A 230,686-nucleotide genomic window follows, 5' to 3' on the forward strand; every position below is an offset into this window, starting at 1 on the left:
GAGACCGTACGCATCCACGGCCGCACCGTCGTCATGGTCACCCACGACCCGGTCGCCGCCTCCTTCGCCGACTCCGTGATCTTCCTCGCCGACGGCCGCCTGGCCGGACATCTCAACAGGCCGACCGTCGACGCCGTCGCCGAGCGCCTCGCGCACCTCGGCGACACCGTCAACCACCACCAGATGCCCGTGGGGGTCTGAGCGATGTTCACTCTGGCCATGCGCTCCATCGTCCAGCGCCCCGGGCGCCTCATCGCGACGCTGCTCTCCGCGTTCCTCGGCTCCGTCATCATCATGTCGTTCAACTCGATGCACGACACGGCCGGCGGCGCGGACATCGACGACCGCAGCTCCGAGACCCTCACCACCGCCGCGACGGTGGTCGGCGGCTACGGCACCCTCCTCGTCTTCTTCGCCATCGCCTCCACCCTCACCGTCAACGTCCGCCAGCGCCGCGAGGAGATCTCGCTGCTGCGCAGGACCGGTGCGACGCCGGCCCAGATCAAGCGGATGATCGTCGTCGAGTCGGCCGTCGTCGCGGTCGTCAGCATGCTGCTGGCGATTCTGCCCGCGAGGATCGGCGGCGAGCAGCTGCTCAACGTCTTCAAGGACACCGACCAGGTCGCCGGGAGCGTGGACTTCGTCTTCGGCCCGGTCGCCCTGATCTCCGGGGCGGGCGTCGGTCTGATCGCCGCGATCGGCGCCTCGTTCCTCGCGGTCCGCCGGGCCACGAAGGCGGCGGCGGGCGGCGGGGAGCCCCGTGGCCGGGGACGTCACGTCGCCGGCTTCGCCGCCCTCCTCCTCGGCATCGGCAGCGTCGCCTCCACCTTCGCCTTCGACAAGACGGACGACGCGCTCATGGCCGCCCCCGCCTACGGCGCGATCCTCGTCTCCGTGGGATTCGCGGTCTTCTCACCCGTCCTGCTGAAGTTCCTGCTCGGCAGGCTGGCACGCCCGATCACCCTGCTCACCGGCGCGAGCGGTTACTTGACCGTGCACAACATGCGCCAACGCGCCGCGCAGCTGTCCGGTGTGCTCATGCCGCTGATCCTCTTCATCGGCATGGCCACCGCCACGCTCTACATGCAGGCCGTCCAGAACGACGAGCTGGACACCTCGGGCATCACCCGGTCCGTCGACGACAAGAGCCTCGAAACGCTCAACTTCGTGGTGGTCGGGATCATCGTGGTCTTCGCCTGCATCATGCTGATCAACACGCTGTACGCGGCGACCACTTACCGCACCCGGGAGTTCGGCCAGCAGCGTCTCGCCGGGGCCACCCCGTTCCAGGTGCTCCGTATGGTCACCATCGAGTCCCTGGTCCTGACCGTGACCGGCGCCTTCTTCGGCACCATCGCCGCCGCGGCCGGAGCCGTCCCGTTCAGCCTCGTCCGGGTCGACGCGGTCCTGCCCGGCCAGGGCCCGGGGATCTGGCTGGCCATCGTCGGGATCGGTGCCGCGGCCACGGTCATCACGAGCGTCGGTACCGCGTACCGCGCACTGCGCACCCCAGCCGTCGAGGCGGTGTCGCTCGCCGCCTGATGCAACCCCCCGCTCAGGCGCGGAGATTGACACTCGCTCACGCCGCGAAGGGCAGTCGCATCCAGCGACTGCCCTTAGTGGCGTTCCCGGGGACCCGCCGAGCAGCGGGGCCGGTGCGGCCGGCCGGGATCTCTCAGGCCGACTCGGAACCGTTGATCTTCTCTATGGCCTGCCTGGCGTGTTCACCCGGAGTGCGGCCCGCGAGCGCCGACACCGGGGCCGGCGGTGGCGGCGCCCCGACGGGCCGGCCCGGTTCCTGCGGGGGCTTCGCGTGCGAGGCCGAGCGGCTGCGCAGCCGGTGGCTGACCGCCTCGTCGAGACTCACGGGACGCTGCATCTGGTGCGCCAGGCGCCCGGCCTCCTGACCGAGCGCGGCGACATCCTCCCACTGGAGACGGACGACGAGGCGGAGCTCGGCCTCGCCGTCCGGGAGGGCTTGCAGATTGCTGAAGTCGTTCATGGGCCGGTCTCCTCGACATGACAGGGGCGAAGGTGCACAGAGGGATACGGGCAGCTCCCCCGGCATGTTCAGGAACCCGGCCCCGGTACGCTGACCGTTCTATGCGCCGCTTCCCCCACACCCACCCTTCGCAGCGCGGCCGGACCGTCGTCCTCGCAGCTCTGGCCGTCGTGACGGCCCTCGCGGGCGCCGGGGGCTGCGCGGCCGAGACCGGGGCCCGGGACGGCGGGCCGGCGCCCACCCTCTCGCCGCCGGTCAGCTCGGCGCCGCTGTGGCCCGACTACGCGCCGCCGGTGCCGCCGACGGACTTGGACGCCGCGGCCAAGCGCGCCCTCCAGCGCTATCTGCCGGTGAAGAACGTCACCGTACCGGCGGGAGGGCTCAGAAAACTGCCGGTGCGGCGGCTGCTGACGAACGACCCCAACGTGCCGGAGTTCGTACGGGCGGCGGTCCGGAACTGCCCGGGAGCCACGTGCGGTCTGCGCGACCCCGTCTACCAGGACCTGACCGCCGACGGACGGGACGAACTGGTCGTGGCGCTGGACGAACCGGCCTCCGGCCTGACGCTCGTCCAGGTCTACCGGGCGTCGGGCGACACCGTACGGCCGGTGCTGATCAGCTGGGGACCGATCGGTCTCACCGGCGAGACCTTCGGCACGGACCTGATCCTGATGTCGGCCGGCCAGAAGGGCCGGGTCACCACCCGCTACCGCTGGAACGGCGACGTGATGACCGTCGAGAATCCGTGGAACACCTCGGACGACGCGGGGGCGCCCGACCCGCTGGCTCCCGAGACGGCCGCGCCGAGCGAGAAGAGGCCCGTTCCGCAGGCGCCACCGGCCGGCCCGGACACGGGTGCCGGTCCGGACAGCGGGGTGCCGGCACCGTGATGAGGTCGGCACGTCCGTCCCCGCCCGCCACGGCGGCGGAGGCGCATCTGCTGCTGGTCGAGGACGACGAGGTGATCCGCAACACCGTCCGGATGCTCCTCGAACGGTACGGATTCACCGTGTCCACGGCGGGCGACGGGCTCACTGGGCTGGAGGTGTTCCGCGAGACGGAACCCGATCTGCTGCTGCTCGACGTCATGCTGCCCGATCTCGACGGCATCGGACTGTGCCGCCGGGTGAGGGAGTTGAGCCTGGCACCGATCCTGATGATGTCGGCGCGTGGTGACGCCCTCGATGTCGTCGCGGGGCTGGAGGCGGGCGCCGACGACTATGTGGTCAAACCCTGCGAGAGCGCGGTCCTCGTCGCCCGGATCCGGTCCCTGCTGCGCCGGGTCTCCTTCGCGCCCGCCGGAGCGGGAGCGACCGCCGGAGCGGGAGCGACCGCCGGGGCGGGCGGCCGCGCGGGCGACGGTGGGCGGGCGGACACCGGCGTGCTGGCTTTCGGCGATCTGACGGTCGACACCCGGGGCATGGAGGTACGGCGGGCCGGGCGGGTCGTCGCGCTGACACCGACCGAGCTGCGGATGCTCCTCGAATTCGCCGGTTCACCCGGCGTCGTACTGGAGCGCCGCACCCTGCTCAGCCGGGTGTGGGATCACGCCTGGCACGGTGACACCCGGGTCGTCGACCTCCATGTGCAGCGCCTGCGGGCGAAGATAGGCGCCGACCGGATCGAGACGGTACGCGGCTTCGGCTACAAGTTGCGGCGCTGACCATGCCTCTGAGATGGCGGATCGCGGCACTGGTGGCGGCTGCCGCGTGCGCGGTCGCCGCGGCGGTCGGCGTGCTGGTGCACGAGTTCTCCCGGGACCGTGAGCTGTCGCAGGCGCGGGAGGCCGCCCGGGTCACTCTCGACCGGGCCGCGGCGACGTACGCCCGTACCGGCGACGTCCAGGGGTCGGGCGCGGCCCTCGACGCGCCGGGGCTGCCGGGCGGTCTGAGGGGCCTGGTCGTGAAGGGGCGCCGGGGAACGGAGTTCACGGCCGGGTCCGACGGGCCCGCGATGTGGGCGGCCCGTCCCGCCGGGAGCCGGGTGCTGTCCGTACGTGTCGACATGAGCGGCACGATGCGCGACATCGGCGCCCTTGACGCCAGCATCGTCGTGGCCGGTCTGATCACCACGGCCGTGGTGCTGCCGCTGGGCGTGCTGACCGCCGCGCGGATGAGCCGCAGGCTGCGTACGGCGGCGGGTACCGCGCGCCGTATCGCCGCCGGGGATCTGGACGCGCGGATCGCGGCGGGGCCGCGGCCCCGGGACGAGATCGCCGACATCTCCACGGCCGTGGACACGATGGCCGGCGCGCTCCAGAAGCGGCTCCTCGGCGAGCAGCGCTTCACCGCCGATGTGGCGCACGAGCTGCGTACGCCGCTGATGGGGCTGGTGACGGCGGCCGAGCTGCTGCCGGAGGGTGAGGCGGCCGGGTATGTGCGTGACCGGGTGCGGGTGCTGAGCACGCTGGTCGAGGAGTTGCTGGAGATATCCCGGCTGGACGCGGGGGCCGAGCACGCGGATCTGTCGCCGTGTCCCGTGGGACCGCTGGTGCGCGATGTGGTGGCGCGTGCCGGGCTGGAGTCGGAGGTCCTTCAGGAGAGGGGGTCGGACGGGGTGCCCGCCTCGGTACGGACGGACTCACGGCGGCTCGAACGCATCCTCACCAATCTGGTGGTCAACGCGCACCGGCACGGCCGGGCCCCCGTCGTGATCACGGTGTCGGACGACGGCAGGACCGTGACCGTACGCGACCACGGACCCGGCTACCCCAGGACCCTCCTCGACGACGGCCCGCAGCGCTTCCGTACCGGCGCCCGCGAGCGCGGTTCGGGTCATGGGCTCGGCCTCACGATCGCGCTCGGCCAGGCCCAAGTCATCGGCGCCTCGCTGGAGTTCGGCAACGCGCCCGGCGGCGGCGCACTCGCCACACTGCGGCTGCCCGAGCGGACGTGTCCGGCGTTCGAGGACGAACCGCCCGCCGAGGCGCGCCCGTTGGACCGCTGATACACGGCTGATACATCTCCGCGCGGCAGCCGACACGTTCCTTCGCCCTGACGAAGATCTTCGGCGCGAAGGATGACGCCATGCGTATGCGTATGCGTCTCCGTCGTCTCCTCACCTGGCGCAAGGCTCTGATCGCCTTCGTCTCCCTGTGCCTTCTGGTCCTCGCGGCGTTCACCGTGCTGTACCTGGTCATCGACATCCCGAGACCCAACGAGCAGGCGAAGGCGCAGAGCAACGTCTACCTGTTCGGCGACGGGAGCAGACTGGCCCGTACCGGCGAGGTCAACCGCGAGTCCGTGCCGCTCGACCGGGTGCCCGAGGATGTGCGGCGGGCGTTCGTCGCCGCCGAGAACAAGGACTTCTACAGCGACTCCGGTGTCTCCCTCTCCGGCACGGCGCGCGGCGTCTTCAGCACGCTGACCGGCGGCGGCAAGCAGGGCGGCTCGACCATCACGCAGCAGTATGTGAAGAACTACTACCTCAGCCAGGAGCAGACGGTCACCCGCAAGGTGAAGGAGTTGTTCATCTCCCTCAAGGTGGACCGGCACAACTCGAAGGACGACATCCTCGCGGGATATCTCAACAGCAGTTACTACGGCAGGCTCGCGTACGGCGTGCAGGCGGCCGCGCGTGCTTACTACGGCAAGGAGGTCGAGGACCTCGATGTCGAGGAGGGCGCGTATCTCGCGGCGCTGCTCCAGGCGCCCAGCCAGTACGACTGGGCCGTCGCCTCCCCCGCCGACAAGAAGAAGGCGAAGGCGCGCTGGGGCTATGTGCTGGACAACATGGTCGGTGAGGGGTGGCTCGACAAGGACGACCGGCGGCGGATGCGTTTCCCGGTGCCGGTGGCGCCCAAGGCGTCGGCGGAGCTGGCCGGAGAGGCCGGCTATCTCGTGGACACCGCGCGGCGCGAGCTGATCGCAGCGGGCGTCGGCGAGCAGGAACTGGCGGGCGGCGGCTGGCGGATCACTCTCAGCATCGAGCCGGACAGACAGCGGGCGCTGCGCGAGGCCGTGACCTTCGGGCTCACCTCGTCCGACCGCGGTCCGGAGCCGAGGGCACCACGGCGGGATCCGGACCGGCAGGCGGGCGCGGTGTCCGTGGACCCGAAGACCGGACGGATCGTGGCGCTGTACGGCGGCGACGACTACTTCAAGCACTACCTGAACAACGCGACACGCGCCGACTACCAGGCGGGTCCCACGTTCGCGCCGGTGGTTCTCGCCTCGAAGATCGAGGCCGAGGAGAACGGCCGTTCGAGGGCCGACCAGGACATGATCAGGCAGACCGCGAAGAGGCTGGGAATGACGGCGGACCCGGCCGGATTCGCCGCGCCGCAGGCGACGTCCCTCGGGCTGATGGGCGCGAGTCCCCTGGAGATGGCCGGGGTCCACGCCACCCTGGCCAACGACGGCAAGAAGGTCACCCCGTCGATCGTGAAGTCCGCGCGGCGCGGCGACCGGACCGTCGATCTGCCGGACGCGACCGGCGACCGGGTGGTCGGCAGCACGTCCGCCACGTTCGCGCACGCTTCCGTCTCCGGTGGAGCACGGCCGGCGGGGACGACATGGCCGGAGATGTCCGTCCCGCCGCTGGGGGATGCCGCCCGGGTGAGCGGCCGCACGGGTGCCTCGGGCCACACCGACGACCGGAAGGCGGAGTGGTTCATCGGTTCGACGCGGGACGAGGTGACCTCGATCGCGCTGTTCGGGGAGAGCGCGAAGACGGGGAAGCAGGTCACGCTCACGGGCGTCGGGGACGAGCCCGCGGAGCGCGTCTGGAGTGCCTACCTGAAGGCTACGGTCTCCGAACCGGCCGACCACCAGGGTTCTTGACGGTACGTCAGGATCGGGTGCGCCCGCCCCGCCCCACCCCCGTTCGGAGGGCGGGACGGCGCGCACCGTCCGTCACGCCGGCCACCGGGACGTCAGTCGCCGGCCCCGGGCCGCTCGTCCAGCTCGTCAGGGAACTCCCGGTCACCGGCGCGGGGTGTCTGAGGGCCGTGACTCGTCATGATGACCGTCTGCTCGACCCGTACCATCCGGAACACGTCCTCCGCGATGATCACCTGGTCCTCGCCGCGTTCCACCGCGTCGGCCGCCCGGCCGAAGCGGCCGGCGAACTCCCCGGCGTGCGCGCCGCGTGCGCGCAGGACGGCGCCGAGATCGAGCCGCGCCTCCTCCTCGAAGGGCACGGCCGGGAACAACTGCCGCCAGCCGCCCTCCTCGTGGACCATCGCGGAGTAGGCCGTGTAGTGGGAGACGGACATCCGCTCCCACTCGGGACCGTCCACCCGGAACTCCTTGCGGAGCTCCTCCTCACGCTTCCCGACCTCCAGCAGCCGCCGTGCCGCCGCGTCGTCGAATCCCTCTTCTGCGCTCGCGTCCATCCCCCCAGCGTGCCGCACCCCACGGCACAGGGCGCGGCGATTCAGCTATATGCCGAGGTCCGAACGCCGGGGTCAGGGGTCCATACCCCGGTGCGCGCGACGTCCGCGGCGAACTCGGTGAAGTCCTTGGGCTTACGGCCCAGGGCCTCCTCGACGCCGTGCACGAGATGCGCGTTGCGCCCGTCGGTGATCAGCTCGAACAGGTCGGCGAAGTCTTCCGGGGCGCCGACCGAGACGAGGAAGTCGCGGTAGTCCTGAAGCTCCACGGGCGCGTAGACGATCTCCCGGCCGGTGGCCTTGGACAGTTCGGCCGCGATCTCGGCGAAGCCGAGCAGCCGGGGTCCCGAGAGCTCGTACGTCCTGCCGATGTGGCGGTCGTCGGTCAGTGCCGCGACGGCGACGTCCGCGACGTCGTCCACGTCGACGAAGGCCTCGACCGCGTCTCCGGTCGGCAGTGCCAGCTCTCCCATGAGCACGGGCTCCAGGAAGAAGCCCTCGTTGAAGTTCTGGCTGAACCAGCTCGCCCGGACGACGGTCACGTCCCCGCCGCTGTCCTTCACCTTGCCCTCGGAGATCAGGGCGCCTTCCTCTCCCCGCCCGGAGAGCAGGACCAGCCGGCGCGCGCCCCTGGCTACGGCGCGCTCCGCGAAAGCGCCCACGGTCTCGGCCGCCCCCGGGAAAGCGAGGTCCGGGTAGTACGAGAGGTAGACGGCTCCGACGCCCTCCAGCGCGGCGTCCCAGGTGCCGGGCTCCTCCCAGACGAAGGGAATCTCGCCGCCCCGCGAGGCGACGCGCACCGGCAGCCCGCGCCCGGCGAGGAGCGCCGCCACCCGTCGCCCCGTCTTGCCCGTACCGCCGGTGACCAGGGTGGTCCTCGCGTCCGCTGCGGGCGTGTTCTCGGTGTTGTCCGTGTTCTGTGTCATGGCTCAAGTCAAGTACGGGGCGGGCCGGCCCGACATGGTCGAGAAGCTCACGCGCATAAGCGTGCGTCCAGGGCGCGCGGTCGAGTTGCCCGGCTCCTTCGCGCCCGCCCCGACCTTGCTGTGCGGGGCGGGCGATCAGCCCTGTACGGCGGCCAGTTCGCGCACGGTCGCCATGTCGCTGAAGGGGATCAGCGTGTCGCCGACGGTCTGGTACGGCTCACTGCCCTTCCCCGCGATCAGCACGATGTCGTTCCTGCCCGCCGCCGACAGGGCGAACTCGATGGCCGCGCGGCGGTCTGCGTACCGCTCGAAGCGGGTGCCGGTGCCCGCCAGTCCGGGCGTGATCTGGTCGAGGATCGCCTCGGGGTTCTCGTGCCGGGGGTTGTCCGAGGTGAGGACGCACAGGTCGGAGTGGGTGCCCGCGATCTCGCCCATCCGCGCGCGCTTGGTGGTGTCACGGTCGCCGCCGCAGCCGAACACGGTGATGACCCGCTCCGTGGCGAAGTCCCGGATGGTGCTCAGCACCTTGTCGAGCGAGTCCGGGGAGTGTGCGTAGTCCACGATGACCGATGTGCCGCGCGGGGTCTCGAAGCGTTCGAAGCGCCCGGGGATCGGGGGCATCCGGTCGAGAGCCGTGACCAGTCCGCGCAGGTCGTGCCCCAGGAGATGGCAGGCAGCGACGGTCGCGAGCGCGTTGGCGACGGAGAACCGGCCGGGTACGGGGATCGCCGCCGGGTACTTGCGGCCCGCGTGGTGCAGCGTGAAGCGCGTACCGAACGCGTCCATCGTGAGGTCGGTCGCCCGGTAGTCGGCGTCGGTGTCCAGCGCGTAAGTGGTCACCGCGCCGGGCATGAGGGCGCCGATCCCGGCGCCCACGGCGTCGTCGGCGTTCACCACGGCCCGTCGGCAGAGCCCTTGGAACAGGCGGAGTTTGGCGTCCCGGTAGTTCGCCATGGTGCCGTGGTCGTCCAGGTGGTCCTGCGTGAGGTTGGTGAAGATGCCGACGTCGATGTACGAGTGGTCGACCCGGTGGGTCAGGAGCCCCATGGATGTGGCCTCCAGTACGACGGTGCTCACGTCGCGGTCGCGCATGACACCGAGCAGGTACTGGAAGTCGGGCGACTCCGGGGTGGTGAGCACCGACCGTGGCATGGGGATCAGTTCGTCCCCGATGCGGCTGCCCGCCGTGCCGATGACACCGACCACGGCCCGCTCGGCGATCCGCAGCACGGACTCGACCATGTACGACACGGATGTCTTGCCGTTGGTCCCGGTGATGGCGACCATGTCCATCGCGAGGCCGGGGTCTCCGTGGTAGCGGGAGGCGACGAGGGCGGCGGCGGTACGGGTGTCCGGGACGCGTACGACGCAGACGGCCGGGTCGGACGCCCACGCGGCCACGGGCAGTTCGGCGGTCGCGGCTTCGACGAGTACGGCGACGGCGCCGCGTGCGAGCGCGGGTCCGACGGATTCGGAACCGCCCTCGCGGTGGCCGGGGACCGCGATGAACAGCGATCCGGGTGACACCCGGTCGGCGTCGAAACAGGCTCCGGCGGTGATGGCCGTATCGGGGTCGCCCTGCAGAATCTCGTGGTCGTGTCCGGCGAGCAATTCGCTCAGCTTCACAGGGGATCCTCTCGGAGGTACGGCTCGGCCACCGTGCGGCGGTCACCATGGGGGTACCGACGGCACGCCGGAGCGTCACGGGGGTGGGGCGCGGGTGCGGGGTGCGGAGTGCGGGTGTCGCTGGTCGCTGGGGAGCGCGATGCGGCTGGGGGGAGCGGGCGGCTCTGCACGAGAGTGCGTTCGAGAGGAGGACGCCTCGGGGCGGAATCCCACCGGGCGTCGGAGGCCGGGAACGGTGTCGACGTCGCCGGCCGTGGTCGGCGTTGCTAGCCGTGGCCGTGCAGGGCGTGGCACAGGGCGAACCAGGCCGGTCGAAGGCCCTCCGTCGCGGCGTGTGTATTACCCATGAGTGCAGTGTACGGCCCGTACGGCTGTCCCGGCTCCGTCGTCCCGGGGGAAAACCGCCTGCGGCGGGCGCGGCCGGAGACGCGGGAACGCCCACGGCCGGTGGCCGTGGGCGTTCCATCGGTGGTGTCCGGCCGCCGCGCCGTGGGCGGGCCGCCCGCCCTCAGACCTTCCGGCCTGTGCCGCCGCCGCCCGCCGCGACTTTGATGCCGCCGGTGATCTCGTCCATCACGGGCAGCTTGGGTGCCTTGTCGTTGATGTCGAATCCGGAGCGCACGATGATCAGCATGTCCTGTGCGCCGGGGGCGGGTGAGGGGAAGGCCAGGGACTGGACGTACCCGTCGTCCCCCTTGCCGGTGACGACCTTCCACCGCACCAGATAGCCCTTCTTGCCGGCGACGGTCACCGCCTCGGACTTCAACTCCGTGTGTGAGGAGATCTTTCCGTAGCTCTCGCCGCCGTAGGACTCCTCGGCGTTCTTCTTGATGTCGCTCTCGGCCGCCGCCCTCGCGGTGGTGGCCTTGATCTCCAGCGCCACCGCCGGGAGGGAGTTGACCCCGCCGCGTACGCAGGACTCCTCCGGGTTTCCGGGGCACGGGTGCTCCCCCGTGCTCACTCCGGCGCCGACCGGGCCCGACTGGCCGGTCCAGCCGTCCGGTACCGGGATGCTGATGCCGCTGGCCATGTCGGTCGCGTAGCCGTCCTCGGTCGGTATCTCCTGCTGGGGTCCGCCTTCCCCGCCCTCACCGCCGTCGGGCGCACCGGGGTCGCCGGGCGGCTGTGAGTCGCCCGGGCCGGGCCGGTCCTCCTGGCCGGGCTTGCTGGGGCCGGTGGAGGGGTTCGTGCTCGCCTTGTCCACCGAGTTGTCGCCGTCGTCGCCGAGGAGAAGGAAGCCGCCGACGACTGCCAGTACCACCACGGCCGCCGTGGCGGCCAGGGCGATCCGCCGGCCCCGCCTGTTGGCGGACGGGGGCGGCGCCGCCGGGTAGGGCGGGATGCCGGGCGAGCCCAGCTCGGAAGGCGCGCTCCAGGCCGCGGCCGAGTCTGGCCGGACCATGTCGGTCCAGGCGGATCCGTCCCACCACCGTTCCTGAAGCGGGCCTTCACCTTCATGTCCTGGGTCCGGATACCAGCCGGGCGGAGTCGTCTGCGTCACGCACTCACCATAGGCATACGGTCCGACGAAGCTGGTGAGAGGCCCATGAGAAATCGGCGGACCTCACGCCCCGGCCGGTGGCACGATCCCGCGGATCACCCCCAGCGACACCAGGTCCTGGGGACGCACCTTGAGCTGGTCGGCGGTGGCGCGGGTCTGATCGGGGGGCCGTTTGAGGATCGCCGTCGCCAGTTCGGGTGCGATGACGGAGAAGTAACTGTCGGGTGTGGCCCAGGTGTTGCCCGGCGCCGCCAGCGCCAGTGCCCCGCCCGAACCGCCCTCGCCGATCAGCAGACTGGTGACGGGCACGCGGGCGGTGGCCACGGCGGCGAACAGGTCCGCGATCGCGGCCCCCGCCCCGGAGCGTTCCGCCTGCGCGTCGTTCGCGGCGCCCGGTGTGTCGATGAGCGTGAGGACGGGCAGCCCCAGCCGGTCGGCGAGCCGGACCAGCCTGGCGGCGGTGCGGTAGCCGGCCGGGAGGGTCGCGGTGCCGCACTGGGCGGCGTACGCGACCGTACGGCCGTCGCGCTCGCCGAACCCGCACAGCGTGCCGGGGTCGGTGCCCCCGGCGCGATCGCCGTTGACGGATTCGCGGGTGGTGAAGTACGCGTCCAAGTACGCCTCGGCGCGGGGCCGTCGCGGGTCGCGGGCCAGACTCACCGCGTCCCAGCCGGTGGCGGGCGGGGCCGCGTGCCCGAGCGCGGCGGGCGGCTCGGCCGCCCGCACCGGGCCGGAGCCGGCCCCGGCGGTGCCGCCCGTCAGCAGCGCCAGCCAGCGGCGGACGGTGTCCCGCAGGTCCTCGGGCCTTACCACCGCGTCGATATGACCGCCCGTCAGCTGCGATTCGGCGGTGTACGCGTACGGGTCGGCGTCCGGGGGCCTGACCCGCGAGCCCGCGAACCCGATCTGGGCGCCCGGCAGGGCAAGGATCACATCCGCGCCGGCGCCGAGGGTGGCCCAGCCGCCGCCCGTCGTGGGGTCGCGCACCACCGCGATCTGAGGCAGGCCGGCCGCCCTGGTGAGCGCCGACTGCCCTGCCACCCGCTGGAGTTGGAGGAGCGCGAGCATGCCTTCCTGCATGCGGCTGCCACCGGTCGCGATCAACGAGACGACGGGCAGCCGCCGTTCGCGGGCATGGGTGTACGCGGCCTCCAGCCGGTCCCCGGTGCGCTCCCCCAGCGATCCGCCGAGGTAGCCGAACTCGAAGGAGATCAGGACCGCTTCGGTGCCGCCGACGCGGCCGGTGCCGCAGATGACGGACTCGTCCTCACCGGTGCGCATCGCCGCGCGCGCTCGCGACTCGTCGTACCCCTGCCAGGCGAGGGGTCCGTCCGGGGGGAGGGTGTCCTTCGGCATGGGCAGTTCGGTGAAGGCGGCCGGCCCCGGCGGACCGCCTCGCGCGGTGGCCCCGGTGAGGAAGGCGATCGCCTGTCGGGCGCTCATGCGCTCAGCCATGGAGGGACCGCTTCATGATCTTGCCCATGTCGTTGCGGGGCAGTGCCTGGAGATACCGCACGGTGCGCGGCCTCTTGTGCGAGGCGAGCTGGGCCGCGACGTGCGCCGCCAACTCCTCGGCCGACGGCGGGGCATCGGCCTGTACGGGGACGATCCAGGCGACGATGCGCTCCCCCAGGTCCTCGTCGGGCTCCCCGGTGACGGCCGCCTCCCGTACCCCCGGATGCTCCAGCAGCACGTTCTCGATCTCACCGGCCCCGATCTTGTAGCCGCCGCTCTTGATCAGGTCGGTGGCCTTGCGGCCGACGATACGGACGTAGCCGTCGGGGTCGCGGATCGCCATGTCCCCCGTACGGAACCAGCCGTCGTCGAAGGCGGCCTCGGTGGCGTCCGGGCGGTTCAGATACTCGGTGAAGAGGTTCGGGCCGCGCACCTGGATCTCTCCGACGGTGTCGCCGTCGTAGGCGGTGATCTCCGCGCCCGCCTCGTCGACCAGCCGCAGTTCGACTCCCGCCAGAGGTACGCCGACGGTGCCGGCGCGGGGTTCGCCGTCCGCGCGCACGCTGGTGTTCATCAGGGTCTCGGTCATCCCGTAGCGCTCGATGACGCGGCGTCCGGTGGCCGCCCCGATGCGCTCGTGGTCGTGCACGGGCAGCGCGGCCGATCCCGACACCAGCAGGCGAGCGCCCGCGAGGGCCTTCGCGAGCTCCGGATCGTCGGCGAGCGCCTCGGCGATGCGGTGGTACATCGTCGGTACGCCGAAGAGCATCGTGGCCCCGGAGGACAGCTCACGGGCCACCCCGTCCGTGGAGAACCTGCCCAGATGACGTACCGAGCCGCCACGCCGCAACGGGCCGAGGATGCCGAGGATCAGGCCGTGGACATGGAAGAGGGGCAGCGCGTGGACGAGTACGTCGGCGTCGGTCCACTGCCAGGCGTCCTCCAGCGCGTCCAGGGTGGCGGCGACGGCACGGCGCGGCAGGACGACGCCCTTGGGAGGGCCTGTGGTGCCCGAGGTGTAGACGATCAGCGCGGGTGATTCCGGGGCCGGCTCGTCGGGCAGCGCCCGGTCCACCGGGTCCGTGACCTCGGTGCGGTCCGTGCCGACGCGCGGCAACTCGGCAAGGATCGGGGGGAGTTCGACGCCGCTTTCGGCGAGGACGAGGGCCGGTGAACTGTCCGTCACGATGTGCGTCAGCTCCCGCTCGCCCGTCTTGGGGTTCACCGGCACGACCGGCACCCCCGCCAGGAGCGCGGCCACCACGCCCACCGCCGTACCGAGGGTGGGCGTGGCCCAGACGGCGACCCGTGGCGCGCCGACGATCCTGGCGGCCAGGGCACCGGCCGCGGTGGCCAGTTCGGCGTGGCTCAGTGCCTGGTCGCCGAAGCCCAGTGCGGGCCGGGTGGAACGCGCCGCGAGGGCCGGGAAGAGAGGGGACACGCGTCGTTCTCCTTGCTGTCGACGAGTCTGACCGGTCGTCATGGGGACGGGGTCATCCGAAGCCTGGCACGACGAGCACGAGCCATACGGCCGCGGGCACCACCGCCACCACGATGCCTCCGTACACCATCAGCTGCCGGAAGAAACGCTCCCGGTCGACATCGGGCGCCGCCGCCAGCACCAGGGCGCCGTTGGTGGAGAAGGGACTGACGTCGACGACGGTCGCGGAGACGGCGAGCGCGGCGATCATGCCCACCGCCCCGATCTCGCCCTGGGCGAGGAACGGCACGGCGAGCGGGATGAGCGCGCCCATGATGCCGACGGAGGAGGCGAAGGCGGAGATGACGGCGGCTATGTAGCAGAGCAGGACGGCGGCGAGCAGCGGCACTCCGATGTCGCTGACGGCGTTGCCCGCGTAGTCGATGGTGCCCATCTCCTCCAGGACGCCGACGTAGGTGAGGACACCGCAGATGAGCAGCACGGTCGGCCAGGCGACCTCGCCGACGGCCTTGCGGCTCGTGTCGGGCCAGAAGGCGCTCAGGACGACGGCGAGGGTGATCGCGCAGAGCCCGGCGTCGAGGTCGAACACGAGGACGGCGACGACGAGGGCGGCGAGGGCGGTGAGCGTGGCGATACGGGCGGGAGTGAGGCCCGAGGCGTCGGCCGCGAGGGCGCCGTCGCCGTTGTCCGTGTCCTTGCCCTTGTCCTTGTCCGTGTCCTTGCCGTCGCTCTCGGCGGCACTCCCGGTGGCGAGGTCACGCCCCTTCAGTTTCAGTCCGCCGAAGAGGACGAAGACGATCGCCGCGATGATCAGGTTGACGACGAGTGAGGCGAGGAACAGCACGAGTTCGTTCCCGGGCAGGTTCTCGCGCTCCACCACCCCGTTGACGATCGAGCCGTAGATGCTGATCGGCGAGAAGCCGCCGGCCTGGGCACCGTGCACGACGAGCGCGCCCATCAGCAGCGGGCTGATCCCGTACCGCGCGGCGAAACTCAGCGCGATGGGGGCGACGATCGCGACGGCCGCCGGGCTGACGGCGCCGATCGCGGTCAGCGCTCCGGTGAGGGCGAACATCACCCAGGGGATGAGTGCTATTCGGCCGCGTACGAGCCGGATCGAGGCGTGCACCAGCCAGTCGGTGGTGCCGTTGGCGCGTGCGATGGCGAAGAGATACGTGACACCGACGAGCACCACGAACAGGTCGCCGGGGAATCCGGCGAAGATACCGTCCGCGTCCAGGTCGGCGACGAGTTCGCCGACTCCGAAGGCGGCGGCGAACGCGAGCGCTCCCATGTTGATCGAGCGGGTCGTGGCGATCACGAAGACGACCACGAGTACAAGGATCGAGATCAGTTCGGCGGACATCGGGGGCTCCCGTCCCTGGGTCCCGTTGATTACAGGCCAATCGGCATTGGCCAAGTGGCTGGACCACTTTGAACATCGGTCCACCGAGGCGTCAAGGGATCCGACAGGAATTGGCTCAGCCACTTGGCCGCGGTGTTAGGCTGCGAAAGACCAGGTATGGGGGGTTCGTGTGTCCGACGCACTGCGGCCGATGACCCGGCCGCGACTGTACGAACAGGTCCTCGACAGACTCCGCCGCCATGTCGCGGACGTCGATCTGCGGGCGGGCGACCGACTGCCGCCGGAGCGTGAACTCGCGGGGCGGCTCGGCGTCAGCCGCGCGTCCGTGAAGCAGGCGATCGTCGTCCTCGAAGTGCAGGGACTGGTCGAGGTACGGCACGGCGGCGGCACCTATCTCGTCCGCGACAGCCTCGACGCCGAGCCGGTCGAACGGCTCGTGGAACGCAAGCGCCGGCTGCCCGACGTACTGGAGGCGCGTGAGGCGCTGGAGACCAAGCTCGCCGAACTGGCAGCCGAGCGGCGCACGGCGGAGGATCTGACCGCGATGCGGGAGGCGCTCGATCATATGGCCGCCGAGATCGAGGCGGGCGATCACGGTGTCGAGGGCGACCGGCTCTTCCATTCGGCCGTGACGGCGGCGGCGCACAGCGGCCTGCTGGCCGACTTCATGCGGTCCATCGCCGAGCAGATCACCGAGAGCCGTAACGAGTCGCTGCGCCAGCCCGGCCGCCCGCAGCGCTCACTCGTCCAGCACCGCGCGATCCTCGAAGCGATCGAGGCACAGCGCGGGAAGGCGGCGGCGACGGCGATGCGCCGCCATGTACGGACGGTGGCGAAGGTACGACTGCTGGACTGGGACCCGGGCGACGACGTCTGACCGGGCGGTGCCGAGTCGTACGGCACGGCCGGGACAGGAGCCGCCCTCGTTCGGCGGAGGGGAATTGGGGAGCCCCGGCTGGTTCGGGGGATGGACCAGCCGGGGCCGCTGTGTGTGGTCGCGGAGTCGTCACTTTCCCCTCCGCGACCACGTATAGATGAACGCTCAACCACGGTGTGGTGTTCCCCCCGCGCAGGTGAGGGGCTGTGAGCCGCGCCACGGACACGCCTCCCCCGGCCGCGGGCGGTCATTCCGGTACCGGGGCGCGCCCCCGGACGCACGGAGCGCCGCGTGATGGGATCGTGGAGCGCGGACCGGCCGGAGAGGCCGCCCGCCGGCCCCGCGTCTCAGAGCCTCGGCACGAACGAACGGATAGCACCCATGGGCGAGTTGCTCCTCATCAGACACGGCGAGACCGAGTGGTCGCTGTCCGGACAGCACACCAGCCACACGGATCTCCCGCTGACTGCCCACGGTGAGAGCCAGGCCCGCGCCCTGGTCCCCGTACTGGCCGACCGCCCGATCGGCGTGACATTGGTCAGCCCGCTTGCGCGCGCCCGCCGTACCGCCGAACTCGCCGGGCTGCGGTCCACCCGCATCTGCCCCGACCTGCACGAATGGAGCTACGGCGGCTACGAGGGTGTGACCACCGAGGAGATCCGCCGGACCCGCCCGGGCTGGAATCTCTGGACGGACGGAACCGTGGAGGGCCCCGGCGGACAAGCGGGCGAGAGCCCCTCCGACGTCAGCGACCGGGCGGACAGGGTGCTGGCCGAAGTCCGGGCAGCGGCCGAACGCGCGGAGGACGAGGACGTCGCCCTGGTGGGCCACTCGCACTTCCTGCGGGTGCTCACCGCGCGCTATCTGGGCCTCACCGCGGCCCAGGGCACGCTGTTCCGGCTGGAGACCGGGACGGTGTCCCGGCTCGGTACCGAACACGGCAATCCGGTCATCACGGCATGGAATCTGGTTCTTCCCGAGAGCCTGATGCGGACTGTCCAGGATCCGCCCCACAGCGCCTGACGGCGGGCCGCACTCACCATATTCGTTCACATACATAGCCCCGTCGATCGCATATGACCGGCGGGGCGTTGTCATATGCGCCATTAATCCCCCATGTACTTTCATGAATGTGAACCTTATGAAGTTCCGCTGAATCTCTTGTTGCTTGACGTGGACACTTCTACTCTGATGCGACTCCAGCGCCACGCCCCCACCGAAACGGAGAAGTGAGACGTGCCAGGAATGAAGCGCACCGTCACTGTTCTCTCGGCCGCCGCAGCGATGTTGCTGACGGCCCCGAACGCGTACGCGGAAGTCGAACCCGGAGGGTGGACCTCGACCTCGCCCTCCTTCAGCGTCCAGGAGAGGGGCTGCGGCCAGGTCGACAACCTGACCTTCACGCTCACCTGCTCCACCGGCAGCGGCGACCAGCGCGCCGAGCGCAGGTACGCCACCTACACCGGAGGCACCCGGCAGTTCGAGGGGTACTTCCGGATCGCGAGCATGGGCGGTACCCGCATCAGCCTCAAGCAGACGTTCAACGAATCGGCCTCCGGGCCGTTCTTCATGCTGGCCGGCGAGCGCGGCGGACGCCTGTACGCGGTCCACGGCGGCACCACCCTGTCCAACGCGGGCACGGTCGGCGCCACAGTCCGGGTGAACACCGTCCACCAGGTCGGCAGCCAGCACCGTACGTACATCAACGGCTCGCTGAAGCACAGCTACGCCAGCCCTGGCGGCAGCTTCTACGACAAGTTCGGCGCCTACCGCACGGACAGCGGCAGCGGGCCGGCCACCGTGGTGTGGAGCGGCGTCAAGTTCTGGCGCAAGTAAGGCAGTTGAGGCACCTCCCGGTCCGGTGACCGCCGGCTCCTCACGCGGTCACCGGACACCCCTCGACGACCCCCGCGCACTCAGCCCGGCCCACCCCGGAAGGACGGACGCCGTGCCTCTTCGACTCCGCGCCACGACCGCCGCCGCCCTCACCGCACTCACCGTCCTGACTCTGGCGGGCTGCTCCTCCGCGCCGGACGAGAAGGAGAAGCCGCGGCAGCCGGCGACCACCGCGCGACTGGCGGCCACGCTCGACTCCCCCATCGACATCACTCTGCGCTGGAAGAACGACGAGCCCGCCGTAGCGGGGCGGACGGTGGAGTTCGCCACGGAGAAGGCCGGGCCGTACACGGTGCTGGAGTTCATGCCGCCGGGCCGTACGACGTACCGCCATCCGGATCTGATGCCGGAGACGCCCTTCTACTACCGGCTGCGCCCCTACTTCGGCCCGGCGTCCGCACCGGTGGAGGTGTCGCTGCCCCCGGGTGAGCCCTCCGAGGAGGAACTGAACGACAACCAGGGGTGGATGACTCCCCGTACCGTCGAAGGACCGAAGGTGAGGACGGCGCCGCTGACGGCCCGGGGCGCTCGCTCCGCCGAGGCGAACGCGGCCGCCGCGCCAACGGACTTCAAGGCGACCGTCATGCACGCGACCGGCATCGAGTTCACCTGGACGGACCGCGCCGCCGACGAGGACGGCCATCTGCTGGAAGTGGGGCAGGCCGGCAGCAAGGGCTACCGGCCTGTCCCACTGCTGGATCCGGACATCAACGCGTTCGGGCTGATCACCCTGCCCGAGGAGAAGCGGGCGTCGTACCGCGTACGCGCCTTCGTCTACGGCGAGCAGTCCAACGTCGTTCATCTCCGGACGGGTTCGGACCCGACGGCCCGGACGTCGACGCCTACGCGTCGACCTTGACGGGTTCCTTCGCGTCCGACTCCTGGCCGGCCTCGGTGGTCGACGCCGCCCTGATCGGGGCGCCGGCGTCGTGCAGGCTGCGCAGGGCCTGGCTGTACGAGGTGATCAGACTGGTCTCCAGATAGCTGACGCCCAGTTCCTCACAGTGCTGCCGGACGATCGGCTGCGCCTGGCGCAGCTGCGGGGACGGCATGTTCGGGAACAGGTGGTGCTCGATCTGGTAGTTGAGCCCGCCGAGCGCGACGTCGGTGAACCAGCCGCCGCGCACATTGCGGGAGGTGAGCACCTGGCGCCGCAGGAAGTCCGGGCGGTCGTCGCCGGAGAGGGTGGGCATTCCCTTGTGGTTCGGCGCGAAGATCGAGCCCAGGTAGAGACCGAACAGGCACTGGTGGACAGCGAGGAAGGCGATCGCCTTGCCCGGCGGCAGCACCACGAACAGCGCGCCGAGGTAGACCGCGAAGTGCGTGAAGAGCAGGATGCCCTCCGAAGTCCGCTGCTTCAGCGAGCGGTTGGCGAGCGCGCGCACACCGGCGACATGCAGGTTGAAGCCCTCAAGAGTGAGGAGCGGGAAGAACAGGAAGGCCTGCGAACGGCCGATGAGGCGGGGAAGCCCCTTGGCCTTCCTGGCCTGTCCCTGTGTCCAGACGAGGATGTCGGGGACCACGTCCGGGTCCAACTCCTCGTGGTTGGGGTTGGCGTGGTGCCTGGAGTGCTTGTCCTGCCACCAGCCGTAGCCCATGCCGATGGCCAGGTTCCCGGCGATCTTGCCGGCGCGCACGCTGGCCTTGCGCAGCCGGAAGACCTGACGGTGACCCACATCGTGGGCGACGAGGGCGACTTGGCCGAAGACGACGGCGAGGAAGGCGGCGACGGCGAGCGTCCACCAGCTGTCACCGACGAGCGCGAAGGCGACCCAGCCACCGGCGAACAGGGCGGTGACGATGCCCATGCGCACGGTGTAGTACCAGGGGCGGCGTCGCATCAGACCGGCCGCCGTGATCTTCTTGGAGAGGCGGGCGAAATCGCTGCCGGTCTCCCTGCACGCCTGATCCGCGGCCTCACCCGCGAAATCGGCGCCTGGTTCCAGTACCGCGGAATCCTCCACGGTATTGACGGTGTTGACTGACATGCCACGCCTTTCGAATGTGTCACGACCGTGTGCCGGTGTATGACGGCTCGGCAGGCAGGGTGGCTGGTGAGGAACACAAGCCCAGGGGGACGTCGCTGCCGGTCGTGGACGGGTGGGCAACTGCGGCACACCGCCCGATGGCTGTGTGCGGGGTCGGAAGTGGACCACTCCGGCGACGCGACAACTGGGTATGGCCGCTGCGAATGCCGCTGACATCCTCACCGAGGACCAGTGCTGCGCCCACACTCATGGGGCAGCGGGTAGTCAGGGGCTGGGGCCTCCTGCGGGTAAGTGTAGCCTGCGCGCGAATTGCGCTCCTTACACCGCACGAACAAGTGACCGCAAACACTTTCCGAACTGCGCGGATACGGCCGCGCCGAATCACACGCGCGAGTCGGCGGTTAATAATTTTGCAGACCCTGCACATTTGCATACCATGCAAAGTGTGACGACCAAGGGTGCCCCGGCAGGTCTCCGGGAGCGCAAGAAGCAGGCCACGCGCGCGGCGCTGGCCGAGGCAGCCGTACGCCTTGCCGCCGAGCACGGGGCGGAGAACGTCACCGTCGAGACCATCAGCAACGCCGCGGGCGTCTCCCCCCGGACGTTCTTCAACTACTTCGACAGCCACGACGACGCGTTCGTCATGGCCGACCCCGACGTCGGGGAACGGATCCGGTGCGCGATCCGCGACGCCCCCGCCGAGCTGCCTCCCCTCGAAGCGGTACGCGAGGCCATGGCCGGCGAACTGGCCGACGTCGAGCGCCAGCACGAGGTGTGGAGCCTGCGCGCCAAGGTCCTGCAGAAGTCCCCGCATCTGCTCGCCCGGGGCCTCGGCCTGCACATGGCCGAGGAGCGCGACCTCGCCCGGACGATCGCCGACCGGCTCGGCCCTCGCACCGGTACGGACGCCGCCGAGGCCGGTACCGAGGCGGACGCGAACGCCGGAGCCAAGCCCTGTGACGACGCCGACATCGAGCTGTACCCCCGGCTGCTCGCCGCCGTCGCCGGCACGGCCGTACGCGTCGCCATCGAGCACTGGTACGCCCACTCCCCGCCGATGACGTTCCCCGACATCTTCCGCGACGTCTTCACGCACCTGTCCGCCGGGCTGCCCCAGCCGCCCGCACAGACCGACGGCCGTCCGTCCGACGGCCGTTCCACGGAATCGTAAGAAGGACACCTTGACCGCAATCGAGGCGCCCGACCAGGCGCCCACCTCCATGACCAACCGGCAGATCCTCCAGGCCATGTCGGGGCTGATGGCCGGCATGTTCGTCGCCATCCTGGCGGGCACCGTGGTGGCCAACGCGCTGCCGCGCATCATCGCCGACCTGGGCGCCAGCCAGTCCGCGTACACCTGGGTCGTCACGTCCGAGCTGCTCGCGATGACCGCGACGGTGCCTCTGTGGGGCAAGCTCTCCGACCTCTACAACAAGAAGCTGCTGCTCCAGCTCTCGCTCGGCATGTTCGTCATCGGCTCCCTGCTGGCCGGCTTCTCGCAGGGCGTCGAACTGCTCATCTTCAGCCGGGTGATGCAGGGCATCGGCGCCGGTGGTCTGACCGCGCTCGCTCAGGTCGTGATGGCGGCCGTGATCCCGCCGCGCCGGCTGGGCAAGTACGCCGGCATGTTCGGCGCGGTGTTCGCCGTCGGCACCGTCGCCGGACCGCTGGTCGGTGGCGTCATGGTCGACACCTCGTGGCTCGGCTGGCGCTGGTGCTTCTTCATCGGCGTGCCGTTCGCGCTTCTGGCGATCGCGCTGCTCCAGCGCACGCTGCACCTGCCCACCGTCCGCAGGGACGTGAAGATCGACTACCTGGGCGCGTTCCTGATCGTCGCCGGTGTCTCGGCGATCCTCATCTGGACCTCCCTGGCGGGCAACCAGTTCGACTGGGCGTCCTGGCAGACGGCCGCGCTGACCGGTGGCGGTGTGCTGCTGCTCGTCGCCGCGGTCTATGTGGAGGCGCGGGTGCCGGAACCGGTCATCCCGCTCACCATCTTCCGCAACCGCACCGTCACGCTGACCACGGTCGCGAGCCTGCTCGTCGGTGTCGCGATGTTCGGCGGAACCGTCTTCCTGTCGCAGTACTTCCAGATCGCCCTCGGCAAGTCGCCCACCGTGGCGGGGCTGATGGGTCTGCCGATGATCCTGGGTCTGCTCGTGTCGTCCACCGTCGCGGGTCAGATCATCAGCGCCACCGGCAAGTGGAAGGTGTATCTGATCGCGGGCGGCATCACCATGACCGCCGGCCTGGCCCTGCTGTCGACCATCGACGCCAACACCGGCTTCGGGCTGCTCAGCCTCTACATGACCGTCCTCGGCATCGGCGTCGGTCTGCTGATGCAGAATCTGGTCCTCGCGGCCCAGAACGACGTCCCCGCCTCCGAGTTGGGCGCCGCCACCTCCGTCCTGTCGTTCTTCCGCAGCATGGGCGGCACGATCGGCACCAGCGTCCTGGGCGCGATTCTCGCCAACCGGGTGGCCTCGGAACTGGCCAAGAGCCTGGGCACGGAGGGAACGGCGTCCGGCGGATCGAGCGAGGCCGTGCCGGACGTGACGAAGCTTCCCGAACCGATGCGGGAGATCGTGGAGCACGCGTACGGTCTGGCGACGGCGGACCTGTTCCTGGTGGCCGCCCCGTTCGCCGCGCTCGCGCTGGTGGTCGTGGTGTTCATCAAGGAGAAGCCGCTGAAGACGACCAGCGGTATGGAACGGCTCGCGGAGGAGGCGCGGCAGGCGGTGGCGGACGGCGACAAGCCGTCGTCGCCGACGCCCGTGAGCTGAGCCCGGCGGGACTGTCCGAGGGCAGTCGTTCCGCTCGCCGCCGTGCGGTGGTGAGCGGAACGGCTGCCCTCGCCCGCGTTCCGGCCCGTGGCCGGGGGTTCACGGGCCGAATGTCGTCTGGCGCCCGCCGTGCGTGGCGGCTTGGCTGTCTGTCGACCGTACGGACATCAGTACGCCTTCCCCCAGCGCCAAGGACTTCAGATGAGTACCGGTACGTCTTCCCCGACCGGCCACGACACGCCGGCACCGGGTCTGCCCGCCACTCCCGTGCCCGGCCCCGGACAGCTGCCGCTGATCGGCAATCTGCCGGCCTTCTCGCGCGACCCGCTCGGCTTCTTCGCCAGGCTGCGCGGCCACGGGGACGTCGTCTCCTGGCGGCTCGGTCCGCAGCGCGCGCTGTTCCTGTCGCAGCCCGAGCACATCGGGGAACTGCTCGCCGGGGTCGAGACGAACTACCGCCACCCCGAACTCGGCTGGGCGTTCAAGCTGGTGCTCGGCGAGGGTGTCGTCACCTCCGAGGGCGCCGCGTGGCGGCGTAAGCGCGCGCTCGTCCAGCCGGTGGTCCGGCCCCGCCAGGTGCGGGCCTACGCGGAGACCATGGTCGACTGCGCGTCCTCGCTGGCCGACACCTGGGAACCGGGCGCCCACATCGACGTACGGCGGGACATGCTGGGCCTGACGCAGCGCATCGCCGTACGGACCCTCTTCGGCACGGACACCGCGGGCCGCGAAGGCGTCATCGGGCCGGCCATGGACATCGCGCAGGCGGCCATCGGCGACGAGTTCCGGGGGCTGACGCTCTTTCTGCCGCCGTGGGTACCGACGCCGGGACGCCGGCGGCTCAAGAAGGCCGTCGCGGTCATCGACAGCGAGGTGAACCGGGTGACCGAGGAGCGGCACCGGGGCGGCGCGGATCGCGACGACCTCCTGAGCAGGCTCCTCGCCGCCCGCGACGAACAGGGCGACCGGCTGACCGACAAGGAGATCAGGGACGAGGCCGTCACGCTGTACATCGGGGGCCATGAGACGACGGGTACGACGCTGACGTGGGCCTGGTATCTGCTCTCGCGCAGTCCGGAGGCGCGGCGGCGTCTCGCCGAGGAGCTGGCCGCCGTGCTGGACGGCCGCACTCCCGGCTTCGACGACTTCAAGGAGCTGCGCTGGACGGAACAGATCATCAGGGAGACGCTGCGGCTCTACCCTCCCGTGTGGTTGATGACGGGCATCGCGAAGGAGGGTTCGACGCTGGGCGGGCGGCCGGTCCCGGAGGGGACGGTGCTGTGGGCGAGTCAGTGGAGCGCGCAGCGCGACGAGCGGTGGTTCGCCGAGCCGGACGCGTTCCGGCCCGAGCGGTGGGACGAGGGGGCGACGCCGGTGCCGGACCACGCCTGGTTCCCCTTCGGGGGCGGCGCCAGGGCCTGTCTCGGGGCGCGCTTCGCGACGGTCGAGGCCGTGCTGGTGCTGGCCACGCTCGCGCAGCGGTTCCGTCTGGACCTGGACCCGGGTGAGATCCCGCCCAGGACGGGCCTCACGCTTCAGCCGGGGCGCCCGGTGCGCGCGACGCTGCGGAGCGCCTGACTGTTCGCCGGGTCCGCCCCCCCCCGGGACGGGCCCGGCGGGGCGATCCGGGCCGGCACTACGATCGGGCGCATGGACATCGCAGGTGAGCGCCCCGGTCGTGACGCGGCCCCCGCCGCCGGAGCAGGCCGGGAGTACTTCGCCGCCGATCCGACCGCGCGGAGTCTGGGCATCGCCCTCGTGGACACCGGTCCCGGCTGGGCCACACTGCGGATGAGCGTGCGCGCCGACATGGTGAACGGACACGGCACGGCGCACGGCGGTTATCTCTTCCTCCTCGCCGACAGCGCCTTCGCGTGCGCCTGCAACAGCCATGGCCCGGTGACCGTCGCGGCGGGCGCCGACATCGACTTCGTACGTCCGGCCCACGAGGGTGACGTCCTGACCGCGACCGCGCGGGAGCGGACCCGGCTCGGGCGCGGAGGTGTCTACGACGTCACGGTCACGCGCGGGGACGACGTGCTGGCCGAGTTCCGGGGGCGCAGCCGCGCGCTCCGCACCTGACGGGAGTCGCCTGCTCAGAAGCGGTCCCGGGCACATGGAAGGGCCCGCACCCGACGCCGGATGCGGGCCCCGCCTCGTGGGTCCTATGCGGCGGGCCTCTCCGCCCCGGTCCCGCCGAGCGCCGCGTCGCGGGCCGCCGCGCTGCCTGCCGCGATCCGGATCTCGGCGCGTTCCATGACGCCGTTGACCGTCACCGCGAGCGTGGCCGAGCCACGGCGCAGCGCCGTGAGCGTCCCGGTGGCCGGGTCGAACGCCGCCACGTCACGGCGGCCGGCCTTGTGCGGGTCACCGATGTGGACGTTCGGCGAGCCCGACCAGTCCGCGCTCATCGGGAAGCCGACCGGCACCTTCCTGGTCCCCTGGGTGACGGTCGCCACGACCGCCGCCTCGTCTCCGGGCGCCAGCGCGTCCGGCGCGTCGAGCGTCAGCGCGTCGGTGTGCGCACGTGTCTGTACGGAGACCCAGTCGGGCCCGCCCTCCCACGGCTCGCGCCGCGCCTCGGACTGCTCGCTCCTGGAGACCTTGTCGACGCCGACGAGCGACCAGCCGGTGAAGCCGCCCTCGTCGGCCGGGGCCGCCGGGTTCTTCCCGGAGTTGCCGTTGATCAGATACGGGACGCCGTCGACACGCGAGGCGTGGAAGACCCCGACGTGGCTGCCGATGAGGCCGGCGCCCTTGCCGGTCGTACGGCGGAAGTCGGCCAGCCAGTTCTCCAGCAGCGCGGCCTCCTTGCGGTCGCCGAGCTGGCTGCCCTTCTGCACGGTCGGGTCGCGCGGCGGCACATGCTCGATGACCATCACGGAGCTGACCCGCGAGTCGTCGGCCGCCGCGTCCAACTGGGCGCGCAGGGCCTTGATCTGGGCGTAGCCGCCGCCGCGCAGGGAGAGGCTGGAGGTGTCGAGGGTGACGAAGCGCGTGCCGCCGTGGTCGAACACCCGTTGTGCGGGGCCGAATTCACCGACGAAGTTGTCGATCTTCCCGCCCATCACCTCGTGGTTGCCCGGCACGTAGTACCAGGGCAGTTCGTCACCCAGCTCCTCGGTGAGCACGCGCCGCGCGAAGGCGAGGTCCGCGGGTGAACCCTCGTCGACCAGGTCACCGTTGACGACCAGGAAGTCGGGCTTCGCCGCCTTGATCTCGCGCAGTGTGCGCCGCGCCTGCTGGACGATCGCGCTGTCCGGCTCGCGCGCCACGAACTGCGCGTCGGACATCACGGCGAACTGCCAGTCCCGGCCCTCGGTCTCGGCGGCCGGATCGATCAACGGGTCGGCGGCGGGCCGCTGTTCGGGCACGTCGACGGTGGGCGGCACCTGGGCCGTCAGCCCGTCGATGACGATCTCGCCGGTGTACTGCTTGTCGGCCGCGGTCTCCGCGAGATAGAAGCGGAACACGGACAGCGGCATCGCGGCCCCCTGCGGCACCGCGAAGGTGACCTGCCGCCAGCCGGTCCAGGTGACGTACGGTCCGCGGAGCAGCTGGTCGGACCCGGCCGCGTCCTTGAGGTGCAGCGTCGGCCAGGCGCCCTTGCCGTCGCCCTTGATCCACAGCTTGAACGACTGCGGCTGGCCGGGCACGGGAATCTGCTGGGGCGGGCTCGCGTACGCGGCGCGGGTCGCCGTCGAGAGTCCGAAGTCGTACGTCAGCGTCAGACCGGTACCGGTCTGGCCCTCCGGGGTCGCGGCGACCGAACCGGCGGCGCGGGCGTGGCTGAACTTCCAGTCCGCGGCGTCGTCGAAGGGCGAGACCCGCTGCTCCTCAAGTCCGACGCTGACCGCGAGTGCGGTGGTGACGCCGTCGACCTTCGCCGTGATGAGTCCGGCGCCGCCGCCGGTCCTGGAGCTGACGGTGAAGGAGCCCTTTCCGTCGTCGGCGATGGCGAAGAGGGCGCGGTCGTAGGTGAGTTCCACGTCGCGCGGCTCCACGGGCGCGGAGGCACCGTGCGCGTCGAGGCCGACGATGCCGAAGGTGCCGGTCGCCTCGCCGTCGGCGAGGCCGACGCGCGTGGTGGTCGGCTGGATCCGGGCGAGGTCGTCAAGGACCGTCAGCTCGATGGATCCGTCGGCGCGTCCGCGTTCCGCGTGGACCTCGGTGGTGCCGCTGTGGCGGGCGGTGAACACCCCGTCGTCGTCGACCCGGCCGACCGAGGACCGTTCGGTCCGCCAGCGGGGGTCGCCCTCGGCGGGGCCGTACGTCTCGTCGTGACCGGCCGCGATGAGAGCGCGGGTCAGTCCGGGGAAGACACGTTCCGGGTGGCCGCCCTTGACGGGGTCGTCGCCGGGTGCGGCTCCGGCGGGCGTACGTGTCTCGACCCAGAAACCGTCGAGGCGTCCGCTGCCGTCGGGCGCGGTGAGGGCGAGGCCGTTGGGCACGGTGCGCTCGCTGCCGTCCGACGGGGCGTTCTCCACCTGGAGGGCGTCACTGCCGGGTTCGCGGGCGACGAGCGTCGAGGAGCCTCCGCCGTCGAGGTTGAGCGCGTTGTACGCGCCCGACTCCTTCATCATCACGGCGAGCTCGGTGAGGGTCACACCACCGCTGTCGGCCTGGCGGCCGTCGACGGTGATCACGCGCATCTCGCTGCCGTCCTTGGAGAATCCGACGGCCGTGCGGGGCGCGGCGGTGTTGTTGCCCTGGCCCTCGTGGTTCTGCGCCACTCCGTCGACGACGAGGAGTTCACGTCCGCCGACGGCGGTACGCGGCAGGGGCCCGCCGTTGGTGCGCGGGCTGTACTCGACGGTCACCGGGTCGCCGGGGCGCAGCGCGTTGAGCTGTACGGCTCCGGCCTCCCGCCCGACCAGGACGGTGGTGCCGGGCTCGATCGGGCCGGTGCCGGGCCTGTCGGTGACGGTGACGACCTTGCCGTCACGTACGGCGACCTCGGCGACCGGTGTCGCCGTGTCCACGGTGAGCGCGCGGTTGGCCTGGCCCCAGGCGGTGTTGTACGCGCCGATGCCGCCGGCGGGTACGTTCGCGGCGTTGTACGCGGCGAGGGGGTGCGGTCCGGCCGGCAGCGTCAGGGTGCCGTCGAAGTACAGCTCCAGTACGCGCCCCGCGTTCTCGGGGCCGATGCCGACGGCCCGGTTGGCACCGGCGGCGGGCGACTGGGTGAGCGCGCCGTCCTTGATGCCGGGGCCCTGCGGTGCGCCGGTCTCGTTGATGTCGAAGAAGTCGGCGTTGATGGCCGCGACGGTACGGCGGCCCTTGCCGGGGTCGTGACCTGCGGCGAGCTCGGAGACGCTGCGGCGGTCGGCGACCTTGCCCGAGGAGAGGTAGTCGGCCCGGACGCCGCCGTCGTCGAGGTCGAACGAGAGCGTGTCGACGCGCAGCCACTTGTCGGATTCGAGACGGTCGTACGAGGTGAGGCTGACGCCCGGCGCCACGGGCCGGGAACTGCGCGCGGTCTCGATGCCGTCGCCGTCGACGACGGATCTGGGTGCGCCCGCCGGTCTGCTGGCCGGTGGTGGCGTGACGGGTCGCAGTACCTCGGCGGCGTTGCCGGGACGGGGGTCGGGGGTGGAGTCGGCGACGGACGGGGTGATGGCTCCCGTCGTCAGTGCGGTGATCGCCGCGAGCAGCACGACGGATCGGCGGGCAGTGCCTGGACCCACAAGTTCTCCTGTTGTACGGGCGGTTGGCGCCGGTGGTAAGCGCTGTCAGCCGCCCAGCATCGCCGTGTGTGCCCTGGTTCGCCAGGGGTTCGCGGACACGTCGGGGCGAACTTGGGGCACCGGGGACGTGACGTGGGACTGCCCGCGGGGGTCCGGGGACCTATCTGCTCGAAGAACTGATGATGCGCCAGAAGGGCTTGAGTGATGCCCGGATACGCCGCCGTGGCCTCACGTGTCGTCGGCGGCCGGGACCTACGGGGCGCCCGTCGTGGCCGGTCCGTCGTACGCCGCGCGTCGCGGGACCCAGCGCATCAGCAGCAGGGCCATGTCGTCGCCGCCGCCGCGCTCCCCCACCATGTCGCCCAGACCGTCGGCCAGTTCCTGGATGTCGTCCGGACCGTCCTGTACGGCCCGCGCCAGCCGGTCGAGGCCCGCGTCGAGCGAGGCTCCCGGCCGCTCCACCAGACCGTCGGTGTAGATGAGAAGGGTCTCGCCGGGAACGAGGTTCGCCCGGGTCATCGGGTAGTCGACGGCGCCGCGTCCGCCCGCACCGTCCGCGATGCCCAGGGGCAGGCCGCCCTCGGTGGTGAGAGTGACGCAGGTGCCGTCGCCGCAGCGCACCATCGGTTCGAGGTGTCCCGCCCGGACGATCTGGAGCGCCCCTGTCGACAGGTCGACTTCCGCATACGTACAGGTGGCGAAGCGCTCGGTGTCCAGCTCATGGAGGAAGGTGGAGGCGCGCGCCATCGCCGTGGCGGGTGAGTGCTCCTCGGAGACATACGCCCACAGCACCATCCTCAGCTGTCCCATCACGGCGGCGGCGTCCGTGTCGTGGCCCTGGACGTCACCGATCATCAGCCCCACCCGGTCGCCGGGCAGCGGGACCACGTCGTACCAGTCGCCGCCTACGTCACGTCCGGCCTTGGCCGCCCGGTAGCGGACCGCGATCTCCGCGCCGGGGACGTCGGGGATACGGTGCGGCAGCATCGCCTGCTGCAGGCTCTCGGCGAGATCGTGCTCCTGCTCGAAGAGCATCGCGCGCTGGAGGCTCTGGGCGATGCTGCTGCTGAGCGTGATCAGGAGGTTGCGCTCCTCACCGGTGAAGCCGCCGTGCCGGGGGTAGAGCATGCCGAGCACGCCGATGGGTCTGCCCTGGGCGATCAGGGGGAGATACGCGCCCGAGGCGACCGGGAGATGTTCGATGTGCTCCCAGAGCGGAGGGAAGCAGCGCCGGAATTCCTCTCGCGAGGTGATGTAACGGGGTCGCAGCGTACGCACCACCTCGCTCATCGGGAACTGCCCGTCGATCCGCGTGTACCGCAGCTCCGGGACGTACAGCCCGATGCTCCCCTCGCCGACGAGATGGACCCGCCCCTTCTCGACGATCCCGAGCATCACGCTCACCGCGCCGAGATTGCTGAGCGCCTCGGTGTCCCTGAGCGCGTCGGTGACATCGTTCACGGTCGTCGCGCGGGCCAGCAGGGCGGTGACCCGGCGGACCATACCGGTGAGCCGGCGACGGGTCTCGACCAGCTCGATGCGCTTGGCGGCGTCCTCCAGCTCCCGGGTCGCGTCGCGCACTACGCCGATGACCCGGTAGGCGACGCCTTCCGCGTCGCGCAGGAGGTGGCCCTGGGTGTGGAGCCAGCGCGGCGACCCGTCACGGCAGTGGATCTGGAAGTACGCCCCGTAGACGTCCTTGCCGCCCTTGACCGACGGCCGGATCAGCGTGTCCAGCCGCTCCAGCTCCTCCGGCGGCACCCGGTTGGCGACGGCCATGTCGCCCTGGTACTCGTCGGGGCGCAGGTCGAACACCTCGAGCGCGCCCGGGTCCAGATGCATCGCCCTGGTGTGCAGATCGATGTCGAAGCTGCCCATGCGGTTGTACGCGAGTGTGAGACCCGGGTCGGCAGGCCACGCCAGTCCGGACGAGTCCGTGGGCTCGTGAAGAGGAGGGCCGGGCGGCTGTTCGGCACTCACGGGCCCCTCTTCCCAGTCGTGGGCACGGCGGGTCGGTCGCGGTCGGAGGCTTCTGCTGTCAATTGTGTGCGCATCACCCGTATGGACCGCAAGTGGGTAATACGGGTCGGTACGTACCGTACGAGGCGCCGCGAGGTTCCGCGACCGCTCAGCGGGCGTCCCCACCGGGCTCGTCGGCCTGCCGGACGGCCTCCGAGGGGCCGGGATGTCCGGTGATCAGCAGCTGGAGTGCGGGGGCGTACAGATCCGCCAGTTGTTCGGCGGTGGCGAGCTCGCCGGCGCCGGGGCGGTGGAGGCTGAGGGTCGCGCCGAGCCCGAGGAGCTGGCCGGTGATCAGCTCCGCCCTCAGCTCACGCCGGGGCCCGTCGATGAGACCGGCGAGCCGGGCGGTGACCTGCTCGCGGAAGCGCTCCCGCAGCAGGGTCCGCTCGTCCATGTTGCCGAGGGAGAAGACGACGCGGAGCAGGGGGTCGGAGAGGTTCTCGCGACGCAGTCGGACGATGGTGAGTACGAGGTGCCTGCCGAGCTCCGCGGGCGCGGCGGCGAAGAGTCTGTCGGCGGCGGGGCCGAAGTCGGCGACGGTGTTGAAGAGCCGCTCCTTGGTACCGAAGCGTTTGACGATGAGCGAGGCGCTGACGCCCGCGTCGGCGGCGATGCCGCGCATGGTCACCTCGGCGTACGGGCGCTGGGTGAAGGCGCGGCGGGCGGCCCGCAGAATCGCGAAACGACCGGTGCCGGGGTCGGCGCCGGAGTCAGCGGCGAGGTCGGGGGCCGGGGCCGCGCCCGTGTCCGGGCCTGAGCTCGCGCCGGGGTCCTTGCCCGGGTCCGTCGCCTCGTCGGGCGAGGCGGCATGTCCGGTCGTCATGCGCCCTCCTCGGCGAACCCTCGGCTTGCTGCGTGCTCCTTCCCGACCGTACCCGCCTTCGCCGCCGGGGCGCGGCCCGGCAGGCAGAGGGTGACGGCCAGGGCGAGTACGGCCGCGCCCGCGGCGACGAGGAAGACCAGCAGATAGGCGTGGAGGGTCGGTGCCGTGCGTCCGGCGGTCCGGAAGGTGATGTTGGCGAGCACGGCGGCGACCACCGCGCTGCAGAAGGCCTGTCCGACGGACCGCATCAGGGTGTTGAGGCCGTTGGCCGCGCCTGTCTCCCCCGCCGGGACCGCGCGCATGACGAGGGCGGGCAGGGCGGAGTAGGCGATGGCGGTGCCCGCCGCCACGACCGTGGCGCCGCCGATGATCGGCCACAGGCTGTGGCTGGTGAAGAAGCGCACGACGTACCCGACGGCCATCACCGCGGCGGCGAGAGCCAGAGCAGTCTTGGGGCCGTACTTCGCGGAGATCCGGGCCGAGACCGGCGACAGCGCCACCATCGCGAGACCGCCGGGCAGCAGACAGAGCCCGCCGACCACTATCGAGGCGCCGAGGCCGTAGCCAGTACTCGTGGGTTCCTGCACCAGCTGCGCGGTGACGAGGGAGTTCGCGTAGAAGGCGAACCCGATGAGCAGGGCGGCGATGTTCGTCAGCAGCACGGCGGGGCGCGCGGACACCCGCAGGTCGACCATGGGGGACGTGGTGCGCAGCTCGTACACGCCCCAGAGCAGCCCGACGGCGAGCGCGGTCACGAGCAGGCCGACGGTGGGCAGGGAGGTCCAGCCCCAGTCCGCGCCCTGGGTGACGGCGAGCAGCAGACTGACGAGGGTCACGGAGAGTCCGAGCGCGCCGATGGCGTCGAACCGGCCCCGGGTACGGAGCGGCGACTCCGGAACGCAGCTCAGGACGAGCACGATGTCGACCAGTCCCAGGACGGCGGACGCCCAGAACATGGTGTGCCAGTCGAAGTTCTGGACCACGAGGGCGGCGACCGGCAGTCCGACGGCCGCGCCGATGCCGAGGGTCGAGCTCATGAGGGCGACGGAGGACAGCAGCCTCGCGGGCGGAAGCTCGTCGCGCATGATACTGATGCCGAGCGGTACGACGGCGAGCGCGGCGCCCTGGAGGGCCCGGCCTGCGATCAGTACACCGATCTGGGAGCTGAGAGCACACAGGACCGACCCGGCGACGAGCACACCGAGCGACGCGATGAGGACTTTGCGCTTGCCGTACATGTCGCCGACGCGGCCGAGTACGGGTGTGAAGACCGCACCGGTCAGCAGCGTGATCGTGACGAGCCAGCTCGCCGCCGCCGGTGTGCTGCCCGTGAGGGAGGGGACGTGCGGGAGCAGGGGGACGACGAGGGTCTGCATCACGGCGACCACGACGCCGCAGAAGGCCAGGACGGCCACGAGGAAGCGGCGTCGCCGCCCCTCCACGGGCTCGGGCCGCGAATCCCTCTCCCGCCCTGGTTCCGGCACCGACCGCGCTGACGGGCCTGACTCCGAATCCGGTTCCGGCCCCGGTATGGGCGCTGCGGGCATCTGCTCTCCGTAGATCTGTGGCGATGACCTCCGTGACGACGTGTGGCGGAGGGGGTGCACAAGCGTTCACCCCGAGGGTAAACACTCGTACACCCCTTTGTCACATGCTCTTCTCCCACCAATTGGGTCAATTTCGTTACCGAGTGTGCGTTTGCGCGTTGAACGTGCGTGAAGGCCGCGCATCCTGCGGCTGGGCTCGAAACGTTCAAGGAGAAACTTGATGTCGCGTATCGCGAAGGCAGCTGCTGTTCTCGTCGGCACGGGCGCCGTGCTGGCCGGCGGTGCCGGTATGGCCGCTGCCGACGCCGGCGCCGAGGGCGCGGCCGTCGGTTCGCCCGGAGTCCTTTCCGGCAACCTGATCCAGGTGCCTGTGCACATCCCGGTCAACCTCTGCGGCAACACCGTTGACGCGATCGGTCTGCTCAACCCGGCGTTCGGCAACACGTGCGTCAACGCCGACGCCGAGAAGCAGCACGACGGCGGCTACGGCCGCTGAGCCTCCGGCACAGGGGCGTACGTCTTCGATGTACGCCCCTGGCTCGGGTTCTTGACTGAGGCATGAGGCAACGGCCTCCCGCATTTCGATGCGGGAGGCCGTTGTGCGTGGAGGCCGGGCTCCGGGAGACGCCGCGCGGCAACGCGGGGCGGGGCTCAGGCTTCGTACCGGTACAGAGCCCTGTGGCTGAGCACCTCCGACGGCTTCGTCCGCCACGGCGGCATGGGCTCGTCCAGGCTGATGGCCCGGCCCGACTGCGGATCGTCGTCGTCCAGCTTCCGCCGCGGCAGATAGGTCGCCTTCGGGTGCTTCTGCTGCCAGCGGTCCCAGAGAAGATCCACGAAGGAGTGATGGAGCCAGAAGACCGGGTCGTGGGGCGCGGTCGCCCCCAGCATCTGGCCACCCACCCACCGGTGGACACGGTTGTGGTTGCGCCACCGTGTCCTGTCGCTGCCCGCCGTCCAGCCTTCGAGACGGTTGCGGAAACCGCGGGTGACAGTGGAGTCCCAGGGCGCGGCGTCGTAGACCGGCTCGTTCATCGCCCAGGCCAGCTCGTTCTTGGTGGGCAGCGCGATCGGGGAGGTGGGGCGGCCGAAGGCGCGCACGAGGAACTTGCGCTCCAGCACCCCGTCGTTGATGGTCCAGTTGCCCGCCGCGTAGGCGAAGGCCCCGGTCGTCACCTGCCCGTCGGACGAACGGCCGTCGCCGCCCAGGAAGTCCTCGGACCAGAGGGACGCGGCCGGCGTGTTGTCGGTCGTCCAGTCCCAGTACGGCACCGTCACCTTGGGGTCGATGCGCTGGAGCGCCCGCTCGAACTCCAGCAGATACTTGCGGTGCCACGGCAGGAACGTCGGCGCCATATGTCCGGTCCGGGGCCCGCCGTCGCCGTCGGCCCGGTAGTACCGGACATGCTGGCGGACGAAGTCGTCGTAACCGCCCTGGCGTTTGAGCTCCAGGAGCGTGGTGACGAAGCGCTTCTTCTCCGCGCTGGTGAGATTCCGCTGATTCTTTCTGATGTGCACCGTCGAGGGTCCTCCCTGCGGTCAGTGGAAAGCCGGTCCGGCGAGCGCGAGTCGGCTGCCGCCGAGGTCGTCGACCGCCGCGCGGGCGGTCGCGAGGGCCGTCGGGAACGACTCGAAATGGTTGACCACGCTGACGTAACTGCCGTCGGCGCGACGCATCATGTGCAGGGGCCGGCCGTCGACAAGGACCCCGGCGTCCGTTCCCTGGATGCGCCGGCCGCCGTACATCTCGTCGAAGTGCTCCGCGGCCGGTGGGCCCGCCGCGTCAGCGCCCGGTGAGACCGGGGTGCGGGGGTCCGACCGGAGGATGGGCGCCAGAGCCGCTGCCGTACCGCCGATCACCCCGAGGGCGAACGCCGCGCGCAGGAAGAGACGCCGGGTGCGGCTGGGCGGTGACGCGGGCGGAGAGGAATTCACTCCGGCGAACGCGACGGCGTCCGTCTGGGCGTACGCCAGGACGTCCGTCTGACGTTCCGTCTGGGCGTACGTCTGGGTGTCGGGGGGTTCATGAGGCTGGTGCGACTGAGGTGGCACGAGGGCCTGGGTCTCCGCGGGCCGTGACCCCACGACGGGCCCCGGCTCCAGCTTGGTACCGCCTGCCATGGCGAACCTCCACTCGTCGGCCGTACCCCGCCGCGCGGATGCGGCGGGGTACGGACACTGATCCGGTCGGGGCAGAAGGATCTCTGCCCCGAACCAGTCAACGAGGAGGTCGCAGAAGGGTTCTCTGAGCTACATCCGATTGTCGTAGTGAAGCTCGGGACTCAGCAGCTGAGGTTGCCACCGGGCGTGGTGCCGAGGATCTGGACGAATGCCTGGTACTTGGCGATCCGGCTCTGGACCTGACCGGGGTTGCCGCCGTTGCATTCGAGACTTCCGTTGATGCTGCGAATGGTCTCGCCGAATCCACGGCTGTTGACCATCGCGTTGTGCGGGGTCATCGTGCCGGGACCGTTCTGGGTGTTCCAGTACCAGAGGCCGGTCTTCCAGGCCACGGCCGCGTCGTTCTGGACGAGCCAGGGGTTGCGCAGCAGGTCGATGCCGAGGGCGTCGCCCGCGGCCTTGTAGTTGAAGTTCCAGCTGAGCTGGATCGGACCGCGGCCGTAGTAGGCGGCCTGGCCGGCCGGACAGCCGTACGACTGCGAGGTGTCGCAGTAGTGCGGGTAGTTGGCCGTGTTCTGCTCGACGATGTGGACGAGACCGCCGGTCTCGTGGCTGACGTTGGCGAGGAAGGCCGCGGCCTCCTGGCGCTTGACGGTGTCGCTGCCGGTGTTCGCGAAGGCCGGGTAGGCGCTCAGCGCGGCCTTGAGACCGTTGTAGGTGTAGAAGGAATTCCGGCTCGGGAACATCTGGTTGAACTGAGCCTCGCTGACCACGAAGCCACCCGGGACGGGCGGGTCCGTGGGGCCACCACCACAGGCGCCGTTGTCGGCCCAGACGTCGACCGTGCCGGGTCTCTCGTTCTGGGTCCACCACTTCGCGGTGTAGTTACGGCCGTTGTACGACGCGGTGTCGCCGCCCCAGTAGACGGTGGACGCGTTCCAGCCGGTGGCGCACGCGGCGGCCGACGTGGCCGCCGCCGAGGTCGAGGCCGGCAGGAAGACCGCGAGGGCCATGGCCGAGACCAGTGCGGTGAACAGTGCAAGGATTCGCTGACGCAAACGACTCACTCCTTCGCGCGGCCGTCGGTGAACGACGGCCGCCATGGGGGTGAGGGAACCAAACCGGAATCCTCATTACCTGTCAAGGTCTAGACCAACTGGCCAAATCCGGCCTGTCCGCCCGCCGTCCGGGCCGCGGAGGTCGGCTTCGGTACGGGTGAGCAGGGCATGTCGGTGGCGCCCCTCGCGGACGCGACGGGGCCCGCGCGCGATAACCCACAACGGCCGAGGGCGGTAACGGGGCGGCCGCGCCTCGGATGTGACGCGATCTCGCCCTTGGTGTCAGGGCTGCCAGCTGTAACGGATGTCCGGCTCGTTCTCCTCGTTGCCCCGGCCGTCGGTCTTCTCGACGGCGACGAAGCCGTGGCGCTCGTAGAAGCGCCGCGCCGGGCCGTTGACCTGGAACGTCCACAGGGACAGTCCGTCCGGCCGACGGAGCTTCGCCAGATCGAGCAGCCGGGCTCCGATGCCGCAGCCCCGGTGGTCGGGATCGAGGTACAGCTGGTCGACGTCCCCACCCTCGATCACCATCATTCCGACGACCGTCTCCCCCGTGGTCGCCACCCAGGTCTCCTGGGTCGGCAGGACGATGTCCCTGATCCAGGCGTGCACCTGCTGCTCGCTGTGGGGGCGGGTGACGCTCGGGAGGGCGGCCGCGAAGGATCTCAGCCACAGTCCGGAGATGTCGGCCGCGTCGGCGGGTGTCGCGCGACGGACGACAAGTGTGTTGGTCTGCACAGCGAGCCATCCTGTCATCAATCCGAGATCAGGGAACGATCGAGTCGACGTATCCGCCGTCGACGCGCACCGCCGCCCCCGTCGTGGCCGACGCGAAAGGCGAGCTGAGGTAGACGACCATGTTCGCGATCTCCTCCGGTTCGATCAGCCGCTGGATCAGCGACTGCGGCCGGTACTTCACCATGAATTCGTGCTGGGCCTCCTCCCAGGGGAGGGACTTGTCGAAGATCTCGTAGACGAAGTCCTCCACGCCACCGGTGTGGGTGGGCCCCGCGATCACGGAGTTCACGGTGACGCCACTGCCCGCCGCCGCCTTGGCGAAGCCCCGCGAGACTCCGAGCAACGCGGTCTTGGAAACGCCGTAGTGGATCATCTCGGCGGGAGTGACGATCGCCGAGTCACTCGCGATGTACTGGACCCGCCCCCAGCCGCGCTCGGTCATCCCGGGGAGGCAGCCCCGCGTGAGCCGGACGGCGGAGAGAACGTTGACCTCGAAGTAGCGCCGCCACTCCTCGTCGCTGATCTCCAGCGCGGGCCGGACGCCGTAGACACCCAGATTGTTGATGAGGATGTCCACCTCGGGCACGGCTTCGAGGACCTGCTCCGCGCCGCTCTCGGTGGAGACGTCGCCGGGTGCGGCCAGGAACTCGGCGTCGGGGGACGCGGCACGATGACTGTCGAGGGCGGCGGCCACGGACTCCTCGGAGCGCCCGTTCACCGCGACACGGGCTCCGGAACGGGCGAGCCCGGTGGCGATGGCCGCCCCGATCCCCTGGGTGGAGGCCGTGACCAGAGCGGTCTTGCCTGAGAGATCGATGAACACGTTCGGTTCCTTTCAGCTGTCCGATGGGCCAAGGTCATTGTGCGCGGGGGCGGGTGTGCGGCGCGATCAGCACCGCCCCGGCGGTCTCCGGCTTCCGTCGAATTCGAATTCCGACAGGTGACGCCTCTTGAAGTGAACGCGACACTGTGTCATATATGTCTAGACCATTGCCCCTTGCTTTCGACGGAGGAGACGATCGTGCGACGGACCCCCACCCAGGTCGCGCTCGTTACCGCTACCGCCCTAGCTCTCGTCGCCTGCGGTGGCGGTGGTGACGACAAGGACTCCGAGGCCCCATCGGCCCCGACCGGCTTCAGCGTTCAGGCCGGCAGCGCGCTGTCCGCACACGTCATGTGGGAAGCAGCCAAGGACAATGTCGCGGTCAGCGGCTATGTGGTGTACCGCGGTAAGGACAAGATCAAGGACGTTCCCGCCGAGAAGCTGATGATCGACATCACCGGCCTGAAGCCGTCCACCGCCTACTCGTTCTCCGTGCGGGCCAAGGACGCCGCCGGGAACCTCTCCCCGCACAGCCAGAGGAAACCCGTCACCACGCCCGCGGTGACCCCCGAGGACAAGAAGGCGCCGGCGCGGCCGGTGAAATTGCGGGGCAAGCACCGAGGTTCGAAGGGCGCCGAACTCACCTGGAGCGCACCGGACAAGGACCAGGGCATCACCTCGTACGACATCCTCCAGGGCGGATCGAAGATCCACAGCGTCGGCGGCGACGCGACCAGGGCCGAGGTCGGCGGGCTGCGTCCCGGCACCGACTACTCGTTCACCCTCCAGGCCCGCGACGCGGCCGACAACACCTCCCCGGCCAGCGAGCCGCTGAAGATCAGCACCCCTAAGGGCCCGGGCGACGACCCCGACACGGCACCGATCAGCTTCAAGGTCGCACGGCACAAGAACGTCAAGGAGGGTGCGTACTACCTCGATCTGTCGTGGCTGCCGCCGAAGGTCGACGGTGAGGTGCCCTCGTACGAGATCCATCTCAACGGGAACCTGACCACCACACTGGTCTGGGGCAACAAGCCGCCCGAGGGCAGGACCACCGAGAGTGTCTTCGCGGGCAAGAAGCCCGGCGTCTCGTACAAGGTGAAGATCCGCGCGAAGCTGCCCGACGGCGAGTGGGGCAGCTTCTCCCCCGAACTCACCATGGTCACCGGCGAAGCCAAGCCCTGACCGGGCAGGCCAGGGCGGGCAGGAAGCGGGAAGGGCGGGGGCCTGGTCGCCTTGCTAGGGCCTGTCCGCGCCCCCGCCGGCCGGCACGACGACGGACGCCGGGCCGGCCTCCCTCTCCCGACTCCGCCTGATCCTCAGCCGGGTCAGCAGCGGCCGTCCCCGTCCGCCACCGTGCGGAACCGGCTCAACTGTCCGCACCCGTAGGGAGGTCCGGGCCGGTTCGGGCGCCGATGCCGGTTCGGACGTTCGGGCCGATTCAGGTGCCGGCACCTGTTCGGGTACATGCGCCTCCACGGGAGTGGTGCCGCTCGGGCGTGGCGCGTGCCGGTCCCGGCGGGCGTCGGCCAGCAGCGCGGTCAGGCTGGACCGGTGCCAGCTGATCTCGTCCGGATCGTCGGCGCTCAGCAGCCGCCGTACGGTCTCGCGCCCCGCCTCCGTTCCCGGCCGCCCCGGCGCGAGGTCCGGTCGGAGCCGGTTCAGACACGCGCGCTCGTAGGGATCCGGCACCAGCTCGGCGAGTTGGATCGGATCGAGCACGGAACCGACGATCGCGGCACGCTCCCACCGGTCGTCGCTCTCGTGCAGCAGCAGACCGATACGGCGCCCACGCCAGTTGCGCGGACGACAGTCCTCCACCGCCCTCGCCGCTTTCCCGGCCGCCGCGTCTCCCTCGGTGCCGGCGTCGGGCGTACCGGTCGTCGTCCTCGGCAACCGGCCGGTCAGCAGGCCCGGTTCACCGCTCGCGAAAGCCCGTAGCTCCTCGGCCAGATAGAGCCAGACCACCGCTCGATAGCGATTGAGGTAAAAGCGCACCGGCACCAGATACCCCGCACGCGCGAGCCGGGTGAAGCGGCCGGGGCTGATGTCCATCAGCTCCGCCCCCTCGGCCGTGCCCACGGTCCGCACCCGCTCGCGAAGCACCTCGGGGAAGCCGGCCGCCCGCCGAAGCCGCTCGACCTCTCCGCGCGCCACCCTCCGGCGGCCGCTCACGGCCCCACCGACCGTGCGGACATGCCCCAACTGCGTTGCCAGCTCGAACTCGCCCCGCCTCAGGCGCAGTTCCTGGGCCGCCCGTCCGGCGGCCAGTGTCTCCGAGATTTCCATGACGGACATCGACGGTCTCCCCCGTGAGTGATTGACTACTCTCGGTGACAACTGTATCTCCGGGTCAAGAATCCCGCTCGCCCTGTGGATAACTCATCCAGACTCCCGGACGGGCCCTCGCATCGCACCCCCGGCCGGGGCTTCAGGCGTCCGTGACCGTCGAGTGCGTGGGCGCCGACTGCCGGACCGCGATACCGAGATGCTCGCCGACGCGGTTCACCATCAGAGTCATCTCATAGGCGATCTGACCGACATCCGCGTCCGCGTCGCTCAGCACACACAGACAACTGCCGTCCCCGGCGGCCGTCACGAACAGCAGCGCCTCATCGAACTCGATCATGGTCTGCCGCGCCTTGCCCGCGTTGAAATGCCGGCCGGATCCTCGCGCGAGGCTGTGCAGACCGGACGAGACCGCCGCCAGATGCTCGGCGTCCTCACGCGCCAGGCCGGAACTCGCGCCCGTCACCAGCCCGTCGTTGGACAGCACAAGCGCGTGCCGTATCGGCTCGACCCGACCGGTCAGATCCTCCAGAAGCCAGTCAAGTCCGTCTTCCAACGCCATTGATGTCCACTCTCCCCGTTCAGACAGGTACCGCGCCCTGTGCCCCGTATCTCCCCGTCGGTCGCCCAGCCTCGCGCACCGGATGCTCACGGGCAAGCGGTCCAGCGGGGTGGGAGCGTCACACGGAACCGGCCGTTCCCGTCATTCGGAACGATCACCAACCGTGCCGCCATATGCCTTCGCAACTCCTTGCCCCACCTCCGACGACAGATCGCTTCCCCTCCACAGCGTCCGGCGCCGAGTCGCTCCTTGTGTCAATTCACCACCGCAACGCACTCCCTCGATCGGGTCACCTGTGAGACGTGACTGAAACGAACACAGGATTACGGCCACTTTCCCGGACGTCGTCCTGTCACCGCCGTCAACTCGGACTCCTCCGGCGAGAATTCGCACCGCTCCCCCCGTTACGACCGCTTGATCAGCAGCGTTCATCCAACGCCCGGCACATCGACGTCGCTCCTGGAGGACCCATGAAGCTTGCCTCCCTGCCTTCCGCCGTTCACCTCACGTTCGAGAGACCCTGTGTCCGCGCCCGGCCCTCGATGTGTCGCGTTGACGCCGGGGGTGGCGCGGCGTGAGATTGCTGAAGCGTCCCAAGCCCGCCGAGAGCGTGGTGTCGGACAGCGAACGCGAACTGTTCGGCGGACCGCTCCGCTACGACAGGGGCTGGTCCGACCACGAGTGGGCCCCGCTCGAACTCAGCCTGCTGTCGGCCGTGCGCGCGATGCCGCGAATGGTCGCGGGCACCCTGCGGCTCGCCTGGCGAACCGACCGGCCGGCGCTGGTGACCGTCGGCATCGCCGAAGCCGGTCAGGGGCTGACGGCCGCGCTCGGGCTGCTGGTCGTCAACTCCGTGCTCGGCTCACTCCTGGCCGACGGGAGCGCCGCCGACCGTGTCTCCGACGCGATACCCGCCCTGATCACCGGCGCCCTGGTCGCGGTGGCGGGCGCGCTCCTCGCGTCGTGGTCGACCTCGGCGGCGGGCCGGCTGGAGCCGAAGGTCGAACGAGCCGCGAACGAGCAGTACTTACGCGCCGCCGCACGGGTGGAGCTGGAGGCGATCGAGGACGGCGAGTTCCGTCGTCTCATCGACACGGCGCAATTCGGCCCGCCTTCGTCGCGGGAGATGATCGGTGCCTGCGTCGCCACCATGAACGGGATCATCTCGCTGCTCGCTGTCGGCGGTGTGCTGACCGTGCTGCACCCGCTGCTGCTGCCGATGCTCCTGCTGATCGCGGCACCGCGCGGCTGGGGCGCGATGCGCGTCTCCCAGCGGCGGTACGTGTCGGTGATGTCCTGGGTCGAGCATCTGCGCGCCAGCCGACTCATCGCCTCACTGCTCACCTCCCGCTCCGCGGCGCACGAGATCCGGGTGCACGCCGTTGGCCCCTTCCTCCTGCGCCACTACCGCAACATGGCCGACAGCGCGGAGACCGAGGCGACGCGGCTGGCGAAGGACAAGGCCGTCACCGAACTGCTCGCCGCCGCCCTGTCGGGAGTGGCCGCGCTCCTCACGTACGGGACGATGGCGGGGCTCATCATGTCGGGACGGATGGACCTGGCCGTCGCGGGCACCGCGGTGGTCGCGGTCCGCACGGGCTCGGCGAGCCTGGGCGCTCTCGTGATGACGACGAACTCGCTGCACGAGGAGTCTCTGTACGTACGCGACATGGAGAGGTTCCTCGCCGAGGCCGCCAACCGGTCGATCCCGTCCGGCGGGCTCCCGATCCCCGATCCGACGAAGGCGATCACCCTGGAGGGCGTCTCCTTCAAGTATCCGGACCGGGAGACGCCCGCGCTCACGGAGCTGTCCCTGGCGATCCCGATGGGCTCGGTGGTCGCCCTGGTCGGCGAGAACGGCTCCGGCAAGAGCACGCTCGTGAAGCTGCTCGCCGGGCTTCACCTCCCCGACAGCGGGCGGCTGGCATGGGACGGCGTCGACATCGCCGAGGCGGACCGCGAGCAGATCTTCGACCGGGTGTCACTGCTCACCCAGGACTTCGAGCGGTGGCCGGTGACGGCGGCGGCGAACATCGAGATCGGCCGACCGGACGCCGTCGAGGGCGATCTGGAGGCGGCGGCGCGGTACTCGGGTGCGAACCTGATCGCCGAGACTCTGCCGAACGGCTTCCAGACCCTGCTGGCCCGCGTCTTCCGGGGGGCTTCCGAATTGTCCGGCGGGCAGTGGCAGAAGTTCGGCCTGGCCCGCGCGCACTACCGGGACGCCCAGGTGATCGTGGTGGACGAGCCCACATCGGCCCTCGACCCGGAAGCGGAGATCGCGGCCTTCGACCGGATCCGGAGGCTGGCGAACGAACGGCGTGCCGTCGTCCTGGTCACGCACCGGATGTCCGGTGTGCGGTACGCGGATCTCATCTACGTACTGCACGAGGGCCGACTGGTCGAACAGGGCGATCACGGGAGCCTGTTGGCGTCGAACGGCAGATACGCCTCGATGTTCCGGATGCAGGCGGAGCAGTACGGCCACGAATCGGGCACCGGGACCGGGATCCCGCGGCAGGGCGGATCGAGTGTGACACCGCCCTGACCCGCGGGGGCGTCCTCAGGCGCCGGACACCCGTCCGGCGCTTCGATGACCTGGGCGCGGCCCACGGGCCGCGCGCCACCCCGTCACCGGCCTACGCGGCGTCCCGCATCACATCCCTGCGGATGCGGGCGCACGAGTCGTTGATCAGCCGCGAGACATGCATCTGCGAGATGCCCAGATCCTCGGCGATGCTGCTCTGCGTCATCCCGCGGAAGAACCTCAGATAGAGGATCCTCTTCTCCCGGTCGGGAAGCCGGCGCAGCCGCGGCTTGACCGACTCGCGGTCTATCACCCTGTCCAGCGCCTCGTCCCAGGCGCCGAGGGAGTCACCGAGGGTGGGGCCCTCCTCCGGGGAGGACAGGCTCGCGTCGAGCGACAGCACGCTGAAACAGTCCATCGCCTCGACGCCCGTGACCACGTCGTCCTCGGTCATTCCCGAGTGCAGGGCGATCTCCTCGACCGTCGGCGCCAGCATCCCGTACCGCTGGGCCAGTTCGTCGCGGGCGTCACGCACACGGCCCCGCAACTCCTGCACACGCCGGGGCACATGGACGGACCAGAGCCGGTCGCGGAAGTGCCGCTTGAGCTCGCCGGTGATCGTGGGCACGGCGAAGCTCTCGAACGCGGTGCCGCGGTGCGGGTCGTACCGCTCCACGGCCTTCACCAGTCCGATCGCCGCGACCTGCCGCAGATCCTCCAGCGCTTCACCCCGGTGCCTGAACCGGCCGGCCAGCCGGTCGGCCATCGGAAGCCAGGCGCACACGATCTCCCCGCGCGTCCGGTGCTTCTCGGGCCCGTCCGGCAGCCGGGCGGCCCGCTCGAAGGCCTCGGAGGTGTCGGGGACGTCCTCGTGCCGCACCCGGTAGGCCATCACCCGAGGGGTCATGATGCTCTTCAGCTCCTCGCTCGACGCGGCCGTCGTCGCCCGGGGAGCGCACGGCCGGCAGCCGGGCGACGCCCGGAGCGGCACGCCGCTCCACGGACGTGCCTCCTGTCCGAAGCACGAACTGCGTGTGCCCTTGAACACCCCGGGCAAACAGGGGGTGTTCAAGGGCACAGCCGGTCGGCCCCTCAGCCGTTGCCGTCCGGTTCGGCACCGTGCCAGACGGTCGTGACGTTGCAGAATTCGCGGATCCCGTGTGCCGACAACTCCCTCCCGTAGCCGGAGCGCTTGACGCCGCCGAAGGGGAGCGCGGGGTGGGAGGCGGTCATCCCGTTGAAGAAGACACCGCCGGCCTGGAGATCGCGCACGAAGCGCCGCGCTTCCTGGTCGTCGCGCGTCCACACGTTGGAACTCAGCCCGAACGGTGTGTCGTTGGCGACGCCCACCGCTTCGTCGAGATCGGCCACGCGGTACATGGTGGCCACCGGGCCGAAGGCCTCCTCGTGGTGGATGCGCATGTCGGCGGAGACGTCCGTAAGGACGGTGGGTTCGTAGTACCAGCCGCGGTCGAGCCCGTCCGGACGCCGCCCTCCGCAGCGGGCCATGGCGCCACGGTTGACCGCGTCGTCCACCAGTTCCTCCAGATCCGCGCGGCCCTGTTCGCTGGAGAGCGGGCCGACGTCCGTGGACTCGTCCATGGGGTCACCGACCCTCAGCCTCCGCATCCCGGCGACGAAGCGTTCACCGAACGCGTCGTAGACATCGGCGTGCACGATGAAGCGCTTGGCCGCGATACAGGACTGCCCGTTGTTCTGCACCCGGGCGGTCACCGCGACCCGCGCGGCCCGGTCGATGTCCGCCGACGGCATCACGATGTACGGGTCGCTGCCGCCGAGTTCGAGTACGGTCCGCTTCACCTCGTCGCCCGCGACGGCCGCGACGGAACGCCCCGCGGGCTCGCTGCCCGTCAGGGTCGCCGCCGCCACCCGGCGGTCGCGCAGGATGCCCTCGACCGCGCCGGACCCCACGAGCAGCGTCTGGAAGCAGCCCTCGGGGAAACCCGCCCTCCTGAAGAGGTCGCCCAGATACAGCGCGGTCTGGGGGACGTTCGACGCGTGCTTGAGCAGACCGACGTTGCCCGCCATCAGGGCGGGCGCGGCGAACCGTACGACCTGCCAGAGCGGGAAGTTCCACGGCATGACCGCCAGCACGACGCCCAGCGGGCGGTAGCGCAGGTACGCGCGCGCGGCGCCCGAGTCCTTCACGTCGGCGTCCGACGGGTGTTCGTCGGCGAGCAGTTCACTCGCGTGCCGTGCGTACCAGCGCATCGACTTGGCGCACTTCGCCGCCTCCGCGCGTGCGGCGACGATCGGTTTGCCCATCTCGGTGGTCATGGTGCGGGCGATCTCGTCCTGATCCTCCTCAAGGAGGTCGGCCGCCCGGTTCAGCATCGTGGCCCGGTGGCCGAAGTCCGTGAGGCGATACCGGTCGAAGACGGTGGCAGCCGTGGCCAGCCGCCGCTCGATCTCGTCGGACCCCATGGCGTCGAACGTCTTGAGGGTCTCGCCGGTGGCGGGATCGACCGTGGCGATGGGCATGGGACAGTCCTCCTCTGACTCGGTTTCTCCGACACTCGCGTGGTACGGGCGGCCCCGCAACGCGGGGCGCGGGGCCGTCCGGGTACCCGGGGCGCGCATGGGTACGCCTCGCCCCCACGGCGGGCGGGGCGAGGGCGACAGGTGGCGGGGGATCATGTCCCCATGGGCCATGACCACACGCACGTACAGGAATTCTTCGGCGCCCGCGCGGCGGACTGGGACGCGCGCTTCCCCGACGACGGCCCGGCCTACGCCGCCGCGGCGGCCGGGATGGGCCTGCGTCCCGGTGACAGCGTCCTGGACGCGGGCTGCGGCACCGGGAGGGCGCTGACGGCCCTGCGCGACGTCGTGGGGCCACGGGGCACGGTGCTGGGTGCCGATCTCACCCCCGAGATGCTCGCGGCGGCCGTACGGAGCGGTCGCGACGCGGCCGGCGTCCTGCTGCGCGCGGACGTGGCGCGCCTGCCGCTGCGCGCGCACTCCCTCGACGCGGTCTTCGCCGCGGGACTGATCGCGCATCTGCCCGAGCCGGCGACGGATCTGCGGGAGCTGGCGAGGGTCGTACGGCCTGGTGGCCGTCTGGCGCTCTTCCACCCGATCGGACGCGCCGCGCTGGCCGCCCGGCAGGGGCGGCAGCTCACACCGGACGACCTGCGGGCCGAGGGCATGCTGCGTCCCCTGCTCGCCGGGGCCGGCTGGCGGCTGGTCTCGTACGTGGACGAGGACGCCCGCTTCCTCGCGCTCGCCGTACGCGAGGACTGAGCCGGCCGGGACACCCGCGTCGGCCGCGTACCCCGGACGGCCGCGCCGAGTGCACCGTCGCGTGAACGGGTATCCAACCTTGGTAGAAGGCGGGGGACCCGAGGGATGCGCGAAAGGTGGACGGACCATGTTCGACAAGCTGCGTCGGCTGCTCGTACCGAGCCGGACCGCCACACCGGTCACCGAGCCTGGCGCGTCCCCCCGTACCCGGACGCGGCAGCCCAATCTGTTCGAGGCGGCAGCCTCCTACGTGGCGGCGACCGCAGACGACGACCAGGACCGGATGGACGAGGCGTCCGGCTGGGTCTCCCCGGAGGCGCTGTCCTTCGGCGTCAGCGAGCTGGCGTGCCGTGCGGTGATAGCGCTGGCGCGTGAGCGGGACGAGTCGCCCGAGAAGGTGGCACGCAGCCTCCTGGGGCTGCCCGCCGTGTGACGGAGGGGTCCGACGCGCGCGGGTGACCTCCGACCTCTCGACGGCCGGGCGGCCGACTGGCTAAGGTGCGCCGACGACTGATCGGACACGACCGTTCGGATGGGTAGGTGCCGTGACAGGTACGGACGAATCCGCCGATGAGGACGCGCTGTTTGTGCTGTCGGCCGTGCTGCTGACACCGGCGCAGTTCCCCAGCGTGCTCGGCGACGACTTCCCCGAGGCGTGCGCGGCTCTCGGGCTGGAGCCGTACGACCGCGGATACGGTCTGGTGCTCGGCCAGGACGGCGGCGGCGCGCGCTGGACCGTGGCCGTCGACGACGTGTCGCTGGTGGCCGTCGCCATCGCCGCGTGGGACTGCGGCATGGAATACGACCTGTCCCCCGACGAACGCACGGTGGTCGCGGCGCTTCCGGGCTGGCCGCTGGCCCTCTCCGTCGCGGCGCCGGGCATCCCCGCGCCGCACGACCCCGATCCGGAGCCGGGAGTGGACGACGACGGGGCAAGACCGCTCGCGCCGCCGGACACGACGAGCTGGGGGGCGGCCCAGCGCCGTCTGGGCGCGGACGAGATCGCGCTTCAGTGGGAAGCCTGGCGCGAACAGTTCGACTCCGAGGACGAGCGGCATCGGGCGGACGCGGCTGCCGACGCGGCCGCGGACGCCGACGCGCGTACGGATTCCGTCAAGGACGGAGACGGCGACGCGGGCGAGCCCGCCGAGGAGAAGACCGAATCGGCGACCACGCGGGACGGCGGGGAACTCGACGGCACGGATGCTCTCCACGACGGGGTACGGCGTGTCCTGAAGGAGCTGCGCGGCTACCTGGAGTCATCGCCTCCGCCGGGCCGGATCCGCTCCGGCTTCGCGCCCGCCGGCGCCCGCATGCTGCGGGCCGACGGCCCGGGCTGGTCCCTCGTCGCCAGGACCGACGACATCGCCTACATCCTGCTCGACGACGAACCGAACGAGGTGCTGCCGGTCGGCCGCGGGCCAGAGCTGCCGAAGCTCCTCGAAGCGCTCGACAGGATCGCTGTTCGCCCGTCCTGACCGTCCCGGCGCCTCACAAGGCCCCCGTACCGCCGCGGGACCGCAACCGGGTCCGGTATGTGTACGGGGGCTGTGCCGCGGGTCAGCGCGGGGTCAGCGGCCGATCTCCTTGCGCGTTATGCGCTTGAGCCGACGGCGCTGCGACGGGTCGAGCATCAGATAGGCCACGGCGGGCACGCCGAGCACCACCAGCAGCGACATCCAGAATCCGATGAATGGGATCAGGAGAAGACCGACGGCCACTCCCCCGACAGCGATCTTTGCCCTACTCGACATTTTCGACGCCTCCTTCGCGGCCGAAGCCGCTCACTGCAGATAGAACGCTCGCGAACGTCCGCCAGTTCCACTATGCGGTCTCCGCGTGTCCGATGCGCCGGTGAGCGGCGATCCGTACCGCGGGGGTCAGGCAGCGGCGCGCAGCGGGGCGCCGACCTCGTGCAGGTGTCCGAGTGCCTGCCGGTACGAGTCGACCAGGCCCGTCTCCACGTAGGTGACGCCCATCTCGTCGCAGTACGCGCGGACCACCGGCTGGGCGAGCCGCAGGTGCGGACGGGGCATGCTCGGGAAGAGGTGGTGCTCGACCTGGTAGTTCAGACCGCCCAGGAACCAGTCGGTGAAGAACCCGCCCCGGATGTTGCGGGAGGTGAGGACCTGCCGGCGCAGATGTCCCCAGCTCGCGAACTCCTCCTCGGTCGGGATCTTCATGCCCTTGTGGTTCGGCGCGAAGGCCATGCCCAGGTGGAGGCCGTAGATCATCTGGTGGATCAGGAGGAAGACGACGGCCTGGCCGACGCTGAGCGTCGTGAAGAGGAGCGCGAGGTAGGCGACGACGTGGATCACGAGCAGCGAGCCTTCGAGGAGGCGCTCGCGCGGGGTCTGGCGCTTGGTGGTGCGGGAGAAGACGGACTGGAATCCGTACACCTTGAGGGCGATGCCCTCCAGGGTGGTCAGCGGGAAGAACATCACGGCCTGGTGGCGGGTGAGCCAGCGGCGGAAACCCTTGCGGCCTCCGGTCTGGTGCTGCGCGAAGACGAGGATGTCGGCGCCGACGTCCGGGTCCTTCTCCAGGTGGTTCGGGTTGGCGTGGTGCCGGTTGTGCTTGTCGTTCCACCAGTCCTGGCTCATTCCGAGCAGAAGATTGGCGTGGAAAAGCTGTACGGCGCGGTTCTTACCGCGCGTCGAGAATATCTGGGCGTGGCCGGCGTCATGCGCGATGAACGACATCTGGGCCGACACGAGCGCCAGCGCCGGGGCCAGGAGCAGCGCCCACCAGGAGTCCCCGATCAGCACCAGGCCGGTCACGATCGCCGCGAGTTCGATCAGGTTGACGGCGATGTCACGGGCGTACCAGGCGGTCCGCCGTTCGAGGAGGCCCTGCTCCCTGACCGTCCGCAGAAGGGGCGCGAAGTCGCTGCCGCCTGTGCGGGCGGCCGCGGGGCCGGGGGTGGTGGTCTCCGCGACTTCTGCGGGGGCCTGGGGCATGTCGGTCTCCGGTCTGTAGGCCGACGATCGTGTAGATCGTTTAGGTGGAAAAATGGCAGGTCTGTGAGGCCGTTCGAGTGGCGCGGTTGAAGCTTGATCGCGCCGACCGGGAGAAAGCTACGCGGAGTTGGGCCTTCAAAGCCATGCGGCCAACACCCGGAGCGAATGGGGGGCTACTCCCGACCGAGGGGGTGGTGCTGCCTACACCCCGGAGGTGACCCATGATTCTTGTCACCGTCCGGGGCCGTCCGCGGGCGACCGCGGCGAGGTACCCTCGGCCGCCTCCACCTTCACTAGTCAAACTTGAGGAACGTATCATCGCCGTATACAGGCCCCCTGCGGCTACGCCCTCCCAGATCGCCGAACTCGCCCGCTGCGACGCGCTGTTCCTGCCCGCCGACCCGGCCAGAGCCGGCCGGATCGCCTTCTGGGACCCGGACGGCGCCGCTCTGCCCGACCGGCCCGTCGAGGAACTGACCGTCGTCGGCGACGACGTGCGCCCGCGTACCGTTCCGGCGCTGTCGCTGCCCGTACGGGACGCGCTGCCGGTGCTGACCCGCGCCAGGGCCGCCGCGCACGCGTCGCCCGCGGCGGCCTTCTGGGGCGCCGCGTCACTGCTGGCGCTGCAACTCGCCGCGCGTGGCAGGCTGTTGCCCGGCCTCTCGGCGGCCGGTCATGACGCCTGGCGGGCCGGACCCGTCGCCGCCGACGATCTGGAGCGCATCCGCGCGCTCGCGGCCTCGATGCCGCCCAGCGCGCACGCCGTACCGCTCGACGCGACGGCGACCGGCCCGCTCCTGCTCCCCGAGCCGGAACGGCTGCTGCGGCAGTTCCTCGACGCGGTCGCCGACGGTCTCGTACGCACGCCCGCCGCGCCGATCGCCGCCGGATCGCCCGCCTTCGCCGCGCCGGAGCCCCACAGGCTGCCCGAACTGCGCGGCTGGGCCGCCGACGTGGCCGCCGGGCACGACGCGGGCGTACGGCTGTCGCTCCGGGTCGAACTGCCCGGCCTGGCCGCCGTGCCGGACCACAACGCCGCCGACGGCTCCCCGGACGGGAACGCCCTCGGGTCGGCCACGGCGTTCCGCGCCGTCCTGCAGATGCACAGCGTCAGCGACCCCACGGTCGTCGCCGACGCGGGCGACGTGTGGGCCGGTACGGGGGCCGTGGACGGCTCGGGCGACGCTTTCGGCCCCCGGGCCCGGATGGACGCCCTGCTGGCCCTCAGGCGCGCCGCACGCGCCTGGCCGCCGCTGGCCCCGCTTCTGTCGGCCACGGTGCCCGACGCGATCGACCTCGCGGACGAGGAGGTCACCGAACTGCTCGGTGAGGCCTCCCGAGCACTGGCCGCCACCGGTGTCCAGGTGCACTGGCCGAAGGCGCTGGCGCGCAAGCTGACGGCGCGCGCCGTCATCGGCCCGTCCGGCGACACGCCGGGCGGAGCCACCGACGACGAGAACGACACGCGCGGGGGCGGAGCCTTCGGCCGGAGCGGTTCGGACCTGCCGTCCTTCCTGTCCGCAGACGCGCTGTTCGCCTTCAACTGGCGGTTCGCGCTGGGCGACCAGGAACTCACCCGCGCCGAACTGGACCGGCTCGCCGAGGCGACACGCCCGGTCGTGCGGCTGCGCGACCAGTGGGTCCTCATCGACCCCGAGGAGGCCAAACGCGCCCGGGAGAGCCAGGACCGCAAGCTCACGCCCGTCGACGCGCTCGGGGCAGTCCTGACCGGGTCCACCGAGGTGGACGGGCGCCGGGTCGAGGTACAGGCCTCGGGCTGGCTCGCGGCGCTGCGCGACCGGCTCGCCGACCCGGAGGGCACGGACCAGGAGATCGGCCAGCCGGCGGCCCTCACGGCGACACTGCGCGACTACCAGTTGCGCGGCCTCAACTGGCTGCACCGGATGACCTCGCTCGGTCTCGGCGGCTGTCTCGCCGACGACATGGGTCTCGGCAAGACGATCACGGTCATCGCCCTCCATCTGCACCGCCGGAGCGACGAGTCGGCGGCGGGTCCCACCCTGGTGGTCTGCCCGACGTCGCTGATGGGCAACTGGCAGCGCGAGATCGAGCGGTTCGCGCCCGGCACACCGGTGCGCCGCTTCCACGGCGCGTCGCGCAGCCTGGACGCCCTCCAGGACGGCGAGTTCGTGCTCACGACGTACGGCACGATGCGTCTGGACGCGCCGAAGCTCGCCGGCGCCGAGTGGGGCATGGTCGTCGCCGACGAGGCGCAGCACGTGAAGAATCCGTACTCGTCGACGGCCGGCCGGCTGCGCACGATCGGCGCCAAGGCCCGCGTCGCCCTCTCCGGCACTCCGGTGGAGAACAACCTCTCCGAGCTGTGGGCGATCCTCGACTGGACGACGCCGGGCCTCCTCGGCCGGCTCGCCACTTTCCGCACGCGCTACGCGCAGGCGGTGGAGGGCGGCGATCCGGGGGCGGCGGAGCGGCTGTCCGCGCTGGTACGGCCGTTCCTGCTGCGGCGGCGCAAGTCGGATCCGGGGATCGCGCCGGAGCTGCCGCCGAAGACCGAGACCGACCGGGCGGTGTCCCTCACCACGGAGCAGGCGGGACTGTACGAAGCCGTCGTACGCGAAACGCTCGCGGCGATCCAGGCGGCCGACGGCATGGAACGCCGTGGCCTCGTCATGAAGCTGCTCACGTCGCTCAAGCAGATCTGCAACCATCCCGCGCAGTTCCTCAAGGAGGACGACTCGCCGCGCATCGCGGGGCGTTCGGGGAAGGTCGAACTGCTCGACGAACTGCTCGACACGATCCTCGCGGAGGAGGCGAGCGTGCTCGTCTTCACCCAGTACGTACAGATGGCGCGGCTCCTCGAACAGCATCTGGCCGCGCGTGGCGTCCCGACGCAGTTCCTGCACGGCGGCACACCGGTGCAGCAGCGCGAAGCCATGGTGCGGCGGTTCCAGGAGGGTGAGGTCCCGGTGTTCCTGCTGTCGTTGAAGGCGGCGGGCACCGGTCTCAATCTGACTCGCGCGGAGCATGTCGTGCACTTCGACCGCTGGTGGAACCCGGCCGTCGAGGCGCAGGCGACGGACCGCGCGTACCGCATCGGCCAGAGCCGGCCGGTGCAGGTCCATCGCATGATCGCCGAGGGCACGATCGAGGACCGCATCGCCGACATGCTGGCACGCAAGCAGCACCTGGCGGACTCCGTCCTCGGCACCGGCGGCGAGGCGGCACTGACCGAACTGACCGACGACGAGCTCGCCGATCTGGTCGAGCTGCGAGGGAGTGCGCGATGACCGGAGCCGGCAGTGGTGGCGGCGGCGGTCGCGGTACGGACGGCGGGGACGAGCGCACCTTCGCCGCCCTGCCGCCCGCGGCGGGCCGTGCCTTCGCGGAGACCTGGTGGGGACGGGCGTGGCTGAAGGCGCTGGAGGACACCGCGCTCGACTCGCAGCAGCTCAAGAAGGGGCGCAGGCAGGCCCGTGAGGGGGCGGTCGGGGCGGTTTCGGTACGACCCGGGCGGATCACCGCCGTCGTACGGGACAGGGACGGCACGGCTCAGCGCAGCGACGTGCTGTTGCAGCAGCTCAGTGCCGAGGAGTGGGACCGGTTCCTGGACATGGCGGTGGAGCGCGCGGGCCATATCGCGGCGCTGCTGGACCGGGACATGCCGCCGCATCTTGTGGAGGACGCGGCGGGGGCGGGGGTCGAACTGCTGCCCGGCATAGGCGATCTGGAGCCGGAGTGCGCCTGCGACGCGTGGGATCTCTGCCCGCACACGGCAGCGCTGTGCTATCAGGTGGCGCGTCTGCTGGACAAGGATCCCTTCGTCCTCCTACTGATGCGGGGCCGGGGCGAGCGGCAGCTGCTCGACGAGTTGCAGGTGCGTTCGGCGCGGGCCGCGCGGACGCGCCAGACTCCCGCCGAGGGCGCGGACGGGGAGCTGTACGGAGCGACCACTGAGGAGCCGGAGGGCGTACGCGCGGACGAGGCGTTCGGGGCACGGAACATCCTTCCGCCGCTGCCGCCGCCCCCGCCGGTGCCGGAGGAGCCCGGCCTGCCGCCGTCCCTCGACACGGAGGCCGAGCCGCCGCCCGGGATCGACGCGGACGCCCTGGAGTTCCTGGCGGCCGACGCGGCGTCGCGCGCGCTGCGGCTGCTGAGAGAAGCGCTGTCCTCCGGGCACGAACGGCAGCCGCTCGACGTGGAGTTGACGCCCGGTCAGGACGCGGTCCGGCTGGCGGCCTCGTCCTGCGACCCTCTGATCGCGGTACGGCTCGCCGGGGGCACGGGCCGGCAGCGCGCCGAACTGGAACTGGCGGTGGACGCCTGGCGGCACGGCGGCACAGCCGCCCTCGCCGTGCTGGAGGACGAGTGGCACCCGGAACCCGAGGTGCTGGCGCGCGCGAAGGCGGACCTGGCGGAGGCCTGGGAGGGCGGCGAACGCCCGCAGCTGCGCGCGGGCGCGGCGGCCCGCTGGACCGTGGTGGGGGCGGACACTCAGCTCCGCTACGGCCGTGACGGCCGCTGGTGGCCGTACCGCAGGATCGGCTCCCGCTGGGCCCCCGCCGGCCCGCCGGCCCCCGACCCGGCGTCGGCACTGGCCGGAGTCGGGCCGGAGGCCTGAGGCGGGGCGTTGCGGGTGCGGTGGACGGATGCCGCACCCGGAACCCCGCGCCGGACCGAGGCCGCACGGCCCCCACTCGTCCGATACGACGACGGTGCGGGCGCCCGCGGGTGCCGCCGTTGTCGTGCGGACACCGGCGGGGTGCCGCACGACGACGGGACGGCCGCCCTTCCGAACCCGTGCGCCGGGCGCTGCCGCCCGCGTGTGCCGCCGTCTCCGTACCGACCTACCGACCTCGATTCGGTGCCGGTACGAACAAGGGGACGGCCGCCTCTTCCGAACCCGCGCCCTCCCGGGTGCGGAGCCGCCTCCTTACGGATGACGCGGCGCCGCCCCCGGTGACCACCCCGGACGGCGGCCGACCGCGGACCCCGCCCTCGGGCAGGCACGCCCGACACCCCCAAAGCGCCGGCCATGGCCCCCGGCAAACCCTCCGGTGTCTCCCGGAAGGCGGACACGGCCCAGGCTCCTTACTCTCTGTTGATAGAGCGCCACATTCCGCTCTCGCGGCACCCCGCTCGTCCGATCCCGAGGAGTCCGCCATGCCGGAGCTGTTCATCGGTGGCAAGTGGACCGCCGCCGCCGGCGGTCAGGTCCGCGAGATCCGCTGCCCGGCGGACGGCACACTCGTCGCCACGGTGGACGAGGCAGGCCCGAAGGACGCGGCCGCCGCGGTCGAGGCCGCCCGTGACGCCTTCGACCGTGGCCCCTGGCCGGGCACCCCGTCCGCCGATCGGGGCAGGCTGCTGCTGCGCGTGGCCGAGCTGCTGGAGCGGGACAAGGCCGCTTTCGCGCAGGCCGAGTCCCTGGACACGGGGAAGCGGCTCGTCGAGAGCGAGTACGACATGGACGACATCGCGAACTGTTTCCGCTACTTCGGCAACCTGACGGCCGCCGGCGGCACCGACCGGATCGTCCACACCGGCGACGCGGGCGTCGACAGCCGCGTCGTGCACGAACCGGTCGGCGTCTGCGCGCTGATCACCCCGTGGAACTATCCGCTCCTCCAGACCTCCTGGAAGGTGGCTCCCGCGCTCGGCGCCGGCAACACCTTCGTTCTCAAGCCGAGTGAGCTGACCCCCCACACGGCGATCATGCTGATGCGGCTGCTGACCGAGGCCGGGCTGCCCGACGGCGTGGCGAATCTCGTCCTCGGCGCCGGTGCCACGTCCGGCGCGCCGCTCACCGAGGACCCGCGTGTCGACATGGTGTCGTTCACCGGCGGGCTGGTCACGGGCCGCCGCATCATGGCGGCCGCCGCGCCCACGGTGAAGAAGGTCGCCCTGGAGCTCGGCGGCAAGAATCCCAACATCGTCTTCGCGGACGCCGACTTCGACAGCGCCGTCGACTACGCGCTGACGGCGGTGTTCCTGCACTCCGGGCAGGTCTGCTCGGCCGGCGCGCGGCTGCTGATCCAGGACGACGCTCACGACACGTTCGTGGACGAGCTGGTACGCCGCGCCAAAAGGATCCCGATGGGCGGCCCGTTCGACGAGCACGCCCGCACCGGGCCGCTGATCTCCTCGGCGCACCGCGACAAGGTCGAGGCGTACGTGGCGGCCGGGCTCGCCGAAGGCGCCGTACTGCGCTGCGGCGGAAAGCGCCCCACCGACCCGGAACTGCGCAACGGGTTCTTCTATCCGCCGACCGTGCTGGACGACTGCGCTCCGGGGATGTCGGTGGTGCGTGACGAGTCCTTCGGTCCCGTGCTCACGGTCGAGCGGTTCAGGGACGAGGACGAGGCGGTCGCGCTCGCCAACGACACCGTCTACGGCCTGACCGGGGCGGTCTGGTCGCAGGACGTGGGGCGCGGGCAGCGCGTGGCGTCGCGGCTGCGGGCGGGCACCGTCTGGATCAACGACTTCCACCCGTACGTGCCGCAGGCCGAATGGGGCGGGATGAAGCAGTCGGGCTTCGGGCGTGAGCTGGGGCCAGCCGGACTGGCCGAGTACCAGGAGGCCAAGCACGTGTGGCGCAATCTCTCCCCGACTCCTCAGGGGTGGTTCGAGTGAGTACGCCGGGTGCGCCCTCCGGTCCGGAACCGGACCCGACCGGGCCGGGCGGCGCGGACCCGTCACCTCCCGGGGGTCCGGAGCCCGCCGCCCGGACCCAGACCCAGGACGACGACGACGCGCTGGGCGCGCTCGGTTACCGGCCCGAGCTCAAGCGGACCCTCGGCAACTTCCACACCTTCGCGGCCGGCATCAGCTACATCTCGATCCTGACCGGCACCTTCCAGCTCTTCTTCTTCGGTGTCAGCTTCGGCGGCCCGGCCTACTGGTGGTCCTGGCCGATGGTCTTCGTCGGCCAGCTGATGGTGGCTCTGTGCTTCTGCGAGCTCGCCGCCCGCTACCCGGTCGCCGGCTCGATCTACAACTGGTCCAAGAACATGGGCGGTCCGCACGTCGGCTGGCTCGGCGGCTGGATGATGATGACCGCCACCATGGTGACGCTGTCGGCCGTGGCGCTGGCGTACCAGGTCACGCTGCCGCAGATCGACAGCACGTTCCAGTTCATCGGTGACGGCACCGGCAAGTACGACGACGCGGCCAACGCCGTGCTCCTCGGTTCGGTCCTCATCCTCTTCTCCACCGTCGTCAACGCCTTCGGCGTCAAACTCATGGCGCGGATCAACTCGGCCGGTGTCTTCATCGAGCTGATCGCCGCCGTCGCGCTGATCATCTTCCTGGCCGTCCACATCACCCGCGGCCCCCAGACCGTGCTGACAGACACCCAGGGACACGGGACCGGCGAGAGCCTCGGGTACTTCGGCGCGTTCCTCACCGCCTCGCTGGCCTCCGCGTACGTCATGTACGGCTTCGACACGGCCTCGTCGCTCGGCGAGGAGTCGCACAACCCGCGCCGCAACGCGCCGCGCGCGATCCTGCGCGCACTGGTCGCCTCCTTCCTCCTCGGCGGGCTGATCCTCCTGTTCGCCCTGCTGGCGGTGCCTGATCTGGGGTCCCAGCGGCTGTCGACCGACGGTCTCCAGTTCGTCGTCCTCAGCACGCTCGGGTCGACCATCGGCGAGATCTTCCTGTGGTGCGTGGTCATCGCGATCACTGTCTGCGTACTGGCGGTCCACGCGGCGGGCATCCGGCTGATGTTCGCCATGGCGCGGGACAACAACCTGCCGGCGGGATCGGTGCTCGCCCGGGTCAGCCCTCGTTTCCACACACCGGTCATCCCCGCCGTGCTGATCGGTGTCGTGGGCCTCGTGATCCTGGTCGTCAACATCAACCAGCCGCAGATCTTCTCGGTGATCACGAGCATCGCGATCATCATGATCTACGTGGCTTATCTGATGGTCACCGTCCCCATGCTGATCAGGCGGCTGCGCGGTAAGTGGCAGCCGATGGAGGGCAGTTTCTCGCTCGGGCGGTTCGGACTGCCCGTCAACATCCTCGCCGTCGTCTGGGGCGGCGCGATGTCGCTCAACCTGGCCTGGCCGCGCGCCGCGGTGTACAACGCGACCGGCCCGCAGCACTGGTATCTGCGCTGGGGCGCCTTCCTCTTCGTCGGCATCGTCGCGGGCGGCGGCTTCGCCTACTACTGGTTCGTTCAGCGGCGCAAGACGGGGGTCCTCGCCGAGCACCGCTTCCAGGCGTCCGACCCGACGACACCCGCCGAGCCTCCCCCCGAGCCCGCCGAGTAGCCGCCATCCCCCACAACCCTGCACCTGGAGAAGCGATGTCCACAGCACGCCCCGCGGCCGAGTTCGACTACGTCGTCGTCGGCGGTGGTACCGCCGGGGCCGTCGTCGCCGCGCGTCTGACCGAGGACCCCGGCGTCACCGTCTGCGTACTGGAGGCGGGTCCCTCGGACGTGGGCGACGACAACGTCCTGAAGCTCGAACGGTGGATGGAGCTGCTGGAGTCCGGTTACGACTGGGACTACCCGATCGAACCGCAGGAGAACGGGAACGACTTCATGCGGCACGCCCGCGCCAAGGTCCTCGGCGGCTGCTCCTCGCACAACTCGTGCATCGCCTTCTGGGCACCCGCGGAGGATCTCGACGAGTGGGGCACCCTCGGCTGCACCGGGTGGAGCGCCGCCGAGTGCTTCCCGCTCTACAAGCGGCTGGAGACCAACGACGCGCCCGGTGACCACCACGGCCGATCGGGCCCGGTGAACATCATGACGATCCCGCCCAACGACCCTTGCGGCACTGCCCTGTTGGAGGCGTGCGCGGCGGCGGGCATTCCCACCACACCGTTCAACACGGGTCGGACGGTGCTGCGCGGGGCCCACTGGTTCCAGATCAACTCGCGCCCGGACGGGACCCGTTCGTCGGCCTCGGTGTCGTATCTGCACCCGATCCTCGGCAGACGGCCGAATCTGGAGGTGCGCACCGGCCTCCAGGCGAAGCGGCTGCTGTTCGACGACACCACCGATCGGCGGCGCTGCACGGGCGTGGAGTATCTGCAACCGGACACGGTGCACAGCGGCGCCGTCGCGGCGCGCCGTGAGGTCGTGGTCTCCTGCGGGTCGATCGACTCGCCGAAGCTGCTCATGCTGTCGGGCATCGGTCCGGCCCGCCATCTGCGGGAGAGCGGTGTCGACGTACGGGTCGACTCCCCCGGAGTGGGGTCGCACCTCCAGGACCACCCGGAGGGTGTGATCATGTGGGAGGCGCGGCAGCCCATGGTCACCAGGTCCACGCAGTGGTGGGAGATCGGGATCTTCGCCGACACCGAACCGGGCCTGGACCGGCCGGACCTGATGTTCCACTACGGCTCGGTGCCCTTCGACATGAACACCTACCGGCGCGGCTACCCGACCTCCGACAACGCCTTCTGTCTGACGCCGAACGTCACGCGCGCCCGGTCGCTCGGCACCGTCCGGCTGCGTACGCGCGACTTCAGGGACAAGCCGAAGGTCGATCCGCGCTACTTCACCCACGAGCACGACATCCGGGTGATGACGTACGGCCTGCGGCTGGCCCGCGAGATCGCGGCGCAGGAGCCCCTCACGGAGTGGAAGGGGCAGGAGCTGGCGCCGGGGCCGGACGCCCTGTCCGACGAGGAGCTGCTGGAGTACATCCGTAAGACGCACAACACCGTGTACCACCCGGCCGGCACGGTGCGGATGGGGGCGGTGGACGACGCCGACTCGCCGCTCGACCCTCAGTTGCGGGTGAAGGGGGTGACCGGGCTGAGGGTGGCGGACGCGTCCGTGATGCCGTTCCTGCCGTCGGTCAATCCGTGCATCACGACGATGATGATCGGCGAGAAGTGCGCGGACATGATCAGGGCGAGCTGACCGGTGCGGCCCACGGCCACCGCGGGCCCTTCGGACCGCCCCGCTGTCACCCCAGCAGCAGAGACCTGGGCTGGGCGGAGAGTGCCTGGTCGAGGACGAGGGAAGCGGCTCCCACGGCCGCCACGTTCTCGCCGAGCGTGGTGGTGACGACCGTCGTCGGGTGGGTGGCCCTGACGAACGGGGACCGCGCGACCATCGGTTCGATGGTCGCGAGAAGACGGTGCGCGAGCAGGAGCCATGTCGGGCCGCCGAAGACGATCGTGTCGACGTCCAGGAGTGTCCCCGCGGCGCAGACTCCGCGGCCGATGCGGATGGCGAGGCGCTCGATGATGCCGTCCGCCTGTGCGTCCCCCTCGGCGGCGAGCGCAGCCAGCCGCTCCAGACCACGCTGGGCGTCGGCCGGATCCAGCACGGTGTACTCGGCGCCGAGAACGCCCAGCGCGATGGCCTCGTCGACGAGTGTCCGCGTGGAGCAGGCCGCGCCGAGCCCGCCGACCTCGCCCGCGTTCCCGGAGACGCCGCGCAGCACGGTGTCCTCGACGACCAGCCCCATCCCGGAGCCGGTGCCGAGATAGAAGAAGAGCAGGTTGCGGCTCTCGGTGGCCGCCCCGGCCCAGCGCTCCGCGACGACGGCGGCCGTGACGTCCTTGTCGAGGAGAGCGGGAAGTCCGGTCGCCTCGCTGAGCCGGTCGCGCAGCGGATAGCGTCCCCAGCCGGGCAGCTCCGGCGGGTCGACCACCCAGCCGGCGGACGCGTCTATCGGCCCCGGCGCGGCGATGCCCAGGCCCAGGACCCGTTCGTCTTCGATCCCCGACTCGGCCACCAGCGAGCGCACCGAGGCGGCCATGTCCGCGACGGTCCCGTCGGTGTCGCCGCCACTGGGGGTGCGCTTGCTGCGATGGCCCACGACCGTGCCGAGGAGGTCCACCAGAACGCAGGTGATCACGGCGGGGTCGAGGTGGACTCCCACGGCGTAGCGCGACGTCGGGACGATTTCGAGCAGCGTGCGGGGTTTGCCGCTGCCGGTGTTCTGCTTTCCGGACTCGCGGGCCACGCCCTGGTCGAGCAGCCGGCGTGTGATGTTCGAGACCGTTTGCGCGGACAGGCCGGTGGCCTGCGCCAGTTCGACCCGGCTCAGGCCCGCCGGGTGCCGGCGAATGGCATCCAGGATCACGGACTCGTTGAAGTCCCCCATGCGCGGCAGGTTGGTGCCGCGCCGGATCGTGCGCTTCTCAGGTCTCCCCGTGTCGGGGGGTCTCACCGTGTTGGTGGTCAACGTTCCTCTCCCAGCCTCGGGCGGCGGCGGTTCCGCGCCGCCGCCGCCCGAAGGCAACAGATCGATGGAAAATGGTACGACGCGGGCGGTGCGCCGGACGCGTCGCGCTCAACCTCCCGGCGAATCAGGTCATGTGGTCAGTTCGACGGCGGGGCGCAGACGCAGGGTGCGGATCTGGAAGGGCCGGAATCCGAGGTCCACGGAATCCTCGCCCGCCACACGCGCCACCTCCTGGTCCGGCCGGGCCGGCTCCCGATACGGCCGCTCCAGCAGGTCGCAGTCGTGGGCGGTGGCGAGGGGGAAGCCCGCGGACAGGCGCGCCGAGACCGCTCCGCCGCACGCTTCGTACAGTCGTACGACGATGTCGCCACCGCGGTCGTCCGCGAGCTTCACCGACTCCACGACCACATCCGTGGTGTCGATCTCGACCAGGGCCCGGGCCAGCGCCGGGGCCGGCCGGAGAGGCAGGTTCAGCGCGTAGCCTCCGGCGATGGACTCCTCGATCCCCGCCCCGGCCAGCAGCGCGTAGCTGAAGCTGTGCCTGCCTCGGTCGGCCCCCGGGTCGGGGCTGTGCGGGGACCGGAGCAGGGAGAGGCGGACCGTCGTGGTGGTGCCGCCGCTCTCCCGGGTGTCGCGGCGGACGTCGTGCCCGTAGGTGGAGTCGTTGAGCAGGGCGGCGCCCCAGTGCCGCTCGCCGACGTGCACCCAGCGGTGCGCCCACAGCTCGAAGCGTGCCGCGTCCCAGCTCGTGTTCTCGTGTGTGGGCCGCTGCACATGGCCGAACTGGATCTCGGCGCTCTCCCGTTCCGCGTGTACGTCCAGCGGCCAGGCCGCCTTCAGTACGGTGTCCCGCTCCTGCCAGTCGATGTCGTTTCGGACGGTCACCTGCCGGCTCTCGGCGACGACGTCGATGTGCTGGACGAAACGGGAGGATCCGTACGCGCGCTCGACCCGTACGGACGCCAGCAGCGGTCCTTCGTCCACGAGGGCCACCGACTCGGCCTCGTCCAGGTCGCGGACGGTGTCGCGGTAGTACGAGTCGATGTTCCACGCCGACCACAGGTTGGGGTCGTCGGGGTGGAGCTGGAGGAGGTTGCCCGCCGCGCCGGGAGCGATCGCCTCCCGCTTCGCGGCGTGGTCGTAGACGGAGGTGAGCAGGCCGCGCCGGTCCACGACGACGGTCAGCACACCGTTGTCGAGGACGAAACCGCCGTCCCGGGCCGTGGCGGTGACCGCTTCCCGGGGCGCGCCCGCGATGCCGCCGGAGGCGAGGGGCGCGACCTCGGCGAGGACCGCCGTACGGCCGTCCGACAGGCGCTGCCCGCCGGTGAACCCGCCGTCGGCGACGACGGTGACCTCACGGCGCGCGTACGGTCCGGCGTTGAGGAGCGCGGGGTCTCCGGGCAGCCGGCCGGCCGCGTCGGCGATCAGCGTCTCCAGTTCGGCGTGGATCTCCGCGTACTCACGCTCGGCCTGCCGGTGCACCCAGGCGATGGACGAGCCGGGCAGGATGTCGTGGAACTGGTTGAGCAGCACGCGCCGCCACAGCGATTCCAGACGCGCGTACGGGTAGGACGCGCCGGCCCGGACGGCGGCGGTGGCGGCCCAGAGTTCGGCCTCACGCAGCAGCGCTTCGCCACGCCGGTTGCCGCGCTTGGTGCGAGCCTGGCTGGTGTAGGTGCCGCGATGGTTCTCCAGATACAACTCGCCGCGCCACACGGGATGTTGGTCGCGCTCCGCCCGTGCGGCCGCGAAGAACGTGTCGGGCGCTTCGACGACGACCTTGGGCGAGCCTTCGAGATCACGCAGACGGCGGGCCTTCTCCAGCATCGAGCGCGTGGGACCGCCACCGCCGTCGCCGTGACCGAAGGGGACGAGCGAGCGGGTGGCCGGCCCCTTCTCGGCGAAGTTGCTCTCGGCGTGGGCGAGTTCGCGTGCCGTGAGGGAGGCGTTGTAGCTGTCGACGGGCGGGAAGTGGGTGAAGATCCGGGTGCCGTCGATGCCCTCCCAGTCGAAGGTGTGGTGCGGCAGCTTGTTCGTCTCGTTCCAGGACAGCTTCTGGGTGAGGAACCACTCGGCGCCCGCCAGCCTGGCGAGTTGGGGGTACGCGGCGGTGTAGCCGAACGAGTCGGGCAGCCACACGCCCCGCTGCTCGACACCGAACTCCTCGGCGAAGAAGCGCCGTCCGTAGACGAGTTGGCGGGCCAGGGCCTCACCGCCGGGCAGATTGCCGTCGGCCTCGACCCACATGCCGCCGACCGGGGCCCAATTGCCGTCGGCAGCCGCCTTCTTCATACGGGCGAAGATCTCCGGGCGCTGTTCCTTCATCCACGCGTACTGCTGTGCCGAGGAGCAGGCGAAGACCAGCTCGGGGTACTCCCCCGCCAGCGTGGTCATGTTGGTGAACGTACGCGCGCACTTGCGCACGGTCTCGCGGACCGGCCACAGCCAGGCCGAGTCGATGTGGGCGTGGCCGAGGGCGGCGACCGTGTGCGCCGAGGCGTGCGCGGGCCGGGACAGCACATCGGCGAGCCGGCTCCGGGCCTCGGCCGCGGTGTTCGCCACATCGCTCGGTACGACCGCGTCGGCGGCGCGGCGCAGGGCGTAGAGGATCTCGTGGCGCCGCGAGGAGCCGACAGGCAGCTCGTGCATCAGCTCGTCGAGCACCTCGATGTCGTGGATGAGGTGCCATATGTCCTCCTCGCGCACCGCGATCTCGGCCTGTGCGAGCCGGTAGATGTGCTCGGTGCCCGCGGTCTCGGGGGAGCCGTGGTGGATGTGGAGGCCGGCGCTGGCGACGATGGGCGGGTTGGCGGCCAGCTCGATCAGCAGGTCGACCGGGTCGCCGCCGGTGGCGGATTCGGCGAGCAGCACCGTACGGCTGTAGGGGTGCAGGCCCTGAAGAGGGGCGCCCCGGGCGTCGTGGACGAGGCCCTCCGCCTGCCCGCCGGGCCCTTTCGTCAGATCGAACCCGAGGTCGAAGACGGCCTCGACGCGGCGGCCCGACCACTCCTCCGGTATCTCGGCGCACGCCCGCATCCAGGTGGTCGCCCAGGGCCCGCCCCAGGTGGAGCCGAGCGCGAAGGGTTCGTAGTCGGCGCGCAGGGCGTCGGCCACGGGGACGGGTTCGCCGTCGACGTGCCAGGCGCTCAAGGCCAGGGGACGGGCCGTGCTGTAGAGCGCGGGGCGGATCACCCGGTCGAGGAGCTTTCGGATCCGGGTCTCGATGATCCGGCGGTCGTCATGCACGGTGCTGGTCCTTCCGGGGGCCGTACGCGGCGGGGTGCTCGTCGGGGTCGGGAGCGGGGAGCCGGACGGTGTCGTGTGCGCCGTCCGGCCAGGTCACCTCGACGAGCAGGGTGGTGTCCTCGGCGCGGGTGGTGACCTGGGGCAGGACGGCGGGGTCGGCGCCGCCGAGGTGGACGAGGGCGATGTGGGCGGTGCCGTGGGCGACGTGGCCCTCGGTCTGGACCACGGGGGTGGCGGAGGCGGCGCCGATGGCATTGCTGCCGGTGCCGGCCACGACGGAGGGACGGGGCAGTCGGTGCGCGCCGACCACGACGGAGACCAGTCCGCCGGCGCCCTCGACCCGGGCCTTGTCGCCGTCGACCGCACGGGGCTCCGGCGCCGACCGCGGGTCGGTCGCGAGCGCCCAGCCGCCGATGCGCAGCACGTGCCCGGCCCCGGGGTCACCGTCGACGCGTACGGCCCGTACCTCGACCGGCCCCCGCAACGCGGAGCCGACGGTGATCCAGGGGCCGGGCGTGTAGCGGGTGTCGGGGCCGCCGAACGGGTCCCATGTCGCGTCCTCGGGCCAGTGCGCGCGCGAACGCGACACGGCGGTGGCACCGTCCACGGAGATCCTGGTCGCCGGCCGCCGGTGCGAGGCGCGTCCCGCCGCGTCGAGCAGGACGACCGCGTTGTCGAGCGGCTCGGCGTCGGCGCAGGCGCCCGGCCCCGCGGTGGGGTCGCCGGGGGTCTCGGGTGCGGTGTGCGTCGAGTAGGCGAAGCGGGCGTAGCAGGGGTCGTCCGCGTGGGGCCGGGCCGGGTCGGCGTGGTCACCGCCGTGGTTGACGACACGTACGACACCGTCGGACGCGGTGCCGGACACGAGCCAGCCGGGCGCGGTGAGCGTACGGGTGAAGTCGCCCTGTTCGACGCCGAGTCGGTGCTCCTCCTCGGTCCACACCGGGTGCCGGGGCGGCAGTGCGAGGCCGATGAATCCCTTGCTCGCCCAGTACGGCGAGGCCGGCCCCGAGTAGACCTGGAGGATGCCGCGGTAGGGCCGGTGCCAGCCGAGGGTGAGCAGGTCCCCGGCGTCGGTGGCGCCGTGGGCGGTGAAGTGGTCGAGCATCCGGTTGGCGAGCCCCCGGGTCTCCCCCGGCGCCAGCGGTGTGGCATCGAACAGGGCGCCTGTCCACACCGGGGCGAGGGCGGCGTGCCGGTAGGTGAGGGAGCGCCCCTGGACGAGCGGCGAGCCGTTGGCCCCGACCAGGAGCCGCTGGTCGGCCAGGAAGCGGCGCAGCCGGTCCCGGTAGCGGTCGAGGAGCCCGCCGGGCGCGGCGTCGCCGAGGATGCGGCAGAACCAGAGCGGGTACAGGTGCATGGCCCAGCCGTTGTAGTGGTCGAAGTTGCGGTGTTCGCCGCCGGTGAGCCCGTCGGAGTACCAGCCGTCGCCCGCGTACCAGCCGTCGGTCAGCGCGATCACACGGTCGAGGTCCTGTTGTCGCCACTGCCCGCCGGCCGTGCGGGCGAAGGCCTCGGTGACGCCCTGGAACCAGATCCAGTTGTTGCCGGGCATCGGCTCGCCGACCATCGGGGCGAGCCAGTCGAGGACCCGGCCCCTGACCTTGTCGTCGAGGCGGTCCCAGATCCAGGGCCGCGTCTCGTGCAGCGCGAGCGCGACAGAGGCGGCTTCGACCTTGGCCTGGTCGCACTCGGCGAACGTGGGCCAGCGTTCCGGGTTGTCCGGGTCGGTGCCGGCGGCCAGGCCGGCCGCGTACCACCCGGCGAGATCGTGCGGGTCCGCTCCGCCGGCTCCCGCCAGCCGGAAGCCGGCCAGGAGGAAGGTACGGGCGAAGCCCTCCAGGCCGTCGCTGCGTACGCCGTTGTGGCTCGGGGTGCCGGGCAGCTGGATCAGGGCGTGCTCGCCGGTGGCGTACGGCCGGACGGCGAGCAGCAGCCGGTCCGCGGTCCGCTCCCAGTGGGCGCGGTCCTGCGCGGGGGTGCGTGTCATGAGGTGCGGGTCTCCCATGCCTCTTCGTACTCGGCGCGTATCCGGTCTCCGGCCTCCTCGCGCGGGTTCTTGCCGGCGTCGTCCCGCCCACCGAGGGGGACGCGGCCTCGACCGCTCCCGGGGGTTGCGGGGTGCGGGTTTCTCGATCGGCGCTAGGGCCTCCGATTCGGTGGTCGTGTCCGGGCGGCCGTCAGGCCGGGCGCGGGAGCGCCGCGCGGGTGACCCGCGCACCGGTGATGTGTCGGGTCCTTCGTCAGGCGCGTGGCAGCCGCAGCGTCACCATCTGGAAGGGGCGCAGGGCCAGTTCGACACCGCCGCCGGCCGCCGCCGGCGGTTCGGTGTCCGGGAGCGGGCGTTCGAGGAGATCCGTGAGGACGGCCCTGCCGGTGGCGAAGGCGTCGATACGGACGGTGGCGCGGGCCCGGCCGCCGTGGGCCTCGTAGAGCCGTACGACCAGGTCTCCGCTGCGGTCGTCGGCCAGCTTCACCGCGCTGACCACGACGGCGTCGTTGTCGACGGTCACGAGTGGTGCGACCTCCGCCGCGGACCCGGTGACCCGGCGCTCGGGCAGATTGGCGCGGAGGCCCTCGCGGACGGCGTCGCCAATCGTCGCGCCCGGCACGAGCGCGTGCCGGAAGCGGTGTACGCCCTGGTCGGTCTCGGGGTCCGGATAGCGGGGCGCGCGCAGCAGCGAGGCGCGCACGGTGGTCGTCGTGCCCGCGTCGGCGCCGGTCCGCACCGTGCGGGTCACGTCGTGGCCGTAGGTCGCGTCGTTGACGACGGCGACGCCCCAGCCCGGTTCGTCGACGTGCAGGAAACGGTGGTTGCACGCCTCGAACTTGGCCCACTCCCAGCTCGTGTTCTGGTGGGTGGGCCGGTACACATGGCCGAACTGTGTCTCGGAGGCGTACCTGTCGGCCTTCACGTCCAGCGGGAACGCCAGCTTGAGGAAGCGCTCGGTCTCGTGCCAGTCCACCTCGGTGTCGATGTCGAGCCGCTTGGTGTCCGCCGGAACCGACAGCCGCTGGGTGACACGCGACGCACCGAAGGACCGCTCGACGCGTACCGAGGCGCCCTCGACAGTCAGCTCGGCCACCTCGGTGAGGTCGCTGCCGACGTTCCGGTAGAAGGCGTCGACGTCCCACGCGTCCCACTGGTTGGGGAAGTCGGGGTGGAGCTGGAGGAGGTTGGCCGCCTGGCCCGGTGCTATCGCCTCCCGGTCCGCGTCGCGGTCGTGCGCGGAGACCACGAGGCCGCGGGCGTCGATCTCGACGCGCAGCAGGCCGTTGTCGAGGACGTAGCCGCCGCCCTCACGTGGGGCGGGGGGCACCGTCTCGCCCTGCTCGGTGTGCGCCGACGCGCCTCCGGCCGGGACCGAACAGCGGGTGTGCGGGGCCGAGTTGAAGGCCAGTACGGTGCCACCGGACGCGTCACCGGCGAGTGCGCGCTGCGCGCCCGCGATGATGCTTTCCAGTTCCTCGGCGACGCGGGCGTATGTCTCGCGGGCCTCGCGGTGCACCCAGGCGATGGACGAGCCGGGCAGGATGTCGTGGAACTGGTGGAGCAGCACCGTCTTCCAGATCCGGTCCAACTCCTCGTAGGGGTAAGGCGTCCGGGTACGGGCCGCCGCGGTCGCGGCCCACAGTTCGGCCTCCGTGAGAAGCGACTCGCTGCGCCGGTTGCCGCGCTTGGTGCCCGCCTGACTGGTGAGCGTGGCGCGGTGCAGTTCGAGGTAGAGCTCGCCGACCCAGACGGGCGGCTCGGGGTATTCGGCCTCGGCCTTGGCGAAGAAGTCGGCGGGTGCCTCCCACTCGACCCGCGCCGCGCCCTCCAGGCTGCGCATCCGCGCCGCCTTGGCGACCATCTCGCGCGTGGTCCCGCCGCCGCCGTCCCCGTAACCGGTCGGCGCCAGCGAGCGGGTGGCGACGCCCTTCTCTTTGAAGTTCCTCGCCGCGTGCGCTATCTGACGGCCCGTCATCTCACAGTTGTACGAGTCGACGGGCGGGAAGTGCGTGAAGATACGGGTCCCGTCGATGCCCTCCCAGGAGAACGTGTGGTGCGGGAAGGTGTTGGTACGGCTCCAGGAGATCTTCTGGGTGAGCAGGCGCGTGGAGCCGGCCGCCTTGATGATCTGCGGGAGGCCCGCCGCGAAGCCGAAGGTGTCGGGCAGCCATGCCTCGTCGTTCTCGACGCCGAACTCCTCCATGAAGAAGCGCTTGCCGAGGACGAACTGACGGGCCATCGCCTCGGACCCCGGCATGTTGGTGTCGGACTCCACCCACATCCCTCCGGCCGGTACGAACCTGCCGTCCGCGACGGCCTTCTTGACCCGCGCGTACACCTCGGGCCGGTGCTCCTTGATCCAGGCGTACTGCTGGGCCTGCGACATGGTGAAGACGAAGTCGGGGTCCTCGTCGAGGAGCGCCGTCATGTTCGAGGCGGTACGGGCCACCTTGCGGACCGTCTCGCGCAGCGGCCACAGCCAGGCGGAGTCGATGTGGGCATGCCCGACGGCACTGACGCGATGCGCCGCGGGGGCGGCGGGCGCGGCGAGTACGCCGGCGAGTTCGTCGCGCGCCGCCCGGGCGGTGCCGTTCACGTCCTGGAGGTCGACGGCGTCCAGCGCGCGGCCGACCGCGCGCAGGATCTCCCAGCGGCGGGCCCCGTCGAGGGGGAGCTCCGCCATGAGCTCGCCGAGGACTTCCAGATCCATGACCAGGTTCCACACCGTCTCGTCGAACACGGCCAGCCGCATCTCGCCGAGCACGTACTGGGGCGCCTCGCCCGCCGTCGCCCGCTCACCCATCGGTGTCGGCCGGAAGGGCACGCCGCTCGCTTCGAGGTCGGGGTTGGACGCGGCCTCGACGCGCCAGTGGACCTGCTCCCCGCCGGCCACCGGTGCGCCGACGCGGACGTACGCGTTGCGCGGGTGGAGCCCCTTGACCGGGGTGCCGTCGGGCAGGTGGACGAGGCCCTCGCACTGGAACCCCGGGGTCCGCGGGGTGAAGCCGAGGTCGAGGACGGCCTCGACAGTACGGCCCGCCCACTCGGTGGGGACGGTGCCGGTGACCTTGAACCAACTGGTGCCCCACGGCAGGCCCCAGGGGGTGCCGGGGGCGATGGGGGTGGTCGGTGCCGTCAGTCCTTCGGCGACGGGGACAGGCTCGCCCGCGGTGGACCAGATCTCCACGGCGAGGGGTGTCGTGACGGGGTGGACGGCCGGCCGGACGCGCTCCCGGAGGACGCGTTCCAGACGTGCCTCGACCAGCTTCCGGTCGTCGTGCATGAAGGGGGTCTCCTGTTGCTGAGAGCGAGGGCGGGCAGTCGGGAGCGGCGCGTCGGGGCGGGCCGCTGATCAGTGCTCGGCACCGGCCACCGGGGCGGGGGCGCCGATCCTTTACGCGCCCACGACGCGGATCCTCAGCGGCTCGCCCACAGCAGCCCCCTCTCGGTCAGCGTGCGGACCGAACGGGACGAATCCGTCGCTGATCGCCACGGGCCGATGCCCGTCCCAGCCGCCGCGGACGACGAGTGCTCGCCGGTTGTCGCTGGTCAAGGTGGTCGCACGCTCCCATCGGCGCCGCACGGGAGAGTGCGGCGGTCGAAGCCGGGTGAGGACGTCCAGCAGGCCGGGCCGGGGAAGTCGCCCTCGACGGGACCGTGCTGAACCGGCTGCCATGTGAACGTATGAACCGGCGCGGAAGTTTGTCAATATGCTGGACGAACTCCGAAGCGGACTCGCCACCGGAGCTCCACACCAATCAAGGAAACCCGATCGGGCCTGCTCCCGCGGCCTCTTGACCGGCTCCCAGGGCAGTCACCGCACCAGGCCCGCGTGTCGGCGACTCGCCCCGTAATCCGACCGGCGCCCCAGTAGCCCTTCCCCCCGGCTCCGTTCAAGCTGTCGGACGTACGGAATAACCCAACACGGTGGATTTACATGACGGCACGCCGGGGCCGGGCCGTGACGCGTACGACGATCAGCTCGCGATACCGGCGAGGCTCCCCGGCTCGTACGAACCACCCCGGTTGTTCAGGATCACACCGAGGCGGTTGGTCGCGTTGATCATGGCGACCAGCGAGACCAGTGCGATGACCTGGTCGTCGTCGTAGTGCTCGCACACCTGGGCCCAGGTGTCGTCGGACACGCCCTGGAAGGCGTCGCCGATGCGGGTGCCTTCCTCGGCGAGCGCCAGCGCCGCGCGCTCGGCCTCGGTGAACACGGTGGAGTGCCGCCAGGCGGCGACCAGATTCAGCCGGACCGGGAGCTCGCCCCCGGCGGCGGCGTCCTTGGCGTGGATGTCGACGCAGAAACCGCAGCCGTTGATCTGGCTGACGCGCAGCCGCACCAGCTCCTGGACGGCCTTCGGCAGCCGCGACCCGTGGATCACGTGGCTGACGGCGTGGATGCGCTTGCCGATCTTGGTACCGGTCTCGCCGGCGAACAGGTTCATACGGGGTTCCATGACTGCGTCCTCACTGGTGGGGCCATGTGCCGGGCGGCTCGTACGCCCGGCGTCCGACGAACACGAGATGCCGCCCGACCGGTCCCTGTGACAGCCTGGCGATGTGACGTAGGCCACCGGTCCTGGGTGTCACAAGACGGTCGGGGGTGGCGTCTTGTGCGTGACACGGCCCAGAGCGAGCAGGCGGGAGCCGACTATGGACAAGCGCAGCGACCGGACGACCGGCACGGCCGGGCACCTCACGCGTGAGGACAGCGTGGACCCGGCGACCGAGACGTTCGTCACCCACCGCAATCTGCTGTTCACCGTCGCCTACGAGATGCTCGGCTCGGCCGCCGACGCCGAGGACGTCCTTCAGGAGACATGGCTGCGCTGGGCGGACGTCGACTTCGACACGGTCCGGGAGAAGCGTGCCTACCTGGTCCGGATCACCACGCGCCAGGCGCTGACCCGGCTGCGGACGCTCCGGCAGCGCAAGGAGTCGTACGTCGGCCCCTGGCTGCCCGAGCCGCTGCTGACCACGCCCGACGTGGCCGAGGACATCGAGCTGGCCGACAGCGTCTCGATGGCGATGCTGCTGGTCCTCGAAACGCTCGCGCCCACCGAACGTGCGGTGTTCGTGCTGCGCGAGGTGTTCGACATCGACTACGACGAGATCGCCGAAGCCGTCGACAAGAGCCCGGTCGCCGTCCGTCAGATCGCGCACCGGGCGCGCGCCCACGTCGCGGCGCGCAGGCCGCGCGAGACCGTCTCCCCGGCCGAGACGCGCGGCGTGCTCGCGGCCTTCCAACAGGCTGTCGAGACGGGCGATCTGCGGCGCCTGCTCGACATGATCGCGCCGGACATCGTCCTGCTGACCGACGGCGGCGGAATCGTCCAGGCCGCGCTGGCGCCCGTGGTGGGCGCCGACCGGGTGGGTCACGTGCTGGGCAGGCTCGACGCCGGGGTCGTACTCCGGCCGGCACAGGTCAACGGCTATCCGGCGCTCATTCTGCGGCTGGGCGACCGGATCGACACCGTCCTGGCCCTGCTCATCGACGAGGGCCTCATCACCGGGCTCTACGCCGTGCGCAACCCCGAGAAACTGTCACGCGTCGACCACGAGACCGCTGTGAGCCGCTGAGCGGTGGCCCCGGCCGGGACGCTCACGCCGGCGCCGGTCCCTCGATCCGCTTCTCGAACCAGTGGTGGGCGTACGGCTCGTCGTTGAAGGCGGCGACCTCCTCGAAGCCGCAGGAGTGGTACAGGCCGATCGCGGCGCTCAGCGCCCTGTTGGTGTCGAGGCGCAGTACGTCGCGGCCGTGCTGAGCGGCCCGTGCCTCCAGTTCGGCGAGGAACCGGCGGCCGAGACCGAGGCCACGGGCCTCGGGCGCCACCCACATGCGCTTGATCTCGGCCGGGGCGCCCGCCGGCAGCTTCAGCCCCGCGCAGCCGACGGGCTCACCGTGCAGCCGGGCGACCATGAACAGGCCGTGCGGCGCCCGGAGTTCACCCGCGTCGGGCAGCAGACTCCGTACGGGGTCGAAGCCGGACTCGAACCGCTCCCGCAGCTCGCTGAAGTAGGACCGCAGGCAGTGCTCGGCGTGGGGGTGGCCGGGGTCGACAGCCTCCAGCGTGACGGTCGCGGCGGTCAGCAACCGGTCGACCTGGGCCATGGCCTCGACCAGCCGTGCGCGCTGGGCGGTGTTGAGCGGTTCCAGCAGGGAGCCGGCCAGTTCGTCGCTCCGGCCGTCGAGTACGGCGCGCTCCGCCCGCCCCGCGCCGGTGAGCCGTACGGTGCGCACGCGTCTGTCGCGCGGCTGCGGCTCAACCGTCACCAGTCCCTCGGCCTCCAGGGAGCGCAGGAGCCGGCTGACGTACCCGGAGTCGAGCCCGAGGCGCTCACGCAGCCGCCGTACGTCCTGGCCCTCCTCGCCGATCTCCCAGAGCAGCCGAGCGGCGCCGATGGGCCGGTCACCGCCGAGGAAGTGGTCGTGGAGCACACCCACACGCTCGGTGACGGTTCGGTTGAACCGCCGTACCTGTTCGATCTGCGCCGCGTCCATTCTCTGACTCTAGTCAGAGAATCCCGCGCGGGGCCAGCCGGGACGGGGGGACAGGCCCGGCGCGCCACATGCAGGACGGTGCCCCCGCCCCACACGGACCTGGTTCTGGAAAGTGTTTTCCGCCATCTCTGCCCCATCGCCACACACACCGGTATTTCCCTTTTTAGCGCGGTAAGGCGGCAGGCGTTTACGCGTGTCGACGCCCCCGCGAGAAGCGTCCGCCGTGCCGGACTACCAGTGCGAACGACCAGTTCTCGCCGTTTGCGAAATCCGCGCCCGAGGGTACCGATCGACCTGGTTCGATTATGGCTTGTAAAGGCCGCCATCCGTTCGGCGCGCCGCTTTGAAAACCGTGCTTTTGAGGGAGTGTCAACTGTGTCCCACATAGCGAATATCGACACATCGCTGCAAAGGCTGCGGACAATCGTGGCCGAAGTTCTTGAAACAGACGAAGTAAGCATCGAGGACGACGCTCTCTTTTTCGAAGACCTCGGTCTGGATTCCTTGGAGAAAACCGAGGTGGTCGTCCGTGTCGAGAAAGAATTCAAGGTAAAACTCAGTCCCGCCGATGCTGCGGCCATGCGCTGCGTGGCGGACTCGGCAGCCGTCCTCCTCGGCAAGCTGGACAATCCACCGGAGGCCCACCCGGAGGCGGCGCCCGAGGTCGTCGACCTCGTCGATCGGCTGGTGGGATCCCACCTCGCTCAGGGGCGTGGGGAGCGGATCGCCTACACGGACCCCGACTGCGGCGATCTCTCCTACCGAGGGCTGCACGACGCGGTCTTACGGTACGCGGGGACGCTCGCCGCGAAGGGCACTCCTCCCGGCACGCGTGGACTGATCGTCGCCGACGACTCCGTCACCACGGTCGCGGCTGTCCTCGGTATGTGGTGGCACGGATGCGTGCCCGCTGTCGTCAGTCCGCTCCTCAACGACGAGGAGATCGCCTACATCGCCGACGACTGCGCGGCGAGCGTGATCCATCTCGATGCCGCGCCGAAGCGGCAGCGAGCCCTGGAAACCCTCCTTTCGGACCGAAGCCGGATCGCCGGCCGGGACATCCGCGCGGAGAGCGCGGACAGTGCGGACGGCGCCGAGAGCACCGGGAGCACCGGCTCCGTCCCGGGGGCCGCCGTCCCGTGGCCGTCGGACCGCGAGGCGCTGATCCAGTACACATCCGGAAGTACGGGCCTGCCCAAGGGAGTCCGGCACAGCGCGGGTGCCATCGAGGCGGCCCTGACCGGATTCGGCTCGCTGCTGGCGCTGCGCGAGGACGACACGGTGCTGTCCACGGCACGTATGTCCTTCGGTTACGGATTCGGCGGAACGGTGCTCTTCCCGCTCGCGGCCGGTGCCCGTGCGGTCCTCATGCGCGGCAGCGTCGACCTGCACACCGTGACGGCCGCGCTCGACCAGTACCGGCCGACGGTGATGTGGTCGGTGCCGCGCCTGTACGCGGCGCTGGCCGACGCCGCCGCCACCTCCGACGGGGCTCCGCGGACGGAATCGGTGCGGCTGTGCGTCGCCGCCGGGGAGCATCTGCCGGCCGCGCTGAGCGAGCGTATCCAGGAGACCTTCTCCGCAGGTCTGATCAACGGGCTCGGTGCGACGGAGGTACTGCACATCGTGGTGGCCACCCCCGCCGACCGGCCGATGCCCGGGACCATCGGGCTGGCCGTACCCGACGTACGGGCCACCGTCCGTGACGCCGAAGGCCTCCCGGTGGCCGACGGCGTCGAAGGCCGGCTCCACATCAGCGGCCCCACGGTCGCCCTCGGCTACCTAGGCAGGCCCGACGCCGCGGCCGCGACCTTCGCCGACGGCGGTGTGTACACCGGCGACATCGCGATCCGTAACGCCGACGGCACGGTGGTGCATCTGTGCCGCGCCGACGACCTGCTGAATCTGGGCGGCTACAAGGTCCCGCCCGCCGAGATCGAGGCGGTGGTACGGACCGTCGAAGGCGTCCGGGAGTGCGTGGTGGTCGGCCAGGCCGACGCGAACGGGCTGGAACAGGCGGTCCTTTACGCCGTCGCCGAACCCGATTCCGACACCGATCGGATCCGTCGCTCCATCACGGCCGCCATCCGGAGCCGGCTGGCGCCCTTCAAACGGCCGGCGCGGGTGGAGTTCCTCGACAAGCTGCCGGTCACCTCCACCGGAAAGCTTGCCTCCTTCCAGCTGCGGAAGCGGGTGAGTCAGTCATGACCTGGGACATCACGGGCAGTGGCGCGATCGCCAACATCGGCCGTACGCCTGGGCAGATCTTCGACGCGCTCTGCGCCGGGCAGGAGACGCGCAACCCGCTGAGGGCCTTCGACAGCACCAAGTACCGGACCCGCCACGCCTACGAGATCGACGACCGGACCGGGTTACGCGACGAGCCCTGGCGGGCGACCAAGTGGCTGGTCCTCGCCGTCCGGCAGGCCCTCGCCGACGCGGGCCTGTCCGAGGACCTCTCCCGGACACCGGTACTCGTCGGTACGACGCTGCGGGAGCAGCGCAGTACGGAGTTGTGGTGGACCGAGGGCGTCCCGGTCCGTCCCTCGGACCTCCACTTCGGCGGCGCTCTGCGCGACGCGTTCGGTGCCGTCTCCACGTACACGTTCGCCAACGCCTGCTCGGCCTCGCTCTACGCACTGGGTCTGGCCACCGACATGCTCGACTGCGGCACGGCCGACACGGTCGTGGTCGCGGGCACGGACTCCATCACCGAGAGTGCCTTCGGAATGCTGGACCGGGTGCAGAACGAATCGCCGCAAGAACTGCGGCCGTTCGACGTGACGCACAAGGGCATGCTGATGGGTGAGGGGGCCGTGGCGGTCGTCCTCCAGCGCCCGGGTACGCACGACCGGCGTCCGCTCGCCCGGCTGACGGGCGTCAGCATGAACTGCGACGCCCAGCACGCCACCGCTCCCGACCCCGAAGGCATACGTACGGCCGTTCTCGACGCCCATCGGCGTGCCGGTGTCAGCTCCGGGGACATCGACCTGGTGATGCTGCACGGCAGCGGTACGCCCCGTAACGACGAGACCGAAGCCGCCGTCCTCTCCGAGGTGTTCGCGGGTACGAGCCGCGCCCACGCCCCCCTGATGACGGCCATCAAATCCATGACGGGCCACACACTGGGAGGTTCCGGACTCCTCAGTCTGGTCGTCGCCGTGCTCGCCATGGAGCGGAACACCGTGCCGCCGGTGCTCGGCCTCACCGATCCCATAGAGCAGGCGGCCGGACTCGGCCTGGTCCGTGGCGGTGCCACCGCGGCCGACATCACCACGGCGCAGATCAACGCGTTCGGCCTGGGCGGAATCAACGCGGTCGCGCTGGTCGAGGCCGCGGCATGACCCCCGCACCGACGACCGACGCGCGCCTCGCGGATCCGGTGCTCGCCAAGGCGCGAGAGACCCTTGTCACCGGCGTCGGGCTCGCCGTCCCCGGCCTGCGGTCGGTGGGCGACCTGCTCACCGACCAACCACCCGCGGACGGCTTCGATCCGGCGACGGCCCTGAAGGGCCGGGAGATGCGGCACAAGGACCGTGCCTCGCGCCTCGCCCTGTACGCCGCCGAACAGGCGCTGGCCGACGCCGGCCTTCTCGACGGGGAGGGGCGGCTCCTGGGGACGGGCGACACGACCGCCGTGGTGGTCAGCTCCAACCTGGGCTCGTTGCAGACGGCCTGCGACTTCACCGACACCGTCTCCCGCGAGACGGTCGTCGGACTCAGTCCGCTCGGTCTGCCGCAGACGTCGAGCAATGTCGTCGCCGGCTGGGTCGCCATCCGGTACGGGCTCCGCGGCCCCAATCTCACCGTCTGCAACGGCGCCACCAGCGGGCTGGACGCTCTGCACTGGGCCCGGAACCTCATCGTGGCGGGGCGCTGCCGCAGAGCGGTCGTGGTCGGCGTCGAACCGGCCACCGAACACGTCGACAAGCTCCTCGGCACGAGGGCCTCCGACGTGGCGTGCGCCGTCGTGCTCGAATCCGCGGCCGAAGCCTCCCAAGGAGGTTCCGCGCATGCCCCCGTACGTGGGTCGGGTGTCTACGCGCGCCTGGCCGCCTACACCCGCGGCGCCGAACTCGCGCCCACTGTCGCGGAGACCGAAGCCCTGGCTCCCGTCCCCGTCGGACTGCGGCTCACCGGCGCTCCCGCGCGACCGCCGTCCACCGGGCGGGAACAGAGCCTGGACCTCACCGCGCGGCTGGGAGATTGCTCGGGCGCCCTGGGAGTGCTCCAGGGCGCCGTCGCCGCCGTTCACATCCGGACGCACGGAAGCGAAGCCGTGCTCGCATTCACAGGAGGCGGCGACTTCGATGACGCGGCAGCCGCCCTTCTGCTGACCGGTGGAGACACCGAATGAAAGGAAAGTCCGCAATGGAATCAGCAGTGGACGTCGAAGAACTGCGCACGATCGTCGCGGAGTCCCTCGAACTGGAACCCGAAGAGGTGGGTGACAGCGACCACTTCGCCGAGGACCTCGACATGGACTCGCTGATGGTGCTGGAAATATCGTCCCGGCTTCAACAGCGCTACGGCATTTCCGTCAAGGACTCCGCCATCGGCTCCGTACAGAATCTTCCCGAGCTACGGGATCTGGTCGATTCCCTGCTGGCCGAAGGGTCGGTGGCGTGACCGGCAGGCGAATCGCGCTGGTGAGCGGGGGTTCCCGGGGAATCGGCCGGGCGGTTGTCACCAGACTGGCCCAGGACGGATTCGACGTCGCCTTCTGCTACCGCTCCCGCTCGGACGAGGCCAAGGAGACCGAACGGGAGGCGGTCGATCACGGCTCCCGGGTCTTCGCCCAGCAGGTCGATGTCACCGACGCGGACGAGAGCCGTGCCTTCCTCGCGGCGACGGAGGACGAACTCGGCCCGGTCGACGCGGTGGTGACGGCCGCCGGCATCACCCGGGACAAGCCGCTGGCGACGATGGAGGACGCTCAATGGAATGACGTCCTGACGACCAATCTGGACGGCAACTACCACATCTGTCGTCCGGCCATAGAGCGGATGGTCAACCGCCGGGCCGGCAATCTGGTGACGCTGTCCTCGATCGCCGGCGTTCACGGGAGTGTCGGCCAGACCAACTACTCCGCCGCCAAGGCCGGGATCATCGGCTTCACCATGGCCATGGCGAAGGAGTACGGCAGATTCGGCATACGGGCCAACACCGTCGCTCCGGGGTTCATCGAGACGGAGATGACGGCCGAGGTGTCCGACAGGGCCAGGAAGAAGTATCTCGGCCAGATCCCGCTGTCGCGGTTCGGCACCTCGGACGAGGTGGCCGATCTGGTCTCGTTCCTCCTGTCCAAACGAGCCTCCTACATCACCGGCCAAGTACTCGGCATAGACGGCGGGTTGGTGATGTGAAGGACACGGCCCGCCCTCGTACGCAGGGCTCGGATCTCCGACGACCGCAGGGAGGGTGTGAGTGAGACCCGCAGGCCCGCTGGGACCGATCACCCGGCGCCGTCCCGTCGACGACCCGGTGGTGCGTCTCTTCCTCTTCCACCACGCGGGTGGCTCCCATCTGCTCTACCGGGGCTGGACACGTCATTTCCCCGAGGACTGGGACATCTGTCTGCTGGACGCGCCCGGGCGCGGGAACGCTCAGGCGATCCCTCTCGTCGCCGACTGCGCGGACCTCGTGACGTTCTTCGACGAGGCCCTCACGCCGCTGCTGAACCGGCCGTTCGCCTTCTTCGGCCACAGCGTGGGTGCCCGTGTCGCCTACGAGTTCGCCTGCCGCCTCGCGGAGACAGGACGCGAACTCCCTCTCTGGCTCGGGGTGTCGTCCTTTCGCGCGCCGCAGCCGGATTCGGCGGAGCCACCGCTGACCCGGAGCCTGACATCCGATGCCGGGTTGCGTGACTGGCTCGGGACCACGGGCGGCATCCCGGACCGGCTGCTGACCGACGACAACCTGTGGAAGGCGTTCGCTCCCCTGATGCGCAGCGATCTGGCGCTCGCGGACACCTGGGACCGGGAGACGCTCGGACCGCCTCTGCCGGTGCCGCTGACCGTCTTCACCGGGTCGCACGACACTGTCGTGGCGCGCCACAAGCTGGACCGCTGGCCCCGGCTGACGGACAACTTCCTCGGGACGCACACCTATTCGGGAGGGCACTTCTATCTGAACGAGCACCGCGAGCAGTTGGTCGCGCGCATCACCGAGACGGTACGCACCCTGCTCGGCACCCGGCGGGGCGGCGGATAGCCGGAGTCGTGGCACCCCAGAGGCCCCGGACCAAGAATCCGGGGCCTCGCGCGCGTGTTGGACCGCCTGTCGGTTCAGCTCGGGTTCTGAGCCCGGCGGCGTACGGCGACGAGGGTGCCCGCACCCGCGACAGCCACCGCGAGTGCGGCGCCCGCGATCGGCAGTGTCGCCGAGGAGGAGCCGGTGGCGGCCAGGTTGCCGCCGGTGGTGCTCGATCCGCTGTCACCGGCGGACGAACCACCGGCCGAGCTGTCGGAGCCATCGGACGAACCGCCCGTCGAGCCTGCCGAGCCGGTCGAACCCGTGGAGCCGCTGGAACCGGTCGAGCCGGTCGAGCCGCCGTCCGTCACGTCCAGCGTGACGTCGTCCCTGTCATTGGTCTTGTCGGGGTCGAACGGCCGGGCCTCGGTGCTCAGTGCCACCGAGCCCTTGGCGCCTGCCACCTTCTTGTCGATCTTCAGCTTGAAGACGTAGGTCTCGCCCCCGTCCTCGTCGACCCACCTCTGGCTGGTGCCGCAGGCGTACGCCTTGCCCTTGGCCTCGCAGAACCCGTGGGGCTCGACGACCGACGTTCCGGCCGGCGGCGTGATCAGGACTTGGACGAGCGGTTCCCCCTCCCTGGTCAGCACCCAGGCGGGACCTCTGTTGTTGAACTGGGCCTTCAGGATCACCGTGTCGCCGACATCGCCCGTCAGGGAGGCTCCCGTCACCTGGTAGTCCGCGGTGTTGACGGAGGTCACCGGCACGTCGACGGCCTGCTCGGTGCCCTCTCCCCCGGGCTGACGCTCCACCAGCTTCACCGCGGGTGCGGTGCCGGGCACCGGAGTCGTGGCGGACTCGTCCAGCTGGGGATCGCTGTCCGCGACGAGCACGCGCAGGTCGTCCTTGAGCGCACGGTCGAGCGCCTTGATCACGAGAGGCTTCTCGGGCGCGTAACTGGCACCCGGCGCCACCGCCTGGGCGAACTCGCACACCACGTTCCACTTGGCGGTCATCTCGTCGTAGGAGGGGACCTGGTGCGTCTCGCAGTTGGAGGGAACGTCCGCGAAGTCGAGTCCCCGGGTCACCGAGTAGAAGACCCAGACCTTGTCCGCGGCCGTGGTGCCCTTGTTCGTCACGGTGACCGACTGATCGAGGCTGCTGCCCGGCCGCACGCCCTCGATCGGGGCGATGTCGCCCACGACCAGCTCGGGTGCGGCCTGGTCGGCGAAGGCGGCGGGAGCAGCGCCCACCGCGATCAGACCGACGGCGCCCAAAGCGGCGACGGCGGTACGGGAGACACGACGGTTCTGTGCGCGAATCGGCATGGAGGGAACCTCTGTTGGGCCGTAGGCAAACGTGTGGTGTCCTTCAGGAGAACTGCCCTTCCACCGCTAAGACTCCCGCCGATGCCGAAGGGTTGCGGTCACGCGCCGGCCGGCTGGCTGGGCAGTCGGCCGCAGAGCCAGTTGCCCGGTTCCTTCGGGTCGTCGCTGATCCAGAACTGGCGCCACAGCACCGCGAACTCCTCACGGCTGAGATGGCCGTCGCCGTTCGGGTCGAGCAGTTCGAAGACACCCGTCATGTCCACGGACTGCCCGTTCCACGTCTCGACGAGCCTGCGGTGTTCCTCCGGGGAGATATGGCCGTCGCCATTGGTGTCCACGGCGTCGAAGACGGTGTCGGCCGTGGCGGTGACGTCCGCCACCATGGCGGGCAACCGGTCCACGAGCGTGAGCAGTTCGCCCATGTCGACCGCGCCGTCACCGTTGGCGTCCCCCGCTTCCAGGAGCGCCGCCCACCAGCCCATCAGCAGCGTCTCGACCCGAGCGCTCAGCTCGGTCCCCGGGTCCACCCCGGGCAGCCGGCCCCAGCGCGCGACGAGCTCCCTGAAGTCCTCCTCGCGCAGATAGCCGTCGCCGTCCGCGTCCAACGCGGCGAACATCCCCCTGAGCTTGAGCTCCTGAAACGCGCTGGCCATGAGCGACCCCCTAGACGCCGAACCGAATCACGAACCGAGCGACGGCCCATCCTCCGACCTGAGGACGGTTCGTCACTACGCGTAACTATAGGTCGTGACACGCCCCAGGTCACACGGGCACATATGTACGAAGAGTCACCCTCGGGTCCGGCTCCGAAGAGATTGACAAAGCGGAACAACGCTCCGTATGTTGAAACGGAACGACGCTCCGATTTCTTCTCGAACGGCGGATACGCATCATGAGTGAACCGACTTACCCGGCCGGCACCCTCAGCTCACCGACTCCCGTCCTCTCGGTCGCTCCGGTGGTGCTGCCGGCTCCCTCCAGGGCCCTGGACCTGGAGGTACGGGTCTCCGCACCCGTGACCGGGAGCGACCTGCCGGTCGTCCTCCTCTCGCACGGGCAGGGTTACTCGAACAACCTCTCCTCGCTGAACGGCTACGCCCCCCTCGCCAATTTCTGGGCGGCCCACGGCTTCGTCGTCATCCAGCCCACCCATCTCAGCTCCACGACCCTGAGCCTGCCTCCCGAGACTCCCGGGGCGCCTCTCCACTGGCGGTCGCGGGCCGAGGACATGACGCGCGTCCTCGACCAGCTCGACGCGGTCGAGGCCGCCGTCCCGGGACTGCTCGGGCGCCTGGACCGGAGCAGGGTCGCCGTCGCCGGGCACTCGATGGGCGGGCACACCGCGAGCCTGCTGCTCGGCGCCAGGCTCACCGACCCGCACGACGGGACGGAGGTGAACCTGGCCGAGCCCCGGATCAAGGCGGGTGTGCTGCTCGCCACGACCGGCGGTGGCGGCAACGCCCTCACCGAGTCCGTGGCCGAGAACTTTCCCTTCCTCCTGACCACGGACTTCTCCAAGATGGCGACGCCCACCCTCGTGGTCGCGGGCGACAAGGACACCTCCACCCATCTGACGGTCCGGGGCCCGTCCTGGCACGTGGATCCGTACGTCCTCTCCCCCGGCCCCAAGTCCCTGCTCACCCTGTTCGACGCCGAGCACGGTCTCGGCGGGGTGTCCGGATACGACGTCGCCGAGACCACCGACGAGAACCCGGGGCGGGTCGCCGCGATCCAGAGGCTCACCTGGGCCTATCTCCGCACGGAGCTCTACCCCGGGGATTCCGCCTGGGAGTCGGCGCGTGAGGAACTGGCCGCCGGCCCGGACCCGCTCGGCCGGGTGGAGTCCAAGGCTTAGGCCCTGGCCGCTAGATACGGTCGGCCGCGATCAGGACGTACTGGAAGGAGCCGTCCTTGTAGGAGTTGATGAACGCTTCCTCGATGCCGGTGACCAGCGAGGACGTGGCTCGCAGCTCCCAGTAGGGCAGCGTGTCGGGAGTGAGGTCGATGACCGCCTGCGGCACGAGGCGGTTGTCGGCCATGGCCCGCAGATACTCCCGGCGCGAGTGGATGTTGCACTCGAAGTGCGCGTTGATCTGGGACACCCACTTGGACGGCTGGCCGTAACGGGGGTTCCAGCAGCCGGTGATGGTGACATAGTGGCCGCCCGCGCGAAGGACGCGGGAGTGCTCGGCGAAGAGGTCGTGCAGGTCGACGTACATGCTCGACTCGTTGTTCCACGACGCCGCTGTCTGCCCGGACTCGAAGGGCATGTCCAGCATGTTGCGGACGCGGGCCTGGACGTGGTCCTGGATGCCCAGTTCGCGGGCGCGCCGGTTGCCGAAGTCCGCCTGCTTCGCGGAGAGCGTGACGCCCTCCACCTTGCACCCGAAGCGCTGGTGGGCCATGACCATCGAGCCGCCCCGGCCGCAGCCCGCGTCCACGAGCGTGTCGTCACGCTCGATGTCGCCGAGGTGGTCCAGGAGGAGTTCGACCTGCGCCGACTCCAGGCGGTGCAGCTCGGCGATCAGCTTCTTCTCGTACGCGCTGTCCTCGGGGCGGCCGAGGGCGGCGTGGTCGACGTCGCCGATGCCGTAGTGATGGTGGTACAGGCCGTCGACATCGCCGAGACGCAGGTTCACGGGCCTCGCCTCGTGGTCCCAGTAGCGCGCGATGTCCCCCTGGTAGGGAGTCACCGGGGAGGGGATGAACACGGAGGCGCTGGTGGGGGCGGCGACGGTCGTGCGGTCAGTGCTGGTCACAGATGAGTCCATTCCTCTTACCAGAAGTCGGGCAGGCTGTAGCGGTAGGTGTTGGTCCGGTGCCAGTGGTGGTTGCCGTCGACCCAGACGGCCACCCCGCGCAGAAAGCGCTGCACGCTCGGGACGGGGCAGGCCGCGGCGAGGGCCGCGGCTTCCGCCTCGAATCCGTGCATGAGGTCGTTGTGGACCTCGACCGCCTTCAGATAGGCGTCGCGTTCGGACAGGTCCTCACGTTCGGCGAGCACCACCGGCAGGTTCAGATGTCGGCCGGGGCCGGCGAGTTCCTTGGTGTAGGAGTACAGGTCGTTGACGATGGTGGTCGCGTTTGACGCGAGCGCGATGACCCGCTGCATGGCGGGCTGGGCGTGCAGATCCGCCGGCAGTTCGTACCCTCCGACGGTGTCGGTGATGGTCGGACAGGGGCGGAAGTTGTTGAACTGACGCATCGCCAGGTACTCCCACACCTCGGGGACATGGTCCAGCTGCGCCCAGGCGCCCTCGGCGAGGTAGCCCATGTGCAGACGGGCCATGTCGTGCCGGAGGCGATCGGCCTGGGAGGGGCTGGCCTCCCGGGTGAAGTACTCCATGGCGGAGCGGTAGGCGCGGCGCGGCGCGTCCGACTGGAGCGACAGGGCCCACAGCGGCTGGTACTCCTCTGTCGTGTGCAAGGCGTCGAGGGCGGTGTGCGCCAGCAGCAGACGCCCGCCGAGGCCGACGGGTGAGCCTCCGTGGTCCTCGCAGTAGCAGTCGTCCACCGCGTTCTCGGCGACCATCAGACGCGTCGCGAGCATCAGATGGTCGACGGTGGGGGCGTCCGGATGGCAGGCGACCATGTAGCGCCCCACGGAGAAGCCGTCGAACTGGTCCTCCCAGTCGTCGGGATACAGGTCGACCTCGTCCAGCGCCCACGCCTTGATCCTGCGGCTGACCTCCTCCACCCGCAGGGGGTCGGGCTCCGGCACGGGGTGATGGTAGAGACCGGGGATCGGGATCCCCTCCGCCTCCGCCTCCGGTTCCGGCTCCGGCTCTTCGCGGCGGGCGAGGTACAGGCCGGAGGTCCCCAGGCCGCTGGGACCCCGCAGGATCCGCTCCAGGCCGGCGGTGGGCGGCCGCGCCTCGGGACCAGGGACGTCCGCGGAGGGCGCCGGGGGTGGGCGGCCGCCGGCGGCGGCTCTGAGATCAGAGGCGCGCGCGGCCGCGTTGGCGAGGACGTACGCCCCGAAGTGGGACGCGGCCGCGGGCAGACTCGACTGCGGAGGGGAGAGCTCAGGGTGGGGCATCCATGGCTCCTCGGTGGGGTGGGTGTGCCGTGTCCGGGCACGCTCGGCCGGCCCGGCGCGCGGGGGCTCTCGTGACCGCCGGGTACGAGAGGCCCCGGGCGGACGGCGCTACTTCGAGGACAGGACCTAGCCGTGCCGGCCGGCGATCTGGACGTTCTCCAGTACGCCGAGGGCGTCGGGCACGAGGATGGCGGCGGAGTAGTAGGTGGAGACGAGGTAGGAGATGATCGACTTCTCGTCGATGCCCATGAACCGTACGGACAGGCCCGGTTCGAGCTCGTCGGGCAGTCCGGTCTGGCGCAGTCCGATGACGCCCTGGTTGTCCTCGCCGGTACGCATGACAAGGATCGAGCTGGTCTTCTCCTTGGTGATGGGGATCTTGCCGCAGGGCAGGATCGGGACGCCGCGCCAGGCGGGGACCTGCTGACCGCCGAGGTCCACATGGTCCGGATAGAGACCGCGGCGGTTGAACTCACGGCCGATCGCCGCGATCGTCTTGGGGTGGGCGAGGAAGACCTTGGAACCACGGCGGCGGCAGAGCAGTTCGTCGAGGTCGTCCGGGGTGGGCGGGCCCGAGTGGGGCTGGATGCGCTGCTTGAAGTCGGCGTTGTGGAGCAGCCCGAACTCCCGGTTGTTGATGAGCTCGTACTCCTGGCGTTCGCGCAACGCCTCGACCGTGAGCCTCAGTTGCTCCTCGGTCTGGTTCATCGGCCCGTTGTAGAGGTCGGCGACCCGGGTGTGGACCTTCAGGACGGTCTGCGCGACGGAGAGTTCGTACTCGCGCGGTTTCAGTTCGTAGTCCACGAACGCGCCGGGCAGTTCGGCCTCGCCGGTGTGCCCGGCCGACATCGCGATCTCGGCTTCGCCGTGACGATTCTGCCGCTGGAGGGGAAGCGAGCTGAACCGCCGGACGTGGGCCCGGAGGCCGGGGGCCGCGGAAACCACGGCGGCGAAGTCGGCGCGGTCCAGGGTGAGCAGCGTGCCCGCGGTCTCGGCGGTGGCGGTGTAGTCCCACCGGGCGTCCGCGTCCAGCAGCGCGTTCTCACCGAACTGGTCGCCGTCGGCAAGGACGGCCACGGCCGTCTCGTCCCCGTACTTACCGACGGAGGTCTGGTTGATGCGGCCGTGCGCGATCAGATGGATCTGCTCCGCGGGCGTGCCGCGCTCGACCAGCGTCTCCCCGGCGCGGAAGTCGCGCTGGACGCAACGGTCGGCGAGGGCGGTCAGCACTTCCTCGTCGTCGAAGCCGTGCAGCACGGCCAGTTCGCCCAGTTCCCGGGGGATCACCCGGACATCGGCACCGTCCTGGACGAACTCCACCCGCCCGTCGCCGACGGTGTAGCTCAGTCGGCGGTTCACCCGGTAGACGCCGCCCTTGGTCTCCACCCAGGGAAGCGTCCGCAGCAGCCAGCGAGAGGTGATCTCCTGCATCTGTGGGGCGGACTTGCTGGTGGTGGCAAGGTTGCGGGCAGCCGCCGTGCTCAGGCTGGACCGGGGTGCCGAGTCCAGCCGCTCTTCGGCGCCGGTGTCAACAGTCATCGAGCGAAGTCTCCTTCGTAGGGGCGGTGTCCGGCACGCGGGCGTGCCTGACACCGGGAAAGAGGATGAAGCGGGGCATATGTCTGGGAATCCGTCCAGATACCGTGGAACAGTAATGGCGGTGCGCCAGGTCGGCCCCGAGAAGCCTTCGGTATTCGCTCGATTCGATGATCTTGCCGCCAACGAGGTTTGCAGGGGTGGCGGTTGGTATCCGCAAGAGACTGTCGTGCGGGCTCTACGTCCGCACCGGGATCAACGCCTGGACGTCGAGCCGGTGGCCGGCTCCGTCGTCTGTCGGTCGACGGCGATGCCCGGGTAGCGCCGCTCCAGCCGGTCGACGGCTGTTCAGCGGGCGCGGTCGTAGATCAGGGCCATCTCGCCCTGGGCACCGGTCTCCTGGCGTGTGAGCGTCCACTTCGACGCGGGCAGGCCGTCGTCGAACAGCCGCTCCCCGCCACCGGCGATCTCGGGGCAGATCATGAGGTACAGCCGGTCGATCAGGTCCGCCGAGAGCAGCGCCTTGATGACGCTCGCGCTGTTGTTGACGAGGATGTCGCCCTCGCCCGTGGCCTTGAGCCCGGTGACGACGTCCGCGGCGGGGGCGTTCACCACTCGGGTGCGCTCCCACGGCGCCTCGGTCAGGGTGGTCGAGAGGACCACCTTCTCCGCGCCCACCAGCCACCTGGCGTATCCGCGGTCACGTGGATCGGCGTTCTCGTCGTCGCCGACCGACGGCCAGAACCCCAGGAAACCCTCGGCGTTGAGCCGGCCGAGCAGCGCGGTCGTCGCGCCCTCCCAGATGCGGGTGAGATGGTCGCGCGCGACCTCGGTGACCGCGTACGGGACGATCGCGCCCAGGTCACCCGGGCCTCCGGGACCGCTGTAACGTCCGTCCAGGGTCAGGCTGATGTTCGCTCTCACCCTGCGGCCGGTCGAGTTGGTCGTGTCGTTCATGTCGTGCGTTCCTTCCGGTCGGTACATGTCTTGTCAGGTGCCTCGGACGTGCTCCGGGCCGCGCCCGACGGCGTCGGCGAGGTTGTCGAGCACCTGGCCCCAGCCGGTCTCGATCCCGGCGATGTAGGGCATGGCATCGACGGTCGTTCCGGTGATGCGCAGGCCGAGACGGAGTCGGGTGCCTTCCGGCGCCTCGGCGAAGGTCAGGTCGTAGTGGCCGGTGAACGAGACCGCCCCCGCGCCGTCCAGCACCGACAGGTCGAACACGAGGTGTTCGGGTTCCCGCGCGGTGTGGACCTCGCCCGTGGAGAGGTAACGCCCCTCGGCATCCCGGTAGTCGAGGACGACGCGGCCACCGGGCCTGGGCTCGATGGCGCAGTCGGTGACCGTCATCGACGGCGGTGCCCACCAGGAGGCGAGCAGGTCCGGGTCGGCCCAGTGCCGCCAGACGACGTCCGGGGGCGCGGTCAGCACGCGCTCGAAGGAGAAAGTACGCCCGTCCGCCCACCGTTCCCGGTCCGCGACCGCGGCTTCCGCCTCGATGGTGGCGCGGTACCGCGCGACGACGTCTCGCTCCCCGGCGTGCGCGTCGGCGGTCCCGACCAACTCCCGCAACCTGTCCGAGAGTGCGATCAGGGGCGCCGTCTCGACCGCGTACACGCGACGCTGTCCGAGGGGGAAGACCGTGACGAGGCCGACGCGGGCCAGCGTCTGAAGATGCTTGGTGGTCTGCGGCTGCCGCAGGCCCGTCAGCTCGGCCAGCTCACCGACAGACCGCGGCCGCTCCGCGAGGAGCTCGACGATGCGCCATCGCGCCGCGTCCGCGAGCGCTGATGCGATCCTGTCCATGCCCAAAGTATTCATCGGTGTGAATATTCTTGTCAAGGAATATTTTGAGGCATCTGGGATGACGAACCCCGGACTCCGCTGTCACCTCGCGCTTCGTACGAGCGCTCACCCGAAGGAGTGATCGACCAACTGCCATCTGTCGCAACGGTGAAGCGTTTTGTAGCGTCTGACCCTCCAGGGGAAGGGGGCGCTATGAACGCACAGTTGGAGTGGAGCGCACGGGGTGCCTGCCGGGCGGTCGACCCGGACACCCTGTTCGTGCAGGGCCAGGAGCAGAACAGGGCGAAGTCCGTGTGCCTGGGATGTCCGGTGCGTACCGAGTGCCTGGCCCATGCCCTCGACAACCGGGAGGAGTTCGGTGTCTGGGGCGGCATGACAGAGCGGGAGCGCCGGGCGTTGCTACGGCGAAGGCCGACAGTCACGTCCTGGCGGCGTCTCCTGGAGACGGCCCGGAGCGAACACGAGGAGCCTGAGGAGGGGGAGGGCGAACACGCGCCCGCCAGTGGTTTCTAGGTCAGGGTCGCCAGGTGCCGCCTGGCCGCGCGCCGTACCTCGCGGGCGTCCCGGCGGCGGCCGACCCCCTTGAGCATCGTGGCCAGGGCGTCCGCGGCCCACAACAACTGCTCGCCGTACTCCTCGCGGTTCTCGGTGGCGAGCGCACGGACCAGATCGAGGGCCTGTTCCATGGTCTCGACAGCTTCGGACCGCCGCCCCGCCCACCACAGTTCCCACCCGAATTGCTTCAACTCCACGAGGTACGCGGGCTCGTGGGCGACGGGATCGGCATCGGCGAGGCGGAGGTGGATCTCCAGGGCCTCCGCCAGAGTGTCCAGATCGGGAGCGGGCCCGAGCCGGGCCCGGGACCGCAGCAGCAGGGCGAGTTCGGGACCGTGGACCGTCAACTCCGTAACGCAGAGGTGGCGGTAGAGAACGATCACCGCGTCATCGGCGACATCGTGGGTCCCCCGGCCGTACTCCATGTCTTCCGGGGCGCGGTGGACGCGCCGGCGAGGCTCGCTGCGCTCCTCGAAGACCCCCGCCTCACGGGCGGTGGTCCGCGCCTCCTCCGGCATACCGATGGCCCGCTGCACCGTGCTGAGCGCCTGAAGACCGGCGGCCAGGTCGGCGTCGAGGGCCGCCGGATTGGCCCGGGCCCGGCGACGCAGGATCTCCACCGCCTCGGCCGCCGCCTCCAATGCCTCCCCGCGCCAGCCACTCATCCGGAAGAGGTCCTCCGACGGGGGCAGCCGGTGATCCCTGACCAGATCCTCCTGCGGTTTGCCGATGGTCACCAGCATCTGGGCCTGGTTGGAGAGCGCCTGGGCCAGCCCTCCCTCGTGGGCGGCGGGCTCGCTCCGGGCCAGGGAACGCAGCACGTCGACCGCCCGCCGGGTCGCGGCCAGCGCGGCGTCGAGGCGTAGCGCACTGCCCAGGGTGCTGCCGAAGTTGAGCAAGGTGATCGCGAGGCCATGGCCGTACTCGCCGGGCCGGGCCGCCGCCAGCCCGGCGTACAGCTCCAGGGCTTCGGCGTCCGCCGTCAGCGCTTCGAGCCATCGGCCGACCCGGCCGAGGTTGTTGGAGTAGTTGGACAGGGAGAGCGCCAGATCGGCGATGTCGGATCCATGGCCGGGCCGTAGGCGCCGGCGTCGCAGCTCCACCGCCGACTCCATGGCGCGCACCGCCTCGTCGTAACGCCGCTCCCGTCTCAGACTGCCCGCGTAGTTGTTCAGAGCGCGGGCCAAGTCGGCTTCGTGGACGGCGGGTTCGGTGCGGGCGAGGCCGCGGTAGAGCGCGACCGCGCGCTCCTGGGCGGCCAGGCTCTCGTCGTAACGGCCGGCCCCGCCGAGGCTCCAGCCGAGGTTGAGATGGATGACGGCCTGTTCAGCCGGGTCGTCCGTCATCGCCAAAGAGTGCTCCGCGAGGCGCACGGCCAGTACCGCGGCGGCCGGGTCCAGGTCCGCGTCGTCGCGGCGCGGTATGTGCGCGTTGATGCGCTCCAGCAGCCCGATGTCGATGTCGTCCAGACTCACGACCGTTCCGAGCGCGGCGCCGCCGGCCGCGACGGCCAGCCAGGGCGCCTCGCGGAGCAGCGGGTACAGGTGCAGCGTCGCCAGGTGCGGCCAGCGGGCGGCTCCGCTCGCCAGGACGGTCAGCGCACGTGGCAGCCAGGGGGGCGGCGAGACACGGTCCGTGTGCGGGAGCAGTGCGTTGAGCGCGGTCGGCGCCCAGTCGTACGCCGGGTAGTCGGCGAGGTGGCCGGGCAGGGTGAGGGCGACGAAGTCCTCCGCCAGACGGTCCGGTGTCAGGGGTTCGAGCACCGTGCCCCGAGTGAGGTCGGCAGGGCCCTCGGGATCGGAGAAGTCACCGGGCTCCGAGGGTTCCGCGGGTGGATAGCACACCGCGTGGTCGGCGAGCACGGTCTCGGCGGGAAGCGGCAGTCCGAGCGAGTTGACCGCCATGGTGCCGGTGGGCCGTTCGACCGCACCGGTCAGCGCGGCGGCGAAAACGGCGCGGTTCATCACCGCGGGAGGTGTGCGACGGCCCGGTGTGTCGGAGAGCCGGGCCCAGTGCCGTTGCTCCCGGTCGAGCAGGTACGTCGTCAGACCCGCCGCGTCGCCGGGCGGATGCCGTCCGGCGCGGTGGGCGTCCACGGCGGCCAGCGCCGCCATGTGGACCGTCAGGGTGAGCCCGAACTCGGGTCCCGCCAGCGGCACGGGCGGACCGACGGTGTCGGGCGCCGCGAGTCCGTACCTGGCCGCGAAGGCGTCGCGCGCCGCACGGAACATTCCCGTACGGTCGTCACGCCCCGGCTCCCCCTCTCCCTCGCCCTCCCCTTCACCTGCCAGCGGTTCCAGCGTCTGACGCGAGGTGGCCGCCTGCACGTCCGCCAGTGTCGCGCGCACGGCGGGCCACATGGTGATGTCGCGGGCCAGGAGCAGTACCCGGGCGGGCAGGGCGTCGTGGTGGAGCAGCGCGTTGCTGAGCAGCCAGGCCAGGTCGGGCAGCGGCCAGTGGTCCGCGTAGTCGACGATCAGCAGCACCCCGGCGGTGTCCCCCGCGCGGAGGTCCTGGCTGCCCGGCGGCGGCAGTACGGTGCCCGGCCCGTGTACGGCGGTCACGACGAGCCAGCCCGCGGCGGCCGACTCGGCGGCGAGGCGAGCGGCGAGCCGGCTCTTGCCCTGGCCGCCCGGACCGTGGAGCCAGCGTGCCGAGAGCCGCCGGGGCGCATCGCGCCAGCCGCGCAGCTCCCCGAGGTCGTGCTCGCGGCCGGTGAACGGCACCACCTCGTGCCGGGCGCTCAGCATCCTGCTGGGCAGTTCGCGCAGCCACTCCGGGTCCGACACGGGCGCGCCCTGCCAGTTCCGCAGGACGTAGACGGGACGGCCGTCGCCGAAGACATGGATGTCCGCGCCGATCGCTCCGTACGCGAACCCGCCTTCGGCTCGCACCACTTGGCGGGCCAAGGGCCCGGGGTCCGGGCCGTTCGGTGCCGGGCCGCTCACACCGAGGAGCCGTCCCCGGACGTGCCGCCCCCGGGCGCGCTGTCGCCCGACGCGGCCTCCTCGGGCGTGATGTGCCGGTGGATGTGGACGCTGCTGCCGGGTCCCTGGGTGCCGAAGGCCGTGCCGCCGGAGTGCGCCGTGACGTTCTGCGTCCAGTGCTGCTCGGTACGGGGCAGGCCTGCCGCGACCTCTTCCACCACGCGCCGCAACTCCTCGGTGGCTTCGGGGTGTTCGCGCAGGAGGGCCGCCAACCGCCGGGCCCAGGGCCGGATCAGCTCCTCGCGCACGCCCTCGGTGTCGTCCTCGTCGGCCACCAGGTGCGCGTCCCCGTCAAGTTGCACGGCGATCGCCGTCGCCTCGTCCTCGCCCCGGCGCCGGAACAGCTCCGCGACGCGTCCACGCGCGCTCTCCCATGTGCTGGTGGCCATGGCGGCCACGATCGTGGTCGCTCCCGTCATCGCCAGCACCGACATCGGATCCGTCATCGACATTCCCCCTGAAGTCCCCGTGTGTGAAAGTCAGCGTAGTGCGAGGTGGCAGGGCACGGAATCATGAATGCTCCTCCTTCCGGGCGGAGTCGACGGGAGGGAGGGGTCGGGTATGGCCGGGCGTGCCATCTGGGACGATGCCGCCGGTATCGACCGGCGGGCCGCCGGACACCTCAGGCCGAGGCACCGGAACGTACTGGGGGAGCTCATCACCTCGGTGCCCTTGGCGGACGGCGTACGGCTGGCCAAGCGGTACGCCGATCTGTTCCCGGCGGACCACCGTGACGCCCCTCTCCTCGCCCGGCTGACCGCGGCGGACGAGGAGTCGGTGATGACGGTGACCGCGACGGCGGCCGACGCCTCGCGTTCGGTACATCCGCTCGTCACCGGCGCCGCCGAGTGGCTGTCCTTCGGGGTCGACGCTCCCGTTCTCACCCTCACCGACCACGAGGCCGACGGTCGCACCCGCGTCGCCCTGCTGTCCGACGGCTCCTGGCGGGACGTCTACCTGGGTGAGCTCCACCATCACGCTGTCGCGTGCGTGGACGAGGAGAACGTCGTGGCCGTCCGTGACGAGCCCGGGAAGGGCAGGGCCCTGGTGCACTACCGGCGTGGTGACACCGTCCACGTCTCGCACGGCAGGGCCCTGACGGGTATGCGGCCCGCGGGCACGGCCGCCGGCTTCGTCGCGGGTGCCGCGCTGTCGCCGGCCGCGGCGGTAGCCGGTCCGCAACTCGGCCCCGGCTTCGCGGACTTGAGTCCGTTCGGCATCGACACCGCCCACCGTCTCGCCGTCTCGCCTGACGGCGGCGCGGTCGCGTTCGGCGGCAGCACGGACATCGTGGTCCTCGACGCCCGACTGGAGCGGCTGATCGCGCGCACCGTCCTGCCGGTGCCGCACGGGCCGGTACGGGAGCTGACGTTCACCGGAGCCGGTGAGCTCGTCGCGTGCGGCATGGACGGCGGGCTCAGCCGGTGGCGTACCGAACCGCACGAGGCGCTCGTCCTGGCGGCGGTGGGCAAGGCGCCCATGCTCACGGGCCTGTACGCCGTCCCGGCCTGGGGTGTGCTGGTCGCGGACGTGGGCGGCGAGGCCCGGCATCGCTTCTTCGACCCGGTCACGCTCGGGCCTGCCGACTGGCCTCGTCCCCTGATGCCGCTACGGGATCGCCCGGGGGTCCTGCGCACCGTCGCGGCGTCGGCCAACGGCCGGTTCGCCGCCGTCGGGAGGCTCGTCGCCGGGAAGGGCTTCGCCCTCACCGTCCACGACTTCCACCATCCCCTGGCCCGGCTGCTGCGCCCGGTCGGATCCCTGACGGCGGAGGATCACACGGCGCTCGGACTGGTTCTCGGCGAGAGCGGCCAACTCGGCCCCGGTGAACGGGCGGTGCTCGAGCTGCTGGAGGCTGCCGCGGCGCACCGGCTCCGGGCCACCTGAACACACCGACGCACACGCACCGCTCACACAGCGCCACCCGTAGGCGTACCACCCCTGCACACGCCACCTCTCGCACCATCCCCGCTCACCCCCCTCGAAGGAGAGACACATGGGGCAGGAGAGAACGACGCGGTCCGCCATCCCCCGGCGGAGCCGTACGACCCGGCGACACCGTTCGCGGTACGCGGCGATTCTGGCGTTCGCCCTGGCGGTCACGCTGGCCGTCCCCGGCGGCGCGCTCGCCGCACCCGCCGGACCCGCCGCCGTGGCGGACGCGCCGTCGCCGAGCGCGCAGTGGGACGCCCTGCGGCCGAAGCTGGCCGGTATCAAGGGAGTCTGGACCAGCCAGAGTTACCCCGGCTCCGTACAGAACACGATGCCGGACACCGCCCTCCTCGGGAACGGCGACGTGGGGGTGACCTCCGGCGGCAGCACAGGCGTGAAGTCCTTCTACGTCTCCAAGGGCAACTTCTGGAGCGGCAACCCCGCGCGCCCGGCGCCCATCGGCGGTGTGACCATCCAGGGCACCGCCCCGCAGAACAACGGCAATCTGGCACTCGGCGCCACGGCCACCGCCAGCAGCACCACGGACCCCTTCGCGGCCTCACGGGCGGTCAACGGGCAGTGGGGCAGCGGGTACGAGGGCTGGGTCTCGGCGATCGGCAAACCGCAGTGGATCACCCTCGACCTCGGCTCCGTGAAGTCCGTCGCCCGTTACGTGGTCCGCAACGACAACGCGGCGCGCCCCGGCAACGCCGCGTTCAACACCAGGAACATGACGTTCCAGACCAGTACCAACGGCTCCTCCTGGACCACCGTCAACACGGTCACCAACAACACGGCCGACGTGATCGACCGGACCATCGCCGCCGTACAGACCCGGTACATCCGGCTGAACATCACCGAGCCGACACAGAACACCACCCCCGACTCGACCGACAACCCACGGGCGCGCGTCGGCCAGATCGAGCTGTACGCGAGCGGCGGCGGTACGACCCCGCCCGCCGAGCCGTTCCGCGAGGAGCAGCACATCGTGGACGGGTCGATCACCACGTCCGTGTCGATGGGTGACACCCCGCTGTCGATGAGGACTTGGCTGGCAGCCGAGAAGAACGTGCTGGTCACCTCTGTCACCTCGGCCGGCACAAGGCCGGTCCAGCTCCAGGCGTCGACGTTCGCGGGCGCGGTGGGTGGCGGCAACGCCAGTTACGCCAATTCGGCCGGCGTCAACGGGCCGGTGATGTGGGCGGAGCGTGCCACGGCCCCCGGGGCCAACTGGGTGTCGCGCGGGGCGCTGGCATCAACGGTCCTCGGTGGTACGGGGGTTCAGCCGCCCACGGTGTCCGGCCCGACGGCGAGGACGGTCTTCACCCTCCCGGCCGGCCAGACGGCGCACCTCGTGACGGCGATCGCGGGCGGCGGCCGGAACCCGGTGGCGCCGCGCAACGACGCCGTGGCGCTGGTACGGGCGGAGAACACCGGCTCGATCGGGACACTCGACACACAGCGGGTCGCCTGGTGGAAGAACTACTGGATGCGGTCTGGCGTCAATCTGAACGACGCGGCGCTTGAGCGGTTCTACTACCCGGCGCAGTACTTCATCGGTGCGTCGAGCCGGCAGGGCAGGACCGCACCGGGTCTCTTCGGCATCTGGACGACCACGGACGCGCCGCAGTTCAACGGTGACTACCACTTGAACTACAACGCGCAGGCACCGTTCTACGGGGTCTACTCCAGCAATCGTCCCGAACTCGCCCTGCCCTTCCATGAGTTGATCCTCGGCTATGTGCCGGAGGCGCAGCGCCGGGCCAAGCAGGACCTGCGACGGGTGAAGCCGGACTACGTCGACCGGCGCTTCCCGAGCGGCGGGGTGCCGTCGGGGGTGCTGTACCCGGTGGGCATCGGGCCGTTCGGCTCGACGAGCGGATCGACCACGGACGACCAGTACCACCAGCAGGTCTCCAACTCCCTCTTCTCCGCTACCCAGTTCATCTCCTACTACGAGTACACGCAGGACCTGGACTTCCTGCGGACCAAGGGCTATCCGTTCCTGACGCAGGTGGCGCAGTTCTTCGAGCACTGGCTGGAGCGGAACGCGAACGGCACGTACACCCTCTGGGGCGGGCCGCACGAGGGCACCTGGGGCAGGAACTCCTCGCCCGACATCGGCATGCTCAAGCAGGTGCTGACAGCGGCGATCTCCGGGAGCGAGACGCTCGGGGTGGACGCGGCCGAACGGCCCGTCTGGCAGAACATCCTGAACAACCTGCCCGCCCAGCCGACCACCGTCCTGGGCGGCAGGACTGTTTACTCGCTCGCGGAGACCATGGAGGGCTCCGACACCAGGGTCATCCGCCCGGGGGACAACACCATCAATCTCGAATTCGTCCAGCCCGCCGATCAGTTGGGCGTCAACTCGGACGCGGGCCGGCTCCAGGTCGCGCGCGACACGGTCGACGCGATGAACAGCTGGGACCAGCGAAACAGCTTTCCGAAGGTCTTCACCCAGGCGGCCAGGGTCGGCTATCCGGCGCAGGCGCTGATCGACCGCCTCAAGTCGGTCCTCTCCGCGCGTACGGCGGCCAACCTGCGGATCACCGACCCGAACCACGGGATCGAGAAGTCCGGCACCACCGAGGCGATCAACAGCATGCTCGTCCAGAGCGACCAGGGCGTCGTCACGCTCTTCCCGGCCTGGCCCGCGACGAAGGACGCGAGCTTCTACCAGCTCCGGCAAAAGGGCGCGTTCGTGGTCTCCAGCTCCAGGACGGCGGGCAGGGTCGAGTACGCCGACGTCCGGAGCGAGGCGGGCGGCACGCTCCGGCTGAAGAACCCGTGGGGCGGCGGGGCGTTCCGGGTGACCGACGCGAACGGCGACACCGTGCCGTACACCACCCCGGGAGGGGTGATCACGATCCGGACGACGGCCGGGCAGACGTACCACGTCAACCCGGCGTGAACCCGCCCCGACAAGGGTGAGAGCGCGCGTGGCGCCGTGGGGACCTCCCCCGCGGCGCCCGGCGGATCGACGCTCCCCCGCATCTGCCGGCGTCCCGGCTCTGGGGGAAAACCCCCAGGTCGGGTCGGAGGAAAGCCACGTTCCGGCAGGGGGTGCCGCGCGCCTAGCGTGAGGCTCAGTGAGCACGCCAGGAACACGGTGCAGGGAGTTGCGATGATCGAGGCCCGAGGTCTCACCAAGCGGTACGAACCCACACTCGCCGTCGACGCGTTGAGTTTCGATGTGCGGCCGGGTGCGGTGACCGGTTATCTCGGCCCCAACGGGTCGGGCAAGTCGACGACGATGCGCATGATCAAGGGCCTGGACCGGACCGACGCCGGGGAGGCCACCATCGGCGGCCCGCGCGCTCGGCGACCTGCACCGTGCGCTCGCCGCACGGCTCCTGGGAGAGCGGGTCGCCACCCCGCCGCCTTTCCGCCCCGGCCGGGGGATCTTCGGGCGGCTCGACGCACGGCTGAGGGACGGCACGAGTTGGCGGGCGGCCGCCTACGTACTGGCGAAGCTGCCGGCGTGCTGCTTCGGGCTGTACGCCGTACTCATCTGGCTCGTCGGACTGATCGACGTGGCCACGCCCCTGCTGTGGACCCTCGGCGGGCAGCACCCCGAGGCGGACGACCCGGAAGGCCTGCCGATCGTGACACCGCTGCCCTTCGGCGGCTTTCACGTCACCACCCTGCCCGGCACCTCCCTCGCGGTACTGCTCGGCGTCGGCACACTCCTGCTCGCCCCCTGGGCCACCCGTCTGGTCGTCGCGGCGGACCGCTGGCTGATCCGTGCGCTGCTCGGGGCAAGCACGCTCGCCGAACGGGTGCGGGATCTGGAGGAGACACGCGCACTCGCCGTCGACGACTCGGTCGCGCTGCTGCGCCGGCTCGAACGCGATCTCCACGACGGCGACGGCGCGGACAAATGGCCGCCGGAGGTGGCGCGGGTGCGTGAACTCGTCGACGGTGCGCACCTGGGCGCCGTCGAGGCCCTCGCGGAGCTGCGCGATCTGGCCCGCGGAATCCATCCGCCCGCTCTCGACGACGGGCTGTCCGACGCCCTGACAACGGTGACCGCACGCTGCTCAGTACCGGTGGAGCTCTCGGTGGACGTACCGGTGCGGCCGACGCCCGCGATCGAGACCATCGCGTACTTCTGCGTCACCGAACTCCTCACCAACGTCATCAAGCACAGCGGCGCCGGACGGGCCGTCGTCCGGGTCAGTCAGCGGGACGGTGTGCTGCGGCTGCACGTCACCGACGACGGGCACGGCGGCGCCGCCCTCGGCGCGGGCAGTGGTCTGACGGGGCTCCTTCAGCGAGTACGCACGGTGGACGGCGGCATGGAGATCACCAGCCCGGCGAGGGCCTTCGCGCGGCCATCGACATCCGGCGCGAGTACCCCGGCACGGGGGTGCTGCTCTTCTCCCAGTACATCGAGACGAAGTACGCGACGCGGCTGCTCGCTGCCGGCTCGGCGGGTGTCGGCTATCTGCTCAAGGACCGGGTGGCGAATGTGGCGGAGTTCACCGACGCGCTGTCCCGTGTGGCGGCGGGCGGCACCGCGCTCGACCCGGAGGTGGTCACCCAGCTGGCCGGGGCGAGCAGCCGCGCCGCCGATCTCGCGCCGCTCACGGAACGGGAGCGCCAGGTGCTCTCGCTGATGGCGGAGGGCCGCTCCAACGCGGCGATCGCGCAGTCGCTCACTGTCTCCGCGGGCACCGTCGAGAAGCATGTGGCCGCCGTCTTCGACAAGCTGGGCCTGCCGGCGTCGCAGGACCTGAACCGACGGGTACTCGCGGTCATCCGCCATCTGCACGCGTGACATACCGTCAGCCGCCTTGCTGATGCCGCTCCTCGGGCGGTTCTCCGGGACCGCCGTGGGAAGTCCGCTCGGACCGTGCCGCGTCGCGCAGATGTTCCGCGAGAGCCGCGGTGGCCTTCCGCGACGTCCCGGCCTTCGCGCCCCAGGCCAGCAGATGGAGCCGGCGCGCCCAGGGTTCGTCCAGTTCACACACGTCGAGCGGCCGGCCGGGGTCGACGGTGCGTCGCGGTACGACGGCGAGCCCGACCCCCGCGGCGGCGAGGGCGACGAGGATGTTCAGGCTCGCGACGGTCGTGCGGTAGCGCACCACGGGGGCGTGCGGGCCGAGGTTCTTCTCGATCCACCCGCGCAGCGAGGAGTCGGCGTCGAGACCGACGAGGGGATGCTCGGCGACCTCGCTGTAGGTCAGGCCGGTTCGCCCGGCGAGGATTCCGCCGGCCTGGCCGACCACGACGAGGGAGTCGTCGCCGAGAGGCTCCATGTCCAGGCCTCGGTCGCGGGCCTCCTCGTCGTCGATGACGATTCCCAGGTCCGCCTCGCCGTCGGTCAGCATCCGCAACGTCTGCGGGGTGCGGCTCTCGGAGACCCGGACGTCGACGTCCGGGTGCGCGCGGAGGAACGAGACCAGGGCCCGCGGTACGAATCCCTGCATGGCGGAGCCACCGCCCAGCAGGGTCAGCGGCGCGGCCTCGGAACGGGTGTAGCTCGCCACCGCGCTCTCCAGCCGCGCCGTCTGGGCGAGGACGTCGCGTGCGTGGCGGGCCAGTGTCGTCCCGGCCGGGGTGGGACGTACGCCCCTGCGACCACGGATCAGGAGTGCCACACCGGCGGTGTGTTCGAGCGCGCGCACCCGCGCGCTGGCGGACGGGAGACTCAGATGTACCCGGCGGGCGCCTCCCGTGATCGACCCCTCCGCCAGGATGTCGAGAAAGAGCCGCAGGTCGTCCAAGTCGTAGCGCATCCGCTCCAGCCTAAGGCAGGGGCTGAGGCTGGGTGCGGCAATGACGCATTGTGAACCGCCGGGGAACCGGGTGATGCTCGGCGGGTGACCGAGATCGCGCTCGTCCTGCTGGCCGGTGCCGTCGCCGGAACGCTGAACGCCGTGGGCGGCGGAGGTACGTTCGTGGCGCTGCCCGCGCTCGTCGCGGCGGGGCTCTCCCCGGTGACGGCGAACGCGTCGTCGACCATCGCCCTCGTGCCCGGGGCCCTGGCGGGTGCGTGGGTCTACCGGCGTGAACTGACCCCGGTCGGGGGGACATCCACCACCTCGCTCACGGCGGTGAGCGTGATCGGCGGCGCGGTCGGTGCCGGCCTGCTGCTGACCCTGCCGACGGCCTCGTTCAGCGCGGCGGTGCCGTGGCTGCTCGCCTTCGCCACGCTGGTCCTCGCCTTCGGCCGCCCCTTCTCGCGTGCGCTGAGCGCGGCGACGGGCCGCTCGGCCGGTACCGGCATGAGCGCGCGGGCTCTGCTGATCGCGCAGTTCGTCCTTGCCGTGTACGGCGGATACTTCGGCGGAGCCATAGGCATCATGATGCTGGCGCTGTGGAGCATCGGGCTCGGTCTGGACACGGCGGCTGGCAACGCGATGCGGATCGCCCAGGTCGCGGCCGTCTATCTCAGTGCGACCACGCTGTTCCTCGTCGCCTCGGACGCGCTCGGCAGGCCGCTGATCCTCACCGCGATGCTGTTCGGCGGGGTGGCCGGCGGCTTCGCGGGCGCCCACCTCGCACGCCGACTCCCCGCGCGGTTCCTGCGCGGCACCATCCTGACCGTCGCCGTCACCATGACCGTCCTCTACTTCCTGCGCGCGACGGGGGGCGGCTGACATGGCCGCGGAGGCCGAGGGCGGCACGGGAGCGCCGTACACGGACGCTGCGCGGGCGAGGCTGGAGATGGCCTTCGCCGCGTACGAGCTGGCCGAACTCGCCCGCACCGCGGTCCCGATCGGCGAGTACGAGCTGAGGCCCGACGGTACCGCCCGCTCGGCGGGCTCCGCGTCGGCCGACGCCGCCCAGGTCCTCGCGGCCGCGCTGCGGTTCTGCGAAGCCGCGGCCGCCTTCGAGCGTTTCGGGGAGGAGCCGCGTTCCGGCGAGACGAAGGCTCCGGCGGGCGTGGGGAGTTGGTGGCGGCCCTACCTGGCCGCCGCGCCGCTCGAAGCGGCCCGCGACCTCGACGACTGGGTGTTGCGCCACCAGGACGGGGACCGCGATCCCGGCGCCGCGCCGGTGTCCGGCGGCCTGGTCCGGCGGACGGATCCACCCCGTCCGGGGATCGGCGGGTGAGTCGACGTGGCGCGCCGCGAAGGCCCGGGAGAGGTCGCCGGAGGGTATGGCTCCGCACCCGTGCTGTCGTCAGACGGCCGCCTCCGCCGTGGGGAACGCGGTGGAGCCGCTGACGTCGGCCCACCGCGCGGCCTCGGCGGCACGTTCCTTCGATGCCTTCTCCGCGTAGGTGACCGCGTCGGCGCCCAGCAGGATCCGCAGCGGGGGCTCGGGGCTGTTGACGATGTCGATCAGGACGCGGGCGGCGCGGGCGGGGTCGCCCTGTTCCTTGCCCTCGTTCTCCCGGCGGTAGGCGTGCATCCGTCCGACGGTCTGCTCGTAGTCGGGGCTGGGCTCCAGGAGGGTCATGGACGAGCCGGCCCAGTCGGTGCGGAAAGCGCCGGGCTCGACGATGGTGACCTTGATGCCGAGTGGCCCGACCTCGGTGTTCAGGACCTGGGAGAAGCCCTCGACGGCGAACTTGGCGGTCTGGTAGGCGCCCATGCCCGCGGTGCCTCCCACGCGTCCGCCGATCGAGGAGAACTGGAGGAAGTGACCGGTGCGCCGTGCCCGCATGTGCGGCAGCGCCGCGCGGGTGACGTTGACGACACCGAAGAGGTTGGTCTCGATCTGGGCCCGGAAGTCCGCCGGGTCCATGTCCTCGATGGCCCCGGAGTTGGCTTGGCCGGCGTTGTTGGCGACCACGTCGAGCGAGCCGAACGCCTCGACCGCGACCGCGACGGCGGTGCGGGCGGCCTCCGGGTCGGTGACGTCGAGGGCGACGGTACGGACGCGGTCGCCGTAGGTGTCGGCGAGTTCCGCGAGCTTTTCGGGCCGGCGGGCGGTGGCGACGACGTTGTCGCCGGCCTCCAGCGCCCCCTTGGCCAGTGCGTACCCGATGCCGCGGGAGCTTCCCGTGATCAGCCAGGTGTGGCGTGCCATGATGCGCTCCTTAATACCTACGTACTAGTTGGTTGGTACTTCCATGGTGCCTCGCCCCACACCGGTTGGCAACCTACTAGTTGGTAGGTAAGCTGGGTCCATGCCCCGCAATCCGGACGCGACACGAGCCCGCATCATGAAGGCGGCGACCGACGAGTTCGCCACGTACGGGATCGCGGGCGCCCGCATGGACCGCGTCGCCGAGCGGGCGGCGAGCAGCAAGGAACGCATCTACACGTATTTCGGGAACAAGGAACAGCTCTTCGACGCCGTTTTCAGAAACTACGTCGAGGAGTCCCTCGCCGAGGTCGACTTCGACGCGCACGATCTCCCGGCGTACGCGGGCCGTATGTTCGACCACTTCGCCGACGACCCCGAGCGGCTGCGGCTGTCGACCTGGTACCGCCTGGAGCGCGCCGGGGCCACGCCTCTCCAGACCCTGATCGACACCAACGATCTCCGCGTCCGCCGCATCGCCGCCGCGCAGGACGACGGATCGGTCCCGTCCCACTTCAGCGCCGTGCAGCTGCTGGCACTGATCCAGGCGCTCTCGACGTCATGGGCGACGATGAACCCGGAGTTCTCGGCCCTGGCCGCGCCGATCAGCCGCCGCAAACGGCGCCGTACGGTGGTCGAGGCGGTGGCACGCGTCGTCGGCGTCACCGCCGATACTCCTTCCGGCGCCGAGTGACCGTCCTCTGGCCACGCCGGTTCGAATCCCTCACCGAGCGGCACGGACACCGGCCCGGACCGGGCCCGCACACCGCCGGCGCCGCACACCGCCGACGCCTCACGCCGCCCGGACGGCCAGCCTCGTGCCCAGCTCCAGGATCCGCAGGGAGCGCTCCGTGGCGTCCGCGAGGATCTCGCTGCTGCCCTCGATCGCCTCGGGCAGCGACATCGGGGCCGGCAGGATCGCGCTGTAGGCGTCGACGCCGATCGCCCGCACCAGGTGCGCGCCCGGCCCGATCGTGCCCGCGAGTACGAACACCGGCACCCCGGCCGCATGCGCCCGGCTCGCGACCTCCGCGGGGATCTTGCCCCGTACCGTCTGGTGGTCGAGCGCCCCCTCGGCCGTGATCACCAGATCGGCGCGCGACAGCCTGGCGTCCAGGTCGAGCCGGTCGAGCAGGACTTCGAAGCGGGGCAGGAGCCGGCCGCCCAGCGCGGCGAGTCCCGCCCCCAGACCACCGGACGCGCCGGTGCCGGGGGCCGTCCGCAGATCGATCCCCGGCGGCAGATCGCGGGTGAGGACCGCCGCCCAGCGCTCCAGGGCCGTCGACAGCACCTCCACACCGAAGGGGGTCGCGCCCTTCTGCGGCCCGAACACCCGCGCCACGCCGTGGGCACCGCACAGCACGTTGAAGGGGTTGCAGGCCACGAGCAGTTCGGTGCCGGCGAGGCGGTGGTCGAGTCCGGACGCGTCGACGCGGTCCAGTTCCACGAGCGCCGCACCGCCCGGCGGGAGTTCGCGGCCACGGTGGTCGGTCACTCGCGCCCCGAGCGCCTGGAGCGCTCCGGCGCCCCCGTCCGACGTGCCGGAGTCCCCGCAGCCGACGAGTACGCGCCGCGCTCCCAGGTCCAGGGCGGCCCGGATCAGCTCACCCACGCCGTACGTGGTGGTCTGCGCCGGATCACGCCGGTCGGCCGGTACGAGGGCGAGACCGGCGACCGCCGCCATCTCCACGACCGCGGTGATCGGTCCGGGTCCGTCCTCGCCGATGAGGGCGAAGTGCGTGCTGACAGGGCGCCCGACCGGGCCCGTCGCGGTGCGCCGCACCAGCCGGCCGCCACCGGCGACGGCGAGTGCCTCCGCCGTCCCCTCTCCCCCGTCCACCAGCGGAATCAGATCGATGTCGGCGTCGGGGATCACCCGCAGGACGCCTTCGGCGATGGACTCGGCCACCTGGGACGCGGAGAGGCACTCCTTGAAACCGCTGGGGGCGATGACGATGCGGTAGCTCATGGCTGGGTCTCCAGTTGGACGGGCACGCCGAGCAGCGGCCAGACGGCGAGGGCGAAGAGCAGCACGAGTGCCGCGGTGAGCGGCGCGAGTACGGCCGAGAGCCGCAGGAGGTCGCGCGGGGTGTACGTGGGAGTGCCGGCGGGCAGGTCGGCGAAGAGCGCGACCGGCTTGGCAGACGCGGGGAGGGTGTGGCAGAAACCGGCGGCGGCGGTCGAGGCGAACGCCGCGGCGACCGGATTGACGCCGGCGGCGAGCGCCGCGGCGATCACCAGCGGGACGAGCACGGACGACCTGGCGGAACGGGACTGGAGTGCGAGATGCGCCGCCGTACTGATCACGATCACACCGGCGAGAAACATCCACGGCGGCACCGACGCCCCGCCCGGCACCCACCCCACCAGCCAGTCGGCGGCCCCCGATTCGGCGAGCGCCGTGCCCATCGCCATGGTCGCGGCCATGAAGAGGAGCAGTGGCCAGGGCACCGTACGCAGACCGTCCTTGAGGCGCACCGTGCCCAGCGCCGGTGAGGAGGCGACCACGGCCCCGATGAGTGCGACCACCGCGGGCGACACACCGTGGAGCGGTTCGCCGCACCACAGCAGGACGACCGTCCCCAGCAGCAGGAGACACCGGGCCTCCGACGGGGTGAGCGGTCCTTCGACCGGTGCGTCGGAGTGCTCCTGGATCTGTGCCGTGGTGATCCGTACGGGCCCCGTCCGGTCGCCCCGCCGGGTCGTCGTCACCAGCACCAGCTCGGCGGCCAGATGCGAGGAGACCACGGCGAGCGGCAGCCCGAGGATCAGCCAGGCGACGAAGCCCAGGTCTTCTCCCGTCCGCTCCCACAGCACACTGACGGTGATCAGATGCGCGCCGGCGCCGATCAGTGTGGCGACGGCGGAGAGCAGGATCACCGTGGGGAAGAGGAGCGCGAGCATCACCACCAGCCGGGTCCGGTCGGCGAGCGCCTTCGCGAGCGCCAGGAAGACCGGCAGGGCGAGCGCGGCACGGCCCGAGGTCGCCGGCACGGCGAAGGCCGTGACGACCAGCCCGGCCGTCGTCAGATGCACCAACTGCCGTACGGTGGCTGCCCCGCCGACCAGAAAGGCGGCGGCGCGGCCCGCGAGTCCGGTCTTGGTGACGGCGGTGGCCAGGACGAACGCGCATATCAGCAGCCACACCGTCTCGTCGCCGAGCGTCGCGAAGAGCGTCTCGCTGCTGATCACCCCGGTCGCGGTGAGCACGAGTCCGGCGCCGAGTGCGACGTAGGTGTCGTCCACCGAGGTGGCGATCCAGACGCAGGTGGCGAGGGGGAAGACGATGAGCGTGAGCCGCGCGTCGCCGCTGAGACCGGGGAAGTTTCCCGGCACGGCGAGCAGGGCGCAGAGGCTGAGAACGGCGCAGAGGCAGAGGGTCTGCCGGAGAGACAGGGGCACGACGATCAGCCTGGGGGTGGGCGGTGAGACCCGAATGAGCCTTGGGTGAAGGCCGCTTCATGTGCGTGGCGGTCCCGTCGGCCCGGGCCCCGCGCACGTGTACGCGGTCCTCCGCCGTCCTTCGCGCTCACGGCATGCGGTAGCCCATGCCCCGTATCGTCTCCAGCCGCTCCGCCCCCAACTTCCGCCGCAGCGCCCGCACATAAACGTCCACGATGTTGGAGCCGGGGTCGAAGTCGTAGCCCCACACATGGGAGAGGATCTGCTCGCGTGACAGCACCTGACCGGGGTGGCGCAGGAACATCTCCAGCAGCACGAACTCACGCGCCGTCAGATCCACGGTCCGCTCGCCGGCCCGTGCGCGCCGCGTCCTCAGGTCGAGACTGAGGCTGCCGCTGCGCAGCATGGTGACCTCCGGCGCGCGCGCCGCCGTACGCAGCCGGAGCCGGACCCTCGCCAGCAGTTCCTCGAAGCGGAAGGGCTTGGTCATCCAGTCGTCGGCGCCGCCTTCGAGTCCCGCCACGGTGTCGCGTACGGAGTCCCTGGCCGTCAGCACGATGACGGGCAGCGTGACGCGTGCCTCGCGCATCTCCCGCAGGACGGTGAATCCGTCCCGCCCCGGCAGGCCGATGTCGAGCAGCACCAGGTCGAATCCGCCGGACACGGCGTGGTGCAGCGCGGAGTCGCCGTCGTCGGCGACGGCGGTGGTGAAGCCGTTGGCCCGGAGCCCCTTCTCCACGAAGGAGGCGATCCGTTCCTCGTCCTCGGCGATGAGAATGCGATTCATGAGCCCGTCTCCAGGATGAGTACGAAGGTGGCGCCGCCGCCGTCGGTACGGCGCAGCTCGACCCGGCCGTGGTGGCCTTCCGCGATCGCCTTGACGATGGCCAGTCCGAGTCCGGCGCCACTGGTGCGGGTGCCCCGGCGGGCGGTACCGCGCCGGAATCGCTCGAAGATGACCTCGGCGTCCTGGGGCGGAATGCCGGGGCCGTTGTCGGCGACGTACAGCTCGATCCGCTCGCCGTCCGCCCGTGAGCCGATCCGTATGCGCTGGCCGGGCACGGTGTGCTGGACGGCGTTCTGCGCGAGCTGGACCATGGCCTGGGTGATCCGCTGCGGATCGAGGGATGCCTCGCGGTCGGCGACTCCGTCGAGCAGCCACTCCCGCTCGCCGAGCGTCCGCGCCTTGACGAAGACGTCCGCCGTCAGCTCCGCGAGCTGGACCGGCTCCGGGCGGACGAAGTCGGGCCGCTCGGCCCGGGCGAGCAGCAGCAGGTCCTCGACGATGCGGCTCATCCGGTCGAGTTCGTCCGTGACGAGACGTATCGTCTCTTCCCGGTCCGCGGGATCGTCGCCCATCAGCTCCAGATGCCCGCGCACGATGGTGATGGGAGTACGGAGCTCGTGCCCGGCGTCGTCCACGAAGACCCGTTGCGCGGCGAACGCCTGCTCAAGCCGGTCGAGCATTCCGTTGAACGTCTCCGCGAGCGCCGCGATGTCGTCACGTCCCTCGACGGGGATACGGCGTGTGAGATCCCGCTCGGTCAGCTCGGCGGCGGTCTTCCGTACGACCCGGACGGGGGCGAGGATATGGCCGGCGACGGCCCAGCCGATGCCGCTCACCAGGATCAGCGCCATGCCCGACAGGGCCAGCAGCGTCCAGAACGTCTTGTCGGCGACGGCCCGTTCGCGGTCCGCGTGGAGGGCGACCACGAAGGCTCCCGGCGGGGCGTCACCGAGGGGGCGGATGGTGACCTTGGCCCATCGCAGCTCCCCCTGTGCACGGTGCAGTGTGCCGGAGGAGTCCTTGGACGCCAGGATCCGGGAGAGCGCGACGTCGTCCCGCCACAGGGCCACATGGTCGGGGAAGTCACGGCGCTGCCGGATGACGTCGGGCCGGCTCGCGGAGGAGTGGGGCAGCCCCAGCAACTCCTCGTCCCTGTCCGCGTACTGCCGCCGCAGGAAGGTCTGGAGCAGCCTGCGGGTGTCGCCGAAACTCCGGCCGGTCTCCGGATCCACGCCCTGCTCCACGAAGTTGGCGAACTCGCCCGTCTCCTGCGACAGCAATCCGACCATGCGGTGTTCCACGTCCCGGTGGAGGATCGAGCGCACCGTGACGGCCACCGCCCCGAGGGCCACGGCCATCACCACCAGCAGCCACAGCAGGATCCGCACGCGGGCGGAGATCCTGGGAAGGTCAACCGTCATCACCGAAGTCGTCGTCATCGTCGTCACCGTCGCCGGCGGACGGCCCGGGCACGATGTCGTCGCCGGGTGAATCGTCCGGCGAACCGGTGGGTGGACCCGTGGGCGAGCCGGTGGGCGAAGGCCCTCCAGGTCCGGCGCCGCCCGGGTCGCTCGGCGTACCACTCGGGGTGCCGCTCGGCGTGTCGTCGAGCTGTACTCCGGGGGGCACCTTGGGCGCCTCAGGACCGTCGGTCATAGCGTAGCTGGTCGCGGCGATCCCCAGAGGGACGACGACGACGGCCGCCAGGGCGGCCAGACGAAGTGAGAAGGCCATGCCGCCCATCCTGGCGACCGGGACGTTCGCCGGCATGAAGCCGGGATGAGGATTTCTTCATGAAGGGCGGGCCCTCCACGGACCGGTCCTCGGGTGGTGCGTCCGCGTACTTGGGGGGAGCTTGGAAGGTGAGGGGGCTCGTGCCGCACGACGCACGGGCCGCCCGCGACGTGGCGGACAAGGAAAAGCTGGTGGTCAACCGTGCCGAACTCGTCTGGACACCCGCCCCCGCGCCCCCGCCGTGTCTCGGTCGACCGCGACGGGCCGGTCCTCATGGAGGGCCCGGTGGAGGCGGTCGACAGAGCCGGGAAGACATGCGTCTCGAACCGTTTCGTGGTCGCCCTCTGTGTCTGCCGCCGCAGCCGCTCCTACCCGTGGTGCGACACGAGCCATCGCCGCCGGGCGCGCGGCGAGGAGCGCTTGGACCCGGCGGACGGCCGCGGAGCGAGGAGCGGAGCCCAGGAGGAGGGAGGGCGCGACGGTGGCGACGTACCGTGAGTCACGCGCGCTGAGCCCGCCGCTGCCAGAGGCGCGGGGCGTGGTCTCGGCCTCCGTGTGTACGGCACTGGGCGAAGGAAGGGCCGTCGCGATCACGCCGGAGACGGTGGCGGCGGCGGACCCCTTCGGTGACGATCTGCAACTGGCTCTCCACGTCCTGTACGAGCTGCACTACCAGGGGTTCGACGGGGTCGACGACCGGCGGGAGTGGGACCCGGAGCTGCTGCGTCTGCGCCACCACCTGGAGGACCGGTTCCTCGGCGCCGTACGGGAGGCCGCACCCGGCGGCGAGGGCGACACCGTGGACGAGGCCCTGGCCGGGCTGCTCGTCGAGCCCAGGGGCCACGACCCCACGAGCATGACCCACTTCCTTCAGCGCGAAGGCACCCGTGAGCAGTTGCGCGAGTACGCGGCGCTGCGCTCGCCGTACCACCTCAAGGAAGCCGACCCGCACGCCTGGGTTCTCCCCCGGCTGCACGGCAGGGCGAAGGCGGGCATGGTGGCCGTCGAGTTCGACGAGTTCGGCGCCGGCCACCCCGAGTCCATCCACGCACGGCTCTTCGCCGATCTCATGGCGGATCTGGATCTGGACATCCGCTACGGCCACTACGTGGACGCGACCCCCGCCGAGGCCCTGGCCTCCGTCAACCTGATGTCCACGCTCGGGCTGCACCGGGCGCGCCGGGGCGCCCTCGTGGGCCATTTCGCCGTGGTGGAGGTGACCTCTTCCCCGGGGTCCCGGCGGTTGGCGCAGGCCATGCGCCGGACCGGCGCGGGGCCCGCCGCCGAGCACTTCTACGACGAACATGTGGAGGCCGACGCCGTCCACGAACAGGTCGTGCGGCGCGAGGTCGTCGCGGGGCTGCTGGCCGACGAGCCGCACTTGGAGCCCGATGTCGCTTTCGGCGTCCGGGCCACCGTGCTCGTGGAGGACCGGCTGGCGGCCCGCTTGCTGAACGCGTGGCGCGCCGGCCGGAGCGCCCTGCGGCGCCCGCTGCCCCCCTGAGACGGGGGCCGCCCTCACGCCACCGGGTGGCGTTCCCGCAGCCGGCTCAGCAGTTGGTCTCCGATACGGGCCACCTCCGGCCGGTACGGGGTGTCCGAGAGGATGAAGTGCGTGATGCCGAGTTCTCCGTACTTCCGCAACGCGGCGGCCACATCGTCAGGGGAGCCGACCAGCCAGGTGGTCCCGGCGCCGCCGCCCCCGACCCGCCCCGGAGCCGTGTAGAGGCACGAGTCCAGAACGTCTCCGCGCTCGGCGAGGTCGTAGAGCCGCTGCTGGCCGACGGCCCGACGCCGCCCCTTGTCGATCGTCGTGTCACGGACACCGGCCAGCTGGGCCACCTTGGCCTCGGCGTCGCGCCAGGCCTCCTCGGTCGTGTCCCGGACCAGCGTCGTGATGCGCAGTCCGAACTCCAGCGGCGCGTGGGTACGGCCGAGGTCCTCGCTCAGCTTCCTGAGACGGCCGATGCGCTCGGCCACGCCGTCGAGGGGTTCTCCCCAGAAGAGCTGGACGTCCGCCTCGGTGGCCGAGACCGCCTCGGCCGCGGCTGAGGCGCCGCCGAAGTAGAGCCTGGGGGTGCGGCCGTGCTCGGCGCCGTACGGGCGGGGGCTCGCGGTGGAGCCCTCCACGCCGAAGAACTCGCCGCGGAAGCTGACGTTCTCCTCCGTCCAGAGCCGGCGCACGAGTTGGAGGAATTCCCGTGTGCGGTCGTAGCGGCGGGCCGGGTCGCTCTCTCCGTCGCCGTACGCGCCCGCGTTGTCGAGGCCGCTGACGATGTTGACCAGCAGGCGTCCCCCGCTGAGCTGGTCGAGAGTGGCCGCGGCGCTCGCGAAGTGCGCGGGCTGCCAGTAGCCGGGGCGTATCGCCACCAGCGGTTTGAAGGTGGTGGTACGGGCCGCGAGCGCGGTCGCCACCGTGAAGGTGTCCGGCCTGCCCCATCCCGTACCGATGAGGGCTCCGCCCCAGCCGTGGTCCTCGGCGGCGCGGGCGATCTCGGTGGAGAAGCCGAGCGTGCCCCACCCGTCGGTGGTGTCGTCACCGCGGTGGCCGGGCTCGACCGTGTTGGGGATGTACCAGAGATATTCGTCGCTCATGTCAGTCCTCCGATTCACTGTCGAGCGGGCGGCCGTGCTCGATGCGTCCGCCGTGCTCGCCGTGCTCGCTCAGTGGGGAATCACGCGCGCCGCCGCGCCCGGGCGGCCCACGTCAGAGGGCAGCCCACGGCGAAGCACGGTGCGGTGAGAAGAGAAAGGGGCCACAGAAGAGGGGATACCGCCGCGGTGATGGGGGCCTTGCCGAGTGGACCCCGGGCGATTCGGATGCGCGCGCGGCGTTGAACGCGACTACGCGTCAGGTGGCACTAAAGACAGAGGGCACTGGCCGACCGCAGAAGGTCGACATGAATGCGCGTCACGAGCCTTACACCTGGATGCACGCTGCAACGGTAGGCGACGCGAAGGATCCTGGCAATGCGCGAACCCGCGGGACCGACACGGCCGGGAAAGCCCCGTTGTTGCAGGGTTGTTGCCGTACGTGGTGAGGACACCGATGGAAAGTCGATACGCTCCCGGTTGACTTCGGGGCATCGGCAGGAGCTGAACTGCCGTAAACAGGGGATGATCGCCATGACCAGTTCACCTTCGGCCAACCTTTTCAAACCGCTCGAACAGAGCGACCCGACCGTCGTCGGTGGCTATCGGCTCGCGGCCGTGCTCGGCACGGGCGGTATGGGCAAGGTGTATCTCTCCTACACGCCGGGCGGCCGGCCCATCGCCATCAAGGTGATCCGCCCCGAGTTCAGCGAGGACCCCGAGTTCCGGCGGCGCTTCCAGCGGGAGGTCCAGGCCGCGCAGCGGGTGCAGGGTCTGTACACCGCGCCGGTCATCGACTCCGACACCGAGGGCTCGCAGCCCTGGCTGGCCACCGCGTATGTGCCGGGTCCCTCGCTGGCCCACGCAGTGGCGCAGCACGGCGCGCTGCCGCTGCGGAGCGTGCTGCTGCTGTCCGTCGGGGTCGCCGAGGCCCTCCATGTCATCCACGGCGCGGGCATCGTCCACCGTGACCTCAAGCCCGCCAACGTGCTTCTCGCCTCCGACGGCCCCCGCGTGATCGATTTCGGTATCGCCCGCGCCGCGGAGACCACCGCGCTCACCGGCACCGGGGTCAGCGTGGGCACCCCGGCGTTCATGGCACCGGAACAGGCGGCGGCCGGTACGGTCGGGCCCGCCACCGACATCTTCGCCCTCGGCCAGATCGCCGCCTTCGCGGCGATCGGTTCACCGGCCTACGGTGAGGGGTCTTCGCACGCGGTGCTCTACCGGATCGTGCACGAGGATCCCGACCTCAGCCGGGTGCCCGCGGAGCTGCTACCCCTGGTGACCCGCTGTCTGACTCGCGACCCGGAAGCCCGGCCGAGCCTGACGGAGATCATCGAGCTCTGCCACGAGATCTCGCCCGAACCGCTGCGCCAGGGCGAGGACTGGCTGCCCCAGTCGGTCGCCGGATCGATCACGGAGCGGCTGCGGCTGCCCGAACCGGCCAAGACCCCGCCACCGCGGCCCACCGTCGCGCCGACGCCGACCCAGTTCTCGCCGCAGAATCCGGGACCGGGGCCGGTCAACCCCAACCCGTACGCGCCGACCGCGTTCTCCCCGTCCGCCGCGCCGACGCAGAACGCGCCGGGCGTTCCCGGTCCGGTGCCTCCGATGCCCGGCCACCCGATGCACCGCACGCCTCCGCCGGGCTACCACACCCCGCCTCCTGTGGTGCACGCTCCCTATGTGCCCCCGCAGCCGCCCAAGTCGAAGCGGACCGGGCTGATCGTCGCCGCGTCGGTCGTGGGCGCGATCGTCGTCCTGGCGGTCGTCGGGTCCCTGCTGCCGAACGGCTCGGAAGGCGACGACGAGTCGAAGTCGCCCGGCAACAGCTCCAGTGGAGCAGGCGGCGGCAGCGGTTCGGGCGGTGAGAGTACGGGCAGCGACGACGCGTCGGGCGGGGGGAAGAAGCGGCCCGACCCGAAACCGGCCTCGTACACGGGTCTCGACATGACGGAGAACTACCAGGTCATGCTCGGCGACAACCCGCCTCGCCCCGTCGACGGCGGCGACGCCTCCTACGGCGACGGAGACTTCTACTACGACGTCGACGGAGTGTTCGGGGACGCCTGGGTCGGTACCGCCAACGGCAAGCTCGTCCTGCTGAACAACTCGCAGAAGGGCTCCCTGGAGACGTGCCGCACGGAGACCCGCTACACCGAGAAGATCACCCTCGACCAGCTCGGCGACGGCTCGCAGATCTGCGTGCTCAGCGACGCGGGCCACATCGGTGTGGTGACGTACCGCGGCAAGTCCCGTGAGAACGACGCGAGTAACTACGTCACCATCGACCTCACGGTCTGGCGCAACGCGGAGGACCCCACGGAGAGCTGACGCGGCTTCAGGCCTGCGTCGGACGGCCCCGCGCCGACCGGCCCCTCGCCTTACGCACGCCGTAGGTGCGCCGGACGGGTGAGCGGGTCCGCGGGAGCGGCTCGGCGTGGTGCGGGCCAGGCCCTCGCACCGTATTGGTGGCCTCTTCGGGCAGCGGACGCGAAGGCGGTGTTACGGGGTGTCGACGACCGAACCGGTGCGTCCGGGCCGGGCCCAGTGGGGTGCGCTGATCCTTTTCGCAGGGGTCTCGGGGGTGGTGGACGTGCTGGCGTTCACCGTGCTGGGAGAGGTCTTCGCCGGTGTGATGACCGGAAACCTGGTGCTGCTGGGCCTGTCCCTGACGGGGACCGGCCACGAGGGCGGGCCGGCCGCGCCGCTGCTGGCGCTGGGCGGTTATGTGGCGGGGGTCGCGGCCGTGGCGCCGTTCGCCCGGCGCCGGCCGGAAGAGCCGGGGGCGCGCTGGCCGCGCGCGGTCGTGCGGTGTCTCGCCGTCGAGGTCGTACTCCTCGCGGGCGTCGCCGTCGGGTGGGGCGCGGCCGACGGGGCGCCCGCGCGGCCGTGGCTCGATGTCGTGCTCGTCGTGCTCGCCGCCGCCATGGGGATCCAGTCCGCGGCGCTGGCCGGAGCGGGGGCCGCGGGCGGACCCGGAACGTACTTCACCGGCACGCTCACCCAGGTGGTCGCGCACGCCGTCGGACGGCCGGGCGAACGCCGCGCGGATCTCGGTTCGGTGGCCCGGCTTCTCGCGCTCACCGGCGGCGCGGCCGCGGGGGCGCTCGTGTACGCGGCGTCCGCGCCCTGGGCGATGGTGGTCCCGCTGGTGCCCGCGGTGGCGGGGCTGGTGTGCGTGGCCGTCACCCCCCGCACGGACCGGACCGCCCCCACCACGCCTACGGCGGGCGGCACTTGACGCAGGCCGTGGTCCACGACGGCGTCAGCGCGGGGCGCCGCACTCCACCGCCGTACGTATGTACGTGCGGCGATACGGTACGTGCCGTGACGAGGACCACGCCCCCGGGACCGCTCGGGCGTGGCGACGGGCGGCGACCGTGAAGCTCCGGGGGAGGTCCGACAGCGACTCGCGCCGACCGCCGGGAAGTTGTGGTGGCATGGGCGGATGACGAATGCCCCCCCGACCGCTCCGGTCAAGAAGTACCGCCTGCCTGGCGTCCTACTGGCCTTCGGGACCCTGGTGTTCGGCGGGGGCGCGACGCAGCTCGTCCTCGCGCCCCTCCTCCTGGACGGGCTCCCGGTGCTGTTCGTCCTCAGCATGGCCGCCCTGCTCTCGCCGGTGCTCCTCGGGCTCGTCGGGGCGTGGCGGGGCCGGACGGTGGTGTACGAAGACCGGCTGGTGGCACGGCGGTTGTTCGGTACGCACCGGATCGCGTGGCGGGACGTGCTGGATCTCGGGCCGGAGAGGACCCCGGCGTCGTCCCGCACGATGGTCCTGACCGCGGACGGCCGGCTGATCCCGCTGCTCTTCGTCGGCGCGGAGCCGGCGGAGGTCGGCTTTCTGACCGGTCTGTGGGAGCGTGGCCGCGGCGACGGCTGGGCTCCGCCCACCGACCAGCTGGTGTGGCTAGCCGAGAACCGCCATCGGGCGCGTACGTCGGCGACGATCGCCGCGATCGGGTGGTACTTCGCCTCGATGCTGCTCCTCGCCGTCTCGGTGGCCGTGTACGGCACGCAGGCCACCAGTGACGAAGTGCCCCTGGTGTTCCAGGCGTTCGGCTTCGTACCGCCACTGGCGTCCCTCGCCGGTCACCGCTTCACGCTCCGCCGCCGTCTGAACGCGCTGGACGCGGTGGTCCAGGCACAGGCACCGGTACGGGGGCAGGCGTCGCCGGGCACGGCGTAGGTCCGTCGGAGGGAGCGGGCCCCGGGGCACCGCTCCCTCGCGCGGGCTCGCTCACGCCTGGACCGAGGACCTCTCCGGCTCGGAACTCGCGTGGGTCTTCTCCAGGCCGACGGAGGCGTTACGCACCGCGGGGATGACGGCCGCGATCGCGGCGGAGAGGAGTGCGACGCCGCAGCCGATCAGCAGGCCGGTGCGGAAGCCACTCTCGGAAGTGATGCTGAAGCCGCCGATGTCGGTCGTCATCTGGGACAGGACCATGCCGATGACCGCCGCGCCCACCGAGGTGCCGAGTGAGCGCATGAGCGCGTTGAAGCTGTTCGCGGCGGCCGTCTCGGAGAGCGGGACCGAACTCATGATGAGCGCGGGCATCGAGCCGTAGGCAAGGCCCACACCGCTGTTGATCACCATGATGGCCAGCATGATCCCCCAGGCCGACCCCATCAGCGCGAGCGACAGCCCGTAGCCCGCGGCGATGACCAGGACTCCGCTGAGGAGCGTGAGCTTCGGGCCCCGGGCGTTGGTCAGTTTGCCGCCGAGCGGGGAGACGATCATCATCATCACGCCGCCCGGGGCCATCCACAGGCCGGCGGCCAGCATCGACTGCCCGAGCCCGTAGCCGGTGGCCTCCGGGTACTGGAGCAGCTGCGGGATCACCAGCATGCTCGCGTACATCGCGAACCCGACGAAGATCGACGCGATGTTGGTGAGCAGGACCCGGGGACGGGCCGTGGTGCGCAGGTCGACCAGCGGGTCGCTCGTACGGAGTTCCCAGATGCCCCAGCCGACCAGGAAGACGACGGCGGCGGTGAACAGACCCAGCGTGGTACCCGAACCCCAGCCCCAGTCGGCCCCCTTGGAGATCGCGAGCAGCAGACTGACCAGACCGGCGCCGAGGGCGACCGCACCGACCGCGTCGAACCGCTGCCCCTTGGCGCCGGCCGGCACGGTCGGGATCAGGAACCAGATCAGCAGGGCGATGATCGTGGCGAGCACGGCGGAGCCCCAGAAGAGAACACGCCAGTTCGCGTACTGGGCGACCGCCGCGGCGATCGGCAGGCCGAGGCCGCCACCGATTCCCATGGAGGCGCTCACCAGCGCGATGGAGGAGCTCAGCTTCTCCGTGGGGACGACGTCACGCAGCAGGGCGATGCCCAGCGGCACCATGCCCATACCCATGCCCTGGAGCCCGCGTCCGATGATCATCGGAAGGACCGAGGACGAGAGCGCGCACACCACCGAACCCGCGATCAGCGGCACCGAGCAGACGAGAAGCATGCGGCGCTTGCCGATCAGGTCACCCAGGCGGCCGACGACCGGGACGCAGACGGCCGCCACGAGGAGGGTCGTCGTGATCACCCAAGTGGCGTTCGACGCGCTGGTGTTCAGGATCTTCGGGAGGTCGGCGATAAGAGGGGTGACCAGTGTCTGCATGATCGCGGCCGTGGTGCCGGCGAGTGCCAGCGTCGCGACCACACCGCCCGAGCGGAATCTGAGCTGTGGGGCGTCCATGAAAGGGGGCTCCTAGGGCTGTCTTATCCGAAAAGATCATGTGCATCATACATATCATGTGTATCGAGCACTTTACGTGCACGCTGCACAAAGATGAGAAGATGATGTCCGGGCCATGCGGGCGTGATGCGACAATGGCCCGGCAAGAGAGGCAGGAGGCGACACAGGCATGGTCGGGGCCACGCACGAGGTCGAGTACGAGCAGATGCTGCTCAGCCGCCACACGTTTCTGAACCAGATGGGCGGACGCCGCAAGGACGGCGTACTGGAGCGCAGCGCCTACATCCTGCTCAGCCGCATTCGCCTCCAGGGCCCGATGTCGATCGGCGAACTCAGCGACGCCTTCGGACTCGACGCCTCCACCCTGAACCGGCAGACGGCCGCCGCGATGCGCGCGGGGTACGTGAAGCGCATCCCGGACCCCGACGGCGGCATGGCCCGCAAGTTCCGCATCACCGACGAGGGCGCGCGCGTCCTCGACGAGGAGCGGGAGGCCATCGTGCGGTCCCTGGACCGGGTCATGGCCGAGTGGCCGGAAGAGGACATCGCCGCGTTCGCCGCGTATCTGAAGCGCTTCAACACGGACATCGAGCGGCTCGGCGGAAGGCCCTGGCCGCGCCTCTGAGCGGTGCCCTGCATGTCCGCCCGACGGCCCGCGCCACTCGGGGCGGCCGGGTTTCATCCATATGGAGTAGCCGCGCCCGGGGCGGCGGGCACCGGCTGCCGGGCAGGCCAACGGCGCGGGGCCCAGTCGGGCGCGGCGGTCTCACGGAATCGGCCCAGCTCGTTGAGGTGCGCGTGATGGGTCATGGTCGCCAGGCTGGAACGGAGTACACCGTCATACCCGACCGAGTCGACCGAGCCGAACGGATCCGGCTCCGGGGACTCCGCCGACAAGGAGACCGCCCCATGGCCACCTGGACCAAGGACGAGCTGAACAAGATCGAACGCGCCGACGAACTGGAGATCGCTCCCCTCAGCGGCGACGACAACACACCGCGCCCGCCCACGACCATCTGGGTGGTCCGCGAGGGCGACGACCTGCACGTACGCGCCTTCAACGGACGCGAGGGCGTCTGGTTCCGCGCGGCCACCGCGCGGCACGCGGGCCACATCACCGCCGGCGGCGTGGACAAGGACGTCACCTTCGTGGAGGAGGACGACCCGGCGCTCAACGACCGGATCGACCGGGCCTACCGCAGCAAGTACGGCGGCTTCAGCGACAGCTACGTCGATCCGATGGTGGCCGACGGCGCCCGCGCCGCGACCCTCAAGCTCGTCCCCCGCTGAACACGCGGAGCTGAGGCCCGCCGCGCTCCGGCGGGCCACCGTCACGACTCCACCGTGCACCGCTCTCACGACAAGGACCCCCTATGACCACCATCGCCATCGTCGGAGCAGGCAGCGGTCTGGGCGGCGCCGTGGCGCGCCGCTTCGGGCGTGAGGGCTTCGACGTCGCGCTCGTCTCCCGTACCAAGGCGCACGTCGACGCCCTCGCCACCGAACTCGGCGGTGAAGGCGTGAACGCGCGCGGGTTCGCCGCCGACGTACGCGATCCGGCCGCTCTCTCCGCGGCCCTGGACGCGGCCGCCACGGACCTCGGTACGGTCGAGGTCCTCCAGTACAGCCCCATCCCCCACCGGGATTTCATGAAGCCGGTCCTGGAGACCGCCCCGGCGGACATCGAGGCCCCGCTGGCCTTCTCCGTGGTCGGTCCGATGACGGCCGTCCGCCAGGTCCTTCCCGGGATGCGCACCCTCGGCCGCGGCACGGTGCTGTTCATCAACGGCGGCACCGCCGTCCAGCCGCACCCCGATCGCGCGGGAACCTCCATCGCGTTCGCCGGCGAGAGCGCCTACGCGCAGATGCTCCACGACGCCCTCGCGCACGAGAACATCCACGCGACGCAGCTGATCATCCCGGGCGCGATCAGTCCGGGGCATCCACGCAAGGACCCGGCAGTGCTCGCCGACACGCTCTGGGGGATGCATCGGGACCGCGCGGAGTTCCGGCGCTACGCCGAACCCCTGGAGGCCTGATCCGTCCACCGTCCGGTGTGGTCGCGCCCGGGTGGGCGGGCCGGCCTGTCAGCCGGTCACCACACCCAGTCCCTGCTTGACCTGGCGGGTCAGCTCGTCGGCCAGGACCTCCGGGGTGCCCTTCTCCAGCGCCTCCAGGACCTGGGCGGCGACGGCCGCCGGGTCGGTCTTCCGGGAGGGGTCGACGTAATCGGCCATGTCGGTGTCCATGTAGCCCACGTGCAGGGCGGACACCTGGATACCGCGCGGTTCGAGCTCCTCGCGGACCGAGTTCGTCAGGGACCAGGCCGCAGCCTTGCCCGCGCTGTACGCGCCGTATCCGGCCGGGTGGACCCAGGACAGCACCGAGAGGACGTTGAGGATCGAGCCACCGCCGTTGCCCTCGATGACGGGCGCGAAGGCACGGGTCACCTGGAGGGTCCCGTAGAAGTGGGTGTCCATCTCCAGCCGGATCCGGTCGATCCCGCCCGACATGAGCGGCGTGTGGGTCGAGATACCCGCGTTGTTGACCAGGAGCGTGGCGTCGGGTGCGGCAGCGGCCGCGGCACGGACTGATTCCGGATCGGTGATGTCCAGACGCAGTGGTACGGCGCCGGGAAGGTCGACCGTCTCGGGGCGACGCGCTCCGGCGTACACCTTCGCGCCCCGCTCCAGCAGCTGCTCGGCGATCCGCCGGCCCAGCCCTCGGTTGGCGCCCGTGACGACCGCTACGGCGTTGTTCAGTTCCATGCCTGATCCCTTCATAGGTGCGCACGACCTCTTCAGGTCGCGCGCCAAGATTTAGATTACATGCATCATCTAAAAACGGAAGAAGGGAGGGCGTATGATAGATGTCATCGAACATTTATTCAGGGAGGTGGCTGATGGGCCGCGTATCGAAGGAGCAGGCGCAGGAGAACCGCCGCCGGATCGTCGGCACCGCCTCCCGTCTCTTCCGGGAACAGGGAACCGACGGTGTCAGCGTCGCCGACCTGATGAAGGCCGCCGGGCTCACCCACGGCGGCTTCTACAAGCACTTCGACTCCAAGGAAGCCCTGGTGGACGAGGCCACTGCCCGCGCGTTCGACGGCGCCGAGGAGCAGCGCGTCGCCTCGACGGGAGCACACGACGGCGATCCCGAGGCGGCCCTCCGCGAATTCGTCGACGACTACCTCTCCCCCGAGCACCGCGACGACATGGCGGGCGGCTGTCCCACGGCGGGTCTGGCCGTGGACATGGCGCGCGGCGCGGCGGGCAGCGCCGCGCGGTACACCTACACCGAAGGGGTACGGGCCTTCGCGCGGCAGATGGCCGGCGACGACGAGGCGGACGACGGCCTCGCGCGCCTCAGCACGATGGTCGGAGCGGTGATCCTGGCCCGCGCGGTCCACGGCGACCCGCTCTCCGACGCGCTCCTGGCGGCGGCACGGGCCGAGGTGTCGCGGTAACCGCTCCCCACGTCATCGGCGCGGTACGCCCTGGCCCCGTTCACGGGCGACCGGGGCCAGGGCGTCCCCCGCGCCGCTTCAGGACCGCGGGCCCAGCAGCCGGATCGCGTCGGCGGCCACCGTCCCGTCGGCGTCGTTGGCCAGCTCGACCGATGTGCCGAGACCGGCCCGCAGCGGGTACTCGCCGAGCGTGACCCATGAGCCGCCGCGCGGATCGGCGGCTCCCGCCACCCGCTGGTCGACCCGGACGGTGGCGGTTCCGTCCGCGTGGACAACGGTGTACGGGGCGTTGCCCGCGCGGCCCGCACCCGGCGGGTACGACGTCTGGATCTCGTACACGCCGTCCTGGGGCACGGCCGGGCGCCAGCGCACCATCCGTTCTCCCGAACCGGCGGGCGCCGTGCGGTAGTTGCCCGCCCAGAAGCCGGGGTCGGCCGTCGCCGTCGGCCAGCTTCCGGTGACGACCGCGAAGCCCAGCCGGTCGTTGTCCACGACGACCTCCGCGCGTACGTCGGCGGAGCCCGGCGCCTCGACCAGGCTGAGCGAGTCGAGGCCGAGCAGGGTCCCGCCGCCCCTGCCGGTACCCGTCACCGCGCACCGCACGGTGTGCCGCCCGGCGCGCAGCCGGGTGGTGCCGATACGGGCCAGGTCGAAGCCGTCCGCCGACTGCGCGGTGGTGTCGATCACGTGGGCGGGCAGGTTGGTGCCGTTCACGGTGACGGTGGCCAGTGCGCCGTCCGCCGACCGGTAGTGCCGCAGGAGCAGTTCGTACTCGCCGGTGCGCGGCACCCGGAAGGTGAACTCGACCGCGCCGCCCACCAGTTCGGGGGTCAGGACCAGACGCTCGCCACGCCGCGCGAGTGGATCGGCGACGGTACTCACGGCGCCGCCGGTGACCTTGCGGTCCGTGTCGGACAGGGCGATCACGGTCTCCCGGTGGCGGGGCCCGCGGCGCAGGCTGTCACGGCCACGGGTCAGCCAGTCGAGCGAGAACCGGCAGACGTTGACCCGGCGCGGGGCGCTCGCCAGATCACCGTCGCAGCCGTAGAGCAGCACGATGGTGCCGTCGGAGAGCCGGGCGAGATCCGAGTAGAAGGAACGATTCTCGTTGATGACCCGCCGGTACCGGTAGGAGATGCCCTCGTCGTAACTGACCGACACCGTCATGTTGTATCTGACGGGCGAGTCCGGGCGGCTGAACAGCACCCGGTCGGTGTCGCGGCTGCCTGGACCGCCGGTGTAGCGCAGCAGGCCGGCGTCCACCGCGTTGAACGAGCCGGTCCCGCCGTCGAACGCCGGCTGGGACCAGGTCGTACCGTCGTCCGAACTGACGGAGACGATGCGCTGTCCTTCGCCGCCCGCCGCGGCGCGGCCGTTCACGAGCACGGTGCCGTCGGAGCGCTGCACCATCCGCGCCTCGTTTATGGGGTACTTGACCTGTACGGGCACCTCGCCGGTCGCCCTCCAGGTGGCGCCGTGGTCGTCGCTGTAGATCGGCGCGACGCCGTAGTAGCGCTCGGCCACGGTGTTGCCGACGATCACCCTGCGGTGTGAGCAGTTGAGCAGCAGCCGGCCCGACCTGAGCTGGAGTCCGTGGCCGGGACCGGGGCCGTGCAGCGCCCAGTTGTAGGGAAATCCGTCGAACAGCCCGGCCAGGTTGCGCACTTCGCCCCAGGTTCTGCCGCTGTCCCGGCTGGAGATCACGTAGAGATCGCCGGAGTCGCCCGAGCAGGAGGTGTTCTGGGGCAGGCGGAGCGAGAGCATGTAGAAGAGGAAGACCTCCCGCGTCTCGCGGTCCACGACCAGCGCCGGGTTGCCCCAGGACTCGCCGTCGGCGGAGGTGACCAGTGAACGGCTCGCCTCCCACGTCCTGCCGCCGTCGGTGCTGCGGCGCAGCAGCAGATCGCGCGGCCCGGCGTCGCACACCTCGTGGCGGCCCTCGGTGACGGCGAGGACCGTGTCGTCGGGAAGGACCGCGAGCGCGTGGACGTGGTAGTTCACGAGCGGGCCGTCGACGGAGTCCCAGAGGGTCTGCTCGTGGAAGAAGGAGCCGTGCCGGCCGGGTGCGGACGGCAGGTCGGCGGCGTGTGCCGTGGATCCGGGTGCCGCGGGGCCGAACGCGGCGGTCGCCGAGACGCCGGCGACGCCCAGGGCGAACGATCTGCGGTTCATGGCGGTGCGCTTGGGTCCGGTGTCGGACATGGTGGGCCACCCCTTTCGGGGGTACGGAGGAGAGGGAGCCGGCGTGAGGCATTACGGTCCAGACCTGGACGTACTGAAGTGATCGGGGCCGCACTGGACTGATCGGTGACGTCCTGTCCTGGTCGGGGGCCTGTGGCTCCGATCAGGGACCTACCGGCCCGGCGGGGGCGTGCGGATCCGGCGCGGACCGGATCGGGCTCGCGCCCTCACGGGCTCAGGCGCGTATGAGGTGTGCGTCGAGAGGAGCGATCAGGTCGAGCAGCGCGCTCCGTTCCTGCTCGGAGCACGGCGTGAAGGGCGCCGCGACATGCGGCGGGCAGAGCCCTCGTGCGGCCAGGACCGCCTTCACGGCGGGCACCCCGGGCCGCACGGTGTGCAGCGCCAGCACCTGGTCGAGCAGTCGCTGCGCGCCCCGCGCGTCGTCGTCTCGTCCCTCGCTGTGGGCACGGAACAGCTCAACTGCCGCTCCGGGCGTCAGATTCGCCACTCCGGGGACCACACCGTCGGCACCGAGCCGCAGACCGTCGAGTGCCTGCCCCTCCGCGCCCTGACTGACCCCGAAGTCGTCGCGGCGGCGGGCCGCGGCGACGGCGTGGCCGAACAGCGCGAGGTCGCCCGAGCTGTCCTTGATGCCCACGAGGTGCGGGAGTTCCGTCACTTCGTCGAGCAGATGGGGCGTCAGCGGATTGCTGTAGCGGGGGGCGTTGTAGGCGACGACGGGAACGCCGAGGCCGCCCATGGACGCGTAGTGGGTGACGATCTCGTCGTGCCTGTGGTGGTAGTAGATCGGCGGGCTCAGCACCAGCGCGTCCGGCCCGGCGGGCAGGACGGCCTCCGCCCGCGCCAGCGCCTCGGCGGTGCCGGGGGCCGTGACATTCATCAACACCGGCCCGCCGTCGGTCAGTTCACGCCAGCGCTTGGCCACCCCCGTGGCGAAGTCGCCCAGTCGCGCCGTGGGCAGCAGCGGTCCCTCGCCGTTGCTGCCGAAGAGCATGAGGCTCCGGGCGCCCGCCGCCGCCAGCGCGCCAAGCAGGGCGTCGGCGGCCGGGGCCGACGGTCGTCCCCGCCGGTCCATCGGTGTGACCAGCGGGACCATGACACCGGCCAGCAGGGCGCGGCCGTCGGCCGGTCTCCTCTCGTCGCGGTCCGGTCCCGGCCGGCAGCCCTTCATGTCCCGGCGGCTCAGTCTCTTCCCCCCGGCGCCTCTGCTCCGACCGTCCATCAGTACCCCTTGACCTCGGGCCAGGCCAGTTCGACCCCGGCGCGCGTGAGTTCGTCCTGGAAGCGGCGCAGACACTCGCCGTCCTCGTACACCTGCTCGACATCGAGCCGGTTGTCGAGGCAGTACGCCGCGAGCGAGCCGGCCGCCTCGCCGATGTTCCACTCGACGGGGTGCAGCCGGTAACAGCCATTCGTGATGTGGGTGGTGCCGATGTTCTTGCAGACCGGCAGCAGGTTCCGCAGCCGCACGGGGAGCAGCGCGCCCAGCGGGATCTGGAAGGGGCTGCTGGCGACGTCGATGTACGTGTCGCCGCCCGTGGACGGGTGCAGGTCGATCCGGTACATCCCGATTCCGACGGAGTCCGGGTACCGCACGGCGCCGTGGTCGCCCCTGACGGTGAGGGAGAGATCCTGTTCGACGATCCGCCGCCGGGCGACGATGCGGCGTGACTCCCGGATGTACGGCGCCTTGGCCAGCCCGTCCGCCGTACCGAACACATCGCCGCGCAGCCGCAGGCCGGGCCAGCCGGTGCCGCCGTCGGGGCGCGGCGCCTCGGTCTGGAGCCAGTAGAGCATGCTCATGCTCAGCTCTCGGGCCCCGGCCAGATGCCGGTCCCGCTCCTTGTCGTCCACCCCGATCAGCGGTCCCGGGAGGTAGTCGATCATGGGCCAGTTGACGATGGTCACATCACTCGCGACGAAGCCGGGCGCGTAGAGCTTCCGGGAGACGACCCGGCGGAACTCCCACAGTTCCTTGTCGCCCGCGTCCTTGCTCTGGTCGGCGACGACCGGCCCCGAGTCGGCGTTCGGCGTGAAGCCGCGCGGCACGGTCTCCAGCGTCCTCGGGTCGGGTGCGCTCAGGCTCAGCAGCCGGTTCGGCCACTGCGGGGGGTGGTAGGCGGCCCAGCCGTCGTAGCCGGAGGGCCGGTCCACGGTGTGGTCCTCGCCCGCCAGATGGTCGACGGCGAACACCCAGGAGAACGCCTGCATGTTGGCCGGCTGTGCCTTGTCGGGCGCGCTCGGCTCCCCCGTGTCCCGCCGCGACTCGAAGCCCGTCACATGCTCGGCGCCGGTCAGCGGCAGCAGCTCACCCAGTTCCGTGGCGTCCAGCACGTACGGCGCCGACACCTCGACGCGCGTACCGTCCGGGCCTTCGACGACCACGGACCGTACCCGGTCGCCGTCCACGGAGGCTCCGACCGGCCGGTGCCCGTACAGGATCCGCAGCCGGCCGGCGGCCACGTACGGCGCGACCATGGCTTCCAGGACGGCGGCGGCGACCCTCGGCTCGTGGCACAGCGCGCTCACGCGCCCCTCGCCGGGGTTGAGATACCGGCGCCGTCTGGCCTCGTCGGTGAGCGGATACCACGTCCGGTAGTGGTCGCGGATCGCCTCGCGCAGCGCGCGGTAGGTGCGGGTGGCGCCGAACTGCTCGATCCAGGCGTGTTCGTCGGGCGGCACGCCCTGGCTGGTGAGCTGGCCGCCGATCCAGTCGGTCTCCTCGGTGAGCAGCACCGACCGCCCCCGGTCGAGGGCGGCGAGGGCGGCGGCCACTCCGCCGAGTCCCCCGCCGACGACGAGGATGTCCGTGGCCGCCGACGTCTCCGCGCTCATGTGCCGCTCCCCTCGCGTGCCTCGACCGTGCTGTCCGCGCCGTCGGCGGCGGTGGTGGCGTCGGCGGCGGTGGCCGGAGCCCCACGTTCGGCCGGCCCTCCGTCCGGGCCGAACGTGAAGCTCCGGGGTCCGCCCCGTAGGTCCACCGGCACGGGCGGGCCACCGCCCGGTGGGGTGACCAGCAGGTCGCCCGCGCCCTCGGCGGTCCCGGTGACCCGCTCGGTGGTCAGCCGGTATCGCCGTACGACGACGCCTGGCGCCATGTCCAGCAGGACCCGTCCGTCCAGGGCGACAGTGAGCCGGTCGGCCGCCCGTACGTCGAGGCGGCCCTCGCCGAGCGGCAGGTTCCGCAGCTCGGCCGGCTCGCCCGGGTGCGCGAACCGCCAGCCGTCGGGCCGCGCGTCCGCCAGTTCGCCGAAGGCCAGATACGCCAACAGACCTCCCCAGGCCATCAGTCCGTCCGAACGTTTCTGAAGACCCGTCAGATTCTCCCCGTCGACGGCCGGATAGTTCTCCCTGACATGGCCGTACTCACGCCATTCGTCGAGAAACAGCCGCAGCAGGGCCGCCACCACCGGCCGGCTCAGCTCGGTCAACTCGTAGCGCCGCAGCCCCCGCACGGCGAGATACGCCATCGGTGCCCAGATCCGGCCGCGCCAGTAGGTCGCCGCGAAACCGGGGTCGTTCCGGGCCACGCTCGGCAGCGGCCGTACGCCGCCCAGGGCCTCGGGGCGCAGCAGTTCGGCGGCCACGTCCGCCGCACGGCCGGCCCCCGGCAGCCCGCCGAGCAGCGCGTACAGCATCGTCGGGGAGACGTGCGGATCGTGCGCACCCGCGGCGGTGAGATTGCGGTAACCGCCCCGCCCACCGTCCCACAGCAGCCGGTCCGCGACCTCCTTCGCCCCTTCCGCCTCGGCGCGCAGCCGGCCGGCCGTCGCGTGCTCGCCCAGGATGTCGGCGATCTCCGCCAGCGCCTCGGCGTCGGCGATGTGCAGCGCGTTCAGCCCCACGTCTGCGAGGTCCATGGTGTGGGTGGCCGGGTCGTACAGCGACTCGTCGTACATCGGCGAATCGTCCAGGCCCGACTCCCGTTTGGCCCGGTCGAGGGTCGCCGACGCGGGGTCGCCCGCGATGGGGTCGGAGCCCCACGCCAGCAGCCCGTGCGGCCCCCGGCGGGCGCGCGGCCACCAGTCGTGCCAGGCCAGCAGCGCCGGAAAGGTGTCTTCGAGCAGCGCGGTGTCGCGCGTCCCGGGGGACAGGCCGCCCGCGAGGTACGCCTGATACACCGTCAGCGCGCCGACCGGCGGCTGCGAACGGTCGTCGGTGCGGCCCCCGTCGTCCGAGACCCGGTTGGGGATCATGCCGGCCTCGTCCGCGTACGGAAGGATCTGCCCGAACACCCCGCGCGCGTAGTCGCGGTCGACGGCGGAGGCGGCGAGGCCGGTGAAGAACGTGTCCCAGGCGTGCAGGGCCCAGGTGCCGTAGAAGCCCTTCCGCTCGGCGCAGACGAAGTCGCGTGAGGTCGGGGTGAGGACGCGGTCGATGTCGGGGGCGTGGACGGTGTTCCAGGTGACGGCCCTGGTCAGTGCGGAGGCGGCGTCGCCGAGCCAGCCGCCGGAACGCAGCCGCGTGCGGTCGGCGGCGGTACGGCGCGCCGCGAGGACTCCGCCGGTCTCCGCCACCGAGCCCGGCGCGCCCTCCGGCGCGACCCGCAGGTCCACGGTGGCCGGTTCGGCGGTGTCCTGTGTCTCCTCGGTCTCGTCCCCGGCCGGGGGGTCGAACGCCAGCACCAGCGCGTGCGCCGGGCCCTCGATCCTGCGGGCCGGCGACGAGGCGGTGAGCGTCCAACGGAGGCCGCCCGCGAGGACGGTGGCGACCCGGAAGGTGCCGTTCGGCGCGGCCCCGCCCGGATCAGGCCGGCCCGTACGGTCGTCGACGCCGTCCAGCCCCTCGACGGACAGCACGACGGTGCCCGTGCTCACAGCGCGTGCGTGCAGGACCTCGCCGGGTCCGCCCGCGAACACCAGCCGCAGCCGGTGGCCCGCCGCGCGTACCGTCACCTCGGCGAAGGTGCCGTCCACGGTGTGGTGCCCCAGCCGCTCAAGCCCGTCGCGCCAGGTGAAGCCGTCGAGTACGGGGCCTTCGGCGCCGAGTACGCCCAACCGCACCCGTGGTCCGGACGGCAGCAGGCTCATCCCGGTGTGGGTGCGGACGTCCCAGGTGTTCCAGCCGGTCGCCGCCGGAGTCACGCCGGCACGCTTCTCACTCGTACGACCCTCGCTCATACGACCGCCTCGTCGTCGGCGGTGCCGTCGCCCGGCACCGAGTCGTCCAGGTCCAGGGCCGCGTCCAGCAGCGCCCGGGTGTACGGGTCACGCGGCGCGGTCAGCACCTCGCCGGTCGGTCCCTCCTCCACGATCACGCCCCGGCGCATCACCGCGACGCGGTCGGCGATCTGGTGGACCACCCCCAGGTCGTGGGAGATGAACAGCATCGCGAGCCGGTGTCTGGCGCGCAGATCGACCAGCAGCCGAAGGATCTGGGCCTGGACCGACACGTCCAGCGCCGACACCGCCTCGTCGCACACCAGCAGCCGGGGCCGTACCGCCAGCGCTCTGGCGATGCTCACCCGCTGGCACTGACCGCCCGACAGGTCCCCCGCCCGCCGCGACGCCACTTCCGGGTCGAGCCCCATGTCCGCGAGGAGCCGGTGCAGTGCCTCGGTACGGTCGCCCTCGGGCGCGGTGACCGGATGGGTGCTCCAGACCTCGGCGATGACCGAGGCGACGGTCATACGCGGATTCAGCGACGAACGCGGATCCTGGAACACCATCTGCACCGCGCGCCGCATCTCCGGCGGTCTTCGTCCCGCGCGGCCAAGGGGCCGGCCGTCGAAGGTGAGCGTCCCGGCGCCGGGCCCGAGCAGACCCGCCACGCACCGGGCGACGGTCGTCTTGCCGGAGCCCGACTCGCCGACCAGTCCGAGTGTCTCCTCGGGTGCCACCGACAGGCTCACACCGTCCACGGCGAGCTGCCCGCCCCCGCGGCCCCATCCCCGCCCGCCGTAACGGACGCGCAGACCGCGCACGTCGAGCAGCGCGCGCTCCGGTGGAACCGCGCGCTCCTCCCCGAGGAGCTCGCCCTCCCGCTCTCTCGCGCTCACGGTCCCAGCACCTCCTGCGCGAAGTGGCAGGCGCTCCAGCGCCCCGGCGCCACCTCCCGTACCGCGGGCACCTCACCGCGGCACCGGGCACGGGCCAGCGGGCAGCGCGGATGGAACGCGCAGCCGGCCGGCCGGTTCGCGGGTGTCGCCGGGGCGCCCGGCAGCGGATCGGCCAGCGCCGTACGGGTCCTGACGGCGGGCACACTGCGTACCAGGGCGGCGGTGTACGGGTGGGCGGGCCGGCGCAGTACGTCGCGGGCGGGCCCGCGCTCGCAGACCCGGCCCGCGTACATCACCACGACCCGTTCGGCGACGTGCGACACGACCCGCAGGTCGTGGCTGACCAGCAGCATCGACAAACCTTCCGTCTCCTGGATGTCGGCGAGCAGCCGCAGGATCCGGGACTGCACGGTGACATCGAGCGCCGTCGTCGGCTCGTCGGCGAGCAGCAGCGAGGGCTTCCCGGCCAACGCCACAGCGATCATGGCGCGTTGGCGCAGGCCGCCGGAGAGTTCGTGCGGGTAGGCGCGCATCCGCCGCTTCGGCTCGGGTACACCCGCCCGGTCGAGGAGTTCGACGACCCTGCGGCTCACCTCGGCGCGCGGCAGCCGGTCCCGGCGCGGGATCTCGCCGACCTGGCGGCCGATCCGCTGGGTCGGGTTGAGCGCGGCCAGCGGGTCCTGGAAGATCATCGCGATCTCCCGGCCTCGTACGGCACGTCGCCGCGGCGGATCGGCGGCGATCAGGTCCTCGCCGTGCCACAGCAGCCGGCCCGACAGGGTGGCGCCCTCGGGCGGCAGGCCCAGGATCGCCTGGGCGGTCATCGTCTTTCCGCTGCCCGACTCGCCGATCAGCCCGACCGTCGTGGCACGTGGCACGTCGAAGGACACGCCGTCCACCACCCGCACCCGGGTACCGCGCGGGCCGGGCAGGTCCACCACGAGGCCGTCGATCCGCAGGGGCGGTCCGTCGGTCGCGGGCGACGGTTTCGTGAGGCCGTGTTCGCGGGCGGTTCCGGCGGGGATCACGAGCCGCCCTTCCGTACGCCGGCGAAGTCCGGCAGGCCGCTGGCGTCGGGGACGAAGCCCTTGAGGTCGTTGTTCCAGGCGTACGCGATGCTCACCGACATCGGGTACATCCCGACGGCGTCCCGCCAGATGATCGCGCTCGCCCGGCCGTAGAGGCCGGTGCGCTCCTCCTTGTCGGCCGTGGCTCCCGCCGCCGCCAGCAGACCGTCCAGCTCCTTGTTGCAGTAGCCGTTCCGGTTGGCCTCGCAGGTGTAGAGGCGGCCGAGGTTGCTGGCCGCGTCGTAGCTGGGGGTGGCCAGCTGCTGGAAGTTGATGTCCCACTTGAGGGCGATCAGGTCCTCGGTGAAGGTGGCCTGCTCCTTCTCCAGCGGCTCCGCAAGTACGCCGATCTTCCGGAGGTCCGAGACGACGGCCTGGATGAAGGGCCGGAACTCGGCGTTGGCGAACTGCAGCCGGAGCTTCTTCGAGTAGTCGAAGCCCGCGTCGGTGAGGGCCGCCTTGGCGGCTGCCGCGTCGTGCGCCACGGGCGGCTGCGGCACATGGCCGAGGACGACGCCCGTCACGGGCGCGTCGGCCGGCTTGCCGGTCTCGGGGTAGAGCTCGCTGATGATCGTCTTGAAGTCGACCGCCTGCCAGATCGCCCGGCGTACCTTCGCGTCCTTGAGGGCGGGCGTCGAGGAGTTGAACCACATGGTGAACTCGGCGCTGCTCGGCACCGTCCGCACCGTCAGGTCCTTCTCGCGCTCCAGCGAGGCCAGTTGGTCGTCCGGGATGCCCCAGACGATGTCCACCTCGCCCGTGCGCAGGGCCGTCATGCGCGCCGACAGCTCCGGGATGTTCCGTACGGTGACCCGGCTCGGCGCCGGCTTCTCGCCCCGGTACTCCTTGTTGGGCACCAGCACCAGCGACTCGCCCGGGGTGAATCCGTCGACGGTGAACGGCCCTGAGCCGACGGGGTCGTTGAAGAAGGCGGTGTCGTCCTTGCCGACGTCCGACGGGACGACGTAGAAGGTGCCGAGCTTCCCGGGCACTGACGCGTCGGGCGCCGGGCTGCTGAGCACCACTTCGGTGGCCGAGGTCCTCTTCATCGTGGAGCCCGTGAAGTTGCCCGCGTTGGGGCCGTTCAGGCTGATCATCCGCTGGAAGGATGCGAGCACGTCGTCGGCGTCGAGCGGGGAGCCGTCGGAGAACCTCACCCCGTCGCGCAGCGTGAACGTCCAGGCCGTGACGTCCCCGTTGGGCTTCCAGGAGGTGGCGAGGTCGCCCTTGAGGGTGCCGTCCGGGTCGGGTTTCACGAGTCTGCTGAAGATCTCCTGCCCGGCCAACTGCGTTCCGGTGGAGGCGCCCTGGGCACCGTGCGGGTCCAGGCTCTCGATCGGGTAGGTGCCCGCGGCCGTCACGTCGCCCGAGCCTCCGGTGCCGCCGCCGTTGTCGTCGTCGCCCGATGTCGTCGAACAGGCGGCGAGGAGCGCCGCGGTCGCCGTGGCGGTGGCGGCGAGCCGGAGCAGCCGGCTCCTGCCGTACTCACGCGTCTTGGTCATGGTGGTGCTCCTGTCTGCGAACGAGGGTCGGTCGTCGTCAGTCGGTGCGGCCACGCCGGTAGCGGGCGGTGAGCTGGTCACCGAGAATCCCGACGTTGATGATCAGGAGGGAGAGGGCGATGCCGGGCAGTGTGGAGATCCACCACTGCGGTTCGAGGTACTCCTTGCCGTTCGCGATGGTCTGTCCCCATGACACGGTCGAGGGGGGCAGCCCGATGCCGAGGAAGCTGAGCCCCGCCTCGGCGAGCACCACCAGCGCGAATTCGAGCGTGGCCAGAGCGACGATCGGTCCCGCGGTGAACGGGAGCACGTGCCGGGCGAGGATGGCCCGGCCCGGCACTCCCAGTACGCGCGCGGCGTCGACCCAGGGGCGTTCCCTGATGGAGAGCGCGACGCCACGGGTGACGCGGGCGAAGGTGATCCAGCCGGTCGCGGAGAGCGCGACGACGACCAGCAGGACGCTGCGCTCGAAGGCGCCGGCGATCACGATCGCCAGCAGGATCGCCGGAAACGCCAGCAGGATGTCGAAGATCCGGGCCAGTACGGCGTCGACGCCGCCGCGGACGTAACCGGCGACGGCACCGAGGACGACCCCGACCAGACAGGAGATCGCGACCGTCGACACGCCGATGAGCACCGACGTCCTGGCGCCGTGGACGATCTGGGCGAGCACGTCGCGGCCGAGCCCGTCCGTGCCGAACCACGCGGTGCCTCCGGTGGACGTCTCGGAGCCGGGTGGGAGCAGCCGGTCCTCCAGGGAGGTGTGCACCGGGTCGTAGTCGATCAGCAGCGGTCCGAGAAGGGCGACCAGCAGATAGAAGCCCACGACCAGATACGGGATACGGGAGAGCAGCCGGCGCCGCTTCCGCGGCGGCGCCGTCGTCACCTTCTCGGGCACGGCGGCGATGCCGGCCATCAGACGGCTCCCGTCCGGATACGCGGATCCAGCTGGGCGATGAGCAGGTCGGCCATCAGGTTGAGTACGACGACGATGCCCGCGATCAGAAGCGTGACGCCCTGTACGACGGCGTAGTCGCGGTTGGCCACCGCGTCCACCACCAGCGATCCGAGGCCGGGCCAGGCGAAGACGTTCTCGACGATCACCGCCCCGCCGACCAGGGCCCCGACCTGGACGCCCACCACGGTCACGACCGGGATCAGCGAGTTGCGCAGGGCGTGGCCGACCAGCACCTGACGCTCTGTCAGTCCCTTGGAGCGCGCGGTCCGGACGTAGCCCTCGCGCATCGTCTCCGCGATGCTGGTCCGGGTCAGCCGGGCGATGATCGCGATGAAGGGGAAGGAGAGGGTGACGGCCGGCAGCACCAGATGCTGCGGTGTGCCGACGCCCGAACTGGGCAGCAGGCGCAGGCCGAGTGCGAAGACCAGCACCAGCATGATGCCGATCCAGAAGGTGGGGAACGACTGGAGGGCGATGGTGCAGGCCGAGACCACCCGGTCCAGCGGACCGCCCGGCCGTCCGCCGGCCAGCAGGCCCAGCGTCAGTCCCACGATCACCGCGATCGCGGTGGCCGTCAGCGTGAGGTCGATCGTGGCGGGCAGCCGGTCGAGGACCGCGTCCATGGCGGGTCTGCCGAGCCGGTGCGATTCGCCGAAGTCGAGCCGGGAGACATCACCGAGGTAGCTGAGGTACTGGGCGCCGAGGGACCGGTCGAGTCCGAGCGTGGCGCGCAGCTCGTCGATCCGGCCCCGGTCGGCGTCCGGGCCGAGCAGCACGGTCGCCGGGTCGCCGGGCGCGGCCCGGACGATGAGGAAGATCAGCGAGGCGGCGCCCCACATGACGAAAACCCCGATGAGCAGCCGTTGCACGATCATGCGGATCATGTCGTCGGCCTCCCGTCCGGGTCGGCGGGCACGGGGCGAGCGGGGACGGGGCGAGCGGGGACGGGACCGATCGAGTCACCCGGTACGAACTCGCAGGGCACCGTCAGCTGTCGCGGTTCAGGGCTCTCCCGGTCGAGCAGTCCGATCAGGACCCGTACCGCCTCGCCGGCCATCCGGGCGCGCGGCAGCGAGAACCGCGTCCAGTTCCGCGACTCCGGTGTCCAGGACGGCGGATCACCCAGCAGGGCCAGCGAGCAGTCCGCCGGGAACCGGACCCGTTCGGTGCCCGCCATCGTCGCCAGCGCCCCGGTGAGCCGGTCGTCCTCGGTGGGCTCGACCAGCAGCGCCGTGATCCCGAGTCCGCCGATCCACTCCTCCAGATGGTCGACCGACAGGTCCGCCGGATCGGCAAGCCGCCGGATCAGCGCCTCGTCCGGGACGATGCCGGCCTCCGCCAGCCCGCGCCGGTATCCCTCCTCGCGGTCCCTGGTGGGCTCGCTGTCCTCCAGAGCGCGCAGATACAGGATCCGCCGGTGGCCGAGCCGCGCCAGTTCGGCGACGAGGGCTCCGGTCGCCGAGACGTAATCGGCTGCCACGTACGACAGTTCACCGTCGTCCACCTCGCGGCGTCCGACGAAGACGAACGGGAAGTCCTCCCGCACCAGCGCCGACAGCTCCTCGCGGCGGACGTTCCTGCCGAGCAGGACACAACCGTCCGCGATCTTCAGCCGGTTGGCCCCGCCCGCATAGATCGACCGCTCGGCCGTCGGCGTACCGGTGCTGGATTCGCCCCGGTCGGAACTGAACAGCAGCAGGTCGTAGCCCTGCCGCGCCGTCTCTTCCGCGACGCCGAGCAGAAACGGGTAGTAGAAATCGCGCTGGTCAGTCGGGAAGACCGATTCGAAGGTGTAAAGCCCGAGAAGGCGGTTCCGGCCGCCTTTCAGACTGCGCGCGGCGACATTGGCCGCGTACCCCAGTTCCTCGGCCGCGGCCAGAACGGCCCGGCGTGTCGATTCAGCGATCTGGTTACTCGCCGCGCCGCCGCTTATCACCAGCGACACCGTCGCCTGGGAGACGCCGGCGTGCCGGGCGATGTCCCGCTGGGTGGACCGTCGACGCCGTTCGGGAGGGGCCATGAGCACTCCCAACTAATACGTATTAGCAAGTGCCGCAAGACGCTACTCGGATGCCGCGAAACGCGTCAAGACTCGTGAACGGCCTTTGTCCCGCTTGTTTCTGACAGATGATCGGATCATGCGGAGTGACAGGATTCGCCATCCGTACGCACGGGCGAGCCATGGCACGCGGGCGCGATATTCAGGAACATCGGGAACAGCACCGCATTCCATTGATCCGGCGCCCCGGGGAGAAAGGGAATTCGATGACCGTCCGTACGATTCCGGAGAACTCCACCGGCGCTTCCGCGCCTGCCGCCTCCGCGGCCGACGGCCTCGCCGCCCGCTTCGACCGGGACGGTTACGCCGTACTGCCGGGCGTCCTGACGCCGGCCGAGGTGGCGGAGCTGCGCGAGGAGACCGTGCGGATCTGCCGTGGCGAGCGGGGAGTCGTGGAGGGCGCGCTGCCGCCCGTCGCGGGCGAGAGCGACGACGAGGCCGTACGCAGATTCCTGTGCGTCCACTATCCGCACAAGCTGTCGGCGCTCATGCTCGACACCATGCGCCATCCCGCCGTCGTCGGCCCGCTGACCGACGTGATCGGGCCCGACATCAAGTCGATGCAGTCGATGCTGTTCGTCAAGTCCGAGGGCCGGCCGGGGCAGGCGTGGCACCAGGACGAGATGTTCATCCCGACCCGGGACCGGTCGCTCACCGCCGCCTGGCTCGCCCTCGACGATGCCACCGTCGACAACGGCTGTCTGTGGGTCCTGCCGGGTTCGCACCGGCCAGGCGTCATCTACCCCAACCGCGAGCACGACGACGCCCGTTACGACTGCACGGTCGAGTCCTACGACTTCCCGTACGGGGAGTCCGACGCCGTACCCGTCGAGATCACCGCGGGGTCGGTCCTGCTCTTCAACGGCTATCTCCTGCACAAGTCGCTGCCCAACTCCGGCCGTCGAGGCTTCCGCCGGGCCCTGGTCAACCACTACATGAGCGCCTCGTCCCCGCTCCCCTGGGCGCCCCCGGAGGCCGAACAGCCCATGGCCCAGGCCGACTTCCGGGACATCGTGCTGGTCGCGGGCCGGGACCCGTACGCCTACAAGGGCACCACGGACATCCGTACGCCCCGGGTGCGGCGCGACCGGTCCGGGGGCTGCGACAGGTGAGGCCGTGACGGTCGGACCGGAACCCGTGGCGCCGGCGCTGATGGCGCGGCTCGGTCCCGCGGTCGCCGACTATCCGCCCGGGTCGGTCTTCGGGCCCAGGGACGCGGGTTCGTACGAGTTCGTCTGGCTGCTGCACGGCAGCGCCCGCTGGGTCTGCGGCGATCTGACCGTGCCTCTGGCGCCGAGCGCGCTGCTGCTCGTACGGCCGGGTATGCGCGACACGTTCCACTGGGACATCCACCGGCCCACCCGGCACGCCTACACCCACTTCCGGCTGCGCCCCGACGTACCGGGCGGGGAGACCCCCGACGACACGGACTGGCCGATCGTCCGGGAACTGTCGGGGCGGGGCGATCCGATGGCCGCGCTCTGCCAGTACCTCCTGGCACTCGGCGCGACACGCCCGCCGGGCTGGGAGCGGCACGCCGAGGAGACCCTGCGGCTGCTGCTCCTCACCTTCGTGCACGGCCCCGGCCCCGAGACCGGCCCGCGGCCGCTCCCCGAACCCCTGGTCGCCATGATGGCCGCCGTCCGCGCCCACTGGTCGGACGGTGTCGCCCGGCCGCTCGCCCTGGCGCGACTGGCGCGGGCCGCCGGGGTCTCGGAGAGCACGCTCTGCCGTATCTGCCGGCGGCATCTCGGGGTCAGCCCCGTCGAAGGGCTCGAACGGCTCCGGCTGGCGAGGGCGGAGCCGCTGCTGTGGCTGAGCAACCTCTCGATGCGCGACATTGCGGTCCAGTGCGGCTTCGCCGACGCGTACCACTTCTCGCGCCGGTTCCGCGCGGTCTACGGAATGGCACCGACCGCCTTCCGCGGGGTCCCGCCCGAGTCGGCGCCGCCGTCCCCGATCGCGGACGGCGCGCTGGCCGCGCTCCAGGCGCTGGTGCCGCCCTCGCAGCCGGGTCAGTGACCGGCCGGGCGGCGGAGTCGATTACCTCGGGGGTAATCGACCCGGCTCCCCTCCCCCGGCAGGATCGAGAACATCGACGGGAGCCCGCGCGGGGTTCCCGGCAGCAGCCCGCGAGGAGAACACCATGCCGGACAACTCCCCCGCCAGCACGACGAGTTCCGCCTCCGACGCGACTCGGGCCGTCGTGCGGGACTTCCTCGCCGCCCGGGTGGCCGGAGACACCGAACGGCTCACCGCGATCTTCGCCGACGAGGTCGACTGGCTGCTCGCCGAGAACCCCGTGGTCCCCTGGATCCGCCCGCGTTCCACCGGAGCCGAATGCGCCGCCCAGTTCGCGGAGTTGATGGAGCACGTCGTGCCCGAGGACGCGCGCGCCACCGTCGACGCCTTCCTGGTCGACGGCGAGGACGCCGTCCTGACGGGGCACTTGGCGGGGACCGTACGCGCGACGGGAAAGCCCTTCGAGGGGCCCTTCGCGCTGCGCCTCACCGTCCAGGACGGCCGGATCATCCGCCATCACCTCTACGAGAACAGCCTGTCGATCGCCCAGGCCTGCACCGAGTGAGAACGCGGCGCGCGCACGGCACCGGGGCGCCCGAGATCAGGAGTCGGCGACGGAGACATGGATGCTGGGCCGCTGCACCACAGCCCGGCCGGAGCCGGACCGCCGGGATTCGAACCCGGGTCCCCTTTTTGAGAGAAAGGAAGTATCCGTCGCCTGCGCACCGGGCGCCCCGGTGCTTGTGCCCCCCCCCGAGATCAGAACGGCGTGCGGCGTGGTTTCCCCGTAAGAAGCAGCCGCGGCCCGCGCACCGGGAGGTGCCGCGTGTGAAGTTGTGGGTCCGAGGGCCGGCCCGCCACGTCAACTCGCCCGGGGGCCGCTGGACTTGGGAGGACAGTAGCCGACACCGGCCGGTCGCCTCATCTCAATTTCCGTGCCGGCTACGACGGAATCGCGCGGATGAGAGTCAGCGAACCGTGCAGCACGGGCTGTTGACGCAGGGATCCGTGGCGCCGGTCCCAGGCGCCCGACTCCAGGTCACCCCGGAGCGCCTCGACATATCGCTCCCGCTCGTCGGCGGCGACGAAGCTCCAGGCCGAGCATGCCTGCCGCGCCCGGGGGTCGAGCAGCCGTTCGGGGCGCGCGTAGTACGCCTCGTTGAAACCGTCCGTGCAGTCCACCGGGATCGGCACCGGCCTCACGGACACCCTGCCGCCCAGCGTCCGGGCGATCGTCTCGATCGACGGATAGCGCCGGGCCTCGGTGTCCAGGATCGCCGGAGCGTACTCGTACAGCCAGAACTCCCGTACCAGATCCGGGTCGCAGGTCAGGATCACCACCGGCCCCCGCGCCACGCGGCGCATCTCACGGAGCCCCGCTTCGAAGTCGCTCCACTGATGGATGGAGAACGTGGTCATCGCGGCGTCGAAGGTGCCGTCCCCGAACGGCAGATCCTCCGCGACCGCGTCGACGGCGGCCGGCAGGTGCGCCGGCCGCTGCGCCCGCATGGCTGCCGACGGCTCGACCGCGGTCACGTCCAGCTCCGTCGACTCGTACGATCCGGCTCCCGCACCGACGTTGAGAACCGTCCTCGACAACCCGAGTGCCTCGGTGATCCTTGCCGCTATCCGCTCGTCGGGCCGCCGGTGGTCGGCGTAGCCGCCGCCGATCGTGCCGTAGTCCGCGTCCCCCGCGCTGCCGTCCGCTCCCCTTTTGTTCATGCCAGAAACATATCAAGCGGCTCTCAGACATGAAACGGCACCGAGGTGACCACGATCTTGCGCAGGGGGCGCAGCGCACGGCGCAGGCGGGGTGCGGTCCGGCCGTGCAGGGCGCTGTAGCGCCGTTGGCGCATGACGACCTCCGGGAGAATCACCGTGAGGGTGAGGTCGGGCCGCTGATGGTGCAGGGCCTCGATGTAGTTCACCAAGGGCGCGATGACGGCACGGTACGGGGAGACGAGTTCCTGGAGGGGCAGATGGTCGCCCCACAGCCGCCAGTGTTCACGGAAGGTCTCGGCCTCCCGGACACCGGTGCTGACGTGCACGACGAGCACCGGCTGCTCCAGCGACGCGGCGTACGCGAGCGCGCGCATACCGGCGCGGTCCAGCGTCTCGATCGGTACGAGGGAGAGATGCCGGATCTCCTCGGGCACCTCCTCCGTCTCCTCCGCCTCCCCCGGCTCGTGGAACGCCTCCGGGTCCCGCACCTCGCGCCCCTCGGGCGTACCCGGCGAGCCGGACCCGTCGGGCGAGCCCTCGACGCCCTCGGCCGGCGCCGCCACGCGAGGCGCGATGGTCCGGCGCGGGAGTTCGATCGCGTGCCGTTGGAGCCGCAGCGCCGCTGCCACGGTGTCGTAGTGGCGCCGGATGCGCGTCGTGACCAGGAGAAACGCCCCGACCGCCACCAGCGCGACCCACGCACCTTCGGTGAATTTCGTGATGCCCGCCGTGACGAGGACGACCGCGGAGAGAAATCCGCCGGTCGCGTTGAACACCAGGCTCTTGCGCCAGTGACGGTCCCTCAGACGCCACCAGTGGACCACCATTCCGGCCTGCGACAAGGAGAACGCGAGGAAGACGCCGACCGCGTACAGGGGGATGAGTGACGCGGTGCGGCCGTCGAACGCCACGTACACCAGCCCCGCCGCGACCGACAGCAGGATGATCCCGTTGCTGAAGGCCAGCCGGTCGCCCATCCGCGCGAAGAGGCGCGGCGCGTGGTCGTCGCGGGCCAGCAGGGACAGGACGCGCGGGAAGTCGTTGAACGCGGTGTTGGCCGCGAGGAGCAGTACGGCGGCGGTGGCTGCCTGGGTGTACACGTACATCGGGCCCGAGCCGTAATTGCTGTGGGCGAGTTGGGACAGCGCCGTCTCGCCGGAGCGCGGCAGGATTCCGTCGAAGTGGATGAGGGCGACGATGCCGGCGAACAGAGTGACGAGGATCCCGATCATCCAGGTCAGGGTCGTACGGGCGTTGCGCCACTCCACGGGTTTGAACGCGGGGACCGCGTTGGAGATCGCCTCGATGCCGGTCATCGCCGTCGCGCCGGACGCGAAGGCCCGCATCACGAGAAGGATGCCGAGCCCTTCGGTGGCGCCGGCAGGGGCATCCGGCACCGGGTCGAAGTTCCGGTCGCCCGCGTCGGCGAGGCCGACGGCGATCAGCGCCACCATCGCGATCACGAAGGCGTAGGTCGGCGCGGCGAAGATGGCACCGGCCTGCCGGATCCCGCGCAGGTTGCAGGCGAGAAGGACGGCGATGGCCGCGACGCCGATCAGTACGGAGGAGGAGTCCAGAGAGGGCAGGGCGGAGGTGATCGCGGCGACGCCTGCGGCGATGGAGACCGCCACGGTCAGGATGTAGTCGGTCATCAGCCCGGCGGCGGCGACGAGCCCCGGGACCCGGCCCAGGTTGTCGCTCGCGACGATGTACGAGCCCCCGCCGTGCGGATAGGCGCGGATCGTCTGGCGGTACGAGACGCCGATGGCCAGCATCAGGAAGACGATGGTGGCCGCGATGGGGATCGTGTACCCGATTCCGGCGCTGCCGGCGAGAACGAGAACGACGAGCATCGCCTCGGGCCCGTACGCGACGGAGGAGAGCGCGTCGGCGGACAGGACGGGCAGGGCGACCAGCTTGCGCATGCGCTCGCGGGCGATGGCCGTGCTCGCGAGTGCCGGTCCCAGCAGCAGGCGCCGTAGCCGGTAGATGCCGCGGGGCCGGTCGACGGGGGACGGTGGGCCCTCCTCCTCCGCGGCGCCGGCGGGCGGCAGCCGGGGCGGCGGGGTGCCCAGCACCGTGGGGCCGAAGGGGGAGACCGGGACGACCCGGCCGAAGCGGGCGGGCGTGATCTGGGCCGGTGAGGGGAGAGACCCCAGATCCGGATCCACCGGCAGCGCGCGCCGCCATACGTCGCAGCCCGCCGACACCCGCTGCCATTCCCGCCCCACACCGCGCAGTACGTCCAACTGCTGCGCGTCGAGTGCCCGGAGGGGGGTGCTGCCCGGTACCGCCGCACTCCGCGTGCTCTTTGCGTTCGAGGTATTACCGTGAGTGCCCGACATGCGGCAAGTCTCGCGGAATGCCCCACTTCGCGGTGGGAGTGACGCCGGGGGGTTCTCGGCGCAAGTCGGCGCACGCGCGTCCGCGACCCCGCCCACGGATCACGTGGTCATGACCGGCCGGGCGGGACCGGTGTGGCTATGACTTGCCGCGATGGATCCAGTGGGCCCGGCGCTGATGCCGAAGGGCCGGAGGAGTCGCGGACGGCGACCGGTCCGACGGCGGCGCGGGCTGTGCGGGCGCCTCGTGTCCGGAGACGCGCTCGGCGGGGCGCTGGAGGGTGTCGAGGGCGTAGTTCGTGGTGGCGATGCAGTTCACGAGCTGTTCCTCGGTGAAGTCCTCCGACCCCGGCACATGGGGGACGAACCCGATCAGGGCTCCCTCGTTGACGATCTCCGCGTCCAGTCCCGCCGCTCCGTCCATGTCCCAGAGCGCCTCGATCCTGTCGTCGAGGACGACCCGGATGCCGAACTCGTAAACACCCGCGTGCACCAGGTGCGCCATGACTCCGCGGTCACGAAGTTCCGCGGTCAGACGCTCGGCGCGATCCGCGTCCATACGGAGCACCTCTTCACCTACGACGTTCCTGGGCCCATGCCACCCACTGGGGGTCCTGAAGCCCTCGTCCTTCCAACCGTACCGCTCCCGCACGCGGCACGCCGAACCTCCACACCCCCCTCGACATCCCCTCCGTCACGCCCGTTCCCACGCCGCGGAGGCCCGTATCGGCGCCATGAACAGCCCGATCAGGGGGCCCTTTCCACAGTGGGCCCAGGAGTGGGCCCTGAGGCCCTGCGACTGGGCCCGGGACACTCCTTACTCTCCAGCCCCAACAAGTGAACCGGTCAAGGCCTGGACGAGGAGCTCGGATGAACGACAATGATCATCGTCGCAGAGCGCACGCGCACGCCGAGACGGGTCAGGGCGGTGTCGAGTACGTGGCGATGATCGGCGTCGTCGCCGCGGTCGTCGCGGGGATCGTGGCGCTGACCGTTCCCGAGGACACGGCCGTGGGTCTTCAGGACGCGGTGTGCCGGATCGTCAACGCGGGTGATGGCGGTGAAGGCTGTGACTCCGGAGAGGGAGGCGGGGGCGACGACGGCGGAGGCGGCGGCGGGGGCGACGGCACACCCGAGGGACCGCCCGGCGACCCGTTCCAGCCCGCGAAGTGCCTGCTCTCCCAGGATCAGACCAAGGAAACAGTCGTCGTACAGATCCTCTTCATCAAGATCAGCAGCTCCGAGCAGGTCAAGCTCCAGCAGTGGTCGGACGGCACGGTCACCCTGGAGCGGATCACCGAGTCCGGAGGCGGCGTCACCGCCAGCATCTCCGCCGGCATCCCCGGTCTGAAGGACTGGGGCGGCAGCGCGTCCCTGAGCGGCAGTTACATGAAGGGCAGCGGCAGCGGCGGCCAGTGGCTGTTCAACGGCAACAAGACCGGCGACCCGCAGAAGGACCTGGAGCTCAACCTGGAGGACGCCAAGGAGTTCACCGAGTATCTGAAGGCCCAGGACGAGTGCAACAGCAGGCCCGCCGGCCCCCGCTCCTCCGAACTGGGCATGATCTGCGGCTACCACGCCGACAAGAAGAAGCCCGACCTGCCGCCGGAGAAGGCGCCGGACGTCGACATCACCAAGACCAGCACCGAGGCGGCGGGCAGCGTCAGCTTCGGCAAGTCCTTCACGAAGGGCAAGGGCGGGAAGGACAAGGACGGCAAGCCGACCGATCTCGGCAACATATCCGGCGAGTTCGGGACCGGCACCATGACCGAGGACGTCGTGGTCATGCGTGCCAACACCGGCCCGGACGCCGGGAAGATCACCTTCGTCTACACCTTCAGCGTCGACGCCAAGGGCGGCGAACTCGCCCAGGGCAAGGCCACCCGCATGCAGCAGGTCGCCGTCACCTACGACGCCGCGACCTACGACCAGGAGGAGAAGGACGGCAAGGAACACCGGCCCGAGAAACTGGTGATCACCACCAGCCAGGAGAACGGCGCGGGCGCCGGCGTCCAGGCCGGGGCGGGCGCCAACGTCCCCGGCACACCGGTCACCATCGACGTCGGCGGCGGTGGCGGCACCATCGAATCCAAGATCCACACCGAGTCCGCCGAACTGGTCCTCGACAACGACGGCGACAGCAAACTCATCGAGGACTGGCTGCGCGGCCGCGGCGACTTCCCCGCAAGCGACGCCCTGCCCACCCCCTCCGACGCCGCGGAGGCACCCGGCAGCGACGCGGGACCGCTGGAGCGCCTGCTCCACGACAAGGCCAAACTGTCCCGCCTGGACTACAACGCCAACACCGACTGGTGGAACGCCTCACTCGGCATCGGCTTCGGTATCTCGGCCGGCCAGGTGACGCTCGGCTTCAAGCTGTTCGGCATCGACATCACCCACGAGGAGAAGAACCAGACCATCACCGGCGACCCGACGTACGCCACCGGTCCGAAGAACGGCGGCGCCCGCCCGTGGGTCGAGTGGAAGAACTGCACCCAGACGCAGCCGATCGTCTAGAACCGAGGCACCGTCCGCGGATGCCAGGCGGCCCGTGGGCGACCTCGCGCCGCCCGTGAACCGTCGCGAGTGCCGGATTCCCCCGAGAACACCGGCCGGCACACGCGACATCCGATGCCCCGGGGCCGGTATACCGGCCCCGGGGCATCGCCCACGACGGACCGTCCGGGAGCCGCGCGCGGCACACGTATCATCCGCCGGGAAACGGGAGGGGTTTGGTGGCGCCGCACGCCAACCGGCCCTGGACAACGATCCGGAGAGAGCACAGAGATGAAGGTCAGTCAGTGAAGGCAGCCGTACGCCGCTGGGCCCCTTACGTGGCACTGTCGTTGGCACTCGCGGTCGCCGCCGGCTACGGGTGGTACCGGATGAGCGACACCGGGAAGGGCTGGCGCTACGAGGAGAGTCTGAAGACGTTCTGCGAGGGCCTGATCCCTTACGAGGAGTCCGCCGGGTTCACGGGCAAGGACGGGGCACGTCTGTCGCGGGACTACCGCGCCGGCGGGTCCGAGGGCGACTACGACTCGTGCACGGTCGCGGGCCTCGACCTCACCATAGGCCGGATCCCCGACTCCCTGTCCAACAGCGACGGCCCCGACGTCTTCGACCGGCTGGGCGAGGGCGACGCGGACGGCCCGCCCGTACCCCTCGGCGGTGGGTGGCGCGGCTACACCGACCTCGTCAACACGGCGGTCGTCCTCGCCTGTGACAACAAGCCCGGGTCGGTGGTCGTGACGGCGCAGGACGACGACGCGGCGGACGCGTCCCGAGCCCAAGGCATCGCGGAGTTGGTGGCCGCCACCGCGGTCGAGGCGGCGGGGCGCTGGAACTGCGACGCGAAGGCCGGCGGCGGGATCCCGACACCCGCCGCCGAGCCGGAGCGCGCCTCGCGCTTCGACGCGACGGGGACGTGCGGGGGGATACCGCTGGGCGATGAGGACCATGTGCACTGGATCAAGGAAGGTCCGGCCGGCGGCACAGCGCCCCTGGAGGAATGCGTACTGGGCGAGACGAAGGCCGACGCCGTCAACCTGTTCGAGTTCGAGGCGGCGTTCGGACCCTTTGCGCAGCGCCCGCGCTCGGACGATCCGGACCGCGGCGATCTCAAGCGCGGAGCGGGCGGTTCCAAGGGCTTCTTCTGGGCGACCGCCCGCTGCCCCGGTGACGGCGCACGGGCCGTCTTCCGGGTCGCTCCGACGGAATATGTCTACGTCGACGAAGAGGTGACCGAGTTCGCGAGGAAGGCTCTCGGCACGTTCGCCGAACGGAGGGCCGAGCAACACGGCTGCACCGACCTCACGTTGCCGGCAGCTTCGTCGTAAGGGCTCGGCGCAACGCGGGCGGCAGCGCACCCGCACCACACCGCCCGCGCCGCCTGCGTCCAAGTCGGCCGCCGATGCGGAATGCTGACGGCATGACGGCCTGATGGCGGGACGGACCGAGGCGAGGAGCGGTGTGGTGCGGGAGACGGACGTGATCGTCGTCGGTGCGGGCGCGGCCGGTCTCTCCCTCGCGTACCGGCTCCGCACCCCTCCTCCCGGACACCCGGTCCCCGCCGTGACCCTGGTCGACGCCCCTGCCGGCCCCTTGAGGCCGCCCGAGCGGACCTGGTGCTTCTGGGAGGCCTCCCCCGGGGATTTCGACAGCGCGCTGACCGCCTCCTGGGACTCACTGCGGGTACGCGGGCGGGACGGTGCGGCGACCGTCGGGCGGCCCGCCCCGTTCCGCTACAAGATGCTGCGGTCCGGCTCCTTCGAAGCCCTGCTGGCGGAGCGGATGGACGGGCCCGGTGCGCCGCGCCGGGTGGTGGCCCGCGTCGACGGGATCAGGGACGCGGCGTCCGGCCGCGGCGCCGAGGTGACGGGCGTCGCCGCCGACGGGAGTGAGCTGGCACTGCGGGCCCGCTGGGTGTTCGACTCGCGTCCGCCGCGCGTCCTGCCACCGGCGCGGACGACGCTGCTCCAGCACTTCCGCGGCTGGTTCGTCCGGACCGAGCGACCGGTGTTCGATCCCGCGACCGCCGATCTGATGGACTTCCGGACCCCGCAGCCCGTCCACGGACTGTCGTTCGGCTACGTCCTGCCGACGAGCGCCTACGAGGCCCTGGTCGAATACACCGAGTTCTCCCGCGCGGTGCTGGACGACGCGGGATACGCCCGGGCGCTCAGGCGGTACACCGAGCGGGTCCTGGGGCTCGGCCCGTTCGAGGTGACCGCGACCGAGCAGGGTGTCATCCCGATGACCGACGGCCGCTTTCCGCGGCGCGCGGGCCGTTCGGTGTTCCGGATCGGGACCGCCGGCGGTGCCACGCGCCCGTCGACCGGTTACACCTTCGCCGCCGTGCAGCGGCAGGCGCGGGCCGTCGCCGCCGCGTACCACGCCGGACGGGTGCCCGAGCCGCCGCCCGCCTACTCGGCGCGCGCCAGGGCCATGGACGCCGTTCTGCTGCGGGGGCTGGACAGCGGCCGGGTCGAGGGCGCCGAGTTCTTCGAAGGCCTGTTCCGGCGTGTGCCGATGGAGCGGCTGCTCCGTTTCCTTGACGGCGGCACCCGGCCGTACGAGGACTTCACGATCGGCCTGCGCACCCCGGTCTGGCCGATGCTGCGCACCGTCGCGGAACTGCCGTGGCTGCTGAGACGACGGCCCGGGGCTCCATGAGACGCGGAGAAGCCGGCAAGACCGATGAGACCGACGAAACAGGTGGGACCGAAAGGAACGGCCGTCAGATGACTCTCCTGCACGACGCGGAACTCTCCGCCGCCTTCGACCACGCCGCGCTCGCCTACGACCGGCTGGTGGGCGTCAACCCCGGCTACCACGCACACCTCAGACGCTCCGCGCGGCGCCTGCGGCTGCCCCGTGGCGGCGCCGGGCTCCGGCTGCTCGATCTGGGGTGCGGGACCGGCGCGTCGACGGCCGCGCTGCTGACGGCCGCCCCCCACGCCGAGATCGTCGCGGTGGACGCCTCGGCCGGAATGCTGGAGCGAGCCGTCACCAAACCGTGGCCGGACGGCGTCTCGTTCGTCCACGCGTCCGTGGAACGGCTGGCGGAGGCGGGCGTCACCGGCCCGTTCGACGCGGTCTTCGCCGCGTACCTCTTCCGGAACGTCACCGACCCCGATCGCACACTCGCTCTCGTACGGTCCCTGCTGGCGCCGGGCGGCCGGATCGGTGTGCACGAGTACGCGCTCGGTGGACGCGCCGTGGACCGCGCGGTCTGGACGGCCGTGTGCAGGGGCGTCGTCCTTCCCGCCGGGCGGCTGGCCGGTGACGCCGGTCTCTACCGTCATCTGTGGCGCAGCGTGGTCGAGTTCGACACCGCGCCGGCGTTCGCCGAACGGCTGCGCCGCGCCGGGTTCGCGGAGGTCCGGGTGCTGCCGATGCCGGGCTGGCAGACGGGTATCGCGCACACCTTCCTGGGCCGCCGGGGCTCGCGGTGACCGCCCGGCGCCGGACAGGCCGAAGCGACGGCCGGACCGTCCCGCGCCGGGGCCGGGACCGCCGTGCTCGGGTGATCCGGCCGGCGCCGGGGCGGGACCGGTTCGCCGGTGACGCGCCTGATGTCGCGGTCGTGGGGGGCGGTATCGCCGGGCTCGCCGCCGCGACCGCGCTCGCGGAGCGCGGTGCGGGCGTCACGGTGTACGAGCGGGAGCCGGGCCTCGGTGGGCGTCTGACCGGGTGGCCCGTCACGCTCGCCGACGGTTCGGCGGCCACCATGAGCCGGGGCTTTCATGCCTTCTTCCGGCAGTACTACAACCTCCGGGGCCTGCTCCGGCGTGCCGACCCCGGCCTCGGGACGCTGACCGGGCTGCCCGACTATCCGCTGCGGCACAGCGGAGGCGCGTACGACAGTTTCGCCCGCGTCCCCCGCACGCCGCCGTGGAGCGCCCTGGGATTCGTCGGGCTCAGCCCCACGTTCGGCTGGCGGGATCTCGGCCGGATGGATCCGAGGGCCGCGCTGCCGCTGCTCGACGTACGGGTGCCTGAGGTCTACGAGGAGTTGGACAAGGTCAGCGCCCAGGAATTCCTGGCCGGGATCGGGTTCCCGGAGGCGGCGCGGCATCTGGCGTTCGAGGTGTTCTCCCGCAGCTTCTTCTCCGATCCCGCCGAACTATCCGCGGCCGAGCTGGTGTTGATGTTCCACATCTACTTCCTGGGATCGAGCGAGGGCCTGCTCTTCGACGTACCGGACGAGCCCTTCCCCAGCGCCCTGTGGGAGCCGCTGGGCTCGTATCTCACGGGCCACGGCGTCGAGTTGCGCACCGGAACGCCGGTGGACGCCGTGGTACCGGCGGCCGGCGGTGGACTGACGGTGACGGCGGAGGGGCGGCCACGGCGGTACGACGCGGTGGTGCTCGCCCTGGACAGCGGCGGGCTGCGTCAAGTGGTCGCGGATTCCCCCCGGTTGTGCGACGCGGCGTGGCGGGGGCGGATCGGACGGTTGCGGGAGGCCCCGCCGTTCCTGGTGTCGCGTCTGTGGCTGGACCGCCCGGTGGCCGCCGACCGGCCCGGCTTCCTGGGCACCAGCGGATTCGGCGGGCTCGACAACGTGAGCGTGCTGGACCGTTGGGAGGGCGAGGCGGCGCGATGGGCGAGCCGGACCGGCGGCTCGGTGATCGAGCTGCACGCGTACGCCGTAGCCCCCGGCGCCGAACGGACCCTCCAACAGCGGCTGCTGGTCGATCAGTTGCACCGGGTGTACCCGGAGACGCGGGACGCGCGGACCGTCGACGCGCGGCACGAATGGCGGTCGGACTGTCCGCTGTTCCCGGTGGGCGGTTACCGCGACCGGCCCACCGTACGCACTCCGGACCCGGCTGTCGTGGTGGCGGGCGACCTCGTCCGTACGGATCTGCCGGTGGCGCTCATGGAACGCGCCGCGACCACGGGCTTCCTGGCCGCCAACGCGCTTCTGGAGCGGTGGGGCGTACGCGGTCAGACGCTGTGGACCGTACCGGACAGGGGACGGTCGGCCGGGCTGCGCGCGCTCGTACGGCTGGCCCGGCGCTGACCCGCGCGGCGGCAGCCGGCCCCGGTCCCGGTCATCCGCCGTACCGCGCGCACTCGCTGTTGTCGCCGCCGCTGCGGCAGCCCACCGGTCCGGTCGGTGCGGGGACAGGGCGATTCCGCTCGTCCTCATGGGCCTGGAGGGCGGCTCCGGCGAAGAAGGCGCAGGCGATGAGCATGGCCATGGCGCCCTGGCTCACCGCGGTCACGGTCGCTCGCGCGCGGGACGCGACGACGGCGGCCAGGAACGCCACGAGGCCGACTCCGCCAAGGGCGGGCAGATAACGCCAGAGGGATGCCGCCTCGACGCTGGCGGCCGGGTCGAGATCGAAATGGTCGAAGAAGGGCCACAGAACGACGATCACGGCGACGGCGACCAGCTCGACGAACATGAGTGCGCAGGAGGCTCCCACGTCGGGGCCTCGCTCCGGGCGGGGCTTCACCGGGGCGTCGAAGGCCGGGGGCGCGATGGGCGGCTCGCTCATGTCGAACACACTGCCGGTCGGCGCGGCGCGCGGGCATGAGTACGGATACCTAGAGCCCGGCGCTGTCGCCGCCGGGGGGGAAACGCTCCCTGCTCCGGACCGGGCGCTCCGGCCCGAGCCGAGGGACAGCTCCTGCGGGCTGTCCCGTCATCCCGGTGGTTCAGCGCGCTGCGTCGGAGGCCGTGTGTCGCAAGGCGGAAGGTCGTCCTCCTGGGCGTATTCGGGCGATCCGACACCGCAGCGAGGTGCCGTAGCTGTTGTCGCGCGCCCGCCGGGGACGACGGGACAGCCCGCAGGGCGTGTCTCAGAAGTCCCGTCCGGCCCACGGCGTCCGGCACGCACGCTCTCCCCGTAGCCCTTCGGGCACGGGAGGCGCCCCCGCGTTGTCGAAAGTCGCCCGGGTACGCCCGGTACGAGAGCGGTGCTCCGCCTTGCGATCGCACGCATCAGCCGCCGCGAGCCCCGCCCCGCGGGCGGACGACGCTACTTCGGAAGGACGCCCTAGCCCGGAAAGCGGCCCGTGCCGCGGAGGTGCCAGCGGCGTTCCGCGTACGCGAGGTCGTCGCGCCACAGGCGCCCGGCCACCGCGCGCATCAGGGGGCGCAGAGCGGGGGCGGCGGCGCGGGCGGCGGCGAAGCCAGGTCGGTCGGAGGCGGCGACGACCGCCTCCACGACGGCGGTTCGGGGCCGACCGCGGTCGTCGAGGCCGAGGGGGGTGGCATGGGTCTCCACGACGGAGCCGCGGCCCTCGCCCTCCGTGATGCGCATGACGACCGTGCGCGGCTCCGGCGCCGTGAAGACGGCGCGCACGGGCACCACGGCCCGCCCGGCGACTTTGAAGGAGACGTCGACGGCGAAGCCGTCACCCGCGTCGGAGCCGTCGTCGCCATGCCCCTCCCCGCCTCCCTCCGGGGTCGACAGGACCGTGAGATCCACGAAGGAGTACGGGTGCAGCCAGGCTCCGTGCCAGGGGTCCAGCCGGTTGGCCACCACGTCCTCGGGCTCGCACACACCGAAGCCGGTGTAGACCGCGTCGACGGATCCGGCCGCCTCGGGCCGGGCCGGAACGACCGGCCGGTCCAACGGCCTCTCGCCGCCCGGCCCATCCAGCCGTACCCAGGCCAACACCCCGTCGTCGTGGGCCGGGTAGGGCTCCCAGCCCGCGAACGGGCCGCCGTCCAGGGCGAGTCCGTGCCAGTGGCAGATGAGCGTGCCGCAGTGCACCCGGCTGTCCTTGAGGGGCGCGCCGAGGTGCGGACAGGCACCCGGGCCCGCCACCAGCTTCCCCGACTCGTCGCGCCACAGGACCAGTTCGACGCCGGCGACGGTCCGTCCCAGCGGCCGGCCGGGGCGTACGTCGCGGGCCGCTCCGACGACGTACCAGTTGCCGGACGGCCGGGCGAGCGCCCGCCGCAACGCGTCGGCGATGACGCCCGGCCGCGCCTCCCGCCAACTGGGCTTCTGATGCGCCCAGTTGACGGCACGCCGGCGCAGCTTCAGCGGGTACCGCCTCCGGCCGCGCATGGGTCGATCGCTCACGCCACCTCCTCGTGCACGGCGCCCCGACGCGCCCGCGCCGGTCGTGCGCCGATGGGTCCGGCCGGCGTGCCGGGCACCCGCGCGGCGGCCCTCGTCCGCGCCGCCGCCACCCGTACGAGCCCGTCGACGGCCACGGCTGCCCGCCGTCGGCGCGGCACGACGGCACGGCGGTGCAGTACGGCGTACCCGTCGTCGGCGACGGCGTCGAGGATCCCGCCGTACAGGACGAACGCCGCGCGGATGCAGGGCCGCGACAGCGGGTCGAGCATGGCGAGCCCCGGCGCGGCCTGCCGGTAGACCCCTCGGGTCAGGGCGACGGCGGCCTTCACCGCGGCGGTGATCCGCGGGTCATGGGCGCCGGTGGTACGGCTCCACTTCAGCAGCTCGCGGTCGACTCCGTGGGCGGCGAGCAGATCCGCGGGGAGATAGATCCGCCCGCGGTCGAGGTCTTCGCCGACGTCCCTGACGAAGTTGGTCAGCTGGAAGGCGACACCCAGTGCGGCGGCGGGCGGGGCGGCTTCTTCGCGGGGGACGACGGTGCCGAGCACGGGCAGCATCTGGAGGCCGATCACGGCGGCCGAGCCGTACATGTAGCGGTACAGATCGTCGTAGGTGGCGTAGTCCGTGACCGTCAGGTCACTGCGCATGGAGGCCATGAAGGCGGTGAACAGCCGGTGGTCGATTCCGTAGCTCGCCGCGGTGTGGGCGAGCGCCCTGACGACCGGTTCACGACTGCGGCCGGAGCGCAGCCCGTCCGCCAACCGCGCCTGGAGGGCGTCCAGTTGGCCCGCCCGCTCGGCGGTGGTCGTCGCCGGGTGTTTGAGGTCGTCGACGATGTCGTCGGCCCAGCGGGCGAAGCCGTAGAGGGCGTGCACGGCGGGCCGGCGTTCGACGGGCATCAGGCGGGTGGCGAGGAAGTAGGTCTTGCCGTGGCGGGCGTTGAGCCGGCGGCAGCCGGCGTACGCGGCGCGCAGACAGGGGTCGGCGATGCCGGCGGCGTCGAGTTCGCGCTCGGTCATGGGCGCCGTCCTTTCATTGCGCGGACGGTCCCCCGGCCACCGGTGCCGGTGCCTGTGACGCGGGCGGCGGCGAGCTTGCCGGAGATCAGGACGGTGGGCACGCCGACTCCGGGCGTGGTGCCGCAGCCGGCGAGCACGGCGTTCGTGGTGCCGCGCACCAGGTTGCGCGGGCGGAAGGGGCCGGTCTGCGCGAACGTGTGGGCGGCGGAGAAGGGCGTGCCCGCCGCGTGTCCTTGAGCGGCCCAGTCGGCGGGTGTGACCAGGCACTCCTCCTCGATGGCGGCGCCGAGTCCGTCCAGTCCGCGCCGTTCGAGCTCGGCGAGCAGGCTGTCTCGGTAGCGCGGACCGAGGTCCGCCCACTCCGTGACACCGGGCCCGATACGGGTGTTGGGGCAGGGCGCCAGGATGTAGTGGAGATGACGGCCCGGCGGGGCGAGGGACGGGTCGGTGGCGGTGGGGCGGGTGATGAGCAGTGAGGGGTCGCTCATGAGGCTCCCGGTGTGGGTCAGTTCCCTGAATGTGCCCTTCCACGCCCGCCCGAACGAGATGGTGTGGTGGCCGAGCGCCGGCCAGGTGCGGTCGGTGCCCGCGTGCAGGACCACGGCGGACGGTGAGAACCGCAGCGGGACCGTACGGTACGGCCGTCTGCCGAGCAGGCGATAGGTGACGGGCAGGTCGGGTGTGAGGACGACCGCGTCGCAGGGGATGCGTACCTGGTCGTCGCCCCGGCCGGTGATGACGGCCGTGATCCGGTCACCTGATCCCGTGTCGGATCCGGCTCCCGCGCCGCCGCCCGACCGTTCCAGGCGCGTGACGTCGTGGCCGTAACGGAAGTCGGCGCCCGCGTCGGCCGCGGCCTCCGCCATGGCCCGGGGCAGGGCGTGCATGCCCCCACGGGGGAAGTAGACCCCGGCGACGGTGTCCATGTAGGCGATGACGGCGTACGCGGCCAGGGCCTTGGCGGGCGGGACTCCGGCGTACAGGGCCTGGAAGGAGAAGATGCGGCGCAGGCGTTCGTCCGCGAGGAACGACCCGACGCGGGCGTCCAGACGGCCGAAGCCGCCGAGTGCCCCGAGCCGTACGAGGTCGGGGTGGAGCAGTCGCAGCGGCGAGTCGAAGTTGGCGTCGATGAAACGCCGCATCTGTACGGCGTACAGCTTCTCCAGCCAGCCGCGCAAACGACGGTAGCCGTCCGCCTCACGGGCGCCCGCGAAGCGTTCGACCTCGGCCGCCATCGCGTCGGCGCCGGTGTGGACGTCGAGCGCGCTGCCGTCGGCGAAGCGCGCCCGGTAGGCCGGGTGCAGGGGGATGAGGTCGAGCCGCTCGGCGAGCTTGTCGCCGACGGCGGCGAACGCTTCCTCCACGAGGTCGGGCATGGTGAGGACGGTGGGGCCGGTGTCGATCCGGTAGCCGCCGCGTTCGAGATGCCCGGCACGGCCGCCGGGCACGGTGCCGCGTTCGACGACGGTGACGGCGCGTCCGGCGCCGAGAAGGTGCAGGGCGGCGGAGAGCCCGGCGAGCCCGGCGCCGACCACGACGACATGGTCGGTCGGTCCGTCGACTGTCTTCATCGGCCACTCCCCCGGCCGGCGAGGGGTGGTGCGCCGTGGGCGACGGGGCGGTGGGCGCGGGCCAGGTCGCCCGGGTCGGTGTTCCCGCCCTGCGGGATCTCACCGCCGCCGGTGGTGCGGGTACGTCTCGGATCGCCGGGAACGACAGGCGGTTCGTCGCGTAGCCGGATTGCCTCCCCGGCGCGGTTCGCCGAGCGGAGCCCGTACACAGAATTGTTGACGCCCACGGTCCGCACCGATCTCGTGAGGGCTTCCGGCCGCGAGACACCCCGCTGTCCTCCGGAGGGTCGTGCCCCGGCCCCGTGTCTGCGCATCGCGTTTCCTCTCCTCGTGTCGGACGGCCGTGTTGACCGTTCATCGGATCGGACGGGGAGTTCGGACGCGCTGTCCCCGGCGAGCTCTGGTGGCGGGCCTCAGTCCACCACGGTCGTCGGCCGCACGTCTGTCAGCCGCGTCAAAGATGCGCCTCTTCGGGTGACACCGCACCGCTGAGCGTCCCCCGGGCGGGTGCCCTCCCGTCGCGCATCTCGCCGATACGGCGGCGAGCGCCGTCGGCGCGCCGTCGCGCGGCGCCGCCACGTCGTGGGCCTATAGATACCCCTGTAGACACTCCTGACGGCCCGAACGGACAGACCCGCGGGCACGAGTGACCACCGTTGAGCGGAAGGAGCTCCATGACCGTCTCGGTCGTGCTGTTCACCAGCGACCTGCGCCTGCACGACAACCCCACTCTCCACGCCGCCCTCTCCGGCGCGGACGAGGTGGTGCCGCTCTTCGTCCTCGACGAGGCCATCGCGTCGGCCGGGTTCGCCGCGCCCAACCGGCGGGCGTTCCTCGCCGACTGTCTGACCGATCTCGACGCGGGGCTCCGGGAGCGCGGCGGCCGGCTCGTCGTACGCACCGGCGACGTGGTGGCGCGGGCGCGTGAGGTCGCCGCCGAGGCGGGCGCGGACGAGGTGCGCACGGCCGGCGGCGTCAGCCGTTACGCCCAGCGGCGCGAGGAACGGCTGCGGCGCGGGCTGGAGTCCGACGGCCGCCGGCTCCGCGTCCACGACGCCACACTCACCGCGCTCCCGCCGGGCGCCGTCACACCGAACGGCTCGGATCACTTCGCGGTCTTCACCCCCTACTTCCGCCGCTGGTCGCGCGAGCGCCCGCGCGACGTACTCGCGGCGCCCCGGACCGTACCGGTGCCGGCCACGATCGGCTCCGACCGTGTCCCGGCGCGCGCGGACACGGCGGGAGTCTCGGAGGGTCTCGCGGAGGGCGGTGAGAAGGCGGGCCGGAAGCGGTTCGCCGCCTGGAAGCGCTCCGGGCTCGCGGCGTACGAGGACGGTCACGACGATCTGGCCGGCGACATGACCTCGCGGCTCTCGCCGCACCTGCACTTCGGCACGCTCTCCCCCACCGAACTCGTCGTGCGGGCGCGCCGGGCGGGCGGTGCGGGTGCGGAGGCGTTCGTACGGCAGCTGTGCTGGCGGGACTTCCACCATCAGGTGCTGGCCGCCCGGCCCGACGCGTCGGCGGCCGACTACCGCACCAAGCACGACAGTTGGCGGTCCGAGGAGTCCGCCGGTGCGGAGATCGAGGCATGGAAGGCGGGCCGTACGGGCTATCCCGTCGTGGACGCCGCCATGCGCCAGCTGCGCCACGAGGGGTGGATGCACAACCGCGGGCGGCTGCTGACCGCGAGCTTCCTCACGAAGACGCTGTACGTGGACTGGCGGGTCGGCGCGCGTCACTTCCTGGAGCTGCTGGTGGACGGCGACATCGCCAACAACCAGCTCAACTGGCAGTGGATGGCGGGGACCGGCACGGACTCGCGCCCCAACCGGGTGCTCAACCCGGTGGTCCAGGGCAGGCGGTTCGACCCGGAGGGGCGCTATGTACGGCGCTGGGTACCGGAGTTGAGCGGGCTGGCGGGCTCGGCCGTCCACGAGCCGTGGAGACTCCCGGAGGCCGAACGGGCCGAGTACGACTACCCGGACCCGCTCGTGGAACTGGCCGAGGGCCGCGACCGCTTCCTGCGGGCACGCGAGAAGGGCTGAGCCGCCGCCCACGCCCGCTCTAAGGCGTGGGCGCCGGGTCCGGTCGCGCTGACGGTGACAGATAGACACGGCAGTCGCTCAGCCCCGGCAGGTCCGGGATCCGTTCGACCCGCCAGCCGCGCGCGTACGCCGGTGGCCGGGCCCGCCCCGCCACCACGAAGGCCACCGGCCTCTCGCGCGAGACGGCCACGAGCTGGGCGGGGGTGATGCTGCCGTCGTGGCCGCCGGTCTGACGCGACGCGCACCCCGCGCGGAAGGCCACCCTGATCGCCTCGGTACCGCTGATCACACACGGCGGTGTGACGCCTTGGCGTGCCAACACGGCTGCCACACCGTTCAACTTGACCCGGTCGGCCCGGCTGCGCTCGGCGCGGTCAGCGACGACGGAACCCTGGACCCACAGATGCGCGACCGCCGCCGTCACGAGCAGCCCCACGACCAGCCGGCGGGGCCTCGCCGTCCGGACGAGCCAGGTCAGGAAGAGAGCGGTGGGCAGGGCGAACAGCGCGTACACGGGGAGCAGGAAGCGCGGCGCGGCGTATCCGATCAGCAGCAGGTACTGCACGGCCATCGACAGACCGACCAGCGTCGGCACCAGCACAAGAGGCAGCCGTCGCAGGCGTGCGGCGACCAGCACCCCGCCGAGGGTGAGCAGGGGCAGCGCGAACCACCAGATCGCGGTGGCGGGCCGCCGCCACCGGACGGAGCAGGGGCGGCAGAGCAACCGCCCGTCGAGCGAGCGCATGTGGTCGCCGAAGACGAGGTGCCAGCCCAGGTGCCCCTGGATCTCGCTGGCCCGGGCGAGCCGTGTGAAGAGCCCGCCGTAGCTGACGTACGCCTCGATGATCCACTCCGCGCAGCCGACCGCCCCGCCCGCGGTGAGTGCCGTCAGCAGGGCCCACCGCCGCCACCGCCGGACCGCGAGGGCGACGAGTGCGAGCGGCGCGCTGAGCCAGAAGGCGTCGGTGGGGCGCATGAGCGCGACGAAGGCCACGGCGATCGCGAGACCCACAAGGGCCGTTCGGTCGGTCCGGTCGAGCGCCGCCCTGACGAAGAAGCCGACGGCGCAGAGGCAGCCGAGGGCGACCCAGAGGTTCGGCATGACCTGCGGCCCGTAGAAGAGCGTGATCCAGAGACCGGCGAACAGGGCGCCGGCGAGGGCGAGTACGGAGGCGGGAAGCAGCCGTCGCCAGACGCCGAGGGCCAGGAGGAGCCCGGCGCCCGAGAGCAACGCCAGGTAGACGCGCAGCACTTCGACGGACGAGGTGAGCGCGGTCACCGGGGCGATGAGGAAGGTGATGCCGCGCGCGCGTGGGGCGCTGAAGAACGCGGTGTCGGAAGGGGCACGGCTGACTTGGCTGGTGTACACGGTCTCGTCCCAGCCGAGCCCTGATCCCGGTACGAGGACGACGAGTTGGACAATCGTGTACACGCTCGCGACGACCGCCGGCCAGAGGAGACCGCCGTCGGCCGTCCAGTCCCGGCGGGGCGGGCGGCTCGTCTCTCGCAGGCCGGTCGCGACGGCCTTGGTCTGTGTCATGGCCCAAAGCTGCCTGGCCGGGACGTACCGGGCCGAGGGGACACGCCACGAGACGAATATTAAGAAATCGCATCTAAAGCATACGATTCACTCGATGGGTGCGTATCCGAACGTGGGTGCCTCACCCGGCGATGAGACCATCCGGCGCGCCAACTGCACGATGTGGGCGCGCAGATCGGTGTCGTCGCCGGCGGACGGACCGAGGATCAGCCGGGTGATCTGCGGGAACGCCGTCGGCAGGATGGCGAGGCCGATGAGCGCGAGGAGAGTGCTCGCCGCCTCCCCGTCGGAGTCGGAGCCCAGGGTGTCGGAGAGCGTTGCGACCATGTCGCGGTAGTGGGCGGTGCGCGGCTGTTCGTTCGGCAGGCCGCCTCCGTCGTAGTGCAGGGCCTCCCACATCATCAGGCGCAGCAGCTGCGGGTTGCGCCGGTGGAGGTCGTAGATCCGGCCGGCGTACTCGGCCGGGTCGCCGGACGGCGGGCCGAGCAGTGCGGCGTGTTCGGTCAGGGCCTCGGAGATGACGGCGGCGAAGAGTTTCTCCTTGCTGCCGAAGTAGCCGTAGATCCGTTCCTTGCTGACTCCCGCCTGTTCGGCGACACGGCCGACGCGTGCGCCGCCCATGCCGTGCGCGGCGAACTCGTCGCGGGCGGCGGCCAGCAGCCGGGCGCGGGTTCCTACCAGTTGATCGGTACGAGGCATGGGGGAACCCTACATTGCCGACCAGACGGTTGGTTGGCTACGGTGCGGATCATGACAGCGACACGAGGAAACGACGCCGATACGGGCACCGGTACGGACATGAACACGGGCGCGGACACGGAGGTCTGGGTGACCGGGCTCGGGGCGACGACGCCGCTGGGTGGTGACGCGCCGTCGACGTGGTCCGCGATGTGCGCCGGGGAGAACGGGATCGGCGCGCTGGACGACGAGTGGGCGGCGGAGCTGCCCAGCCGGCTCGCGGCCCGGCTGCGGGTGGACCCCGCGACGGCGCTGCCGCGGACCGAGGCCCGCCGGCTGGACCGGTGCGAGCAGGCCGCACTCGTCAGCGCCCGTGAGGCCTGGGCCGACGCGGGGCGTCCGGCGGCCGATCCGGAACGGATCGCGGTCGTGATCGGCACGGGAGTCGGAGGCGTACTGTCACTGCTCGGCCAGGACGACATCCTGGAGACGTCCGGGCCGCGCAAGGTCTCGCCGCACACCGTGCCCATGCTGATGGCCAACGGGCCCGCGGCCTGGGTGAGCATCGACCTGGGCGCCCTGGGCGGCGCGCTCACGCCGGTGAGCGCCTGCGCGTCCGGGGCCGAGGCGATCGCCACCGGGCTCGACCTGATCCGGCTCGGCCGGGCCGATGTGGTCGTGGCGGGCGGGGCGGAGGCATGTCTGCACGCGCTGCCGCTGGCGGGGTTCGGGCGGATGATGGCACTGTCCACGGCCAACGACGATCCGGCGGGGGCTTCGCGGCCGTTCGACGCGCGGCGCGACGGTTTCGTGCTGGGCGAGGGCGCGGCCGTACTGGTGCTGGAGCGCGCGGAGTTCGCCCGCTCGCGCGGCGCCCGCGCCCACGGCGTGCTCGCCGGCGCCGGGGTGACGTCCAGCGGCGGGCACATCACCGCCTCGGACCCCGCCGGCCAGGTGCGCGCCATCCGAACGGCCCTGCGGTCGGGCGGGCTCGCCCCGGAGGACGTCGGGCTCGTACACGCGCACGCGACGTCCACCCCGCAGGGTGACGTGGCGGAGGCGGACGCCGTCGCCGAGGCGGTCGGCGGACACCCGGTGGTCACCGCGACCAAGTCGATGACGGGCCATCTGCTGGGCGCTTCCGGGGCCCTGGGCGCGATGGCGACGGTGCTGGCACTGCGGGACGGGACGGTGCCGGCCACCAGGAACCTCGACACGCTCGACCCGGCGATCGACCTCGACGTCGTATCCGGCCGTCCTCGCCAGGGGGCCTGGACGGCGGGGTTGGCCAACTCCTTCGGCTTCGGCGGCCACAACGTCTCACTGGCGTTCACGGCGGCGCGTTTCGACGCGCGTACGGCCGCGGATCTCTGACCTGTCGTTGGACACACCCTGCCGCCACACGGAGGATATAAGGACGAATACCCCCTTTTCGCTCAGTGAGGACGCAGTGCCGATGCCGCAGCGCACCACGCGAGGGTTCTCCGTCGGCTATCTCGGCGCCGCGACCGTCTTCGCCATCGGCATGTTGGGTACGACGCTGCCCACACCGCTGTACGGGCTCTACCGCGAGGAGCTCGGCTTCTCCGAGTTCATGGTGACGGTCGTCTTCGCCGTCTACGCCTTCGGGGTCATCGCCGTGCTGCTGCTGGCCGGCAACTTCTCCGACCAGGCCGGCCGCCGGCCCGTTCTCTTCATCGGGCTCGGACTCTCCGTCGCCAGCGCGGTGTGCTTCCTGTCGGAGGGCGGACTGCCCCTGCTTTTCGCGGGACGTCTCCTGTCGGGCTTCGCGGCCGGGCTGTTCAGCGGCGCCGCCACCGCCGCCGTGATGGAGCTGGCACCACCGGGCCGGGCCGCACGCGCCGGGCTGGCCGCCACGGCGGCGAACATGGGCGGGCTGGGATGCGGTCCGCTGCTCGCGGGGCTGCTCGCCGAGTACGCGCCGCTCCCGCTGCGGCTGCCGTTCGCCGCGGCACTGGGGCTCGCGATCATCGGGATGGTCCTGACGTGGTTCCTGCCCGAGCCGGTCGAGCACCGGACACGGAAGCCGAGGCTGCGTCCGCAGGGGCTGAGGGTCCCCCCGCAGGTGCGCGGGATCTTCGCGCCGGCGGCGCTGGCCGCGTTCGCCGGCTTCGCCCTGCTGGGGCTGTGCACGGCGGTGTCACCGACGTTCATCGCGACGACCCTGGGCGAGCCCAATCTGGCGGTGTCGGGCGCCGTCGTGTTCTCGGTCTTCCTGGCCTCCACCGTCGGACAGTCCCTCATGGGCCGGGTGGGCGCGCCCAGGGCGCTGCCGGGCGGGAGCCTGGTGCTGGTGGCGGGGGTCCTCCTGGTGGGCACATCCCTGCTGGTGGAATCGCTGGCACTGCTGGTGGTCGGCGTGATCTGCGCCGGGCTGGGGCAGGGGCTGGCGTTCCGCGCGGCCATCACGTCCATCGGCGCGGCGGCGCCGCCGGAAGCGCGTGGCGGCACCATCTCGACGTTCTTCGTCGTCGCGTACGTCGGCATCTCCCTGCCGGTGATCGGGATCGGCGCGCTGACGCTGCTGCTGAGCCTGCGGGTCGCGGGGCTGATCTTCACCGGGTGCGTGGCGGTGCTGGCCGCGTGCGTCGGGCTGTACGAGCTCCGCGAACCGCGGGTACGGAGACACGCCGGCGCGCCGTCGGACGGCTGAGACGCCGGCGGCTCCGGTGGGGCGGCTCACCGCACGCGTGCGGCACCGACGTAGAAGCCGCTCTCCTCGTTCGCCGGTGCGGGCGTGTCCTTGTACCACTCGGGGGCGCGCACAAGACCGGGCTCCACCATGTCGAGCCCGTCGAAGAACCGCTCGACCTCGGCGCGCGAACGGGGCCGCAGATTGATACCGCCGGACCGGTAGGTGCCGGTGATCTTCTTCGCCTGCTCGGGGTCCAGGAAGTCCGCGGTGCCGTGCGAGATGATCAGAAGGCTGCCGGACGGCAGGGCGTCGACGAGGGTCCTGGTGACGCCGTAGGGGTCGTCGTCGTCCCCGAGGAAGTGCAGCACCGCGACGAGGGACAGGGCGACGGGCCTGCCGAAGTCCAGGGAACGGCGGGCGTGTTCGAGGACTTCCCGCGGCTGCCGTACATCGGTGTGGAGGTACTCGGTGGCCCCTTGGGGAGTGCTCACCAGCAGGGCCTCGGCGTGCCGGAGAACGATCGGGTCGTTGTCCGCGTAGACGATCCTGGCGGCCGGAACGATCTTCTGCACGATCTGGTGCAGGTTGGGCTCGGTGGGTATGCCGGTGCCGATGTCGAGGAACTGGTCGATACCGCTCCTGGCCGCCCATGCCACGGCCCGGTGCATGAACTCCCGGTTGATCTGCGCCCCGCGCTGCGCCCCCTTGGCCAGTTTCTCCGCCAGCTCCCGGTCGACCGGGTAGTTGTCCTTGCCGCCGAGGTAGTAGTCGTACAGCCGGGCGGGGTGGGGCTTGCTGGTGTCGATCTGGGGCTTGGGGGTGCCGGAGGGGGTGCCTGAAGTCATGCGCGGGATTATGTCATCGCGAGCGCACGGCCGATGACCCGGCGCCGTGCCTGAGGTGACGTCAACTCGCCTGCGGTGTTGGCCTGTTCACGACGCCGGCCGGTCGGCCGACGGCCAGTCGGTAGACCTGCCGCGAGCCGCCCTCCGGGCCGGGGTCGGTCGCCTCGGCGGGGCTGAAGCCCAGCCGCTCGTAGAACACCCGGGCGCCGCTGACGACGGCTCCGGGATGGTCGGCCCCGAAGGTGACCACCTCGACGGTGCCGGGGCCCGTGACGAACCGCTTCATCGCGTCGGCCACCAACGCACCGCCGACACCCCGGCCGCGCGCCCGCTCCGACACGACGAGCCAGTGGATGCGAAAGGTCGGCGCGTCGGCGCCGAACAACAGGCCCCCGAGCAGGGGCGGTTGCCCGGCCTGCTCCTCGTCGGCGGCGACAAGGGCCTTCGAAGCACTGATGTGTTCGACGACGGCGCCACTGAAGCCGGGATCGTCGACCATGGGCCCGAACCAGTGCTCGACCTGGCCCGCCAGGCCGAGAAAGCCCGGCAGATCCTCTTCCCCAGCGAGTCTTACGATCATGGAGGCATTCTGACATCGCCCGGGGGCCGGGCTGCGTGCGAAGGCGTGAGCGGTCTTGGCCGGCTCCAACGACCCGCACCGGAGGCGCGATGAACGCGGACACCAAACCCACGCTGATCGTGGTCGGCGGGCCTCCCGGCACCGGCAAGACCGCCCTCGCGCACGAGATCGCACGCGCGGTGGGCTGCCCCGCCGTCCGCCGGGACGAGATCAAGGAAGGCATGGTCCACGCCACGCCGGGCTTCTCGCCGGGCCTCGGCAACGCGCTGAACCTCCGTACGCTGCCCGCCTTCTTCGACGTGCTGGATCTGCTCGTCGGCGCCGGGGTCACGACCGTGGCGGAGGCCGCGTTCCAGGACCGGTTGTGGCGGCCCGGTCCGGAGGCGCTGTGGGGCCGGGCCGAGATCCGCGTCGTGCACTGCTCCGTCGACGCGGAGGTGGCACTGGCGCGCCGGCTGCGGAGGGCCGGCGAGGATCCCGTACGTAGGGCGCACGAGCCCGCGTCGCCGATCGATCCGGCCGCGCACACCCTGGGGCACGACACGTTCGACCGGGTCTCGGTCGACGCGCCGTGGATCGAGGTCGACACCACCGACGGCTACGACCCCGGGCTCAGGACGATCGTGGACTTCGCCGACGCCCGGCGATGAGCGCGTCCGCCTCTCCGTGCGGGCCGGGCATGAAACCGTACGCGGGTGACCACCTTCGTACCCCCTCCGGCGACCGCGGCATGGGCGCACGAGCACGCGCGCCAGGGCTTCGAGGTCGTGTACTTCCGGCCATCGGGCGACGCGCGGCACATCGTCGGGTGCACCACGGCCGTCGAGGACGGCCGGACCTGGACGGTGGACTACGACATCACCGTGGACGCCGACTGGGTGACGCGCCGGGCCGTCGTCACCGGACGGTCGGAGGAGGGGACCCGCTCCACGGTGCTCCAGGCCGACGGCGCCGGCCACTGGCAGGTGGACGGGGCGGCGGCGCCTTACCTCGATGGGTGTCTCGACGTCGATCTGGAGTCCTCGGCGATGACCAACACCCTTCCCGTGCACCGTTTCCGGCTGGCCGTCGGGGAGTCGGCCCGGGCGCCGGCCGCGTACGTACGCGCCCTCGACCTCTCGGTGGAGCGGCTGGAGCAGGACTACCGGCGCGTCGCCGACGAGGACGCGCGGCAGGCTTACGACTACTCGGCCGCCGTCTTCGACTTCCACTGCCGGCTGGTCTACGACGCGGCGGGCCTGGTGCTCACGTACCCGGGGATCGCCACCCGCGCGGCGTAGGGCGATGTCCGGCGGATCCACGCGCGCCGCCGCATCGCCCCCGCCTCATCGGATCGGGAATTCCACCCCGTGTTCGCTCTCCGGGCGCGCACCGAAGACGCGCCGGTCGGACTCCTCGATCGCCAGGTCGTTGATGCTCGCCTCGCGGCGCCGCATCAGTCCGTCCTCGTCGAACTCCCACAACTCGTTGCCGTAACAGCGCCACCACTGCCCGCCGCTGTCACGGCACTCGTACTGGAACCGCACCGCGATCCGGTCGCCTTCGAACGCCCACAGGTTCTTGCGGAGCGCGTAGTCGAGCTCCCGCGACCACTTGTCCGTCAGGAACTCGACGATCGCCGGGCGCCCGGTGACGAAGGTGTCGCGGTTGCGCCAGACGGAATCGACCGTGTACGCGCCCGCGACACGCTCGGGGTCGCGGGTGTTCCAGGCGTCCTCGGCGGCCTGCACCTTCTTCAGCGCGGCGGCGAGGTCGAATGGCGGTACGGGCGGGCGGACAGTCATGGGCCATCTCCTGAGAACGGTCATTCTCTGACTCGCTGGTAGTCTAGAAAACGATCGTTCTCGACGTCAACGTGCCACGCCCTAGTGAGGTTTCGTGTCCCCCGTCCCCGTGTCAGACGATCCGGTCCGGGAGGTCCGGGAGCGGTTGCTCGACGCCGCCGAGAAGGTGTTCTACGCACGCGGCATCCAGGCCGTCGGCATGGACCGGCTCCGCACGGCGTCGGGCGTCCCGCTGAAGCGCATCTACCAGCTCTACTCGTGCAAGGACGACGTGGTCTGCGCGTTCCTGCGCCGTCGGCACGACCGGATGATGGGCGCGATCGCCGGGTACGTCGCCCGCGCCGAGGGGCCGGAGCAGCGGGTGTTCGCGTTGTTCGACTGGCTGTACGACTGGTTCGGCGAGCCGGACTTCCGGGGCTGCGCGTGGATGAATGCCTTCGGCGAACTGGGCCCGACCAACGCGGCCGTCGCGGCGGAGGTGCACCGGCACAAGGACGCGTTCCGGGAGTTGCTGACCGGCACCGTCCGCGACGCGGGGTATCCCGCCGTCGTGGCGGACGCCGTCTACCTCCTGGTGGAGGGCGCGGTCGTCGCCGCGCAGCTGCGGCGGGACGCCGAACCGGCCCACGAGGCGCGCCGGGGCGCGGAGATCCTGCTCCGGGCGGCACGGGGCTGACCCGGAGGGACCATGGCCGGATCCGGCTCCGGCGGGCGCCGGGAGGTGGCCGATGTCGGCCACCTCCCGGGGAGTCGAGGGTCCTCAGTAGATGGACAGGCCGTAGATCGCCAGCAGGTCCACGACCGGCTGGTAGTAGGTGACTCCGCCCGAGGAGCAGTTTCCGCTACTGGCGATGATGGTGCCCAGAGCGGTGGTTCCGGAGAACGCGGGCCCGCCCACGTCGCCGCGGTCGGAGCAGATGTTGGAGCTGAACAGTCCGTTTATCGTGCCCTCGGGGTAGTGCACCGACACGTTCACGGCCGTGACCGTTCCGCAGCGGACCCCGCTCACCGGGCCCGTGTGGCAGAGCGACTGACCGACCGTCGGACGCGCGGCCCGGACGACGTCCTGCGCACCGCCGGCGCCGAGCGAGACTTCCCCGGGGAAGACCACCGCCGTACTCGTGTAGCGGATGACCGCGTTGTCGTTGTTCGGGAAGCTCGATCCGGCGGTGACGCCGACGAACACGCTCCTGGCGGCGTCGGCGTACCAGTTGGAGGCGCCCCGCACGCAGCGGCCGTCCATCAGACCGAAGGAGGTGCTGCCGCTGCGGGTGTTGAAGCCCACGGTGCAGCGGGTCCCGATGCTGCTGTAAAGAACGTCGCCGCCGCGCACCTCGACGGCCCTGCTGTCGCCGGACGGCGCGGCGGCGGACGGTACGGCGACGGACGGCGCGGGCGCCTCCTGTGCGTGCGCCGCCGATCCGGTGGCGGCGAACCAGCCCAGCAGCAGGGTCAGCGCCGCCACCGCGGACGCGGCTGTGCGGAACAGTCCTCGCAAGGGTCTTTCGGTGCGGTACGGACTCATGTGCCCTCCCCGTTTTCCCGGTCATGACATGTCATGGGCCTGCCATTGTGGGGTGGCGAGGAGAGCCGCGTCAGTCGTAAAGAGGCCAATCGGCCGCGATCAGGCAGCCGATTCCAGGTCGAGGAGTACGGACTTGGCGGCGGGACCGCCCGCGTAGCCGCCGAGCGTTCCGTCGGCGCGCAGTACGCGGTGGCAGGGGACGACGACGGGCAGCGGGTTGGTCGCGCAGGCCGTACCGACCGCGCGGACCGCCTTCGGGTTGCCGACGAGCCGTGCGACCTCGCCGTAGCTCAGCGTCCGGCCGTAGGAGATCTCCGGGAGGTGACGCTGGACCAGCTGCCGGAATCCGTGGGAGAGCGACATGTCCAGGGGCAGGTCGAACGTCCTGCGCTCGCCGCTGAAGTACTGGTCGAGTTCGCGGGCCGCGTCGTCCAGGCGCCTGGGCGCGCGCAGCACCCGGGGGCTCAGCGTGGTGGCGAGACCGTCGAGGACCTTGTCGTGGTCCTGGTTGGTGAAGGCCACGCGGACGAGGCCCTTCTCCGTGGAGGCCAGCAGGAGGCGGCCGACGGGGCTGTCGACAACGGTGTACGCGACGTCCAGCAGGCCGTCACGGCTCGCCGCGTGCTCCAGCCTGGTGTGCAGGCCGGCGAGGGTCTCGGCGTCGGCGGTGTCGTCGGCGGCGCGGTCGAGGAAGGCGCGGATGTCCGGGCCCGCGGTGCTGTCCTTCATGGCGTTGCTCCTTTCAGGACACGATCCTGACGAGGGTCCGGATCGGGATCCGAGTCGGAGGGCGGATCAGGGTCCGGATCGGGGTCCGGATCGGGGTCCGCGAGGGTGGTTCTGAGTGCCTTGATGCCGTCCGACGCGGCGCGCCGCGCCGCTTCCGGGGTACCGCCGACGATCTCGGCGACATCCCGGTAGGGCAGTCCGGCGAAGTGGTGGTACGCCACCGCCTGCCGCTGTTTCTCGGGAAGCGCCCTGACGGCCTGCCACAGATCGCGGTCGCTCTCGCCCGGCAGTCCGACGGCCGACGGGCGCTCGGGCAGCTCCGCGACCGGGACGGCCCGGCGCTGTCCGGCGCGCGTGATGTCGATGGCCTTGCGGTGGGCGATGGTCACCAGCCATGCCTCCACGTTGGCGTCCTCCGGCAGGTCCGGGTAGGCGCGCATCGCCGCGAGGAACGTCTCCGACCAGGCGTCGTCGGCGTCATGGACGCCGACCACCGCCCGGCACACGCGGAGGACGGTGGCCGCGTGCTCCTCGACCACCCGCTCGAAAGGCTTCTTCATGTCCATCATTCTGTAGACGTCGGGGCCCTCCGGAACGTGAGGTCGGGCGTACGGATTCGTGTGTACGGGCTCCGTACCGGCACCGCGTCCGGATCCGGTCTCAGAAGAGCCTGGCCGCCTTCACGGTCTCCGGCTCCTCGATCTCCAGCAGCCGCTGCTTGCGCTCAAGGCCGCCGGCGAAGCCCGTGAGCTTCCCGTTGCTGCCGACCACCCGGTGGCAGGCCACGATGATGGAGATCGGGTTGTGGCCCACCGCCTGGCCCACCGACTGCGCGAGTGCCCCAGCCGTTCGGCCAGTTCGCCGTAGGTCGTGGTCTCGCCGAACGGGATCTCCCGGAGCATCGCCCAGACCTTCTCCTGGAACGCGTCCCCGTTCGTCCGCGTCGGCAGGTCGAACGTCGTCCGGTCGCCGTCGAGGTACTCGCCGAGCTGGGTCGCGGCCCGGGTGAGCAGGGCGTCGTCCTGGACGTCGACGCGCCTGCCCAGGCTCGCCTCGGACGGCATGTACCAGTGGTGCGGGAAGTAGAGACCGATGATCTCGTCCCCCGACGCGACGACCGTCAGGCCGCCCAGCGATGTCTCCACGAGCGCGTGACGGGTGTGAGTACGCGGGTCCATGTCGGTCTCCCTCTCCTGCGACGTTCTCGTTCGGTACGTAGACGCTCGGGGGCGGCAGAACGTGAGGTCGCGCTTTGCGCTGGTTTGACAGGGGTTCTCGGCTGCGCTCCGTTGCCAATCTTTCGTCTCTCACTGGACATTGAGCGTCGGTACGCTGCGAAAGAAGGTCTCCGGAAGGGCCATGAACAGCCATTTCGCGCCGCTGAAGTGCCGAAACCCATGCGCCGGGGTCAACAGGTCCGCCGACCGGATTCTTCTCACACTCCGTAGCCATAAGGCCGGAACCGGACACCCATCGAGAAAGTTATTGTGATCTGGGACACAGCTTCCGGCGCGTACGAGCCCCCGACGTTCCAGGCGCATGTCATGTCGATATCGGCGACACGATCCACGGATGACGCAGATGAAAAACGCCCCCCAACGCCCTGTCCGCCTGAATCCACCCCGCGCCAAAGCCGTACATACGTTCGACAAACAGGGATGACCACTCTCTGTGATCGGTTGACTCTGGGGAAGCGCGGCCACTTAACTGCGAATCCCCACAACTGCCCCCCGCACCTGGAGAGTTCATGCGGACTCCCGGACCTGCTTGGTCCAACGATTTTTCCCTGCCGCATTCGGTCATCCGCTCAACCCCCTGCAACGACCGTCCCCACGCCTGACCGCCTCCGCCGCCGCCTCCGGCGCGGTCGGTGTGCTGGAACTGCCCACCGGTGACCCCCGAGAAGTGGTCGATCTGCTCGACCGCACCTGCCGCTGGTCCGCTGTGCCGTTCGGCGTCCGGATACCTGAAGGCTGTTCGGCCGCCGCCCGCGAACTGCCCGAACTCGTGGATACGGTGCTGCTCGCCGACCCCGCGAGGTCGCCCGCCGAGTTCGCCGGCCGCCGCGTCCTCGCCGAGGTCACCAGCCTGGCCGAGGCGTTGACCGCCGCCGAAGCCGGCGCCACCGGACTGATCGTGCGCGGGTCGGAGAGCGGTGGACGCGCGGGCGAGCTGAGCACGTTCGTCCTCCTCCAGCAGGTGCTCGCGGAACCCGCCCTGACCTGCCCACCTGGGCCTTCGGCGGTATCGGTCCCCACACCGCCGCCGCCACCGTCGCAGGAGGCGCGGCCGGTGTCGTACTCGACAGCCAGCTCGCGCTGTTCGACGAGGCAGGGCTGCCGACCGAGCTCACCGGCGTGCTGGCCGGGCTCGACGGATCGGAGACGGTGCTGCACCACGGGGTGCGCGTGCTGCGCCGCCGTGGCCCCGGTGCCCCTCAACTCCCCTCTGATCAAACCGAGTTCATCGCCAGGATCGGCTCGGACGATCTCCGTACCCAGTTCGTCCCGCTCGGGCAGGACGCCTTCCTCGCGGCGTCCTTCGCCGAGCGCTGGAGCACGGTCGCCGAGGCCACCCTGGCGCTGTACCACGGTGTGAAGCCGCCGACCCTGCATCTGAAGGAGCCCAACTCGGCCTGGCAGGCGGAGAGCAGCCCGTTCGTCTTCCACACGGCGGCGGCGCCGTGGGCGGTGGAGCCGGCGGAGCGGGTCGCGGGGGTCAGCGCCTTCGGATTCGGCGGCACCAACTTCCACGTCGTTCTACGCGCGTACACACAGGCACCACCTGCGCATTCCCTTGACGCGTGGCCGGCCGAACTCTTCACGTTCCGGGGCCGGGACGCCGAGGCGGCCAGGCGGTCGGTGCGGGCCCTCGGCGACCTCTTGCGCGAGGGCGGCCGGTGGAGGCTCCGCGACTACGCGCGTAGCGCGGCACGGCGCAGCGACCGGGCGGCGGTCCGCGGTGAGCGGGTGTGGATCGCCGTGGTGGCGGACAGCCTCGCCGACCTGCCCGAGCTGCTGAAGCGCGCCGCCGAGGGGGAGCACGCTCCGGAGGCGGGGATCCACGCGGCCGACGGGGTCGCCGGCGCGCCGGGCGCCGGTGTTTCCGGCAGGTCCGACGGGAGGGCCGGTGACGCGACAGGGAAACTGGCGTTCCTGTTCCCCGGCCAGGGCAGTCAGCGTCCGGGCATGCTCGCCGAACTCTTCGTCGCCTTCCCCGAGTTGCAGCGCTACCTTCAGCTCGGCGCGCGCTGGGCCGGCATCCCCCACCCGCCGGCCGCCTTCGGCGAGCAGGGGAAGGCCGGGCAGCTGGCCCGTATCACCGACACGGCCGTCGCGCAGCCCGCGCTCGGCATGGTCGAACTCGCCGCCGCCGAACTGCTCGCCTCCGTCGGTGTACGCCCGGCCATGGCGGCGGGCCACAGCTACGGCGAACTCGTCGCGCTCGGGGTGGCCGGCGCCCTCTCCTCGCAGGACGTCATCACCGCGAGCGCCGAGCGCGCCGAGGCGATCCTGGCCCGCACGGCGGGCGGCGACCCCGGCACGATGGCCGCCGTCACCGCGTCGACCGAGCAGGTGGAAGAGGTGCTGCGGCTGGCAGGCCTGGGCGGGGAGGTCGTGGCCGCGAACCGCAACTCGCCCGCCCAGACGGTCATTTCGGGCCCGACCGAGCTGGTGGACGCGGCGGTCGCGCGGCTGCGCGACGCGGGCCACTCCGTCAAACCGCTCCAGGTGGCGTGCGCCTTCCACAGCCCGCTGCTGGCCGGCGCGGGTGACGCCTTCGCCGAACGACTCGACGCACTGACCGTCTATCCGCCCGTGTTCGACGTGTGGGCCAACCGCACCACCGAGCCGTATCCGGCGGACCCCGCGGGGGTACGGGCGGGGCTCGCCGCCCAGATCGGCTCGCCGGTCAGGTTCGCCGAGCAGATCGAGTCGATGTACGCCGCCGGTGCCCGCGTCTTCGCCGAGGTCGGGCCCGGCCGGGTGCTCAGCCGCCTGGTCTCGGCCGTACTCGGGGACCGTCCCCACCGGACGATTCCGCTCGACGGCGGGCGGTCCGGCGCACTGAGCGGCTTCGAGCGGGCCCTGCGCGAGGCGGTCGAGCAGGCGGCGCGGCGCTGCACCGTGCTGCTGATCGCGCACCGGCTCTCGACGGTGACGGGGGCGGATCAGATCGTGGTGCTGGAACACGGCCGGGTACGCGGCACGGGAACGCACCGGGAACTGGTCGAGGCCGACGTGCTGTACCGCGAACTGGCCGCCTCGCAGATGCTGGTCGGCGACGACGGCGAAGACGGCAACGACGGCGACGAATCGGGCGGCGCCGGTGCGGGCGGACCCGTGGAGGATCCGGTGCCGGTGATTCAGTGAAATGCGGTGAGGGCATTCCGCTCGTTCGCGGAAATGCCCTCACCCGTTCTCAGTGGTTCAGTTATTCTCGATCAGTGCGGTCCGATCAGCCGGTAATGGAATTCAGGGCTGCCAGATAACCGTCCCTGTGTCCTTCCACATTCGGGTGGTAGGACTCATTGATCTTGTTCCATTCCAGGCTCGTGACCCATTCCGAACCATCCGAACAGAGGGCGTGCGGGTCAAATGCGGGACGGGGGTCCAGGAAGGTGAATCCCGCCTCCGCCGCGCGGCTCGCCATGATGTCGTTCAGTACGTCGGCCGCGGAATTCATGGCCGAACGCTCGGCGTCGCTCAGACCGAGGATTCCGCAGGAACCGCCGATCTTGTAGAGCCGCGGGTAGCCCACGACGACGACCTCGGCCGACGGCGCGGCGGCCCGCACCGCGCCGTAGGTCTGGGCGAGCGCGGGGGACAGCGCACCGGTGGCGGCCTGCTTGGCGAGCTCGACGCCGTTGATGCAGTCCTGGTCGTCGATGGTGAGGATGCAGTTGGTCAGGACATCGACGAAACCGACGTCGTTGCCTCCGACCTGCACCGTCACCAGCGTGGTGTCCGCGGTCAGCTGCGGTATCTGGGTGCTGACGACATCGGCCGTGGTCGCGCCGGAGCACGAGGCCTCGACGAAACCGACGGACGGGTGCTGGGCGGCCCAGAGCCGGGGGTAGGTCAGCGGACCGCGCCGGCAGGGGTCGTCGGGATTGTCGTAGGTACGCGTACCGGGGGCGACCGCGTAGGAGTCGCCGATGGCCACGTACTTGCCGTCCGCCTTCGGTGCCGCGGTCGCTGTGGGGGCGACCGTCGCGGCTACGACCATTGCCAGAACAGCGGCGATGAGTGGTCTTTTTGAGCGCACGAAGACTTCTCCGATGAGTGGGGTCATGGACTCCTATATAAATAGCACCACTTCATGCCCCACGGAATACCGCCCCATAAAATATCTGATGGTAATTCACCGACTCACGGCCGCCCGGCCGCCCAGCTGTCTTCTGACCGGGGACGACGAACTGTGGACTACGGCTGAAGGCTGCTCACCACGTTCGCGGTGGAGTCGATGCCGTCCTGGATGGTGGGTGCCATGCTGGTGCCCGCGAGGAAGAAGCCGAGCAGTACGCAGATGATCGCGTGCCCCAGCTTGAGTCCGCTGTTGCGGACGAAGATCACGGTGAGTACCAGCAGTAGTAGGACCAGTGAGATCGAAATGGCCATCGCCAACCTCCTCCGCCGCGCCGGAATTGCGGCATTCGGCCGTCAGTCTGGCGGAGCGGAGGGGCTGTGCGAGCAACTGGCGTGTAGGCCGTACGGGTTGACTACCGGTTGACTTGCCCGCCGACTACCGGCTACCGGTCGTTCTTGGTGAGGAAGCTCTCCAGTCCGGCGAGGTCGTCCGTGTTGATGTGGTCGACGCCCGCGTCGAGCAGCTCGGTCCAGACGGCGTCGCGGGCGGGCCCGGCCACCTCCGGAGTCGCCCAGAACCGGACACGCTGGCCACGGCGGTGGGCGGTCCGGACGACACGGTGCAGTTCGACGCGTTCGGCGGCGGGGAAGGCGCCGACTCCCAGCCAGGTGAAGCTCGTTGTCCAGTTGCCGCTGATGAGCGGTATGAACGAGGCGCGCGCGGCGCTGCCGAGGTCTTCGAGCCGGCCGTCGTAGAAGGCGTAGCGGGTCCGCTGGGCCTCCATCGGGACGCGGGCGGCGCGGTCGCCCGAGATGACCGGAGTGACGGCCCCGTGCCGTACCCCGCCGTGGGAGTAGGTGCTCAGGATGGAGCGGTAGGCGCGCAGTTGGTCGTGCAGCTCCAGATAGGCGGCCGCGCCGTCGGTCTTGATGTCGATGAGCAGCTGTACCGGGCGGCGGTAACCCCGGTACACGGCGCCGCCGTTGGCCCTGACGCGGTCACGCAGCGGGTCGAGGTAGAGCGAGCGGAGTGTACGGGTGGGGTCGAGCGTCGCGGGCTCGTGGGCGACCAGCAGCTCGCCGTCGACCAGGAAGACATCGGCCTCGACGCTGGTGAAACCGTGCGACAGGGCGTCGTGGAGGGGACGCTCGTGCAGATAGTCGTTGTGCGCGTGGGCGCGGCGCAGCGGCCGAGGGCCGTTGCCGCGCTCCGCCGCCTGCGCGTACGAGGGGACGGCGACTGCTCCGGCGAACGCGGCGGCGATGGTGGTCACCGCTCTGCGTCGGGTCGTGAGGGCCATGATGCCTCCGAGATCTGTGGGGCGGGGACGAGGCCCTCTCCGGTCGATCATGGCGGGGCCCGGATAGATCGACCGGAAGGACCCAGCCGAGTATCCGCCGCCACCTGCCTCAAGGGGCAGGGTCTTACGAAGAGTTCGACCACCCGACGGCTGCGATTCAGACGGCCTCGGCGATCTCCGTCCAGCGCACCGTACGGTCGCACCAGCGCTCCAGCAACACCCGGTCGTGGCCGACGGCCAGCAGTCCGGCACCCTCCGCGCGCCGGTACTCCTCGACCACCGTGACCAGCGCCGCCGTGGTAGACGCGTCGAGCATGGCGGTCATCTCGTCGCAGACCAGCCAGCGCGGGCGAAGCACCAACGCGCGGGCGAGACAGGCACGTTGGAGCTGACCGTCACTGACCTCGTGCGGCCTGCGGCCGAGCAGGTCGTCGGTGAGCCCGACGGTCCGCGCCAACTCGCCCACGCGGCCGGTCACTTCGGCGCGCCGGCCGCCCGCGCGCAGGGGTTCGGCGATCAGGTCGGTCAGCCTGAGCCGGGGGTCGGCCGCCAGCCGGGGCTGCTGGAAGACCACCCCGATCGCGGTCCGCCGCGCCTTCGGGGCGCGGTGGCGCCAGCCGGTGGCGCGGGTGCCGTCGATGGTGACGGTGCCCGCGTCGGGCCGGTGCAGCAGGGCGGCGACCCGGGCGAGGGTGGACTTGCCGCAGCCGCTGGGGCCGAGGAGCCCCACCGACTCGCCGGGGGCCACGGTGACGGAAGCGCCCCTGACGACGGGGGCACCGGGCTCGTAACCGGCGGTGATGCCGAGGAGTTCAAGCATCGACGCGCTCCTCCGCGTGATGGCAGGCGACGGACGAGCCGTGACCCGGTGTGAGGACGGGCAGCGTGGCGCAGATGTCGGTGGCGCGCGGGCACCGGGCGGCGAAGGCGCAGCCGTCGGGGAGATCGCCCAGCTCGGGCGGCGTTCCCGGGATGGCGGTGAACTCCCGCTCCGGCAGGGCGTCCAGGAGCCCGCGCGCGTACGGGTGGCGTGGACCGTCGCCGCCGAAGAAACTGTCGGCGTCGGCGAGTTCGACGATCCGGCCCGCGTACATGACGGCGACGCGGTCGGCGATCCGCTGGGCCGCCGCCAGATCGTGGGTGATCATCAGCAGGGCTCGGCCGTCGTCGGTGTGGCGGCGCAGTTCGTCCGCCGTACGGTCGACCAACTCGCGGTCCAGTCCGGTGGTCGGTTCGTCGGCCAGCAGCAGCGGGGCGTCGCCGATCAGCGCGAGGGCGGTCGCGGCGCGCTGCGCGAGGCCGCCGGAGAGCTCGTGCGGATAGCGGTCGAGGTGGTCGGAGGGATAGGCCGTGCGTGCGGCCGCGGCCTCGACGGCCTTCGCGAGCGCCGGTCCCCGGACACCTGTCAACTCGCGCAGGACTTCCGCCAGTTGGGACCGCACGGTGCGTACGGGAGTGAGGTGCGCCGCCGGGCTCTGCGGTACGAGCCCGACACGCCGACCCCGTACGGTACGGGCCAGGGTCCGTTCGTCGGCGGTCAGCAGGTCCACTTCCCCGGCCGGCCCACGCGCCGCCAGCAGGGCGGACCCGGTGGTCTGCGCGTTGCCCGGCAGCAGCCCGAGCAGCGCCGACGCCAGCACCGACTTGCCGCAGCCGCTCTCGCCGACGAGCGCCAGGCACTCCCCCGCGGCCAGGTCGAAGCCGGCGTCGGTGACGGCCGCGACATGCCTGCCGCCCCGCATCCGGAAGCGGACGCCGAGGCCGCGCACCGACAGCAGGGGCGACGACAGGGGGGACGGCGCGGGCGGCTCGGGGGTGGTCACAGCATCAGCTCCGATCGGCGGCGCGGATTGATCCGTTCCCGCCACACCCCGGCGAGCCCGGCGATGGCGAGGGTCGGGACGATCAGGAACAGCCCGGGGAAGAGCGTCGGCCACCAGTCGCCCGCGAGCAGCGAGCCGCGCGCCGTCTGCACCAGATTGCCGAGGCTCGCCTGGTGGCTGGGCAGTCCGAGGCCGAGGAAGGAGAGCGCCGACTCGTGCCACATGGCGTGCGGCACCATCAGTACGGCGGCGAGCCCCGCCTGCGGCAGCACCCCGGGCAGCAGATGGCGCACCGTGATCCGCCACCGCGAGGAGCCGCCGGAGACCGCGGCGTCCACATACGGCCGCGAGCGCAGTGACAGGACCTCGGAGCGGACGATCCGGGCGGTGGAGAGCCAGTGCGTCAGCGCCACCGACACGATCACCGGCCAGACGCCGGGCCGGAACATCGCGACGATGAAGATGCCGAGGAGCAGGTGCGGGACCGACGAGAAGGTGTCGACGAGCCGCATGACGATCCGGTCGGTCCAGCCGCCGAAGGCCGCGGCCGCCGCCCCCACGGCCGTGCCGATGACGGTGGCCACGAGAGCGGCGACCAGTCCGACGAGGAGCGAGACGCGGAGCCCGTACACACAGCGCAGAAGCAGATCGCGGCCGACGTCGTCGGTGCCGAACGGGTGGTCGAGGGACGGCGGTTGGAGCTTGAGCGCGAGATCGACCGCCTGCTGGTCGAGCTGGGCGACGGGCGGGACGATCAGAACGGCCAGTGCCACGGCGGCGACGATCACGGCGGAGGTGACGGCGCGGACGGTACGGGTCGAGCGGCGGCTGCGTCCGCGTGAGCGCCATCGCGCGCCGTCGTCCGCCGCCTTGGGTGCGGTCAGCGTTGTGGTGTCAGCCATCGAAGCCCACCCTCGGGTCGGCGAGTCCGTACAGCAGGTCGGAGAGGAGATTGCCGAGGAGTACGGCCGCGGTGGCGAGCACGGTGAGCGCCGCCAGCAGCGGGAAGTCCACGGAGGTCGCCGCCTCGACGGTGGCCGCGGCGATCCCCGGCCAGCTGAAGACCGTCTCGATCAGCAGCGCCCCGGTGATGAGTTCGGGCACGCGCGAGCCGATGAGGGTGAGCATCGGCAGCATCCCGGATCGCCAGGCGTGTCCGAGCAGCACGGTCCGCTCGCTCAGCCCCCTGGCGCGCGCCCCGCGTACGGGGTCCTCCTCCAGCGCGTCCGCGACACCCTGCCGTACGTAGAGGTAGAACCACGGGCTCTGTGAGACACCGAGCACGGCCGCCGGCAGCACCAGATGTGAGGTGACCTGGCCGAAGGTGACGATGTCGCTCCCCGAGTCGGTGAGACCGCCGGCCGGCAGGACGTCGAGCCGCAGCGCGAAGAACCAGATGGCGAGCAGCCCGAGCCAGAACACCGGGGCGGCTTCCAGGGTGTACGCGACCGTGCTGACGCAGCGGTCGAGCAGGCCGCCGGGGCGGCGGGCCGCGGCCACGCCCAGCGCCGTACCGAGCAGGATCGCGAGGAGGAACGCGGTGGTGGCCAGGAGCAGGGACCAGCCGAGGCGTTCGGTGATCACCTCGGCGACGGGCCGGCGCATGACGCCTGATTCGCCGAGGTCGCCGGTGACGGCCGAGGTCAGCCACTCCCACCAGCGCGGGACGAGTGCCTGGTCCACGCCGAGGTTGGCGCGCAGCTGGTCGAGGGTCTCCTGCGAGGCGGTGAGACCGGCGGTGCCGGCGTACGCCTTGACGGGGTCGAACGGGGAGGCGGCGGCGACGGCGAAGACGCCGAAGGTGACGACCAGCAGGACCGGGGCGGCGAACAGCAGCCGCCGCCCCGTCATACGGGCCATCGCCCCCCACGGGAGGCGGCGGCTCACGGCGTGCGGGCCCAGTGCTCGACGTTCCACCAGGGGCCGGACGCGAGGCCGTGGTCGTGCGGTTCTACCTGGGTGGTGAGGGTGCCCCAAGTGTCGTCGACGACATAGATGTGGTCGATGTGGGTCAGGAAGGTGTAGCCGGGGTTCTTCACCAGTTCGCGCTGGACGGTGTCGTACGCGGCCTTCCGCGCGGCCTTGTCCCCACTCTCACGACCGGCGTCCAGAGCCTTGTCGACGGCCGGATTGTCGTACCAGGCCATGTTGTTGAAGCCGTCACCGGCAAGGCCGGAGTTGAGGAGGCTGAACTGGTCGAAGTCCGGGTCGCCGGGCGCCCCGCCGCCCGCGAGGACGGCGTCCACCTTCATCCGGGGCTCGATGACCTCCCACGTACCGGCCTGGGTCTTGATGTCGATGCCGGCCTTCTTGGCGTCGGACGCGTAGGCGAGGGCGTGGTCCTGGCGGAGTTTGTCGCCGGTCAGATACCAGAGCGGGAAGCTCGCGCGTACGCCGTCCTTCGTACGGATGGCGTCCGGGCCGGTCTTCCAGCCCGCCTCGTCGAGGATGCGCTTCGCCTCCGCGAGGTCGTGCGGGCGCTCGGTGCCCTTGGTGAACCACTCACTGTCGGTGGGGACAGGGCCGTACGCGGCTCTGCCCGCGCCGTCGAGGATCTTGTCGACCATGGTGTCGCGGTCGACGGCGACATCGAGCGCGCGGCGTACGGCCCTGTCGCCGGTGACCTTGTTGTGGGTCGGCAGGGTGACGGTGCGGTAGTCGTACGACGTGGCGGTGTAGGTGCGCTTCCCCTTGTCGTGTCCGAAGCCCTTGGCGAGGTTGGGCGGCAGGATCGCGCCGTCGAGGTCACCGGCGCGCAGCCGGGTGGCGCGTACGTCGTCGTCCTTGATGATCGCCATGGTGAACTTCTTCACCTTGGGCTCGCCGCCCCAGTACTCCGGGTTGGCCTTGAGGCTGATCTTCTCGCCCTTGGACCAGTTGGTCAGGAGATACGGCCCGGTGCCGACGGGCTTGCTGGTGAACGGACCGGAGTTGACGTCCTGCCTGCCCGCCACGTGCTCCGGCGCGATGGGGAGCACGGTCCGCTGGGCGAAGGGCGCGTAGGGGTACTTCAGGGTGAAGACGACCGTGCTCTCGCCCTTGGCCGTGACGTCCTTGATGGCGGCCAGCTCGGACTTGGAGGGGTTGTTGGTCTTCGCGTCGAGGATGGTGCGGTAAGTGAAGACGACGTCCGCCGCGGAGAAGGGCTTGCCGTCACTGAACTTCACGTCGTCGCGCAGCTGGTAGGTGTAGGTCATGCCGTCCGCGGCGACCTCGGGGAGCGCGGAGGCGAGGGCGGGCTTCAGATTCATGGAGCCGTCGACGGCGAGAAGTCCGTCGAAGAGCTTGGAGTTGCCGTCCTTGCCGTAACCGAGCAGCGGGCTCAGGCTGTCGGGCTCGTAGGCGATCCCGACGACCGCGGACTCCTGGTCCCCGCCGCCGTCGCCGGAGCCGCTTTCCGGGTTCGAGCAGGCCACGGCGGTGAGGGCCAGCGAACCGGCCAGCGCCGCCGCGACCGTGCCACGTATGGAACGGTCGGTCATGGATTCCACACCCCTACTGAAGATCAACCGTTATTGCGAACGAGTCGCAATTAAACAGTACGCAAAGGGGGGCTTGTCCAGGTGGTATGCCGGTGGAACCGGCGGAAGGAACTAGCCCGTCGGCGCGCCCGGCGCTTGCAGGCCGGTCAGCGCCGCGAGCCTTTCGCGGTGCGATCCGGCCGAACCCAGCGCGATCTCATCGGACTTGGCCCGCTTGAGATACAGATGGGCGGGATGCTCCCAGGTCATGCCGATACCGCCGTGGAGCTGGACGCACTCCTCGGCCGCGTGCACGGCGACCCGGCCGCAGTAGGCCTGGGCGACCGCAACGGCGAGCGGTACGCCGGGGCTGTCGGTGGCCAGCGCGTCGGCGGCGTTGCGGGCGGCGGCGCGGGCGGAGACGACCTCCAGCCACAGCTGGGCCATCCGGTGCTTGAGCGCCTGGAACGAGCCGACGGGCCGGTTGAACTGGTGCCGTTCGCGGGTGTGCCGCACGGTCTCCTCCAAGCACCATTCGGCGAGGCCGAGTTGCTCGGAGGCGAGCAGTCCGGCACCGGCCAGCAGTCCGCGGCGTACGGCGGCCTCGGCGGTGTCCGCGCCGGCTATGCGGGTCCCGGCGGTGAGTGCGGCGGCATCCACGGTGACGGTGGACAGCGGGCGCGTGAGATCGAGCGGGGTCTGCGCGCCGATGGTGACGCCGGGCGCCGCCGTCTCGACCACGTACAGCCCGTCGTCCCCGAGGACGAGCAGGACATCCGCGACCGCGGCGTCGGCGACCGCCCCGATCGCCGCCCCCGGTCGGCTGTTGGGAAGCGGCGCGTCGGGTCCGGTGGAGAGCGGGACGGCGAGAGCGGCGACCGTACGGCCCTCGGACAGCGCGCCGAGCAACTTGGCCGCGCCCCCGTCGCGGTCATCCGCGGCGCAGGCGAGCAGCGTCTGTGTCGCGATCACCGAACTGGTCAGATACGGCGCGGGCGTGACCGCCCGGCCCAGCTCCTCCAGCACCACGGCCGCCTCGCGGTGGCTCGCGCCCTGCCCGCCGAGCGCCTCCGGTACGAGCAGCCCGGCCGCGCCGATCCCGGCGGCGAGCGACGTCCAGAGCGCGGTGTCGTACGGGACGCCGGACTCGGCGCGGGCGAGCGCGGCGGGGATGTCGCCGCGGCCGGTGAGCAGGGACCGTACGGCGGCGCGCAGATCGTCCTCCGCCTCGGAGTACAGCAGGTCGGGCGAGTCATCCACGGTGCTCATCGGGTGAGGTCCTTCCATGCGACGTCCTTGTCGTCGCGCGGCTCGGCGGGCAGACCAAGGACGCGTTCGGCGACGATGTTGAGCAGTACCTCGCTCGTGCCGCCCTCGATGGAGTTGCCCTTCGAGCGCAGATAGCGGTAGCCGGCCTCGCGGCCGGTGAAGTCGACCAGTTCCGGGCGGCGCATCGTCCAGTCGTCGTACAACAGGCCCTCGTCACCGAGCAGTTCGACTTCGAGTCCGCTGATCTCCTGGTTGAGCCGGGCGAAGGAGAGCTTCAGGCCCGAGCCTTCGGGTCCCGGCCGTCCCACGGCGAGCTGCTGGCGCAGCCGTTCACCGGTCAGCCGCGCGACCTCGGCGTCCACCCAGAGTGTGAGAAGGCGCTGGTGCATCTCATGGGTGCGCAGTTCGGGGCGGTCACGCCAGGTCCGGGAGACCGTGCCGATCATGCCGCCCTCGCGCGGGAGACGGGCGCCGCCGATCGAGACGCGTTCGTTCATCAGCGTGGTCCTGGCGACCTTCCAGCCGTCGCCGACCGCGCCGAGCCGGTGGGCGTCGGGGATCCGGACATCGGTGAGGAAGACCTCGTTGAACTCGGCCTCGCCGGTTATCTGGCGCAGCGGCCGGACCTCGACGCCGGGATCGGTCATGTCGCAGATGAAGTAGGTGATGCCCCGGTGCTTGGGCAGGGCGGGGTCGGTCCGGGCTATCAGGATGGCCCAGCGTGCGAGATGGGCGCTGGATGTCCACACCTTCTGCCCGTTGACGATCCAGTCACCGCCGTCACCGCCGTCACCGTCCCCGCCGCCCTCCCGTACCGCGCGGGTCCCGAGCGCCGCGAGGTCCGATCCGGCGCCCGGCTCGCTGAAGAGCTGGCACCAGACCTCCTCGCCGACCCACAGGGGCCGCAGGAACCGGCGCTTCTGCTCCTCGGTGCCGAAGGCCAGGACGGTGGGAGCGGCCATGCCCAGACCAATGCCTATACGGCGCGGGTCGTTGTCGGGGGCGCCCGCGGCGGCCAGTTCGGCGTCGACGACCGACTGGAGGGAGCGCGGGGCGTCGAGTCCGCCGAGACCGGCCGGGAAGTGCACCCAGGCGAGTCCGGCGTCGAAGCGGGCCTTCAGGAAATCGGTCGGTTCCGTGCCGCCCGGTGGGTGCGCGGCGAGCAAGTCCCCGGTCCGGCGGCGCAGTTCGGCCGCGTCGATGGCGTTCATCAGTCGCTCGCCCCCGATCCGAGGGCGGGGAGGACGACGAGACGGCCGGTGGTCGTGCCGTCGGCGACGCGCTGGACGGCCGACGCGGCGTCCGCCATCGGGACGCGCGCGCCGATGAGCGGCTTGACGACACCCTTGGCGGCGAGTTCCGTCAGTTCCTGGTGGCAGCGCAGGACCGCGGCGGGGTCCTTCTGGTTGTACAGGCCCCAGTGCAGGCCGACGAGCGAGTAGTTCTTCACGAGCGCGTGGCTGAGCGCGGGGCTCGGGATCGTGCCGCTCGCGAAGCCGATGACGAGGATGCGGCCCTCGAAGGCGACGCACTTGGTGGACTTGGTGTACGCGTCACCGCCGACCGGGTCGTACACGACGTCCGCGCCGCGCCCGCCGGTGAGTTCCTTCACGGTGGCGACGATGTCGTCGGTGCGCCGGTCGATGACATGGTCGCAGCCCAACTCCCTTGCCACGCGCACCTTCTCCTCGCCGCCGGCCACGCCGATGACGGTGGCGCCGGCGGCCTTGCCGAGCTGGACGGCCGCGCTGCCGACACCTCCGGCGGCGGCGTGCACGAGCAGCGTCTCGCCGGCCTGGAGGCGCGCCCTGCGGTGCAGGCCGAACCAGCCCGTCTGGTAGCCGATGTGCAGGGCCGCGACCTCGGCGTCGTCGAGGGCGTCGGGCGCGGGAAGTACGGCGGCCTCGTCGGCGACGACGTACTCGGCGAGTCCGCCGTGGGGCAGTGCCGGGGTCGCGATGACGCGCCGCCCGTCCTCGGTCTCGGCACAGACCTCGACGCCGGGCGTGAAGGGCAGCGGCGGGCGGACCTGGTACTGGCCCCGGCAGAGCAGCGCGTCGGGGAAGTTGATGCCGGCGGCCAGGACCTTCAGCAGGAGCTGTCCGTCCCCCGGCGTCGGCCGGTCCACCTCGTCCAGGCGCATCACCTCGCCCGGCTCGCCGTTCCGGTGCACTCGCCATGCCTGCATGCGGGGGCCTCCACAGATGAGGGTCGGTACGCGCTCACCCGCATACTAAGCGGTCGCTTGTCTCCTGGGAACAGCTCTGCGAGGAGCCGTTCGCCGGCCCGACCGGGCCGGCCGCGGAGTCGGCGCGAGAGCGCGCCGCTCCGGGCCTCGCCCTCCAGTCAGCGGCCGAAGACCTCGAACGGCACCGCCGGCCGGCCGCCGAAGCGCGCCGCCGTCCTCTCCGCGTTGGCCGTGAGGAACGTACGGCAGTACGTCTCCGGGTCCTCGTCCGTGAGCACCTCGATGTAGGTGCGGTGTTCGAGCAGGGACTGTACGGAGCGCTCCAGCCCGGCCGTCGCGTCGACGGCGTGCGTCGGGGTGTCGGATCCCGCCACCGCCACCCAGCGCACGCCGTCCCACGGGTCCAGCCCCCGCTCCGTCAGCTCGGGGAAGATCCACCGGTTCCCCGCGTCTCCGGCGGCGTCGAGCGTGGCGCGCCCGACGGCGCGGTGGTCCGGGGTGTTCCAGGCGACGCCGCCCCAGGTGTCGCGGTGGTTGAGGGTGATGACGAGCTCCGGACGGTAGCGGCGGATGGCCGCCGCGATGTCGCGGCGCAGGGCCATTCCTTCCTCGATCACACCGTCCTCGTGGTCCAGGAAGACCACCTCGGACACGCCGACCACCGCGGCGCTCGCCCGCTGTTCGCGCTCGCGCAGCGGGGCGGCGTCCACGGGGTCGATCGTGTCGATGCCGGCCTCGCCCCGGCTGGCGAGCAGATAGGTGACCTCACGCCCCTCGTCGGTCCAGGCGGCGACGGCCGCCGAGCAGCCGTACTCCAGGTCGTCGGGGTGCGCGACCACGGCGAGGGCGCGCTGCCAGTCGGCGGGCATGGGATCGAGTTGTCCGGTCGGTTCAGTCATGTCCGCAGATTACGGTCCGGCGGGGCGGCGAGCGGCCCGTGCGCCGCGCTCGTCAGATCTCTCCCCGTGCCAGGCCGAGGAGCCGGTCGAGCACCCGTGGGCCCGAGACGCGGACCCCGTCGTGCTCGTACTCGTCGGTGACCCAGGTGCGCAGCCCCCGGACGGCACGCGCCGTCTCCAGCGCGTGGCCGGTGTCGACGTACATGTCGTCGTGGTAGACGGCCGCGGCGACCGGGACCTCGTTGGTGGCCAGTCGGCTGCGGTCGTACAGCGCGGGCCAGTCCGTGCGCGCGGCCAGCAGTTCGGCGGTCTCGCGCAGCGGGCGCAGCGAGGGGTCGCTGGTGAAGTGCCAGGGGTGGATCGTCTCGCCGGTGAAGAGCAGCGGGGTGTCCCCGGCGAGTGCCCGCTCCGCGTCGAAGCGGGGGAACTCCGCGCGTACCCGCTCGGCCGACCAGGCGGTGGGGTGGTCGTCCTGGGCGTAGATCGCCTCGTGGACGAGTGCGTACAGGGGGTGCCCGGCGAAGGAGAGCTCCGCGGCCACCTTCTCCTGGAAGGCGTCGGACAGTTCGTACCCGGCCGCTGTCCTCACGAACGCGTTGTCCAGCAGCTGGTGCAGCAGGTGGGTGCCGTCGCCGGTGCCCAGGAGGATGCCGAGCGACTGGAACCCCTCGGGCGTCAGCCTGTAGCCGTTCGGCAGGACGGGGCGGTGCTCGGCGATGTGGTCGACGATACGGCGGGCCCGCTCGACGTCCTGCGGATAGCGGGCGTAGTGGGCGGCGACCTTGCGTTCGATCCGCGGGTAGGCGGCGCGGTAGATGTCGTCGGGCCCGGCGTCGAGCGAGGGCAGACCGCCGGTGATCAGTACGGTGCGCAGGCCCTCGGGCGCGGTGGAGAGATAGCGGACGGCGCAGAACCCGCCGAAGCTCTGGCCGAGCACGGTCCACGGGGCGCCGCCGGTCAGTTGCGGGCGGATCGCCTCGCAGTCGCGCACGATGTTGTCGGACCTGAAGAGGGCGAGGTGGTCGGCCTGCTGCCGCGGGCCGCCGAGCGCCGGGAGGGTCTGGCGGTTGAGCGGGGTGGAGAATCCGGTGCCGCGCTGGTCGAGGTGGAGCACCCGGAACTCTTCGAGGGCCCGGCCGAGCCACGCCTGCTTGCCGATGAAACGGCGGGCGCCGAAGCCGGGGCCGCCTTCCAGATAGAGCAGCCAGGGCAGATCGGCGTCGGCCTTGGACGCGGCGACGGCCTCGCGGCCGTACAGCTCGATCCGCTCCCCCGACGGGTTCGCGTGGTCGAGGGGTACGGAGAAGCGGTGGTCCCTGAGGACGACGCCGGGCTGACGGTAACTGGACAAGGGTGCTCCTGGTTCGGTGCCGGGCCCGGTCACCTCGGCCGGGCCTCCCCAGACGGTACGACGGCCCTGTCCCGGCTCGCCGGACGGGCCTGTCCACGGCCCGTCCGGCGAGGGTGGGTCAGGCGCGTGCCACCGCGATCGAGCCCTGGAGGCGCTCACCGGCCTCGTAGATCATGTACGGCACCCCCCGGTCGGTACCGAAGCTCGGCGAGGCGCTGCGCCCGTTGTCCGGGGCGGTGTTGGCCGAGTCGTAGAAGAGACCGAGGTGATGACGGCGGCTGAAGTCGTCGCCGACCTCGGTGATCAGCAGATTGCCGCCGTTCTCCTTGCTGGTGTTGTAGACGACGTACGTGCTGCCGTCCCGGCTGAGCAGATGCGGGCCGCCGATGTTGTTCGCGCCGACGTCGGAATGGCGGACGAGCGGCTGCTGGTCGAACGTCCAGTCGCGGCCGTCCTTCGACCAACCCCAGGCGATGTCACGGTGGTTGGACTGGTTGTTGAGCATGAAGAGCATGACGTAGCGGGCGCCGCGCGAGGGCAGGTCGTGCCGGAAGACGCGCGCGTACGAGGTCTCGCTGCTGCCCGCGGGCATCATCGCGGTGGTGAGCACCACCTTGTCGTAGGTGAAGGTGATGCCGTCCTTGGAACGGGCGAGGCGGGTGGTGCCGTTCTCGCCGTGGAAGTAGAGCCACAGCTCCTTGACGTCCTCGTTCCACAGGACGTGCGGCGAGGCGACGTGGCTGACCTTGTAGTGCGGCTGCCAGTTGTTGGAGACGATCGGGTTCGCGGTGTACTCGGTGAACGGCCCCTCCAGCGAGTCGCCGTAGGCCAGGCAGATACCGCCGGGCGCGTCGTGCGGGCCGTAGTAGAGGTAGTAGCGGCCCAGCGGGTTCGCCAATTTGTCGTAGACGCCCCGGACGCACGGGAAGATGATCTCCCCGGTGGGGTTGTACTTGAGCTGGGAGGGCGTCAGAAGCGTCTTCAGATAGCGGTAGTCGGGGAATCCGCCGGGTGCGGCGGCGGCCGGCGCGCCGGCGGCGCTCGCGCTCCCGGCCGTCAGGCCGGTGGCCGCCACACCGGAAGCCACCGCGGCGGTCGCGGCCGCGGCGCGCAGGAATATCCGCCGGCCGGGGTTGCCCGGCTCGCCGCTGTCGCCGACGTGCCGCTTCGGGTCGCTCTCGTGCTGTGTCATGTCGTGCTCCGTCCCGGGGAGTTGAGAGATCACAGATAGGTGGCGGCGGTGACGCAGAATCCGCCGAGGGCGACGGCCCAGACGTACGGCAGGGTCCGCAGCATCACCTGCTGCGGTGTGACTCCCGCGTACTGCGCGCTCCACACGGTCTGGGTGCTGGTCGGGTCCGACACACCGAAGACCTGGTTGTAGGAGGTGGCGATGCCGAGAACCGCGACGGCGGGGTAGATGCCGGCGGCGATGAGGACACCGGCGATACCCGCGCCGAGCCCGTAGACGTTCAGCGGCCCGCGGTAGAGGCAGAGCGGTACGAGCAGGGTGAAGACCACGACGAACAGCACCGGGTTCTGCGGGCTGACGGCCTTGATCAGCGGCTCCAGGGCCTCCACGGCGCCGGGCAGCTTCACCGCGGCGAGCAGGATGCCGATCGCGATGAAGAGCACGATCGGCGCCGCCGCGATCTCGAAGCCGCCGTACAGGGTGCGCAGCAGCCGCTTGCTCATCTCGCCCGGTCGGGTGGTGGTGACCAGCGCGTACAGCACACCGGCCAGCATCGACGGCAGGATCGCGATGTCGAATCCGAGGGCGAGGATCAGCGGTACGAGCGGGGTGAGCAGCGCGTACCACGGGGCGTCGCCGAGCTGCTTGCGGCGCGAAGCGGGCTTCGCCGACGCGGACTTGAGCGACCAGGCGTGTTCGACACCGCGTCGTCGCGTCTCGATGAGGACGAAGAGGATCGCGGCGGCCAGCGCGAACGGGAACAGCTTCATCATGAAGCCGCGCACGGTGTCCACGGGCAGTTCGAGCGCGGTGGAGAAGAACTGCCAGATGGGCAGTTCGAACGGCATACCGGCGGCGATGCCCATCAGGATCGTGCCGGCCGCGGTGACCTTGGGGATGCCGACGGCGATCATGGCGGGGATACCGATGATGCCGGCGAGCATCGCCGCGGGGGCGGAGCCGGTGACCGTACCGACCAGGGTGGAGACGGCGAGGACACCGAGGGCGACCACGACCGGCCGGTCGCCGCCGAACTCGACGATCTTGCGGACGAGGGTGCCCGCGATACCGGTCTCGTCGAGGAGCTTGCCGAGCCAGGAACCCAGCAGAATCGCGATCATCGTGGCGGCGAGGGCCGGCGCGCCCTCCTGGATGACCGTGTCCAGGACGCTGTTCTCACCGGTCAGCGGGGCCCCCGCGAGGAAGGCGATGACAACGGCCAGGATGACGAGGGCGAAGGCGGTGGGAAGCCTGCGGGTGAGCATCGCGGCGACACCGGCCGCCATGACAAGAAGGATGACGACGCCCATGGCGTTACTTCTTTCTTCCGTGCGGGGAGCCTTGCTGCGGATCGGCCGCGGTGGCCAGGGCGGCCGTCAGCAGGAGCGGGCTGCGGCCGAGGCCGCAGACCGTGCGGGCGTAGGCGTGGGCGGCGATCTCGTCGGCGCCCGCGACATGGCCGTACAGGCGGTGGCGTCCCGCGCGCAGCACGACATGGCCGAGGGAACGCTTCAGGGCGGCCTTCGCCGGTCCGTGGTGGAGCTGTTCGTGCACCGCCTCGTGGGCGATCGCCGCTTCCCGTACCGATCCGGCCGGGTACCAGTGGCGCCAGCCGAGCCGGTCGATCAGCTCCTCGGCGAGGGCCAGGGTGTCGGTGAACAGCTCGACGGTCGGGACCGGCCGGGAGGTGTACCGGGCCAGCAGGCCCCTCTCCAGGCCGTCGCCGCTCTCCACGACCCGTGCCGTGGGGGCGACATGGGCGAGCGCGGCGCCGAACTCGTCGGCGGTGCGCGCCCATTGGCGCAGCAGGGCGGGGTCACGGCTCTCGTTCGTGGGGGTGTTCGCGAGCAGCCGGAGGCCGAACTCGACGTCGTCCGCCGCTTCGAGTGCCTCGATCGCCGCGAGAGTGGGGCGGTCGAGCAGAGTGGCTGTCATGAGCGCACCTCCAGTACGGCGATGACCGGCTCGTCGGCCGCGCGTGCCCCCAGTTCGCTGCGGGCGAGCGCGAGCAGCGGCTGCGGGTCGAGTACGCCGGAGAGGTCGGCTATCCGGGAGCCGATGAGCAGCCGCAGGGCGGGGGCGCGGACGCCGCCGTCGCCGTACGACGTGGCCTCCCCCACCAGCCCGGCGAGTACTTCGGGCGCCCGGCCTACGGTGGTGGACTCGACGCGGGCGTCCGGCGCGTGGAGCCGTACGACCCCGTCGGCGTCCACGACGCGCACCGGGTGGCGGTCCGCGCGGAACCGGCGGTGCACGTCGGTGCCGTACACGGTGTGCGCGGGGGTGCCCGCGAGCACCCGCACCGACGCCGGGTCGGTCTTGAGGCTGTCGGCGGCCGCGCGCAGCCGGTCGGCGTCGTCGGCCCGGTGGGCGCGGTCCTGCGTACGCAGCTCGGTGGCGCCGGTCGCGACGGCCCGCACGGTGCTGGTCTGCGGGTCGACGGTGACCTCCACCTCGACGCCGTCCGCGGCGGCGCCCTGGGCGACGACGGCCGCCTCGGCCTCGGCCCGTACGGCGAGGATCTGTTCCTGGCCGGCGCCGGGGATGATGCGTTCGACCTGCTCGCGGATGAGGGCGAGGGCGACGCCGATGGGGCTGATCACCTCGTTGTGGCGGGCGATCCTGCCCTCCTGGCCGGTGACCGCCGCGAGGTGCGGGGTGACGGAGGCCGCGCCGCCGCCACCGCCGACGAGCACGGCGGTGTCCTTGTCCAGGCGGTAGTCCCGGATCATCGCGTCGACCACGGACTTCACCTGGTCGGTCCCCGCGTCCAGGACACGGGCCGCCGCCGTGGCGACGTCGGTGCCGAGCGCGGCGGCCAGCGGGGCTATCGCGGCCTTCGCCACCGCCGGGTCGCAGTGGGCGAAGTCGCCTTCGGGGACCCGGCCCAGCGCGTTGGCCGCGCAGGTCATGGTGATAGCGAAGCGTCCGCCGGCGGCGTCGAGCACCGCGTAGTCCGCCGGGTCGTCCTCCATCGGCCGGATCGTGGCGACCTTCGCGTCCCGCAGATCGTCCAGGGCCGCGAAGCAGGCGTACGGCAGCCCCGCGATGTGCGCGCTGCGCGGTCCGGCGCCGGTGACCTTTCCGCCGCCGATACGGACCATCGAGCCGCCGCCGACACCCACGGTCCTGACGTCGAGCGCCGACAGATACGACGTCTTGCCGAGGATCGTGGCGTGCCGGACGGCGACCTTGCCGCGCCGTACGACGCTGATGTCGGTGGACGTGCCGCCGGTCTCCAGGAACAGGCCCTCGCTGATGCGCTCCTGCATGAGCGCGCCCGCGACACCCGCCGCCGGTCCGGACAGCACGGTGAGCAGCGGCCTGCGCCGCATCTCGTCCAGTGACATCACTCCGCCGTCGCAGCGCATGACCATCAGCGGCGCGCTCACACCCGCCTTGGTGATGGACGCGTCGACCAGGTCGGCCGTGGCGAGCATGCGGGGCAGGATCGCGGCGTTCACGACGGCGGTCCTGGTCCGCTTGTGGAGCCCGTAGAGCGAGGTGATCTCGTGCGCGGCGGTCGTCGGCAGTCCGCGCTCCTTGGCGGCGGCGACGACCGTGTCCTCGCCCTCGGGGCGGTCGACGCTGAACGGCTGGCTGGCGACGACGACTTGGGCGCCCTCGCGGACGACCGCGTCGACGGCGGCGCGCACGGCGGGCGCGTCGTCCGGGTCGGCGACATGCGCGTAGGCGAGCGGAAGCCGCTTGCCGGGGGTGAGTTCGAGCTTCCGGAAGGCGGCGAGCCTGCGGGTGAACCCGGCGCTCGGTCCGGCGCCGACACCGATCAGACCGACCGTGGCGACGTCGCCCTCCAGCAGGGCATTGGTAGCCTGGGTGGTGCCGTGGGCCAGGAAGGCCACGTCCTCCGGGGCGTGTCCGGTCTGCTCCAGCAGACGGTCGAGAGCTTCCACGATGCCGTGGGCGACGCCGTCCTCGTGATGGTGGCTGGTGGGGACCTTCACCTGCCCCAGGAGTCGCAGGGTCGTGGCGTCTACGGCCACGGCGTCGGTGAAGGTTCCGCCCACGTCGATGCCGACGCGGATGCGGTGGGTGTTCATGGCTTGGGCACCTCCTTGTGCACAGTTGGCATGGTGCGGGCGGTAGGCCGGGCGGGGCAGGTGGAGCTGCTCCTGCCCGGCTGTTCCGCCCCGTGTCGCTGGGTGTCGTCAGTAGCTGGGGTCGTCAGTAGCCCCGTACGTCGGGCCAGTGGCGCTGAACTCCTTCGCGGTCGAGCAGCCGGGCGAATCGGTCGAACCGCTTGTCCTCGGCCTGGACCTGGTGCGGTTCGACGCCCTCGGCGACGCAGTGCGCGGCCAGCGCGCCCGCGACCTCGCCGATGTTCCATTCCACCGGGTGGAGCCGGTAGCAGCCGTTGGTGATGTGGGTGGTGCCGATGTTCTTTCCGGCGGGCAGCAGATTGCGGACGCGGCGCGGTACGAGCGCGCCGAGGGGTATCTCGAAGGGCACCGAGCCGATGTCGATGTAGTTGTCGCCGCCGGTCGAGGGGTGCAGGTCGATGCGGTAGTTGCCGACGCCGACGGAGTCCCGGTAGCGGGTCCCGCCGTACGGTCCGACGATGTCGATCGCAACATCGTGTTCGGTGACGGTGGTGACGGCCTTGATACGGCGTGACTCCCGTACGTACGGCGCCTTGGCGAGCCCGTCGGCCGTGCCGGTGACATCGGGGCGCAGCCGCAGGCCGGGGAATCCCCTGCCGCCGTCGGCGCGCGGCGCCTCGGTCTGGAGCCAGTAGAGGACCGAGAGCGACAGTTGGCGGGCCTCGGCGAGCGCGGCGGCCGACGTCTCCTCACCGGCGCCTGTCAGAGGCTTGAGCCAGTAGTCGTTGAGCGGCCAGTTGACGAGGGTGATGTCGGAGTCGAACGCGCCGGGCCGGTGCAGCTTGCGGGCGAGGATCCGGCGGAAGCCGAACAGTTCCTTGTCGCCCGCGTCGGCCGACTGGTCGGCGGTGACGTCGAGCGGGTCGAGGTCCGGGTTGGGCACGAAGGTGCGCGGTACGGCCTGAAGGGTGCGGGGGTCCGGCGCGAGGAAGCCGAGCAGGGGTCCGGGCCAGAAGTCCGGCTGGTAGGTGCGCCAGAAGTCGTAGTCGGCCGGGCGCTCGATGGTGTGGTCCTCGCCCTCGTGGTGGGAGAGCGCGAAGCACACCGTGATGCCCTGCTGGTTGAGGGGCTGTGCCTCATCGGGGGCGTGCGGCTCGTCGAACTCGCTCCGCGCCTCGGCGCCGATGACGTGCTCCACGCCCGCGAGTTCGAGCAGTTCGCCGGTCTCGGTCGCGTCGATCACGTAACGGGCGCTGATCGTACGGCGGCTGCCGTCCCGCAGGTCGGTGAGCGTGACGGACCGTACGGTGTCGTCGTCGCCCGCCTCGGCGGCGACCGGGCGGTGCTCGGTCAGCAGGGTGAGCCGGCCCGACGAGCGGTGCGGCGCGAGCATCGCCTCCAGCACGGCGAGCGCGACGCGCGGCTCGTGGCAGAGCTTGCTGACGCGGCCCGCGCCGGGGTTGAGATCGGTGAGGGCCAGCGCCTCGGAGCGCAGCGGGTACCACTGGCGGTAGTGGTCCCTGATGGACTCGCGCAGTGTGCGGTACGAGGCGGTGGTGCCGAACTGCTCGACCCACGGGTGCTCGTCCGGCGGGACGGCCTGGGAGGTGAGCTGCCCGCCGATCCAGTCCGTCTCCTCGGTGAGGACGACGGTGCGTCCGGCACGGCAGGCGGCGAGGGCGGCGGCCACGCCGCCGAGCCCGGAGCCCACGATGAGGATGTCGGGTGCGGATGTCACGGATCTCCTTGAAGTGCCTTGTGGTGCTTGGTACTTGGTGCTTGGTGTGTGTTCGGTCTGCTGTGCGTTCGGTCTGCTGCGTGTTCGGTCGGGCGGTCAGAGACGGGCGGGCGGTGTGCCCGCCGTTGTGCCGGGTCGGAAGCCGCAGGCCACCAGCGGTTCCGTGGCCTGCTCCCCCGCCACCAGCGCCGCGAGCATCCGCACGGCGGCGGCGCCCAACTGCGGCCGGGGGATGTCGAATCCGGTGGGCGTCGGCCCGTCGGACAGGTCCGGCGGCGGGCTGCCGAGCAGCGCGAGCGACGCGTCGTTCGGGCAGTCGATGCCGACGAAGTGCGCGGCGCCGTGCAGCGCCCGCCAGGCGTCCCCGGTGTCGGTCTCCTCGGCGACGAACGCGGTGACGCCGTCGTCGAGCCAGCCGCGCAGCCGCTCGGCGGTGAGGTCGTGCTCGGGGTCGGCGGAGCGGAAGACCGCGGCCGGGCCACCGGGCAGTCCGGCCTCCTCCAGACCCTTGAGGAAGCCGTGCTCACGGTCGGTGGACGCGGCGGCCTCGTCGTCCTCGCGTACCAGCACGATCCGCCGGTGGCCGAGCCCGGCGAGATGCGTGACGACCTCCTTGCTGGCGCTGACGTAGTCGGCGCCGACCCACGCCAGTCCCTCCAACTCGTCCCTGCGGCCCAGGTGGACCACGGGGAAGCCGTCGGCGACCAGACGCAGCAGTTCGTCGGCGGGTGCGTGGCGGCCGAGGAAGAGACAGCCGTCGGCGAGGCGTACCCGGTTGAGGGCGTGCGGTCCGGCGGCCCCCGCGCCGCCCGTGCTGGAGCCGGTGAAGAGCACCAGGTCGTAGCCGCGTGCGGCGGCTTCCTGCTCGACGCCGACGAGGAACGGGTAGTACGAGTGCTGCACGTCGGTCGGGAAGGTGGACGTGAAGCTGAAGACCCCGAGCAGGTTGTTCCTGGCGGCGGCGAGCCGGCTGGCCGCCGGGTCCGGGACGTAGCCGAGGCTGCGTACGGCGTCGAGCACCTTCCGCCGGGTCTCCTCGGAGATGGTCGCGCCCTGCTTCCGGGCCCCGAGCACCAGCGAGACCGTGGCCTGTGAGACCCCGGCGAGCCTGGCGACCTCGGCCTGGCGCGGCCTGGACGTACGGCCCGTGGGTGCGGGGGTCCGGCCCGGCCGGGCCCGCTTCCTGGGTTCCTCCACCGTGTTCCTCCGGATCGTTAATGCGTATTAGTAATGCGCATTAACGAGTACTGTGGACCTCCGGCGCGGCGGCGGTCAAGAGATCGCCAAAACTTCTTTCGTACACGCCTGCGACTCCTGGACGGCCCCGCCCGTCTCTCCCGAGGCCCCCCGGGGACACTTCTGCGACCGGGACACGGGACGTACGGTGTGCTCGTCCGCCCGCGAACCCCGAGGTGATACCGCACATGGCCCTGTTCGATCTGCCCCTCGACGAGCTACGGAGCTACCGAAGCCGCTCCGTGGAACCGGCCGACTTCGACGCCTTCTGGGCGACGACTCTCGCCGAGGCCCGCACCCACGATCTGGACCCGGTCTTCAAGCCCGTCGAGACGGGTCTGTCGACCGTGGAGGTGTACGACGTGACCTTCGCCGGTTTCGGCGGCCACCCGGTCAAGGGCTGGTTCGTCCTGCCGGCGGGCACCCGTGAACCGCTGCCCCTGGTGGTCGAGTTCGTCGGTTACGGCGGCGGGCGCGGGCTGCCCCACTCCCGGCTCCTCTGGCCGTCGGCCGGCTTCGCGTACTTCGTGATGGACACCCGGGGCCAGGGCGCCGGGTGGGGCGGCGGCGACACCCCGGACCCGGTGGGCAGCGCGTCCGCTTTCCCCGGCTTCATGACCCGGGGAATCGAGGACCCGCACGAGTACTACTACCGCCGGGTCTTCACCGACGCGGTCCGCGCGGTGGAGGCCGCCCGCTCCCATCCGCTCGCCGACGCCTCCCGCACGGCAGCGATCGGCCGCAGCCAGGGCGGCGGGATCACACTGGCGGTGGCCGGGCTGGTGCCGGACCTGGTGGCGATCGCGCCCGACGTGCCGTTCCTCTGCGACTTCCCCCGGGCGACGACACTCACCGACAAGCACCCGTACCGGGAGGTGGGCATGTACCTCAACACCTACCGGCGCCGGGGCGAGTCGGTCCGGCGGACCCTCAGCTACTTCGACGGGGTCCACTTCGCGGCGCGCGGCAGTGCCCCCGCGATGTTCTCGGCGGCTCTGGAGGATCAGACCTGCCCGCCGTCGACGGTGTTCGCGGCGTTCAACGCCTACGCGCACGAGGACCGCACGATCGAGGTGTACGAGTTCAACGGCCACGAGGGCGGCGCGCAGTATCAGGAAGAAGCCCAACTGGGCTGGCTCCCGCGCCGTCTGACGGCCTGACAGCTCCTGGCCACGGGTGTCGCGCCGCCGCCGAGGGTCACTCCGGCGCGGCGTCCTCCGGCGTGCCGCGCGCCAGCGTGGCGAGGAGGTCCAGGGCGTCGGTGAGCGTGGGATGGGAGGGGGTGCCCAGAGCCAGCCGCACGGCGTTCGGGGCGCGCCCGGTGCCGACGGTGAACGCCGCGCCGGGCGCGATGGCGATGCCATGACGGGCGGCGGCGGCCACGAACGTCTCGGCACGCCAGTGCTCGGGCAGTTCCCACCAGCAGTGATAGGCACGGGGGTCGGCATGGACGGTGAAGCCCGCCAGGCTCTCGGCCCTGATCCGCTGGCGCTCCACCGCATCGGCGCGCTTGGCCCGGCCGATCGCGGCGGCGGTGCCGTCGGCCGTCCACCGCGTCGCGGCGTCGAGGGCGAACCGGCCCGCCGACCACGCTCCCGACCGCAGGGCCGAGGCCAGGCGCTGCTCGAAGCCGGGCGGTGCCACGGCGTAACCGAGTGTCAGGCCGGGCGCGAGCCGCTTGGACATGCTGTCGAGAACGATGGTGCGTTCGGGGGCGAGGGCGGCGAGCGGCGGAACGTCGTCGCGGAGGAATCCGTAGATGGCGTCCTCGATGACGTACAGATCCAACGTCCGCATCGTTTCGACGAGTTGAGCCCTGCGGCCGGGCGGGGCCGTCATGCCGAGCGGGTTGTGGAGCGTGGGTTGCAGATAGACGGCCCGTAGCGGCGGCGCGTCGGCCAGGGCTTCCGGCAGGAGGCCGTCCTGGTCCATGGCGAGCGGGACGAGGGTGATCCCGAGGCGGGCGGCGATGCCCTTGACAACGGGATAGGTGAACTCCTCGACGCCGAGCCGTTCCCCGGCCGGGACACAGGCCGCGAGAGCCGCGGCGATCGCCTGGCGGCCGTTGCCGGTGAAGAGGATCCGCTCCGGTTCCGGTGCCCAGCCGCCGCGCGCGAGGAGCGGTGCGGCGGTCTCGCGGGCGGCGGCGGACCCGGAGCCGCCGAGCGGGCGCAGGCTTGCCGCGAGCACGTCGGGCCGCTGTATGCGCGCCATACCGGCGGCGAGCAGTTCGGCCTGCTCGGGAAGTACGGGGAAATTGACCTCCAGGTCGACCCTGGCCTCGCTGGGCTCCGCGAGCGTCGGCTGCGGACCGGGCGGCGCGGCACGTACGAAGGTCCCGCGGCCCACCTCGCCGACCGCCAGTCCGCGCCGGATCAGCTCGCCGTAGACCCTGGCCGCCGTCGAGTTGGCGATGTCACGGCTCCGGGAGAACGCCCGCTGCGGCGGCAGCCGCTCCCCGGGGCGCAGGCGGCCCGCCCGGATGTCGGCGGCCAGTTGGTCGGCGATCAGACGGTAGTCGTCCATGACGCCCCCTCCAGATTGCACCGAGATCAATCTCATCATTGCATTGAGATATTGCACCACTTAGCATCGAGGCGCAAGCCGGACAGCACAGGGGCCGAGCACCAACTACCAAGCACCGAGCACCGAGCACCGAGCGAAGGACGCGGACATGAGCACCACCACGCTTCACGACATCACTGTCACCTACGACGACACGGGCGGGGACGAGAGCGCCGACGACGCCGAGGTGTTGGTCCTGGTGCACGGCCACCCCTTCGACCGCTCCATGTGGCGGCCCCAGACCGAGACCTTCGCGGGCCCCGGGCGGCGGGTGATCGCCGCCGATCTGCGCGGCTACGGCGGGTCCACCGTCGTGCCCGGCACGACGACGCTCACCACCTTCGCGTGGGACATCGCCGCACTCCTCGACCGGCTGGGCGTCGACCGTGCCGTGCTGGGCGGGCTGTCCATGGGCGGCCAGATCGTCCTGGAGTTCTACCGGCTCTTCCCCGAGCGGGTACGGGGCCTGGTGCTTGCCGACACCTTCGCCGCAGCCGAGACGGAGGCGGGCAAGGTGGCGCGCAACGCGATGGCCGACCGGCTCCTGCGGGAGGGGATGGGACCGTACGCGGACGAGGTGCTGCACAAGATGGTGGCGCCGCGCAATGTCGAGGCGCTGCCCGCTGTGGCCGCGCACGTACGGGACATGATGCGGGGCGCGCCTCCCGAGGGAGCGGCGGCGGCCCTGCGGGGACGGGCCCAACGGCCCGACTATGTCGCCATGTTGGGGCGCGTGACGGTGCCGGCGCTCGTCGTGGTCGGCAGCGAGGACGAGTACACGCCGGTCGAGGACGCGCGCGTGATGAGCGACGGGATACCCGGCGCGACGCTCGCGGTCATCGAGGGCGCCGGGCACATGCCCAACCTGGAGCGGCGGGAGGAGTTCGACGCGGTGCTCGGTGCGTTCCTCGACACCCTGCCGCCCCTCGCCTCTCGGGGAATCGACCAGCGCGACGGCTTCGAGAACCGTCAGGGGGGTCGAGCCACTTCCCCGAGGAGGAACCCCCGAGGCTGATCGGCCGCGCCGCGCCGGACGGTGCCTCCCGTCGCGGAGACGGGCCGTACCCCTCCCGCCGTGTCTCTCCTATGCTTTGGCCGCGCGCTACCAGGGCCGCGGTCCGGAATGGAGATGCACATGGTCAGCAAGCACGAAGCCGCCGAAGCCGTCCGCGAGGCGAAGGTGAGGACCGGGATCACCTGGGCCCAACTCGCCGAAGCCGTCGGTAAACCGCTCGCCTGGACCACGGCCGCACTCCTCGGCCAGCACCCGATGGAGAAGGACGACGCCACCACGGCGGCAGCCCTGCTGGAACTGGGCGACGACGTCGCGATGGCCTTCCAGCTCCAGCCGTCGCGAGGGGCGCTGGAATCGGCGGTGCCGGTCGATCCGACAATCTACCGGCTGTACGAGGTCGTCCAGGTCTACGGCCCGACGATCAAGGAACTGATCCACGAACAGTGCGGCGACGGCATCATGAGCGCCATCAACTTCCGGCTCGACGTCCGGCGCGTGCCCGACCCCGCCGGTGACCGCGTGGTGATCACCCTCGACGGAAAGTACCTCCCGTACCAGTGGTGACGGTTCCCGCTACGCCGGAGTGCGGGCGCTCAGGGCGCGCGCGAACCAGTCGAGCGCCGGGCTCAGGCTCTCCGGGGCCGGCCATCCGTTGATGACGGCGAGGAGTTGGAGGTAACGCTCCCTGCGCGGGTCGCCCGCAGCGGCCAGCCGCCCGAGCAGCCGGTGCCGCAGGGCGGTGTCGTCGTGGCGGCCGAGCACGCCGGCGTAGTGGGCGGTCACCGAGGCGACGACCGGATCGGCCCGTGGCGAGTCCGGGTCGATACCGGCCGCCAGCGCCGGCGCGGCCGCGTCACGTACCACCGCGACGGCGTTACGGCGCGGTCCCGCTCCCTCCTCGGCCCCGGCTCGGTCCGCCGCGTCGTCCTCGACCAGCCGGCGCACGGCGGCGCGGAAGTCCGGGTCCTGCGACAGCTCGGCCAACTCCAGCCACGCGTCGAGCTGTTCGTCGGTGGGGTCGTCCGGGAGCTCGGGGGTCATCGACCGCCTGACGCCCGGCGTGCTGCCGGCGGACCTGTTCGGCGGTGGGCCCGCCGGCGCGGGAGCCGCGTCCGGGCCGCCGAAGACGGTGTCGAGGAAGTCGGCGACGAGGCGGCGCCGTTCGTCCTCGGAGAGCTGGGCCAGCTTGTGCATGAGTTCGATCTCCTCAGGGGTGGATTCACGTCTGGCCACCGCCGTCAGCACCGCGTGCCGTAGCCGAAGCACGCGGATCCGCGCGGCCAGCGCCTGCGCGTGTGTCGCGGCGACACCGGGCAGCGGGAGCTCCCGGTCCACGATCCGGCGGATCGTGGGGAGGTCGAGCCCCAGCTCGCGCAGCGTCCGGACAAGATCCAGGCGCGCGGCGGCCTCGGGGCCGTAGAGGCGGTAGCCGGCCGGGGTGCGGCCGGCCGGCGGCACGATTCCGCGATCGGAGTAGAACCTGATGGTCTTGACCGTCAGCCCGGTACGCCGGGCCAGCTCGCCGATGGGTTGAAGCGCGTCGCCGTCCATGACCTCAACTCTCCTGTCTCCCCCGACGGGAGAGTCAAGTCCGCGCCCGCGCCCCCGGCCATCAGGTCGCCGGACCCGGACCCGGACCCCGGAGCCCCGGCAAGATCGAGGCACCATTGACGGGCGGAAACCCTCACCTCAAAACTGAAGCAGATCACGAGGTCACGTACGGGCCGACCGGCGGCCGACGGACGACGGCCGACCGACGACCGACGACCGACGACCGACAATCCGAGGAGTCGTATGCAGACCGGTGCCACCCGTGGCCACCTCCACCTCCGCGCCCCCGGTACGAGCCTGGTCCTGGACTGCACCGGCGACCGGCTGCCCCGCGTGCTCCACTGGGGCGACGATCTCGGAGACACCGCGGACACCGGCGGTACCGGACTCGCCGAGCTCGCCGCGGCGAGCGCCGCCCGGCAGATGTCCAACACCCTCGATCAGCCCGTCCCGCTCTCGCTCCTGCCGGAGCACTCGGCCGGCTGGCTCGGTACGCCGGGCCTCACCGGGCACCGCGACGGCGCCAACTTCTCCACCTCCTTCACCGTCCGGTCGATCCGTACCGTCCGTACGCCGGACCTCCCCGGTGCGCACCAGCTCACCGTCGACGCCGTGGACGAGCAGGCCGGGCTCGGCCTCGTGCTGGAGATCGAGCTGACCCCCTCCGGACTCGTACGGCAGCGTGCCACCGTCACCAACCGTGACACCGGCGAGCGCCCGTACGTCCTCGACGGTCTGCTGCTCACCCTCCCCGTGCCCGCCCACGCCACCGAACTCCTCGACCTCACGGGCCGGCATCTGCGTGAACGCAGCCCGCAGCGGCACGAGTTCACGCTCGGTACGCATCTCCGCGAGAACCGGCGGGGCCGCACGGGCACGGACGCGACGCTGCTGCATCTCGCGGGCGAGCGCGGCTTCGGTTTCCGTACGGGCCAGGTCTGGGGTCTGCATGTGGCGTGGAGCGGCAACCACCGCACCCTGGCCGAACGCACGCCCGCGGGTGTGTCCCTGCTCGGCGGCGGCGAGGCCCTGCTCTCGGGCGAAGTCCTGCTGGCGGGCGGCGAGTCGTACACGAGCCCGTGGATCGTCGGGTCGTACGGCCATGGGCTGGACGAGATGGCCGGGCGCTTCCACCGGCATCTGCGCGCCAGGACGTACCACCCGAGGCGGCCCCGGCCGGTCACCCTCAACACCTGGGAGGCCGTCTATTTCCAGCAGGACCTCGGTAGGCTCACCGCCCTGGCGGACGCCGCCGCCGAGGTGGGCGCCGAGCGGTTCGTCCTGGACGACGGGTGGTTCAAGGGCCGCCGGCACGACCGGGCCGGGCTCGGCGACTGGTACGTGGACGAGACCGTCTGGCCCGACGGGCTGCGTCCGCTGGTCGACCATGTCCGTTTCCTGGGGCTGGAGTTCGGGCTGTGGGTCGAGCCCGAGATGGTCAATCCCGACTCCGACCTCGCCCGCGCCCACCCCGAGTGGATCCTCGCGACGGGCGGGCGGCTCCCGCCGGAGTCCCGGCAGCAGCAGGTGCTCGACCTCGGCCACGCCGGTGCGTACGAGTATCTGCTGGAACGGCTCGACGCGCTGGTCTCCGAGTACGACATCGACTACCTCAAGTGGGATCACAACCGGGATCTCGTGGAGGCCGGACACAGTCCGAGGGGCGCCGCCGGGGTCCACGCGCAGACGTCCGCCACATACCGCCTCATGGACGAACTGCGCTCCCGGCACCCCGAGTTGGAGATCGAGTCCTGCTCGTCCGGGGGTGGCAGGATCGACCTCGGCATCCTGGAGCGCACCGACCGCGTCTGGACCAGCGACTGCATCGACGCCCTCGAACGCCAGCAGATCCAGCGCTGGACCGGGCTGTTGCTGCCGCCCGAGCTCCTCGGCGCCCATGTCGGCTCGCCCGTCGCCCACACCACGGGCCGCGCCCATACGCTCGGCTTCCGGGCAGGGACCGCGCTCTTCGGGCACTTCGGCATCGAGTGGGATCTCACCGCCGCCGACCCCGCCGAGCGCGCCGGGCTCGCCGAGTGGGTCGCCGCGTACAAGGAGCTCCGGCCGCTGCTGCACGCCGGCACGGTCGTCCACGGGGACCATCCCGATCCGGCGCTCTGGGTGCACGGCGTGGTGGCGCCCGACCGCTCGCGGGCGCTGTACGCCCTGGTCCAGACGGCCACGAGCGTGATGTCTCCGGCGGGCCCGGTCCGGCTGCCGGGACTCGACGCGGACGCCCGCTACCAGGTGCGGCCGCACCGGCCGGGTGACCGGACCGAGGGGCCCCACCGGTCCGACCCGCTCTGGTGGGAGCGCGCGGACGGGGTGGAGCTGACCGGGCGGATGCTGGCGGTCGCCGGGGTGCGGGCCCCGACGCTCTTCCCCGAACGCCTCGTGCTCGTGGAGGCGCGCCGACTCTGACCCCCTTGTCCCACCAATACCGAGATCATGCGAGGTTCAGGCACGTGAGCACCGACTCCCCCTCCCCCGAGCCCTGGTGGAAGTCCGCGGTCGTCTACCAGATTTATCCGCGCAGCTTCGCCGATTCCGACGGCGACGGCGTGGGGGACCTGCGCGGCATCATCGACCGGCTGGACCATCTCGCCGAACTGGGCGTGGACGTCCTGTGGCTGTCGCCGGTCTATCCGTCGCCGCAGGACGACAACGGCTACGACATCAGCGACTACCAGGACATCGATCCGTCCTTCGGTACGCTCTCGGACTTCGACGATCTGCTCGCCGCCGTCCACGCCCGCTCCATGAAGCTGGTCATGGACCTCGTCGTCAACCACACCTCCGACGAGCACCCGTGGTTCATCGAGTCCCGGCGGGGACCGGACAGTCCCAAGCGCGACTGGTACTGGTGGCGGCCCGCCCGGGAGGGTGCGGTCCCCGGCACGCCGGGCGCCCAACCCAACAACTGGCGCTCGTTTTTCTCCGGCTCCGCCTGGGAGTACGACGAGCCGGGCGACGCGTACTATCTGCATCTCTTCTCCCGCAAGCAGCCCGACCTCAACTGGGAGAATCCGGAGGTCCGTTCGGCCGTCCACCGGATGATGAACTGGTGGCTCGACCGGGGCGTGGACGGCTTCCGGATGGACGTCATCAACCTCATCTCGAAGGACCCGGCGCTCCCCGACCGCACCCACCACGGCTCGGGGCCCCGGATCCATGAGTTCCTCCAGGAGATGCACCGCGAGGTCTTCGCCGGGCGTCCCGAACGGCTGCTCACCGTAGGTGAGATGCCGGGCGTCACCGTCGAGGAGGCGAGGCTGTTCACCGATCCGGCGCGCGCCGAGGTGGACATGGTGTTCCAGTTCGAGCACGTCGGACTCGACCACGGCGACGGCAAGTTCGACGTACGGCCGCTGAACCTGCTCGACCTCAAGGCGTCGCTCGGCCGCTGGCAGGACGGCCTCAGCGGGACGGGCTGGAACAGTCTCTACTGGAACAACCACGACCAGCCGCGTGTGGTCTCCCGCTTCGGCGACGACGGACCCGGCAACCGGGTCAGGTCCGCGACGATGCTGGCCACCGTCCTGCATCTGCACCGGGGCACGCCGTACGTCTACCAGGGGGAGGAACTGGGCATGACCAACGCCCCGTTCACCTCCGTCGACGACTTCCGCGACATCGAGTCGCTCAACCACTACGCGGAGGCCGTCGACCGGGGCACCGACCCGGTGCGTGTGCTCGCGGGGCTGCGGGCGATGGGGCGGGACAACGCCCGGACGCCGATGCAGTGGGACGCCTCCGAGCACGCGGGATTCACCACCGGTACCCCCTGGATCCCGGTCAACCCGAACCACACCGAGGTCAACGCACAAGCGGCGTACGCGGATCCGTCGTCGGTCTTCCACCACTACCGCAGGCTGATCGCACTGCGGCACGCCGAACCGGTGGTGGCGCACGGCGACTTCACCATGCTGCTGCCGGACGACCCGCGGGTGTACGCGTACACCCGACGGCTGGTGGAGGCGGACGGTACGGCGACCGAGTTGCTGGTCCTCGGCAACTTCACCGGCGACACGGCCGAGGTCGACCTGCCGGACGACGGCTGGCGCGACGCCGTTGCGCTGATCGGCAACGTCCCCGACACCGAGCCACTGGGCACGACGGTCACGCTCGCGCCGTGGGAGGCGAGGGTCCACCGCCGCCACCGTCCGGCCTGAACCACGGCCCCCGGACGATGAGTTGGCCCCGGGGGACGGATCCCCCGGGGCCAACTCGCCATCGCACCTGCGGTGTCGCCTACCGGCCGGTCAGCGGCCGATCGTGAAGGTGTCGATGTCGAACAGGGCGCCGCCGCCACCGGTGAAGGTGAGGAACAGCGGACCGGACGGTGTGCCCGTCAGGGTGGTGGACACGTTCCGGAAGGTCTCCCAGCCGCCGGTGTTCGGCACCGCGACCGAGCCGACGACCGGTCCGGTCGCCGAGCCCGAGCGGATCTGGACGGTGCCTCCCGCGCCCGCCGACGAGACCCTCGCCGCGAAGGTCTTCGCGCCGGTGAGCGACGCCTGGGAGTAGCCCGCCCAGTCGCCGTTCTCGATGTGGCCGAGGGTGCGGCCGCCGCTCGCCGGAGCGTGGTCGGCGGGCTGGACGCCCTGGCCGGAGGTGTAGGACTCCCCTTCGTAGGTGGTGGTCGGAGGCGGGTTGGTGCCGCCCAGTTCCTTGATCCTGATGTTGCGGAAGGACACGTCGTCACCGGTGCCGTGGTTCTGGATCCCGATGTGCCCCTGCTGGAGGGAGCGCACCGGGTCGGTGTTGGTGAAGTCGTTGATCCGTACGCCGTTGAGGAAGACCTGGAGCCTCTCCCCCTCCACCCGGATCTCGTACGTGTTCCAACTCCCCGGCGGATTCAGGGCGTTGTCCCGGGCCGCGATGTCCGCCGCCTTGAAGCCGTAGACGGACCCGGTGGTCCGGTCGGCCGCGTCGGTGGAGTCGATCTGGATCTCGTAGCCCTGGTTCACCGATGTGTTGACGTCGTCGGAGGCCGGGAAGCCCACGAAGACACCGGAGTTGTCGTCGCCGGCCATGCGCCAGTCCAGCTTGAGGGAGTACGAGGCGTACTCCTTCGCCCGGTACCAGTACAGACCCATGCCGCCCTGCGCGTTCAGCGTGGCGTCGGTGTTGGTGAAGCTGCCCGGTCCGGCCTGGGACCAGCCGGTGGTCGAGCCGTTGTAGAGCGGGGTGTAGCCGGTCTCCGCGCGGCAGTCGGCCTTGGCGAAGCCCGCCGCGTAGCGGATGCCGCCGAGCAGCAGCGACCGGAACGCGGGGTCGGCGTACGACTCCTGGGTGTGGCCGAGTCCGGTGTAGAAGGACCGGCCGTTGCCCTGCGGGTGGCACCAGGTGATCGGGTGGTCGCCGCTCATCTCCCCACCGCTGTAGGTGGATTCGTCCAGGCTCTGGAGCACCCGGACCTGCGGGCGGGGATTGGTGCGGTAGTTGTACCACTCGTCGGTACGGGACCAGGTCTGGCCGAGGTGCGAGGTGGCCGCGTGGGACCGGTCCTCGTTCTTCACCGTGGCCCGCTGGATCGCCGGGTGGCTCTTGAACCAGGCGCCGACGAGCTGCTGGTACTGCGGCCACTCGTACTCGGTGTCGGCGGCGGCGTGGATGCCGAAGTACCCGCCGCCCCCGTCCACATACCCCTGGAGCGCCGACTGCTGGCTGGTGTTCAGGACGTCTCCCGTGGTGGAGAGGAAGACGACGGCCTTGAAGTTGGCCAGGTTCGAGGTGGTGAAGGCGTTGCTGTCCTCGGTGGCGGTGACGGTGAAGTTGTTGGCCGCGCCGAGGTCGCGGATGGTCTGGGTACCGACCGGAATGGAGTCGTGCCGGAAGCCGGCCGTCTTGGAGAAGACGAGGACCCGGTAGGCGGGGTCGGCGGCCTGGGCCGCCGTGGCCGGTGCCAGGAGTGACGCGGCGAGGCCGAGGGTGAGTGCGAAGGCCGCCGCGGCGGTCTTCGGCAGGGTGCGGAGCTGACGGAGCATCACTGTCTCCTTGACTCGCGTCACTTGGTGAGGGTGAGGGTGTCGATGTCGAAGAGCGCCCCGGACCCACCGGTGAAGGTGAGGAACAGCGCCCCGGACGATCCGGTGCCGGTCAGCGCGGTGGAGACGTTCTGGAAGGTCTCCCAGCCGCCGGTGTTGGGTACGGCCACGCTGCCGAGGACGGCTCCGGTGGCCGATCCCGACCGGATGGTGATGGTGCCGCCGGCTCCGGCCGAGGAGATCTTCGCGGAGAAGGTCTTGGCCCCGGCCGTCGGGACGGAGGCGTAACCCGCCCAGTCACCGCTCTCGATGTGGCCGAGCGTCCTGCCGCCGCTCGCCGGGGCGTGGTCGGCCGCCTGGACGCCCTGCCCCGAGCTGAACGACTCGCCCTCGACGGTCTGGCTCGACCCGCCGGTGCCGGTGGCGAAGGTGAAGGCGTCCACGTCGAAGAGGTTGCCCTGCCCGGTCACGCCCTTGAAGACGAGGAACAACTCCGTTGTCGCGGCGGGGGCGTTGGTGATGTTCCCCGAGACGTCGACGAAGTTCTCCCAGCCGCCGGTGGGTGCCACGGCCACCGAGCCGAGCAGTGTGCCGGTCGCGGACCCGGCCCGTACCTCCAGGGTGCCGCCGACGCCGCCGGAGGCGACCCGGGCGGTGAACCTGTTGGCGTTGGCCAGGTTGTAGGGCTTGAAGGAGATCCAGTCGTTGTTGTCGGTGAAGCCGACGGTGCTGCCGCCCTCGGCGTTGGCGTGCGCCGCGACCTGGATGCCGCCGGACTGGGCGGAGAAGTGCTCACCCTGGCGGTGCCGGGGCTGGAGGATTCGGGCGCTGTGCGTGGTGAGCCCGGCGCCGTCGGTGTACTCGGCGTCGAAGACGCCGTAGATGTTGGCCGCGCTGTCGTGCTCACCGTCGGCGGGCACGTTGAGGTTGCCGGAGCAGCCGGTGGCCTGGGTGATCTGGTGCCGGTGCTCGTCGTGGCCGAGCAGATAGGTGACCTTGACCTTGGAGCAGTCGATGGTCCCGTCCTCCGGGTCGCTGACGGTGACCTGGAAGGGCACGGTGTCACCGAAGGAGAACAGCTGGCCGTCCTTGGGTGTCTGGAGGGTCACGGTCGGCGCTGTGTTGCCCGCCGTGACGACCAGACTCGCGGTGCCGGTCAGCCCTTCGGGGTCGCGCACCGTGAGCGTCGGCCGGAAGGTGCCGTTGGTGGTGTAGGTGTGGCTCGGGTTGGCGGCCGTGGACGTGGTGCCGTCGCCGAAGTTCCACGAGTAGGTGAGGGCCTTGCCCTCGGGGTCGGAGCTGCCGGCCGAGGAGAACGCGACGGTCAGCGGGGTGGGTCCGGACACCTTGTCGGCCGCCGCCTTGGCGACCGGGTTGCGGTTGGCGGCGCCGACGTACTCGACGCGGTACAGCGCCTGGTTGTTGCCGCCGGTGCCGTAGTCGAGGACGTACAGCGCGCCGTCCGGGCCGAATGCCTGGTCCATCACCTGGGTGCCGGTCCACGGGAAGGCCTCGATGACGCCGGGCGTACCGTCGGCCTTGACCTCGATGGCCTTGATCCACTTACGGCCGTACTCACCGGCGAAGAAGCGGCCGTCGAGCGACTGCGGGAACTTCACATTCGAGTTGAGATTGGCGTTGTAGCGGTAGACGGGGCCGCCCATGGGCGACTCGGAGCCGCCGCCGAACTCGGGCGGGGAGCCCGCGTCGCCGCCGTACTTGATCCAGCTCGACTTGGCGGCGGGCAGGGTCGGCAGGCCGGTGTTGCGGAACGAGTTGTTCGCGGGAGCGGCGCAGTTGTACTTGGCGGCGGAGGGGCCGCTGGGGAAGGTGAACTCGCTGTACGTCTCGTTGGCGGTGTTCGTGCCGGTGCAGTACGGCCAGCCGTAGTTGCCCGGACCGGTGATGCGGTTGAACTCGACCTGGCCGCTGGGACCGCGGCTCGCGTTGGTGACGCCCGCGTCGGGACCGTAGTCGCCGAGGTAGACGATGCCGGTGGCCTTGTCGACGGACATCCGGAACGGGTTGCGGAAGCCCATCGCGTAGATCTCGGGACGGGTCCGGGCGGTACCGGGCGCGAAGAGGTTGCCGGAGGGCACGGTGTAGCCGCCGGCCGCGGTCGGCTTGATCCTCAGGACCTTGCCACGCAGGTCGTTGGTGTTGCCCGAGGAGCGCTGGGCGTCGAACTGCGGGTTACGGTCACCGCGTTCGTCGATCGGCGAATAACCCGAGGACTCGAACGGGTTCGTGTCGTCGCCCGTCGTCAGGTAGAGGTTCCCGGCCGCGTCGAAGTCGATGTCACCGCCGACGTGGCAGCACTGGCCACGGTCGTTGGGGACTTCGAGTACGACCTTCTCGCTGGCCAGGTCGAGCGTGTTGTCGGCCTTGAGCGTGAAGCGGGAGAGGTTGAGGTGGCCCTTCCACGGCTCGAAGGCCGCGGCGTTGCCGGTGACCGGCGCGTCGCCGCCCGGGGTGCTGAGCTTGGGCGAGTAGTACAGGTACAGATACCGGTTGGTCTGGAAGTTCGGGTCGGCGGCTATCCCCTGGAGGCCCTCCTCGTCATGGGTGTAGACGTCCAGCTTGCCTGCCGACTTCGTGTTGCCCGCGGGGTCCGTGTAGCGGACCGTTCCGTCCCTCGCCGTGTGCACGACGGCCCGGTCGGGCAGGACGGCGAGTGACATCGCCTCGCCCAGCTCGGCTGACCCGAGCGCGAGTTGTACCTGCTGGTAGTCGCCGGCCGGAATGGCGGCGGGTGCTGCCTCGTGGCCGGGGTGGCCCGGGTGGGCGGCGGCGGTGGGGACGCTGATCGCGCCGCCACCCACCACCAGACCCAGTACCGCGAGCCACCTCAGCCACTTCTGTCTCGGGCGCGGCCGTCCTGAGAGTCCTGACATCGAGCTTCCTTCCTTACCTGATCATGGGGGGTGAGGCAGGCGGAAGCGCGGGCGAGCGCGCCACCGTGTCTCACTCAGGGAGGAACCTGCGGTCCGGGTGATGTCCCGTCACCCGGAAAGCAGCCGTACTGATCCGTGCAGGGGCATGTGATGCGTCACCGAACATTCGCGGGAAACCCGCGAGAGTTCCGCATGCTGGCAACGGGCCCCTAATTTGTCAAGGGTCTATCCAAATTGCCGTGGACTGCCGTCGCGCCGACGGGCGGTGAAGAGCGGCCCGGCGGGGGAATCGCGGCTACTGACACTCACCGAGGATTGCGTTCGCACACTGAACAAATGCCACAGGGGCGGCAGGCGACCAGCCGGCATGACGGCGGCTCCTGAGGACAGCCTCAGTGTCGCGGTGGAGGTGGCTACACCCCACGATGTGCCGTCCAGCCCCCCTGATCTCAGGGCCCCGAGGGATCAAGCTCGTTTCATCGGCCGGGACTTGGCCGGGGGGGGCCGCGTACAAGGAGGGATTCAACCATGAGCCGCGAGATGACCGCCGCAGCCACCGAGTCCGAGACCGGGACCGGCACCGGCACCGGCACCGGCACCGAGAGGACGGCCCTGACCTGGCCGCGTACCGGCACCGTCGTCACGGGCGGTGGGAGACAGGGTCGCCGCGTCGTCGTGGCCGCACTGCCGGCGCCCGCGCTCTTCGCCGCCGGCCCGGTCGCCGCCGCGCGCAAGGCCCGCGCCGGCGGCGTACAGCACCAACTGGTCCTGCCGGCCGAGCGGGACGGGGAGCCCGGCGCCCTCGCCCACGTCGACGTCCGCGCCCGCACGGCGGGAACGGCGGAGCGCGGGACGGACCGGCCGACGGTCGACGCCGACGCACGCTTCCGACTTGCCGACGGCACCAAGGCGTTCACGGTCGCGGCCGTGATGCGACTGGTGGCGGACGGCAAGGTACGGCTCGACTCACCCGCCCGGCGCCATGTCCCGCGACTGGCGGAACACCCGGTCACCGTAAGGGAGTTGCTGAGGCAGCGGAGCGGACTGCCCGACTACACCAAGCTGATCGACCGGTCGGGAGGCCCGTACACGGACGAGGCCCTCCTCGCGCTGGTGCTGGCCGCGGACCAGGACTTCGAACCGGGCGCCGACTGGGGGTACTCCCACACCAACCACCTCGTCCTGGGCCTGCTGATCAGCAACACGTCCGGCGAGGACTGCCGCACCCACATCGAGCGGACCGTGCTCCGCCCCCTCGGCCTGAAGAACACCTACTGGCCCGCGCCCGGCGAGCGGCCCGGTCACGAGTTCGGCCCCTCCGGCGGCCTGGTGTCCACACCGGAAGACCTCAACGCCTTCTGGGAAGGGCTCTTCGACGGCCGGCTGCTGCCGGGCTGGGCGGTGCGGGAGATGACGAACGACACGACGCACCTCCGCGGACGGGACGTCTGTCCGCGGGACAGCCGTTACGGGTACGGGGGCGGGTCCCCGGCCTAGGGGGTGTATCTCGTCGCCGGGCGGTCGTTCGGATCGGGCGGCGCCGCTCCCGTGCGGGAGCGGCGCCGCCCGGCATCCGGTGGAACACTCCCGCCGTCAGCCGGCCCAGGGATTGTCGACGGACCAGGTCGTGTCCTCCGTGAACGCGGCCGGGTTGTCCCAGGCACGCGCACCGCCCCGAGTCGCCATCCACACCTCCGAGTTGATGTGCCGGAGATAGGCGCCCGCCATGTTGTAAGCGGCCAGCCGCACTCCCCCGGCGGCGGGCAGCGCGCAGAACGTGGCGTCGGCGCGGAAGAGCGCCGAGCCGTCGCCCGCCTCCTTGTACACGCGGAAGTCGCGGTGCCGCAGATACTGTCCGGGGTAGTTGCGGGACTCGAAGGAGTAGCAGCCGCTGCCCGCGAGACCGGGGACGATCTTCCAGGTGGCGTCGTTCTTCAGCAGGGCGTCGCTGTTCGCGTCGACGGGCGCGGTGAACGTGAGCCCGTCCTGGTGGCGAAGGTACTTGCCGGTGTGACCGGGCGTCGTCACCCGGAGCGACTTGTTCTGGCCGGTGGGCAGCGTCACCGGGGGCGGCGGGTTGCGTGAGGCCTCGACGAGCGCGAGGTTGGCGGCCCGGAGCCGGGCCGCGTCGACCTTGACCACCTGCCGGTCGTACGTGAGCAGGCCGTTGGCCTCGTTCTCGACATCGGTGATCTCGGTGTAGACGGACGCGGACAGTCCGCTCGGCATCTGATTCTCGCGGATGGTGTCGATCAGCCCGACGAGACGGTTGTCGAGCGCGGCGGCGCTCGCCTGGTCCTCGTAGCTGAAACCGCCGCCGGGGTACCACTCGTGTCCGGGCACCTTCCAGCCCAGCCCGCCGAACTCGCCGAGGACGGCCGCGCGCGTGGCCGTCGGTGTCGTGGTGCCTGGCCCGACATAGACGTGGTTGTCGATGACGTCGCCGTTCCCGCCGTCGACGGAGCCGCAGCAGTTCACGCCGCTCATATTGTTGACGAGGCGGGACGGGTCGTACGCCTTGACCTCGTTCGCGATGCGGGCCTGGTCGTACTGGCCCCAGCCCTCGTTCTGATTGACCCACATGACCAGTGAGGGCGAACTGCGGTGCTGGTCGATGATCCGGTCGTACTCCGCCTCCCACTGCACACGCGCGGCGCTGTCCGGTGTCCGGGTGTCCATTGACGGCATGTCCTGCCACACCAGCAGACCGAGCCGGTCCGCCCAGTAGAACCAGCGCTGCGGCTCCACCTTGATGTGTTTGCGGACCATGTTGAAACCGAGGTCCTTGTGCTTCTGGAGGTCGTACCGCAACGCCTCGTCGCTGGGCGCGGTGTAGATGCCGTCCGGCCAGTAGCCCTGGTCGAGCGTGCCGGTCTGGAAGACGAACTCGCCGTTGAGGAGCGGGCGTTGGACGCCGCCGACCTTGCCGACGGAGATGGAGCGCATCCCGGCGTAGCTGCCGACCGAGTCGACGGTCGTGCCGCCCGTACCCGACAGCAGATCGGCCTTCACGTCGTACAGGAACGGATCCTCAGGGGTCCACAGACGCGGGTTCGGGATCGCCACCGAGAACTGGCTGTTCACCGGGCCGGTGGCGGCGGCCACGGTCGTACCGCCGGAGGAGACCGTCACTCTGGCGGTCCCGCCGGTGGTGCCGGCGCCGCGGACGGTCACCTTCAGCGTGCTGTCGGAGAGGCTGGGCACCATGTCGAGCCGGGTGATGTGCGTGGACGCGGTGGGCTCCAGCCAGACGGTCTGCCAGATGCCGGACGCCGCGGTGTAGAAGATGCCTCCGCCGGGGTGCGGCGTGACGTCGTTGATCCGCTGCTTGCCGACGGCCTGGCCGCCGGTCTGGGAGGGGTCGAAGACGGAGACGACCACGGTGTTCGTGCCCGCCGTCAGCAGCGGAGTGATGTCGTAGGTGAAGGCGTCGAAGCCCCCGCTGTGGGCGGCGCCGGCCTGTCGGCCGTTGACCCAGACCGTGGTCTGCCAGTCACTGGCCCCGAAGTTCAGCTGGACGCTGCGGCCACTCCAGCTCGCCGGCACGGTGAAGTTCCGCTTGTACCAGAGCTTGTCGCTCTGGGTGATCTTGCGCTGGATACCGGAGAGGGCCGACTCGGCGACGAACGGGACCCTGATCTGCTCGGGGAACGTGGCGGGCTGCCCCGCGTTCGCGCCGGTGACCGCGAAGTCCCAGATGCCGTTGAGGTTGGCCCAGTCGGGGCGGGTGAGCTGGGGGCGCGGATACTCCGGCAGCGGGTTGTCGACCGGAACCTGATTCGTCCACGGGGTGGTCATCGGGGACGGCTTGGGCTGCCAGGCGGCGGGCTTCGCCTCGGCGGGGCCGGCCGCCATCACCAGGCTCGCGCACAGGAGCAGCAGGGCGCCGAGCCAGGCGGTCGCGCGGTTCCGGGGACTTCCGGCATTCCTGGGACTCCTGACGGTGGCGGTGCGGGGAGCCGTGGGGGTGGGGCGTGGCAGCGGGGCGTACGGGTCGTACGAGGCATGCATGGTCGATTGCCCTCCTCGGTCATACGGGCGAGGACGGTGCTGATGCGGCCCGTAGGCATCTTTTACATCGTTGGAAGAAGGCTGTACACCCTCCCCGCAGGCCCGGTTCCGCCGGGCGGCGAGGCGCTGCGGCAGGCGTGATGATGGCACTGCCTCAGGGCGCCGTCCGGGCGGCGGGCGGTGCCGTCGGCGTACGCGCCGGCCAACCCGGTCACACCAACCCAGTCACAAGGAGGACCACACATGAGCGTCAGCCCCGAAGACCCGACGGTCGCCGCGTTCGTCTCGGCGATCAACGCCGGCGATCGCGATGCCCTGTTCGCCCTTCTGACGCCGGACGCCACGATGTCCGACGACGGAAGCGAACGGGACCTCGCGGGCTGGGTGGACAAGGAGATCTTCTCCGTGGGCGGCCATATGGACGTCGAGACCGCCTCCGACGGGGGCCGCTCGCTGAAGGCTTCGTTCACGAACGCGACGTACGGCACCATGCGCACGCGCTGGGCCTTCACCGTCACCGACGGCCGTATCAGCCGCTTCGAGACGGGCCAGGCGTAGATCTCCTCCTGTGACTCCGTCGGCGGTCCCCCACGGTTCTCACCAGCCTCTACCGCGGTTCGGATCTGGCGGAACGATGAGTCCGGGCGGGTTTCCGAGTCACCACCGGCACAGGGCAGCTCTGCCGGCGAACCGCGAAGAGGAGAAACCGATGCGCCATCCGACACCCCACCCGGCGCTGAGCCGCCTGGACGTTCTCGTGGGCGAGTGGGACATGTGGGCGGCCGGGCACCGGGCGGGTCCGGTGCGGACCGAGTTCGCCTGGCTGGAGGGCGGCGCCTTCCTGGTCCAGCGCGCGGATCTGGGGCCCTCGACGGTGCTTCCGCCGGAGTGGGGAGCGAACGCGCCCTTCCCCACGAGCACGATCACCGGTTACGACGACACCGCCGACGAGTTCACGACGCTGTACGCCGACGGCCGGGGCGTCGCGCGTGTCTACCGTACGAGCCTGACCGCAGGCGTCTGGAAGCAGTGGCGTGCGGCGCCGGGCTTCCACCAGCGATTCACCGGCACCTTCGACGAGGCCGGCGAAACGATCAGCGGCGGCTGGGAGCGATCGGAGGACGGTGAGTTCTGGGCGTCCGACTTCGACGTGACGTACGTCCGGCCCGGCGTCCGTCCGCCGTCGCCGTCGTTGTCGTCGAACGGGCCGGTATAGGCAGTCCGGTGCGGGACGGCGGGGAACGCGCGAGCACCGTCAGGCGCCGAGTCGGTGGCCCGTCGTCGCGTCGACATGGGCCGGGATCTCGTCGTGCCGGTCGCCGACCGTCGACGTCCCGGAGGGCTCGAACATCATGATCGCGGTGCGGGAGGCGGCGTACGGCTTGTGCTCCGTGCCACGGGGGACGGTGAACACCGCTCCCCGGGGCAGCACGACCGTGCGCTCTCCCGCGGGCTCACGCAACGCGATGTGGAGCTCCCCTTCGAGTACCAGGAAGAACTCGTCGGTGTCCTCGTGGACGTGCCAGACATGCTCGCCCTCTACCTTGGCGACGCGCACGTCGTAGTCGTTGACCCGCGTCACGATACGAGGGCTCCACAGGGCGTCGAAGGAGGTCAGCGCCTTGTCGAGGGAGATGGGCCGGCCGGTTCGATCGTTCATGCGCCCATGCTCGCCGGTTCCGCTCGGCCGGCGTGAGTGCTAGCAATCTCATATGGCGCAAGAATCCTCGCAGGGCTCGCCCCCTAGCTCGGGCCCGGGCTCGGACGTCCCTCGACGCACCCACCGGGTCGTGGTGATCGTGGACGAGAACTCGAACCCCTTCGAACTCGGCTGCGCGACCGAGATCTTCGGTCTGCGCAGGCCCGAGATCGGCCGTGACCTCTACGACTTCCGCCTCTGCTCCCCCGAGCCGGACACCCTGATGCGAGACGGATTCTTCACGCTCACGGGCGTCGCCGAGCTGGCGGTGGCCGACACGGCGGACACTTTGATCGTCCCCAACCGGCCCGATGTCGAGGTGCCCCGCCGCGCTGCCGTGCTGGACGCCGTCCGGCGGGCCCACACGCGCGGGGCGCGCCTTGTCGGCTTCTGCAGCGGCGCCTTCACTCTGGCGGAGGCGGGGGTCCTCGACGGGCGCAGGGCCACGGCGCACTGGCAGTGGGCCGACTCCTTCCGGGCCCGCTTCCCCTCCGTATCACTCGAATCGGATGTGCTGTTCGTGGACGACGGGGACATCCTCACGGCGGCGGGAAGCGCCGCCGCGCTCGACCTCGGACTCCATGTGGTCCGCCGTGACCACGGCGCCGAGGTCGCCAACTCCGTGAGCCGCCGGCTGGTCTTCGCGGCGCACCGGGACGGCGGGCAGCGGCAGTTCGTGGAGCGCCCGGTGCCCGATCTGCCGGACGAGTCGCTGGCACCCGTGCTCGCCTGGGCGCAGGAGCGGCTGGACTCCCCGCTCGCGGTGGCCGACCTCGCGGCGCGCGCGTCGGTCAGCGCCGCGACACTGCACCGCCGCTTCCAGGCCCAACTGGGCACGACACCGCTGGCGTGGCTCACCGGTGAACGGGTCGCCCTGGCCTGCCGGTTGATCGAACGGGGCGAGTCACGCTTCGAGCTGGTCGCGCGGCGAAGCGGCCTCGGCACGGCCACGAACCTGCGGACGCTCATCCGCCGCGAGACCGGCCTCACGCCGTCTGCCTACCGGCGCCGCTTCGGCCCCGGCCCCACCTGACACCGCCGGTCCGGGGCAGCGGACCCGACCGCCCGATGCCCTCCGCGTCACCGCCCCGCGGCGGCGGCGCTGTCACCGCCGGCCCCATCGGCCCCATCGGCGGCGCTGTCACTGTCGTCGAGAAGCTCCGCGATCAGCTCCGCGAACTCGTCGGGCGAGGCTATGCGCGTACCGAGCTGTTCGGCCTTCTCCCGCTTGGATCCGGCGTTCTCCCCCGCGACCAGCAGGGACGTGCGCTTGGAGACGCTGGAGGAGGACTTGCCGCCCGCCCGCTCGATCAGTTCGTTCACCTGGTTGCGCGAAAGCTTCTCCAGAGGGCCAGTCATCGCGCCCGTGACGACCACGGTCATACCGTCCAACGGGCCGCCCGGCGCGGCGACTTCACCGTCCTCGGAAGCCGCCGGATCGTCGGACGGGGGCGTGGCGCCGGGCTCGATCATGTTGACCCCGGCGGCGCGCAGCTTCTCGACGAGGCCGGCCAGCTCGGCCAGCTCCGCCACGATCGTCGGGGCCTTCTCCACCCCGATCCCGTCGACACGCTGCATCGCCGCCTCGTCCGCGGCGCACAACAGCTCCATCGAGGCGAAGTGCCGTGCGATCCGGCGGGACATGGAGCGGCCGGTGCCGCGCACCCCGAGGGCGGCCAGTACGCGGGACAGCGGCTGCCCCTTGGCCCGCTCGATCGCGGCCAGGAGATTGTCCGTGCTGGTCTCCCCCATCCGGTCGAGGCCGAGGATCTGCTCACGGGTGAGGGTGAACAGATCGCCGATGTCCGCGATGAGACCGGAGTCGACGAGCTGGACGACACGGGTCGCGCCCAGCCCCTCGATGTCGAACTGATCGCGTCCGGCGGCGTACGAGATGGAGGCGACGACATGGCAGTTACGGCCCCGGACACAGCGCCACCGCTGCTCCGAGGTGTCGATCTCCGAGCCGCACTGGGGGCACACCTCGGGGAAGACGATGGCCTTCTCGTCGCCGGTGCGCAGGTGTGCCACGGGCGCCTCGACCCGGGGGATGATGTCGCCCGCCTTGTACACCATCACGTGGTCGCCGATCCGCAGGTCACGGCGGGTGATGTCGTTCGGGTTGTGGAGGGTGGCGTAGGCGACGGTCGATCCGTCTATCTCGACCGGCTCCAGGACGGCTCGGGGCGCGATGGTGCCCGTCCGGCCGACGTTCCACTCCACGTCCAGCAGCCGTGTCACCTTCTCGACCGCCGGAAGCTTCCAGGCGATCGCCCAGCGGGGCGCGCGGGAGCCCGATCCGGCGGCCAGCTGGTCCGCCGCGGCGTCGGCCTTGATGACGATGCCGTCGATACCGAACGGCAGCTCCGCCCGGAGCGCCGCGATCTCCTCCACGCGGACGCGCACGGCCTCGGCGTCGGTCACCGTCCTGGGCGGAACGGTGGTGCCGGCCGTCGTGTGCACGCCCAGACCCGCCACATACGTGAGCACCTCGCCGTGTGGCAGCGCGGCCAACGAGGCGGCCAGGTCGGCACCGGTATCGGAGATGGGCAGGGCCGCGTACGCGAAGAACGTCATCTCCACCTGGTACGGACGGTCCTTGGCTCTGACGCTGCCGGCAGCGGCACTGCGCGGGTTCGCGAACGGCGTCCCGCCGTGGCTCGTGCGGAGCGTGTTGGCCTGTTCGAACTGGTCGGTGGTCATCAGGACCTCACCGCGCACTTCGAGCGTGACAGGCTCCGTGAGGCGGTCGGGCAGACCCATGATCATCCCGATGGCGTGCGAGACGTCCTCGCCCGCGAGCCCGTCCCCGCGCGTGATGAGCCGGGCCAGCCGGCCCTCCTCGTACCTGGCGGCGACGGCCAGGCCGTCCAGCTTCGGCTCGACGCTCCAGCGCTCGACCGGGCGCCCGATCCGGCGCTCCACCGACGCGGCCCAGACGGTGAACTCGTCACCACCGAAAACATTGTCCAGGGACAGCATCGGCACCGTGTGCGGTACGTCCCCGACGACCGCGCCGCCCGCCACCTTCCCGCTGGGCGAGTCGGCGGAGATCTCGTCCGGGTGAGCGGCCTCGTAGGCCGCTATGCCCCGCGCCAGACGGTCGTAGGCGTCGTCGTCGAGGGCGCTCTCGCCCGTCGCGTAGTAGGCGGCGGCGGCCTTCGTCGCGGTCTCCACCGCGACGGCGTAGGCGGCTGCGTCGACAAGTACGGCTGCGGGTGTCGTCATGTCTCACATCTTGCCGCCCACCACTGACAGTGCCCCTGCCCGAGCTGTGGGCAGGGGCCTGACCAGGCGCTTTGCCAGTGGTGGACGCCGAGTGCGCGGTCAGCCGGCGAGTCCGCCGAGGAGGTCCCAGGTGCGCCGCCGGTCGGCGTCCCCCGCGATCTCCGTGCCCGCGAACACGACCTCCGTCGCCCCGGCGTCCCGGTAGCGGCGCACCTCGGCCGCCACCGTCCGTTCGTCGCCTATCACGGCGACGTCGACGGCGCGTTCGCCGCCGGAGAGCTCGATGGCACGCGCGTAGGACGGGATCTGCTCGTAGAAGGCGAGCGCGTCGGTGGCCGTCTCGCGTACGGCGTCGACGTCGTCCGTGACCACACCGTGCACGAGCGCGACGATCCGGGGCGCGGGGCGGCCGGCGGCCTCCGCCGCCGCGGTGACGGTGGGCACGATGTGCTCGGCCAGCGCACGCGGCCCGGCGAGGTACGGCAGGATCCCGTCCGCCAGTTCCCCGGTGGCGCGGAGCGCCTGGGGGCCCATCGCGGCGACCAGCACGGGCACACCGGAGTCGGCTCCCGGCACCCGCGCCGGCATGGGGGTGTGGGCGCTGAGCAGCTCGCCCTCGAAGTCGGCGCTGCCGGTCTCGGTCAACTGCCGCAGGACGGTGAGGAATTCACGCAGCCGCGCGACGGGGCGTTCGAACGGGATGCCGAAGCCGCCCTCGGTGAGAAACCTGGTGCCGAGCGCGAGCCCGAGATGGTAGCGGCCGTGCGTGGCCGCCTGCGCGGTCAGCGCCTGGCTCGACACGATCAGCGGGTGCCGTCCGAATACGGGGATCGCGGACGTACCCACCTGGAGGTCCGGTACCTCACGTCCCACGATCGCGGCGAGTTGCGGCGAGTCGGCGCCGAAGGTCTGGCCGAACCAGGCGGACCGCAGTCCCGCCGCCGCGGCCTCCTGGGCGAGCGTTACGGTGGCGTCGATCTGGTTGTCGGGATCCGTCGCGTTGAGTGCTACTCCCACAGTCATGTCCCCGAGAACCCGCGCCCGCCGGTCGTCCATTCCGCTCTTGTGTGACGGCTGTGTGTCAACTCGCCCTGGGCGAACGGGTTTCGGCCAGGCGACGGGCGAGCGGGAACCTCAGTGAGCGATGGAGTCGATCAACTCGCGCGCTCCCTGCCGGAGGAGTGCCACGGCCACGGACGTGCCGAGGGTCGCCGGGTCGAGCGGGCCCGCCCACTCGTGCGCGTTGAGGACCGTCTTGCCGTCCGGGGTGAAGACCCGGGCGCGCAGGGAGAGGCCGCCACTGCGCTCCGCGTGCGCGAATCCGGCGATCGGGCTGTTGCAGTGCCCCTGGAGGACATGGAGGAACATCCGCTCCGCGGAGGCTTCCTTGTACGTGTCCGGGTCACCGAGCCCGGAGACCGCGTCGATGGTGTCGGTGTCGTCCTCGCGGCACTGGAGCGCGAGGATCCCGGCGCCGATGGGCGGGCACATGAGGTCCACCGGAAGGGCTTCGGTGATGACGTCGGTGCGCCCGATCCGCTCCAGACCCGCGACGGCCAGCAGCAGGGCGTCGGCCTCGCCGGCCGCGAGCTTCTCCAGCCGGCGGTTGGCGTTTCCACGCATCGGTACGCAGAGGAGGTGCGGGTGGGAGGCGGCGAGCTGGGCGACGCGCCGTACGGACGACGTACCGATCCTGGTGCCCGCGGGCAGCTCGTCGAGGGTGCGTCCGCCGGGGTGGACCAGGGCGTCGCGGATGTCGTCCCTCTTCAGGAAGGCGGCGAAGACCGTCCCGGCGGGCAGCGGCCGGTCGGCGGGCACGTCCTTCACGCAGTGCACCGCGAGGTCGGCCTGTCCGGCGAGGAGGGCGGCGTCGACCTCTTTGGTGAAGGCGCCCTTCCCCTCCACCAGCGAGAGATCGCCCATCCACTTGTCACCGGTCGTCTTGACCGGGACGACCTCGGTCGCGATGCCGGGGTGGAGCGCGGTCAGTTCGGCACGCACTCGCTCCACCTGTGCGAGCGCCATCGGCGAGTCGCGGGAGACGATGCGGATCAGTTCAGGGGTGGACATGGCGTTCACCCTAGAGCGTGGGGACAGCGCTCCGGGCACCCGCCCCGACCTCCATCACACCCGCGCGGAAGCCACGTTGACCGCTTCGGTCAGGTGTACGAGCGAGGTGGTCGCGCTCCGGCGCGTTCGCGGCTCCGCCACCCCGCCGGGCGTGCGCCGTAACGCTCCGCGGAGCGCTGTAAAGGCTCCATAAGCAGATGGCCGAATGTATGACTACGTCTCTTCGAAGTCCGCACACGGTGTCGGAGCGAGTGCGCCCGAGACCGCCGGTTACCCGTACAGGTGAGCTTGGCATCGCCGCGCATGGCGGCACTCCCCACACGGAATGAACTCAAAGTTGCCAACGTCACCCTGAGTGACCATCCTTGCCGTGGGAGTGCTGTGATGACCGGCGTTGACTCAGTACAGACCTGCCCCTTCCGCCATGACGAGGCCCTGGAACCCGACCCCTTCATGACCCGGATGCGTGTCGAGGCACCCGTCGCCCGTGTGCGTATGCCGTACGGCGAGGGCGAATGCTGGCTGGTGACCCGGTACGAGGACGTGAAAACCGTCACCTCGGACCGCCGCTTCAGCAGAGCCGCCCTGATCGGGCGGGACTTCCCCCGGATCACTCCGGCGCCCATCGCGCAGTCCGAGTCGATCAACCTGATGGACCCGCCCGCGCTCAACAGGGTGCGCAGGCTGATCACCAAGGCCTTCACCACCCCGCAGGTGGAGGCGCTGCGCCCATGGACCCAGCGGACCGTGGACACTCTGCTGGACACCATGGAGAAGAGCGGCGCTCCGGCCGACATCGCCGACCACCTCGCGGACCGGCTGCCGCTGATGACGATCTGCGAGCTGCTGGACGTCCCCGAGGCGGACCGTCCCCAACTGCGGCAGCGCGCCATGGACATGATGTCCATGAACGCGGCCGACCGGAGTTCGGCGGTCGAGGCGAAGGCATGGCTGCGGGCCTACTTCTCCGAGCTGACGGCGGAGCGGCGGCGGGCGCCCGGCGATGACCTGATCAGCGGCCTGGCCACCGCCCGCATCGGCGAGGAGATGCTCGACGCGGACGAACTCGCCGTGCTGGCGATGCTCCTGGTGATCACCGGTCACGACACCACCACGTACAACATCAGCAACATCGTCTACACGCTGCTGACCCGGCCCGAGCACGCGGCCGAGCTGCGCGCCCGGCCCGAACTGCTCCCGCGGGCACTTGAGGAGCTGCTGCGTCACATCCCCTTCCGCCAGGGCGTCGGCATCCCCCGAGTGGCGACGGAGGACGTCGAGTTCGACGGTGTGGTCATCAAGGCCGGCGACACGGTGCACGTGTCCTACCTGACGGCCAACCGTGACGAACTCGCCTACGACCGGCCGGACGAGCTGGACTTCCACCGCGAGAACCCCGCCGTGCACATGACCTTCGGGTACGGCAGCCACCACTGCCTGGGCGCCCACCTGGCGCGCATGGTGCTCCAAGTCGCCATCGGCACACTGCTCACCCGTTTCCCCGACCTTCGTCTGGCCGTCCCGGCGGAGGAGGTGCGGTGGAACACCGTCTCGATCTGGCGATACCCGCTCGCCCTGCCGGTCACCTGGTAAGGAGCTGATCATGGCAACTCTGTGCAGGCCCGCCATCGCCGTCCCCGAGCACGTCATCACCCTGGAACAGACCGTGGAACTGGCACGGGAGCTCCACCCCGACCACCCCCAACTCGAACTCGCCGTGCGGCTCATCAGCAACACCGGTGTCCGGACAAGACGTCTGGTGCAGCCCATCGAGACGACACTCAAGCATCCGGGCTTCACCACCCGTAACGCCGTCTACGAGGCCGAGGCGAAGACCCGGGTGCCGGAGGCGGTCGTCCGGGCCCTGGGCCACGCCGAACTGACGCCGCGGGACATCGACATGATCGTCTACGTGTCGTGCACGGGCTTCATGATGCCCTCGATGACCGCGTGGCTCATCAACAGCATGGGCTTCCGACCGGAGACCCGGCAGCTGCCGATCGCTCAACTGGGCTGCGCCGCGGGCGGTGCGGCCATCAACCGGGCGCACGACTTCTGCTCCGCGTACCCGCGGTCGAACGTGCTGATCGTGTCCTGCGAGTTCTGCTCGCTCTGCTATCAGCCGACGGACCTCGCGGTGGGCAATCTGCTCTCCAACGGTCTCTTCGGGGACGCCGTCGCCGCCGCGGTGGTACGCGGCGAGGGAGGCACCGGCGTACAACTGGAGCGCAACGGCTCCCATCTGGTGCCCGACACGGAGGACTGGATCTCCTACGCGGTCCGTGACACCGGATTCCACTTCATGCTCGACAAGCGGGTGCCCGGCACCATGTCCGTACTCGCGCCCGCCATGCGGGAGATGGCCGAGCCGCACGACTGGGACATCTCCGGACTGGACTTCTACATCGTGCACGCCGGAGGCCCCAGGATCCTGGACGACCTCTGCCAGTACCTCGACGTGGGGGCGGAGATGTTCCGCTACAGCAGAGCGACCCTCACCGAGCGCGGCAACATCGCGAGCGCCGTCATCTTCGACGCGCTGGACAGGTTCTTCGAGGACGGCGGCGCCGAGCACGGCGCGCGCGGGGTGATCGCCGGCTTCGGTCCCGGCATCACGGCCGAACTGACCCTCGGCACCTGGTCGGTGGGCGGCCGGGAGAGCGGACAGATCGAGCGGGAAGTGATCCTTCCCCCGCCGGTCCTGATGGCGGGCTCGGACGCGGCCGGCTGATCCGGGGCGGCATCCGGGCCGCCGCTCCCCTCAGGTGCCGGACGGGGACCTCCTCTCGTCCGGCACCTCCTCGCCCACGTCCCTGGACCATCCCGGCCCGCCCACGAAGGCGCCCCACTCTCCCGACTGGCCGTCCCTGTCGTGCGGCATCAACTCGATCTCGATGCGGTGCATGCTCTCGCGCGCCGCCGTCCCGCCCGCCTCGGCCGTGACGACGCCGATGTTCAGGCCGCCCCTCCCGGTGCCCTCGCGCCGCACCTGCACGGAGAACTCGACGTGCACCCGCTCCACCCGGAACTTGAGGCTTTTCTCGAGGCCGGCCTGTTGTGCCGCTTCCAGCTCCTCGCGGATCCGGCCGATCACCTCGGCGAGACCGACGGTCTCCTCGCCGTCGTGCCCGCCGCGTCCCCCACGTCCGCCCATTCCAGCCCTCTCGTTACCCAGTGGGGGTCAGTTGTCACACCCCGTGGTTATTGTTGAGCAGTATGAGGCAGCTGGAGTCCACATCCAACTCCCCGTCACAGGAGGGCCCTTGGCGGGTCCGGCTGGTCGAGGGGGAGAACAGCGCCGCCCCGCCGCTCGGTGCGGGCGTGCTGCTGCCGGGTGGGCTGGTGCTCACCTGCGCCCATGTGGTGCTGTACAAAACCCGCCGCGGGCCGGACGGTTCAGGGGGAGCGGGCCGGCGCGAGGATCCGCCCCGGCCGGTCGAGCGGCTGTACGCGGAATTCCCCGGCAGCTACGCGCAGCCACCCCTGCGGCTGCGGGCCGAGGTGCTTGCCGACCACCTCAGGCCGCCGACCTCGCACTTCAGCGCCGACATCGCACTGCTGAAGCTGGACTCCGTGCCTCCGGTGGAAACGGCCGTGCTGCACCGCCAGATCCCGGCTCTCAACGAACTGGTGCACTCCGTCGGCTATACGGACGAGCTGCCCGGCGGCGAGACCATCAACGCCCGCCTCATGGGGCGCGGCGGCCCGGCCCGGTATTCCGAGTGGGTCCAGCTCAATCCGGTCGACGAGTCGTTCGCGGTACGCCCCGGCTACAGCGGCGGCGGTGTGGTGCACACCGGCACGGGCGGGGTCATCGGCATCATGACGTACCGATACAAGGACCACCGGTTCTCGGTCGACTACGCCTACATGATCCCGACCGAGACGATCCTGCGGTATCTGTCGGTCCTGCGGCCCCGGTCGGCCGATCACCGGGACGAGTTGAAGGTGACGGGACGCGCGGCCCTGTCGCACACCATCCCCATCGATCCGCCCAGGAGCGGTTCGAGCCGCTCCGCCGCCCTGCGCCGCAAGGTGACCCACTGGCTCATCGACGCGACTCCGGCGACGGGCACGGCACCGGCCCCCGCCCCGGATCCGGTGTCCGGGGCAGACCCGGCGGCCGGCAGGCGCACGGCCACCGAACCGGTCGAGCTGGTCTTCGCCCGCGACGGCCGTCCCGACGACATCTCGGCGATCTACGCGACGCTCAATCTCGCCGACCGGGAACGCAACCCGCGGCCGGCCGGCCGCGGCGACGCCACCGGACCTCCCGTCGGCTCGATCGACATGGCCGTGGACGCCCAGGGCCGGACGGCGGGCGAGCTGGTCGCCCGCACCGCCGAACGCATCGGCCTGGTGGGACCGTCCGGCCTCACCGGACCGGACGTACGGCACGGACCGCACGAGCATGAGGGGCCGGAGAAGCGAGAGACACCGGACGAGCACGACCGCCTGCTGGCGCTGATCGCCGGGGAGGGCCCGCCGATCTCCGCCGCCTTCCTCTCGGTCGACAGGACCGCCCCGACGGGCGAGGCGGCGTTGCCGCTGCTCAAAGCATTGCGGAAGGGCCGGCTGACCCGGTTGCTGCTCGTCTTCCGCGACCCGGCGTCCCCGCTGCTCGAAGGGGTCGTGGACAGTCTGCTCGACGACGCGTGGGCCGAGCGCCGCACGACCGCGGTCGCGGCGCGACTCGCCGTGCTCGCCGAGCTGGAGAAGAGGTTCCGAAGGCTGTTCGCGCACTCCGGGGACGGGAGCATCACCGACGCGCCGCGGCCGGTGTACCGCCAACTGGCCTCGCGGCTGGCCGAGTTGCGTACGGACGGCGAGGTACCGCAGAAGAGCGCCGCCCTCGCGTACGACCTCTTCCTGCTCGACATCGCCGTCGAGGAGGCCGTCCAGGGGACCGGGGCCGCCGTACAACTCCTCGACCGCCCCAACTCACCCGGTGAGTACGTCGTGAATCCGTCCGGCGGCGGCCTCACCGATCTGCCGCACATCACCGTCGCCGATCCGGACGCATTCGTCGAGCCCGAGCCCGACGCCGGCCCGGAGACCCCGGAGGAGCCGGACGCCGGTCTCGTACACGGCCAGGAGCTGCACCAGCAGTACAAGGTCGTCGGACTGCTCGGCGAGGGCAGTTACGGTCAGGTGTATCTGGCCCGCGACCAGATGCTGGACAGCCGTCCGGTGGCGCTGAAGGGCGTACGGGATCCCGACGACCCGACCGACCGGTGGATCTCCCGGCTCGAACTGCTCCGGCTGGTCAGTCTCAACCACCCCTCGATCATCAAGGTGTTCAACTACGCCCGGCATCCCGGCCGCCCGGAAGAGCCCGAACACCCGGCGAACAAGGCCCGGTTCATCGTGATGGAGTTCGCGGACGGCGCGCCGCTCCAGTGGGTCGCCGAGCAGATCGCGCGCAACGCGGCGCCGTTCGACGGCTATCGCGTCCATGAGTTCATCTCCGTCTACGGACTGCTGATCCTGGACGCTCTGCGCTATCTGCACGAGGACGAGGGCTTCGTCTACGGCGACCTGTCCCTCACCAACGTCATCCACTGCGGCACCGGCATCAAGCTCATCGATGTGGCGGGCGTACGGAAGATCGGTCACGCGGGCCCGGTCACCTATCCCGCTCCCGAACTCGGCGGTTCCACCAAGGTGACGGTGGCGGCCGACCTGTACGCGGTCGGGGCCGTCCTCCAGGAACTGCTCGACCGGGTCCCCGCGCGCCCCGCCGACCTCGGTACGACCTCACTCCAGCGGGTCCTGCACCGGGCGCGGGCACCGCGGCCCGAGGACCGGTTCGCCGACGCGCAGGAGATGTCCGTGCAGCTCCGCGGCGTGCTGCGCGAGTTGCGCTCGCTGCGCCTCGACGAGGAGACGTTCGAGCCCTCACCGCTGTTCTCGGTCGCGCCCGCCGCGCTCGACGGCGAGCTCGGCAAGGCGCCGCCCCTCGAACAGTGGCGGCACGGCGGGAACGAGAAGCGGCCCCTGGCCATACGGCCGCCGGAACCGGCCGAGGTGGCCGTCGGCCTGCCCGTGCCCAAGGTGAGCCCGCAGGACCCGAACTGGAAGGAGCTGCAGCGCACGTCGTACGACGATCCGGCCGGGCTGCTCCAGCTCAGCGCCGACTGGCAGCTCTCCCCCGAGCTGGCGCTCCTGCGCTGCCGTCTCCACCTGGAGGTGGGCCGCTACCAGTCGGCCGACGCGGGCAGACATCTGGCGTCGGCCACGGCCGAGTTGGGGCGGGCCCAGGCCGCCGTCGGCGCGCTGGCCGAGTCCGACTGGCGGCTGCGCTGGCACCAGGGGCTGCTCCATCTCGCCGGAGACGACACGGCGTCGGCGCTGCGGGACTTCGACGAGGTGTACGCGGCGATTCCCGGCGAGTACGCGCCCAAGCTCGCGCTCGGCTACTGCCACGAGGTCCTCGACCGCCCGCAGGAGGCGATGGTCTTCTACAGCGCGGTGTGGAAGCGCAACCACGCGCTGGGCAGCGCCGCCTTCGGCCTGGCCCGTATCCATCTGGCGGACGGCGACACCGGACTCGCCCTCGGCCGGCTAGAAGCCGTTCCCGCCGACTCGCGGCACCGCACCGCGGCCCGCACCGGCATGGTGCGTATCCACGCGGATCTGCCGGCCGACGGCTCCCCGCCCACCGTGGCCGCCGCCAAGAAGGCGTGCGAGGCGCTGCACCGGCTGGCCAGATACGAGGGGCTGACGGACCGTCTCGCACACGAGCGCCTGCGCACCGACCTGTTGGAGCTGTTGCTCCGGCTGGTCGCCACTCCCCCGGAACCGGATCCGCTGCGCACGCTCCGCCGGGCGCTGGACGACGAGGTCCCGATGCCTCGCACCGAGCACGAGCTGCGGAAACAACTGGGCGCCGGCTATGAGCGGCTCTCCGAGCAGGTGCCCCGTACCACCTCGCGCGAGCACACCACCCTGGAGCGGGCTCTGCTGGACAACGCCTACCGCACCCGCCCGTTCGCGTTCGCCCACAGCAGGGGCGAGCAGCGCCAGGGCCGACTGCGGGGTTGGCGGCCGGGCCGGCTGCGCGGCCGGGCCCCTGACTCGCCGGCGGAGGCGGACACCGCAGCCGGGGAGCGGTGATGGGCCGCCGGTTCACCGTGCCCGCGTTGCTCCGGTCCGCCCGGGCCGCGGGGCGGTCGACGGGCCGCGCCGTGTGGCATTCGACAGGACGGCCGACGTGGCGCTGGTCCGCCGGCCGCAGGCCCGCCACGGGCAAGCGGCGGCACACCGCCCCGTTCCTGTTCAGCCGCATGCTGCTGCTGCCCGCGCTCGCGCTGACCGTCCTGGCGCTCGCCGGGACGGCGTACCTCGACCTGCACGGCCGTACGCAGCAGCTGCGCGAGCGCTACGCCCCCGCCATGGTCGAACTGGCCCACGCCAGAACGTCGTTGCACCTCGCGGACGTCGAAGCCACCCGACGTCTCGGCCACAGCCACAGACCTCCCCTGTCCCAGATCGGTCTCGTCGGGCTCGGCGAGAGGTATCCGTCGCTGCTGACCGAGGCGGAGCAGAGCCTCAACAACATCGCGCAGACCAAGGCGCTGCGCACCGCCCAGGAGCAGGAGGTGCGTGTGGTGTCCGGGCTCGTGGTCGCCTATGACGACTGGATACGCTGGTCCGACAGCCATCACGAGAACAGGGTCCTGCGCACGGCGGGGCTGGCCTACGCGGAGAGTCTGCTGCACGACACGGGCAACCCGCCCGAGCCCATGGCCGTGCTCGACCGCATCGAGGCCCTCGAAGGGGAGCTGGACGCGGACGCGTCGAAGCTCTCGGGCTGGAGCGCACTGTCCGCCGTGACGGCGTCGGGAGCCCTGCTGGCGTTGCTCGTTTTCCTGTTGGCGGTCGTCGGCACCCTGGACTTCATCCGGGACCGGTTGCATGTGCGCAGCCTGCTGCTGGTGATGTACGCGCTGCCCGTCCCCCTGGTCCTCGGGGTGCTGGTCCTGGGCGCCGTCGGCCAGCACCGCGCTCAGCGGGAAGTGCGGCACGCGGGCATCGAGCTGTCCGCGGTGCTCGCGACGCCCAAGGCAGAGCTGACGATCGAGGATCTGGACGAGAAACTGGCCGTCGCCCTGCGCGGCACTCATCCGGGCCAATGGGCGCTGGCCGCCGAAGTCGCCCTGACCGTCGGCTCGGTGGGCGCCGTGGCGTCGGGTTTCACACTGTTCCACTACGGCCGAAGACACTTGAAGATCTTCTGGAGGACGCCGTGAGGGCTGCGTACCGTCTCTTCCGCCCGGTGCTCGCGGGCGCCCTTCTCGCCGGGGCGGCCCTCCTCTCGGCGGGCTGCGCGGCCGAGGAGGAGCCGACGCTGGTGGTTCTCGGCCCATGGACGGACGGCGAGGAGACGCCGTTCAAGACGACGCTCGCGAAGATAGGGGAACGAACGGGCCGGCAGTACGTGTACAAGGGCACACGCTCGCTGCGCGAGACACTGGTCGCCCAGCTGCGGACGGACACCCCGCCCGACGTGGCGATCCTCAACGGCCCCGGTGAGCTCGCCGAGTACGCGCTCAACGGGGACGCCCAGCCGCTGGAGGGGGACGTGGAGAACAAGGCAATCTTGCCGTGGGCACCCAGTCTCTCGGTCACCACCGCGGCGGGCACGGTCAGACACACGTACTGGGTTCCCATTCGGGTGGACCTCAAGTCCATCGTCTGGAGCAGAGCGGGCGAGGAGGACGCGGGGCCGGAAGAAGCCGTGTGGTGTCTGGGCATGGCCTCGGGCGCGACCTCCGGGTGGCCCGGCACGGACTGGATCGAGGATCTGCTGCTGCAACGCCAGGGACACGCGGTGTACGAGGATTTCGCCACCGGCCGACTGCCGTGGGACGGAGAGCCCGTGAAGCAGGCGTGGCAGGACTGGGCCACCCTGCTCGCCGCCGACCAGCCCGGGAACGGCCGGTCCTCGCTCACCAGGCACTTCGAACAGCTGGGCGCGGGCAGCTACGGCCTTCTGAAAGGGAAGGACTGCACTCGCGAGCACCAGGGTTCCTTCATCGGCCGCCACTACGGCGACGACGTGACGCCCGCTCCGACCTCCCGGTTCATCGACTGGCCGCCGAAGAACAGGAACGTCTTCGAGGTCTCGGGCGACATGGCAGCGGTGTTCAAGCCGAGCGACGCGGCGTGGGAACTGATGCTGGAACTCACCTCGCCCCGGACGCAGGCCGACTGGGTCGAGGCGGCGGGCCCGGGGGAACGGCCGTATTTCCCGTCCGGCAAAACCCGGACGGCGGCCACGACGGGCAAGAACGCCCCGACCGGGGCCTCGGCGGACGTGGTGCGGATGTTCAACGACGCCGATCAGATCTGCGTGGACGCGTCCGACGCCATGCCGTCGACGCTGCGGGGCGCCTTCCAGCGGGCCGTACTGCAATTCCTGGAGAAGCCGGAGGACACCGAGCTGCTCGACGATCTGCTCGCGCAGTTGGAGGCCGAGCGGGTGTTGCAGCGTGAGGCGGACTCGTTCGCCTTGGACGATCTGTGCGGCGCACCGCCGGGCTGAGGGCCCGGCGGTGCGTATGGCGACGGATACGGGCGGCGGTCAGGGCGTGATGGCGATGTTCGTCAGGCCGCGGCCGCCGGTGACGGTGTTGTTCGAGTGCACGGTCGTCCGGCAGCCGGCGGTGTCGGCGGTGACGTTGATCGCGAGCTGCTTGTCGCCGGTCGCGCCGGTCAGATCCGACTTGTTGCCGCGGAAGACCGTGCCGCAGCCCCAGCCCGACTGCTGGGTGTGGGTCTCGAAACCGTTGTTGGTGGTGTTCTTCCCGGTGTTGTTCTCGACGAGGGTGTTGTTGCCCTTCACATCGACCCAGGAGTCGTCGAAGTTGGCACCGGTCAGCCCCCGGCCGTCGAAGGTGTTGCCGATGATCTTCGCGCCGGTGGTGCCTTCCTTGATGTCGATGGCCTCGCCGCCGACGTCGGGGCCGATGGTGTTGCCGATGATCTGCGCGTTGTCGCTCTTGTCGGAGGTGCCTCCGGCGGAGCCGACGTAGACGCCCTCGCCCATGCCCCGGCCGTCGTTGCCGGTGTCGTAGATCCGCGAGTTCTTGATGACACCGTCGCGGCTGCTCTGGCGGAAGTGGACACCTTCCATGTCCAGGTCGTGGACGACGACGGAGTCGATGACGACGCCGTTGGCGCCGTCCGCCATGATGCCCTTCTGGGCGCCGGTGAGGGTGATGCCCTTGACGGTCCAGTAGGAGGCGCCGTTGAGGTGCAGCACATAGCCGCCGCCCGCGCTGAGCACGGCCTTCTCCGAACCGGTCAGCGTGATGCGGGAGTTGGCGGTGCCGGCGACCAGCGCCTTGAAGTTTCCGGTGTAGAGGCCGTCGGCGAGCTGGATCGTGTCGCCGGGCCGGGCGGCGGTGAGCGCCGACTTCAACTCGGCGGCGGTTTTCACGTTGATGACCGCGGCATGGGCGGGAGTGACCGTCGCGGACAGCACGCCGGCCGTCGTGGCAACGGCGAGGAGGGTGGGGAGCAGCCTTCGAGCACGCATCGCAAGCGCCTTCCTGCGGAGTGTGGGGTCGCATATGCGAACAGGGAACGAGCTTGTGAACAATGGAGCTGATTGGCCACCGTAGGGACACCGACCAACCGCGTCAAGGTCCATACCAATAGCGGGACTTCGGCCTTACTGCCCGCACACACACCCGAACATTCCGGTATCTCCCGGCACTTTGGCCACGCCGGCGCCCGGCACATGGAGGCCCGACACTCCGGTGCGGCGATCGCTTGCAGTATCCGCACGATCGATCGTACTTTTGTGTCATGACGACTGCGGCAAAGGCCCTCACCGAAGAGACCGATCCCTTCTGCCTCTCACCGGCACGTGCCGCACAGCTCCTCGCCGGTGCTCCGTGGCGACGGTTCGCGGTGGCCGGCGACAGCCTGGCCGTCGGCACCGGGGACCCGAGCCCCGGCTACGCGAACGAGCCGTGGGCGGAGCGGGTCCGCGGCGTACTGCGGCGCGTCCACCCCGAGTTGGCCTATCTGAACACGGGCACGATCGGGGCGACGGCCGCCGACACGCTGGACCGGCAGATGGACGAGATCGTCGCCTTCGGCCCGGACCTGCTCCATATCTCCTGCGGTGCCAACGACTTGTTCCGGCGGCGGCCCGACTTCGGCCTCGCCGAGCACACGGCGCGGCAGGTGTTGGAGCTGGCGGCGGGGACCGGGGCGCGGCTGACGACGTTCACGCTGGGCAGGGCGTTCGACGTAACCACCATCCCCGACTTCCCCCAGCGGGTGCGGAAGCTCAACGACATCACGCTCCGCCTGGCGGCCGAGTACGGCATGGTGCTCGTCGATATGTGGGACCACCCCCTCAACGCGCGGCCTGATCTGCTGAGCGCGGACCGCATCCACTTCTCGACGTCGGGCCAGGCGGTACTGGCGTCGGAGGTGGTCAAGTCACTGGCAGCGGTGCTCGGCCCGGTGGGCTCGGCGGAGGGGCCGAGGGTGGACGTACCGGACCGCCCCACCAGGGACTGGGTCTACGCGCCGGACTTCACGGGCTGATCGGGCTGATCGGGCTGATCGGGCCGGGTGGAGCACCCCGGGCGGGCGCGGTGGCAAACCGCCCTCAGGGCGTGCCGAAGCCCTCGCGGGCGCGCCGTTCCTGGATGAGGCGGACCGCCATCGCGCCCTCGCCGACCGCCGATGCCACGGTCTTGACGGAACCGCCGCGTACGTCGCCGGCGGCGAACACCCCGGTGAGCGTCGTCTCCAGCATCAGCGGGGCGGGGGTCAGCGACCGCCGGGGCACCGGGCTGGTCGACGCGACGGCGTCGGGCCCGGACAGGACGAAGCCGCGCCCGTCCAGGGGAAGCGTGCCCTTGAGCCAGCCCGTGTGGGGCCTGACTCCGATGAAGACGAAGAGCGCCCGTACCTGTGTACGGCTCCGCTCCCCGGTGCGGTTGTCCTCCACCGTGAGCCCTTCGAGCGAGTTCCGTCCGTGCGCTTCCCGGACCTCGGTGTGCGGACGTACCTCGACGCGTGGGTGGCGTTCGATCTGGTCCACCAGGTAGCGCGACATGGAGGCGCCCAACTCACCTCCGCGCACCAGGAGTTCGACACGTGGTGCGAACCCGGCGAGGAAGAGCGCCGCCCGGCCGGCCGAGTCGCCGCCGCCGACCACGGCGACCGGATCGTTGCCGCGCTGCCGGACCTCCTCCAGGGTGGCGGCGTAGTAGACGCTCGTGCCTTCGAGACGCTCGACGCCGGGGACGGTCAGCCTTCGGTAGCGCGCGCCAGTGGCCACGACGATGTGGTGTCCGGCCGCTTCCGTACCGTCGGCGAAGGTGACGACGTAGTGGCCGTCGCTCTCGCGCAGGGCGATCGCCTCGGCGGGCACGGTGATGGCGGCGCCGAACTTCCGCGCCTGGACCACGGCGCGTTCCATCAGCCCGCCACCCGAGATCCCGGTGGGGAAGCCGAGATAGTTCTCGATACGCGCGGACGTGGCGGCCTGACCGCCGGTGGCGACGCTGTCGACCATCGCCGTGGTGAGTCCCTCGGACGCGGCGTGGACAGCGGCGGCCAGACCGGCCGGTCCGGCGCCGACCACCAGCAGGTCGCGCACGGTGTCGGGCGGCACGCCGGTCGCGGGCAGACCGATGAGCGCGGCCAGTTCGCCGTTCGAGGGGTTGCGCAGGATGTGCCGTCCGCCCCACAGGACGACCGGTGTCTCCCCGGGTGTGATGCCGAAACGGCTCAGGAGCGCGTCAGCGCCCGGGTCGCGTTCCAGATCGGTCCAGCGGTACGGCACCTGGTTGCGGGCGGCCAACTCGCGCAGCCTGCGGCTGTCGGCCGAGTATCCGGAGCCGATGATCTGGAAACCGACGCCCTCGCCGGCGTGCTGTTCACGGCGGACGAGGAGTGCCTGGAGTACGAGGTCCCCGAAGCCCGGCTCGCGCACGACGAGTTCGCGCAGACTCTCCACGGGGAGCGTCAGCACTTCGCCGGGTTCTCGGGCGATCACGGAGTAGAAGGCCGCCCGGCCTTCGAGGAGGCCGAGCTCACCGAGGAACCTGCCGGGTCCATGGACCCGGATCTCCCGCTCGTCCGGGCTTCCGGGCCCCTTCACCACGACGACCGAACCGCGCAGGATCACCAGGAACCGCTCGCAGGTCTCCCCCTCCACGAAGAGGCGTTCGCCCTCCTCAAAGGTGCGGCGGCTGCCGGACCGGTCGAGGATGTCGATCTGTTCGGGGCTCAGCCGGGGGTAGGCGCCGTTCAGATCGGCCGTCTCGTCGGGCGGCACCTCGTCGCCCCGGACGCCGTCGGCGGACATCAGACGAGTGCCTCGTGGAGATAGCACCAGCGCCAGTTCTGGCGCGGTACGTAAGGCTCGACGATCGGATGGCCGTCCGCACGCGCGTGGAAACGAGCGTGCCTGAGCGGCGATGAGTCGCAGCAACCGACGTGCCCGCAGGTCAGACAGAGCCGCAGCTGCACCCAGGGCGTGCCCAGCCGCAGGCACTCCTCACAGCCCTCCGGGGTCAGCGGCTCGACAGATCGCACCATGGAGAGATGCGGGTCGACTCCGATGCTCATGGTGCTCACTCCTTTTCCCGTCGGACGGACTTACGGTCGGCGATGGCCTGTCGCACCCAGGACCGCAGCGCGGGCGCGGGCGCCGCGCCGGCCTGCCGGGCGATGATCTCCCCGCCGTCCATGAGGAGCAGCGTGGGCACCGCCTGGACCTCGAACCGGGCGGCGAGCCCGGGCGACCGGTCGATGTCCACCTTGACGAGCTTGATCTCCCCGGCCAGTTCCTGGGCGACCTGTTCCAGGGCGGGGCTGACCGTGCGGCAGGGCCCGCACCAGACGGCCCAGAGGTCCACGAGGACGGAGGGGCCCGGCCGTTCGGCGATCCGGGCGAAGTCGTCGTCCGCGGCGTCCGCGATCCAGGGAAGCGCGTAGTGGCAGTTGCCGCAGCGCGGGGTGCCGTCCGCTTCGGCCGGCACCCGGTTCCTGCGTCCGCAGTGCGGGCAGACGGTGACCCGCGATTCCTTGGTCCCGGCTTCCGTGACGGGCGATTCCATGGTGTTCACGCTCCCTGTCCCACGGTCTCCCGTGGCCTGCTGTCGGCGAACGTGACGACGAGTTCGCCGTTCTGGGCGTCGACCAGGATCGTCGCGCCGTCCTCGACGTCACCGCGCAGCAGCGCCCGGCCGATGAGGGTCTCGACCTCGTGGGAGATGTAGCGGCGCAGCGGCCTGGCGCCGTAGACGGGGTCGAAGCCCTGGTGGGCGATGAGTTCACGGGCCCCTGGGGTGAGGTCGACGCTGATCCGGCGTTCGGCGAGCCGCCCGCGCAGTTCGTCGAACTGAAGCTCCACGATGCGTCCGATCTGTTCCAGGCCCAGGGGCTGGAACAGCACGATGTCGTCGACCCTGTTGAGGAATTCGGGGCGGAAGTGGGCCCGTAGCTCGCCCATCACGAGATCGCGGGCGTCGGGCTTGATCTCGCCGCCGGCGGTCGCGCCGTCGAGGAGATGGGACGACCCGATGTTGGACGTCATGATGATCACCGTGTTGCGGAAGTCGACCGCCCTGCCCTGGGCGTCGGTGATGCGGCCGTCGTCCAGGATCTGCAGGAGGGTGTTGAAGACGTCGGCGTGGGCCTTCTCGATCTCGTCGAACAGGACGACGGAGTACGGTTTGCGGCGTACGGCCTCGGTGAGCTGGCCGCCCTCCTCGTATCCGACGTAACCCGGGGGCGCGCCGACCAGCCGGCTGACCGTGTGCCGCTCCTGGTACTCGCTCATGTCGAGACGGACCATGTTCTCCTCGGAGTCGAAGAGCGCGGCCGCGAGGGTTTTGGCGAGTTCGGTCTTTCCCACTCCGGTCGGTCCCAGGAAGATGAAGGACCCGATGGGCCTGCGCGGGTCGCGGATGCCGGACCGGGCCCGGATGATGGCGTCGGCGACCAGCCGGACGGCCTCGTCCTGGCCGATGACACGCTCCTGGAGTATCTCGTCCAGGCGGAGCAGCTTCTCGCGTTCGCCCTCCTGGAGCCGGGTCACGGGGATACCTGTCCAGGCGGCCACGATCTCGGCGATCTCGTCCTCGGTGACCACTTCGCGCAGGAGCCTGGTCTCCCCCTGTTTGGCGGCGAGTTGATCCTCCTCGGAGGCGAGCCGGCGTTCGAGTTCGGTGAGCCGCCCGTAGCGCAGTTCCGCGGCCCGGTCGAGGTCGTAGTTCCGTTCGGCCTCCTCCGCGTCGCGCCGGACCTGTTCGAGTTCCTGACGCAGGTCCTGGACACGGCGGATGGCCTGGCGTTCGGCTTCCCACTGCGCCTGCTTGGCGTCGGCCTCGCCGCGCAGATCGGCGAGTTCACGGCGGAGTTCGGTGAGCCGGGCCTCGCTGGCGGCGTCCGACTCCTTGGAGAGCGCGGCCTCCTCGATCTCCAGACGGGTGACCCGGCGGGTGATCTCGTCCAGCTCGGCGGGCATGGAGTCGATCTCGGTGCGCAGCCGGGCGCAGGCCTCGTCGACGAGATCGATGGCCTTGTCGGGGAGGAAGCGGTCGGTGATGTAGCGGTGGCTGAGCGTCGCCGCCGCGACCAGGGCGGTGTCCTGGATCCGTACGCCGTGGAAGACCTCCAGGCGCTCGCGCAGTCCCCGGAGGATGGAGACGGTGTCCTCGACGCTCGGCTCGTCCACCAGCACCTGCTGGAAACGCCGTTCGAGCGCGGCGTCGGACTCGACGCGTTTGCGGTACTCGTCCAGCGTGGTGGCGCCGATCATATGGAGTTCGCCGCGGGCGAGCATGGGCTTGAGCATGTTGCCCGCGTCCATGGCCCCCTCCGGGCCGCCTCCCGCGCCGACCACGGTGTGCAGTTCGTCGACGAAGAGCAGGATCCGCCCGGCGGCGGCCTTGACCTCGCCGAGGACTGCCTTGAGTCGTTCCTCGAACTCGCCGCGGTACTTGGCGCCCGCGACGAGCGACCCCATGTCGAGGGAGAAGACGGTCTTGTCTCGCAGCCCTTCGGGGACGTCGCCCCGCACGATGCGCTGGGCGAGTCCTTCGACGATGGCCGTCTTGCCGACGCCGGGGTCGCCGATGAGGACCGGGTTGTTCTTCCGTTTGCGGCTGAGGATCTGGGTGACGCGGCGGATCTCGGCGTCGCGGCCGATCACCGGGTCGAGGGTGCCCTCGCGTGCCTCGCCGACCAGGTCGCGGCCGTACTTCTCCAGGGCCTCGTAGGCCCCTTCGGGGGTCGCGGAGGTCACTCGCTGGTTGCCGCGGACCCGGGTGAGCGCGGCGAGGAAGGCTTCCTTGGTGAGGCCGTACTCCTTCAGAAGCCGTCCGGCGGAACTGGCGGAGCCCTCGTCGACGAGGGCGAGCACCAGATGCTCGACGGAGACGTACTCGTCCTTGAGCCGGTGCGCCTCCTGTTCGGCGGTGTCCAGCAGTCTGCCGAGGCGCTGGGTGACGAAGACCTGGCCCGGCGCCGCTCCGGGGCCGGTGCTGCGCGGCCTGCGGGAGAGGTCGGCCTCCACGGCGGTGCGCAGCGCCCCGGTGTCGGTGCCCGCCTGGTCCAGCAGTCGCGGGACGAGGCCGTCCCGCTGGTCCAGGAGCGCGAGGAGCAGATGCTCGCCGTCGGTCTCGTTCTGCCCGAGGCGTACGGCCACCGTCTGGGCGTCCTGCAGCGCCTCCTGGGACTTCTGGGTGAGCCGGTTCATGTCCATGGCGGCTGATCACTCCTGGTGTCTCGGCGGCGCAGGGCTGTTTCGAGGCGGTTGATGCGGTCGAGGAGGTCCACCACCACGCCCAGCGCGGCGTAGTTGAGGCACAGACCGACCCTCAGCCGTTCCATCCGGGCGAGTTCCAGCGGGGCGC

Annotated in this window: 188 protein-coding genes, 1 tRNA gene and 5 pseudogenes (1 of these 194 cut by a window edge); 82 read left to right on the forward strand and 112 right to left on the reverse strand. The window is 71.2% G+C overall.

What is annotated here, in order from left to right:
• Both IEY79_RS10790 and IEY79_RS10795 read left to right on the forward strand, forming a co-directional pair.
• Window positions 1-201: pseudogene (locus IEY79_RS10790) on the forward strand (ABC transporter ATP-binding protein); the annotation flags it as partial.
• A 3-nt stretch (window positions 202-204) separates the two neighbouring features.
• Window positions 205-1,542, forward strand: coding sequence for an ABC transporter permease (locus IEY79_RS10795; RefSeq protein WP_189107178.1), 1,338 nt, complete (start codon window positions 205-207; stop codon window positions 1,540-1,542).
• Between the two features lie 133 nt (window positions 1,543-1,675).
• Here the strand turns inward: IEY79_RS10795 and IEY79_RS10800 are convergent, their stop codons facing one another.
• The gene (locus IEY79_RS10800) at window positions 1,676-2,002 is read right to left on the reverse strand and encodes a hypothetical protein (protein ID WP_189107179.1); all 327 of its coding nucleotides are present in this window, start codon (window positions 2,000-2,002) and stop codon (window positions 1,676-1,678) included.
• Between the two features lie 101 nt (window positions 2,003-2,103).
• Here IEY79_RS10800 and IEY79_RS10805 point away from each other — a divergent pair, with 101 nt between their 5' ends.
• From IEY79_RS10805 to IEY79_RS10820, 4 genes are all read left to right on the forward strand, one after another.
• Window positions 2,104-2,892, forward strand: coding sequence for a hypothetical protein (locus IEY79_RS10805; RefSeq protein ID WP_189107180.1), 789 nt, complete (start codon window positions 2,104-2,106; stop codon window positions 2,890-2,892).
• Window positions 2,892-3,665 carry a two-component system response regulator CseB gene (cseB, locus tag IEY79_RS10810; protein ID WP_189107181.1) on the forward strand — a complete coding sequence of 258 codons (774 nt, stop codon included), beginning with the start codon at window positions 2,892-2,894 and terminating at the stop codon, window positions 3,663-3,665. The genes IEY79_RS10805 and cseB overlap by 1 nt, the downstream gene beginning before the upstream one ends.
• A gap of 2 nt (window positions 3,666-3,667) precedes the next feature.
• Window positions 3,668-4,948: an ATP-binding protein gene (locus IEY79_RS10815; RefSeq protein ID WP_189107182.1), complete on the forward strand. Its 1,281-nt coding sequence runs from the start codon at window positions 3,668-3,670 to the stop codon at window positions 4,946-4,948.
• An 80-nt stretch (window positions 4,949-5,028) separates the two neighbouring features.
• Window positions 5,029-6,783, forward strand: coding sequence for a transglycosylase domain-containing protein (locus IEY79_RS10820; protein WP_189107183.1), 1,755 nt, complete (start codon window positions 5,029-5,031; stop codon window positions 6,781-6,783).
• Between the two features lie 92 nt (window positions 6,784-6,875).
• Here the strand turns inward: IEY79_RS10820 and IEY79_RS10825 are convergent, their stop codons facing one another.
• From IEY79_RS10825 to IEY79_RS10855, 7 genes are all read right to left on the reverse strand, one after another.
• On the reverse strand, window positions 6,876-7,337 hold the full coding sequence (locus IEY79_RS10825; RefSeq protein WP_189107184.1) for a DUF5954 family protein: 462 nt from the start codon (window positions 7,335-7,337) through the stop codon (window positions 6,876-6,878).
• Between the two features lie 41 nt (window positions 7,338-7,378).
• Complete coding sequence (locus tag IEY79_RS10830) at window positions 7,379-8,260, reverse strand: NmrA family NAD(P)-binding protein (protein WP_189107185.1); 882 nt, start codon at window positions 8,258-8,260, stop codon at window positions 7,379-7,381.
• Between the two features lie 135 nt (window positions 8,261-8,395).
• On the reverse strand, window positions 8,396-9,886 hold the full coding sequence (locus tag IEY79_RS10835) for a UDP-N-acetylmuramoyl-L-alanyl-D-glutamate--2,6-diaminopimelate ligase (protein ID WP_189107186.1): 1,491 nt from the start codon (window positions 9,884-9,886) through the stop codon (window positions 8,396-8,398).
• Between the two features lie 508 nt (window positions 9,887-10,394).
• Complete coding sequence (locus tag IEY79_RS10840; protein WP_189107187.1) at window positions 10,395-11,387, reverse strand: DUF2510 domain-containing protein; 993 nt, start codon at window positions 11,385-11,387, stop codon at window positions 10,395-10,397.
• Between the two features lie 63 nt (window positions 11,388-11,450).
• Window positions 11,451-12,842, reverse strand: a complete 1,392-nt coding sequence (locus tag IEY79_RS10845; protein ID WP_189107188.1) for a carboxyl transferase domain-containing protein — start codon at window positions 12,840-12,842, stop codon at window positions 11,451-11,453.
• Complete coding sequence (locus IEY79_RS10850) at window positions 12,835-14,283, reverse strand: acyl-CoA synthetase (protein ID WP_189107189.1); 1,449 nt, start codon at window positions 14,281-14,283, stop codon at window positions 12,835-12,837. The genes IEY79_RS10845 and IEY79_RS10850 overlap by 8 nt, the downstream gene beginning before the upstream one ends.
• Window positions 14,284-14,335: 52 nt before the next feature.
• The gene (locus tag IEY79_RS10855) at window positions 14,336-15,649 is read right to left on the reverse strand and encodes an SLC13 family permease (protein ID WP_189107190.1); all 1,314 of its coding nucleotides are present in this window, start codon (window positions 15,647-15,649) and stop codon (window positions 14,336-14,338) included.
• Window positions 15,650-15,818: 169 nt separating this feature from the next.
• Here IEY79_RS10855 and IEY79_RS10860 point away from each other — a divergent pair, with 169 nt between their 5' ends.
• The 4 genes from IEY79_RS10860 to IEY79_RS10875 all read left to right on the forward strand — a co-directional run bounded on the left by IEY79_RS10860 (window position 15,819) and on the right by IEY79_RS10875 (window position 19,281).
• Window positions 15,819-16,526 (forward strand): FadR/GntR family transcriptional regulator, encoded by a 708-nt coding sequence (locus IEY79_RS10860; RefSeq protein ID WP_189107191.1) that lies wholly within the window; start codon window positions 15,819-15,821, stop codon window positions 16,524-16,526.
• A gap of 381 nt (window positions 16,527-16,907) precedes the next feature.
• Window positions 16,908-17,549: a histidine phosphatase family protein gene (locus IEY79_RS10865; RefSeq protein WP_189107192.1), complete on the forward strand. Its 642-nt coding sequence runs from the start codon at window positions 16,908-16,910 to the stop codon at window positions 17,547-17,549.
• Between the two features lie 222 nt (window positions 17,550-17,771).
• A complete protein-coding gene (locus tag IEY79_RS10870) occupies window positions 17,772-18,362 on the forward strand; it encodes a hypothetical protein (protein ID WP_189107479.1) in 591 nt (196 codons plus the stop codon).
• Window positions 18,363-18,474: 112 nt separating this feature from the next.
• Complete coding sequence (locus IEY79_RS10875; protein WP_189107193.1) at window positions 18,475-19,281, forward strand: fibronectin type III domain-containing protein; 807 nt, start codon at window positions 18,475-18,477, stop codon at window positions 19,279-19,281.
• Here IEY79_RS10875 and IEY79_RS10880 read toward each other — a convergent pair.
• Window positions 19,265-20,368, reverse strand: coding sequence for a fatty acid desaturase family protein (locus tag IEY79_RS10880; protein WP_229700829.1), 1,104 nt, complete (start codon window positions 20,366-20,368; stop codon window positions 19,265-19,267). The genes IEY79_RS10875 and IEY79_RS10880 overlap by 17 nt on opposite strands.
• Window positions 20,369-20,846: 478 nt before the next feature.
• On the opposite strand from IEY79_RS10880, the gene IEY79_RS10885 reads away from it, so the two are divergent.
• From IEY79_RS10885 to paaI, 4 genes are all read left to right on the forward strand, one after another.
• Complete coding sequence (locus IEY79_RS10885) at window positions 20,847-21,581, forward strand: TetR/AcrR family transcriptional regulator (RefSeq protein ID WP_189107195.1); 735 nt, start codon at window positions 20,847-20,849, stop codon at window positions 21,579-21,581.
• Between the two features lie 49 nt (window positions 21,582-21,630).
• Window positions 21,631-23,193, forward strand: coding sequence for an MDR family MFS transporter (locus tag IEY79_RS10890; RefSeq protein WP_373292524.1), 1,563 nt, complete (start codon window positions 21,631-21,633; stop codon window positions 23,191-23,193).
• Window positions 23,194-23,394: 201 nt separating this feature from the next.
• Window positions 23,395-24,771 (forward strand): cytochrome P450, encoded by a 1,377-nt coding sequence (locus tag IEY79_RS10895; RefSeq protein WP_189107197.1) that lies wholly within the window; start codon window positions 23,395-23,397, stop codon window positions 24,769-24,771.
• A gap of 72 nt (window positions 24,772-24,843) precedes the next feature.
• On the forward strand, window positions 24,844-25,275 hold the full coding sequence (gene paaI / locus IEY79_RS10900) for a hydroxyphenylacetyl-CoA thioesterase PaaI (protein ID WP_189107198.1): 432 nt from the start codon (window positions 24,844-24,846) through the stop codon (window positions 25,273-25,275).
• 83 nt (window positions 25,276-25,358) lie between these two features.
• Here paaI and IEY79_RS10905 read toward each other — a convergent pair whose 3' ends face one another.
• The 4 genes from IEY79_RS10905 to IEY79_RS10920 form a co-directional block, all read right to left on the reverse strand.
• On the reverse strand, window positions 25,359-28,880 hold the full coding sequence (locus tag IEY79_RS10905) for a phosphodiester glycosidase family protein (RefSeq protein WP_229700799.1): 3,522 nt from the start codon (window positions 28,878-28,880) through the stop codon (window positions 25,359-25,361).
• 252 nt (window positions 28,881-29,132) lie between these two features.
• On the reverse strand, window positions 29,133-30,803 hold the full coding sequence (locus tag IEY79_RS10910; protein WP_308426664.1) for a SpoIIE family protein phosphatase: 1,671 nt from the start codon (window positions 30,801-30,803) through the stop codon (window positions 29,133-29,135).
• Window positions 30,804-31,008: 205 nt separating this feature from the next.
• A complete protein-coding gene (locus IEY79_RS10915) occupies window positions 31,009-31,725 on the reverse strand; it encodes a TetR/AcrR family transcriptional regulator (protein ID WP_189107199.1) in 717 nt (238 codons plus the stop codon).
• Entirely contained in the window at window positions 31,722-33,272 is a 1,551-nt protein-coding gene (locus IEY79_RS10920) for an MFS transporter (RefSeq protein ID WP_189107200.1), read from the reverse strand. Before IEY79_RS10920 ends, IEY79_RS10915 begins: the two co-directional genes overlap by 4 nt.
• 220 nt (window positions 33,273-33,492) lie before the next feature.
• Here IEY79_RS10920 and IEY79_RS10925 point away from each other — a divergent pair, with 220 nt between their 5' ends.
• On the forward strand, window positions 33,493-33,768 hold the full coding sequence (locus IEY79_RS10925) for a chaplin (protein WP_189107201.1): 276 nt from the start codon (window positions 33,493-33,495) through the stop codon (window positions 33,766-33,768).
• A gap of 155 nt (window positions 33,769-33,923) precedes the next feature.
• Here IEY79_RS10925 and IEY79_RS10930 read toward each other — a convergent pair whose 3' ends face one another.
• From IEY79_RS10930 to IEY79_RS10950, 5 genes are all read right to left on the reverse strand, one after another.
• Window positions 33,924-34,790, reverse strand: coding sequence for a tyrosinase family protein (locus IEY79_RS10930; RefSeq protein ID WP_189107202.1), 867 nt, complete (start codon window positions 34,788-34,790; stop codon window positions 33,924-33,926).
• 21 nt (window positions 34,791-34,811) lie between these two features.
• Complete coding sequence (locus tag IEY79_RS10935) at window positions 34,812-35,393, reverse strand: tyrosinase family oxidase copper chaperone (RefSeq protein WP_189107203.1); 582 nt, start codon at window positions 35,391-35,393, stop codon at window positions 34,812-34,814.
• A 161-nt stretch (window positions 35,394-35,554) separates the two neighbouring features.
• Window positions 35,555-36,406: a glycoside hydrolase family 19 protein gene (locus tag IEY79_RS10940; RefSeq protein WP_373292525.1), complete on the reverse strand. Its 852-nt coding sequence runs from the start codon at window positions 36,404-36,406 to the stop codon at window positions 35,555-35,557.
• A gap of 327 nt (window positions 36,407-36,733) precedes the next feature.
• Complete coding sequence (locus tag IEY79_RS10945; RefSeq protein WP_373292518.1) at window positions 36,734-37,189, reverse strand: GNAT family N-acetyltransferase; 456 nt, start codon at window positions 37,187-37,189, stop codon at window positions 36,734-36,736.
• 28 nt (window positions 37,190-37,217) lie between these two features.
• Window positions 37,218-38,012 (reverse strand): SDR family NAD(P)-dependent oxidoreductase, encoded by a 795-nt coding sequence (locus IEY79_RS10950; RefSeq protein ID WP_189107206.1) that lies wholly within the window; start codon window positions 38,010-38,012, stop codon window positions 37,218-37,220.
• A gap of 198 nt (window positions 38,013-38,210) precedes the next feature.
• Here IEY79_RS10950 and IEY79_RS10955 point away from each other — a divergent pair, with 198 nt between their 5' ends.
• Complete coding sequence (locus IEY79_RS10955; protein WP_189107207.1) at window positions 38,211-39,197, forward strand: fibronectin type III domain-containing protein; 987 nt, start codon at window positions 38,211-38,213, stop codon at window positions 39,195-39,197.
• A 54-nt stretch (window positions 39,198-39,251) separates the two neighbouring features.
• Here IEY79_RS10955 and IEY79_RS10960 read toward each other — a convergent pair whose 3' ends face one another.
• Together IEY79_RS10960 and IEY79_RS10965 are read right to left on the reverse strand one after the other, a co-directional pair.
• The gene (locus tag IEY79_RS10960) at window positions 39,252-40,310 is read right to left on the reverse strand and encodes a DUF6397 family protein (RefSeq protein ID WP_189107208.1); all 1,059 of its coding nucleotides are present in this window, start codon (window positions 40,308-40,310) and stop codon (window positions 39,252-39,254) included.
• 133 nt (window positions 40,311-40,443) lie between these two features.
• Window positions 40,444-40,863, reverse strand: coding sequence for a roadblock/LC7 domain-containing protein (locus IEY79_RS10965; RefSeq protein ID WP_189107209.1), 420 nt, complete (start codon window positions 40,861-40,863; stop codon window positions 40,444-40,446).
• 574 nt (window positions 40,864-41,437) lie between these two features.
• Between IEY79_RS10965 and IEY79_RS10970 the strand changes: the two genes are divergently transcribed.
• A complete protein-coding gene (locus IEY79_RS10970; RefSeq protein ID WP_229700802.1) occupies window positions 41,438-43,411 on the forward strand; it encodes an ABC transporter ATP-binding protein in 1,974 nt (657 codons plus the stop codon).
• 91 nt (window positions 43,412-43,502) lie between these two features.
• Here IEY79_RS10970 and IEY79_RS10975 read toward each other — a convergent pair whose 3' ends face one another.
• Window positions 43,503-44,297, reverse strand: coding sequence for a SigB/SigF/SigG family RNA polymerase sigma factor (locus tag IEY79_RS10975; protein WP_189107210.1), 795 nt, complete (start codon window positions 44,295-44,297; stop codon window positions 43,503-43,505).
• Between the two features lie 185 nt (window positions 44,298-44,482).
• Window positions 44,483-45,892, reverse strand: a complete 1,410-nt coding sequence (locus tag IEY79_RS10980; RefSeq protein ID WP_189107211.1) for an NADP-dependent succinic semialdehyde dehydrogenase — start codon at window positions 45,890-45,892, stop codon at window positions 44,483-44,485.
• Between the two features lie 162 nt (window positions 45,893-46,054).
• On the opposite strand from IEY79_RS10980, the gene IEY79_RS10985 reads away from it, so the two are divergent.
• The 3 genes from IEY79_RS10985 to IEY79_RS10995 all read left to right on the forward strand — a co-directional run bounded on the left by IEY79_RS10985 (window position 46,055) and on the right by IEY79_RS10995 (window position 48,132).
• Window positions 46,055-46,654, forward strand: a complete 600-nt coding sequence (locus IEY79_RS10985) for a class I SAM-dependent methyltransferase (protein WP_189107212.1) — start codon at window positions 46,055-46,057, stop codon at window positions 46,652-46,654.
• Between the two features lie 127 nt (window positions 46,655-46,781).
• Window positions 46,782-47,087 carry a hypothetical protein gene (locus IEY79_RS10990; RefSeq protein ID WP_189107213.1) on the forward strand — a complete coding sequence of 102 codons (306 nt, stop codon included), beginning with the start codon at window positions 46,782-46,784 and terminating at the stop codon, window positions 47,085-47,087.
• Between the two features lie 112 nt (window positions 47,088-47,199).
• Window positions 47,200-48,132: a hypothetical protein gene (locus IEY79_RS10995; RefSeq protein WP_189107214.1), complete on the forward strand. Its 933-nt coding sequence runs from the start codon at window positions 47,200-47,202 to the stop codon at window positions 48,130-48,132.
• A gap of 93 nt (window positions 48,133-48,225) precedes the next feature.
• Here the strand turns inward: IEY79_RS10995 and IEY79_RS11000 are convergent, their stop codons facing one another.
• Together IEY79_RS11000 and IEY79_RS11005 are read right to left on the reverse strand one after the other, a co-directional pair.
• Window positions 48,226-48,408 (reverse strand): tail-anchor membrane protein, encoded by a 183-nt coding sequence (locus IEY79_RS11000; RefSeq protein ID WP_189107215.1) that lies wholly within the window; start codon window positions 48,406-48,408, stop codon window positions 48,226-48,228.
• Window positions 48,409-48,534: 126 nt separating this feature from the next.
• Window positions 48,535-49,614, reverse strand: coding sequence for a fatty acid desaturase family protein (locus IEY79_RS11005; protein WP_189107216.1), 1,080 nt, complete (start codon window positions 49,612-49,614; stop codon window positions 48,535-48,537).
• Window positions 49,615-49,835: 221 nt separating this feature from the next.
• Here IEY79_RS11005 and IEY79_RS11010 point away from each other — a divergent pair, with 221 nt between their 5' ends.
• The 5 genes from IEY79_RS11010 (at window position 49,836) to IEY79_RS11030 (ending at window position 59,476) form a co-directional block, all read left to right on the forward strand.
• Window positions 49,836-52,883 (forward strand): SCO1167/SCO6262 family helicase, encoded by a 3,048-nt coding sequence (locus tag IEY79_RS11010; protein ID WP_189107217.1) that lies wholly within the window; start codon window positions 49,836-49,838, stop codon window positions 52,881-52,883.
• The gene (locus IEY79_RS11015; protein WP_189107218.1) at window positions 52,880-54,214 is read left to right on the forward strand and encodes an SWF or SNF family helicase; all 1,335 of its coding nucleotides are present in this window, start codon (window positions 52,880-52,882) and stop codon (window positions 54,212-54,214) included. The genes IEY79_RS11010 and IEY79_RS11015 overlap by 4 nt, the downstream gene beginning before the upstream one ends.
• Window positions 54,215-54,756: 542 nt before the next feature.
• Window positions 54,757-56,226 (forward strand): aldehyde dehydrogenase family protein, encoded by a 1,470-nt coding sequence (locus IEY79_RS11020; protein ID WP_189107219.1) that lies wholly within the window; start codon window positions 54,757-54,759, stop codon window positions 56,224-56,226.
• Window positions 56,223-57,869: an APC family permease gene (locus IEY79_RS11025; RefSeq protein WP_189107220.1), complete on the forward strand. Its 1,647-nt coding sequence runs from the start codon at window positions 56,223-56,225 to the stop codon at window positions 57,867-57,869. The genes IEY79_RS11020 and IEY79_RS11025 overlap by 4 nt, the downstream gene beginning before the upstream one ends.
• 35 nt (window positions 57,870-57,904) lie before the next feature.
• Window positions 57,905-59,476, forward strand: a complete 1,572-nt coding sequence (locus IEY79_RS11030; RefSeq protein WP_189107221.1) for a GMC family oxidoreductase — start codon at window positions 57,905-57,907, stop codon at window positions 59,474-59,476.
• A gap of 46 nt (window positions 59,477-59,522) precedes the next feature.
• Here the strand turns inward: IEY79_RS11030 and IEY79_RS11035 are convergent, their stop codons facing one another.
• From IEY79_RS11035 to IEY79_RS11055, 5 genes are all read right to left on the reverse strand, one after another.
• Window positions 59,523-60,671 (reverse strand): ROK family transcriptional regulator, encoded by a 1,149-nt coding sequence (locus IEY79_RS11035; RefSeq protein WP_189107222.1) that lies wholly within the window; start codon window positions 60,669-60,671, stop codon window positions 59,523-59,525.
• Window positions 60,672-60,881: 210 nt separating this feature from the next.
• Window positions 60,882-64,001, reverse strand: coding sequence for an alpha-mannosidase (locus IEY79_RS11040; protein ID WP_189107223.1), 3,120 nt, complete (start codon window positions 63,999-64,001; stop codon window positions 60,882-60,884).
• Complete coding sequence (locus IEY79_RS11045; protein WP_189107224.1) at window positions 63,994-65,988, reverse strand: DUF2264 domain-containing protein; 1,995 nt, start codon at window positions 65,986-65,988, stop codon at window positions 63,994-63,996. Before IEY79_RS11045 ends, IEY79_RS11040 begins: the two co-directional genes overlap by 8 nt.
• 253 nt (window positions 65,989-66,241) lie before the next feature.
• Entirely contained in the window at window positions 66,242-69,274 is a 3,033-nt protein-coding gene (locus IEY79_RS11050) for an alpha-mannosidase (protein ID WP_189107225.1), read from the reverse strand.
• A gap of 694 nt (window positions 69,275-69,968) precedes the next feature.
• The gene (locus tag IEY79_RS11055; RefSeq protein WP_189107226.1) at window positions 69,969-70,454 is read right to left on the reverse strand and encodes a carboxymuconolactone decarboxylase family protein; all 486 of its coding nucleotides are present in this window, start codon (window positions 70,452-70,454) and stop codon (window positions 69,969-69,971) included.
• A 196-nt stretch (window positions 70,455-70,650) separates the two neighbouring features.
• Here IEY79_RS11055 and IEY79_RS11060 point away from each other — a divergent pair, with 196 nt between their 5' ends.
• A complete protein-coding gene (locus IEY79_RS11060) occupies window positions 70,651-71,577 on the forward strand; it encodes an RNA polymerase sigma-70 factor (RefSeq protein WP_189107227.1) in 927 nt (308 codons plus the stop codon).
• Between the two features lie 22 nt (window positions 71,578-71,599).
• Here the strand turns inward: IEY79_RS11060 and IEY79_RS11065 are convergent, their stop codons facing one another.
• On the reverse strand, window positions 71,600-72,499 hold the full coding sequence (locus IEY79_RS11065; RefSeq protein WP_189107228.1) for a bifunctional helix-turn-helix transcriptional regulator/GNAT family N-acetyltransferase: 900 nt from the start codon (window positions 72,497-72,499) through the stop codon (window positions 71,600-71,602).
• 375 nt (window positions 72,500-72,874) lie between these two features.
• Between IEY79_RS11065 and IEY79_RS11070 the strand changes: the two genes are divergently transcribed.
• From IEY79_RS11070 to IEY79_RS11095, 6 genes are all read left to right on the forward strand, one after another.
• A complete protein-coding gene (locus IEY79_RS11070) occupies window positions 72,875-74,707 on the forward strand; it encodes an AMP-binding protein (protein WP_268240587.1) in 1,833 nt (610 codons plus the stop codon).
• Window positions 74,704-75,843, forward strand: coding sequence for a beta-ketoacyl-[acyl-carrier-protein] synthase family protein (locus IEY79_RS11075; RefSeq protein WP_189107229.1), 1,140 nt, complete (start codon window positions 74,704-74,706; stop codon window positions 75,841-75,843). Before IEY79_RS11070 ends, IEY79_RS11075 begins: the two co-directional genes overlap by 4 nt.
• Entirely contained in the window at window positions 75,840-76,856 is a 1,017-nt protein-coding gene (locus tag IEY79_RS11080; RefSeq protein WP_189107230.1) for a beta-ketoacyl synthase N-terminal-like domain-containing protein, read from the forward strand. Before IEY79_RS11075 ends, IEY79_RS11080 begins: the two co-directional genes overlap by 4 nt.
• 14 nt (window positions 76,857-76,870) lie before the next feature.
• Window positions 76,871-77,128, forward strand: a complete 258-nt coding sequence (locus tag IEY79_RS11085; protein WP_189107231.1) for an acyl carrier protein — start codon at window positions 76,871-76,873, stop codon at window positions 77,126-77,128.
• Window positions 77,125-77,865 carry a 3-oxoacyl-ACP reductase FabG gene (gene fabG, locus IEY79_RS11090; RefSeq protein ID WP_189107232.1) on the forward strand — a complete coding sequence of 247 codons (741 nt, stop codon included), beginning with the start codon at window positions 77,125-77,127 and terminating at the stop codon, window positions 77,863-77,865. Before IEY79_RS11085 ends, fabG begins: the two co-directional genes overlap by 4 nt.
• 61 nt (window positions 77,866-77,926) lie before the next feature.
• The gene (locus IEY79_RS11095) at window positions 77,927-78,712 is read left to right on the forward strand and encodes a thioesterase II family protein (protein WP_189107233.1); all 786 of its coding nucleotides are present in this window, start codon (window positions 77,927-77,929) and stop codon (window positions 78,710-78,712) included.
• Between the two features lie 74 nt (window positions 78,713-78,786).
• Here the strand turns inward: IEY79_RS11095 and IEY79_RS11100 are convergent, their stop codons facing one another.
• On the reverse strand, window positions 78,787-80,019 hold the full coding sequence (locus tag IEY79_RS11100; protein WP_189107234.1) for an LAETG motif-containing sortase-dependent surface protein: 1,233 nt from the start codon (window positions 80,017-80,019) through the stop codon (window positions 78,787-78,789).
• Window positions 80,020-80,117: 98 nt separating this feature from the next.
• Entirely contained in the window at window positions 80,118-80,672 is a 555-nt protein-coding gene (locus tag IEY79_RS11105; RefSeq protein ID WP_189107235.1) for an EF-hand domain-containing protein, read from the reverse strand.
• Window positions 80,673-80,911: 239 nt separating this feature from the next.
• On the opposite strand from IEY79_RS11105, the gene IEY79_RS11110 reads away from it, so the two are divergent.
• Window positions 80,912-81,874, forward strand: a complete 963-nt coding sequence (locus IEY79_RS11110) for an alpha/beta hydrolase family protein (protein WP_189107236.1) — start codon at window positions 80,912-80,914, stop codon at window positions 81,872-81,874.
• Window positions 81,875-81,884: 10 nt separating this feature from the next.
• Here the strand turns inward: IEY79_RS11110 and IEY79_RS11115 are convergent, their stop codons facing one another.
• The 5 genes from IEY79_RS11115 to IEY79_RS11135 form a co-directional block, all read right to left on the reverse strand.
• Window positions 81,885-82,790 carry a geranyl diphosphate 2-C-methyltransferase gene (locus IEY79_RS11115; protein ID WP_189107237.1) on the reverse strand — a complete coding sequence of 302 codons (906 nt, stop codon included), beginning with the start codon at window positions 82,788-82,790 and terminating at the stop codon, window positions 81,885-81,887.
• A 5-nt stretch (window positions 82,791-82,795) separates the two neighbouring features.
• Entirely contained in the window at window positions 82,796-84,058 is a 1,263-nt protein-coding gene (locus IEY79_RS11120; RefSeq protein ID WP_189107238.1) for a family 2 encapsulin nanocompartment cargo protein terpene cyclase, read from the reverse strand.
• 126 nt (window positions 84,059-84,184) lie between these two features.
• The gene (locus IEY79_RS11125) at window positions 84,185-85,597 is read right to left on the reverse strand and encodes a family 2B encapsulin nanocompartment shell protein (RefSeq protein ID WP_189107239.1); all 1,413 of its coding nucleotides are present in this window, start codon (window positions 85,595-85,597) and stop codon (window positions 84,185-84,187) included.
• 345 nt (window positions 85,598-85,942) lie between these two features.
• Window positions 85,943-86,551, reverse strand: coding sequence for a dihydrofolate reductase family protein (locus IEY79_RS11130; RefSeq protein WP_189107240.1), 609 nt, complete (start codon window positions 86,549-86,551; stop codon window positions 85,943-85,945).
• Window positions 86,552-86,584: 33 nt separating this feature from the next.
• Window positions 86,585-87,400: a metalloregulator ArsR/SmtB family transcription factor gene (locus IEY79_RS11135; protein WP_189107241.1), complete on the reverse strand. Its 816-nt coding sequence runs from the start codon at window positions 87,398-87,400 to the stop codon at window positions 86,585-86,587.
• Between the two features lie 192 nt (window positions 87,401-87,592).
• Between IEY79_RS11135 and IEY79_RS11140 the strand changes: the two genes are divergently transcribed.
• The gene (locus IEY79_RS11140; RefSeq protein WP_189107242.1) at window positions 87,593-87,913 is read left to right on the forward strand and encodes a WhiB family transcriptional regulator; all 321 of its coding nucleotides are present in this window, start codon (window positions 87,593-87,595) and stop codon (window positions 87,911-87,913) included.
• Here IEY79_RS11140 and IEY79_RS11145 read toward each other — a convergent pair.
• On the reverse strand, window positions 87,910-90,852 hold the full coding sequence (locus IEY79_RS11145; RefSeq protein WP_189107243.1) for a tetratricopeptide repeat protein: 2,943 nt from the start codon (window positions 90,850-90,852) through the stop codon (window positions 87,910-87,912). The genes IEY79_RS11140 and IEY79_RS11145 overlap by 4 nt on opposite strands.
• Before the next feature lie 47 nt (window positions 90,853-90,899).
• Window positions 90,900-91,388, reverse strand: coding sequence for a hypothetical protein (locus IEY79_RS11150; RefSeq protein ID WP_189107244.1), 489 nt, complete (start codon window positions 91,386-91,388; stop codon window positions 90,900-90,902).
• Window positions 91,389-91,503: 115 nt separating this feature from the next.
• Here IEY79_RS11150 and IEY79_RS11155 point away from each other — a divergent pair, with 115 nt between their 5' ends.
• The 5 genes and pseudogenes from IEY79_RS11155 to IEY79_RS11175 all read left to right on the forward strand — a co-directional run.
• Complete coding sequence (locus IEY79_RS11155; protein WP_189107245.1) at window positions 91,504-92,829, forward strand: hypothetical protein; 1,326 nt, start codon at window positions 91,504-91,506, stop codon at window positions 92,827-92,829.
• 109 nt (window positions 92,830-92,938) lie between these two features.
• Window positions 92,939-95,788 (forward strand): discoidin domain-containing protein, encoded by a 2,850-nt coding sequence (locus IEY79_RS11160; RefSeq protein WP_189107246.1) that lies wholly within the window; start codon window positions 92,939-92,941, stop codon window positions 95,786-95,788.
• A gap of 213 nt (window positions 95,789-96,001) precedes the next feature.
• Window positions 96,002-96,187 (forward strand): annotated as a pseudogene (locus IEY79_RS11165) (ATP-binding cassette domain-containing protein); the annotation flags it as partial.
• Between the two features lie 43 nt (window positions 96,188-96,230).
• Window positions 96,231-96,572 (forward strand): annotated as a pseudogene (locus tag IEY79_RS37310) (sensor domain-containing protein); the annotation flags it as partial.
• A gap of 623 nt (window positions 96,573-97,195) precedes the next feature.
• Window positions 97,196-97,657, forward strand: a pseudogene (locus IEY79_RS11175) (LuxR C-terminal-related transcriptional regulator); the annotation flags it as partial.
• 7 nt (window positions 97,658-97,664) lie between these two features.
• On the opposite strand, the gene IEY79_RS11180 reads toward IEY79_RS11175, so the two are convergent.
• Window positions 97,665-98,618 (reverse strand): LysR family transcriptional regulator, encoded by a 954-nt coding sequence (locus tag IEY79_RS11180; RefSeq protein WP_189107247.1) that lies wholly within the window; start codon window positions 98,616-98,618, stop codon window positions 97,665-97,667.
• Window positions 98,619-98,702: 84 nt separating this feature from the next.
• On the opposite strand from IEY79_RS11180, the gene IEY79_RS11185 reads away from it, so the two are divergent.
• Window positions 98,703-99,482, forward strand: a complete 780-nt coding sequence (locus tag IEY79_RS11185) for a sulfite exporter TauE/SafE family protein (RefSeq protein ID WP_189107248.1) — start codon at window positions 98,703-98,705, stop codon at window positions 99,480-99,482.
• A 1-nt stretch (window position 99,483) separates the two neighbouring features.
• The gene (locus tag IEY79_RS11190; RefSeq protein WP_189107249.1) at window positions 99,484-99,939 is read left to right on the forward strand and encodes a hypothetical protein; all 456 of its coding nucleotides are present in this window, start codon (window positions 99,484-99,486) and stop codon (window positions 99,937-99,939) included.
• Window positions 99,940-100,008: 69 nt separating this feature from the next.
• Here IEY79_RS11190 and IEY79_RS11195 read toward each other — a convergent pair whose 3' ends face one another.
• Window positions 100,009-100,860, reverse strand: coding sequence for an oxidoreductase (locus IEY79_RS11195; protein WP_189107250.1), 852 nt, complete (start codon window positions 100,858-100,860; stop codon window positions 100,009-100,011).
• Between the two features lie 100 nt (window positions 100,861-100,960).
• On the opposite strand from IEY79_RS11195, the gene IEY79_RS11200 reads away from it, so the two are divergent.
• Window positions 100,961-101,551 (forward strand): TetR family transcriptional regulator, encoded by a 591-nt coding sequence (locus IEY79_RS11200; RefSeq protein ID WP_189107251.1) that lies wholly within the window; start codon window positions 100,961-100,963, stop codon window positions 101,549-101,551.
• Window positions 101,552-101,650: 99 nt separating this feature from the next.
• On the opposite strand, the gene IEY79_RS11205 is transcribed toward IEY79_RS11200, so the two are convergent.
• The 5 genes from IEY79_RS11205 to IEY79_RS11225 all read right to left on the reverse strand — a co-directional run bounded on the left by IEY79_RS11205 (window position 101,651) and on the right by IEY79_RS11225 (window position 106,780).
• On the reverse strand, window positions 101,651-102,826 hold the full coding sequence (locus tag IEY79_RS11205) for a glycerate kinase family protein (protein WP_189107252.1): 1,176 nt from the start codon (window positions 102,824-102,826) through the stop codon (window positions 101,651-101,653).
• A complete protein-coding gene (locus IEY79_RS11210; RefSeq protein WP_189107253.1) occupies window positions 102,823-104,259 on the reverse strand; it encodes an SLC13 family permease in 1,437 nt (478 codons plus the stop codon). Before IEY79_RS11210 ends, IEY79_RS11205 begins: the two co-directional genes overlap by 4 nt.
• A 127-nt stretch (window positions 104,260-104,386) precedes the next feature.
• Window positions 104,387-105,046, reverse strand: coding sequence for a response regulator transcription factor (locus IEY79_RS11215; RefSeq protein WP_189107254.1), 660 nt, complete (start codon window positions 105,044-105,046; stop codon window positions 104,387-104,389).
• Window positions 105,043-106,485: a sensor histidine kinase gene (locus IEY79_RS11220; protein ID WP_189107255.1), complete on the reverse strand. Its 1,443-nt coding sequence runs from the start codon at window positions 106,483-106,485 to the stop codon at window positions 105,043-105,045. Before IEY79_RS11220 ends, IEY79_RS11215 begins: the two co-directional genes overlap by 4 nt.
• Window positions 106,457-106,780: a small hydrophilic protein gene (locus IEY79_RS11225; RefSeq protein ID WP_189107256.1), complete on the reverse strand. Its 324-nt coding sequence runs from the start codon at window positions 106,778-106,780 to the stop codon at window positions 106,457-106,459. Before IEY79_RS11225 ends, IEY79_RS11220 begins: the two co-directional genes overlap by 29 nt.
• Window positions 106,781-106,981: 201 nt before the next feature.
• Here IEY79_RS11225 and IEY79_RS11230 point away from each other — a divergent pair, with 201 nt between their 5' ends.
• Together IEY79_RS11230 and IEY79_RS11235 are read left to right on the forward strand one after the other, a co-directional pair.
• Complete coding sequence (locus IEY79_RS11230; protein WP_268240588.1) at window positions 106,982-107,278, forward strand: CDGSH iron-sulfur domain-containing protein; 297 nt, start codon at window positions 106,982-106,984, stop codon at window positions 107,276-107,278.
• Window positions 107,262-108,284 (forward strand): iron-containing redox enzyme family protein, encoded by a 1,023-nt coding sequence (locus tag IEY79_RS11235; protein WP_189107257.1) that lies wholly within the window; start codon window positions 107,262-107,264, stop codon window positions 108,282-108,284. The genes IEY79_RS11230 and IEY79_RS11235 overlap by 17 nt, the downstream gene beginning before the upstream one ends.
• Window positions 108,285-108,298: 14 nt before the next feature.
• Here the strand turns inward: IEY79_RS11235 and IEY79_RS11240 are convergent, their stop codons facing one another.
• Both IEY79_RS11240 and IEY79_RS38370 read right to left on the reverse strand, forming a co-directional pair.
• Complete coding sequence (locus tag IEY79_RS11240) at window positions 108,299-109,375, reverse strand: LLM class flavin-dependent oxidoreductase (RefSeq protein WP_189107258.1); 1,077 nt, start codon at window positions 109,373-109,375, stop codon at window positions 108,299-108,301.
• A gap of 266 nt (window positions 109,376-109,641) precedes the next feature.
• Entirely contained in the window at window positions 109,642-109,908 is a 267-nt protein-coding gene (locus tag IEY79_RS38370; RefSeq protein WP_373292519.1) for a putative leader peptide, read from the reverse strand.
• Between IEY79_RS38370 and IEY79_RS11245 the strand changes: the two genes are divergently transcribed.
• The 3 genes from IEY79_RS11245 to IEY79_RS38010 all read left to right on the forward strand — a co-directional run bounded on the left by IEY79_RS11245 (window position 109,898) and on the right by IEY79_RS38010 (window position 113,567).
• Window positions 109,898-111,709 (forward strand): serine/threonine-protein kinase, encoded by a 1,812-nt coding sequence (locus IEY79_RS11245; protein ID WP_189107485.1) that lies wholly within the window; start codon window positions 109,898-109,900, stop codon window positions 111,707-111,709. The two genes, IEY79_RS38370 and IEY79_RS11245, sit on opposite strands and share 11 nt — an antisense overlap.
• A 178-nt stretch (window positions 111,710-111,887) precedes the next feature.
• Window positions 111,888-112,619 (forward strand): YoaK family protein, encoded by a 732-nt coding sequence (locus IEY79_RS11250; protein WP_189107259.1) that lies wholly within the window; start codon window positions 111,888-111,890, stop codon window positions 112,617-112,619.
• Window positions 112,620-112,826: 207 nt separating this feature from the next.
• Complete coding sequence (locus IEY79_RS38010; RefSeq protein WP_189107260.1) at window positions 112,827-113,567, forward strand: PH domain-containing protein; 741 nt, start codon at window positions 112,827-112,829, stop codon at window positions 113,565-113,567.
• A 51-nt stretch (window positions 113,568-113,618) separates the two neighbouring features.
• On the opposite strand, the gene IEY79_RS11260 is transcribed toward IEY79_RS38010, so the two are convergent.
• Window positions 113,619-115,076, reverse strand: coding sequence for an MFS transporter (locus IEY79_RS11260; RefSeq protein ID WP_189107261.1), 1,458 nt, complete (start codon window positions 115,074-115,076; stop codon window positions 113,619-113,621).
• Between the two features lie 169 nt (window positions 115,077-115,245).
• Between IEY79_RS11260 and IEY79_RS11265 the strand changes: the two genes are divergently transcribed.
• From IEY79_RS11265 to IEY79_RS11275, 3 genes are all read left to right on the forward strand, one after another.
• The gene (locus IEY79_RS11265) at window positions 115,246-115,701 is read left to right on the forward strand and encodes a MarR family winged helix-turn-helix transcriptional regulator (RefSeq protein ID WP_189107262.1); all 456 of its coding nucleotides are present in this window, start codon (window positions 115,246-115,248) and stop codon (window positions 115,699-115,701) included.
• Between the two features lie 284 nt (window positions 115,702-115,985).
• Entirely contained in the window at window positions 115,986-116,366 is a 381-nt protein-coding gene (locus IEY79_RS11270; RefSeq protein WP_189107263.1) for a DUF2255 family protein, read from the forward strand.
• An 83-nt stretch (window positions 116,367-116,449) separates the two neighbouring features.
• Window positions 116,450-117,115: an SDR family NAD(P)-dependent oxidoreductase gene (locus IEY79_RS11275; RefSeq protein WP_189107264.1), complete on the forward strand. Its 666-nt coding sequence runs from the start codon at window positions 116,450-116,452 to the stop codon at window positions 117,113-117,115.
• Between the two features lie 48 nt (window positions 117,116-117,163).
• Here the strand turns inward: IEY79_RS11275 and IEY79_RS11280 are convergent, their stop codons facing one another.
• Window positions 117,164-117,844: an SDR family oxidoreductase gene (locus tag IEY79_RS11280; RefSeq protein WP_189107265.1), complete on the reverse strand. Its 681-nt coding sequence runs from the start codon at window positions 117,842-117,844 to the stop codon at window positions 117,164-117,166.
• Window positions 117,845-117,978: 134 nt separating this feature from the next.
• On the opposite strand from IEY79_RS11280, the gene IEY79_RS11285 reads away from it, so the two are divergent.
• Window positions 117,979-118,542 carry a TetR/AcrR family transcriptional regulator gene (locus IEY79_RS11285; RefSeq protein WP_189107266.1) on the forward strand — a complete coding sequence of 188 codons (564 nt, stop codon included), beginning with the start codon at window positions 117,979-117,981 and terminating at the stop codon, window positions 118,540-118,542.
• Between the two features lie 78 nt (window positions 118,543-118,620).
• On the opposite strand, the gene IEY79_RS11290 is transcribed toward IEY79_RS11285, so the two are convergent.
• From IEY79_RS11290 to IEY79_RS11335, 10 genes are all read right to left on the reverse strand, one after another.
• On the reverse strand, window positions 118,621-120,744 hold the full coding sequence (locus tag IEY79_RS11290) for a golvesin C-terminal-like domain-containing protein (protein ID WP_189107267.1): 2,124 nt from the start codon (window positions 120,742-120,744) through the stop codon (window positions 118,621-118,623).
• Window positions 120,745-120,958: 214 nt separating this feature from the next.
• Window positions 120,959-121,966: a dihydrodipicolinate synthase family protein gene (locus IEY79_RS11295; protein WP_189107268.1), complete on the reverse strand. Its 1,008-nt coding sequence runs from the start codon at window positions 121,964-121,966 to the stop codon at window positions 120,959-120,961.
• On the reverse strand, window positions 121,966-123,579 hold the full coding sequence (locus IEY79_RS11300) for an FAD-dependent oxidoreductase (protein WP_189107269.1): 1,614 nt from the start codon (window positions 123,577-123,579) through the stop codon (window positions 121,966-121,968). The genes IEY79_RS11295 and IEY79_RS11300 overlap by 1 nt, the downstream gene beginning before the upstream one ends.
• On the reverse strand, window positions 123,576-125,864 hold the full coding sequence (locus IEY79_RS11305; RefSeq protein WP_189107270.1) for an amylo-alpha-1,6-glucosidase: 2,289 nt from the start codon (window positions 125,862-125,864) through the stop codon (window positions 123,576-123,578). The genes IEY79_RS11300 and IEY79_RS11305 overlap by 4 nt, the downstream gene beginning before the upstream one ends.
• Window positions 125,861-126,742 (reverse strand): ATP-binding cassette domain-containing protein, encoded by an 882-nt coding sequence (locus tag IEY79_RS11310; RefSeq protein ID WP_229700805.1) that lies wholly within the window; start codon window positions 126,740-126,742, stop codon window positions 125,861-125,863. Before IEY79_RS11310 ends, IEY79_RS11305 begins: the two co-directional genes overlap by 4 nt.
• A complete protein-coding gene (locus tag IEY79_RS11315) occupies window positions 126,739-127,770 on the reverse strand; it encodes an ABC transporter ATP-binding protein (protein ID WP_229700806.1) in 1,032 nt (343 codons plus the stop codon). The genes IEY79_RS11310 and IEY79_RS11315 overlap by 4 nt, the downstream gene beginning before the upstream one ends.
• On the reverse strand, window positions 127,767-129,311 hold the full coding sequence (locus IEY79_RS11320) for an ABC transporter substrate-binding protein (protein ID WP_189107271.1): 1,545 nt from the start codon (window positions 129,309-129,311) through the stop codon (window positions 127,767-127,769). The genes IEY79_RS11315 and IEY79_RS11320 overlap by 4 nt, the downstream gene beginning before the upstream one ends.
• Before the next feature lie 37 nt (window positions 129,312-129,348).
• Window positions 129,349-130,227, reverse strand: coding sequence for an ABC transporter permease (locus IEY79_RS11325; protein ID WP_189107272.1), 879 nt, complete (start codon window positions 130,225-130,227; stop codon window positions 129,349-129,351).
• On the reverse strand, window positions 130,227-131,153 hold the full coding sequence (locus tag IEY79_RS11330; protein ID WP_189107273.1) for an ABC transporter permease: 927 nt from the start codon (window positions 131,151-131,153) through the stop codon (window positions 130,227-130,229). The genes IEY79_RS11325 and IEY79_RS11330 overlap by 1 nt, the downstream gene beginning before the upstream one ends.
• On the reverse strand, window positions 131,150-132,289 hold the full coding sequence (locus IEY79_RS11335; protein ID WP_189107274.1) for a LacI family DNA-binding transcriptional regulator: 1,140 nt from the start codon (window positions 132,287-132,289) through the stop codon (window positions 131,150-131,152). Before IEY79_RS11335 ends, IEY79_RS11330 begins: the two co-directional genes overlap by 4 nt.
• A gap of 245 nt (window positions 132,290-132,534) precedes the next feature.
• Here IEY79_RS11335 and IEY79_RS11340 point away from each other — a divergent pair, with 245 nt between their 5' ends.
• The 3 genes from IEY79_RS11340 to IEY79_RS11350 all read left to right on the forward strand — a co-directional run bounded on the left by IEY79_RS11340 (window position 132,535) and on the right by IEY79_RS11350 (window position 134,915).
• On the forward strand, window positions 132,535-133,440 hold the full coding sequence (locus IEY79_RS11340) for a phytanoyl-CoA dioxygenase family protein (RefSeq protein WP_189107275.1): 906 nt from the start codon (window positions 132,535-132,537) through the stop codon (window positions 133,438-133,440).
• Between the two features lie 4 nt (window positions 133,441-133,444).
• Window positions 133,445-134,350, forward strand: coding sequence for an AraC family transcriptional regulator (locus tag IEY79_RS11345; protein ID WP_189107276.1), 906 nt, complete (start codon window positions 133,445-133,447; stop codon window positions 134,348-134,350).
• 124 nt (window positions 134,351-134,474) lie between these two features.
• Window positions 134,475-134,915 carry a nuclear transport factor 2 family protein gene (locus IEY79_RS11350; RefSeq protein WP_189107277.1) on the forward strand — a complete coding sequence of 147 codons (441 nt, stop codon included), beginning with the start codon at window positions 134,475-134,477 and terminating at the stop codon, window positions 134,913-134,915.
• A gap of 95 nt (window positions 134,916-135,010) precedes the next feature.
• On the opposite strand, the gene IEY79_RS11355 is transcribed toward IEY79_RS11350, so the two are convergent.
• The 4 genes from IEY79_RS11355 to IEY79_RS11370 all read right to left on the reverse strand — a co-directional run bounded on the left by IEY79_RS11355 (window position 135,011) and on the right by IEY79_RS11370 (window position 138,973).
• Window positions 135,011-135,084: transfer RNA gene (locus IEY79_RS11355), tRNA-Glu, on the reverse strand.
• A gap of 208 nt (window positions 135,085-135,292) precedes the next feature.
• Window positions 135,293-136,072: a class I SAM-dependent methyltransferase gene (locus tag IEY79_RS11360; RefSeq protein ID WP_189107278.1), complete on the reverse strand. Its 780-nt coding sequence runs from the start codon at window positions 136,070-136,072 to the stop codon at window positions 135,293-135,295.
• Between the two features lie 23 nt (window positions 136,073-136,095).
• Window positions 136,096-138,417 (reverse strand): APC family permease, encoded by a 2,322-nt coding sequence (locus IEY79_RS11365; RefSeq protein WP_189107279.1) that lies wholly within the window; start codon window positions 138,415-138,417, stop codon window positions 136,096-136,098.
• A 136-nt stretch (window positions 138,418-138,553) separates the two neighbouring features.
• Entirely contained in the window at window positions 138,554-138,973 is a 420-nt protein-coding gene (locus tag IEY79_RS11370; protein WP_189107280.1) for a hypothetical protein, read from the reverse strand.
• Between the two features lie 311 nt (window positions 138,974-139,284).
• Here IEY79_RS11370 and IEY79_RS11375 point away from each other — a divergent pair, with 311 nt between their 5' ends.
• From IEY79_RS11375 to IEY79_RS11395, 5 genes are all read left to right on the forward strand, one after another.
• Window positions 139,285-140,931: a hypothetical protein gene (locus tag IEY79_RS11375; RefSeq protein ID WP_189107281.1), complete on the forward strand. Its 1,647-nt coding sequence runs from the start codon at window positions 139,285-139,287 to the stop codon at window positions 140,929-140,931.
• Window positions 140,932-141,215: 284 nt separating this feature from the next.
• A complete protein-coding gene (locus tag IEY79_RS11380; RefSeq protein ID WP_189107282.1) occupies window positions 141,216-142,253 on the forward strand; it encodes a hypothetical protein in 1,038 nt (345 codons plus the stop codon).
• A 136-nt stretch (window positions 142,254-142,389) separates the two neighbouring features.
• The gene (locus IEY79_RS11385; RefSeq protein ID WP_189107488.1) at window positions 142,390-143,589 is read left to right on the forward strand and encodes a lycopene cyclase family protein; all 1,200 of its coding nucleotides are present in this window, start codon (window positions 142,390-142,392) and stop codon (window positions 143,587-143,589) included.
• Window positions 143,590-143,657: 68 nt separating this feature from the next.
• Window positions 143,658-144,371, forward strand: a complete 714-nt coding sequence (locus IEY79_RS11390) for a class I SAM-dependent methyltransferase (protein ID WP_189107283.1) — start codon at window positions 143,658-143,660, stop codon at window positions 144,369-144,371.
• A gap of 71 nt (window positions 144,372-144,442) precedes the next feature.
• Window positions 144,443-145,942: an FAD-dependent oxidoreductase gene (locus IEY79_RS11395; protein WP_229700807.1), complete on the forward strand. Its 1,500-nt coding sequence runs from the start codon at window positions 144,443-144,445 to the stop codon at window positions 145,940-145,942.
• A gap of 31 nt (window positions 145,943-145,973) precedes the next feature.
• On the opposite strand, the gene IEY79_RS11400 is transcribed toward IEY79_RS11395, so the two are convergent.
• The 4 genes from IEY79_RS11400 to crtI all read right to left on the reverse strand — a co-directional run bounded on the left by IEY79_RS11400 (window position 145,974) and on the right by crtI (window position 150,552).
• Complete coding sequence (locus IEY79_RS11400; RefSeq protein WP_189107285.1) at window positions 145,974-146,423, reverse strand: DUF6234 family protein; 450 nt, start codon at window positions 146,421-146,423, stop codon at window positions 145,974-145,976.
• A gap of 501 nt (window positions 146,424-146,924) precedes the next feature.
• Window positions 146,925-147,947, reverse strand: coding sequence for a Rieske (2Fe-2S) protein (locus tag IEY79_RS11405; protein ID WP_189107489.1), 1,023 nt, complete (start codon window positions 147,945-147,947; stop codon window positions 146,925-146,927).
• Between the two features lie 11 nt (window positions 147,948-147,958).
• Entirely contained in the window at window positions 147,959-148,981 is a 1,023-nt protein-coding gene (locus IEY79_RS11410; protein WP_189107286.1) for a phytoene/squalene synthase family protein, read from the reverse strand.
• Entirely contained in the window at window positions 148,978-150,552 is a 1,575-nt protein-coding gene (gene crtI, locus IEY79_RS11415) for a phytoene desaturase family protein (RefSeq protein ID WP_189107287.1), read from the reverse strand. Before crtI ends, IEY79_RS11410 begins: the two co-directional genes overlap by 4 nt.
• Before the next feature lie 35 nt (window positions 150,553-150,587).
• Between crtI and IEY79_RS38015 the strand changes: the two genes are divergently transcribed.
• A complete protein-coding gene (locus IEY79_RS38015; protein ID WP_268240589.1) occupies window positions 150,588-150,716 on the forward strand; it encodes a hypothetical protein in 129 nt (42 codons plus the stop codon).
• Between the two features lie 510 nt (window positions 150,717-151,226).
• On the forward strand, window positions 151,227-152,600 hold the full coding sequence (locus IEY79_RS11420) for a cryptochrome/photolyase family protein (RefSeq protein WP_189107288.1): 1,374 nt from the start codon (window positions 151,227-151,229) through the stop codon (window positions 152,598-152,600).
• A 19-nt stretch (window positions 152,601-152,619) separates the two neighbouring features.
• On the opposite strand, the gene IEY79_RS11425 is transcribed toward IEY79_RS11420, so the two are convergent.
• Window positions 152,620-154,140, reverse strand: a complete 1,521-nt coding sequence (locus IEY79_RS11425; protein WP_189107289.1) for a glycosyltransferase family protein — start codon at window positions 154,138-154,140, stop codon at window positions 152,620-152,622.
• Between the two features lie 87 nt (window positions 154,141-154,227).
• Window positions 154,228-154,839 carry a TetR/AcrR family transcriptional regulator gene (locus tag IEY79_RS11430; protein WP_189107290.1) on the reverse strand — a complete coding sequence of 204 codons (612 nt, stop codon included), beginning with the start codon at window positions 154,837-154,839 and terminating at the stop codon, window positions 154,228-154,230.
• Between the two features lie 99 nt (window positions 154,840-154,938).
• Between IEY79_RS11430 and IEY79_RS11435 the strand changes: the two genes are divergently transcribed.
• Both IEY79_RS11435 and IEY79_RS11440 read left to right on the forward strand, forming a co-directional pair.
• On the forward strand, window positions 154,939-156,192 hold the full coding sequence (locus IEY79_RS11435) for a beta-ketoacyl-[acyl-carrier-protein] synthase family protein (protein ID WP_189107490.1): 1,254 nt from the start codon (window positions 154,939-154,941) through the stop codon (window positions 156,190-156,192).
• A gap of 82 nt (window positions 156,193-156,274) precedes the next feature.
• Entirely contained in the window at window positions 156,275-157,492 is a 1,218-nt protein-coding gene (locus IEY79_RS11440; protein WP_189107291.1) for an MFS transporter, read from the forward strand.
• Between the two features lie 26 nt (window positions 157,493-157,518).
• Here the strand turns inward: IEY79_RS11440 and IEY79_RS11445 are convergent, their stop codons facing one another.
• Complete coding sequence (locus tag IEY79_RS11445) at window positions 157,519-158,319, reverse strand: SAM-dependent methyltransferase (protein WP_189107292.1); 801 nt, start codon at window positions 158,317-158,319, stop codon at window positions 157,519-157,521.
• A gap of 61 nt (window positions 158,320-158,380) precedes the next feature.
• Window positions 158,381-158,899 carry a GNAT family N-acetyltransferase gene (locus IEY79_RS11450; protein WP_189107293.1) on the reverse strand — a complete coding sequence of 173 codons (519 nt, stop codon included), beginning with the start codon at window positions 158,897-158,899 and terminating at the stop codon, window positions 158,381-158,383.
• 89 nt (window positions 158,900-158,988) lie between these two features.
• Between IEY79_RS11450 and IEY79_RS11455 the strand changes: the two genes are divergently transcribed.
• A complete protein-coding gene (locus tag IEY79_RS11455; RefSeq protein WP_189107294.1) occupies window positions 158,989-159,549 on the forward strand; it encodes an AAA family ATPase in 561 nt (186 codons plus the stop codon).
• Between the two features lie 45 nt (window positions 159,550-159,594).
• Window positions 159,595-160,179: a putative glycolipid-binding domain-containing protein gene (locus IEY79_RS11460; protein WP_189107295.1), complete on the forward strand. Its 585-nt coding sequence runs from the start codon at window positions 159,595-159,597 to the stop codon at window positions 160,177-160,179.
• A gap of 45 nt (window positions 160,180-160,224) precedes the next feature.
• Here the strand turns inward: IEY79_RS11460 and IEY79_RS11465 are convergent, their stop codons facing one another.
• On the reverse strand, window positions 160,225-160,683 hold the full coding sequence (locus IEY79_RS11465) for a nuclear transport factor 2 family protein (protein ID WP_189107296.1): 459 nt from the start codon (window positions 160,681-160,683) through the stop codon (window positions 160,225-160,227).
• Between the two features lie 109 nt (window positions 160,684-160,792).
• Here IEY79_RS11465 and IEY79_RS11470 point away from each other — a divergent pair, with 109 nt between their 5' ends.
• Entirely contained in the window at window positions 160,793-161,359 is a 567-nt protein-coding gene (locus tag IEY79_RS11470) for a TetR/AcrR family transcriptional regulator (RefSeq protein WP_189107297.1), read from the forward strand.
• A gap of 84 nt (window positions 161,360-161,443) precedes the next feature.
• On the opposite strand, the gene IEY79_RS11475 is transcribed toward IEY79_RS11470, so the two are convergent.
• The 4 genes and pseudogenes from IEY79_RS11475 to IEY79_RS38375 all read right to left on the reverse strand — a co-directional run bounded on the left by IEY79_RS11475 (window position 161,444) and on the right by IEY79_RS38375 (window position 164,115).
• Window positions 161,444-162,208: a S1 family peptidase gene (locus IEY79_RS11475; RefSeq protein WP_189107298.1), complete on the reverse strand. Its 765-nt coding sequence runs from the start codon at window positions 162,206-162,208 to the stop codon at window positions 161,444-161,446.
• A gap of 99 nt (window positions 162,209-162,307) precedes the next feature.
• Entirely contained in the window at window positions 162,308-162,937 is a 630-nt protein-coding gene (locus IEY79_RS11480; protein WP_189107299.1) for a methylated-DNA--[protein]-cysteine S-methyltransferase, read from the reverse strand.
• A complete protein-coding gene (locus tag IEY79_RS11485; protein ID WP_189107300.1) occupies window positions 162,934-163,497 on the reverse strand; it encodes an RNA polymerase sigma factor in 564 nt (187 codons plus the stop codon). The genes IEY79_RS11480 and IEY79_RS11485 overlap by 4 nt, the downstream gene beginning before the upstream one ends.
• Before the next feature lie 100 nt (window positions 163,498-163,597).
• A pseudogene (locus IEY79_RS38375) lies at window positions 163,598-164,115 on the reverse strand (methylated-DNA--[protein]-cysteine S-methyltransferase).
• 1,179 nt (window positions 164,116-165,294) lie between these two features.
• Here IEY79_RS38375 and IEY79_RS37320 point away from each other — a divergent pair.
• Window positions 165,295-167,310 carry an acyltransferase domain-containing protein gene (locus IEY79_RS37320; protein WP_308426662.1) on the forward strand — a complete coding sequence of 672 codons (2,016 nt, stop codon included), beginning with the start codon at window positions 165,295-165,297 and terminating at the stop codon, window positions 167,308-167,310.
• Window positions 167,311-167,395: 85 nt separating this feature from the next.
• Here IEY79_RS37320 and IEY79_RS11500 read toward each other — a convergent pair whose 3' ends face one another.
• The 19 genes from IEY79_RS11500 to IEY79_RS11590 form a co-directional block, all read right to left on the reverse strand.
• Complete coding sequence (locus IEY79_RS11500) at window positions 167,396-168,232, reverse strand: SGNH/GDSL hydrolase family protein (protein WP_189107301.1); 837 nt, start codon at window positions 168,230-168,232, stop codon at window positions 167,396-167,398.
• Between the two features lie 131 nt (window positions 168,233-168,363).
• Window positions 168,364-168,558, reverse strand: a complete 195-nt coding sequence (locus tag IEY79_RS11505; protein WP_189107302.1) for a hypothetical protein — start codon at window positions 168,556-168,558, stop codon at window positions 168,364-168,366.
• A 131-nt stretch (window positions 168,559-168,689) separates the two neighbouring features.
• On the reverse strand, window positions 168,690-169,547 hold the full coding sequence (locus tag IEY79_RS11510) for a phosphatidylinositol-specific phospholipase C/glycerophosphodiester phosphodiesterase family protein (protein ID WP_189107303.1): 858 nt from the start codon (window positions 169,545-169,547) through the stop codon (window positions 168,690-168,692).
• A gap of 157 nt (window positions 169,548-169,704) precedes the next feature.
• Entirely contained in the window at window positions 169,705-170,367 is a 663-nt protein-coding gene (locus IEY79_RS11515) for an ABC transporter ATP-binding protein (RefSeq protein WP_189107304.1), read from the reverse strand.
• On the reverse strand, window positions 170,360-171,370 hold the full coding sequence (locus IEY79_RS11520; protein WP_229700808.1) for an ABC transporter ATP-binding protein: 1,011 nt from the start codon (window positions 171,368-171,370) through the stop codon (window positions 170,360-170,362). The genes IEY79_RS11515 and IEY79_RS11520 overlap by 8 nt, the downstream gene beginning before the upstream one ends.
• Window positions 171,367-172,272 (reverse strand): ABC transporter permease, encoded by a 906-nt coding sequence (locus IEY79_RS11525; RefSeq protein ID WP_189107305.1) that lies wholly within the window; start codon window positions 172,270-172,272, stop codon window positions 171,367-171,369. Before IEY79_RS11525 ends, IEY79_RS11520 begins: the two co-directional genes overlap by 4 nt.
• Entirely contained in the window at window positions 172,265-173,230 is a 966-nt protein-coding gene (locus tag IEY79_RS11530; RefSeq protein ID WP_189107306.1) for an ABC transporter permease, read from the reverse strand. Before IEY79_RS11530 ends, IEY79_RS11525 begins: the two co-directional genes overlap by 8 nt.
• A gap of 23 nt (window positions 173,231-173,253) precedes the next feature.
• Window positions 173,254-174,852: an ABC transporter substrate-binding protein gene (locus IEY79_RS11535; RefSeq protein ID WP_189107307.1), complete on the reverse strand. Its 1,599-nt coding sequence runs from the start codon at window positions 174,850-174,852 to the stop codon at window positions 173,254-173,256.
• A gap of 111 nt (window positions 174,853-174,963) precedes the next feature.
• Window positions 174,964-176,100, reverse strand: a complete 1,137-nt coding sequence (locus tag IEY79_RS11540; protein ID WP_189107308.1) for an acyl-CoA dehydrogenase family protein — start codon at window positions 176,098-176,100, stop codon at window positions 174,964-174,966.
• Window positions 176,097-177,311, reverse strand: coding sequence for an acyl-CoA dehydrogenase family protein (locus tag IEY79_RS11545; RefSeq protein WP_189107309.1), 1,215 nt, complete (start codon window positions 177,309-177,311; stop codon window positions 176,097-176,099). Before IEY79_RS11545 ends, IEY79_RS11540 begins: the two co-directional genes overlap by 4 nt.
• Entirely contained in the window at window positions 177,311-178,288 is a 978-nt protein-coding gene (locus tag IEY79_RS11550; protein ID WP_189107310.1) for an NADPH:quinone oxidoreductase family protein, read from the reverse strand. Before IEY79_RS11550 ends, IEY79_RS11545 begins: the two co-directional genes overlap by 1 nt.
• A 158-nt stretch (window positions 178,289-178,446) precedes the next feature.
• Window positions 178,447-179,187, reverse strand: coding sequence for a PIG-L deacetylase family protein (locus tag IEY79_RS11555; RefSeq protein WP_189107311.1), 741 nt, complete (start codon window positions 179,185-179,187; stop codon window positions 178,447-178,449).
• A 52-nt stretch (window positions 179,188-179,239) separates the two neighbouring features.
• Window positions 179,240-180,538, reverse strand: a complete 1,299-nt coding sequence (locus IEY79_RS11560; protein WP_189107312.1) for an alpha/beta fold hydrolase — start codon at window positions 180,536-180,538, stop codon at window positions 179,240-179,242.
• 118 nt (window positions 180,539-180,656) lie between these two features.
• Window positions 180,657-181,730, reverse strand: coding sequence for a glycoside hydrolase family protein (locus IEY79_RS11565; RefSeq protein ID WP_229700809.1), 1,074 nt, complete (start codon window positions 181,728-181,730; stop codon window positions 180,657-180,659).
• A gap of 29 nt (window positions 181,731-181,759) precedes the next feature.
• Window positions 181,760-183,040: a TRAP transporter large permease subunit gene (locus tag IEY79_RS11570; protein WP_189107314.1), complete on the reverse strand. Its 1,281-nt coding sequence runs from the start codon at window positions 183,038-183,040 to the stop codon at window positions 181,760-181,762.
• 4 nt (window positions 183,041-183,044) lie between these two features.
• Window positions 183,045-183,665 (reverse strand): hypothetical protein, encoded by a 621-nt coding sequence (locus IEY79_RS11575; protein ID WP_189107315.1) that lies wholly within the window; start codon window positions 183,663-183,665, stop codon window positions 183,045-183,047.
• Complete coding sequence (locus IEY79_RS11580; protein WP_189107316.1) at window positions 183,662-185,791, reverse strand: hydantoinase/oxoprolinase family protein; 2,130 nt, start codon at window positions 185,789-185,791, stop codon at window positions 183,662-183,664. The genes IEY79_RS11575 and IEY79_RS11580 overlap by 4 nt, the downstream gene beginning before the upstream one ends.
• Window positions 185,792-185,915: 124 nt before the next feature.
• Window positions 185,916-187,529 (reverse strand): FAD-dependent oxidoreductase, encoded by a 1,614-nt coding sequence (locus IEY79_RS11585; protein ID WP_189107317.1) that lies wholly within the window; start codon window positions 187,527-187,529, stop codon window positions 185,916-185,918.
• Between the two features lie 96 nt (window positions 187,530-187,625).
• On the reverse strand, window positions 187,626-188,726 hold the full coding sequence (locus IEY79_RS11590; protein WP_189107318.1) for a LacI family DNA-binding transcriptional regulator: 1,101 nt from the start codon (window positions 188,724-188,726) through the stop codon (window positions 187,626-187,628).
• A gap of 227 nt (window positions 188,727-188,953) precedes the next feature.
• Between IEY79_RS11590 and IEY79_RS11595 the strand changes: the two genes are divergently transcribed.
• Entirely contained in the window at window positions 188,954-189,925 is a 972-nt protein-coding gene (locus tag IEY79_RS11595; RefSeq protein WP_189107319.1) for an acetylxylan esterase, read from the forward strand.
• 37 nt (window positions 189,926-189,962) lie between these two features.
• Here the strand turns inward: IEY79_RS11595 and IEY79_RS11600 are convergent, their stop codons facing one another.
• On the reverse strand, window positions 189,963-191,291 hold the full coding sequence (locus IEY79_RS11600) for an aminotransferase-like domain-containing protein (protein WP_189107320.1): 1,329 nt from the start codon (window positions 191,289-191,291) through the stop codon (window positions 189,963-189,965).
• 148 nt (window positions 191,292-191,439) lie between these two features.
• Between IEY79_RS11600 and IEY79_RS11605 the strand changes: the two genes are divergently transcribed.
• A complete protein-coding gene (locus tag IEY79_RS11605; protein WP_189107321.1) occupies window positions 191,440-192,345 on the forward strand; it encodes an alpha/beta fold hydrolase in 906 nt (301 codons plus the stop codon).
• A gap of 120 nt (window positions 192,346-192,465) precedes the next feature.
• On the forward strand, window positions 192,466-192,909 hold the full coding sequence (gene cynS, locus IEY79_RS11610) for a cyanase (protein WP_189107322.1): 444 nt from the start codon (window positions 192,466-192,468) through the stop codon (window positions 192,907-192,909).
• A gap of 9 nt (window positions 192,910-192,918) precedes the next feature.
• Here the strand turns inward: cynS and IEY79_RS11615 are convergent, their stop codons facing one another.
• Complete coding sequence (locus IEY79_RS11615) at window positions 192,919-193,896, reverse strand: MerR family transcriptional regulator (protein WP_189107323.1); 978 nt, start codon at window positions 193,894-193,896, stop codon at window positions 192,919-192,921.
• A 243-nt stretch (window positions 193,897-194,139) separates the two neighbouring features.
• On the opposite strand from IEY79_RS11615, the gene IEY79_RS11620 reads away from it, so the two are divergent.
• Window positions 194,140-196,317: an alpha-galactosidase gene (locus IEY79_RS11620; RefSeq protein ID WP_189107324.1), complete on the forward strand. Its 2,178-nt coding sequence runs from the start codon at window positions 194,140-194,142 to the stop codon at window positions 196,315-196,317.
• 44 nt (window positions 196,318-196,361) lie between these two features.
• Window positions 196,362-198,068 (forward strand): glycoside hydrolase family 13 protein, encoded by a 1,707-nt coding sequence (locus IEY79_RS11625; RefSeq protein WP_189107325.1) that lies wholly within the window; start codon window positions 196,362-196,364, stop codon window positions 198,066-198,068.
• A gap of 90 nt (window positions 198,069-198,158) precedes the next feature.
• Here IEY79_RS11625 and IEY79_RS11630 read toward each other — a convergent pair whose 3' ends face one another.
• Entirely contained in the window at window positions 198,159-199,886 is a 1,728-nt protein-coding gene (locus IEY79_RS11630) for a ThuA domain-containing protein (RefSeq protein ID WP_189107326.1), read from the reverse strand.
• Between the two features lie 20 nt (window positions 199,887-199,906).
• Window positions 199,907-202,780, reverse strand: a complete 2,874-nt coding sequence (locus tag IEY79_RS11635; RefSeq protein WP_189107327.1) for a carbohydrate-binding protein — start codon at window positions 202,778-202,780, stop codon at window positions 199,907-199,909.
• A gap of 528 nt (window positions 202,781-203,308) precedes the next feature.
• Here IEY79_RS11635 and IEY79_RS11640 point away from each other — a divergent pair.
• The gene (locus tag IEY79_RS11640) at window positions 203,309-204,277 is read left to right on the forward strand and encodes a serine hydrolase domain-containing protein (protein WP_229700810.1); all 969 of its coding nucleotides are present in this window, start codon (window positions 203,309-203,311) and stop codon (window positions 204,275-204,277) included.
• 96 nt (window positions 204,278-204,373) lie between these two features.
• Here IEY79_RS11640 and IEY79_RS11645 read toward each other — a convergent pair whose 3' ends face one another.
• Window positions 204,374-206,635 (reverse strand): AbfB domain-containing protein, encoded by a 2,262-nt coding sequence (locus IEY79_RS11645; RefSeq protein ID WP_189107494.1) that lies wholly within the window; start codon window positions 206,633-206,635, stop codon window positions 204,374-204,376.
• 399 nt (window positions 206,636-207,034) lie between these two features.
• On the opposite strand from IEY79_RS11645, the gene IEY79_RS11650 reads away from it, so the two are divergent.
• Together IEY79_RS11650 and IEY79_RS11655 are read left to right on the forward strand one after the other, a co-directional pair.
• The gene (locus IEY79_RS11650) at window positions 207,035-207,349 is read left to right on the forward strand and encodes a nuclear transport factor 2-like protein (RefSeq protein ID WP_189107328.1); all 315 of its coding nucleotides are present in this window, start codon (window positions 207,035-207,037) and stop codon (window positions 207,347-207,349) included.
• 151 nt (window positions 207,350-207,500) lie between these two features.
• On the forward strand, window positions 207,501-208,007 hold the full coding sequence (locus IEY79_RS11655) for a hypothetical protein (RefSeq protein WP_189107329.1): 507 nt from the start codon (window positions 207,501-207,503) through the stop codon (window positions 208,005-208,007).
• A gap of 39 nt (window positions 208,008-208,046) precedes the next feature.
• Here the strand turns inward: IEY79_RS11655 and IEY79_RS11660 are convergent, their stop codons facing one another.
• A complete protein-coding gene (locus IEY79_RS11660; protein WP_189107330.1) occupies window positions 208,047-208,451 on the reverse strand; it encodes a cupin domain-containing protein in 405 nt (134 codons plus the stop codon).
• A 133-nt stretch (window positions 208,452-208,584) separates the two neighbouring features.
• Between IEY79_RS11660 and IEY79_RS11665 the strand changes: the two genes are divergently transcribed.
• A complete protein-coding gene (locus IEY79_RS11665; RefSeq protein WP_308426665.1) occupies window positions 208,585-209,523 on the forward strand; it encodes a helix-turn-helix domain-containing protein in 939 nt (312 codons plus the stop codon).
• Between the two features lie 47 nt (window positions 209,524-209,570).
• Here the strand turns inward: IEY79_RS11665 and ligA are convergent, their stop codons facing one another.
• The 3 genes from ligA to hemC all read right to left on the reverse strand — a co-directional run bounded on the left by ligA (window position 209,571) and on the right by hemC (window position 213,788).
• Entirely contained in the window at window positions 209,571-211,718 is a 2,148-nt protein-coding gene (gene ligA, locus IEY79_RS11670; protein WP_189107332.1) for an NAD-dependent DNA ligase LigA, read from the reverse strand.
• A 99-nt stretch (window positions 211,719-211,817) separates the two neighbouring features.
• The gene (locus IEY79_RS11675; RefSeq protein ID WP_189107333.1) at window positions 211,818-212,741 is read right to left on the reverse strand and encodes an LLM class F420-dependent oxidoreductase; all 924 of its coding nucleotides are present in this window, start codon (window positions 212,739-212,741) and stop codon (window positions 211,818-211,820) included.
• 111 nt (window positions 212,742-212,852) lie between these two features.
• On the reverse strand, window positions 212,853-213,788 hold the full coding sequence (gene hemC, locus IEY79_RS11680) for a hydroxymethylbilane synthase (protein ID WP_189107334.1): 936 nt from the start codon (window positions 213,786-213,788) through the stop codon (window positions 212,853-212,855).
• A gap of 384 nt (window positions 213,789-214,172) precedes the next feature.
• On the opposite strand from hemC, the gene IEY79_RS11685 reads away from it, so the two are divergent.
• Both IEY79_RS11685 and IEY79_RS11690 read left to right on the forward strand, forming a co-directional pair.
• Complete coding sequence (locus IEY79_RS11685; protein WP_189107335.1) at window positions 214,173-215,381, forward strand: cytochrome P450; 1,209 nt, start codon at window positions 214,173-214,175, stop codon at window positions 215,379-215,381.
• A gap of 10 nt (window positions 215,382-215,391) precedes the next feature.
• Window positions 215,392-216,519 (forward strand): type III polyketide synthase, encoded by a 1,128-nt coding sequence (locus IEY79_RS11690; protein ID WP_189107336.1) that lies wholly within the window; start codon window positions 215,392-215,394, stop codon window positions 216,517-216,519.
• Between the two features lie 30 nt (window positions 216,520-216,549).
• On the opposite strand, the gene IEY79_RS11695 is transcribed toward IEY79_RS11690, so the two are convergent.
• Entirely contained in the window at window positions 216,550-216,942 is a 393-nt protein-coding gene (locus tag IEY79_RS11695; protein ID WP_229700811.1) for a trypco2 family protein, read from the reverse strand.
• Between the two features lie 62 nt (window positions 216,943-217,004).
• On the opposite strand from IEY79_RS11695, the gene IEY79_RS11700 reads away from it, so the two are divergent.
• From IEY79_RS11700 to IEY79_RS11710, 3 genes are read left to right on the forward strand one after another with little or no spacing between them, the layout of a single operon-like run.
• Window positions 217,005-220,904 (forward strand): tetratricopeptide repeat protein, encoded by a 3,900-nt coding sequence (locus IEY79_RS11700; protein WP_189107337.1) that lies wholly within the window; start codon window positions 217,005-217,007, stop codon window positions 220,902-220,904.
• The gene (locus IEY79_RS11705) at window positions 220,904-222,040 is read left to right on the forward strand and encodes a GlnX family signal transduction membrane protein (protein ID WP_189107338.1); all 1,137 of its coding nucleotides are present in this window, start codon (window positions 220,904-220,906) and stop codon (window positions 222,038-222,040) included. Before IEY79_RS11700 ends, IEY79_RS11705 begins: the two co-directional genes overlap by 1 nt.
• Window positions 222,037-223,335 (forward strand): extracellular solute-binding protein, encoded by a 1,299-nt coding sequence (locus IEY79_RS11710; RefSeq protein ID WP_229700812.1) that lies wholly within the window; start codon window positions 222,037-222,039, stop codon window positions 223,333-223,335. Before IEY79_RS11705 ends, IEY79_RS11710 begins: the two co-directional genes overlap by 4 nt.
• 39 nt (window positions 223,336-223,374) lie before the next feature.
• Here IEY79_RS11710 and IEY79_RS11715 read toward each other — a convergent pair whose 3' ends face one another.
• Window positions 223,375-224,331 carry a right-handed parallel beta-helix repeat-containing protein gene (locus IEY79_RS11715; RefSeq protein ID WP_189107339.1) on the reverse strand — a complete coding sequence of 319 codons (957 nt, stop codon included), beginning with the start codon at window positions 224,329-224,331 and terminating at the stop codon, window positions 223,375-223,377.
• A 272-nt stretch (window positions 224,332-224,603) separates the two neighbouring features.
• Between IEY79_RS11715 and IEY79_RS11720 the strand changes: the two genes are divergently transcribed.
• Window positions 224,604-225,356: an SGNH/GDSL hydrolase family protein gene (locus IEY79_RS11720; protein ID WP_189107340.1), complete on the forward strand. Its 753-nt coding sequence runs from the start codon at window positions 224,604-224,606 to the stop codon at window positions 225,354-225,356.
• A gap of 64 nt (window positions 225,357-225,420) precedes the next feature.
• Here the strand turns inward: IEY79_RS11720 and IEY79_RS11725 are convergent, their stop codons facing one another.
• The 5 genes in view from IEY79_RS11725 to IEY79_RS11745 are tightly spaced (at most 5 nt apart) and all read right to left on the reverse strand, a layout consistent with a single transcriptional unit that may run on beyond the window.
• Window positions 225,421-227,130 carry an FAD-dependent oxidoreductase gene (locus tag IEY79_RS11725; protein ID WP_189107341.1) on the reverse strand — a complete coding sequence of 570 codons (1,710 nt, stop codon included), beginning with the start codon at window positions 227,128-227,130 and terminating at the stop codon, window positions 225,421-225,423.
• Window positions 227,130-227,393, reverse strand: a complete 264-nt coding sequence (locus tag IEY79_RS11730) for a UBP-type zinc finger domain-containing protein (protein ID WP_189107342.1) — start codon at window positions 227,391-227,393, stop codon at window positions 227,130-227,132. The genes IEY79_RS11725 and IEY79_RS11730 overlap by 1 nt, the downstream gene beginning before the upstream one ends.
• 5 nt (window positions 227,394-227,398) lie before the next feature.
• Window positions 227,399-227,884, reverse strand: coding sequence for a thioredoxin family protein (locus IEY79_RS11735; RefSeq protein WP_189107343.1), 486 nt, complete (start codon window positions 227,882-227,884; stop codon window positions 227,399-227,401).
• 5 nt (window positions 227,885-227,889) lie between these two features.
• Window positions 227,890-230,535 (reverse strand): ATP-dependent chaperone ClpB, encoded by a 2,646-nt coding sequence (gene clpB / locus IEY79_RS11740; RefSeq protein WP_189107344.1) that lies wholly within the window; start codon window positions 230,533-230,535, stop codon window positions 227,890-227,892.
• Window positions 230,526-230,686: the 3' end of a chaperone modulator CbpM gene (locus IEY79_RS11745; RefSeq protein ID WP_189107345.1), read on the reverse strand. The gene runs 193 nt beyond the window's last position; only the last 161 of its 354 coding nucleotides appear in the window; its start codon lies off the right edge, out of view; it ends in the stop codon at window positions 230,526-230,528. The genes clpB and IEY79_RS11745 overlap by 10 nt, the downstream gene beginning before the upstream one ends.

It is taken from the genome of Streptomyces camponoticapitis (genome assembly GCF_014646115.1).
Lineage (GTDB): Bacteria > Actinomycetota > Actinomycetes > Streptomycetales > Streptomycetaceae > Streptomyces > Streptomyces camponoticapitis.

Excerpts from the sequence above, each read along its gene's own strand:
- hemC (WP_189107334.1), bottom strand. The coding sequence starts at position 213,788 with ATGTCCACCCCTGAACTGATCCGCATCGTCTCCCGCGACTCGCCGATG.
- IEY79_RS10890 (WP_373292524.1), top strand. The coding sequence starts at position 21,631 with ATGACCAACCGGCAGATCCTCCAGGCCATGTCGGGGCTGATGGCCGGC.
- ligA (WP_189107332.1), bottom strand. The coding sequence starts at position 211,718 with ATGACGACACCCGCAGCCGTACTTGTCGACGCAGCCGCCTACGCCGTC.
- IEY79_RS11300 (WP_189107269.1), bottom strand. The coding sequence starts at position 123,579 with ATGAGCGCGGAGACGTCGGCGGCCACGGACATCCTCGTCGTCGGCGGG.
- IEY79_RS11545 (WP_189107309.1), bottom strand. The coding sequence starts at position 177,311 with ATGAACGCCATCGACGCGGCCGAACTGCGCCGCCGGACCGGGGACTTG.
- IEY79_RS11540 (WP_189107308.1), bottom strand. The coding sequence starts at position 176,100 with ATGAGCACCGTGGATGACTCGCCCGACCTGCTGTACTCCGAGGCGGAG.
- IEY79_RS11305 (WP_189107270.1), bottom strand. The coding sequence starts at position 125,864 with ATGAGCGAGGGTCGTACGAGTGAGAAGCGTGCCGGCGTGACTCCGGCG.
- IEY79_RS11690 (WP_189107336.1), top strand. The coding sequence starts at position 215,392 with ATGGCAACTCTGTGCAGGCCCGCCATCGCCGTCCCCGAGCACGTCATC.
- IEY79_RS11295 (WP_189107268.1), bottom strand. The coding sequence starts at position 121,966 with ATGGACGGTCGGAGCAGAGGCGCCGGGGGGAAGAGACTGAGCCGCCGG.
- IEY79_RS11110 (WP_189107236.1), top strand. The coding sequence starts at position 80,912 with ATGAGTGAACCGACTTACCCGGCCGGCACCCTCAGCTCACCGACTCCC.
- IEY79_RS11045 (WP_189107224.1), bottom strand. The coding sequence starts at position 65,988 with ATGACACGCACCCCCGCGCAGGACCGCGCCCACTGGGAGCGGACCGCG.
- IEY79_RS11720 (WP_189107340.1), top strand. The coding sequence starts at position 224,604 with ATGACGACTGCGGCAAAGGCCCTCACCGAAGAGACCGATCCCTTCTGC.
- crtI (WP_189107287.1), bottom strand. The coding sequence starts at position 150,552 with ATGAAGACAGTCGACGGACCGACCGACCATGTCGTCGTGGTCGGCGCC.
- IEY79_RS10870 (WP_189107479.1), top strand. The coding sequence starts at position 17,772 with ATGAAGCGCACCGTCACTGTTCTCTCGGCCGCCGCAGCGATGTTGCTG.
- IEY79_RS11405 (WP_189107489.1), bottom strand. The coding sequence starts at position 147,947 with ATGCGCGGCCGGAGGCGGTACCCGCTGAAGCTGCGCCGGCGTGCCGTC.
- IEY79_RS11290 (WP_189107267.1), bottom strand. The coding sequence starts at position 120,744 with ATGTCCGACACCGGACCCAAGCGCACCGCCATGAACCGCAGATCGTTC.
- IEY79_RS11150 (WP_189107244.1), bottom strand. The coding sequence starts at position 91,388 with ATGACGGATCCGATGTCGGTGCTGGCGATGACGGGAGCGACCACGATC.
- IEY79_RS11550 (WP_189107310.1), bottom strand. The coding sequence starts at position 178,288 with ATGCAGGCATGGCGAGTGCACCGGAACGGCGAGCCGGGCGAGGTGATG.
- IEY79_RS11075 (WP_189107229.1), top strand. The coding sequence starts at position 74,704 with ATGACCTGGGACATCACGGGCAGTGGCGCGATCGCCAACATCGGCCGT.
- IEY79_RS11030 (WP_189107221.1), top strand. The coding sequence starts at position 57,905 with ATGTCCACAGCACGCCCCGCGGCCGAGTTCGACTACGTCGTCGTCGGC.
- IEY79_RS11360 (WP_189107278.1), bottom strand. The coding sequence starts at position 136,072 with ATGAACAAAAGGGGAGCGGACGGCAGCGCGGGGGACGCGGACTACGGC.
- IEY79_RS11530 (WP_189107306.1), bottom strand. The coding sequence starts at position 173,230 with ATGGCCCGTATGACGGGGCGGCGGCTGCTGTTCGCCGCCCCGGTCCTG.
- IEY79_RS11555 (WP_189107311.1), bottom strand. The coding sequence starts at position 179,187 with ATGACTGAACCGACCGGACAACTCGATCCCATGCCCGCCGACTGGCAG.
- IEY79_RS11705 (WP_189107338.1), top strand. The coding sequence starts at position 220,904 with ATGGGCCGCCGGTTCACCGTGCCCGCGTTGCTCCGGTCCGCCCGGGCC.
- IEY79_RS11135 (WP_189107241.1), bottom strand. The coding sequence starts at position 87,400 with ATGGACAGGATCGCATCAGCGCTCGCGGACGCGGCGCGATGGCGCATC.
- IEY79_RS11465 (WP_189107296.1), bottom strand. The coding sequence starts at position 160,683 with ATGACTGTCCGCCCGCCCGTACCGCCATTCGACCTCGCCGCCGCGCTG.
- IEY79_RS10985 (WP_189107212.1), top strand. The coding sequence starts at position 46,055 with ATGGGCCATGACCACACGCACGTACAGGAATTCTTCGGCGCCCGCGCG.
- IEY79_RS11715 (WP_189107339.1), bottom strand. The coding sequence starts at position 224,331 with ATGCGTGCTCGAAGGCTGCTCCCCACCCTCCTCGCCGTTGCCACGACG.
- clpB (WP_189107344.1), bottom strand. The coding sequence starts at position 230,535 with ATGGACATGAACCGGCTCACCCAGAAGTCCCAGGAGGCGCTGCAGGAC.
- IEY79_RS11605 (WP_189107321.1), top strand. The coding sequence starts at position 191,440 with ATGAGCACCACCACGCTTCACGACATCACTGTCACCTACGACGACACG.
- IEY79_RS11180 (WP_189107247.1), bottom strand. The coding sequence starts at position 98,618 with ATGCGCTACGACTTGGACGACCTGCGGCTCTTTCTCGACATCCTGGCG.
- IEY79_RS10800 (WP_189107179.1), bottom strand. The coding sequence starts at position 2,002 with ATGAACGACTTCAGCAATCTGCAAGCCCTCCCGGACGGCGAGGCCGAG.
- IEY79_RS11660 (WP_189107330.1), bottom strand. The coding sequence starts at position 208,451 with ATGAACGATCGAACCGGCCGGCCCATCTCCCTCGACAAGGCGCTGACC.
- IEY79_RS11565 (WP_229700809.1), bottom strand. The coding sequence starts at position 181,730 with ATGACACAGCACGAGAGCGACCCGAAGCGGCACGTCGGCGACAGCGGC.
- IEY79_RS11340 (WP_189107275.1), top strand. The coding sequence starts at position 132,535 with ATGACCGTCCGTACGATTCCGGAGAACTCCACCGGCGCTTCCGCGCCT.
- IEY79_RS11120 (WP_189107238.1), bottom strand. The coding sequence starts at position 84,058 with ATGCCCCACCCTGAGCTCTCCCCTCCGCAGTCGAGTCTGCCCGCGGCC.
- IEY79_RS11265 (WP_189107262.1), top strand. The coding sequence starts at position 115,246 with ATGGTCGGGGCCACGCACGAGGTCGAGTACGAGCAGATGCTGCTCAGC.
- IEY79_RS11105 (WP_189107235.1), bottom strand. The coding sequence starts at position 80,672 with ATGGCCAGCGCGTTTCAGGAGCTCAAGCTCAGGGGGATGTTCGCCGCG.
- IEY79_RS11225 (WP_189107256.1), bottom strand. The coding sequence starts at position 106,780 with ATGGCCTTCTCACTTCGTCTGGCCGCCCTGGCGGCCGTCGTCGTCGTC.
- IEY79_RS11080 (WP_189107230.1), top strand. The coding sequence starts at position 75,840 with ATGACCCCCGCACCGACGACCGACGCGCGCCTCGCGGATCCGGTGCTC.
- IEY79_RS10845 (WP_189107188.1), bottom strand. The coding sequence starts at position 12,842 with ATGGCTGAGCGCATGAGCGCCCGACAGGCGATCGCCTTCCTCACCGGG.
- IEY79_RS11430 (WP_189107290.1), bottom strand. The coding sequence starts at position 154,839 with ATGCCTCGTACCGATCAACTGGTAGGAACCCGCGCCCGGCTGCTGGCC.
- IEY79_RS11425 (WP_189107289.1), bottom strand. The coding sequence starts at position 154,140 with ATGACACAGACCAAGGCCGTCGCGACCGGCCTGCGAGAGACGAGCCGC.
- IEY79_RS10795 (WP_189107178.1), top strand. The coding sequence starts at position 205 with ATGTTCACTCTGGCCATGCGCTCCATCGTCCAGCGCCCCGGGCGCCTC.
- IEY79_RS11140 (WP_189107242.1), top strand. The coding sequence starts at position 87,593 with ATGAACGCACAGTTGGAGTGGAGCGCACGGGGTGCCTGCCGGGCGGTC.
- IEY79_RS10865 (WP_189107192.1), top strand. The coding sequence starts at position 16,908 with ATGGGCGAGTTGCTCCTCATCAGACACGGCGAGACCGAGTGGTCGCTG.
- IEY79_RS11600 (WP_189107320.1), bottom strand. The coding sequence starts at position 191,291 with ATGGACGACTACCGTCTGATCGCCGACCAACTGGCCGCCGACATCCGG.
- IEY79_RS11635 (WP_189107327.1), bottom strand. The coding sequence starts at position 202,780 with ATGTCAGGACTCTCAGGACGGCCGCGCCCGAGACAGAAGTGGCTGAGG.
- IEY79_RS11005 (WP_189107216.1), bottom strand. The coding sequence starts at position 49,614 with ATGCCCCAGGCCCCCGCAGAAGTCGCGGAGACCACCACCCCCGGCCCC.
- IEY79_RS11700 (WP_189107337.1), top strand. The coding sequence starts at position 217,005 with ATGAGGCAGCTGGAGTCCACATCCAACTCCCCGTCACAGGAGGGCCCT.
- IEY79_RS11675 (WP_189107333.1), bottom strand. The coding sequence starts at position 212,741 with ATGACTGTGGGAGTAGCACTCAACGCGACGGATCCCGACAACCAGATC.
- IEY79_RS10980 (WP_189107211.1), bottom strand. The coding sequence starts at position 45,892 with ATGCCCATCGCCACGGTCGATCCCGCCACCGGCGAGACCCTCAAGACG.
- IEY79_RS11620 (WP_189107324.1), top strand. The coding sequence starts at position 194,140 with ATGCAGACCGGTGCCACCCGTGGCCACCTCCACCTCCGCGCCCCCGGT.
- IEY79_RS11285 (WP_189107266.1), top strand. The coding sequence starts at position 117,979 with ATGGGCCGCGTATCGAAGGAGCAGGCGCAGGAGAACCGCCGCCGGATC.
- IEY79_RS10830 (WP_189107185.1), bottom strand. The coding sequence starts at position 8,260 with ATGACACAGAACACGGACAACACCGAGAACACGCCCGCAGCGGACGCG.
- IEY79_RS11730 (WP_189107342.1), bottom strand. The coding sequence starts at position 227,393 with ATGAGCATCGGAGTCGACCCGCATCTCTCCATGGTGCGATCTGTCGAG.
- IEY79_RS11450 (WP_189107293.1), bottom strand. The coding sequence starts at position 158,899 with ATGATCGTAAGACTCGCTGGGGAAGAGGATCTGCCGGGCTTTCTCGGC.
- IEY79_RS11645 (WP_189107494.1), bottom strand. The coding sequence starts at position 206,635 with ATGGCGGCCGGCCCCGCCGAGGCGAAGCCCGCCGCCTGGCAGCCCAAG.
- IEY79_RS10940 (WP_373292525.1), bottom strand. The coding sequence starts at position 36,406 with ATGGCCCTCGCGGTCTTCCTGCCGGCCTCGACCTCGGCGGCGGCCACG.
- IEY79_RS11010 (WP_189107217.1), top strand. The coding sequence starts at position 49,836 with ATGATTCTTGTCACCGTCCGGGGCCGTCCGCGGGCGACCGCGGCGAGG.
- IEY79_RS11100 (WP_189107234.1), bottom strand. The coding sequence starts at position 80,019 with ATGCCGATTCGCGCACAGAACCGTCGTGTCTCCCGTACCGCCGTCGCC.
- IEY79_RS11280 (WP_189107265.1), bottom strand. The coding sequence starts at position 117,844 with ATGGAACTGAACAACGCCGTAGCGGTCGTCACGGGCGCCAACCGAGGG.
- IEY79_RS11035 (WP_189107222.1), bottom strand. The coding sequence starts at position 60,671 with ATGGGGGACTTCAACGAGTCCGTGATCCTGGATGCCATTCGCCGGCAC.
- IEY79_RS11535 (WP_189107307.1), bottom strand. The coding sequence starts at position 174,852 with ATGACCGACCGTTCCATACGTGGCACGGTCGCGGCGGCGCTGGCCGGT.
- IEY79_RS11370 (WP_189107280.1), bottom strand. The coding sequence starts at position 138,973 with ATGGACGCGGATCGCGCCGAGCGTCTGACCGCGGAACTTCGTGACCGC.
- IEY79_RS11130 (WP_189107240.1), bottom strand. The coding sequence starts at position 86,551 with ATGAACGACACGACCAACTCGACCGGCCGCAGGGTGAGAGCGAACATC.
- IEY79_RS11200 (WP_189107251.1), top strand. The coding sequence starts at position 100,961 with ATGCCCCGCAATCCGGACGCGACACGAGCCCGCATCATGAAGGCGGCG.
- IEY79_RS11240 (WP_189107258.1), bottom strand. The coding sequence starts at position 109,375 with ATGAGCGACGAATATCTCTGGTACATCCCCAACACGGTCGAGCCCGGC.
- IEY79_RS11725 (WP_189107341.1), bottom strand. The coding sequence starts at position 227,130 with ATGTCCGCCGACGGCGTCCGGGGCGACGAGGTGCCGCCCGACGAGACG.
- IEY79_RS10815 (WP_189107182.1), top strand. The coding sequence starts at position 3,668 with ATGCCTCTGAGATGGCGGATCGCGGCACTGGTGGCGGCTGCCGCGTGC.
- IEY79_RS11595 (WP_189107319.1), top strand. The coding sequence starts at position 188,954 with ATGGCCCTGTTCGATCTGCCCCTCGACGAGCTACGGAGCTACCGAAGC.
- IEY79_RS11695 (WP_229700811.1), bottom strand. The coding sequence starts at position 216,942 with ATGGGCGGACGTGGGGGACGCGGCGGGCACGACGGCGAGGAGACCGTC.
- IEY79_RS11215 (WP_189107254.1), bottom strand. The coding sequence starts at position 105,046 with ATGAATCGCATTCTCATCGCCGAGGACGAGGAACGGATCGCCTCCTTC.
- IEY79_RS11155 (WP_189107245.1), top strand. The coding sequence starts at position 91,504 with ATGGCCGGGCGTGCCATCTGGGACGATGCCGCCGGTATCGACCGGCGG.
- IEY79_RS11220 (WP_189107255.1), bottom strand. The coding sequence starts at position 106,485 with ATGACGACGACTTCGGTGATGACGGTTGACCTTCCCAGGATCTCCGCC.
- IEY79_RS11085 (WP_189107231.1), top strand. The coding sequence starts at position 76,871 with ATGGAATCAGCAGTGGACGTCGAAGAACTGCGCACGATCGTCGCGGAG.
- IEY79_RS11375 (WP_189107281.1), top strand. The coding sequence starts at position 139,285 with ATGAACGACAATGATCATCGTCGCAGAGCGCACGCGCACGCCGAGACG.
- IEY79_RS11505 (WP_189107302.1), bottom strand. The coding sequence starts at position 168,558 with ATGGCCATTTCGATCTCACTGGTCCTACTACTGCTGGTACTCACCGTG.
- IEY79_RS11440 (WP_189107291.1), top strand. The coding sequence starts at position 156,275 with ATGCCGCAGCGCACCACGCGAGGGTTCTCCGTCGGCTATCTCGGCGCC.
- IEY79_RS10820 (WP_189107183.1), top strand. The coding sequence starts at position 5,029 with ATGCGTATGCGTATGCGTCTCCGTCGTCTCCTCACCTGGCGCAAGGCT.
- IEY79_RS11650 (WP_189107328.1), top strand. The coding sequence starts at position 207,035 with ATGAGCGTCAGCCCCGAAGACCCGACGGTCGCCGCGTTCGTCTCGGCG.
- IEY79_RS11115 (WP_189107237.1), bottom strand. The coding sequence starts at position 82,790 with ATGGACTCATCTGTGACCAGCACTGACCGCACGACCGTCGCCGCCCCC.
- IEY79_RS10915 (WP_189107199.1), bottom strand. The coding sequence starts at position 31,725 with ATGACGACCGGACATGCCGCCTCGCCCGACGAGGCGACGGACCCGGGC.
- IEY79_RS38010 (WP_189107260.1), top strand. The coding sequence starts at position 112,827 with ATGACGAATGCCCCCCCGACCGCTCCGGTCAAGAAGTACCGCCTGCCT.
- IEY79_RS11640 (WP_229700810.1), top strand. The coding sequence starts at position 203,309 with ATGAGCCGCGAGATGACCGCCGCAGCCACCGAGTCCGAGACCGGGACC.
- IEY79_RS10965 (WP_189107209.1), bottom strand. The coding sequence starts at position 40,863 with ATGGCGTTGGAAGACGGACTTGACTGGCTTCTGGAGGATCTGACCGGT.
- IEY79_RS11455 (WP_189107294.1), top strand. The coding sequence starts at position 158,989 with ATGAACGCGGACACCAAACCCACGCTGATCGTGGTCGGCGGGCCTCCC.
- IEY79_RS10960 (WP_189107208.1), bottom strand. The coding sequence starts at position 40,310 with ATGTCCGTCATGGAAATCTCGGAGACACTGGCCGCCGGACGGGCGGCC.
- IEY79_RS11015 (WP_189107218.1), top strand. The coding sequence starts at position 52,880 with ATGACCGGAGCCGGCAGTGGTGGCGGCGGCGGTCGCGGTACGGACGGC.
- IEY79_RS11195 (WP_189107250.1), bottom strand. The coding sequence starts at position 100,860 with ATGGCACGCCACACCTGGCTGATCACGGGAAGCTCCCGCGGCATCGGG.
- IEY79_RS11510 (WP_189107303.1), bottom strand. The coding sequence starts at position 169,547 with ATGGCCCTCACGACCCGACGCAGAGCGGTGACCACCATCGCCGCCGCG.
- IEY79_RS11365 (WP_189107279.1), bottom strand. The coding sequence starts at position 138,417 with ATGTCGGGCACTCACGGTAATACCTCGAACGCAAAGAGCACGCGGAGT.
- IEY79_RS10885 (WP_189107195.1), top strand. The coding sequence starts at position 20,847 with ATGCAAAGTGTGACGACCAAGGGTGCCCCGGCAGGTCTCCGGGAGCGC.
- IEY79_RS11390 (WP_189107283.1), top strand. The coding sequence starts at position 143,658 with ATGACTCTCCTGCACGACGCGGAACTCTCCGCCGCCTTCGACCACGCC.
- IEY79_RS11125 (WP_189107239.1), bottom strand. The coding sequence starts at position 85,597 with ATGACTGTTGACACCGGCGCCGAAGAGCGGCTGGACTCGGCACCCCGG.
- IEY79_RS11205 (WP_189107252.1), bottom strand. The coding sequence starts at position 102,826 with ATGAGCTACCGCATCGTCATCGCCCCCAGCGGTTTCAAGGAGTGCCTC.
- IEY79_RS10855 (WP_189107190.1), bottom strand. The coding sequence starts at position 15,649 with ATGTCCGCCGAACTGATCTCGATCCTTGTACTCGTGGTCGTCTTCGTG.
- IEY79_RS11325 (WP_189107272.1), bottom strand. The coding sequence starts at position 130,227 with ATGGCCGGCATCGCCGCCGTGCCCGAGAAGGTGACGACGGCGCCGCCG.
- IEY79_RS10935 (WP_189107203.1), bottom strand. The coding sequence starts at position 35,393 with ATGGCAGGCGGTACCAAGCTGGAGCCGGGGCCCGTCGTGGGGTCACGG.
- cynS (WP_189107322.1), top strand. The coding sequence starts at position 192,466 with ATGGTCAGCAAGCACGAAGCCGCCGAAGCCGTCCGCGAGGCGAAGGTG.
- IEY79_RS11630 (WP_189107326.1), bottom strand. The coding sequence starts at position 199,886 with ATGCTCCGTCAGCTCCGCACCCTGCCGAAGACCGCCGCGGCGGCCTTC.
- IEY79_RS11190 (WP_189107249.1), top strand. The coding sequence starts at position 99,484 with ATGGCCGCGGAGGCCGAGGGCGGCACGGGAGCGCCGTACACGGACGCT.
- IEY79_RS11320 (WP_189107271.1), bottom strand. The coding sequence starts at position 129,311 with ATGACCAAGACGCGTGAGTACGGCAGGAGCCGGCTGCTCCGGCTCGCC.
- IEY79_RS10805 (WP_189107180.1), top strand. The coding sequence starts at position 2,104 with ATGCGCCGCTTCCCCCACACCCACCCTTCGCAGCGCGGCCGGACCGTC.
- IEY79_RS10925 (WP_189107201.1), top strand. The coding sequence starts at position 33,493 with ATGTCGCGTATCGCGAAGGCAGCTGCTGTTCTCGTCGGCACGGGCGCC.
- IEY79_RS10920 (WP_189107200.1), bottom strand. The coding sequence starts at position 33,272 with ATGCCCGCAGCGCCCATACCGGGGCCGGAACCGGATTCGGAGTCAGGC.
- IEY79_RS11445 (WP_189107292.1), bottom strand. The coding sequence starts at position 158,319 with ATGACTTCAGGCACCCCCTCCGGCACCCCCAAGCCCCAGATCGACACC.
- IEY79_RS11335 (WP_189107274.1), bottom strand. The coding sequence starts at position 132,289 with ATGGCCCCTCCCGAACGGCGTCGACGGTCCACCCAGCGGGACATCGCC.
- IEY79_RS11525 (WP_189107305.1), bottom strand. The coding sequence starts at position 172,272 with ATGGCTGACACCACAACGCTGACCGCACCCAAGGCGGCGGACGACGGC.
- IEY79_RS11245 (WP_189107485.1), top strand. The coding sequence starts at position 109,898 with ATGATCGCCATGACCAGTTCACCTTCGGCCAACCTTTTCAAACCGCTC.
- IEY79_RS11420 (WP_189107288.1), top strand. The coding sequence starts at position 151,227 with ATGACCGTCTCGGTCGTGCTGTTCACCAGCGACCTGCGCCTGCACGAC.
- IEY79_RS11160 (WP_189107246.1), top strand. The coding sequence starts at position 92,939 with ATGGGGCAGGAGAGAACGACGCGGTCCGCCATCCCCCGGCGGAGCCGT.
- IEY79_RS11000 (WP_189107215.1), bottom strand. The coding sequence starts at position 48,408 with ATGTCGAGTAGGGCAAAGATCGCTGTCGGGGGAGTGGCCGTCGGTCTT.
- IEY79_RS11055 (WP_189107226.1), bottom strand. The coding sequence starts at position 70,454 with ATGGAACCCCGTATGAACCTGTTCGCCGGCGAGACCGGTACCAAGATC.
- IEY79_RS10895 (WP_189107197.1), top strand. The coding sequence starts at position 23,395 with ATGAGTACCGGTACGTCTTCCCCGACCGGCCACGACACGCCGGCACCG.
- IEY79_RS11570 (WP_189107314.1), bottom strand. The coding sequence starts at position 183,040 with ATGGGCGTCGTCATCCTTCTTGTCATGGCGGCCGGTGTCGCCGCGATG.
- IEY79_RS11735 (WP_189107343.1), bottom strand. The coding sequence starts at position 227,884 with ATGGAATCGCCCGTCACGGAAGCCGGGACCAAGGAATCGCGGGTCACC.
- IEY79_RS11275 (WP_189107264.1), top strand. The coding sequence starts at position 116,450 with ATGACCACCATCGCCATCGTCGGAGCAGGCAGCGGTCTGGGCGGCGCC.
- IEY79_RS11480 (WP_189107299.1), bottom strand. The coding sequence starts at position 162,937 with ATGAAGGACAGCACCGCGGGCCCGGACATCCGCGCCTTCCTCGACCGC.
- IEY79_RS11475 (WP_189107298.1), bottom strand. The coding sequence starts at position 162,208 with ATGAGTCCGTACCGCACCGAAAGACCCTTGCGAGGACTGTTCCGCACA.
- IEY79_RS11580 (WP_189107316.1), bottom strand. The coding sequence starts at position 185,791 with ATGAACACCCACCGCATCCGCGTCGGCATCGACGTGGGCGGAACCTTC.
- IEY79_RS10975 (WP_189107210.1), bottom strand. The coding sequence starts at position 44,297 with ATGACCCCTCGGGTGATGGCCTACCGGGTGCGGCACGAGGACGTCCCC.
- IEY79_RS11410 (WP_189107286.1), bottom strand. The coding sequence starts at position 148,981 with ATGACCGAGCGCGAACTCGACGCCGCCGGCATCGCCGACCCCTGTCTG.
- IEY79_RS11020 (WP_189107219.1), top strand. The coding sequence starts at position 54,757 with ATGCCGGAGCTGTTCATCGGTGGCAAGTGGACCGCCGCCGCCGGCGGT.
- IEY79_RS11500 (WP_189107301.1), bottom strand. The coding sequence starts at position 168,232 with ATGACCCCACTCATCGGAGAAGTCTTCGTGCGCTCAAAAAGACCACTC.
- IEY79_RS11575 (WP_189107315.1), bottom strand. The coding sequence starts at position 183,665 with ATGACAGCCACTCTGCTCGACCGCCCCACTCTCGCGGCGATCGAGGCA.
- cseB (WP_189107181.1), top strand. The coding sequence starts at position 2,892 with ATGAGGTCGGCACGTCCGTCCCCGCCCGCCACGGCGGCGGAGGCGCAT.
- IEY79_RS11330 (WP_189107273.1), bottom strand. The coding sequence starts at position 131,153 with ATGATCCGCATGATCGTGCAACGGCTGCTCATCGGGGTTTTCGTCATG.
- IEY79_RS11400 (WP_189107285.1), bottom strand. The coding sequence starts at position 146,423 with ATGAGCGAGCCGCCCATCGCGCCCCCGGCCTTCGACGCCCCGGTGAAG.
- IEY79_RS11685 (WP_189107335.1), top strand. The coding sequence starts at position 214,173 with ATGACCGGCGTTGACTCAGTACAGACCTGCCCCTTCCGCCATGACGAG.
- IEY79_RS11060 (WP_189107227.1), top strand. The coding sequence starts at position 70,651 with ATGGACAAGCGCAGCGACCGGACGACCGGCACGGCCGGGCACCTCACG.
- IEY79_RS11435 (WP_189107490.1), top strand. The coding sequence starts at position 154,939 with ATGAACACGGGCGCGGACACGGAGGTCTGGGTGACCGGGCTCGGGGCG.
- IEY79_RS11050 (WP_189107225.1), bottom strand. The coding sequence starts at position 69,274 with ATGCACGACGACCGGAAGCTGGTCGAGGCACGTCTGGAACGCGTCCTC.
- IEY79_RS11350 (WP_189107277.1), top strand. The coding sequence starts at position 134,475 with ATGCCGGACAACTCCCCCGCCAGCACGACGAGTTCCGCCTCCGACGCG.
- IEY79_RS11270 (WP_189107263.1), top strand. The coding sequence starts at position 115,986 with ATGGCCACCTGGACCAAGGACGAGCTGAACAAGATCGAACGCGCCGAC.
- IEY79_RS11485 (WP_189107300.1), bottom strand. The coding sequence starts at position 163,497 with ATGAAGAAGCCTTTCGAGCGGGTGGTCGAGGAGCACGCGGCCACCGTC.
- IEY79_RS11260 (WP_189107261.1), bottom strand. The coding sequence starts at position 115,076 with ATGGACGCCCCACAGCTCAGATTCCGCTCGGGCGGTGTGGTCGCGACG.
- IEY79_RS11515 (WP_189107304.1), bottom strand. The coding sequence starts at position 170,367 with ATGCTTGAACTCCTCGGCATCACCGCCGGTTACGAGCCCGGTGCCCCC.
- paaI (WP_189107198.1), top strand. The coding sequence starts at position 24,844 with ATGGACATCGCAGGTGAGCGCCCCGGTCGTGACGCGGCCCCCGCCGCC.
- IEY79_RS11065 (WP_189107228.1), bottom strand. The coding sequence starts at position 72,499 with ATGGACGCGGCGCAGATCGAACAGGTACGGCGGTTCAACCGAACCGTC.
- IEY79_RS10990 (WP_189107213.1), top strand. The coding sequence starts at position 46,782 with ATGTTCGACAAGCTGCGTCGGCTGCTCGTACCGAGCCGGACCGCCACA.
- IEY79_RS10825 (WP_189107184.1), bottom strand. The coding sequence starts at position 7,337 with ATGGACGCGAGCGCAGAAGAGGGATTCGACGACGCGGCGGCACGGCGG.
- IEY79_RS11615 (WP_189107323.1), bottom strand. The coding sequence starts at position 193,896 with ATGGACGGCGACGCGCTTCAACCCATCGGCGAGCTGGCCCGGCGTACC.
- IEY79_RS38370 (WP_373292519.1), bottom strand. The coding sequence starts at position 109,908 with ATGGCGATCATCCCCTGTTTACGGCAGTTCAGCTCCTGCCGATGCCCC.
- IEY79_RS11655 (WP_189107329.1), top strand. The coding sequence starts at position 207,501 with ATGCGCCATCCGACACCCCACCCGGCGCTGAGCCGCCTGGACGTTCTC.